The organism is Azospirillum sp. P4_B5 (genome assembly GCF_056402275.1).
The window spans coordinates 56084-283190 of the sequence record NZ_JBFUHT010000008.1 but is presented as its reverse complement, the minus strand read 5'-3'; the positions used below and the strand labels follow the sequence as shown (position 1 = coordinate 283190).

The 227107-nt window shown below is 69.3% G+C and carries 203 protein-coding genes and 3 pseudogenes (2 of these 206 cut by a window edge); 83 read left to right on the top strand and 123 right to left on the bottom strand.

Translation table 11 applies throughout. From position 1 onward, the window contains the following. Positions 1-326, top strand: partial view of an SDR family NAD(P)-dependent oxidoreductase gene (locus AC1DVI_RS09020; protein ID WP_149165657.1) — the 3' end only. 484 nt of this gene lie to the left of the window's left edge; 326 of the gene's 810 nt are visible here — the last part of the coding sequence; its start codon lies beyond the left edge, outside the window; the stop codon is at positions 324-326. Positions 327-384: 58 nt separating this feature from the next. Here AC1DVI_RS09020 and AC1DVI_RS09015 read toward each other — a convergent pair whose 3' ends face one another. The 6 genes from AC1DVI_RS09015 to AC1DVI_RS08990 form a co-directional block, all read right to left on the bottom strand. Continuing rightward, positions 385-1059, bottom strand: a complete 675-nt coding sequence (locus AC1DVI_RS09015) for a GntR family transcriptional regulator (protein WP_149165658.1) — start codon at positions 1057-1059, stop codon at positions 385-387. A gap of 119 nt (positions 1060-1178) precedes the next feature. Next, positions 1179-2462, bottom strand: a complete 1284-nt coding sequence (locus tag AC1DVI_RS09010; protein ID WP_476957667.1) for a TRAP transporter large permease — start codon at positions 2460-2462, stop codon at positions 1179-1181. After that, positions 2459-3019 carry a TRAP transporter small permease gene (locus AC1DVI_RS09005; protein WP_145704399.1) on the bottom strand — a complete coding sequence of 187 codons (561 nt, stop codon included), beginning with the start codon at positions 3017-3019 and terminating at the stop codon, positions 2459-2461. The genes AC1DVI_RS09010 and AC1DVI_RS09005 overlap by 4 nt, the downstream gene beginning before the upstream one ends. A gap of 32 nt (positions 3020-3051) precedes the next feature. Beyond that, a complete protein-coding gene (locus AC1DVI_RS09000; protein ID WP_476957666.1) occupies positions 3052-4233 on the bottom strand; it encodes a mandelate racemase/muconate lactonizing enzyme family protein in 1182 nt (393 codons plus the stop codon). A gap of 88 nt (positions 4234-4321) precedes the next feature. Next, entirely contained in the window at positions 4322-5341 is a 1020-nt protein-coding gene (locus AC1DVI_RS08995) for a TRAP transporter substrate-binding protein (RefSeq protein ID WP_476957665.1), read from the bottom strand. Positions 5342-5609: 268 nt separating this feature from the next. Then, the gene (locus tag AC1DVI_RS08990; RefSeq protein ID WP_476957664.1) at positions 5610-6653 is read right to left on the bottom strand and encodes a patatin-like phospholipase family protein; all 1044 of its coding nucleotides are present in this window, start codon (positions 6651-6653) and stop codon (positions 5610-5612) included. Positions 6654-7060: 407 nt separating this feature from the next. On the opposite strand from AC1DVI_RS08990, the gene AC1DVI_RS08985 reads away from it, so the two are divergent. The 4 genes from AC1DVI_RS08985 to AC1DVI_RS08970 all read left to right on the top strand — a co-directional run bounded on the left by AC1DVI_RS08985 (position 7061) and on the right by AC1DVI_RS08970 (position 11493). After that, on the top strand, positions 7061-9268 hold the full coding sequence (locus AC1DVI_RS08985) for a heavy metal translocating P-type ATPase (RefSeq protein WP_476957663.1): 2208 nt from the start codon (positions 7061-7063) through the stop codon (positions 9266-9268). Beyond that, on the top strand, positions 9265-9768 hold the full coding sequence (gene lspA, locus AC1DVI_RS08980) for a signal peptidase II (protein ID WP_476957662.1): 504 nt from the start codon (positions 9265-9267) through the stop codon (positions 9766-9768). Before AC1DVI_RS08985 ends, lspA begins: the two co-directional genes overlap by 4 nt. 39 nt (positions 9769-9807) lie before the next feature. Beyond that, a complete protein-coding gene (locus tag AC1DVI_RS08975; RefSeq protein ID WP_476957661.1) occupies positions 9808-10458 on the top strand; it encodes a DsbA family protein in 651 nt (216 codons plus the stop codon). A gap of 156 nt (positions 10459-10614) precedes the next feature. Then, positions 10615-11493 (top strand): cation diffusion facilitator family transporter, encoded by an 879-nt coding sequence (locus tag AC1DVI_RS08970; protein WP_476957660.1) that lies wholly within the window; start codon positions 10615-10617, stop codon positions 11491-11493. 5 nt (positions 11494-11498) lie between these two features. Here the strand turns inward: AC1DVI_RS08970 and AC1DVI_RS08965 are convergent, their stop codons facing one another. The 7 genes from AC1DVI_RS08965 to AC1DVI_RS08935 form a co-directional block, all read right to left on the bottom strand. Next, positions 11499-12383 carry an IclR family transcriptional regulator gene (locus AC1DVI_RS08965; RefSeq protein ID WP_476957659.1) on the bottom strand — a complete coding sequence of 295 codons (885 nt, stop codon included), beginning with the start codon at positions 12381-12383 and terminating at the stop codon, positions 11499-11501. Between the two features lie 85 nt (positions 12384-12468). Next, complete coding sequence (locus tag AC1DVI_RS08960) at positions 12469-13389, bottom strand: dihydrodipicolinate synthase family protein (protein ID WP_476957658.1); 921 nt, start codon at positions 13387-13389, stop codon at positions 12469-12471. A gap of 49 nt (positions 13390-13438) precedes the next feature. Beyond that, on the bottom strand, positions 13439-15223 hold the full coding sequence (locus tag AC1DVI_RS08955; protein ID WP_476957657.1) for an ABC transporter permease subunit: 1785 nt from the start codon (positions 15221-15223) through the stop codon (positions 13439-13441). Position 15224: 1 nt separating this feature from the next. Continuing rightward, positions 15225-16358 (bottom strand): ABC transporter ATP-binding protein, encoded by a 1134-nt coding sequence (locus tag AC1DVI_RS08950; RefSeq protein ID WP_476957656.1) that lies wholly within the window; start codon positions 16356-16358, stop codon positions 15225-15227. A gap of 121 nt (positions 16359-16479) precedes the next feature. Then, the gene (locus tag AC1DVI_RS08945; protein WP_476957655.1) at positions 16480-17562 is read right to left on the bottom strand and encodes an ABC transporter substrate-binding protein; all 1083 of its coding nucleotides are present in this window, start codon (positions 17560-17562) and stop codon (positions 16480-16482) included. 59 nt (positions 17563-17621) lie between these two features. Then, the gene (locus AC1DVI_RS08940) at positions 17622-19049 is read right to left on the bottom strand and encodes an FAD-binding oxidoreductase (RefSeq protein ID WP_476957654.1); all 1428 of its coding nucleotides are present in this window, start codon (positions 19047-19049) and stop codon (positions 17622-17624) included. Positions 19050-19262: 213 nt separating this feature from the next. Beyond that, positions 19263-19865 carry a cysteine hydrolase family protein gene (locus tag AC1DVI_RS08935; protein ID WP_476957653.1) on the bottom strand — a complete coding sequence of 201 codons (603 nt, stop codon included), beginning with the start codon at positions 19863-19865 and terminating at the stop codon, positions 19263-19265. 82 nt (positions 19866-19947) lie between these two features. Between AC1DVI_RS08935 and AC1DVI_RS08930 the strand changes: the two genes are divergently transcribed. Together AC1DVI_RS08930 and AC1DVI_RS08925 are read left to right on the top strand one after the other, a co-directional pair. Next, positions 19948-20838: a LysR family transcriptional regulator gene (locus tag AC1DVI_RS08930; RefSeq protein WP_476957652.1), complete on the top strand. Its 891-nt coding sequence runs from the start codon at positions 19948-19950 to the stop codon at positions 20836-20838. Between the two features lie 307 nt (positions 20839-21145). Further along, complete coding sequence (locus AC1DVI_RS08925; protein WP_476957651.1) at positions 21146-21298, top strand: hypothetical protein; 153 nt, start codon at positions 21146-21148, stop codon at positions 21296-21298. A gap of 93 nt (positions 21299-21391) precedes the next feature. Here the strand turns inward: AC1DVI_RS08925 and AC1DVI_RS08920 are convergent, their stop codons facing one another. From AC1DVI_RS08920 to AC1DVI_RS08900, 5 genes are all read right to left on the bottom strand, one after another. Next, positions 21392-21754, bottom strand: a complete 363-nt coding sequence (locus tag AC1DVI_RS08920) for a hypothetical protein (protein WP_476957650.1) — start codon at positions 21752-21754, stop codon at positions 21392-21394. Positions 21755-22147: 393 nt separating this feature from the next. Then, on the bottom strand, positions 22148-23269 hold the full coding sequence (locus AC1DVI_RS08915) for an ABC transporter permease (RefSeq protein ID WP_476957649.1): 1122 nt from the start codon (positions 23267-23269) through the stop codon (positions 22148-22150). Positions 23270-23272: 3 nt separating this feature from the next. After that, the gene (gene rbbA, locus AC1DVI_RS08910; RefSeq protein WP_476957648.1) at positions 23273-26026 is read right to left on the bottom strand and encodes a ribosome-associated ATPase/putative transporter RbbA; all 2754 of its coding nucleotides are present in this window, start codon (positions 26024-26026) and stop codon (positions 23273-23275) included. After that, a complete protein-coding gene (locus tag AC1DVI_RS08905; protein ID WP_476957647.1) occupies positions 26023-27093 on the bottom strand; it encodes an HlyD family secretion protein in 1071 nt (356 codons plus the stop codon). Before AC1DVI_RS08905 ends, rbbA begins: the two co-directional genes overlap by 4 nt. 132 nt (positions 27094-27225) lie before the next feature. After that, positions 27226-28401, bottom strand: coding sequence for an ROK family protein (locus AC1DVI_RS08900; RefSeq protein WP_476957646.1), 1176 nt, complete (start codon positions 28399-28401; stop codon positions 27226-27228). Between the two features lie 189 nt (positions 28402-28590). Between AC1DVI_RS08900 and AC1DVI_RS08895 the strand changes: the two are divergent. The 8 genes and pseudogenes from AC1DVI_RS08895 to xylB form a co-directional block, all read left to right on the top strand. Continuing rightward, positions 28591-28743: pseudogene (locus AC1DVI_RS08895) on the top strand (ATP-binding cassette domain-containing protein); the annotation flags it as partial. 109 nt (positions 28744-28852) lie between these two features. Next, entirely contained in the window at positions 28853-29968 is a 1116-nt protein-coding gene (locus AC1DVI_RS08890; protein ID WP_476957645.1) for a sugar ABC transporter ATP-binding protein, read from the top strand. After that, positions 29946-30950, top strand: coding sequence for an ABC transporter permease (locus AC1DVI_RS08885; RefSeq protein ID WP_183179421.1), 1005 nt, complete (start codon positions 29946-29948; stop codon positions 30948-30950). Before AC1DVI_RS08890 ends, AC1DVI_RS08885 begins: the two co-directional genes overlap by 23 nt. A gap of 28 nt (positions 30951-30978) precedes the next feature. Continuing rightward, on the top strand, positions 30979-31932 hold the full coding sequence (locus AC1DVI_RS08880) for a substrate-binding domain-containing protein (RefSeq protein WP_035681887.1): 954 nt from the start codon (positions 30979-30981) through the stop codon (positions 31930-31932). Positions 31933-32010: 78 nt separating this feature from the next. Continuing rightward, entirely contained in the window at positions 32011-33066 is a 1056-nt protein-coding gene (locus AC1DVI_RS08875; protein WP_476957644.1) for a sugar phosphate isomerase/epimerase family protein, read from the top strand. Between the two features lie 13 nt (positions 33067-33079). Continuing rightward, entirely contained in the window at positions 33080-34255 is a 1176-nt protein-coding gene (locus AC1DVI_RS08870; protein ID WP_476957643.1) for a Gfo/Idh/MocA family protein, read from the top strand. 11 nt (positions 34256-34266) lie between these two features. After that, positions 34267-35574, top strand: a complete 1308-nt coding sequence (gene xylA / locus AC1DVI_RS08865) for a xylose isomerase (protein ID WP_476957642.1) — start codon at positions 34267-34269, stop codon at positions 35572-35574. Between the two features lie 28 nt (positions 35575-35602). After that, positions 35603-37078: a xylulokinase gene (gene xylB, locus AC1DVI_RS08860; RefSeq protein WP_476957641.1), complete on the top strand. Its 1476-nt coding sequence runs from the start codon at positions 35603-35605 to the stop codon at positions 37076-37078. A gap of 58 nt (positions 37079-37136) precedes the next feature. On the opposite strand, the gene AC1DVI_RS08855 is transcribed toward xylB, so the two are convergent. Next, on the bottom strand, positions 37137-38027 hold the full coding sequence (locus tag AC1DVI_RS08855) for a LysR family transcriptional regulator (RefSeq protein WP_149165683.1): 891 nt from the start codon (positions 38025-38027) through the stop codon (positions 37137-37139). Positions 38028-38594: 567 nt separating this feature from the next. Next, positions 38595-39257, bottom strand: a complete 663-nt coding sequence (locus AC1DVI_RS08850; RefSeq protein WP_476957640.1) for an alternative oxidase — start codon at positions 39255-39257, stop codon at positions 38595-38597. A gap of 261 nt (positions 39258-39518) precedes the next feature. Between AC1DVI_RS08850 and AC1DVI_RS08845 the strand changes: the two genes are divergently transcribed. Beyond that, positions 39519-40028 (top strand): Rrf2 family transcriptional regulator, encoded by a 510-nt coding sequence (locus AC1DVI_RS08845; RefSeq protein WP_476957639.1) that lies wholly within the window; start codon positions 39519-39521, stop codon positions 40026-40028. A 14-nt stretch (positions 40029-40042) separates the two neighbouring features. Here AC1DVI_RS08845 and hmpA read toward each other — a convergent pair whose 3' ends face one another. The 5 genes and pseudogenes from hmpA to AC1DVI_RS08820 all read right to left on the bottom strand — a co-directional run bounded on the left by hmpA (position 40043) and on the right by AC1DVI_RS08820 (position 42974). After that, positions 40043-41248, bottom strand: coding sequence for an NO-inducible flavohemoprotein (gene hmpA, locus AC1DVI_RS08840; protein WP_476957638.1), 1206 nt, complete (start codon positions 41246-41248; stop codon positions 40043-40045). Between the two features lie 269 nt (positions 41249-41517). Continuing rightward, a complete protein-coding gene (locus AC1DVI_RS08835; protein WP_476957637.1) occupies positions 41518-41715 on the bottom strand; it encodes a hypothetical protein in 198 nt (65 codons plus the stop codon). Beyond that, positions 41699-42133 carry a LysR substrate-binding domain-containing protein gene (locus tag AC1DVI_RS08830; RefSeq protein WP_476957718.1) on the bottom strand — a complete coding sequence of 145 codons (435 nt, stop codon included), beginning with the start codon at positions 42131-42133 and terminating at the stop codon, positions 41699-41701. The genes AC1DVI_RS08835 and AC1DVI_RS08830 overlap by 17 nt, the downstream gene beginning before the upstream one ends. A gap of 141 nt (positions 42134-42274) precedes the next feature. Further along, positions 42275-42598: pseudogene (locus AC1DVI_RS08825) on the bottom strand (hypothetical protein); the annotation flags it as partial. Further along, a complete protein-coding gene (locus AC1DVI_RS08820) occupies positions 42483-42974 on the bottom strand; it encodes an alpha/beta fold hydrolase (RefSeq protein WP_476957636.1) in 492 nt (163 codons plus the stop codon). The pseudogene AC1DVI_RS08825 and the gene AC1DVI_RS08820, both read right to left, overlap by 116 nt. Positions 42975-42977: 3 nt before the next feature. On the opposite strand from AC1DVI_RS08820, the gene AC1DVI_RS08815 reads away from it, so the two are divergent. Beyond that, positions 42978-43226 carry a DJ-1/PfpI family protein gene (locus AC1DVI_RS08815; protein WP_476957635.1) on the top strand — a complete coding sequence of 83 codons (249 nt, stop codon included), beginning with the start codon at positions 42978-42980 and terminating at the stop codon, positions 43224-43226. Between the two features lie 108 nt (positions 43227-43334). Continuing rightward, on the top strand, positions 43335-43817 hold the full coding sequence (locus AC1DVI_RS08810; protein ID WP_476957634.1) for a GlxA family transcriptional regulator: 483 nt from the start codon (positions 43335-43337) through the stop codon (positions 43815-43817). 43 nt (positions 43818-43860) lie between these two features. Here AC1DVI_RS08810 and AC1DVI_RS08805 read toward each other — a convergent pair whose 3' ends face one another. From AC1DVI_RS08805 to AC1DVI_RS08775, 7 genes are all read right to left on the bottom strand, one after another. Further along, positions 43861-44202: a hypothetical protein gene (locus AC1DVI_RS08805; protein ID WP_476957633.1), complete on the bottom strand. Its 342-nt coding sequence runs from the start codon at positions 44200-44202 to the stop codon at positions 43861-43863. Between the two features lies 1 nt (position 44203). After that, positions 44204-45727, bottom strand: a complete 1524-nt coding sequence (locus AC1DVI_RS08800; protein WP_476957632.1) for an AMP-binding protein — start codon at positions 45725-45727, stop codon at positions 44204-44206. 60 nt (positions 45728-45787) lie between these two features. After that, positions 45788-46768 carry a quinone oxidoreductase family protein gene (locus AC1DVI_RS08795; RefSeq protein WP_476957631.1) on the bottom strand — a complete coding sequence of 327 codons (981 nt, stop codon included), beginning with the start codon at positions 46766-46768 and terminating at the stop codon, positions 45788-45790. 14 nt (positions 46769-46782) lie between these two features. Next, positions 46783-47682 (bottom strand): 3-hydroxyisobutyrate dehydrogenase, encoded by a 900-nt coding sequence (mmsB, locus tag AC1DVI_RS08790; protein WP_476957630.1) that lies wholly within the window; start codon positions 47680-47682, stop codon positions 46783-46785. A gap of 30 nt (positions 47683-47712) precedes the next feature. Next, a complete protein-coding gene (locus AC1DVI_RS08785) occupies positions 47713-48912 on the bottom strand; it encodes an ABC transporter substrate-binding protein (protein WP_476957629.1) in 1200 nt (399 codons plus the stop codon). A 33-nt stretch (positions 48913-48945) separates the two neighbouring features. Then, positions 48946-50445 carry an aldehyde dehydrogenase family protein gene (locus AC1DVI_RS08780; protein ID WP_476957628.1) on the bottom strand — a complete coding sequence of 500 codons (1500 nt, stop codon included), beginning with the start codon at positions 50443-50445 and terminating at the stop codon, positions 48946-48948. Positions 50446-50525: 80 nt separating this feature from the next. Then, the gene (locus AC1DVI_RS08775; protein ID WP_476957627.1) at positions 50526-51410 is read right to left on the bottom strand and encodes an enoyl-CoA hydratase/isomerase family protein; all 885 of its coding nucleotides are present in this window, start codon (positions 51408-51410) and stop codon (positions 50526-50528) included. A gap of 247 nt (positions 51411-51657) precedes the next feature. On the opposite strand from AC1DVI_RS08775, the gene AC1DVI_RS08770 reads away from it, so the two are divergent. Together AC1DVI_RS08770 and AC1DVI_RS08765 are read left to right on the top strand one after the other, a co-directional pair. Further along, positions 51658-52362: a GntR family transcriptional regulator gene (locus AC1DVI_RS08770; RefSeq protein WP_476957626.1), complete on the top strand. Its 705-nt coding sequence runs from the start codon at positions 51658-51660 to the stop codon at positions 52360-52362. An 88-nt stretch (positions 52363-52450) separates the two neighbouring features. After that, a complete protein-coding gene (locus tag AC1DVI_RS08765) occupies positions 52451-52636 on the top strand; it encodes a hypothetical protein (RefSeq protein ID WP_476957625.1) in 186 nt (61 codons plus the stop codon). Positions 52637-52647: 11 nt separating this feature from the next. Here AC1DVI_RS08765 and AC1DVI_RS08760 read toward each other — a convergent pair whose 3' ends face one another. The 9 genes from AC1DVI_RS08760 to AC1DVI_RS08720 all read right to left on the bottom strand — a co-directional run bounded on the left by AC1DVI_RS08760 (position 52648) and on the right by AC1DVI_RS08720 (position 65157). Continuing rightward, positions 52648-52833, bottom strand: coding sequence for a hypothetical protein (locus AC1DVI_RS08760; protein ID WP_149165700.1), 186 nt, complete (start codon positions 52831-52833; stop codon positions 52648-52650). Then, positions 52830-53993: a PepSY-associated TM helix domain-containing protein gene (locus tag AC1DVI_RS08755; protein ID WP_476957624.1), complete on the bottom strand. Its 1164-nt coding sequence runs from the start codon at positions 53991-53993 to the stop codon at positions 52830-52832. The genes AC1DVI_RS08760 and AC1DVI_RS08755 overlap by 4 nt, the downstream gene beginning before the upstream one ends. Positions 53994-54057: 64 nt before the next feature. Continuing rightward, the gene (locus AC1DVI_RS08750) at positions 54058-56475 is read right to left on the bottom strand and encodes a TonB-dependent siderophore receptor (RefSeq protein ID WP_476957623.1); all 2418 of its coding nucleotides are present in this window, start codon (positions 56473-56475) and stop codon (positions 54058-54060) included. Between the two features lie 250 nt (positions 56476-56725). After that, positions 56726-57751 (bottom strand): FecR family protein, encoded by a 1026-nt coding sequence (locus AC1DVI_RS08745; protein WP_476957622.1) that lies wholly within the window; start codon positions 57749-57751, stop codon positions 56726-56728. Positions 57752-57868: 117 nt separating this feature from the next. Beyond that, complete coding sequence (locus tag AC1DVI_RS08740) at positions 57869-58393, bottom strand: RNA polymerase sigma factor (protein ID WP_149165703.1); 525 nt, start codon at positions 58391-58393, stop codon at positions 57869-57871. A gap of 207 nt (positions 58394-58600) precedes the next feature. After that, on the bottom strand, positions 58601-58927 hold the full coding sequence (locus AC1DVI_RS08735) for a DUF2149 domain-containing protein (protein WP_476957621.1): 327 nt from the start codon (positions 58925-58927) through the stop codon (positions 58601-58603). Further along, positions 58927-59415 (bottom strand): MotA/TolQ/ExbB proton channel family protein, encoded by a 489-nt coding sequence (locus tag AC1DVI_RS08730; RefSeq protein WP_149165705.1) that lies wholly within the window; start codon positions 59413-59415, stop codon positions 58927-58929. Before AC1DVI_RS08730 ends, AC1DVI_RS08735 begins: the two co-directional genes overlap by 1 nt. Beyond that, the gene (gene cobN, locus AC1DVI_RS08725; RefSeq protein WP_476957620.1) at positions 59412-63314 is read right to left on the bottom strand and encodes a cobaltochelatase subunit CobN; all 3903 of its coding nucleotides are present in this window, start codon (positions 63312-63314) and stop codon (positions 59412-59414) included. The genes AC1DVI_RS08730 and cobN overlap by 4 nt, the downstream gene beginning before the upstream one ends. 1 nt (position 63315) lies before the next feature. After that, on the bottom strand, positions 63316-65157 hold the full coding sequence (locus tag AC1DVI_RS08720) for a TonB-dependent receptor domain-containing protein (RefSeq protein ID WP_476957619.1): 1842 nt from the start codon (positions 65155-65157) through the stop codon (positions 63316-63318). 703 nt (positions 65158-65860) lie between these two features. Here AC1DVI_RS08720 and AC1DVI_RS08715 point away from each other — a divergent pair. Beyond that, a complete protein-coding gene (locus tag AC1DVI_RS08715) occupies positions 65861-66883 on the top strand; it encodes a TMEM43 family protein (protein ID WP_476957618.1) in 1023 nt (340 codons plus the stop codon). Positions 66884-67028: 145 nt separating this feature from the next. Here AC1DVI_RS08715 and AC1DVI_RS08710 read toward each other — a convergent pair whose 3' ends face one another. The 10 genes from AC1DVI_RS08710 to AC1DVI_RS08665 all read right to left on the bottom strand — a co-directional run bounded on the left by AC1DVI_RS08710 (position 67029) and on the right by AC1DVI_RS08665 (position 78544). Next, positions 67029-67283, bottom strand: coding sequence for a DUF4167 domain-containing protein (locus AC1DVI_RS08710; protein WP_476957617.1), 255 nt, complete (start codon positions 67281-67283; stop codon positions 67029-67031). Between the two features lie 511 nt (positions 67284-67794). After that, entirely contained in the window at positions 67795-69867 is a 2073-nt protein-coding gene (locus tag AC1DVI_RS08705; protein ID WP_476957616.1) for a 2Fe-2S iron-sulfur cluster-binding protein, read from the bottom strand. Positions 69868-69924: 57 nt separating this feature from the next. Beyond that, positions 69925-70539, bottom strand: coding sequence for a glutathione S-transferase family protein (locus tag AC1DVI_RS08700; RefSeq protein WP_476957615.1), 615 nt, complete (start codon positions 70537-70539; stop codon positions 69925-69927). 554 nt (positions 70540-71093) lie between these two features. After that, complete coding sequence (locus AC1DVI_RS08695) at positions 71094-72089, bottom strand: MDR family oxidoreductase (RefSeq protein WP_476957614.1); 996 nt, start codon at positions 72087-72089, stop codon at positions 71094-71096. A 44-nt stretch (positions 72090-72133) separates the two neighbouring features. Next, entirely contained in the window at positions 72134-72901 is a 768-nt protein-coding gene (locus AC1DVI_RS08690) for an enoyl-CoA hydratase/isomerase family protein (protein WP_476957613.1), read from the bottom strand. A 58-nt stretch (positions 72902-72959) separates the two neighbouring features. Further along, complete coding sequence (locus AC1DVI_RS08685; RefSeq protein WP_476957612.1) at positions 72960-74585, bottom strand: class I adenylate-forming enzyme family protein; 1626 nt, start codon at positions 74583-74585, stop codon at positions 72960-72962. A gap of 39 nt (positions 74586-74624) precedes the next feature. Then, the gene (locus AC1DVI_RS08680; RefSeq protein WP_476957611.1) at positions 74625-75425 is read right to left on the bottom strand and encodes an ABC transporter permease; all 801 of its coding nucleotides are present in this window, start codon (positions 75423-75425) and stop codon (positions 74625-74627) included. Then, positions 75422-76300, bottom strand: coding sequence for an ABC transporter permease (locus tag AC1DVI_RS08675; protein ID WP_476957610.1), 879 nt, complete (start codon positions 76298-76300; stop codon positions 75422-75424). The genes AC1DVI_RS08680 and AC1DVI_RS08675 overlap by 4 nt, the downstream gene beginning before the upstream one ends. Before the next feature lie 14 nt (positions 76301-76314). Beyond that, positions 76315-77379 carry an ABC transporter substrate-binding protein gene (locus AC1DVI_RS08670; protein WP_476957609.1) on the bottom strand — a complete coding sequence of 355 codons (1065 nt, stop codon included), beginning with the start codon at positions 77377-77379 and terminating at the stop codon, positions 76315-76317. Positions 77380-77401: 22 nt separating this feature from the next. Continuing rightward, positions 77402-78544, bottom strand: a complete 1143-nt coding sequence (locus tag AC1DVI_RS08665) for an ABC transporter ATP-binding protein (protein WP_476957608.1) — start codon at positions 78542-78544, stop codon at positions 77402-77404. Positions 78545-78699: 155 nt separating this feature from the next. On the opposite strand from AC1DVI_RS08665, the gene AC1DVI_RS08660 reads away from it, so the two are divergent. Next, positions 78700-79425 carry a TetR/AcrR family transcriptional regulator gene (locus AC1DVI_RS08660; RefSeq protein WP_476957607.1) on the top strand — a complete coding sequence of 242 codons (726 nt, stop codon included), beginning with the start codon at positions 78700-78702 and terminating at the stop codon, positions 79423-79425. Between the two features lie 50 nt (positions 79426-79475). Here AC1DVI_RS08660 and AC1DVI_RS08655 read toward each other — a convergent pair whose 3' ends face one another. Next, a complete protein-coding gene (locus AC1DVI_RS08655; RefSeq protein ID WP_476957606.1) occupies positions 79476-79796 on the bottom strand; it encodes a DDE-type integrase/transposase/recombinase in 321 nt (106 codons plus the stop codon). 246 nt (positions 79797-80042) lie between these two features. Between AC1DVI_RS08655 and AC1DVI_RS08650 the strand changes: the two genes are divergently transcribed. The 3 genes from AC1DVI_RS08650 to AC1DVI_RS08640 all read left to right on the top strand — a co-directional run bounded on the left by AC1DVI_RS08650 (position 80043) and on the right by AC1DVI_RS08640 (position 83208). After that, positions 80043-80726 carry a GntR family transcriptional regulator gene (locus AC1DVI_RS08650; RefSeq protein ID WP_476957605.1) on the top strand — a complete coding sequence of 228 codons (684 nt, stop codon included), beginning with the start codon at positions 80043-80045 and terminating at the stop codon, positions 80724-80726. Between the two features lie 94 nt (positions 80727-80820). Then, positions 80821-81885, top strand: a complete 1065-nt coding sequence (locus AC1DVI_RS08645; protein WP_476957604.1) for a phosphotransferase — start codon at positions 80821-80823, stop codon at positions 81883-81885. 6 nt (positions 81886-81891) lie between these two features. Then, on the top strand, positions 81892-83208 hold the full coding sequence (locus AC1DVI_RS08640) for an aspartate aminotransferase family protein (protein ID WP_476957603.1): 1317 nt from the start codon (positions 81892-81894) through the stop codon (positions 83206-83208). A 57-nt stretch (positions 83209-83265) separates the two neighbouring features. Here AC1DVI_RS08640 and AC1DVI_RS08635 read toward each other — a convergent pair whose 3' ends face one another. Beyond that, positions 83266-83886 (bottom strand): pentapeptide repeat-containing protein, encoded by a 621-nt coding sequence (locus AC1DVI_RS08635; RefSeq protein WP_476957602.1) that lies wholly within the window; start codon positions 83884-83886, stop codon positions 83266-83268. Between the two features lie 98 nt (positions 83887-83984). Continuing rightward, positions 83985-85883 (bottom strand): methanol/ethanol family PQQ-dependent dehydrogenase, encoded by a 1899-nt coding sequence (locus tag AC1DVI_RS08630; RefSeq protein ID WP_476957601.1) that lies wholly within the window; start codon positions 85881-85883, stop codon positions 83985-83987. A gap of 313 nt (positions 85884-86196) precedes the next feature. Between AC1DVI_RS08630 and AC1DVI_RS08625 the strand changes: the two genes are divergently transcribed. Together AC1DVI_RS08625 and AC1DVI_RS08620 are read left to right on the top strand one after the other, a co-directional pair. Further along, positions 86197-87576: an ATP-binding protein gene (locus AC1DVI_RS08625; RefSeq protein ID WP_476957600.1), complete on the top strand. Its 1380-nt coding sequence runs from the start codon at positions 86197-86199 to the stop codon at positions 87574-87576. Beyond that, positions 87573-88220: a response regulator gene (locus AC1DVI_RS08620; RefSeq protein WP_476957599.1), complete on the top strand. Its 648-nt coding sequence runs from the start codon at positions 87573-87575 to the stop codon at positions 88218-88220. The genes AC1DVI_RS08625 and AC1DVI_RS08620 overlap by 4 nt, the downstream gene beginning before the upstream one ends. A gap of 21 nt (positions 88221-88241) precedes the next feature. On the opposite strand, the gene AC1DVI_RS08615 is transcribed toward AC1DVI_RS08620, so the two are convergent. After that, positions 88242-89282: a GlxA family transcriptional regulator gene (locus AC1DVI_RS08615; protein WP_476957598.1), complete on the bottom strand. Its 1041-nt coding sequence runs from the start codon at positions 89280-89282 to the stop codon at positions 88242-88244. Positions 89283-89401: 119 nt separating this feature from the next. Between AC1DVI_RS08615 and AC1DVI_RS08610 the strand changes: the two genes are divergently transcribed. The 5 genes from AC1DVI_RS08610 to AC1DVI_RS08590 all read left to right on the top strand — a co-directional run bounded on the left by AC1DVI_RS08610 (position 89402) and on the right by AC1DVI_RS08590 (position 94303). Beyond that, positions 89402-90472 carry an ABC transporter substrate-binding protein gene (locus AC1DVI_RS08610; protein WP_476957597.1) on the top strand — a complete coding sequence of 357 codons (1071 nt, stop codon included), beginning with the start codon at positions 89402-89404 and terminating at the stop codon, positions 90470-90472. A 26-nt stretch (positions 90473-90498) separates the two neighbouring features. Then, on the top strand, positions 90499-91581 hold the full coding sequence (locus AC1DVI_RS08605; RefSeq protein ID WP_476957596.1) for an ABC transporter ATP-binding protein: 1083 nt from the start codon (positions 90499-90501) through the stop codon (positions 91579-91581). Then, a complete protein-coding gene (locus AC1DVI_RS08600; RefSeq protein WP_476957595.1) occupies positions 91578-92435 on the top strand; it encodes an ABC transporter permease in 858 nt (285 codons plus the stop codon). The genes AC1DVI_RS08605 and AC1DVI_RS08600 overlap by 4 nt, the downstream gene beginning before the upstream one ends. After that, positions 92432-93220, top strand: coding sequence for an ABC transporter permease (locus tag AC1DVI_RS08595; RefSeq protein ID WP_035681830.1), 789 nt, complete (start codon positions 92432-92434; stop codon positions 93218-93220). Before AC1DVI_RS08600 ends, AC1DVI_RS08595 begins: the two co-directional genes overlap by 4 nt. Positions 93221-93289: 69 nt before the next feature. Further along, the gene (locus tag AC1DVI_RS08590) at positions 93290-94303 is read left to right on the top strand and encodes a proline racemase family protein (RefSeq protein ID WP_119509951.1); all 1014 of its coding nucleotides are present in this window, start codon (positions 93290-93292) and stop codon (positions 94301-94303) included. A 126-nt stretch (positions 94304-94429) separates the two neighbouring features. Here the strand turns inward: AC1DVI_RS08590 and AC1DVI_RS08585 are convergent, their stop codons facing one another. Then, a complete protein-coding gene (locus AC1DVI_RS08585) occupies positions 94430-95131 on the bottom strand; it encodes a GntR family transcriptional regulator (protein WP_476957594.1) in 702 nt (233 codons plus the stop codon). A gap of 160 nt (positions 95132-95291) precedes the next feature. On the opposite strand from AC1DVI_RS08585, the gene AC1DVI_RS08580 reads away from it, so the two are divergent. From AC1DVI_RS08580 to AC1DVI_RS08545, 8 genes are read left to right on the top strand one after another with little or no spacing between them, the layout of a single operon-like run. Then, complete coding sequence (locus AC1DVI_RS08580) at positions 95292-96164, top strand: isocitrate lyase/PEP mutase family protein (RefSeq protein ID WP_476957593.1); 873 nt, start codon at positions 95292-95294, stop codon at positions 96162-96164. Positions 96165-96196: 32 nt separating this feature from the next. Continuing rightward, entirely contained in the window at positions 96197-97612 is a 1416-nt protein-coding gene (gene leuC / locus AC1DVI_RS08575) for a 3-isopropylmalate dehydratase large subunit (protein WP_476957592.1), read from the top strand. 1 nt (position 97613) lies between these two features. Further along, the gene (leuD, locus tag AC1DVI_RS08570; protein WP_476957591.1) at positions 97614-98240 is read left to right on the top strand and encodes a 3-isopropylmalate dehydratase small subunit; all 627 of its coding nucleotides are present in this window, start codon (positions 97614-97616) and stop codon (positions 98238-98240) included. Between the two features lie 57 nt (positions 98241-98297). Next, complete coding sequence (locus tag AC1DVI_RS08565; protein ID WP_476957590.1) at positions 98298-99257, top strand: ABC transporter substrate-binding protein; 960 nt, start codon at positions 98298-98300, stop codon at positions 99255-99257. 39 nt (positions 99258-99296) lie between these two features. Continuing rightward, on the top strand, positions 99297-100157 hold the full coding sequence (locus tag AC1DVI_RS08560; RefSeq protein WP_476957589.1) for an ABC transporter ATP-binding protein: 861 nt from the start codon (positions 99297-99299) through the stop codon (positions 100155-100157). After that, positions 100154-100903 carry an ABC transporter permease gene (locus AC1DVI_RS08555; RefSeq protein WP_476957588.1) on the top strand — a complete coding sequence of 250 codons (750 nt, stop codon included), beginning with the start codon at positions 100154-100156 and terminating at the stop codon, positions 100901-100903. Before AC1DVI_RS08560 ends, AC1DVI_RS08555 begins: the two co-directional genes overlap by 4 nt. 5 nt (positions 100904-100908) lie before the next feature. Continuing rightward, entirely contained in the window at positions 100909-101646 is a 738-nt protein-coding gene (locus tag AC1DVI_RS08550; RefSeq protein WP_476957587.1) for an ABC transporter permease, read from the top strand. Positions 101647-101669: 23 nt separating this feature from the next. Next, the gene (locus tag AC1DVI_RS08545; protein WP_476957586.1) at positions 101670-102533 is read left to right on the top strand and encodes an isocitrate lyase/PEP mutase family protein; all 864 of its coding nucleotides are present in this window, start codon (positions 101670-101672) and stop codon (positions 102531-102533) included. A 12-nt stretch (positions 102534-102545) separates the two neighbouring features. Here the strand turns inward: AC1DVI_RS08545 and AC1DVI_RS08540 are convergent, their stop codons facing one another. Further along, positions 102546-108305 (bottom strand): trifunctional serine/threonine-protein kinase/ATP-binding protein/sensor histidine kinase, encoded by a 5760-nt coding sequence (locus AC1DVI_RS08540; protein WP_476957585.1) that lies wholly within the window; start codon positions 108303-108305, stop codon positions 102546-102548. 265 nt (positions 108306-108570) lie between these two features. Here AC1DVI_RS08540 and AC1DVI_RS08535 point away from each other — a divergent pair, with 265 nt between their 5' ends. Together AC1DVI_RS08535 and AC1DVI_RS08530 are read left to right on the top strand one after the other, a co-directional pair. Continuing rightward, entirely contained in the window at positions 108571-110865 is a 2295-nt protein-coding gene (locus AC1DVI_RS08535; RefSeq protein WP_476957584.1) for an NAD(P)-binding protein, read from the top strand. Then, entirely contained in the window at positions 110862-111827 is a 966-nt protein-coding gene (locus AC1DVI_RS08530; RefSeq protein ID WP_476957583.1) for an acetoacetate decarboxylase family protein, read from the top strand. Before AC1DVI_RS08535 ends, AC1DVI_RS08530 begins: the two co-directional genes overlap by 4 nt. Positions 111828-111866: 39 nt before the next feature. Here AC1DVI_RS08530 and AC1DVI_RS08525 read toward each other — a convergent pair whose 3' ends face one another. The 4 genes from AC1DVI_RS08525 to AC1DVI_RS08510 form a co-directional block, all read right to left on the bottom strand. Next, entirely contained in the window at positions 111867-113093 is a 1227-nt protein-coding gene (locus AC1DVI_RS08525; protein ID WP_476957717.1) for an OmpP1/FadL family transporter, read from the bottom strand. Between the two features lie 57 nt (positions 113094-113150). Then, positions 113151-115160, bottom strand: coding sequence for an NAD(P)-binding protein (locus tag AC1DVI_RS08520; protein WP_476957582.1), 2010 nt, complete (start codon positions 115158-115160; stop codon positions 113151-113153). 116 nt (positions 115161-115276) lie between these two features. Then, positions 115277-116074 (bottom strand): ethanolamine ammonia-lyase subunit EutC, encoded by a 798-nt coding sequence (eutC, locus tag AC1DVI_RS08515; protein ID WP_476957581.1) that lies wholly within the window; start codon positions 116072-116074, stop codon positions 115277-115279. Continuing rightward, the gene (locus AC1DVI_RS08510; protein WP_476957580.1) at positions 116071-117465 is read right to left on the bottom strand and encodes an ethanolamine ammonia-lyase subunit EutB; all 1395 of its coding nucleotides are present in this window, start codon (positions 117463-117465) and stop codon (positions 116071-116073) included. The genes eutC and AC1DVI_RS08510 overlap by 4 nt, the downstream gene beginning before the upstream one ends. A gap of 338 nt (positions 117466-117803) precedes the next feature. On the opposite strand from AC1DVI_RS08510, the gene AC1DVI_RS08505 reads away from it, so the two are divergent. After that, positions 117804-118646 (top strand): lysozyme, encoded by an 843-nt coding sequence (locus AC1DVI_RS08505; protein WP_476957579.1) that lies wholly within the window; start codon positions 117804-117806, stop codon positions 118644-118646. Between the two features lie 140 nt (positions 118647-118786). On the opposite strand, the gene AC1DVI_RS08500 is transcribed toward AC1DVI_RS08505, so the two are convergent. The 12 genes from AC1DVI_RS08500 to AC1DVI_RS08445 all read right to left on the bottom strand — a co-directional run bounded on the left by AC1DVI_RS08500 (position 118787) and on the right by AC1DVI_RS08445 (position 130646). Then, positions 118787-119557, bottom strand: coding sequence for a short-chain dehydrogenase/reductase (locus tag AC1DVI_RS08500; protein WP_476957578.1), 771 nt, complete (start codon positions 119555-119557; stop codon positions 118787-118789). Between the two features lie 3 nt (positions 119558-119560). Then, positions 119561-120451, bottom strand: coding sequence for a polysaccharide deacetylase family protein (locus AC1DVI_RS08495; protein WP_476957577.1), 891 nt, complete (start codon positions 120449-120451; stop codon positions 119561-119563). After that, a complete protein-coding gene (locus AC1DVI_RS08490) occupies positions 120448-121215 on the bottom strand; it encodes an ABC transporter ATP-binding protein (RefSeq protein WP_149165939.1) in 768 nt (255 codons plus the stop codon). Before AC1DVI_RS08490 ends, AC1DVI_RS08495 begins: the two co-directional genes overlap by 4 nt. 15 nt (positions 121216-121230) lie before the next feature. Next, the gene (locus AC1DVI_RS08485) at positions 121231-122112 is read right to left on the bottom strand and encodes an ABC transporter permease (protein WP_476957576.1); all 882 of its coding nucleotides are present in this window, start codon (positions 122110-122112) and stop codon (positions 121231-121233) included. A 79-nt stretch (positions 122113-122191) separates the two neighbouring features. Continuing rightward, complete coding sequence (locus AC1DVI_RS08480; protein WP_476957575.1) at positions 122192-123133, bottom strand: ABC transporter substrate-binding protein; 942 nt, start codon at positions 123131-123133, stop codon at positions 122192-122194. 67 nt (positions 123134-123200) lie between these two features. Further along, positions 123201-124010: an enoyl-CoA hydratase gene (locus AC1DVI_RS08475; RefSeq protein WP_476957574.1), complete on the bottom strand. Its 810-nt coding sequence runs from the start codon at positions 124008-124010 to the stop codon at positions 123201-123203. Then, positions 124010-125203: a CaiB/BaiF CoA transferase family protein gene (locus AC1DVI_RS08470; protein WP_476957573.1), complete on the bottom strand. Its 1194-nt coding sequence runs from the start codon at positions 125201-125203 to the stop codon at positions 124010-124012. Before AC1DVI_RS08470 ends, AC1DVI_RS08475 begins: the two co-directional genes overlap by 1 nt. Beyond that, positions 125200-126573 (bottom strand): amidase family protein, encoded by a 1374-nt coding sequence (locus AC1DVI_RS08465; protein WP_476957572.1) that lies wholly within the window; start codon positions 126571-126573, stop codon positions 125200-125202. Before AC1DVI_RS08465 ends, AC1DVI_RS08470 begins: the two co-directional genes overlap by 4 nt. A 95-nt stretch (positions 126574-126668) precedes the next feature. Further along, positions 126669-127571, bottom strand: a complete 903-nt coding sequence (locus tag AC1DVI_RS08460) for a LysR family transcriptional regulator (protein WP_035681627.1) — start codon at positions 127569-127571, stop codon at positions 126669-126671. 160 nt (positions 127572-127731) lie between these two features. After that, a complete protein-coding gene (locus tag AC1DVI_RS08455; RefSeq protein ID WP_476957571.1) occupies positions 127732-128694 on the bottom strand; it encodes an arsenic resistance protein in 963 nt (320 codons plus the stop codon). 51 nt (positions 128695-128745) lie between these two features. Continuing rightward, complete coding sequence (locus tag AC1DVI_RS08450) at positions 128746-129177, bottom strand: MerR family transcriptional regulator (protein ID WP_149165946.1); 432 nt, start codon at positions 129175-129177, stop codon at positions 128746-128748. Positions 129178-129263: 86 nt separating this feature from the next. Further along, entirely contained in the window at positions 129264-130646 is a 1383-nt protein-coding gene (locus tag AC1DVI_RS08445) for an aminotransferase-like domain-containing protein (RefSeq protein ID WP_476957570.1), read from the bottom strand. A gap of 150 nt (positions 130647-130796) precedes the next feature. Between AC1DVI_RS08445 and AC1DVI_RS08440 the strand changes: the two genes are divergently transcribed. Together AC1DVI_RS08440 and AC1DVI_RS08435 are read left to right on the top strand one after the other, a co-directional pair. Beyond that, positions 130797-131657 carry a DMT family transporter gene (locus AC1DVI_RS08440; protein ID WP_149165948.1) on the top strand — a complete coding sequence of 287 codons (861 nt, stop codon included), beginning with the start codon at positions 130797-130799 and terminating at the stop codon, positions 131655-131657. A 184-nt stretch (positions 131658-131841) separates the two neighbouring features. Beyond that, positions 131842-136146, top strand: a complete 4305-nt coding sequence (locus tag AC1DVI_RS08435; RefSeq protein WP_476957569.1) for a response regulator — start codon at positions 131842-131844, stop codon at positions 136144-136146. A gap of 22 nt (positions 136147-136168) precedes the next feature. Here AC1DVI_RS08435 and AC1DVI_RS08430 read toward each other — a convergent pair whose 3' ends face one another. Both AC1DVI_RS08430 and AC1DVI_RS08425 read right to left on the bottom strand, forming a co-directional pair. Then, positions 136169-136426, bottom strand: a complete 258-nt coding sequence (locus AC1DVI_RS08430; protein WP_476957568.1) for a substrate-binding domain-containing protein — start codon at positions 136424-136426, stop codon at positions 136169-136171. Between the two features lie 176 nt (positions 136427-136602). Beyond that, positions 136603-138957 (bottom strand): hypothetical protein, encoded by a 2355-nt coding sequence (locus tag AC1DVI_RS08425; protein ID WP_476957567.1) that lies wholly within the window; start codon positions 138955-138957, stop codon positions 136603-136605. Between the two features lie 196 nt (positions 138958-139153). Here AC1DVI_RS08425 and AC1DVI_RS08420 point away from each other — a divergent pair, with 196 nt between their 5' ends. From AC1DVI_RS08420 to AC1DVI_RS08380, 9 genes are all read left to right on the top strand, one after another. Next, complete coding sequence (locus AC1DVI_RS08420; protein WP_476957566.1) at positions 139154-139903, top strand: GntR family transcriptional regulator; 750 nt, start codon at positions 139154-139156, stop codon at positions 139901-139903. Between the two features lie 121 nt (positions 139904-140024). Beyond that, a complete protein-coding gene (locus AC1DVI_RS08415) occupies positions 140025-141161 on the top strand; it encodes a PepSY-associated TM helix domain-containing protein (RefSeq protein WP_476957565.1) in 1137 nt (378 codons plus the stop codon). A gap of 7 nt (positions 141162-141168) precedes the next feature. Further along, entirely contained in the window at positions 141169-141627 is a 459-nt protein-coding gene (locus AC1DVI_RS08410) for a hypothetical protein (RefSeq protein ID WP_476957564.1), read from the top strand. Beyond that, on the top strand, positions 141624-141941 hold the full coding sequence (locus AC1DVI_RS08405) for a hypothetical protein (RefSeq protein WP_476957563.1): 318 nt from the start codon (positions 141624-141626) through the stop codon (positions 141939-141941). Before AC1DVI_RS08410 ends, AC1DVI_RS08405 begins: the two co-directional genes overlap by 4 nt. A gap of 22 nt (positions 141942-141963) precedes the next feature. Beyond that, positions 141964-142515 carry a DUF6162 family protein gene (locus tag AC1DVI_RS08400; protein WP_476957562.1) on the top strand — a complete coding sequence of 184 codons (552 nt, stop codon included), beginning with the start codon at positions 141964-141966 and terminating at the stop codon, positions 142513-142515. After that, on the top strand, positions 142512-143432 hold the full coding sequence (locus tag AC1DVI_RS08395; protein ID WP_476957561.1) for a metal ABC transporter solute-binding protein, Zn/Mn family: 921 nt from the start codon (positions 142512-142514) through the stop codon (positions 143430-143432). The genes AC1DVI_RS08400 and AC1DVI_RS08395 overlap by 4 nt, the downstream gene beginning before the upstream one ends. Next, positions 143429-144157: a metal ABC transporter ATP-binding protein gene (locus AC1DVI_RS08390; RefSeq protein ID WP_476957560.1), complete on the top strand. Its 729-nt coding sequence runs from the start codon at positions 143429-143431 to the stop codon at positions 144155-144157. Before AC1DVI_RS08395 ends, AC1DVI_RS08390 begins: the two co-directional genes overlap by 4 nt. Then, positions 144154-145044, top strand: coding sequence for a metal ABC transporter permease (locus AC1DVI_RS08385; RefSeq protein WP_476957559.1), 891 nt, complete (start codon positions 144154-144156; stop codon positions 145042-145044). The genes AC1DVI_RS08390 and AC1DVI_RS08385 overlap by 4 nt, the downstream gene beginning before the upstream one ends. Next, a complete protein-coding gene (locus AC1DVI_RS08380) occupies positions 145041-145904 on the top strand; it encodes a metal ABC transporter solute-binding protein, Zn/Mn family (protein ID WP_476957558.1) in 864 nt (287 codons plus the stop codon). Before AC1DVI_RS08385 ends, AC1DVI_RS08380 begins: the two co-directional genes overlap by 4 nt. A 156-nt stretch (positions 145905-146060) precedes the next feature. Here AC1DVI_RS08380 and AC1DVI_RS08375 read toward each other — a convergent pair whose 3' ends face one another. The 13 genes from AC1DVI_RS08375 to AC1DVI_RS08315 all read right to left on the bottom strand — a co-directional run bounded on the left by AC1DVI_RS08375 (position 146061) and on the right by AC1DVI_RS08315 (position 162848). Then, positions 146061-148010: a MacB family efflux pump subunit gene (locus AC1DVI_RS08375; RefSeq protein ID WP_476957557.1), complete on the bottom strand. Its 1950-nt coding sequence runs from the start codon at positions 148008-148010 to the stop codon at positions 146061-146063. Continuing rightward, on the bottom strand, positions 148007-149224 hold the full coding sequence (locus tag AC1DVI_RS08370) for an efflux RND transporter periplasmic adaptor subunit (RefSeq protein ID WP_476957556.1): 1218 nt from the start codon (positions 149222-149224) through the stop codon (positions 148007-148009). The genes AC1DVI_RS08375 and AC1DVI_RS08370 overlap by 4 nt, the downstream gene beginning before the upstream one ends. Next, positions 149224-151632 (bottom strand): TonB-dependent siderophore receptor, encoded by a 2409-nt coding sequence (locus AC1DVI_RS08365; RefSeq protein ID WP_476957555.1) that lies wholly within the window; start codon positions 151630-151632, stop codon positions 149224-149226. Before AC1DVI_RS08365 ends, AC1DVI_RS08370 begins: the two co-directional genes overlap by 1 nt. A 214-nt stretch (positions 151633-151846) precedes the next feature. Then, positions 151847-152794, bottom strand: a complete 948-nt coding sequence (locus AC1DVI_RS08360; protein WP_476957554.1) for a FecR family protein — start codon at positions 152792-152794, stop codon at positions 151847-151849. Beyond that, positions 152794-153300, bottom strand: a complete 507-nt coding sequence (locus AC1DVI_RS08355) for a sigma-70 family RNA polymerase sigma factor (RefSeq protein WP_476957553.1) — start codon at positions 153298-153300, stop codon at positions 152794-152796. The genes AC1DVI_RS08360 and AC1DVI_RS08355 overlap by 1 nt, the downstream gene beginning before the upstream one ends. Positions 153301-153500: 200 nt before the next feature. Beyond that, a complete protein-coding gene (locus AC1DVI_RS08350) occupies positions 153501-154448 on the bottom strand; it encodes a glycoside hydrolase family 18 protein (protein ID WP_476957552.1) in 948 nt (315 codons plus the stop codon). 41 nt (positions 154449-154489) lie between these two features. Beyond that, a complete protein-coding gene (locus tag AC1DVI_RS08345; RefSeq protein WP_476957551.1) occupies positions 154490-156037 on the bottom strand; it encodes an exopolysaccharide biosynthesis polyprenyl glycosylphosphotransferase in 1548 nt (515 codons plus the stop codon). A gap of 9 nt (positions 156038-156046) precedes the next feature. Further along, positions 156047-156895, bottom strand: a complete 849-nt coding sequence (locus tag AC1DVI_RS08340; protein ID WP_476957550.1) for a class I SAM-dependent methyltransferase — start codon at positions 156893-156895, stop codon at positions 156047-156049. A 179-nt stretch (positions 156896-157074) separates the two neighbouring features. Further along, positions 157075-157962: an FkbM family methyltransferase gene (locus AC1DVI_RS08335; RefSeq protein WP_476957549.1), complete on the bottom strand. Its 888-nt coding sequence runs from the start codon at positions 157960-157962 to the stop codon at positions 157075-157077. Next, positions 157959-159293 (bottom strand): hypothetical protein, encoded by a 1335-nt coding sequence (locus tag AC1DVI_RS08330; RefSeq protein WP_476957548.1) that lies wholly within the window; start codon positions 159291-159293, stop codon positions 157959-157961. Before AC1DVI_RS08330 ends, AC1DVI_RS08335 begins: the two co-directional genes overlap by 4 nt. Continuing rightward, positions 159290-160102 (bottom strand): WecB/TagA/CpsF family glycosyltransferase, encoded by an 813-nt coding sequence (locus AC1DVI_RS08325; protein WP_476957547.1) that lies wholly within the window; start codon positions 160100-160102, stop codon positions 159290-159292. Before AC1DVI_RS08325 ends, AC1DVI_RS08330 begins: the two co-directional genes overlap by 4 nt. Continuing rightward, entirely contained in the window at positions 160099-160740 is a 642-nt protein-coding gene (locus AC1DVI_RS08320; RefSeq protein ID WP_476957546.1) for a polysaccharide biosynthesis/export family protein, read from the bottom strand. The genes AC1DVI_RS08325 and AC1DVI_RS08320 overlap by 4 nt, the downstream gene beginning before the upstream one ends. 119 nt (positions 160741-160859) lie before the next feature. Further along, a complete protein-coding gene (locus AC1DVI_RS08315) occupies positions 160860-162848 on the bottom strand; it encodes a GumC family protein (RefSeq protein ID WP_476957545.1) in 1989 nt (662 codons plus the stop codon). Between the two features lie 440 nt (positions 162849-163288). Between AC1DVI_RS08315 and AC1DVI_RS08310 the strand changes: the two genes are divergently transcribed. Further along, entirely contained in the window at positions 163289-164119 is an 831-nt protein-coding gene (locus AC1DVI_RS08310) for an FkbM family methyltransferase (RefSeq protein ID WP_476957544.1), read from the top strand. Positions 164120-164138: 19 nt separating this feature from the next. On the opposite strand, the gene AC1DVI_RS08305 is transcribed toward AC1DVI_RS08310, so the two are convergent. Next, positions 164139-164519, bottom strand: coding sequence for a hypothetical protein (locus AC1DVI_RS08305; RefSeq protein ID WP_476957543.1), 381 nt, complete (start codon positions 164517-164519; stop codon positions 164139-164141). Between the two features lie 98 nt (positions 164520-164617). Between AC1DVI_RS08305 and AC1DVI_RS08300 the strand changes: the two genes are divergently transcribed. The 3 genes from AC1DVI_RS08300 to AC1DVI_RS08290 all read left to right on the top strand — a co-directional run bounded on the left by AC1DVI_RS08300 (position 164618) and on the right by AC1DVI_RS08290 (position 166654). Further along, positions 164618-165937 carry an oligosaccharide flippase family protein gene (locus AC1DVI_RS08300; protein ID WP_476957542.1) on the top strand — a complete coding sequence of 440 codons (1320 nt, stop codon included), beginning with the start codon at positions 164618-164620 and terminating at the stop codon, positions 165935-165937. 61 nt (positions 165938-165998) lie between these two features. After that, positions 165999-166268, top strand: a complete 270-nt coding sequence (locus AC1DVI_RS08295; RefSeq protein ID WP_476957541.1) for a type II toxin-antitoxin system Phd/YefM family antitoxin — start codon at positions 165999-166001, stop codon at positions 166266-166268. Beyond that, a complete protein-coding gene (locus AC1DVI_RS08290; RefSeq protein ID WP_476957540.1) occupies positions 166268-166654 on the top strand; it encodes a type II toxin-antitoxin system VapC family toxin in 387 nt (128 codons plus the stop codon). Before AC1DVI_RS08295 ends, AC1DVI_RS08290 begins: the two co-directional genes overlap by 1 nt. A gap of 308 nt (positions 166655-166962) precedes the next feature. On the opposite strand, the gene AC1DVI_RS08285 is transcribed toward AC1DVI_RS08290, so the two are convergent. The 11 genes from AC1DVI_RS08285 to AC1DVI_RS08235 all read right to left on the bottom strand — a co-directional run bounded on the left by AC1DVI_RS08285 (position 166963) and on the right by AC1DVI_RS08235 (position 176968). Next, positions 166963-167871 carry a TauD/TfdA dioxygenase family protein gene (locus AC1DVI_RS08285; RefSeq protein ID WP_476957539.1) on the bottom strand — a complete coding sequence of 303 codons (909 nt, stop codon included), beginning with the start codon at positions 167869-167871 and terminating at the stop codon, positions 166963-166965. A gap of 34 nt (positions 167872-167905) precedes the next feature. Next, positions 167906-168604 carry a ThuA domain-containing protein gene (locus AC1DVI_RS08280; RefSeq protein WP_476957538.1) on the bottom strand — a complete coding sequence of 233 codons (699 nt, stop codon included), beginning with the start codon at positions 168602-168604 and terminating at the stop codon, positions 167906-167908. Continuing rightward, positions 168601-169389 carry an SDR family NAD(P)-dependent oxidoreductase gene (locus tag AC1DVI_RS08275; protein WP_476957537.1) on the bottom strand — a complete coding sequence of 263 codons (789 nt, stop codon included), beginning with the start codon at positions 169387-169389 and terminating at the stop codon, positions 168601-168603. Before AC1DVI_RS08275 ends, AC1DVI_RS08280 begins: the two co-directional genes overlap by 4 nt. 88 nt (positions 169390-169477) lie before the next feature. Then, a complete protein-coding gene (locus tag AC1DVI_RS08270; protein ID WP_476957536.1) occupies positions 169478-170266 on the bottom strand; it encodes an SDR family oxidoreductase in 789 nt (262 codons plus the stop codon). Positions 170267-170304: 38 nt separating this feature from the next. Continuing rightward, entirely contained in the window at positions 170305-170865 is a 561-nt protein-coding gene (locus tag AC1DVI_RS08265; RefSeq protein WP_476957535.1) for a hypothetical protein, read from the bottom strand. A gap of 78 nt (positions 170866-170943) precedes the next feature. Then, positions 170944-171750 carry a sugar phosphate isomerase/epimerase family protein gene (locus tag AC1DVI_RS08260; protein ID WP_476957534.1) on the bottom strand — a complete coding sequence of 269 codons (807 nt, stop codon included), beginning with the start codon at positions 171748-171750 and terminating at the stop codon, positions 170944-170946. Further along, positions 171747-172565, bottom strand: a complete 819-nt coding sequence (locus AC1DVI_RS08255) for an SDR family NAD(P)-dependent oxidoreductase (protein WP_476957533.1) — start codon at positions 172563-172565, stop codon at positions 171747-171749. The genes AC1DVI_RS08260 and AC1DVI_RS08255 overlap by 4 nt, the downstream gene beginning before the upstream one ends. Before the next feature lie 14 nt (positions 172566-172579). Then, a complete protein-coding gene (locus tag AC1DVI_RS08250) occupies positions 172580-173557 on the bottom strand; it encodes an ABC transporter substrate-binding protein (protein WP_464882649.1) in 978 nt (325 codons plus the stop codon). Next, entirely contained in the window at positions 173554-174606 is a 1053-nt protein-coding gene (locus tag AC1DVI_RS08245; protein ID WP_476957532.1) for an amidohydrolase family protein, read from the bottom strand. The genes AC1DVI_RS08250 and AC1DVI_RS08245 overlap by 4 nt, the downstream gene beginning before the upstream one ends. Before the next feature lie 74 nt (positions 174607-174680). Further along, a complete protein-coding gene (locus tag AC1DVI_RS08240; protein WP_476957531.1) occupies positions 174681-176198 on the bottom strand; it encodes an ABC transporter permease in 1518 nt (505 codons plus the stop codon). Continuing rightward, positions 176195-176968 (bottom strand): ABC transporter ATP-binding protein, encoded by a 774-nt coding sequence (locus AC1DVI_RS08235; protein ID WP_476957530.1) that lies wholly within the window; start codon positions 176966-176968, stop codon positions 176195-176197. Before AC1DVI_RS08235 ends, AC1DVI_RS08240 begins: the two co-directional genes overlap by 4 nt. Positions 176969-177350: 382 nt before the next feature. Here AC1DVI_RS08235 and AC1DVI_RS08230 point away from each other — a divergent pair, with 382 nt between their 5' ends. Next, a complete protein-coding gene (locus AC1DVI_RS08230; RefSeq protein ID WP_476957529.1) occupies positions 177351-178274 on the top strand; it encodes a LysR family transcriptional regulator in 924 nt (307 codons plus the stop codon). On the opposite strand, the gene AC1DVI_RS08225 is transcribed toward AC1DVI_RS08230, so the two are convergent. The 4 genes from AC1DVI_RS08225 to AC1DVI_RS08210 form a co-directional block, all read right to left on the bottom strand. Beyond that, the gene (locus AC1DVI_RS08225; RefSeq protein WP_476957528.1) at positions 178258-179775 is read right to left on the bottom strand and encodes an FAD-dependent oxidoreductase; all 1518 of its coding nucleotides are present in this window, start codon (positions 179773-179775) and stop codon (positions 178258-178260) included. The genes AC1DVI_RS08230 and AC1DVI_RS08225 overlap by 17 nt on opposite strands. Before the next feature lie 90 nt (positions 179776-179865). Beyond that, a complete protein-coding gene (locus tag AC1DVI_RS08220) occupies positions 179866-181032 on the bottom strand; it encodes an NADH:flavin oxidoreductase/NADH oxidase (protein WP_476957527.1) in 1167 nt (388 codons plus the stop codon). An 8-nt stretch (positions 181033-181040) separates the two neighbouring features. Beyond that, a complete protein-coding gene (locus AC1DVI_RS08215) occupies positions 181041-182471 on the bottom strand; it encodes an FAD-dependent oxidoreductase (protein ID WP_476957526.1) in 1431 nt (476 codons plus the stop codon). A gap of 75 nt (positions 182472-182546) precedes the next feature. Then, positions 182547-182777: a hypothetical protein gene (locus AC1DVI_RS08210; protein WP_035684237.1), complete on the bottom strand. Its 231-nt coding sequence runs from the start codon at positions 182775-182777 to the stop codon at positions 182547-182549. A gap of 275 nt (positions 182778-183052) precedes the next feature. Between AC1DVI_RS08210 and AC1DVI_RS08205 the strand changes: the two genes are divergently transcribed. After that, positions 183053-184282, top strand: a complete 1230-nt coding sequence (locus tag AC1DVI_RS08205; RefSeq protein WP_476957525.1) for an ABC transporter substrate-binding protein — start codon at positions 183053-183055, stop codon at positions 184280-184282. A 56-nt stretch (positions 184283-184338) separates the two neighbouring features. Then, on the top strand, positions 184339-184698 hold the full coding sequence (locus AC1DVI_RS08200; protein WP_149165983.1) for an NIPSNAP family protein: 360 nt from the start codon (positions 184339-184341) through the stop codon (positions 184696-184698). Positions 184699-184784: 86 nt separating this feature from the next. On the opposite strand, the gene AC1DVI_RS08195 is transcribed toward AC1DVI_RS08200, so the two are convergent. Beyond that, entirely contained in the window at positions 184785-185840 is a 1056-nt protein-coding gene (locus AC1DVI_RS08195) for a Gfo/Idh/MocA family protein (protein ID WP_476957524.1), read from the bottom strand. A 352-nt stretch (positions 185841-186192) separates the two neighbouring features. Here AC1DVI_RS08195 and AC1DVI_RS08190 point away from each other — a divergent pair, with 352 nt between their 5' ends. After that, positions 186193-186747: a MarR family winged helix-turn-helix transcriptional regulator gene (locus AC1DVI_RS08190; RefSeq protein WP_476957523.1), complete on the top strand. Its 555-nt coding sequence runs from the start codon at positions 186193-186195 to the stop codon at positions 186745-186747. 40 nt (positions 186748-186787) lie between these two features. After that, a complete protein-coding gene (locus tag AC1DVI_RS08185) occupies positions 186788-188566 on the top strand; it encodes an FAD-binding protein (RefSeq protein WP_476957522.1) in 1779 nt (592 codons plus the stop codon). Between the two features lie 44 nt (positions 188567-188610). On the opposite strand, the gene AC1DVI_RS08180 is transcribed toward AC1DVI_RS08185, so the two are convergent. Continuing rightward, positions 188611-189594 (bottom strand): 3-hydroxyacyl-CoA dehydrogenase family protein, encoded by a 984-nt coding sequence (locus tag AC1DVI_RS08180; RefSeq protein WP_476957521.1) that lies wholly within the window; start codon positions 189592-189594, stop codon positions 188611-188613. Between the two features lie 379 nt (positions 189595-189973). Here AC1DVI_RS08180 and AC1DVI_RS08175 point away from each other — a divergent pair, with 379 nt between their 5' ends. The 12 genes and pseudogenes from AC1DVI_RS08175 to AC1DVI_RS08120 all read left to right on the top strand — a co-directional run. Beyond that, on the top strand, positions 189974-190723 hold the full coding sequence (locus tag AC1DVI_RS08175) for an SDR family NAD(P)-dependent oxidoreductase (protein ID WP_476957520.1): 750 nt from the start codon (positions 189974-189976) through the stop codon (positions 190721-190723). Between the two features lie 23 nt (positions 190724-190746). Continuing rightward, positions 190747-191607, top strand: coding sequence for a branched-chain amino acid ABC transporter permease (locus tag AC1DVI_RS08170; RefSeq protein ID WP_476957519.1), 861 nt, complete (start codon positions 190747-190749; stop codon positions 191605-191607). Beyond that, the gene (locus AC1DVI_RS08165; RefSeq protein ID WP_476957518.1) at positions 191604-192620 is read left to right on the top strand and encodes a branched-chain amino acid ABC transporter permease; all 1017 of its coding nucleotides are present in this window, start codon (positions 191604-191606) and stop codon (positions 192618-192620) included. The genes AC1DVI_RS08170 and AC1DVI_RS08165 overlap by 4 nt, the downstream gene beginning before the upstream one ends. Continuing rightward, positions 192617-193339, top strand: a complete 723-nt coding sequence (locus AC1DVI_RS08160) for an ABC transporter ATP-binding protein (protein WP_476957517.1) — start codon at positions 192617-192619, stop codon at positions 193337-193339. The genes AC1DVI_RS08165 and AC1DVI_RS08160 overlap by 4 nt, the downstream gene beginning before the upstream one ends. Next, the gene (locus tag AC1DVI_RS08155; RefSeq protein WP_114860719.1) at positions 193336-194034 is read left to right on the top strand and encodes an ABC transporter ATP-binding protein; all 699 of its coding nucleotides are present in this window, start codon (positions 193336-193338) and stop codon (positions 194032-194034) included. Before AC1DVI_RS08160 ends, AC1DVI_RS08155 begins: the two co-directional genes overlap by 4 nt. Positions 194035-194239: 205 nt before the next feature. Beyond that, positions 194240-195460 carry an ABC transporter substrate-binding protein gene (locus AC1DVI_RS08150; protein ID WP_476957516.1) on the top strand — a complete coding sequence of 407 codons (1221 nt, stop codon included), beginning with the start codon at positions 194240-194242 and terminating at the stop codon, positions 195458-195460. A gap of 40 nt (positions 195461-195500) precedes the next feature. Next, the gene (locus AC1DVI_RS08145; protein WP_476957515.1) at positions 195501-196283 is read left to right on the top strand and encodes an SDR family NAD(P)-dependent oxidoreductase; all 783 of its coding nucleotides are present in this window, start codon (positions 195501-195503) and stop codon (positions 196281-196283) included. A gap of 31 nt (positions 196284-196314) precedes the next feature. After that, entirely contained in the window at positions 196315-197505 is a 1191-nt protein-coding gene (locus AC1DVI_RS08140; RefSeq protein ID WP_476957514.1) for a 3-hydroxybenzoate 6-monooxygenase, read from the top strand. Positions 197506-197523: 18 nt separating this feature from the next. Further along, positions 197524-198582, top strand: coding sequence for a gentisate 1,2-dioxygenase (gene gtdA / locus AC1DVI_RS08135; protein WP_476957513.1), 1059 nt, complete (start codon positions 197524-197526; stop codon positions 198580-198582). 11 nt (positions 198583-198593) lie between these two features. Next, positions 198594-199232 carry a maleylacetoacetate isomerase gene (maiA, locus tag AC1DVI_RS08130; protein WP_476957716.1) on the top strand — a complete coding sequence of 213 codons (639 nt, stop codon included), beginning with the start codon at positions 198594-198596 and terminating at the stop codon, positions 199230-199232. A gap of 27 nt (positions 199233-199259) precedes the next feature. Further along, positions 199260-199958 carry a fumarylacetoacetate hydrolase family protein gene (locus AC1DVI_RS08125; RefSeq protein WP_476957512.1) on the top strand — a complete coding sequence of 233 codons (699 nt, stop codon included), beginning with the start codon at positions 199260-199262 and terminating at the stop codon, positions 199956-199958. Between the two features lie 132 nt (positions 199959-200090). Further along, a pseudogene (locus AC1DVI_RS08120) lies at positions 200091-200303 on the top strand (transposase domain-containing protein); the annotation flags it as partial. Between the two features lie 177 nt (positions 200304-200480). Here the strand turns inward: AC1DVI_RS08120 and AC1DVI_RS08115 are convergent. Continuing rightward, positions 200481-201563 carry a LacI family DNA-binding transcriptional regulator gene (locus AC1DVI_RS08115; protein ID WP_476957511.1) on the bottom strand — a complete coding sequence of 361 codons (1083 nt, stop codon included), beginning with the start codon at positions 201561-201563 and terminating at the stop codon, positions 200481-200483. Positions 201564-201772: 209 nt separating this feature from the next. Here AC1DVI_RS08115 and AC1DVI_RS08110 point away from each other — a divergent pair, with 209 nt between their 5' ends. The 6 genes from AC1DVI_RS08110 to AC1DVI_RS08085 all read left to right on the top strand — a co-directional run bounded on the left by AC1DVI_RS08110 (position 201773) and on the right by AC1DVI_RS08085 (position 209953). Next, positions 201773-203617 (top strand): glycoside hydrolase family 2 protein, encoded by a 1845-nt coding sequence (locus AC1DVI_RS08110; RefSeq protein ID WP_476957510.1) that lies wholly within the window; start codon positions 201773-201775, stop codon positions 203615-203617. Between the two features lie 14 nt (positions 203618-203631). After that, positions 203632-204624, top strand: coding sequence for a TRAP transporter substrate-binding protein (locus tag AC1DVI_RS08105; protein ID WP_476957509.1), 993 nt, complete (start codon positions 203632-203634; stop codon positions 204622-204624). A gap of 42 nt (positions 204625-204666) precedes the next feature. Beyond that, on the top strand, positions 204667-205176 hold the full coding sequence (locus AC1DVI_RS08100) for a TRAP transporter small permease (protein ID WP_476957508.1): 510 nt from the start codon (positions 204667-204669) through the stop codon (positions 205174-205176). Between the two features lie 31 nt (positions 205177-205207). Beyond that, positions 205208-206509 carry a TRAP transporter large permease gene (locus AC1DVI_RS08095; protein WP_476957507.1) on the top strand — a complete coding sequence of 434 codons (1302 nt, stop codon included), beginning with the start codon at positions 205208-205210 and terminating at the stop codon, positions 206507-206509. An 82-nt stretch (positions 206510-206591) separates the two neighbouring features. Further along, the gene (locus tag AC1DVI_RS08090) at positions 206592-208970 is read left to right on the top strand and encodes a glycoside hydrolase family 31 protein (protein WP_476957506.1); all 2379 of its coding nucleotides are present in this window, start codon (positions 206592-206594) and stop codon (positions 208968-208970) included. Between the two features lie 311 nt (positions 208971-209281). Continuing rightward, complete coding sequence (locus AC1DVI_RS08085; RefSeq protein ID WP_476957505.1) at positions 209282-209953, top strand: TerC family protein; 672 nt, start codon at positions 209282-209284, stop codon at positions 209951-209953. Positions 209954-210057: 104 nt separating this feature from the next. Here the strand turns inward: AC1DVI_RS08085 and AC1DVI_RS08080 are convergent, their stop codons facing one another. From AC1DVI_RS08080 to AC1DVI_RS08030, 11 genes are all read right to left on the bottom strand, one after another. Further along, positions 210058-210405: a RidA family protein gene (locus AC1DVI_RS08080; RefSeq protein ID WP_035680290.1), complete on the bottom strand. Its 348-nt coding sequence runs from the start codon at positions 210403-210405 to the stop codon at positions 210058-210060. Between the two features lie 42 nt (positions 210406-210447). Further along, on the bottom strand, positions 210448-211227 hold the full coding sequence (locus tag AC1DVI_RS08075) for a transporter substrate-binding domain-containing protein (protein ID WP_476957504.1): 780 nt from the start codon (positions 211225-211227) through the stop codon (positions 210448-210450). 36 nt (positions 211228-211263) lie between these two features. Beyond that, a complete protein-coding gene (locus tag AC1DVI_RS08070; RefSeq protein WP_476957503.1) occupies positions 211264-211626 on the bottom strand; it encodes a RidA family protein in 363 nt (120 codons plus the stop codon). Positions 211627-211664: 38 nt separating this feature from the next. Then, positions 211665-212792, bottom strand: a complete 1128-nt coding sequence (locus tag AC1DVI_RS08065; RefSeq protein WP_476957502.1) for an NAD(P)/FAD-dependent oxidoreductase — start codon at positions 212790-212792, stop codon at positions 211665-211667. Positions 212793-212809: 17 nt separating this feature from the next. Further along, the gene (locus AC1DVI_RS08060; RefSeq protein WP_476957501.1) at positions 212810-214228 is read right to left on the bottom strand and encodes an FAD/NAD(P)-dependent oxidoreductase; all 1419 of its coding nucleotides are present in this window, start codon (positions 214226-214228) and stop codon (positions 212810-212812) included. Continuing rightward, positions 214225-214521, bottom strand: a complete 297-nt coding sequence (locus AC1DVI_RS08055; protein ID WP_035681439.1) for a (2Fe-2S)-binding protein — start codon at positions 214519-214521, stop codon at positions 214225-214227. Before AC1DVI_RS08055 ends, AC1DVI_RS08060 begins: the two co-directional genes overlap by 4 nt. Continuing rightward, positions 214502-215635, bottom strand: coding sequence for an NAD(P)/FAD-dependent oxidoreductase (locus AC1DVI_RS08050; RefSeq protein ID WP_476957500.1), 1134 nt, complete (start codon positions 215633-215635; stop codon positions 214502-214504). The genes AC1DVI_RS08055 and AC1DVI_RS08050 overlap by 20 nt, the downstream gene beginning before the upstream one ends. 8 nt (positions 215636-215643) lie before the next feature. After that, positions 215644-216444: an ABC transporter permease gene (locus AC1DVI_RS08045; RefSeq protein ID WP_476957499.1), complete on the bottom strand. Its 801-nt coding sequence runs from the start codon at positions 216442-216444 to the stop codon at positions 215644-215646. Next, entirely contained in the window at positions 216441-217388 is a 948-nt protein-coding gene (locus AC1DVI_RS08040; RefSeq protein WP_476957498.1) for an ABC transporter permease, read from the bottom strand. The genes AC1DVI_RS08045 and AC1DVI_RS08040 overlap by 4 nt, the downstream gene beginning before the upstream one ends. Continuing rightward, positions 217385-218428 carry an ABC transporter ATP-binding protein gene (locus tag AC1DVI_RS08035; RefSeq protein ID WP_476957497.1) on the bottom strand — a complete coding sequence of 348 codons (1044 nt, stop codon included), beginning with the start codon at positions 218426-218428 and terminating at the stop codon, positions 217385-217387. Before AC1DVI_RS08035 ends, AC1DVI_RS08040 begins: the two co-directional genes overlap by 4 nt. Positions 218429-218495: 67 nt before the next feature. Continuing rightward, a complete protein-coding gene (locus AC1DVI_RS08030; protein WP_014199012.1) occupies positions 218496-219530 on the bottom strand; it encodes an ABC transporter substrate-binding protein in 1035 nt (344 codons plus the stop codon). Positions 219531-219697: 167 nt separating this feature from the next. Between AC1DVI_RS08030 and AC1DVI_RS08025 the strand changes: the two genes are divergently transcribed. Continuing rightward, positions 219698-220603: a LysR substrate-binding domain-containing protein gene (locus AC1DVI_RS08025; protein ID WP_476957496.1), complete on the top strand. Its 906-nt coding sequence runs from the start codon at positions 219698-219700 to the stop codon at positions 220601-220603. 7 nt (positions 220604-220610) lie between these two features. Here AC1DVI_RS08025 and AC1DVI_RS08020 read toward each other — a convergent pair whose 3' ends face one another. The 5 genes from AC1DVI_RS08020 to AC1DVI_RS08000 all read right to left on the bottom strand — a co-directional run bounded on the left by AC1DVI_RS08020 (position 220611) and on the right by AC1DVI_RS08000 (position 225636). After that, positions 220611-221375, bottom strand: coding sequence for an amino acid ABC transporter ATP-binding protein (locus AC1DVI_RS08020; RefSeq protein WP_476957495.1), 765 nt, complete (start codon positions 221373-221375; stop codon positions 220611-220613). A gap of 53 nt (positions 221376-221428) precedes the next feature. Then, positions 221429-222091 (bottom strand): amino acid ABC transporter permease, encoded by a 663-nt coding sequence (locus AC1DVI_RS08015; protein ID WP_200486375.1) that lies wholly within the window; start codon positions 222089-222091, stop codon positions 221429-221431. Positions 222092-222185: 94 nt separating this feature from the next. Beyond that, a complete protein-coding gene (locus AC1DVI_RS08010) occupies positions 222186-223040 on the bottom strand; it encodes a transporter substrate-binding domain-containing protein (protein ID WP_476957494.1) in 855 nt (284 codons plus the stop codon). A gap of 168 nt (positions 223041-223208) precedes the next feature. Continuing rightward, a complete protein-coding gene (gene dapA / locus AC1DVI_RS08005) occupies positions 223209-224108 on the bottom strand; it encodes a 4-hydroxy-tetrahydrodipicolinate synthase (protein ID WP_476957493.1) in 900 nt (299 codons plus the stop codon). Between the two features lie 373 nt (positions 224109-224481). Continuing rightward, the gene (locus tag AC1DVI_RS08000) at positions 224482-225636 is read right to left on the bottom strand and encodes an alpha-hydroxy acid oxidase (protein WP_476957492.1); all 1155 of its coding nucleotides are present in this window, start codon (positions 225634-225636) and stop codon (positions 224482-224484) included. Positions 225637-225849: 213 nt separating this feature from the next. Here AC1DVI_RS08000 and AC1DVI_RS07995 point away from each other — a divergent pair, with 213 nt between their 5' ends. Further along, positions 225850-227107, top strand: the 5' portion of a protein-coding gene (locus tag AC1DVI_RS07995) for an FAD-binding oxidoreductase (RefSeq protein WP_476957491.1). 179 nt of this gene lie beyond the right edge of the window; only the first 1258 of its 1437 coding nucleotides appear in the window; its start codon is at positions 225850-225852; its stop codon lies off the right edge, out of view.

Here is a 227107-nt window from a genome sequence, read left to right as displayed (position 1 = left end):
TCCTGGCGCTGACCCAATCACTGCACCACGAGCTGGCGGACAAGGGCTTGCGGGTCCAGGCGGTTCTGCCCGGCGCCACGGCCACCGATTTCTGGGGCACCGCCGGCACGCCGGTGGAGCATCTGCCGGGCGAAATCGTCATGCCCGCCGACGCCATGGTCGATGCGGCGCTGGCCGGGCTCGACGCGGGCGAACTGGTGACCATCCCGGCCCTGCCGGATGCCGCCCAGTGGCACGCCTATGAGGCCGCCCGTCAGGCGATGCTGCCCAACCTCTCCCGCAGCGAACCCGCCGCGCGCTACCACGTGGCACCGTTCTCCGCCTGAACCTCCGCCGCCGCGACGCGGTGCTGGGGTTCGGCGCGGCGGGCATCGGCGCCACCGCCTATGCGCGGTCCTCCATGGCCTTCAAGGTGCGGTCGCGGGTGGCGATCAGGTGGTCGCGCATCGCCGCCGCCGCCGCCTCGGCGTCCTTGGCGCGCAGCGCCTTGCAGATGGCGATGTGCTCCTCCAGCGAGGGGTCGAAGGCGTTCGGCACCTTCTCGATCACCGCGTTCCGGCACCAGGCCACCGAATCCCGCAGCGTCGCCATGATGCGGGCCAGCCGCTGGTTGGGGCAGTGGGCCAGCACGAAGTCGTGGATGACCTCGTCCACCTCCTGCAGGCGGGCCTGCCGTTCCTCCTCCGGACCGGGACGGCCGGCGGCGATGTAGGCTTCGGTCATCGCCTCCACCTCCGCCTCCGGAGCGTGGGGGGTGGCCAGCTCCGTCACCAGCGGCTCCAGGGCGATGCGGAGCTGGAACACCTCCATCAGGGCGTTGCGGTCGATTTCCGCCACGAAGATGCCGCGCCGCGGGTAGATGTGGACCAGCCCGTCCGCCTCCAGCCGCTTGGCGGCGTCGCGCAGCGGCGTGATGCTGATGTTCCACAGCGCCTTGTACTGGTCCAGCATCAGCCGCGACCCCGGCGCCAGCCGGCCGGAGATGATCTCGCTCCGCAGCCGGTCGGTGACCTGCTCGCCGATGGAGGCCGTGTCGAGGGGACCGTTGCCGTCCAGCATGGATGACCGTTCCTCAGTGAATCGCCGCAGACGGAGGCGCCGCGTCAGGTCCGACATTTTAGCACCGCGCTTCCCCCGCCTTCAAACCCGGCTTCAAATCCTTGGGGCATCGGAGTCCGTCACCGCGCCGTGAACCAGGCCAGCGGCGCCATCACCAACTCCGGGAACAGCACCAGCAGGAACAGCACGGCGGTCTGCGCCAGCAGGAACGGGCCGACGCCCCTCATCAGGTTCGACATCGACATGCGTCCGACGCCGCAGACCACGTTCAGCACCGTGCCGACCGGCGGGGTGATCAGGCCGATCGCGTTGTTCATGATGAAGAGGACGCCGAAGTAGACCGGGTCGATGCCCGCCTGCTTGACGATCGGCATCAGCACGGGGACCATCAGCAGGATGGTCGGCGCGAAGTCCAGCGCGGTGCCGACGATCAGCACGATGACCATCAGCGCGATCAACAGCAGCAGCCGGTTGTCCATCACCGGGGCCAGCAGATCGGCGAGCTGGGCCGGGATGTTGGACGCGGTGATCAGCCAGGCGGAGATGCCCGCCGCCGCCACCAGGAACATCACCACCGCCGTCGTCTTCGCCGCGGACAGCATCAGCCCGTACAGGTCGGCGATCTTCAGTTCGCGATAGATCACCAGCCCGACGAACATGGCGTAGACCGCCGCGACCACCGCCGCCTCGGTCGGCGTGAAGACGCCGGTCTTCAGCCCGCCGATGATGACCACCGGAAGCAGCATCGCCCAGAAGGCGTCGGCGGTCAGCCGCAGCCGCTCGCGCAGCGGCACCTTGGGCGGCGTGGTCAGGATCTCGCGCCGGGCCAGCCACCACCAGGTGATCAGCAGCGCCACGCCCATCATGATTCCCGGCACGATGCCGGCCAGGAACAGTTTGGTGATGGAAACCTGTCCGGCGACGCCGTACAGGATCATGCCGATCGACGGCGGAATAACCGGCGCGATGATGCCGCCCGCCGCGATCAGCCCGCCAGAGCGGTGGATGTCGTAGCCCGCCTGCCGCATCATCGGCAGCAGGATGGAGGCCAATGCCGCGGTGTCCGCCACCGCCGAGCCGGACAGCGAGGCCATGAGGATCGCCGCGAACACCGCGACGAAGCCCAGCCCGCCGCGCAGGTGCCCGACCCAGGCCATCGCCATGGCGATGATGCGCCGCGACATGCCGCCGGCGTTCATGAACTCGCCGGCCAGCATGAAGAAGGGCACGGCCAGCAGCGGAAAGCTGTTGGCGCCGTCCCACATGTTCTGCACGACGATCTGGGAGTCGAGCATCCCCATGAAGGCCATCAAAGCGAGGCCGGAGACGATCAGCGCGAAGGCGACGGGCAGCCCCAGCGCCATCGCGCCCAGCAGACTGCCGACGAAGATGAAGATGGTCACGGCGCCGTTTCCTTCAGCGTGTGCGGGCCTTTCAGCCGGTTCGGGTCCACCTCGCCCATGCCCTCCTCCTCGACCTGGATCAGCTCGTCGTCGCCGACCTTGCCGAGCGCCAGCCGGACCAGGTTCACGATGCACATCAGCCCGATCACCCCGCCGGTCAGGTAGGTGACGCCGAAGACCCAGATCATCGACAGGCCGGTCACCGGGGCGTGGTTCGTCGCGTTCAGATCGTGCTGGAGCAGCGTGCCCTGGACGATGACCGCGCAGCAGACCAGCATGATGACCTGATTGATCGCCCAGCAGACCTTCTTGCCGGCGCGCGGCAGCAGGCGGACCAGGGCGTCGACGCCGAAATGCGCGCCCTCACGGAAGCCGATCACGGCGCCGATGAAGGTCATCCACACGAACAGGAAGCGGGGAAGCTCCTCCGACACGTCGATGCCGCTGTTGAAGACGGCGCGCAGCACGACGTTGCCGAACACCATGACCAGCATCGCGGCGATGCACACCACCAGGATGCCGTCGAGGATTCTGAAGAAGAGGGTGCCGTTCCACATCACGGATCTCCGGCGGGGCGTCTCCAACCCGGTCACGCGCTGCGCGACCGCACGGTGTAGCGGGCGAGCTGGTCGGGATCGACCTCCACGCCCAGGCCCGGCCCACCGGGCACGGCGAGGCACCCGTCCGCCAGCGTGAAGTTGTCGATCAGCAGGTCGTCGCGCAGCGGGTTGTGGGTGCGGTCGAACTCCACCATCGGCTCGTTCTGCAGCGGCACGCCGAGCGCCGTGTAGGGAACCAGCGGCGCCGTCGCCAGCGCCTGGAGCGCCGCGGCCAGGGCGATGCCGGACCCCCAGATGTGCGGAACCGTCATCACGCCGTGGGCGGTGGTCAGGGCCAGGATCTTCTGCCATTCGGTGAAGCCGCCGGCGCAGCACAGGTCCGGCTGGGCGATGTCGATGCAGCCCCCGGCCAGCAATTCCCGGAAGCCGTAGCGGGTGTATTCGCACTCGCCGCCCGCGATGGGCACGTCGATGGAATCGCGCACGCGGCGGTAGCCCTCGCGGTCCTCCGGCGGCACCGGCTCCTCGAACCAGCGGACGTCGAACTGTTCCAACGCCCGCCCGATCCTGACGGCGCCCGCCGCGTTGTAGGCGTGGTTGGCGTCGACCATGATCAGGGTGTCCGGCCCCAGCACGTCGCGGACCAGCGCCACCCGCTCGATGTCCTGGGTGATCGGCAGCAGGCCGATCTTGATCTTGATCGCCGGCAGCCCGGCCTCGCGGTAGCGCTGCGCCTCCTCGGCCAGCGCCGCCATCATGCGCGGCGTGTCGCGGAAGTAATCCGGGTAGTAGCAGCCGGTGCCGTAGGCCGCGACCTTGTCGCGGAAGGCCCCGCCCATCAGCGCGTGCACCGGCCGGTTCAGCGACTTGCCCCACAGGTCCCACAGGGCGATGTCGATGGCGCTCAGCGCCTCGATGTAGGTGCCCTTCTGGCCGAAGTCGCGGCAGAAGGAATAGAGATCCTCGAAGACCCGCACCGGCTGGTCGGCGCGGCGGCCGATCAGCCGGGGGGCCAGCACGTCGATGATGCAGCTTTCCGGCGGTTCCGCCGGTCCGTACTGCCCGCCCTCGCCCCAGCCGACCAGACCGTCGTCGGTGGTGATGCGGACCAGCAGGCTGTTGCGCTCCGGGAAAGCCGCCTGGGAGGAATAGAAGGTCTTCGCGTTCAGCGGAGTCTTCAGGATGAAGGTGTCGATCTTTTTGATGAGCATCGGGGTTCCCATGGGGAGATCGGGCGTCGGACAGGCGCGCGAACCCGCGGGCGGCCTCGCGGCCCGCCCGCAGGTCACGGGGCGTGCGTTACGGGTTGGCCTTGCGGAGCTGGTCGAGTTCGGACTGCAGCAGGGTCATCGTGTCGGTGCCGATGGTCGCGGCATGCTTCTCGTAGACCGGCGCCACCTTCTGGAGCATGCGCTTGCGCTCCTCGGCGGACAACTCGTTCACCTGCATGCCGAGGTCCTTCAGGCGGGCCAGCGACTTTTCCGACTGCTCGCGGTTCACCCGGCGCTCCTCGGTGCGGGCCACCGCGGCGCAGGACTGGAGCACGTCCCGCTCGGCGGACGACAGGCCGTCCCAGATCTTCTTGGAGAACAGGATCACCGCCGGCGTGTAGGCGTGGTTGGTGACCGACAGGTACTTCTGCGCCTCGTAGAACTTGCCGGTTTCGATGTTGGCGTAGGGGTTCTCCTGCCCATCGACCGCGCGGGTCTCCAGCGCCGTGAACAGCTCGCTGAAGGCCATCGGGACGGCGTTGGCGCCCAGCGTGGAGAAGGTGTCCATGAACACCGGATTCTGCATCACGCGGATCTTGGTGCCGCCCAGATCCTCCCATTTCTGAATGGGCCGACGGGAGTTGGTCAGATTGCGGAACCCATTCTCCCAATAAGCCAGATTGACCAGCCCGACACCCAAGAGCTTCTCGGACAGCTGCTGGCCGACGGCGCCGTCGAGGATGCGGTCGGCCTCCTTCTCGTTCTCGAACAGGAAGGGCAGGTCGAAGACGCCCATGGCCGGCACCAGCGAGGCGAGCGGCGAGGTGGAGGCCACCACCATGTCCAGCGAGCCGCCGCGCACATGCTGCACGGCTTGCACATCGCTGCCCAGCGAGGCGTTCCAGAAGCTCTGGATCTTCATCTTCCCGCCGGACTTCTCGGCCGCGCAGGCGGTCAGCGCCGAAACCCCGCTGGCGAAGGGGTGATCCTGCGCGACGGCGGCCGAGAGGCGCATGGCGCGCTCCGCGGTCTGTGCCTTGGCCGGGACACCGGCGAACAGCGCCGCCACGGCGACCGTCAGGACGATGGAGAGTTTATCGACGTTCATAGGGGCGCTCCTCCGATCCGCATTTTCCAGGGCACCGGTTCTGTGCCGGTCCCGAAAGGTTGATGACGCGCACAATGCCTGATGCATCAGGCATTAGCAAGGTCGTTCGCATGCGAAATCGAACCGCTGGATTACCGGCGGTGGGCGTGATCGGTGCGGCGGCACGAACAGGGCAACGTTCGATGAGCGGGAGCGCCGATGTGGTGTGAGGATGATCAAGGCAGGAGGTCGGCGTCCTCCTGCGGCACGGTGCCGTTTCGTTCCGGCGTCAGGGCGCCGCACCATCCTCCGCCGCGGCAAGCGCCGACTCCGAGTCCACCGCGGCGTATCGGAAGCGGTGAGCGTCTTTCCCGGTGCCGTCCAGCAGGGCCAAGCCGCTGTCCATGTCCCGCTCCCCGGCGGCCCAGCGGTCCGCGATGGATGATGGCGAGAAATCGAAGCCCTTGGCCGCAAGCTCGTGGCTCGCCGCCTGATAGGCCATGTGGATCAGCGTGGCGGAGGCTCCCTTCGGTTCGATCCTCTCGCGCAGTTCGAACTCCCGCCGCAGCGCCTGCACGCTCCGGCGGGCGTGGCTGGCGAACAGCAGGTCGTTGGTGCGCTCCAGGACGGCATCCAGCGAGGCGGGGCGGGCGCTGCGCAGGCTGAAAAGCTCGACCGCGAAGCAGACCATGTCCCGGTCGAGCGGTTCGGTGAAGGGCAGATCGAGCGGCAGATTGTTGGTGTAGCCGGGGTCGCAGAACAGGCGGCCACCGATCTCCATCGGTGGAAAGGCCGGGGTGATGGCGGCGCTCGCCATGATGTGCTCGGGCCGGATCTCGTCCCGGCTGTTGTCGAAATAAACCTCGTCTCCGGTCTCGATGTCGACGCAGCCGGCGGAAAAGCGAACCTCGGCGCGGTTGAGCAGATCGAAGTCGATCAGGCGCTCAAGAGTGTCCCGCAACGGCGACTGATCGTAGAGCGCCACGTCGTTGGGCACCCAGGGGAGCACCGACCACAAGCCGGGGAAGCGGTGCCGGAAGATGCTCGGCCGTCCGAAGAGCGTGGCCATGATGGCATGGGCGCCGTTGTAGACCTGCCGGGCTTTGGCAGGGCTGTGGGGCAGCAGCCCGGAGGTGTTGAGGGTCGCCCCCCGCCAGAACTGGTGAAGGCGTTCGAGGCGCCGCTCGGGAGGATTCCCGGCCAGGATCGCTCCGGTGATCGCGCCGATGGAGGCGCCGATGATCCAGTCCGGTTGAACGCCGCGGCTGTGCAAGTGTTCGTAGGCTCCGGCGTGGTAGGCGCCGAGCGCGTTGCCGCCGCCGAGCACGAGCACGATCCGAGGGCGTTCATGGGACGGGCGGGATGACAGAGCGTCGACGGCATTCGGTCCTGAACCGGAAACCGCGGATCGAGACATCGGCATCATCCTTCCGTTGGCCGTTCGCATTCATCGGGATCTCGCACTTGCGAAATGGCCGCTCCGACAACGTCCAGCAAGCCCTGAGACTCTTTCCCTTCGGGATTCCATGGAATGAGCCGCGCCGGGTTTGCCGGCGACTGGCCCGCGTGCCTGAGGATTGGCGCGGTCCCGCCGTCAGAGCGCCGATGGACAAATCCTGCTTCAGCAACCTGAAAAACCTTCTTGACCCTGTAGTGACTCCAGGGTGCAGGATGGCGCACGACAGGCCGCCGCGTGTTCGTCCCCACCGCGGCCCCTCATATCGCCGGTCGGAGTGGATCATGCAGGACGAGACGATGGAGGCCGCCCCGCCAGTCACCGGGCAGGCCTTGCGCTACAAGGTGGCGGGGATGGATTGCCCGAGCTGCGTCGGCAAGATCGAAACCGCGTTGCAGCGTCTGCCGGGGGCGTCCGGAGTCGGGCTCAACCACCATTCGCAGATTTTGCGGCTGACGCTGGACGAGGCGGCGACGCCGCGCGCGACGGTCGAGGCGACGATCCGCGGGCTTGGGTTCGGGGTGGAGCCCGCCGACACGATCCATGTCGCCGAAAGCGGTGCGGCGTTCGACACCGCCATCGGGACGGAACCGCCCTGGTGGCAGACCGGCCGGGGCCGGATCGTCATCCTGATCGGACTGCTGGTCGGGGGCGGCTCCCTGTTGTCCTGGCTGGCGCCGGGCGTGGCGGATTATGCGCCGATGCCCGCCGCCCTGGTCGGGCTGGCCGTCTTCGGGCGCCGCGCCGTCCGGCTCGCCCGCTCCGGCTCACCCTTCAGCATCGAGATGCTGATGTCGGTGGCGACCTTGGGCGCGCTCGCCATCGGGGAGGCGGAGGAGGCCGCGGTGGTCGTCCTTCTCTTCGCCATCGGCGAGCTGCTGGAGGGTGTCGCCGCCGGAACCGCCCGGTCGGGCATCCGGGCGCTGTCGGCGCTGGTCCCGCGGACGGCGCTGCTGATCGAGGGGGAGAGCGCCCGCGCGGTGCCGGTGGAGCGGCTGGAGGTCGGGCAGCTCGTTCTTGTCCGGCCCGGCGACCGCGTGTCCGCCGACGGCGTGGTGGAGGAGGGCGAGTCCGACATCGACGAATCCCCGGTGACCGGCGAGTCCGTGCCGGTCGCCAAATCCGTGGGCTCCCCGGTCTTCGCCGGCGGCATCAACGCCACGGGGGTGCTGCGGGTCCGCGTCACCCGCAAGGCGTCGGACAACACCATCGCCCGCATCGTCCGACTCGTCGAGGAGGCGCAGGCCGCGAAGTCCCCCACTGCCCGCTGGATCGAGCGGTTCAGCGCCCGCTACACGCCCGCCGTCATCGCCACGTCGGTCCTGACCGTCCTGGTGCCGCCGCTGGGCTTCGGCGGGGACTGGCACAGCTGGATCTACCGCGGTCTGGCGCTGCTGCTGATCGGCTGCCCCTGCGCGCTGGTCCTGTCCACCCCGGCGGCCATCGCCTCCGGGATCGCCGCGGGCGCCCGGCGCGGTCTGCTCATCAAGGGCGGCGCCGCGCTGGAGGCGATCGGCAAGGTGCGGACCATCGCCTTCGACAAGACCGGCACGCTGACCCTCGGGCAGCCGCGCGTCACCGACATCGTCCCGCTCGACGGCAGCGAGCGCACGCTGCTCGGCCTCGCCGCCACCGTCGAGAACGGCTCGGCCCACCCGCTGGCCCGCGCCATCCTGGAGCGCGCGGCGGCGGACGGCGTGCCGCTGCGCCCGGCCCGCGACCGCAAGGCCGTTCCGGGGCGGGCGGTGCAGGCCGTGGTCGGCGGGCGCCTGATCGAGGTCGGTTCCCCCCGTTACGCCGTCGAACGGGACAGTGCCGGAGCCTTGCCCGCCGACACCGTCGCCGCCTTCGAGGAGGAGGGCAAGACGGTCGCCGTGGTCCTGGCGGACGGACGGCCCGTCGGCCTTCTGGCGCTCCGCGACGAGCCGCGGCCCGACGCCGCCCGGGGCATCGCCGCCCTGCGCGGGCTTGGCGTGCGCAGCGTCATGCTGACCGGCGACAACCGCCGCACCGGACAGGCGGTCGCCCGGACGCTGGGCCTTGAGGTCGAGGCCGAGCTGCTGCCGGAGGACAAGCTGCGCGCGATCGACGGCCTGAAGGGGCAGGGGACAGTCGCGATGATCGGCGACGGCATCAACGACGGCCCGGCCCTGGCCGCCGCCGACGTCGGAATCGCCATGGGCGGCGGCACCGACGTCGCGCTGGAGACCGCCGACGCCGCCCTGCTGGGCAACCGGGTCGAAGGGGTGGCCGAACTGGTCACCTTGTCGCGGGCGACTTTGGCGAACATCCATCAGAACGTCGCCTTCGCCCTCGGCCTGAAAGCGGTTTTCCTGGTGACGACCCTGTTCGGCATCACCGACCTGTGGCTGGCCATCCTGGCGGACACCGGAGCCACCATCAGCGTCACGCTCAACGCGCTGCGCCTGCTTCGCCGCAAGGGCGGACACCTTCCGGCTTCGCAGCCGGTCTTTGGAAGGAAGGAATCATGAAGACGACATGGACGGCTCCGTCCGCCGGCCTGAGACTGGCGGGCGCCATCGGCGCCATCGTCCTGGTCCTCGACCAGTTCACCAAATGGGCGGCGCTGGAGCATCTCCTGGCGCCGCCGCGGCTGATCGAGGTGGCGCCCTTCCTGAATCTGGTGCTCGGTTTCAACACCGGCGTCAGTTTCGGGCTTCTGGAGAACGACAGCGCCTACGGACCCTGGCTGCTCTCCGGAGCCGCGCTGCTCGTCGTCGGGGTTCTGGTGGTGTGGGCGGCCCGCTCGAACAGCCGCGCCGAGGCGGCGAGCTTTGGCGCGATCACGGGCGGTGCGGTGGGCAACGTCGTGGATCGCCTGCGCCAGGGCGCCGTCACCGACTTCATCGACCTCCATGCCTTCGGGTGGCACTGGCCGACCTTCAACGTCGCCGACATCGGGATCACCGGCGGCGTCGGGCTGCTGCTGATCTCCGGGCTGTGGCCGCGACAGACCGACAAGCAGTTCTGAGCGCAAGACTCCCCTGTGGACAGCGAGGAGAAAACGACCATGACCGCCCATCCATTCAACCGCCGCCAAGCGATGACGCTGCTCGGTGCCTTCGGCCTGTTGGGCGGCGCGTCCATGGCCCTGGCGCAATCCCCGGCCACCGCACCGGCTCCGGAAGTCCCCGCGACGGCGACGACCCCGCGAGTCCTGGGGAACCCCGACGCTCCGGTCGAGGTCGTCGAATACGCGTCCCTCACCTGCCACCACTGCGCCACCTTCCACAACGAGGTGCTGCCCCAGGTGAAGAAGGAGCTGATCGACACCGGCAAGATCCGCATCGTCTACCGGGATTTCCCGCTGGACCGGGCGGCTCTCGATGCCGCCGTCCTGGCCCGCTGCGTGCCGCCCGGACGGTACTTCGCCATCCTGTCGGTGCTGTTCGCCAAACAGGACGACTGGTCCCACGCCAAGGACCCGCGCGAAAGCCTGACCCGCTACGGCCAGCTGGCCGGCTTGCCGAAGGAGACCTACCAGGCGTGCCTGGACGATCAGGCCCTCAGCGATGCCATCCTCCACTCGCGCCTCGACGGTGCGGAGAAGCACCAGATCGATTCGACCCCGTCCTTCGTGATCGACGGCAAGACGCACAAGGGGGTGCTGAGCTACGAGGCGTTCCTGAACGCCGTGCGGCCGCTCCTCCCGCCCTCCTGATGACCCGGCGCAGCGCCCGCTTCAACGGTTCCACGGACTGACACACGGCATCGGACTGAACACATGGCACATCATCACAGTCACGATCATGGGCACGATCATGGGCACGGTCACACGCATGGCCACGGACATGGCGAAGCGGGCCACAGCCACGACATGCCGACGGTGACCGAACGCAGCGAGCGCAAGGTCTTCTGGGTGATGCTGCTGACCGGCGGCTTCATGCTGGCCGAGGTGGTGGGCGGCATCGTTTCGGGCTCGCTGGCGCTGCTCGCCGACGCCGGGCACATGCTGACCGACTTCGCGGCGCTGGCGCTCGCCTGGTTCGCCTTCCGCCTGGGCCGCCGCCCGGCCGACCCGCTGCGCTCCTACGGCTACCACCGCTTCCAGGTGGTGGCCGCCTACACCAACGGGGTCAGCCTGTTCGCCATCGCTCTGTGGATCGTCGTCGAGGCGGTCGGGCGCCTCTTCGATCCGGTCGAGGTGATGGGACCCCAGATGCTGGTCATCGCCACGCTGGGGCTGCTGGTCAACATCCTCGCCTTCTGGATCCTGAGCCGCGGCGGGGACGGGAACCTCAACGTCCGCGGGGCCGCCGTCCATGTCCTCGGCGATCTTCTCGGCTCGGTCGGCGCCATCGCCGCCGCTCTGATCATCCTGTGGACCGGCTGGATGCCGATCGACCCGATCCTGTCGGTGGTGGTCGCCCTGCTCATCCTGCGCAGCGCCTGGAGGATCACCAAGGAGGCCGGGCACATCCTCCTCGAAGGCACCCCGCCGGGCATCGACGCGGCCAGCGTCGGCGCCGCCCTGGGCGAGGTCGCCGGGGTGTCGGACGTCCACCATGTCCATGTCTGGTCGCTCAACACGGAGCGTCTCCTGCTGACCCTGCACGCGGTCGTCGAGGACGGCGCCGACCGGAACCGGGTGCTGCGCGACGTCAACCGGGTTCTGGAGGAACGGTTCGGCATCCGGCACGCCACGGTGCAGCTGGAGCACGGCGGCTGCGCCCACGCCGACCAGGGGCATCGGTAACGCGGCTACCGCGGATAGCCGGCGAACTTGTTGACGGAGATCGAGGTCGCCGCCACCTGCACGTGCCGGGCGAGTTCCTGCTCGGCCGACTCCGGCGTCCAGCGGGTGGTGGGGACGGAGATGTTCAGGCCGGCGACCGCGTGCCCATGCTCGTCGGTGATGGCGGCGGCGACCGAGATGTCGCCCATCACCGTCTCGTTGGTCACCACGGCGTAGCCTTTTTCCGCCGCCTCCTGCACGCGGGCGCGCAGCCGGCCGGGGTCGTTCACGGTGAAGGGGGTGAGCGGGCGGAGATCGGTGCGGGCCAGGATCTCCTCCTGCTCCTCCTCCGACAGGCGCGACAGGATGGCGGTGCCCGAGGCGGTGAAGTAGGCGGGCAGCCGGCTGCCGACCATGATGTCGATGTTCACCAGATGCCGGCCGGGGAAGCGGGCGACGAAGACGATCTCGTGGCCGTCCAGCTCCTGGAGGTTGGCGGTCTCGCCGACGCTGCGGCTGATGTCCAGCAGGTAGGGCGACGCCTTCTCTATCAGTTCGTTCGCCCGCAGGTAATTGTAGGAGAACTGGAGCAGCTTCGGGCTGAGCGCGTAGTTGCGCGTGCCGTGGACGCGCCGCAGATAGCCCAGCGTCTCCAGCGTGTAGACCAGCCGCTGGGCGGCGCTGCGGTCCAGCCCCGCCGCCTTGGCGATCTCGGACAGCGGCATCTGCCGGTGCGGGCCGTCGAAGGCGTGCAGGATCTGGAAGGTCTTTTCGGTCGAGCCGACGAACAGCGACGACGCGCGCGGGTCGGCCTTCGGCTTCACGGCCGGCGCGGTGTCGGTCTGTTGGGCGTCGCCGCCCGCCGTGCCGTCCGCCATGCCGCCCGTTCTGGTGGTCTTTCCGGCCTTCATCGGTGCTCGTCCTCGCGTCGTCGGCATGGTTCGCCTACGCATAGCATCCGGCGCGCCGGATGCCACGCGCAAGCGTTGCCACCGGTCAGGCCACCGCAGCGGCCGGCAGCCCTTCATAGGTGGTCAGAAGGCGCGACAGTTCGCTTTTCAGTGCCTCGCGCAGCTCCGGCCGCGGTTCGCGCAGCGGCGGCAGCATCGCCGGGGCGTTCACGCCGATCAGGCCCATCACCGACTTCATCGGGCCGGGGTTGGTCTCGGCGAAGGCGAGGTTCATCATCGGGATGAGGGTGCGGTGGACCTCCAGCGCCTCGGCGGTCTTGCCGGACGCGGCGAGGTCGAAGACCAGGCGCCAGGCGCGCGGCAGGAGGTTGGCGGTGACCACGATGCCGCCCTTGGCCCCGGCGGCCACATGCAGCGGGAACAGCGTGTCCTCGCCGCTCAGCATGGCGAAGGACGGGTCCAGCCCGGCCATGGTGCGCAGGAAGTGGTACATGTCGGTGTTGCAGGCCTTCATGCCGACGATCCGTTCGTGGCGCGACAACTCGTGCAGGACCTCCGGATCGACGGCGATGCGGGTGCGGTAGGGGATCTCGTAGATCAGGATCGGCACCGGTGACTCGTCGGCGTAGCGCAGGAAGTAGTCGCGGATGCCGGCCTGGGTCGGGTTGGTGTAGTAGGGCGTCAGGACCAGCAGGCCGTCCACGCCGGCCGCCGCGAAATCGCGGCCCGCGGCCAGGGCGTCGTGATAGCCGGTGTCGAGGACGCCGGCGATGACCGGCTTCGTGCCCGCCATCGCCTCGACCGTCAGCGCGGCGAAGCGGTTGCGCTCGGCCCGTGCCAGCGCGCCGTACTCGCCGGTGCCGCCCAGCGGAACCACCCCGTCGATCCCCTGGCGGTTCAGCCAGGAGAACAGCGCCTTCGAGGCCGCGACGTCGATGGTGCCGTCGGCGGTCACCGGCGTCGGGGTGGCGGGCAGAATGCCGCGGAGTTTGGTGGCGTCGAGCATGATGTATCCTTGGAAGTGCGAAGAGGTGGAGCGTCGGTTCCGGTGCGGATCAGGAGGCCAGGCTGCGCCGGCGCAGCCGGTCCGCGGCGTAGATCAGCACCGCGACGAAGACGAGGAGTCCGGTCGACACCGCCGCGATGACGGGGGAGACCTGGAGCGTCACCTCGTCCCAGAACTGCTTGGGCAGGGTGGCGCTGAGACCGCCCGACGAGAACAGCGAGATGGTCAGCTCGTCGAAGGAGGTGGCGAAGGCGAACAGGAAGGACGACAGCATGCCGGCCCCCAGGATCGGAAAGGTGACGTGGCGCAGCGCGGCCAGCGGACGGGCGCCAAGGCTCTGCGCCGCGAGGTCGAGCCGGGTGTCGTAGTTGCGCAACACCGCCGTCATCGTCATCACCACATAGGGGACGGCGACGACCGTGTGGCCGATCACCAGACCCAGGATGGTGCCGACCAGCCCCATCTGGGCGAACAGGTAGAACATGCCGACGGCGATGATCATGCGCGGCACGATCACCGGCGACAGGATGAAGGCCAGCATCGCGCCCTTGCCCCGCATCCGGCTGCGCACCATCAGGAAGGCCGCCGGCACGCCGATCGCCATCGACAGCAGGCCGGTGCCGAAGGCCACCACCAGCGAACGGGTCAGCGCCTGCATCCACAGCGGCGACTGGAAGAGCTGCTCGTACCATTGCAGCGAGAAGCCGGTGGGCGGCCAGGCCAGACCGGCCTTGCCGAAGGACAGCGGGATCATCAGGAAGGCCGGCAGGCTGACCAGCACCAGCATCGTCCACACCAGCGTCCGCAGGCCGGCCGACGGCATCTCGCCGGTGCCGCGCGGGCGGCGGCGCGGGAACAGGCCGAGCAGGGCGTCGCTCGCGGCACCGAGCAGCCCGAGCACCCGGCCGCCCAGCCGCCGCATGGCGGTGTCGCGGTTGTGCGCAGTCCCCGCGGTCTCGCCGGTCAGCGTCGCGAAGCCGAAGACGCGGTCGTAGAGCACGAACACCGCCAGCACCACCGTCAGCAGCAGCACCGAGATGGCCCCGGCGAGGCCCCAGTTCAGCGTCTGCTGGATCTGGTCGATGATGAGCTGGGTGATCATCGTCTCGCGCCGCCCGCCGAGCAGGGCCGGCACGATGAAGAAGCCGATGGCCGACACGAAGACCATGATCGCCGCGGCGGCGACGCCGGGCAGTGACAGTGGGAAATAGACGGTCCAGAAGGCGGTGCCGGGACGCGCGCCGAGCGTGCTGGCGGCGCGGGGCAGGGTGCGGTCGATGTTTTCCATCACCGCCAGCATGGTCATCACCGCCAGCGGCAGCATGGCGTGCACCATGCCGACCAGCACGGAGCCGAAGCCGTAGAGCAGGTCGATCGGCCGGTCGATGATGCCCAGCGACATCAGCGTGCCGTTGATGACGCCGTTGCGGCCGAGGATGATGACCCAGGCGAAGGCGCGCACCAGGAAGCTGGTCCAGAAGGCCAGCAGCACCCAGAAGATCAGACGGCTCTTCGCCGGCCCCTTGGTGACGGAGATCAGGTAGGCGATGGGGTAGGCGCCGGCCACCGAGACCAGCGTCGTCGCCAGCGAGATCTTCAGCGTGATCCACAGCACGGTGACGTAGAGGCTGGACGAGAAGAGCTGCTGGTAGGGCGCCAGCGTGAAGCCCTGCCCGTTGTAGACGCTGAGCGCCAGGAGCTGGCCGACCGGGAAGACCAGGAAGACGGTGAGGAGCAGGACGATGGGCGCGCCCATCAGCACCGGCTTGCGCCAAGCCGGCGGGGCGCCGCGCCGTGGAGCGGCGTGGGTCATGGTCATGATCTGGTCGCTCATGTCAGGCCGCCTTGGCCGTGGTTGCGGGCATGGCGGCCGGGCCGCGGTCCGCGATCACCACGGCGTCGCGGCTGTCCCAGGACAGCCCCAGCACGTCGTCGATGCGGATCGCCTCGGCCTCGTTGCGGGTGGCGAAGGCGGCGACCAGCGGCGGCAGGGCGTCGTCGAGCGGCTGCATGTAGACCTTGGTCAGGCTGCCGGTGACCATCACGTCGGACACCCGGCCCATCACGCCCGAAGCATTGTTGTCCGACGAACGGGTGATGGTCAGGTTCTGCGGACGCACCATCACCCGCACCGGTGAACCCGGCGGCAGGTCCTGGCCGTTGGCCAGCGCGCGGCCGGGAATGCCGGCGCTGCCCAGCCGGATCTCCGCCTCGTCGCCCAGCCGCGGCCCCAGCACCGCCGGCAGCAGGTTTGATTCGCCGAGGAAGTCGGCGACGAACAGCGTGCGCGGGCGGAAATAGAGGTCGGCCGGCGTGCCCAGCTGCTCGATGCGTCCGGAATTCATCAGGCAGATGCGATCGGACATCGTCATCGCCTCTTCCTGGTCGTGGGTGACGTAGACGACCGTCGTTCCCAGCTCGCGGTGCAGATGCTTGATCTCAAGCTGCATATGCTCGCGCAGCTTCTTGTCCAAGGCGCCCAGCGGCTCGTCCATCAGGATGATCGACGGCTTGTAGACCATGCAGCGGGCCAGCGCGACGCGCTGCTGCTGGCCGCCCGACAGCTCGCGCGGGTAGCGCCCGGCGATGTGCGGCAGGTGGACCATCTCCAGCGCCTCGCGCGCGCGCTTCTTCGCCTCGGCCTCCGGGATCTTCCGCATCTTCAGCGGGAAGGCGATGTTCTCGGCGATCGTCATGTGCGGGAACAGGGCGTAGTTCTGGAACACCACGCCGATGTCGCGCTCGTAGGGCGGGGCGTAGGTCACATCCTGCGCGCCGATGCGCACGATTCCTTCGTCGGGCGGAACCAGCCCGGCGAGCAGACTGAGCAGCGTCGTCTTGCCCGAGCCCGAGGGGCCGAGCAGGGTCAGGAATTCACCGTCGGCGACCACGAGATCCGTGGGGGCGAGCGCCACGAAATCGCCGTAGCGCTTGGCGAGGCCCTGGACGGTTAGGCTGGACGACGACATGGCAGGTCTCCTCGCGTCGAAAGGGGAATGGGGAAAAATGCGGGAGCCCCGCGACCGGCCCCGCCAAACAGGAAGGAGGGCCGGTCGCGGGTCCTCAGTCGGGACGGAGCGTCCCGTCGCCTCAGCTCAGCAGCCAGGCGTTGTAGCGCTCGAGCGCCTTCTGCTGGTTGTCCAGCCAGAACTGCGCGTTGATCTTGACGCCCTTCTCGATGTTCGCCGGGAAGGTCGGGCAGTTGGGGGCGATCGCCGGGTCGATGTGCTTGAAGGCGTCGGGCATGGTGACGCCGGCCGGGAAATACTTCACCAGCTCCGCCTGCCGCTTCGGATCGCAGGTGAACTTGATGAACTGGCGGCAGGCGTCGGCGTTCGGCGTGCCGGCCAGGATGGCCCAGTTGTCGAGGCCCCAGATGTTCTGGTCCCAGACGATGCCGACCGGAGCGCCGGCGGCGATCGCCGCCTGCGGGCGCGACACCCAGGTCGGGACGAGATCGACCTCGCCGGAGATCAGCATCTGCTCGACCTGCGCGCCGCTGGTCCAGAAGATCGGAATGTCCTTCTTGATCCGGTCCAGCGCCTTGAAGGCGCGGTCGAAGTCGCAGGGATAGACCTCGCCGGTGGGCACGCCGTCGGCCATCAGCGCCTGCTCGATGGTGTCGAAGGGGTGCTTGCGCAGGGCGCGGCGGCCGGCGACTCCGGCGACGTCGTAGAAGTCCTTCCAGGAGGCCGGCGCCTTGCGGCCCTTGAAGGCGTCGGTGCGGTAGGCCAGCACGGTGGTGTAGACGTTGGTGCCGACGCCGTATTCCGACATGTACTGTTTGGGAATGCCGGCGACCGCCGGATCGTTCTCCAGCCCGTGCTTCTCCAGCATCGGCTTGTCGCCGCTGGTCAGCATCAGGATGGCCGGCTCGCTGATCTTGGCCATGTCCCAGGTGTAGGACTTCGCCTCGACCATCGAGCGGATCTGCGCGGTCGGCTCGGCGTTGGCCTGGACGCCGACGACCTCGATGCCGGTGGCCGCGGTGAAGGGCTTGTAGAAGACCTCGCCATAGGCCTTGGTGTAGATGCCGCCGTCGTCGCGCACGACGATGCGCTTGTTCTGCGCGCGGGCCGGGCTCCAGATCGCCGGCATGGCGAGCGCCGCGGTGCCGGCGGCGCCGGCTTTCAGCAGGGTGCGGCGGGACCAGCCGGTTTGACGTGTGCTCATGTCGGAACTCCTCGAGGATGGGCCGGGGCGGCGGTTGGGGGGCGGAAAGACGGAGATGATCAGCCGGGCGGCAGGAGCCGTCCGGGATTGAGGATGTTCTGCGGGTCGAGCGCCCGCTTGACGGCGCGCATCAGCGCCAGCTCCGCCGGCGGCTTGTAGCGGGCCATCTCGGCGAGCTGGACGCGGCCGACCCCGTGTTCGGCGCTGAAGGTGCCCTTGAGCCGGGCGGCCTCGTCGTTGACGGCGTGGCGCAGCGCGGCGGCGAGCGCATCACGGTCGCCCGATGCGGCGGCCTCCCAGGCGTCGAAGCCGAAGAAGGGGATGAAGTGGACGTTGCCGTCGCCGAGATGGGCGACCACGATCACCGGCAGGTCGGGCACCAGCGCGCGCACCGCCGCGGTCGCCGCCGCGATGAAGGCGGGCACCGCCGACAGCGGCACCGCGCAGTCGGTGGTCAGGCCGACGCCGGCCTTCTTGTTGGCCTCCGACACGCTGTGGCGGATCTCCCACATGGCGTGGCGCTGCGCCTCGCTGGAAGCCAGCGCCGCGTCGCTCAGCAGGCCGTCGGCGAAGGCGTCCTCCAGGATCGCCTGCAGTTCGTCGTCGAGCGCCTCGCCGGAGCCGTTGTCCGACAGCTCGATCAGCACGTGCCAGTCGGCCTCGCTCTCGATCGGGCTACGGCGGCCGGGGACATGGCCGGCCACCAGATCGAGCTGCAGGCGGTTGATCATCTCGAAGGCGGACAGCCGCGCCGCGCTGCGCTCCTGCACGCGGGTCAGCAGGGTCAGCGCGTCCTCCGGCGACGCCATCCCGACCCAGGCCACCGCGTGGCGCGTCGGCAGAGGATGCAGCTTCAAGGTCGCCGCGGTGATGATGCCGAGCGTGCCTTCCGAACCGATGAACAGATGCTTCAGATCATAGCCGGTGTTGTTCTTGCGCAGGCCGTACAGGCCCGACCAGACGGTGCCGTCGGCCAGCACGACCTCCAGCCCCAGCACGTTCTCGCGGGTGTTGCCGTAGCGCAGGACCGAGGTGCCGCCGGCGTTGGTGGCGATGGTGCCGCCGATCTGGCAGGAGCCCTCGGCGCCCAGGCTGACCGGGTAGAGCCGCCCGGCGGCGGCGGCGGCCTCCTGGACGGTGGCGAGGACGCAGCCGGCCTCGACCTCCATGGTGTTGTTCACCGGGTCGATGGCGCGGACCGCGCGCATGCGGGTGAGGCTGAGGATGACCGGGGCGGGTCCAGTCTCCGACGGAACGGCGCCGCCGCACAGGCTGGTGTTGCCGCCCTGCGGCAGGACCGGCACGCCGTGCTTGGCGCAGCAGCGCACCACATCGGCCACCTGCCCGACGTTGGCGGGACGCGCGAGGCAGAGCGCCGATCCTCGATAACGCCCGCGCCAGTCCTCGGTGACGGCATCCAGATCGGAGGGGGCGGTCAGGACGGCGTCGACACCGATCAGGCTCGTCAGTTCAGCGATCACGTCCACGCGCGATCTCCTTGATCTGTCCATTATTCAATCGCTATGCGATTGCTTCAACTGGAATATGATAACTTGAGTTTTGTACTCCAACAAACCTCTTTTTGCGGAGCGTGCGAATTTTCGGCGCGCGGAAGCGTCGGTGCCGGGCACTGTCCGGTGCGGAGTGATGGGTGGATGGTCTTTTCACCGTCTTGAAATGGCGGTGAGCCGATGCGGTCCTTACGCCCAGGCCCGGCTGTCCCTGACCACCACGGCGAAGCGGTCGGCCAGGGCGGCGAGATTGGCGCGGTGCAGAATGTCGGCCGGGATCACGCCGCCGGACCCGTCGGGAAGGTCGCGGGTGGCGCTGGCCGTGTCCACGACCGTGGTCCGCCAGCCGAGGTCGAGGGCGGCGCGCACCGTGCTGCTGACGCACATGTGGGTCTGGAAGCCGGCGACGATTAACTCCTTGCGGCCGGTGGCGCGGATGAGGGCGTCGAGGTCGGTCCCGGCGAAGGCGTTGGGCAGGTGCTTCGCCACCACCGTCTCGCCGTCCAGCGGGATCAGCGGGGCGACGATGCCGGACAGCGGGCTTTCCGGGTTGAACAGGACGCTGCCGGGCTTGCCGTGGTGGACGATGTGAAAGACCGGGACACCGGCCTTGCGCGCCCGCTCCAGCAGACGCGCGGCCTCGGCCACCGCGGCTTCCATTCCGACCAGGGGAAGGGCGCCCTCGGTGTATTCGCGTTGGGCGTCGATCAGCACCAAAGCCGCGGAGTCGAGGGGGCTCGGTGTGGCGGGGGCTCCGGCGAGGGCGAGAAGGGTCTTCGGGGTGGCGCTCATGGCGAATGCGGCTCCGGATGAGAGGGTGCGGCGCCCACTGTGCTCTGTGTATTTTTGGACGGAAATTCGATAGGTTTGCACGATGACTGTTCATAAGCAGACAGCCACCCTGAACTGGGACGATCTGAGGGTTTTCCTGGAACTGGCCCGCACCGGCAGTTTGTCGGCGGCGGCGCGCGCGTTGCGGATCAGCCACGCGACGGTCGGACGCCGGGTTGCCGCGTTGGAGGAGGGGTTGGGATGCTGTCTGGTGGAACGGCGGGCCGATGGCTATAGCCTGACCTTGGACGGGGAGGCGGTCTTCGCGCTGGCCGACGGGATGGACGAGCGGGCGCTGGCCATTCTGCGTCAGGTCTCGAGCCGCGGCGGGCGGGAGGCCGGACTGACCGGCACCGTCCGGCTGACCACCACCCAGGCGCTGGCCGACCGTTTCCTGATGCCGCGGCTGGGGCCTTTCCGCGCCCGCCACCCTGGAATCGACCTGGAGGTGACGGTGGACAACCGCTCGCTCAGCCTCGCGCGGCGGGAAGCCGACATCGCCATCCGGCTCGCCCGCCCGCAGCGCGGCGACCTGATCGCGCGGCGGCTCGCCGCCATCCGTTATGGCCTGTTCGCGGTGGTGGGGGCGCCCGACGCGATGATCGGCTACGACGAGGCGCTGGCCGACCTGCCGGAAGCGGTCTGGCTGGCTCGCCACACGGCCGGCCGCCGCGTCGCCCTCCGTTCCAACAGCTTGCAGACCCAGCTTGCGGCTGCGAAGGCGGGTTTCGGGGTGGCCCTGCTGCCGTTCTGGCTGGTGGCGGGGGAGCCGAACTTGCGGCCGGTACCCTGCGCGGCACCGCCGCTGGAGCGCGAGGCGTGGCTGGTGCTGCACCCGGATTTGCGGGACGTGCCAAGGATCCGGGCGTTGATTGAGCATCTGGTCGCGCTGTTCGCCGCGGAGTTCGCCGCCGACCGCACGGCAACCGACTGAGGGGCCGCGGACATTCAGCGGATCGAGTCCTGAGCGCTGCCCAGGATCAGCCGGCCGGCAGTGCGAGGCAAGGCAGGGGGAGTTTTCGGCAGAAAGCCAGCCAAGGGCGAAGCGCGCTCTCGACGTCAAGCATAAAGCCTGTTCCCTATATGAAATTCTCTTTTTTATACAGATGAAAAGTGTTGTTGGCGGGTAAGCGGGTCGTCCTTCGCCGACATCCACGACCGCACTGGCAGCTGAGGGCATCATCATGAGCCACCCTGCCGTCACCGCTCACCCGGTTTCCCAGCGCTCGGGGCCGAGATCCGTGGAATCGACGTGTCGCAGCCGCTGGACGGTGCCACTGCGCGACGCGCTGGCCGGGCTGCCGGACCGTCATCTGGTGCTGGAGTTGCGTCCTCAGATCGCCGTGCCCGCCGGCGTCCGGCGCGTCATCCGCGGCGGGGCGGACGTTGCGTAAACTTCAATGTTCGGTGGACTCCAACATTCGGGTGACACTCGGCGGGTCTCAGCAGTGGAGCGAGGCTTCACCGTCCGTCGTGGGGAGGGGGCGTCAGACGTTTGACGCCGTCCAGGCGGTGCCGCCGTGCTGGGCGGGGCGCTGGCCCCCCGTTGCCACCGCGCGGCTGACGACCTCACCGTCGAGATTGACGAAGTATTTCGCGGTGCGCACGAGTTGCTCGGGCGTGAGGCCGTTGGCCCTCAGTTCCTCCCACATCCTCGCCATCTCGTGCTCCGGCCGGCCGAGGAAAGTATCGGTGATGCGATCCATCAGCTTCTGCTGGTCGGCCGTCACGTATGGCATATAGCCGCGGTCGTTGACGGGCAAGGCCATCTGAAACGCCGGCGGGTCCATCGTCCGGTTCCGCACGACCGTATCCCGCTGCCGCTTGTAGGCATCCAACTCCGTCTGCATTCGGGCGATCTCCTCGCGCTCGGCCGGATCGGCCGATGCCGGCGCTGCCGTGGGAGCCGTTGCGTCGGAAGCGCCTGTCGGTAGCAGGTCCGAGAAGCTGGGCGAGCCCGCGGATTGCCCGGCTCCCGACATCCGACTCCGATCCAAGACGACCGGATGGCCGGCGGACAGGGTATGACCAAGGACTTGCACGTTCCCCTCCACTGCGGTTTGCGGCTCTCGCCACATGCCGGTGGGAAAAGCAAAGGTTGTGCCATATTTGTGCCGCGCCGATGGAGGCATGCTCGGCGCCCATGACGCCGAAAAGCGCGGCTTTCGCTTGGCAGGCTCTGCCCATAGGCACAAATTGCCCGGGCCGCCGGGGCCATCCGGCGGCGGCTCATGACATCTGGCTCATGACATCTGATTGATGGCCTTGCGGAAGCGCGCCAGCGACAGGCTGAACAGGGCCACGCCGATCCCGATCAGCGCCAGGAATTGCGGCCAGACCACGTCGAGGCCGGCGCCGCGGTAGAGGATGGCCTGGGCCAGCGTGACGAAGTGCGTCGTCGGAGCGGCGAGCATCACGTCCTGAACGAGGGCGGGCATGCTCTCGCGCGGCGTCATGCCCCCCGACAGCATCTGCAGCGGCACCATCACCAGGATCATCAGCATGCCGAACTGCGGCATGCTGCGGGCCACCGTCCCCAGGAAGACGCCCATCGACGTGGTGGCGAACAGGTGCAGGGCGGCGCCGGCGAGGAACAGGGCGACGGAGCCGCCGATGGGAACCGCCAGCAGCCCCTGGACGACGAAGACCAGGGAGACGGCGCAGGCGACGAGCACGACCAGGGCCATCGACCAGATCTTGCCGACCATGATCTCGACGGGCGTGACCGGCATCACCAGCAGATGCTCGATGGTGCCGTGCTCGCGCTCCCGGATCAGGGCGGCGCCGGTCAGGATGATCGACAGCATCGTGACCTGGTTGATGACCTCGATCACCGATCCGAACCAGCCCTTGTTCATCCCGGGATTGAAGCGGACGCGCAGGGCGAGTTCGACCGGGAGGGACGGTTCTCCCCGGTAGCGTTGCACGAACGCGTTGACCTCCCCGCTGACGATCTGCTGGATGTAGCCGCTCCCCGAAAAGGCCTGGGTCATCCGGGTCGCATCGACGTTGAGTTGGATCGCCGGCCGGCGCCCGGCGAGGACGTCCCGCTGGAAGTCCGGAGGAATGTCGAGCGCGAAGGTGTCGAGCCCGGCATCCATGCGGGCGTCCATCTCGGCGGGCGTGATCAGCACCGGCGGCAGGAAATAGGGCGGGTAGAAGGCCCCGACGATGCGGGCCGACAGAGGCGAGCGGTCCTCGTCGACAATGGCGATCGCCGCCTTGTTGAGCGTCTCCGGTATGGCGGTCGCCGCCGTGTAGATCGCCAGCGTGAAGGAATAGACGATGAGGACCAGCAGCATCGGGTCGCGGGCGAGGCTGCGCAGTTCCTTGATGCCGAGGTTCAGGACGTTGGACGCCTGCATCGCTCAGGTCTCCTGCTTCTTCAGCAGCAGCGCGCTCGCGCCGACCAGGACCGGCACGGCGATCAGCAGCGCGACGAAGGCGGCGTGCAGATCGCCGAAGCCCAGGGCCTTCGAGAAGACGCCCCGCGCGATGGTGAGAAAATGGGTGGTCGGGTAGACCTCCCCGATGACGGCGGCGGCTCCCCCCAGGGACGAGACCGGATCGATCATGCCGGAATACTGGGTTGCCGGGATCAGCGTCGCGATGGCGGTGCCGAAGACGGCGGCGATCTGGCTGCGCATGAAGCTGGACATCAGGAGACCCATGGCGGTCGCCGAAAAGCTGTAAAGCAGGGCGCCGGTGGCGAGGGCCAGCACGTTCCCGGTCAGCGGCACGCCGAAGGCGGTGACCGCCAGCGCCGCCATCAGAAGGACGTTGAGCATGGCCAGCCCGACATACGGCAGTTGCTTGCCGAGCAGGAACTCCAGCTTGGTGACCGGCGTGACGTAGAGGTTGATGATCGAACCGAGTTCCTTTTCCCGCACCACGCTGAGCGCCGCCAGCATCGCCGGGATCAGCAGAAGCAGGATCGGGATGACCGCCGGCACGATGGCCTTCAGGCTCTCGACGTCCGGGTTGTAGCGGAAACGGGTCTCGATGGTGGCGAGGCTGGGCGTGCTGGTCCGCGAGGCCAGCCACTGGCTGTGCATGCCCTGCACGTACCCGTTGACCGTCTCGGCCCGCGTCGGCATGGCGCCGTCGATCCACGCCCCGATCTGGACCGGACGCCCGCGGGCGACGTCGCGGCCGAAGCCCGGCGGGATTTCCAGCGCCAGGGAGAGGTCCCCCGCCCGCATGCGCCGGTCGAGATCGTCGTAGTCGATGATCGGCGCCCGTTCGACGAAGTAGCGGGAGCCCGCGAGGTTCAGCGTGTAGTCGCGGCTCGTCGTCGTCTGATCGCGGTCCAGGACCGCGAAGGAAAGGTCCTCGACATCCATGTTGATGCCGTAGCCCATGATGACCATCAGCAGGAGGCTGCCGACGAGGGCGAGCGTCGCGCGGATGGGATCACGCCGCAGCTCCAGCGCTTCCAGGAGCGTGTAGCTGAGCATGCGCCGCAGGTTGAAAAGGCGGCCTTCCGCGCGCTCGCCCCGAGAGTTGGCGTCTGGGGACGGGGCCTGTCGGCGATCGTCGGGAGCCGCCGTGGCATCGCTGTCCCGGCGCTCCGCCACGGCCTCCTCCAGATAGCCGATGAAGGCCTCCTCCAGCGTCGCGGCGCCCCGCTTCGCGACGAGCGCCGCCGGCGTGTCGCTGACCAGCACGCGGCCGGCGTGCATCAGCGAGATGCGGTCGCAGCGTTCGGCCTCGTTCATGAAATGCGTCGAGATGAAGATCGTCACCCGGTCCCGGCGCGCCAGCCCGATCATGATCTCCCAGAACGCGTCGCGCGCGATCGGATCGACGCCCGACGTCGGCTCGTCCAGGATCAGCATCGCGGGCTCGTGGACCATCGCGACGGCGAGGGACAGGCGCTGGCGCTGGCCGAGCGGCAGCCGGTCCGGCAGCGCCTCCATCGCGTCGGCAAGGCCGAAGCGCTCCGCCACCGCCGCGACCCGGCTGGGTAAGACGTCCTCGGGCACCTGGAACAGGCGGGCGTGCAGTTCCAGGTTCTGCCGGATGGTCAGCTCCGAATAGAGCGAAAAGGCCTGGGACATGTAGCCGACGCGCCGCCGTGTCCCGATGTTGCGGGCGTCCACCGGTTGCCCGAACAACCGGGCCTCGCCCTCGCTCGGCTGGAGCAGGCCGGTCAGCATCTTCATGGTCGTCGTCTTGCCGCAGCCGTTGGAGCCGAGGAAGCCGAAAATCTCGCCGCGCGGGATGCGGAAGCTGACATGGTCGACCGCCACGAAGTCGCCGAAGCGCATGGTCAGGCCCTTCGCCTCGATGGCGATGTCGCTCCCGTCCTCCGGCCGCGGCACGATCGCGACGGCCTTGTGCCCGCGGCGCTTTTCCTCGGGCATCAGCGCGACGAAGGCCTCTTCCAGCGTCGCGGTCCCGGTGCGGTCCAGCAGTTCCCGCGGGCTGCCGGTGGCCAGCACGCGTCCCTCGTCCATGGCGACGAGCCAGTCGAAGCGCGCCGCCTCCTCCATGTAGGCGGTGGCCACCACCACGCTCATGCCGGGACGGTCCGCCCGGATGCGGTCGATCAGTTCCCAGAACTGCCGCCGCGAGAGCGGGTCGACGCCGGTGGTCGGCTCGTCGAGGATCAGCAGGTCCGGATCATGGATCAGCGCGCAGCACAGGCCGAGCTTCTGCTTCATGCCGCCGGACAGCTTGCCGGCGGGCCGGTCGAGGAACGGCGCCAGACCGGTGCTCCGCGTCAGTTCGGCGATGCGGCCCCGGCGTTCGGCGCGGCCCTGGCCGAACAGCCGTCCGAAGAAATCGAGATTTTCGGCGATCGACAGCGTCGGATAGAGATTCTTGCCGAGGCCCTGCGGCATGTAGGCGATGCGGGGGCACACGGCGCGGCGGTGGCGCGCCTGGGCCATGCTGCCGCCCAGCACCTCGACCGTCCCTTCCTGCAGGGCGCGCGCTCCCGACATCAGCGACAGCAGGCTGGACTTGCCGACGCCGTCGGGGCCGATCAGGCCGGTGACACAGCCCGCCGGGACGTCGAGGCTGATCCCATCGATGGCCCGAACCATCCCGTACACCAGATTGACGTCCCGCAGACGCGCGACGGGTGATGCGGCGGACCGGTCGGCGGCGGCGCTCATGGCACGAGGTTTTGCAGGTTGGCCGGCCACTCGGTGTCCGGCTCGATCCGCACATAGGCCACCCCCGGCAATCCGGTCTTCACGTCACGAATGTACTTTTTGAGCAACGGAGGAGGGATCTGGACCTTGATCCGGAACATCAGCTTCTGGCGTTCGCTGGCCGTTTCCACCGTCTTCGGCGTGAATTGGGCGACGTCGGCCACGAAGGTGGCCTTGGCGGGAATGACGTATTGCGGGAAGGCGTCGAGGGCGATCCGCACCTCGGTCCCGATCCTCACCCGCCCGGCGGCCTCCGTCGGCAGAAAGAAGGTCATGTAGACGTCGCTGAGATCGACCATGTTCAGCACCCGTCCGCCGGCGCCGAGCACCTCGCCCGGCTGCGCCACCCGGAACTGCACCCGGCCGTCGCGCGGCGAGCGGAGGGTGCTGTCCCGGATGTCGGCCTGGATGCGCTCGATGGTCGCCGCGGCGGCGTTGACCGCCGCCCTGGCGTTGACGACCTGGGCCTCGGCCGTGGCGATGGCGGCGTCGGCTGCGGCGACCTGCGCCTTTGCCGCGCTGACGGCGGCGTTCGCGCTTTCGAAGCGGGCGCGGTCGGTGTCGAGAACCTGCCGCGACGTCGTGCCGCGCGCTTCCAGTTCCTCGGATCGGGCGAGCTGCTTCTGGGCGACGTCCCGCTCGGCCTCGCGCTGGGCGACCAGGGAGAGCGCCGACTGGCGCTCGGCCTGGCGCTGGAGCACCTGATGGCGGGCGGTCTCGACACCGATGACCGCCTGCTGCTTCTGGGCCTCGGCCTGCTTGGCCTGGGCCTGGAGCACGTCGGTGTCCATCCGGGCGAGCACTTGGCCGGCGGTGACGAAATCGCCCTCATCGACCAGGATGTCCTCGACCCGCCCGGCGGTTTTCGTGGCGATGTCGATCTCGACCGCCTCGATCCGGCCGTTGCCGCTGGCCAGACCGGCGGGCAGTCCTTTGGGCTGCACAAACAGCCACACCCCATACAGGACCACGACGACGGTCAGCGCGGCTGCGGCTTTGAGCAGCCACCGGCTTGGCTTCCTCATCATCCACCAATCCATTCGCTTGCAGGCAACGCCGTCAAGGCCATCCAGCCTATCAGACCGTCGGCGCAGCGCCACCGGCTTTTTCAGCTTGAAGTGGAAGGTTCTTTTGCCGCACGGGCGCGATCGCGCATGGTCTTACAGGATGGGTCCCGGCACCGAGAGGAAGCCATCCATGGCCAGCGCGATTCCCCCCATGGGAACGGCGTCCGGGCCGAGCGGCGAGACGAGAAGCCGCAGGTCGCGGCGCAGCGGTTCCAGCGCATGCTCGTCAAGCGCGGCGTTCAAGGCCGGAAGAATGAACTCCGCGACGATCGACAGGTTGCCGCCCAACACCACCAAGCCCGGATTCGTCAGGTTGACCATGTGGGAGAGCGCGACTCCCAAATACGAACCGGCCGACTCCAGCAGTGTCCGCACCACCGGATCGCCGTCGCGCGCGGCGGCGGCGGCGGCCCAAAGGTCGGGCAGGGCGCGTCCCCGCTCGCCGGCCTGGGCGAGAATCGAGGTTTCGGAGACGTAGGTTTCCAGGCAGCCCCGCTTGCCGCACCCGCAGGGGCGGCCACCCGGTACGACGGTCAGGTGGCCGATCTCCCCGGCGAAGCCCTGAGCGCCGCGGTACAGCCGCCCGCCGAGGAACAGCCCGCCGCCGACGCCCGAATGGCCGGTCAGGTAGACGAAATCCTCCACCCCCCGGCAGGCGCCGAACAGCCGCTCGGCCATGGCGGCGGCCTTGGTGTCGTTGTCGACATGGACCGGCGCGCCCAGCGCCTCCTCAAGCAGCGGACGGATCGGCGTGTCGCGCCAGCCCAGATTGGGCGCCAGAACGAGCCGGCCCTCGCGGTCCATCAGCGCCGGAATGCCGACGCCGATGCCGCGTAAGGGCGGAGTCTCGTCACCTCCCGGACGGCTCGCCGCGACGACCGCATCGATCCCCTCGTGCAGCTGGCGCAGCGCCGTGGCGAGGTCGGTGCTGCCGGGGATCTGCGACTGCTCCACCACCGTGCCGGCCAGCGTGGTCGAGACGATGCGGATCGTTCCCGGCTCCAGCCGGGCGCCCACCAGCAGCCCGGCCGACGGGGCGATGCCGAGCGCGGTTTCCGGCCGGCCGATGCGGCGCGCGCGCGGCGCCTCGCTCCGCTCGACCAGCCCCTCCTCGATCATCTGCGCCACGATGGCCGAGGTCGTCGCCTTGTCCAGGCCGGTCAGGCGGCTGAGGTCGCGCTGCGCGCAGTTCGGGTTCTCCCGCAGCGCGTGGAAGACACGAACCATGTTGAGGCGGCGGATCGCGGCCGAGTTGACCCTTGGCAGCATGCGGATTCCTGTCTCGCGCGTCTGGCGGCAATCGTTGGGCGCCGGACGGGGCATACACCGAAAAGGTGGGGGATGTCGCCCCGACATGGCTTGACGCGGGCTGATTCGAATCATACGCTTCCATTTGTTAGACCGTCTATCTAATTCGCGGCCACACGAGAAGCCGCAATCCAGGGAGGGGGCGACCCCATGGCCGAGCCGCTTCTGGCAGCGTTCGGCGTCACGAAGAGCTTTGGGCCCGTCGAGGTCCTCCATGGGGTGGATTTCACCGTCCAGCGCGGTGAGGTGCACGCCCTGGTCGGCGAGAACGGGGCCGGCAAATCGACGCTGATGAAGATCCTGTCCGGCTTTCACCAGCCGACATCGGGCGCCGTGCGCGTGGATGGGCGACCGATGAGCTTTTCCGGCATCGGCGCGGGGGCCCCGCGACCTCGCCGTGTCGGAGCGGCAGATGGTCGAGATCGCCAAGGCGATGTCGCGCGAGGTCCGCGTCCTCATCATGGACGAACCCACGGCGGTGCTGACCGGCACCGAGTCCGCCGTGCTGTTCGGGCTGATCCGCCGGCTGCGCGACCAGGGGGTGGGGATCGTCTACACCTCCCATAAGCTGGACGAGGTGCGGGCCATCACCGACCGGGTGACCGTGCTGCGCGACGGCCATCACATCGCCACCCGCCCGACGGCCGAACTGACCGAGGACGGCATCGCCCAGCTGATGGTCGGGCGCGCCATCAGCGACCTGTTCCCGGCCAAGACGCCGCCGGCGCCGGACGCGCCCGCGGTGCTGGAGGCGCGGGGGATCGACGTTCCCGGCTGGGTGCGGGGTGCCGGGTTCGACCTGCGCCGCGGCGAGATCCTGGGCTTCGCCGGGCTGATCGGCGCCGGGCGGACGGAGCTGGCCGAGGGGCTGCTCGGCCTGCGACGTCGCACCGCCGGCACGCTGTTCCGCAACGGGGAGCCGCTGCGCGTCCGCCGCCTGGAGGACGCGGTGGCGGCCGGGATCGCCTACCTGACCGAGGACCGCAAGGGCAAGGGCCTGCTGCTCGCCAAGGGATTGCAACCGAACCTGACGCTGCTGGCGCTGGACCGCTACGGCCGGGTCTTCGTCGACGAGCGGCGGGAGGCCGCGGCGCTGGAGCGCGCGGTGACGGAGTTCGACATCCGCGTGCGGACGCTGGACGTGCCGGTCGGCAGCCTGAGCGGCGGCAACCAGCAGAAGCTGCTGCTCGCCAAGACCATGCAGGTCGATCCGGACATCCTGATCGTCGACGAGCCGACACGCGGCATCGACATCGGGACCAAGCAGCAGATCTACCGGTTCCTGCACGAGTTCGCCCGCCGGGGCGGGTCGGTGATCCTCATCTCCTCGGAAATGCCCGAGATCATCGGGCTGTCGCACCGGGTGGTGGTCATGCGCTCCGGCGTGGTGACCGGAGTCCTGGAGGGTGACGAGGTCGAGGAGGGCGAGATCGTCCGCTACGCCACCGGCCTGAAGGCCCGCACATCACCCAGTTCATCAAGCCGTCCATCACAAGGAGACGCGCATGACGCCGTCGGTCATGCCTGAGGCTGCGCGGAAGCCCTCCTCCGGCTTCGATCTGAAACTCTACGGGCCGTTCCTGGCGCTGGCCGCGCTGATCGTGTTGGGCACCATCGTCAACCCGGTGTTCCTCAGCCCGGGCAACATCGGCAACGTGCTGACCCGCACCGCCTTCATCGGCATCATCGCGGTCGGGGCCACCTTCGTCATCACCGCCGGCGGGATCGACCTGTCGGTCGGCTCGCTGGCCGCCTTCGCGTCGGGCGTGATGATCGTCGTGATGAACGCGCTGGTCGGCTCCATGGGGGCCGGGCTGCCGGTCATCCTGGTGGGCGTCCTGGTGGCGCTGGGGCTCGGGCTGGCGGCGGGGCTGGTCAACGGGCTGCTGGTGACCAAAGGCCGGATGGAGGCGTTCATCGTCACGCTGGGGACCATGGGCATCTTCCGATCCCTGGTCACCTACATCGCCGACGGCGGCACGCTGTCGCTGAATTCGGAGATCCGCACGATCTACCGGCCGGTCTATTACGGCGGCGTCTTCGGCATCTCCTACCCGATCCTGGCCTTCGCGGTGGTGGCGCTGATCGGCGCGCTGATCATGTACCGCACGCGGTTCGGCCGCTACTGCGCCGCCATCGGTTCCAGCGAGGACGTGGCGCGCTATTCGGCGATCAACGTGGACCGGGTCAAGCTGCTGGCCTTCGTGCTGCAGGGCGTGTGCGTCGCGATCGCGGTGGTGATCTACGTGCCGCGGCTGGGCTCGGCCTCGGCCACCACGGGCCTGCTGTGGGAGCTGGAGGCCATCGCCGCCGTCATCATCGGCGGCACCATGCTGAAGGGCGGCTACGGCCGCATCTGGGGGACGGTGGTGGGCGCCGTCATGCTCACGCTGATCGACAACATCCTCAACCTGACCGGCGCCGTCAGCGTCTACCTGAACGGCACCATCCAGGGGGTGATCATCATCGTCGCGGTGCTCCTGCAACGGGGGACCGTGGCGCGTCGCTGACAGAAAGACAAACAGGGAGGAATCGACCATGACGTTCCGTTTCGGTCTGGCCGCGGCGCTGGCCGCGGGCCTGATGGTGGCGCCGGTCGCCGGCTGGGCGCAGCAGAAGATCAAGATGGGCGTGTCCATCCCCGCCGCGACGCACGGCTGGGCCGGCGGCCTCAACTGGCACGCCCAGCAGGCCGAGAAGCGGCTGGAGAAGCAGTACCCGAACCTCGACGTGGTGATCGTCACCGCCCGTGACGTCGGCCGTCAGGCCAACGACCTGGAGGATCTGGTCTCGGTGCAGCGGATCGACGCGCTGGTCATCCTGCCCTTCGAATCCGCGCCGATGACCGACCCCGTGCGCGCCGTCAAGCAGGCCGGCAAGTTCGTCACGGTGGTGGACCGCGGCCTGACCGACCCGTCCATCCAGGACCTCTACGTCGCCGGCAACAACCCGCAGATGGGTGAGGTCTCCGCCCGGTTCATGAAGGAGAAGATGGGCGGCAAGGGCGACATCGTGGTGCTGCGCGGCATCCCGACCGTGATCGACAACCAGCGCGTCGACGCCTTCATGAAGGAGATCGAGGGCACCCAGATCAAGGTGCTGGGGATGCAGTACGCCAACTGGAACCGCGATGACGGATTCAAGGTGATGCAGGACTTCCTGTCCCGCTTCCCGAAGATCGACGCGGTGTGGGCGCAGGACGACGACATCGCGCTCGGCGTCATTGAGGCCGTCAAGCAGGCCGGCCGCGAGAAGGAGATGTTCATCCTCGGCGGCGCCGGCATGAAGGACATGATCAAGCGCGTCATGGACAAGGACGTGCTGGTCCCCGCCGACGTCCTCTACCCGCCCGCGATGATCGCCGAGGCCATGGAGATCACCGCCAAGCATCTGGTGGAAAAGGCGCCGATCCAGAAGGAGTACATCATCGAGGCGACGCTGGTGACCCCGGAGAACGCCGCGAAATACTACTACCCGGACTCGCCGTTCTAAATGCGCCTGCCCCCTCCCTAACCCTCCCCCGCCTTTGGCGGTGGAGGGGACACCAGCACACTCACGGGGAGACCCATCATGAAAACGATCAAGGGGCCGGCGATCTTCCTCGCGCAATTCGCGGGGGACGCGGCGCCGTTTAACAGCCTTTCGGCCATCGGCGCCTGGGCCGCCGGGCTGGGCTTCAAGGGCGTGCAGATCCCCTCCTGGGACGGCCGCCTGTTCGATCTCGCCCGGGCTGCGGAGAGCAAGGGCTACTGCGACGAGGTGAAAGGCGTGCTGGCCGAGGCCGGCGTGCAGATCACCGAGCTGTCCACCCATCTCCAAGGGCAGCTCGTCGCCGTGCACCCGGCCTATGACGAGGCGTTCGATGGCTTCGCGGCGCCGGAGGTGCGCGGCAACCCGAAGGCCCGGCAGGAATGGGCGGTCAACCAGCTGCTGATGGCGGCCAAGGCCTCGGCCAACCTGGGGCTGACGGCGCACGTCACCTTCTCCGGCGCGCTGGCTTGGCCCTACGTCTACCCCTGGCCGCAGCGCCCGGCGGGGCTGATCGAAACGGCCTTCGACGAGCTGGCCCGGCGCTGGCGGCCGATCCTCGACGCCTTCGACGCGGCGGGGGTGAACCTCTGCTACGAGATCCATCCCGGCGAGGACCTGTTCGACGGGGCGACCTTCGAGATGTTCCTGGAGCGCGTCGGCAACCACCCGCGCTGCAACATCCTCTACGACCCCAGCCACTTCGTGCTGCAGCAGCTCGACTATCTCGGCTACATCGACGTCTATCACGAGCGGATCAAGATGTTCCACGTCAAGGACGCGGAGTTCAACCCGTCCCCGCGCCAGGGCGTCTATTCCGGCTACCAGCCTTGGATCGGCCGGGCCGGGCGCTTCCGCTCGCTCGGCGACGGGCAGGTCGATTTCGGCGGCATCTTCTCCAAGCTGACCCAGTACGGCTTCGACGGCTGGGCGGTGCTGGAGTGGGAATGCGCCATGAAGCACCCCGAGCAGGGGGCCGCCGAAGGCGCGCGCTTCATCGACGCGCACATCATCCGGGTGACCGAGAAGGCCTTCGACGACTTCGCCGGGGCCGGCACCGACGAGGCGGCCAACCGGCGCATGCTCGGCATCGGCTGAGCGGGAGGGAACCATGACCATCGAAGGGAAGACGGCCTCCGGGCCGAACCGCCGGCTGCGCCTGGGCATGGTCGGCGGCGGGCGGGGCGCCTTCATCGGGGCGGTGCACCGCATCGCCGCGCGCCTCGACGACCGTTACGAGCTGCGGGCGGGGGCGCTCTCCTCCGATCCGGAGCGCTGCCAAGCCAGCGGCGCCGACCTGTTCCTGCCGCCGGAGCGCTGCTACGCCAGCTTCGCGGAGATGGCGCGGGCCGAGGCGGCGCGCGACGACGGCATCGACGTGGTCAGCATCGTCACGCCCAACCACCTGCACCACGACGCCGCCAAGGCATTCCTGGAGGCGGGCATCCACGTCATCTGCGACAAGCCGCTGACCACCACGGTGGAGGACGCGGAGGATTTGGCGGCGACGGTGGAGCGCAGCGGCCTCGTCTTCGCGCTGACCCACAACTACACCGGCTACCCGATGGTGCGGCAGGCCCGCGCCGTGGTGGCGGCCGGTGACCTGGGCGCCCTCCGCGTCGTTCAGGTCGAATACCCGCAGGACTGGCTGAGCACCCGGCTGGAGGAGAGCGGGCAGAAGCAGGCGGAATGGCGGACCGACCCGGCGCGCAGCGGCATCGCCGGCTGTGTCGGCGACATCGGCACCCACGCCTTCCAGTTGGCGGAGTTCGTCACCGGGCTGCGCTGCACGCGGATCGCCGCCGATCTGACCGCCTTCGTGGAGGGCCGCCGGCTCGACGACAACGCGCACATGATGCTGCGCTTCGGCAACGGCGCACGCGGCATGCTGTGGGCCAGCCAGGTGGCGCCCGGCCACGAGAACGGGCTGCGCCTGCGCGTCTACGGCGACAAGGGCGGGCTGGAGTGGTTCCAGGAGCAGCCGAACCATCTGCGCTTCACCCCGCTCGGCGAGCCGCCGCGCACCATCACCCGCGGCGGCCCCGGATCGGATGGAGCGGCGGCGCACGCCACGCGCATCCCGTCGGGCCATCCCGAAGGCTATCTGGAAGGCTTCGCCCAGATTTACCGCGACACCGCCGAACTGATCGTCGCCCGCATGGGCGGTGCCGCCGCCGGTGAGCAGGCGGCCCTCGTCCCCACCGTCCGGGACGGCGTGCGCGGCGTGCGCTTCATCCACGCCGCCGTGGAATCGAGCCGCCGGGACGCCGCCTGGGTCGAGCTTTGAAAGGATTTGTCATGACCGAAGCCTATTTCACCGGCGTCGAGCGCATCCGCTACGAAGGGCCGGACAGCGACACCCCGCTCGCCTACCGCTGGTACGACCCCGACCGCATGGTCCTGGGCCGGCGGATGGCCGATCACCTGCGCGTCGCCGTTTGCTATTGGCACAGCTTCTGCTGGCCTGGTTCCGACCCGTTCGGCGGCGGCACGCTGGACCGGCCCTGGATGGGCGCCGGCGATCCGGTGGCGATGGCGGAGGCGAAGATGGACGTGGCGTTCGAGCTGTTCGAGAAGCTTGGCGCGCCCTTCTTCACCTTCCACGACCGCGACGTGGCGCCCGAGATGGGCTCGCTGCGGGAAACGCAGGCCACCTTCGCCCGCCTGACCGAGCGGTTGCAGGGCTGCATCGAACGCAGCGGCGTCAAGCTGCTGTGGGGCACCGCCAACCTGTTCTCGCACCCGCGCTACATGGCCGGCGCGGCCACCAACCCCGACCCGGAGGTCTTCGCCTGCGCGGCGGCGCAGGTGCGCGACGCGCTGGAGGCGACGCACCGGCTGGGCGGCGTCAACTACGTGCTGTGGGGCGGGCGCGAAGGCTACGACACGCTGCTCAACACCGATATGACTCGCGAGTTGGACCAGCTCGGCCGTTTCCTGAGGATGGTGGTCGAGCACAAGCACAAGATCGGCTTCACCGGCACCATCCTGATCGAGCCCAAGCCCATGGAGCCGACCAAGCACCAGTACGACCACGACGTGGCGACGGTCTACGGCTTCCTGAAGCGCTACGGGCTGGAGAGGGAGGTCGCCGTCAACATCGAGGTGAACCACGCCACGCTGGCCGGCCACAGCTTCGAGCACGAGGTGGCGACGGCGCTGGCGCTGGGCGTCTTCGGCTCCATCGACATGAACCGGGGCGACCCGCAGAACGGCTGGGACACCGACCAGTTCCCCAACGACCATGTGGAGCTGGCGCTGCCCATGGCGCGCATCCTGGAGGCCGGCGGCTTCACCAACGGCGGCTTCAACTTCGACGCCAAGATCCGGCGCCAGAGCATCGCGCCGGACGACCTGCTGCACGCCCATGTCGGCGGCATCGACACGCTGGCCCGCGCGCTGCTCGCCGGGGCGCGCCTCGTCGAAGACGGCCGGCTGCGGGACCTGCGCGCGGAGCGTTACGCCGGCTGGAACGGCGATCTCGGGCAAAAGCTCCTCGGCGGGCTGGATCTGGCCGGCGCGGCGGACACCGGCCTCGGGCTCGACCCCCGGCCGCGGTCGGGCCGCCAGGAGATGCTGGAGAATCTGGTGAACCGCCTCGTCTGAGGCCGCTGGCTGATTGGGGGGAGGGGGAATGTATCTCGGCATCGACCTGGGGACGTCCGGCGTCAAGGCGGTGCTGGTCGACGCGGCGCAGCGCCTCGTCGGCCAGTCCACCGCGCCGCTGGAGGTCAGCCGTCCGCACCCGCTGTGGTCGGAGCAGGACCCGGAGGACTGGTGGGCCGCCACCGGGCGCGCCCTCGCCGGCCTGCGCGCCGCCCATCCTGATGCGATGAGGGCGGTGCGGGGGATCGGGTTGTCGGGGCAGATGCACGGGGCGACCCTGCTCGACCGGCAGGACCGCGTGCTGCGCCCGGCCATCCTGTGGAACGACGGGCGCAGCGGCGCCGAATGCGCGGAGTTGGAGCGCCGCGCCCCCAACCTGCGCGCCATCGCCGGCAACCGCGCCATGCCCGGCTTCACCGCGCCCAAGCTGTTGTGGGTCGCGGCGCACGAGCCGGAGCGGTTCAAGGAGGTCGCCAAGGTGCTGCTGCCCAAGGACTGGCTGCGCCTGCGCATGACCGGCGATCACGCCTCGGACCTGTCGGATTCCGCCGGCACGCTGTGGCTGGACGTCGGCCGGCGCGCGTGGTCGGCCGAGTTGCTGGCCGTCACGGGGCTCGGCGAGGCGCACATGCCGCGGCTGTACGAAGGGTGCCAGCCCACCGGCGCGCTGCGGGCGGAGGTTGCCGCCGACTGGGGCGTTCCGCCGGGAACCGTGGTGGCGGCCGGGGCCGGCGACAACGCCGCCGGTGCCGTGGGGGTCGGCGTGGTGGCGCCGGGCAGCGCCTTCCTGTCGTTGGGCACCTCGGGCGTGCTGTTCGTCAGCGGCGACCGCTTCGCGCCCAACCCCGAGCGCGGGGTGCACGCCTTCTGCCACGCCCTGCCCAACCGCTGGCACCAGATGTCGGTGATGCTGAGCGCGGCGAGTTGCCTGTCCTTCGCCGCGCGCCTGACCGGCGCCGGGGACGAGGCGGCGCTGCTGCGCGAGGCCGAGGCATACGGCGGCGATCCCGGCCCGCTGGTCTTCCTGCCCTACCTGTCGGGAGAGCGCACGCCGCACAACGACCCGCAAGCCAAGGGCGTCGTCTTCGGCCTGACCCACGACATCGGCCGCGGGGCGCTCGCCCGCGCGGTGCTGGAGGGGGTAGCCTTCGCCTTCGCCGACGGGCTGGAGGCCCTGGAGGAGGCTGGCGGGCGCGTCGAGCGGTTCCTGGTGATCGGCGGCGGCGCGCGCAGTGCCCTGTGGGGCCGCATCCTGGCGAGCGCGCTTGGCCGGCCGCTCGACTACCCGGCGGGGGGCGAGGTCGGCCCGGCCTTCGGGGCGGCCCGACTGGCGCGCCTCGCGGTGACGGGCGAGGAGCCGGACACCGTGTGCCTGCCCTTGGAGATCCGCCACACCGTGGAGCCGGACCCGGTCCTGGCCGCCGCCCTGGCGCCGCGGCGCCGCCTGTTCCGCCGCCTGTACGGCGATCTAAAGTCGGCCTTCCGCGAGGCCGACGGGGCGTGACCCACGCACATGCGGGTGTCTTCCCGCCGATTTTCGAAGGGCGAGCCTTCTCCGGGGCCTAATTGAGGAAGCGGTTTTCGCGCAGGCGGGCCACGGCGAGGTCCACGAAGGCCCTCACCTTGGCCGGCGCGTGGCGCCCCTCGGGGTGGAGGACGTGGATGGGCAGGGGCGGCTCCTCATGGTCGGCGAGCACGATCCGAAGCTCCCCGGCCAGCAGCGCCGGGCCGATCTGGTAATGAAGAACCCGGGTGAGGCCCCAGCCCGCCTTGGCGGTCGCGATCACCGCCTCGTTGGTGTTGCATTGCAGGATCGGATCGATGGTCACCCGCTGATCCCGGGCGAACCGCCACTCCGGCGATGCCCAGGCGCCGGTCGACACGGCGATGCGGTGATGCTTGAGGTCGGCCGGTGTCGCCGGGACGCCGTGGCGCTCGAAATAGGCCGGGGCGCCGCAGACCACGCGCCGGACCGTGCCGACCCGGATGGCCGTGAACCCGGAATCCGGAAGGTGCCCGATGCGCACCGCGACATCGATGCCTTCCTCCACGATGTTCACCGGACGATCGACGAAGAAGGTTTGCGCCCGCATGCCTGGATAGCGATCCAGATACTCGGTCACGATCGGCAGCACATGCATCGGCCCGAACAGAGCGGAGGCGGTGACGGCGAGCGTCCCCGTCGGGGTGGCGTAGACGCCGCCCGCGGCGGCCTCCGCCTCCGTGATGTCCGACAGGATGCGGCGGCAGTCTTCAAGGTAACGCGCCCCGGCTTCGGTCACCTTGACCGAGCGCGTGGTGCGGACGAACAGGCGGGCCCCGATCAGATCCTCGAGGGCCGCCACGGCACGCGTCACCGCGGGCGCGCTCAGATGCAGGTGGCGGGCGGTTTCGGCGAAGCTTTCCGTTTCCGCGACCTTCACGAAAATCCGCATCGCCTGCAGCCGGTCCATGTGCCCCCCCTGTTTCGTGCCACTGCGGGAGTCCCGTTGAGACCCCGGGGACGACGCGGAAGTCCCGCTTCACGGCGCCCCCTTAAGGGGGTAATTACACGAAAGAGCCGATATTGTCCGGGATATGAGAACGCGGCATTCTCGGCGCCCAGCGCGTCATGAGGGCGATCCTCCCGCACATGCGGCACCGGTCGCAGGGCCTTGTCGTCTGGCTCGTGGGCAGGGCTGCGGCGGGGGTGCCGCGCCCTATCTGGCGGTCCACTGTTCCATCGCGGCGGGGCTCGACGCGATCGCGGCCCGGTCCGCGCGCGAGTTGGCGCGCTGGGGCGTCGAGACCTCCATCGTCATGCCCGGGCTCTTCGGCGAACTGACCAACCCCTTCCGGGACGCCCTCCGGCCGGATGGCACCGCGCGGGTCGTCGAGTGCGAGGCGGGACCGAACCGCGGCCTGGGCGACGTTGTCCGGAGCGCCGGCCGGCAACCCGTTTCGAAAGATGACGTCCCTGGTGCGTGCGATGGGGTGCGTGCGATGGGGTGCGGCGTTCATGGTGAACGGCTCCATCCCTTTCAAGCAACCTTGCGCGGCTCGTCGCGACGGTCCGGGTCGGCGGACGGCTGACCCGCCAGCGTGTCGGCGAAGCCGTGGTTCACGTCGCGATGGTTGGCCTCGTCGTTGCGGACGGCGAGCACGACATCGCGCAAGGTCGCGGTTTCCGGAAGCTTCCAATAATCGATGGCGAGGCGCGGGGCCGGCGGGTTCGCGTGCCGGCCGGCGTCGATCTCGGCGAGATAGCCGGTGTAGCTGACCACCGCTTCCTCTTCGAAATAGCCGACCACGCGATGGGCCGTCTTCGGCGAAACCAGGTACAGCAGGAAGAAGGCGTTGTAGAAGGCACCCTGGGTCAGCAGGATCAGGACGCGTTCCAGCCAGTTCGGTTTCGCCACCTCGATGAAGGTCATGAGGTGCATGCGTTCGTTCTCCGCCTCGTCGAGCAGGGTGTGAATCCAGCCCTGGTCGTGCTGCATGCGGCGCAGGCAGCGCAGATGCTGCAGCGTTGCGCCGACCATGCCCGGAACCGCCGCCACCGTTTCCAGCACGATGGCGCGATGCCCGTAGCGTTTTGCGAAGAAGGTGTCGGCGATGAAACGCAACGCCTTGGTGAATCCCAGAGCGACGTGGTCGCCGATGTCCTGAGGCCGGTGGTGCAGGGTCAGGCTGTGCAAGGTCATGATACATTCTCCTGCGTGACTGTGGGCTCGGGGTCGGCTCCGGAGCAGGACGGCTGAGGCGCCGGTACCGATCGGGATGGGGTGTTGTTTCGTGCTTTAAGATGTAAAATAAAAGCATGTTTTGCCAGAGGCAGAATGCCGCACCCCGCGTGGCTTCGACCGCTGAAGCCCCCCTGACCGAGCTGGGTTCCTTCCTATCCGGACAGACCGGATCGGCCGATTGCAAGCTCCGGGCCGCAAGGCTATATTGATGCAATCCCCATGCAGGTTTGGTTGGCGATGCGCTTGTCGAGCTATACGGATTATGCGCTGCGCGTGCTCATGTACCTGGCCGTGCGACAGGAGGGGCTGCCGACCATCCGCGACATCGCACAGGTGTACGGCATTTCAAAGAACCACCTGATGAAGGTCGTGCATGACCTCGGACGGGGCGGCTACGTCGAAACCGTGAGGGGCCGGAACGGTGGGCTGCGCCTGGGCCGTCCGGCCGAGCAGATCCGGATCGGTGACGTCATCCGCTACACCGAGGAGGACATGGCCATTGTCGACTGCATGGGCGCGCTGCAGGCCTCGCCCATCTGCCGGCTGAGTCCGGCCTGCAACCTGCGCACCGCCTTGCACGAGGCGCTGCAGGCGTTCCTGGCTGTTCTTGACGACTACACTCTGGCCGACATCGTCCGCCATCGCCGCAGCATGGCGTCTCTGCTCGGCCTGCCGCAGCCGCCCCTCCCCCATACCGCGGCACGGGGGGAGGCGGAGCCGGAGTCCTGACCAGGAGAGGCCGCTCAAGCGGCCTCGAGATCCTCCGCGGGGCCGAAGAATTCGTAATGCACCCGGGGGCGTGGCACGCCGGCGCGGTCAAGGCCGCCGACGAAGGCCTTCAGGAAGGGCTTCGGGCCGCACAGATAGAAATCGGCGTCTTGGAACGGCGTGTTCGTCCGCAGCCAATCGATCGTGATGAAGCCGGCTGCGTCATGGGAGACGCCCAACCGATCCCCAGGCAGCGGATCGCTGTAGAAGGTTGACGCCGTGATGCCGGCCCGTGACGCCGACAGCTCGCGGATATGCCGGTCCATCGCATGGGTGGCGCTGTTCATGGTGCCATGGACGTAATGCGCTTCCATCGCGGTCGGAGCGGTGGCGATCGCCTCGAGCATGCTCACCATGGGCGTCAGCCCGACGCCGCCGCTCAGCAGAACGACCGGCCGTTCCGGCTGTTCGGGCAGGAAGAAGTCGCCGGCGGGCGGAGACACCTTCAGCGCGGTCCCTTCCTGGGCATGGTCGTGCAGCCAATTGGAACCGGCGCCGCGGGGCTCCCGCTTTACGGAGATGCGATAGCCGAGGGTGTCAGGACCGGCGGAGATGCTGTAGTTCCGGCGCAGCGGCGCACGTCCCGGCACGGGAAGAAGGAACGTCAGATATTGCCCGGGCCGGTGCCGGATCACAGGACCGCCGTCGCTCGGCGACAGATGGAAGGAGGTGATCGTCTCGCTTTCCCTGACCCGCCGTGTGACGACGAAGTCCCGCCAGCCGCTCCACCCTCCGCTCTCATTGGCAAGGGCGTCGTAGATGCGCCCCTCCCGTCCCATCAGGATGTGGGCCAGATGCCAATACGCTTCTCCCCACGCATCCAGCACCTCCTCCGTCGCGGCGGTGCCCAGCACCTCGCGGATCGCTCCGAGGAGGGCGGCTGCGACATGAGGATAATGCTCCGGAAGGATCTGCAGCCCGACGTGCTTTTGCGCGATGCGCTCGACCATGGGCGTCAAGGCGCCGAGATTGTCGATGTTGCGGGCATAGGCGAGGATGGCATTGGCGAGCGCCTTGGTTTGCGCGCCTTCCTCGCCCTGATGCGACTGGTTGAACAGCGCGGCGACCTCAGGGTCGCGAAACAGGATTTGATACATCGTCCGTGTAACGACAGTGCCATGCTCGGCGAGGGCGGGAACGGTGGCCTTGACGATGGCGACGGTCTGCTGAGTGAGGGGCATTGGCGAATGGGCTCCTGGGTTGGCGGGGACAATGGCCCCGCTCGAATTGTGGCGGCGAGGAGATTCGCCCCAGATTAAACATGCATCATAAATGAATGTATTGACGCCGCTTAAGATGCAACTGAAATATATATTTTAGCGTCGGAATTCCGCCTGCAGGGGGGGCGGCTCCACTGGCCTGGCGCCTCCCCGACGGTGCATCGGTGCGCGCTGCTGATCTCCCGGTCATCTCGGTGAGGGCATCGGGTCCCGATGAACCCGGAGAGAAATCACGCCGGGCCGGTTTGGCGCGTAACGGTGGCGCCGAGCGCGGCAATCAGCGCAAAGACGAAGTCGATGAACAGCCGGACGCGCAAGGGCGCGTGACGCGCGAAGGCGTGCAACGCCTGAACCGGCACGGCGGGCAGTGGCGCCTCCGCCAGCACCACCCGCAGCTTCCCCGTCTCCAGCTCATCCTGCACCACCACGCGCATGACCTGTGCGATGCCGACGCCGGCCAGCGCCGCGGAGGCCCGCACTGCTGTCGGTATCGAGCACACTCTCCGGCAGGAAGAAGCTTCCGTCGGCGAATGTGATCGGAAAGGCGCGGCCCGCGACTGTGTAGCGGACATGAGTGTGCGTGCGGAGCGCCGCGACGGTCCGCGGGACGCCGCGTGCCGCCAGATAGGCTGGAGAGGCAACGAGGACCATCGGTAACGCCCCCAACCGCCGCGAGATCAATTCGGTGTCGGCAAGGACGCCGGCGCGCAATGCGACGTCATAGCCTTCGCGGATCAGGTCGACGTGCCGGTCCGTCAGACTGACATCGAGCTTCAGCCCAGGATTTCGCCCGAGAACCTCGCGTTCCAGCGGTTCCATCAGAGCCGCGCCGAGATCGGCAGGCATCGTCACGCGCAGCAGGCCCTGGGCGGTGCGTCCAGGCTGGAGAATGTCCCCGGCGTCTTCGATGGCACGCAGGAGCGGCGCAACCCGTTCCGCGTAGGCGGCAGCCTCGGCGGTCGGTGCGAGGTTGCGAGTGGAGCGATGGAACAGCCGCGCGCCGAACTGCCGCTCCAGTCTGGCAACACTCCGTCGGCGAGGCCGGCGCCGGTGATGGTGTCGACCCCCGTGCTGGGCGACGCGGCGACCACCGCGTGGCCGCGGTCGCGCAGAAAGGCGGCGAGCTTGGAGCCGATCCGCCCGGTTCCGCCGATGACGACGATCTTCATGGGATGCACCTCGGATCGGGGGGGCGTCAGTCGGCGATGGGCACGATCTGGTCGTCGTCGCCGTGCATAACCAGCGTCGGCACCTCGATGGTCTTGAGGTCTTCCGTGAAGTCGGTCTCCGAGAATGCCTTGACCCCGTCATACTGGGCCTTGGCGCCGCCCATCATGGCCTGCCGCCACCAGTTCCGAATGACGCCCTGCGACACCGCCGCACCGGGCCGGTTGAAGCCGTAGAAGGGGCCGCTCGGAATGTCGAGATAGAACTGCGCCCGGTTCGCAGCGATCTGGCGGCGGAAATCGTCGAACACCGCAATCGGCAGACCGCCGGGATTGGCCGCGGTCTTCACCATGACAGGCGGCACCGCCCCGATGAGGACGAGCTTGGCGACGCGCCCCCGACCATGGCAGGCAACGTAGCGGGTCGCCTCGCCGCCGCCGGTGGAGTGGCCGATGTGGATGGCGTTGCGCAGGTCGAAATGCTCGACGACCGCCGCGACGTCGGCCGCGTAATGGTCCATGTCGTGGCCCTCGCCGACCTGGAGGTCATCACCGAACCGTTGCCGGAGGCCGGCACCGACACCCCGGCGGACACGCTGATCGTGGTCGGCGCGCCGGAACCGCCGGAGGAGCCATGGGTGGACGATCTTGCGGCGGCCATCGCCGCGGCGGCGCCCCACACCCGAAGGCTCGCCAGCGTCTGCACGGGGGCCTTCATCCTCGCCGCGAGCGGCGTCCTCGATGGGCGGCTGGTGACCACCCATTGGTTCTAGGCGCCGCGGCTCCAGGCGCGTTACCCGAACCTGCGGGTGGATGGCGACCGCATCTACACCTGTGACGGCGGGGTCTGGACATCGGCGGGCATATCGGCGGGGATCGACATGACGCTCGCCCTGATCGAAGAGGATTTGGGCCGGGAGGCGGCGCGTTCCCTCGCCCGCATGCTCGTCGTCTATTACCGGCGCCCCGGCGGCCAGTACCAGTATTCCTCCCTGCTCGATTTCGATCCGGGGTCCGACCGCATCCGCCGGACGTTGAGTTTCGCGCGCGAGAACCTGGCGGCCGATCTCTCGGTGGAGCGGCTGGCCGACGTCGCGCATCTCAGCGTGCGGCAGTTCGGCCGGGCCTTCACCTCCTCCACCGGCATGACACCGGCCAAGGCCGTGGAGCGGATGCGGGTGGAAGCGGCGCGGACGATGGTGGAGGACGGCCGGCAAACCTTCGAGGAGATCGCCCGCCTCGTCGGTTTCATCGACCCGGAGCGGATGTGCCAGGGCTTCCTCCGCGTCCTCGGTCAAACCCCGCAGGAACTGCGGCGCCTGTTCCGGCAGCCGGCGCCGGACGGCTCACGCCCGGCACGGTAACGGCTCAGGGAGGTGAGGCCCTGCTCAGGTTCTCCGACAGGTGCTACAGCCGCGCGGCCGGCGCGTCGTCGGTCGCCCAGGAAGGGACGCCCGCCCACCCAGTCTCCCCGGCATGAACCGTGATGACGTCGCAATCCTCGCGGTCGCAATCCTCGCGGCCGCAATCCTTGTGATCGTCGCCGCCGAGGCCGTCGAACTGCGGGTTGGTCGCACACCAGACGCCGGTGGCTGCCCATTGGGCCGCCGTCTTCATGCCGCGGGACGGGTCGATGCGCGGACGACCGTCCTCGTCGAGAGCGTTGAAGCCGGCGATCTCCGCTGGGGTCAGGTGGCGGCCGAGTTCGGTGAGGAGTTCGGTGAGGATCTGCCCTGGATGCACCGGCACCTCAACCGGTTGCGTCTCGTTTTCTGAACACGTCCTTGTGCAGCGAACTGAGTTCGTTCTTCAAAATCTTTCCCATGGCATTCCGGGGCAGGGCATCCTGGACGATCACGGCCTTGGGCAGCTTGTATCCGGCGAGTTCGTGCGCGGCCCGTGCGAGAATGGAGGCCGGATCGAGCGACTCGCAACCCGGTTGGCGTTCGACGGCGGCCACCACGCCCTCGCCGAAATCGGGGTGGGGAACGCCGAAGACCGCCGTCTCGCTCACCCCCTCGATGCGGTTGAGCACGATCTCGACCTCGCGCGGATAAACATTGTAGCCGCCGGAGATGATGATCTCCTTCGCGCGGCTGACCAGCGTAAGCCGGCCATCCGGGTCCGCGCGCGCCAGATCCCCCGTCATGAAGAAGCCGTCCGGCCGGAATTCCGCCGCTGTTTTTTCCGGCATCCGCCAATAGCCCTTGAACACATTCGGACCGCGCAGTTCGAGACCGCCGACCGCGCCCGCAGGCTGCGGCTGTCCGGCGGCGTCCACAACCCGGACCTCCAGCCCCGGCAGGGGGTAGCCGACCGTGCCGGGCAGGCGCTCGCCGTCGAGGGGATTGGAGGCGATGATCGTGGTTTCCGTCATGCCGTAGCGTTCGAGAATCCGATGCCCCGTGCGGGCCTCGAACGCCTCGAAGATCTCCCGTGACAGAGGAGCCGAGCCGCAGGTGAACAGGCGCATGGCGCCGCAGCGCTCCCGGATGAGCCGCGGGTCGGCCAGGAGGCGCGTGTAGAGCGTCGGGACGCCCATGAACACGGTGCTGTGCGGCAGATGCTCGATCGCGGCGTCGGCCGTGAATTTGGGAAGGAAAACAGAGGACGCGCCCGCATACAGCATCGAGTTCAAGGCGATGAACAGGCCGTGCGCGTGGAAAATGGGCAGCGCGTGCAGCAGCACGTCGGCCTCGGAGATGCCCCAAAGCGCGTTCAGCGTGCGGGTGCCGAAGGCCAGATTGCCGTGGGAGATCATGGCGCCCTTGGGGCGCCCCGTCGTTCCGGAGGTGTAGAGGATCGCCGCCACCGCGTCGGGGCCGACCTCGGCGACACGCTCCCAGGGCGGCCGTCCGCGGCACGCCGCCGTCACGGTTCCTTCGCCGTCCGGATCGAGCGTGAAGGTTCGGCACCCGGCCGGCGGCGCCAGATCGCCGACGACGGGAGTCTGCCCGACGAACACCGCGGGTTCCGCGTCGTCGAGAAAGTAGCGCAGTTCGGCCAGCGTGTAGGCCGTGTTGAGCGGCAGGTAGATCGCCCCGAGTTGCAGGACGGCGAGATAGAGGCACACTGCCTCCGGCGACTTCGCCACCTGCACGGCGACCCGGTTTCCCGGACCGACGCCGGCCTCGTGAAGGACGTGCGCCATGCGTCCGGCGGTCCGCCGCAGGTCCGCGTAGGTCCGTGTCCCCCCCGTGTCGGTTCGCAGGGCCACCCGCGCGTCGGACGCCGCTCCGGGTTTCAAAAGCAGGCTGTAGAGATTGTGCGTCATTCCGGTGTTCCTGTCGCCGCGATGCGGGCCATGTGTTTCCGAGGCGAAGGACGGTTCGCGTCAGGGAATGAGCACGATCGGCCCCGTCGTGCGGCGGGCTTCCAGGTCGCGGTGCACCGATGCAGCCTCGGTGAGCGGCGCCCGGTGGGCGATGCCGACCTGGACCCGGCCCGAGGCCAGGGCCTCGAACAGCCCGCCGGCCAGGGTCTCGATGTCGTCGCGGCTGCGGGTGACGGTGGCCAGGGTCGGCTTGGCGAGGAAGATCGAGCCCTTTTGCGCCAACACGCTGATATCCAAGGGCGCCACCGGGCCGCTCGCCTGCCCGAAGCTGACCATCAGGCCGAAGGGCTTCAGACAGTCCAGCGACGCCATGAAGGTGTCCTGCCCGACGGAATCATAGACCACGTCGACACCGCGACCGCCGGTGATGTCGCGGACGCGCGCGGCGAAATCCTCCTCGCGGTAGAGGATGACGTGATCGCAGCCGGCGCTCCGGGCGACGGCCGCCTTTTCCGGCGAGCCGACCGTGCCGATCACCGTCGCCCCCAAAGCGTGCGCCCACTGGCACAGCATCTGGCCGACGCCGCCCGCCGCCGCGTGCACGAGAAGGGTTTCCCCCGCCTTGACCGGATGGACGCGATGCAGCAGATACTGCGCCGTCGTCCCCTTGACCATCGCGGCGGCGGCCACCTCGTCCGACACCGTGTCCGGCAACTTTACCAGACGGTGCGTGGGAACGATGCGCCGTTCGGCGTAGGCGCCGAGCAGCATCCAGTAGGCGACGCGGTCGCCGGGCGCCACATCGGTGACGCCGGGGCCGACCGCCTCGACGACGCCGGCGCCTTCCACGCCCAGCACGGCCGGGCGTGGGATCGCGTATTGCCCGGAGAGAGCCGAGCGGTGATAGGTGTCGATGAGGTTGACGCCGATCGCCGTGTGGCGGACCAGGGCCTCCCCTGGGCCGGGCGGCGGCACGGCCACCTCCTCCCAGACCAGGGCTTCGGGACCACCGGGCTGGTGGACGCGGATCGCATGAACCATGATCGGTTTCCCTTTCACGCCGATGTCAACCGCCCGGTGATCAGGGCGAAGACGGCGCTGAAATCCTTGTTTCCGTGACCGTGCTCCACAAGCATCTGGTAGAGCGCGGCGGCGCTGCCGGCGAGGGGCGTGGCGGCGCCGCTGGTGCCGGCCGCGTCCTGGGACAGGCGCATGTCCTTCAGCATCATCGCCGCCGCGAAGCCCGGCTGGTAGCCGCGGTTGGCCGGCGATGCCGGCACCGGCCCCGGAACCGGGCAATAGCTCTGCAAGGCCCAGCAATTGCCCGAGGACACGGTCATGACGTCGTAGACCGTCTGGTGGTCGAGCCCGAGCTTCTCGGCCAGGGCGAACACCTCGCTGATGGCGACCATGCTCATGCCCGCCATCATGTTGTTGCAGATCTTCAGGGCCACGCCGTTCCCGGATGCGCCGACATGGAAGATCTTGGGACCCATGGCGGCCAGCACCGGGCGGGCGCGCTCGAAACCCTCGGCGGTGCCGCCGACCATGAAGGTCAGGGTCCCGGCCTGGGCCGCCGGGACCGCGCCGGACACCGGCGCGTCCACCATGACGAAACCGGCCTCGGCCGCCGCCTTGCTGACCGCCCGCGCGCTCTCCACGTCGATGGTGGAGCAGTCGATCAGCATCGTGCCCGGACGGGCGTGCGCCAGCACGCCGCCCTCACCCTCAAACGCGGCTCGCACGTGCTTTCCCGTCGGGATCATGCTGATGACGGTGTCGGCATCAGCCAGCGCTTCGGCCAGCGTGGCGGCCGCGCGACCGCCGGCGGTGGCGTAGGCGTCGCGCGCCGCGGCCACGACGTCGTACCCGACGACGTCATGCCCGGCCTTGGTCAGGTTTTCGCACATGGGACGGCCCATGTTGCCGAGTCCGATGAAAGCAATCCGCGCCATGATTTTCCTCCGGAAGAGTCTCTCAGTGGGTCACTTCTTGACCAGGGAGCATTTGCTTTCGCTCAAGGGGATCGCCGCCTGATCGCCGGGGATGGTGCGTTGAACCTTGTAGTAATCCCAGGGTCCCTTGGACTCGGCCGGAGTCTTGACCTCGATCAGGTACATGTCACGGATGACCCGGCCATCCTCGCGGACCTTGCCGCCCTTGGTGATGAGGTCGTCGACCGGAAGTTCCCGCATCTTGGCGGCGACCACGGTGCCGTCATCGGTGCCGGCCGCCTGCATCGCCTTCAGGTAATGCGTCACCGCCGAGTACACGCCGGCCTGGACCATGTTGGGTTTGCGCTTCATGCGCGCCTCGAAGCGCTCGCCCAGCTTGCGGCTGCCCTCGTCGCGGTCCCAGTAGTAGGCTGTGGTCGCGATCAGCCCCTTGGCGTTCTCAAGGCCGAGCGCGTGCACGTCGCTGATCAGGACGGCCAGCCCGACGAGCTTCTGGCCGCTGCTGGTGATGCCGAACTCGGCGGCCTGCTTGACCGCGTTGGTGGTGTCCGTCCCGCCGTTGGCGAGCCCGATGATCGCGGCCTTGGACGCCTGCGCCTGGAGAAGGAAGGACGAGAAATCGGCGTTGCCGAGCGGGTGCCGGACCTGCCCCAGCACCTTGCCGCCGTTCTCCTTGACCGTCTTGTCGATGTCGGCGGACATCTGGTGGCCGAAGGCGTAGTCGGCGGTCAGCATGAACCAGTCCTTGCCGCCGTCCTGGACGACGGCGCGGGCGGTTCCGACCGCCTGGGAATAGGTGTCCCACATCCAGTGGAAGCCGTTGGGCGAGCAGTCCTCGTTGGTGAGGCGCGTCGTCCCCGGACCGGTGGCCAGGGTGATCTTTCCGCGTTCGCGGGCGAGGTTCTGGACCCCGATGGCGATGGCCGAATTGGTCAGGTCGGCGATGGCATGGACGCCCTGGGTGTCGAACCATTCGCGGGCCTTCGCCAGCCCGATGTCGGGCTTGTTCTGATGGTCCGCCGACAGGATCTCGATCTTCTTGCCCAGAACCTGGCCGCCGAAATCCTCGACGGCCAGTCTCGCCGCCTCGACCGAACCGGCGCCGCCGAATTCGCTGTACAGGCCCGACTGGTCGTTCAGGACGCCGATCCGGATGACCTCGGCGGCCTGGGCCGCTCCGGCCGCCAAGGTCGTCGTGGCCAGAAGAGCGGCGATAAAGGACGTGCGCATTCTCGTTTCCTCCCTTTTTTGATGAGTTCTTGATCAGTCCATGTTGATGATGACCGTCTTCTTGTGTGTGAAGTGATCGAGCATCGCTTCGAGGGATGCTTCTTTTCCAAGGCCGGACTGCTTGAAGCCGCCGTAGGACAGACCCGGCTGAACCACGAGGTTCTGGTTGACCTGCACGAAGCCGGCCTGGAGCCGCCGGGTCGCGTCGAGGGCGGTGCGCAGGTCGCGCGTCCAGATGGTCGCGGCGAGACCGAAATCGCTGTCGTTGGCCATCGCCAGCGCGTCCTCGTAGTCGCGGAAGGCGATCACGCAGGTGACCGGACCGAAGATTTCCTCGCGGGCCAGCCGATGATCGTTGGCAAGGCCGGTGAAGAGGACGGGCTGCACGAACAGGCCGCGCGCCAACCGTTCGTCCGTCGGCAGGGCCGAGCAACGATGGGCCACCGCGCCCGCCGTCGTCTCGCCGAGCGCGATGTAGGACCGCACCCGCTCGAACTGCTGCGGCGAGATGATGGTGCCGATGTCCGTCGCCTCGTCCAGCGGGTCGCCCATGGTCATGGCGTCGACCTTCGCCTTCAGTTTGTCGATGAAGGCGTCGTGAAGGCTCTCGTGGACGAAGATGCGCGAGGAGGCGGTGCAGCTCTGGCCTTGCCGCGTGAAGCGCATGCCCGCGACGGCGCCGTCGATGGCCTTGTCGAGATCGGCGTCGCCCATCACGATCATCGGGCTTTTGCCACCCAGCTCGAGGGTGACGGGGATCAGCTTGTCGGCCGCCAGATGCGAAATGATCTTTCCCGTCTCCACCGAGCCGGTGAAGGTCACCTTGCCGACCCCCGGATGGGTGACCAGGGGCGCGCCGCATCCGGGGCCGTCACCCGACAGGATGTTGAGGACCCCCGCCGGCAGAACCTGGTTCATGACCTGGACGACGCGCAGGGCCGCGAGAGGCGCCTCCTCGGCGGATTTGACGATGACCGTGTTTCCGGCGACCAACGCCGGCGCGATCTTGAGCGCCATCAGGTACAGGGGCACGTTCCACGGGATAATGGCGCCGACAACGCCGATCGGCTCGCGCTGGGTGAAGGTCAGCATTTTCGGGTGGAAGGGGACGGTTTCGCCCTTCAGCTCGGACGCGAGCCCGCCGTAGAAGGCCAGGGTGTCCGCCACCAGCGACGCCTCGACCCGGCTTTCGGTCCGAATGGCCTTGCCCGTCTCCAGGGCGAGCAGGCGCCCGATCTCCTCGGCGTGGCCGGTCAGACGGCGCCCGCATTCGACCAGCAGCCGGCCTCGCTCGCGCGCCGACAGGCGGGCCCAGGGGCCTTGCGCCGCGGCCGCCGCGCGGACGGCGTCGTCGACGTCCCGCTCGCCGCCGTCCGCCGCCGTGGCGATCACCTCGCCCGTCGCGGGGTTCACGACGTCGAAGGTCTTCCCCGTGGCCGCCGGCCGGAGTTCACCGCCGATCAGCAGCAAACCCGACAGTTCGCGCGCGAGGGCATGGGGGGTCGTGTTCAGAACCAGGTTCTGGTCGGTCATGGACGGTCTCTTTTCGAGATGGGGGCTGGTCGAGATGGGGGCTGGTGTGCCGATCCGGCGCGCGCCGGGGGCGGAGGCGGTCAGGACGCCCGGCGCTGCGACCAAACCTTCAAGGCGTTGGCGAACTCGTCCGAACGCAGGCTCGCGGCGAAGGCCGCTTCCGCCGCCCGATCGTCCAGTTCGCCGCGGGCGAGTTCGTTGAGCGCGCGCTTCATGCCGGCGATGGCCTGCGGCGCGCAGGCCGTGATGCGTCCGGCCAGTTCGTCCACGGCGGCCTGGAGGTCGTCGGGAGCGACGACCCGGTCCAGGAAGCCGATGCTCAGCAGGTCGTCGCCGGTGATCGTTTCCGCCGTGAGAAACAAGCGCTTGGCCGCATTGAGGCCAAGCCGCGACACGTAGCGGCGAAGGCCGCTGGGGTAGAAGTGTATGCCAAGCTGCCCGGCCGGCATGCGCATACGCATCCCGGTCACGCCGATGCGGAAGTCGCAGGCGAGCGCCAGATCGGTGGAGCCGCCATAGACGCTGCCGTTGAGGGCGCAGATCGTCGGAACACGGACCGCTTCAACGCGATCGCACAACCGCGCGAAGGCATTCTCCCCGTCCTGGCCGTCCGCCCCGCCGCGCTGGGACGACTGGGCCGTGCTCAGGTCGTACCCGGACGAGAAACTCGGCCCCGTCGCGGTCAGCACCAAAACGCGAATGGAGGGGTTCGCTTCGGCGGCCGCGATTCTTTCCTCCAGAATGGCGATGTCCGCCACATCGATCCGGTTGTGCTGAAGCGGGCGGTTGAGCCGGATGGTGCCCACCGCGTCCTTCACGGTCAGTTGGGGGGCTGTCGCCGGCCCGTCCGATTGAACCCGTGGCGTCCCGTTCATTGTTTCCTCCCAGGCGCCGTCATTGGCAGCGGCGCGGCCCTGCGGATACCGCATTCGTTTTTCTAAAGAACCATGAACGAGAATATGCATACCAGAGAGTGGCAATGGAATGCAACATGGAAAGTTTGGCACGCTTATGGTTTGCCGACCCAGCAATGGACTGCATCGGTATCCATTCGTGCCTTTGCGCGCCGGAAGGGGCTGAAAACCTTCGCCGGGCGAGGGCGCGCTGCGGCCTGCCACGGCCTGATCTCTCCGCCGGTTTCAGCTCTTCGGTCGACCAAAATCGAGTTTTGGCATACCATCACATTGACGTCGACCGGGGCACGCGATACTGTTGGCCGATCCCGATTTGCCAACGGATCATGCCATGCAGGCGGAAAAGCCAAGCCGCGTAACGGAAATGCGGCAGGTGCTCGAACAGGAAATTCTGGGCGGGATCATCGCGCCCGGTGAGCGCCTGGACGAACGAGCTTTGGCCGAACGGTTCGGCGTGTCACGGACGCCGGTGCGCGAGGTGCTGTCCCAGCTCGGTTCGAGCGGCCTGGTCACGATAAAGCCGGGAGCCGGCGCCTCCGTATTGCGGATGTCCGCCAAGCAGCTCGTCGGCATGATGGAGGTTCTGGTCGAACTGGAATCCCTGGCCGCCAGCCTTGCCGCCCGCCGCATGGGAATCGCCGGGCGCAAGCGCCTTCTGGAAGTGCACGAAGCGAGCCGCGCCGCCGCCGAGGCCGGCGACATCGAGGCCTACGACAATCTCAATCGCGAACTCCATGAATTGATTTACGCCGGAAGCCGGAACGAGCACCTGGAGCATCAGGCGAAACTCATTCGCAGTCGCTTGCGCATCTACCGCCAGTATCCGTTCCAGCACACCGCGCGCCCTATGAAGTCCTACACGGAACACGACCTTTTCGTGAAGGCGATCCTGGAAGGGGATGGCGAGGCCGCGCGCCGGCACATGCACGACCACATGACCACGGGCGGAAGCATTTGGGTCGATATGGTGGTCTCCATGCCGCCCGTCGGTGACCATGAGTAGCGGCGTTGTCCTTTGACCATATTTGCTGCGCAAATTGGCGAGACGGCGGAGTCTACTGCGGGACGGCGGTGATCGGACGAGCTTGCGGATGCGCAAGCTGCTGAAGAAGCACGGCATTGCCCCGACCCAGGTCACCACCGACCGGCTGCGCTCCTATGGGGCCGCTTTCCGGGAACCGGGTTCAAGCGCCCACCACGAGCAAGGCCGCCGACAGAACGATCGAGTCGAGGTCTCGCACCATCTGATCTCGCGCGCGTCGGCTTGGTTCCCGTGACGAGGCCGCTCTCAGCGGTTGCGGTTGCGCCAGGACCAGACCGCGGCGAGCACGGGGACCGACAGTGCTGCCCAGGACACGGCGTCCACGACGCCGTCATCCAGCAGGGCGGCGATCAGCCCGACGGCGGTGACAAGCGCGATCGCCACGGGAATGCCGAAGACCGCCAGCGGTCGGAAGGGAGTGCGCGGCGTCATTCCGCAGCCTCCCCGGCGGTGGCGCGCAGGCCGGGGCCTGCGGCGGCATGATCCTGGGCACGGCGAGCCTGGACAAGGCGGCGGCGGGCGATCCACAAATACAGGCCGCTGCCGAGAATGACGATGGTCAGCAGGTCCAGCACCGCCCAAAGGACCTTCATCGGCAGCCCGCCATAGTCGCCGAAATGCAGCGGCTGCGACAACCGCAGCGCCAGCATGTACCAGGGCATGGAGCGCATGTCGGTGAAGGCCCCCGTCTCCGCGTCGATCAGGGCGGGGGTCAGGATCCGGTTGGTGGCCGGCGTGGCTCCCCTCAGCCACACCGCGTAATGGTGGTTGCTGGAAAAGCGCACGCCGGGGAAGGCGACGAATTGCGGCTTCATGCCGGGGGCGGCCTCCATGGCGGTGCGGACGGCCGCGTCGACCGAGGCGAAGCGCTCCGGAACCGGCTTGCCCTCGTAGGGGGCGATCATCGCCGCAAGCTCGTTGGCGCGCCAATAGGCGACCAGCGGCACGGACAGGGTGTTGATGACGCCGGTCAATCCGACCACCACCACCCACATCAGCGTGACGATGCCCAGCATGTTGTGCAGGTCGAGCCATTTCAGCCGCCTGCCACGTCCGGCCCGCACCGTGCCGAAGGACAGCTTGCGCATAAAGGGGGCATAGATCACGACCCCTGACAGGGTGGCCAGGAACAGCAAAAAGCCCATGAAGCCGAGGAACAGCTCGCCGGGCAGTCCCGCGAACAGGTCCACGTGCAGGCGCAGCATCACGTGCATGAACCCGTCGTCGTCGTTCAGGTCGGCCAGGATCCGCGTGGTGCGCAGGTCGATGGCGGAGATGTGCATCTGCGACACCGGAGGGCGGGCTCCCGGGCCGGTGGTGACGTTCACCACCGGCCGGTCCACATCGAAGCTGAGGAACAGCGGACGCTCGCCGGGGTAGGTCGCCAGCGCCGAGGCCACCGCCTCGTCCAGCGATTTCAAGGGCGTGTCGGCCGGCATGGGCGGGAGGGTGTCCTCGGCCGTCAGCGCCTCGATCTCGTCATGGAAGATCAGCGGCAGGCCGGTCAGGCACAGCAGCAGCATGAAGATCGTGCAGATCAGGCTGGTCCATTTGTGGATCAGAGTCCAGATCCGGATGGTTCGGTTGGTCATCGGGTCCCCCTCATGCCGCCGTCACGGCTTCGCCGGTCGGAAATCCGCCCTCAGAAATCCGCCCTCAGAAATCCACCGACACCGACAGCTTGGCCGTCAGCGGGCTGCCCTGGCTCAGGTAGCCGCCGGAGGCCGACGCCCAATAGGCCTTGTCGGTCACGTTCTCGACCGCCGCCCGGACGGTGACCGGACGGTTCTGGACGTCGGCGATCATCCGTGCGCCGACGTCGAAGCGGGTCCAGCTGGGAATCTTCAGCGTGTTGGCGGTGTTGAGATACTGCGACCCGGTGTGGATCATCCGCCCGGTCAGCGTCACGGTGGGGAAGGATGCGGGGAGGAAGGGCAGGTCCCATTCGACGTTGGCGTTGAACTGGTGGCGCGGCACGCCGACGGCGTCCTTGCCCTCGGTCGCGGCGCTGCCGGTGTCGCTCAGCTCCGGATCGATGAAGGTGGCGCCGCCCAGCAGCCGGACGCCCTGCACAGGTTCGCCGTACAGCATCAGTTCGATGCCGCGGTTGCGCTGTTCGCCGGACACGCTGTAGACGCGGGTGAACGGGTCGGCGACGCCGCTGGGCTGCGTGGTTTGGAACAGCGACAGCGAACCGCCGAAGCTGCCGAAATCCAGCTTGCCGCCGACCTCGTACTGGACCGACCGGTAGGGCTCGAAGATCTCTCCGGAATTGGCCGCTGTGGACGGGGCGGTCGGCCCCTGCGCCAGCCCCTCGATCCGGTTGGCGTAGAGCGACAGCTGCTCGACCGGCTTCACCACCAGCCCGACCACCGGCGTCAGCGCCGACTGGTCGTAATCGGAGGTGCGGGCGCCGTTGGCCCGGTTGTAGCCGCGCACCTGGATGTTCTGCTGGCGCAGGCCGGCGGTGACCATCACCCGGTCGTTCAGGATCGACACCGTGTCCGACGCGTAGACGCTGCGCAGCACCGACTCGCTGACCTTCGGCAAATCGCCGACCATGCCGCTGGACGATGTCGTCGCCGTGCGCGGGAGGCCGACCATGTTGTAGAGGTTGATGGCAGAGGTCGTGCCGAATTCGAAGCCGTTGTTGTTGGTCGTCCGCAGCGCGGAGGCGCCGGCATTCAGCTGGTGCCTGAGCGGGCCGGTCAGCAGATCGGCCCGGACGCCGGCTTGGCCGGTGACGGTGTCGTCCTCGCGCGGCACGGTCAGGCGTCGGACCGTGCCGGTGCCGTCGGGCCGCGTGATGGTGGGCGAGGCATAGTCGCCGTCCTCGCGCATGCTGCGCAGGCCGAAGGCGCCGTAGGCGGTGAGGTTGGGCAGCAGGTCGTATTCGGCGCGGATCTGTCCGAAGGTGTCGCGCATCCGCGAATAGCTCCAGGGCTGCGCGTAATTCTGCGAGGCCGACGGCACCGCCGGGACGAAGCCGCCGACATAGACCACGGGGCGGCCCTGCTCCACCCGCTGGGTCTGGGTGCCGACGTCGAGCGTCACGCGGGCGCGCTCGCCGCGGTAATCCAGCGCCAGGGAGCCGAGCGTCAGCGTCCGCTCCTCGTCGTCGATGGCGGTGTCACCGCCGCGGACCGCGGCGTTGGCGCGCACGCCGAACTGGTTGGCGTCGCCGAACCGGCGGCCGACATCGGCCGACAGGCCCAACCGGCTGTCCATGGCGTAGCTGGCGGTCAGCCGGGTCAGCGGTTCGTCCTCCGCTCGCTTGGGCACGAGGTTCACGCCGCCGCCGATGCCGGACCCGCTGGGGGCCGCGCCATTGAGGAAGGCGTTGGCGCCCTTCAGCACCTCCACCCGTTCGAACATGTTGGTGGCGACGATCTGGCGCGGAGCGGTGCCGTAGAGGCCGTCCACCGACAGATCCTCCCCCGTCAGCTGGAAGCCGCGGATGACGAAGCTCTCGGAGAAATTGCCGTAGCCGAGACTGCTGCGCACCGCCGGGTCGTTGGCCAGAACGTCGGCGATGGTGTCCGCCTGCTGGTTGCGGATGGTTTCGGCGGTGTAGCTGGTGATGGAGAACGGAACGTCCATCGCGTCCTGGTTGCCCAGCGCGCCGATGCGCCCGCCGCGCGCCACCTGTCCGCCGGCATAGGCCGGGGGCAGGGCGCCGGGGCCGGTGGCGCCCCGGCTTCCTTCGACCTGCAGCGGATCGAGCAGGACGGCGTCGCCGGCGGCCACGCGCTCGACCGTCACGGTTTCGGTGTTGAGGAAGCGGGCGGCCAGTCCGGTGCCGGACAGCAGGCGGTTCAGCCCCTCGCGAGCGGTCATCGATCCGCTGACGCCGGGAGAATTGACGCCCTGGGTCACCGCGCCGGCGGTCAGCACCTGGATGCGCGTGGCGGTGGAGAAGGCGGCAAGCGCCCCGTCCACCGACTGCGGCGCGATGGCGAAGGTCACCGGGCGGGCCGGGACCGCCTCCTGGATCGACTGCGCCATGGCCGCGGCGACGCCGGACAGCGGGAGGCCCGGCACGATCAGCATCGTCGTCGCCAGGAGCCGCCCCATGAACCGGACTTTGAACCGGACTTTGAACCGGCCCGGGAGCCTGCGGCCCAGCCGGCCATCCTGGACGCCGTCCCGGCGCCCGTTCGTCACACCCGTCGCTTCACACGTCACCGATGTCATCGCTCGCCTCTGTCGTCCGGTGAGAGAGAGAGCACCGCTTTTGCGATTGCGTCTCATTCTCTTCCCTCCCGGACATGACGACGGGCGCGCGGAGAACCCTGGGAAGTTTTTTAGGTCCCGCCGATTTTTTTCAGCGGAGCAGGGTCAAGTAGGGGGTGATGCGCGTGGCGCGCACGCCGAGACCGCGCTCCAGCGCGTCGATCACGGCATCCGGCCGGTCGAGCGCAAAGACGCCGGACACGACGCGCTCCGCCGCCTCGTCGTTCAGCAGGACCACCCGGCCCGGCCATTGCCGGTTCAGAGCCGCGATGACGGAGGCGAGCGACTGCTGGCGGAAGACGATCTGACCCTGGCGCCACGCGAAGGCGACGGCGGTGTCCACCGCCCGTGGCCCGGTCAGGCCGTCGGCATCGGCCTCCGCGCTCTCGCCGGGGTGCAGGCGGACGCCGTCCGGCCAGGGGGCGTTGCCGTCGGCGTTCCGATGGGCGACGACCTCCACTAGCCCTTCGCCCACGGTGACCGTCGTGCGCTCGTTCTCGCGCCGGACGCTGAACTGGGTTCCCAGCACACGGGCGGCACCCGCCCCGCCATCGACGACGAAGGGATGGTCGGGATCGCGCATGACGTTGAACCACGCCTCACCGCGCAGAATCCGCACGCGCCTCTCGCCCTCTCGGTAATCGAGCGCCAGCGCGGTGCCGCCATTCATGTCGACCGTGGAGCCGTCCGGCAGCGTCAAGCTCCGGCGCTGCCCGGTCGCGGTCACCTGATCCGCGACGGCGTTCTGATACAGCGTCGGTCCGTGCCAGACGCCGAGGCCGCCGACCACCAGCAGGATCGTCAGCGCCGCGGCAAGGCGCCGGATGCCGGCCGCCGCGGGGCGGTGGGGCGGGGCGCTGCGGGACTCGGCATAGGCGGCGCGGGCGGGTTCCCTCAGGTCGTGAAGGAGGGTCTGCAGGTCGGCCCAGGCACGGGAGTGAGCCGGACTGCGGGCCAGCCAGTCGGCAAAAGCGGCGCGCTCCGCCGGCCGGACATCGTCGGATTGCAGGCGGAAGTGCCACGCGTTGGCTTCCGAGAACAGCCGGTCCTCGTCTGGTCCGCCTTCCATCGGGCCGCCGTCCGCCGGCTCGCTGCGCTGTCCGTCCAGATGATCCATCGCGTCCCGCTGAGCGCTCCCGTGGTCACGTGTTTGGGTTGTCTCGTGTTTGGATTGACGGTCGAAGGCGGCCGATCCCTCAAAGAAAATGACCGGCCGGGACCTTGGCCCGGCGCATCATCGTGGCGGACGCCGCTTCATGCGCGCGCGGCACTGCTCCAGCGCCGTGCGCAGATGGTACTCCACCGTGCGGGGGGAGATGCCAAGCCGCTCGCCGATGGCACGGTAGGACAAGCCCTCGACATGGTAGAGAAGGAAGACGTCCCGAGTCTTGGGCGGCAGGGAGTCGATGGCGCCGCGCAGCCGGGCCATGGTCTGGTTCCGCTCCACCACCGCATCAGCCGCGGGGCCGGAGGAGGGCAGGTCCTCGTCGGGCGGACCGGCCTCACGCAGGCGCTGGCGCTTGGCGGCCCGGCAATGGTCCAGCGCGACGCGATCGGCCACCACATACAGCAGCCCGGCCGGATTCTGGATCGCCTCGCCATCGGGCAGACGGGCCAGCCGCAGGAAGGCGTCCTGCGCGAGATCGCCCGCGGTTTGCGGGTCGCCGGTCCGCCGCGCGATGGCACGCTCCACGCGCAGTCGATGCGCATCGAACAACTCCGCGATCTTGCGCGCCCAGGCGCCCATGGAGCCCGTCATCGGGCGCCCCGGGAACGGGTGTCGTCGGGCAGCGGTGGGTGGAGGGTGTCGGGCACAGACGCGCGGAATGACGGATGCGAGGATACCGGCGCCCGTGGGGCCATCGCCTGGAATGCCGGTCACACCGGTATAGCCGCATTGAGTTCATAATGCGAACTATTCTTATTATCAAAGAATGCCCCTCGGTTGGTGTTGCCAGCACCCCGGTCACGGCGTACCGGAAGCAGTTGTTTCGGGAACATAGATCAGTCGTCCGTCCGGCAGGCGGTAGGTCGTTCCCGCAAGGACCCCCCGGCCTTCCCCGATGTTGCCGGTCGATTCGTAGCGGGTCAGCTCCCGCCCGTCCTTCACCGTGATGCGCATGTCGGATTCGCCGGGATTCTCCACCACGACGGCTTTGGTCGACGAGAAGGGGTTGAGCGGGTTGCGCACGACGACAATCATCAGGATGCCGATGACCACCAGGAACAGGTCGATCAGGTTCACCACCGACAGGATCGGATCGTCGGCGTCGTCATGGTCGAGAAAGCGCATCAGCCGGCCCCCCCGGCGTCGGCCAGGGACCGCTCCACCGCCCGCAGATCCTCCAGCAGCCAGCGGCGGCGGAAGGTCAGGATGAAGAAGGCGATGCTGGCCGCTACCAGCGCCAGGATCACCGCGGAGAAGGCCACCGTCAGGTTCTCGCCGATGCCCTGGGCGTCGTTGCGGGTCAGGGCCAGCAGAGCCGGCCCCATGGGGATCATCGTCGCCACCAGCCCCAGCATCGGCGCGCTGCGGGCCACCACCCGCAACCACTCCAGCCGCTTCATGATCCACAGCTCCAGATCGTCGCTGCCGCATCCCGTGCGGTGCCGGTGGGCGATCAGCGGCGAGCGGTGTACCCCGCGGCGGCGTTGCCACGCCTCCACCGCGAAGGCCCCCAGCGCCGTCAGGCTGTAGGCCAGCGACGCCAGGATCAGCAGCAGGACGGGCAGCAGGAACAGGCGGGCGATGTCGTAGAGCCCACTTTCTAGAATGGTCATGATGAAGTCCTCAAAGAAGTGAGCCGGCGGTTGGCGCCGGCCTGCCGGGCGGCTCCGCCCAGAATGAAGAGGATGAGCAGGCTAAGACCGGCCAAAGCACGCCACGCCGCGGGATCGGCCTCGCGGTCCGCTGGAACCGGGGTCATCACCGTTCCCCGCACGGCTTCGGAAACGGCTTCGGACGGGGTGGTTTCCGCGGATGGGGAGGGGGCGGATGGTTCCACCGCCGGGGCGTAGCCGGCGGCCATGGCCTTCATGAAGGCGGCGGTGGCCGATTCCCCGGCACTCGCACCGTGGTCGCGCGCCAGCACCTGCCAGCGTTCGGCCAGTTCGCGGCGCGTCCGGTCGTCGGCGTCCCAATAGCCTTTCCGGATCGCTTCGGCCATCCGCTCGATCACCTGCGCCTGGGCCGTGGGGTTGTGCCGTTCGAACCAGCCGTCTATCCCGAGGTTCCGACGGTCCCGGACGTAGGTGTCGTGGACCGCCTGCCACTGGTCGGCCCGCACCGTCTCCGGCGCCGTCACCTGCCAGCCCCACAGGTTGTTGACCGTCTTCACGATCTCCGTGGTGCCGGCGTAGCCCTCCGCCTGCATGGCGCCGATCCAATGCGGATTGAGGTAGCGCGACTGCAGCTCGTCGGCCAGGAAGCGGGCTGCCCCGGTGACACGCGCCTGCGCCTCGCGCAGGTCGGCGATGTAGAGCGAGGGGCTGTCGCCGTCGAGACGCCGCACCGCGAGCGCCAGCCCGCCGAGATGCTCGAAGGGGTGGTCGGTGGACAGCACGCCGTGCAGCCGCGACGATCGTGCGAGCACCGCCGCCTGAACGCCGCGCAACGTCTCGGCGAAGAGGTTTCCATCCTCCGCCGGCAGCCGGATACCCCATTCCCGCGCGCCATAGGCGTATTGAAGCCGGTCGAGGAACGCGTCGGCCAGCGCGGCGTCCTGCGTCCAGTGGGTGGAATCGAGCACCGCATGGGTCAGTCCGCTGCCGTAATCCCCCGGCTCGTTGCCGAACAGCCGCAGCGCGGCCAACTCCTGCGCCCGTTCCGGTGCGACGCCCTGCGCGATCAGGCTCCGCGCCGTCTCCGCGCTGTGGCGCGCCACGGCGTTGCCCGGCTCGTCCAGCCGGGCCAAGCGGTCGATGGCTCCGGCCAGCAGGCGCATGAAACCGTCGAACTGGTCCCGGTAGACGCTGGTCACCTGGAGAACCACGTCGATGCGCGGGCGCCCAAGTTCTGCCGCCGGCACGATGTCCAGCGCGGTGACCCGGCCCCCGCCGTCCCACACCGGCCGCAGGCCCAGCGCGTGAAGCACTTGGCTTTCCAGCACACCCAGATGGCGCATCGCCTCCGACGACCACAGCGAGACGGCGATCTTCTCCGGCACCGCCCCGTCATGCTCGGCCCGGTAGGCGTCGATCAGCTTGGCCAGCGCGTCGGCCCCCGCCTCGTGGGCCGCGCGGGTGGGGATTTTGTCCGGCTCGAAGGTCGCGATGTTGCGGCCGCTCGGCACGTCCGGGTTTCGCACCGGATCGCCGCCCGGCCCCGGCTGGACGAAGCCGCCCGACAGCCCGGCGAGCAGAGCCTCCACCTCCTGCGGGTCGGCCAGATGACGGTCGAGGGCGGCGGCCCGCTCCAGCAGAGCGCGCAGCTCCGGATCGGCGACCGTGTCCAGCGCCATCTCCTCGCGCAGATGGCGGTGCAGCAGGCGGTAAGGCTCCGTCTCCTTGAGGGTGTCGAACGTGTCGGCAAAGACCTCCCGAGGGTCGAGGCCGAGACGGCGGTAGAAGGGCTCTCCCAGTTGCTGCATGACCGTGGCGAGGCGATGCTCGGGGGCGGCCGGGTCACCGAAGGCGTGCAGTCCCAGCGGCATGGCGTGGCGGGCCAGTTCGTGCAGATGGTCATGGAGCGCCGCCAGGAAGTTGTCGAAATCCGCGCTCATGCGCTCGGCATCCCACCCGAGATCGCGAGCGATGCCGGCCTCCACCGCCGCCGTCCGGATCCGTTCGGCGGTGCGGTCACGGGTGGCGCCTCCGTCGAGCTGGCCATGCTCATGGACCAGCGCGTGGAGGTCGCGCAGTTCGTCATACAGCCCGGCGGGGGCGAAGGCCGGGGTCTGGTGGCTGACGGTGACGGCGCGGCCCCGCCGCCTGGCCTGGATCGCCTCGCCGATGTTGTCCTGGATGTAGGGATAAAAGACCGGCAGGGAGCCGACCGCCAGGATCGGGAAATCATGGGCCCACAGGCCGCGTTCCTTGCCCGGCGTCCATTCCTGGGTGCCGTGGGTGCCGAAATGGATCAGCGCATGGGCCGCCAGCGCCTGCCGCACATACAGGTAGACGGCGAGGTAATAGTGGTCCGGCGGCATCTTGGAATCGTGATAGGCGTGGCCGGGCGTTCCGCCGCGTGGCGGCTGGGGCAGCAGGGTCAGCTTGCCCAGACGCAGGCGCGGAACCACGAAGCGCGCCTCGCCGTCGATGGTGCGGACCGCCCAATGCTCCTCGGGCCGGCCCCAGCGGTCGGTGACGCTGTCGCGGACCGTCTCCGGCAGGGCGGCGAACCATGCGGCGTAGCGGGCGACCGGGAAAGCCTCGGCCAGCCCGGCGGCCAACAACTGGTCAAGCGTCTCGGGCCGGTACAATCCGCCGAGCATCGCCTGCCCCGCCTCGATCAGCCGGGCCTCTTCGGTCGGCGGCACGTCGTAGCCGGCGGCGGCGAGCGCGCCGGTCAGCCGTTCCAGGCTGCGCGGCACGTTCAGGTTCGAGGCCGACAGGTTCTTCTCGCCCGGTGGATAGTTCCACACCATCACCGCTAGGCTCTTGTCGGCGTTGGCCGTGCGGCGCAGGGCGGCGAGCGCCGCCGCCTTGTCGAGCAGGGCCGCCACCTGTTCGGCGATGGGCACGGGTTCTCCCCTCTCCACGGCTTCGATCACCAGCGGATCGCTCATCCCCCAGCCTTCCGGCACCGCCAGGAACGGCGCCACCAGCTGGGACGGAACGCCGGCTGGCGCGCGGCGCCAGTCCTCCGGCCCGCCGTCGCGATAGCCGAGGGTCTGCAGCACGGGAATGCCCAGGCTCTCGAACTCGGCCCGGCGGGCGGGACCATTCTGCATGTGATGCAGGTTGACCAGCAGCGCGGCACCCGCCGGCTGCAGAAGAGACTGCAGCGCCTGCGGATCGGTGGCGTCGAACCAGACCGCCAGCGGCGCCAGCCCACGGGCCTCGGCCCCCGCCACCAGGGCGTCGATGACCCCGGTTTGCATCGCCGACAGGCTGCCGGCGTGAAAGGCGAAGGCGACGCGCGGCGCGTCGGCGGGCCAGCGGTCCGCGCCCCAGGCGAGATAGTCCCCGACGTGTGAAAAAAGCCGCGGCGCCGCCGGATGATAGACGCCGCTCTTCGGCAAGGGCTCCGCCGGGGCCAGGGCCTCAGTGTTCCCACCCGCCCGCCATTCCCGGATGTAGGCGGCCATGCGGCGCAAATTGATCTCGCCGCCGTTGGCGTAATAGGCGAGCAGGCGCCGCGCGTGCTCCGGGGCCACACCTCCGAAGGCGGGAGGGCCGCCTCCGACCTGGAGCCAGGGCACGCCGGCATCGTCCAGCGCCGTCCCCAGCGCCTGTCGCACCACGGCGAGATCGCCCGGACGCGGTGTGTCGAGGATGACGAGGTCGGCGCCGGCCAGCCACGCCGCCGGCTCGCCCGTTGCGGTCTCGACGCGCAGGCTGTCCAGCGTCACCCCGTCCTCGTCGGCGAAGCGGGCGAGGCGCTCCAGCTTGCCGGGAAGCACGAAGCTGTTGGTGACGACCCGGACCGTCGGGCGCGGTGCAGCCTCCGCCGCCCGTGCCACCGCCATCCCGGCGGCGCACAGGCACAGGACCACGATCAATCGTGAAAGGAGCGTCATGTCAGAAGCTGTGGTTCAGACCGACCCAGTAGAGCCGCCCCTCTTCCGCATAGGGGAAGAGCGGGGACTTTTCGGCCAGCCGCTGGTCGGTGAGGTTCTGAATGCCGCCACGCAACACCACGCTGTCGGTCAGCGCCTGGCTGAGGTCGAGCGACAGCAGCGTGTAGGCCGGCAGGCGCGTCGCCGCGCCCGAGGAGGGGGCGAGCGCCTGTCGGGCTACATACTCGGTGCGCAGCCGCGCGGTGAAGCGCTCGACCGGGCTCCAGGCCAGCGTGGCGTTGGCGCGGTGCCGGGGTCGTTCACTCAACTCCAGACCCGTGCCGCGGTCCTCGCTGTCGAGGAAAGTGTAGTTGGCGTCGAGGCGCAGATTCGCCGGCAGGTCGATTCCGCCCTCCAGCTCCATTCCCCGGATGCGGGCCTCGTTGATGTTCTGATAGGTGCGGATTTCCCGGCCGCGGACGCCGCAAAAGCGGGTGCAGGCGGTTTCGATCAGATTCTCCAGGTCGTTCTGGAACAGGGTGGCGCGAAGCGACCAGGATTCGGCCCGGTACTCCGCTCCCAACTCGTAGGCGGTGCTGGTTTCCGGCTCCAGGGCCGGGTTGCCGACCACGGTGAAGCGACCGGCGGCGGCGGCGGCCTGATATTGCGGCGAGAGCTGCTTCAGCGTCGGCGCCTTGAAGCCCTTGCCGACGCCGCCCTTCACGGTCAGCGCGTTGGTCAGGTGATGGACCAGATAGGCGCGCGGGCTGTGCTGCCACCCGAACGCCTCGTGATGGTCGGCGCGGTCGCCCAGCACCAGCGACCAGTCGGCGCCCAAACTGATCTCGTCCTGGAGGAACAGGGCGTGATGGTTCGCCGCCGCCGAGCCGGCGCGGTTGATCGTGCTGTCAGTCAGGCGCTCGCGATGCCATTCGCCGCCCAGCGTCACGCGGTTCCAGGACAGCACCGGCACGCTGACGTGTCCATCGACGATGTCGTCGGTGAGCGTTTGCGGCTCGGTCGGCACGCCGACCGAGCGTCGGCTTGTGCGGTCGAGCGTGGATCGGTAGGCGCGCAGGCTGGTGTTGCCCCAGGTCCAGTCACCCTGATGCGCCAGTGAGAGATGGCGGCGGTCGATCGTGTCGGTCGTGGTGTAGATCGACGCGGCGGTGGCGCCGGATTGGACGGTGTAATCCCTGGTCTCGTGCCCCTGCCCGTAGGCCAAGTCGATCCGCTGCGCCTCGTCGGGTGTCCAGGTCAGGGTGGCGCTGCCGGTGGCGGCGCGCCGCCTCTCCAGCTCGGTCAGGCGCGGATCGGCCAGGGCGCGGGTCGGCTCGCGGCTCTGGCTCCGGCCGGTGACGCTCAGGCCAAGCACGCCCGGCACCAGCGGTCCGCCGGCATAGGCGCCCATCTGCCCGCTGTCGCCGCCCGTCCCGGCCGTCAGCCCGCCCTGGGCGGACAGGCTGCCATGCCAGGCATCGGTGGCGCGGCGCGTGATGACGTTGACGACACCACCCAGAGCCTCCGACCCGTAGAGCGACGACATCGGCCCGCGCACCACCTCGATGCGCTCGATGGCTTCCGGCGGCACCCAGTTGAGGTCGTAGTCGGCATGCGCGATGGCGTTGCCGGCGGTGTTCACACGCTTGCCATCCATCAGGATCAGCGTGTGTTCGTCCGGCATGCCACGGATGGAGATGCCACGGCGGTTCAGACCGATGCCGCCGACCATGATGCCGGGCGTGTCGCGCAGGGCGTCCGCCAGATCCTGCACCGGGCGCTGCAGAAGTTCCTCGCCGGTGATGACGGTGACGGTCGCCGGGGCGTCGGCCAGCGAGCGTTCGGTGGTCGTCGCGCTGACCACGACCGGTTCCAGTACGACCGGACCATCCGCCGACGCTCCGGCGGCGCACAACAGGGCCGGTGATGCGGCGAGAAGGCAAGAGAGTACCCTTCCCGCCCGAGGGCGGGCGCGGCTGGCACGGCAGTTCATGTTATCCCCCAAAAGTCCCCCTGGCGTGGGAACTCATCACGCCAACTAAGTAATGTTATAACATTACATATCACTTTCGCGTCAACCCCCCTCTGTTCCGTGAACGCAACCGCATGTTCTCAGGCGGCGTCGTTACGGCGGCGGCTCACAGGCGATGACGATATCGCCGCTGGATAAGAGCTGTTGGCCGGACGCGGCATCGAGGCGTCCTAAAAGACGGGCCGGCGTTGGGTGATGAGGCGCGGGCCGGCCATTGCCGGCAGTGTCAATTACCGTGACAGTGCCCAAGAAGCGCCTCGATATTGGCGTTCTCATCGAATTGCTGCTTGGCAGCAAGGGCACGTTCACTTGCCTGAAGTCAAGTCGCGGCCCGGCTCGGCGGGGTAAGGTTCGGCCCGTGCCCGCTGAGGGGGAGGTGCCGAAGACTACGAACTCCTTGCCGATGCGGTCATCCATTCGCCGGAATGGTCGGCACGCGGTCGACGATCGCAGTCATCGCACCCGCTGTTCTCCTCTTTCCCACAACCCGAACATCGTCGGGGCTGGACCTGCCATGATCACAAGAACGGACGCCATGACCGACACCGTCGCATCCGCGAAGCCGAGCGTGCCCTGGAGGCAGCGGACGGTTCTGTTCATGATGGCGTCGGTGACGTTCCTCTTCCTGAGTTTTCTGCTCGTCAGCGCCTACGCCTGGTTCCATACCGACGCTGCGGTGCGGGTGGCCCATGTGGGCGAGCTTCGGTCGCTGCTCGCCAATCCCGAGCCCGCCAAGCCCGGTCCGGATCTGGCCGGGCGCGTCGTCTACGTCCGGGGAACCGCAACGGCTGGAAAGCCGATCACCGACAGCAGCACGGGCCTTACCTTCGAAAACTCGCTGATCATCCAGCGGATCGTCGAGCGGTACCGCGGCGGCCGGAAGGCAGGCTGGAGCCCTGAGGAGACGCAGTTCATGCCGTCGTCCGGCGCGCGTCTTGACGGCTGGGCGTTGACAGACCCGCTTCTGGCCGCAACGCCCTCGGCACTGGAACCCTTGCGCCCGAACGAGGATTACCGGTTGCCCGCGGGCATGGTGCTCTCCGCCAGCGATCCCCATGGGGCTTATCAACCAAGCGGCAGCGCACGGGATTCCGACCCGGTGTCTCATCCGACGGCCAACGACCGGCGACTCATGTACCGGACTTTGCGGGAGGGGGCCTTGAGCGTGATCGCTGCGGCCGACCGGAGCGGTCGCGGATTGGTGCCGCTTCGCATCGACGGGGATGACGTGGCGCTCGTGGCGAATGGAAGCGTCGATGCCGCGACCATGGTCGACGATGTGCTGAAGAACGCCAACGCGGCGCGTGCCGAAACGATGCTCTGGGCTCTTGCCGCCGGTTGGGTGTTGTTCCTGATCCCGGCGTTCTGGGCGCCGGTGCGGCGCTGGACCGCTCTGACCATTGTCCCCTTGGGCGGCATCCTCGTGACACTCACCGCCGCATCGGTCGCGGCCGTGCCGGGTGGCGTGGCCGGCAGCTTTCTCGCTGGGCAAGCCGTTGCGCTCGGGTATGTGCTGCTGATCGGATTGGCTGCCCGGAGGCGTGGCACCTTGGCTTGACCCGGTCGGAGGGGGCTTCGCAGCACACTGTGCCTAGCCGCCGACGAACCCCTCAAGCGGGGCCGTGCTCGACTGCCCAGGGCCATTCGGCCTGAGTCACGCCGCCACGGCCCGAGGACACCGCCAGCGGTGGATCAGCGGAGCCTCAGGGATCATTGCGACCGTGGGCCACACGGAACCAGTGCTCCGCGTGTTGACGACAGGTTTCGGCTTCGACGGAATCGCCGGATCGCTCGGCGTCGTCGGCGCGGGCGAGCCACTGGACGTGCTTTTGCTGAGCGGAACCATTGACCTTCTGGTGCGGTCGCGCCGGGGCTCCCTGCACGGCTTGCCGTTGGGCCGCTTTGCCGAACCGTGGCTGCCGACGGGCGCGATCGCCCGACGGATTGTCGAAAGGCATGAACGTTGATCCTCATGTGGTCGGCGGGCCGCGATCAGGAGCGAAGGATGATTTCCGAACGCTCAACCCCGGCATTTCTTTGTCACGTCGGAAAAAGCTCGGAAAGCTTCGGTCACATCATTCATGACCTGCGGGAAGAACGCAACGCGGCCGGCAAGCGGGCCTTCATTGATTGGCGTGGGGCGGGGGAGCGGGCGCGACAAAGGGGGCGGTTTGCCGGGGTCCCTCTCGTCGGCACGGGGAGGCTCGTAGAAATGTAGGGCGAGCTGACCATCGGGTTCGGCGGCGTAAGGCAGGCCGGGCTCGGTCCGGCGTTCCGCACCGGGAAGGACATACTGATCGCCTTGGGCAGTCCTTTCCGTCACCGGCATCCACGACACCCATTAACCGGTTGAAGCCTCGTTCAACCTATCAGATTTCAGCCAATCCGCTCCAGCGAATACGGCAGATTGCCGGGCCTTCGAAGTGGCAGGTAACTCCGGGAAGCGGCTGAACGAAAGGCCGTGCGCGGTCAGAGCGCAAGTTGGATGCGGTCGTCCTCGTCCGTCTCCGCTTCGGCGGGGACGGCGCAGCACAGCAGCACCTCATCGGCGGCGACCGCCGCGCTCGGCTCCTTGACGTAGGTCACCGCACCCTTGAGCAGCTTGGTGCGGCAGGTTCCGCAGGTGCCTTCGCGGCAACTGAAGGCGGGATCGAGGCCGCGCGCCTCGGCGAGGTCGAGCAGCGTGCCGGAGCCGGGTGTCCAGCGCGCCTCCTTGAGCGTGTTCATGAAGGTGATCGGCACCGGCTTGGTCGAGGGCGGCCGACGCGCCGGTGTCACGGCGGCTTCCGTGGCCTCACCCGTCCGCTTCAGGGAGGACGGCCCGAACGCTTCGGCGTGAATCCGGCCGTCGGCGATGTTGTAGCCGCGCAGGCCGTCGTAGAGCGCCTGTGTGAAGGCGGGCGGCCCGCAGAGGTAGAAGTCGTAATCGTTGAAGCCGAGGATTCGCGTCAGCAGCGCCATGTCGATGCGGCCCACGGCGTCGTAATCGACTCCCGGCGCGGCATCGCCGGGATCACTGAGGACGCGGACGAGCCGGACGGCGCCGTTCGCCGCCGTGACGAGATCGGCGATTTCCCGGTCGAACGGACGCTCCGGTCTGGAGCGCGCGGCGTGGACCAGGATCGTCGGGCGGATTCGCTGCGTGCGCAGCCCCTCATAGACCACATGGCGCAGCATCGCGAGCAGGGGCGTGATGCCGACGCCGCCGGCCAGCAGCACGGCCGGCCGCGTCGCACGGGCGTCGATGATGAAACCGCCTGCCGGCCCGCGCGCCTCGATGACGTCGCCGACCCGGACATGGTCGTGCAGGTGCCGCGACACCAGGCCCTCGCGCTTGACGCTGATCCGGTAGATCCCGTCGGACGGGGCGACGGACAGCGTGTAGGTCCGGACGACCGGCGTGTCGGCGCCCGCCGGCGTGACGCGGATGGGCAGATGCTGTCCGGCCAGATGCGGCAGGAGCCCCGCGCCGTCGTTCGGCCGCAGATGAAAGGAGCGGATGGTGGCGCTTTCCTCGACGATATCCGTCACCGTCATCGGCCGCCAGCGCGTCGCCAACTCCTCCGCGCGCAGCCGGTCGGCAGCCTGCCGCCAATCGCCCGTCATCAGGGAGCTGGGCGACCAGCCATCCGTCCGCAGCGTCCAGCGCAAGGCCAGGGCGCCGCGCCGGCGGACGACCTTGCGCACCTTGAAGGTCCACAGCCGCTCGGCGCCCTGGAAGGCGGCGATCTCCGGCGACTCCAGGACCACCGCGGCGTCGCCGGTCATCTGCAGCAGGTCGCCGCTGGCGAAATCGACGAAGAGCAGCCCCGCCTTCCCGTTGAGCAGGATGTTGCCGAGCGTGGCGAAGAAGAGGTTGCCGTCGAAATCGGGAATGGTGAGGGTGCCGTCCTCGGCCACGCGGACGAACCCGGCCTTGCCGCCACGATGCGACACGTCGACCTGACGATGATTTCCGCGATCGGCGTAGGAGGCGACGAAGAAGGCGTCGGCCGCCGCGATCACCGTCCGCGCCGCCGGATCGAGGGCCGTCAGTTCCTCGACTCCTCCGGCGAAGGGCTGGCCGGGGTCGCGGGCCAGCGTAGCATCGCGCAGCTGGATGTAGCGGGGGCAGTTGCCGAAGCTCTGGTCGACCGCGACGCGGAAGCCCGCGGGCGTCGTCGAGACGACGCCGTTCATGCGGTTGCGCCGCCGCGTGTGCATCTCGATGCCAAGGAGGCCGACCGGCTCGCCATCGGCCATGCCGGCCCCCGCGGGGTCACGGGCAGCCGGGCGCGCGGCGATGTCGAGAAGGGTCGGGGACGGCGAGGACATGAAGCCGGGCCGGCCCTCCAGCACGGTGGCCCAGGCATCGCCGCCCGGGTCGGCGCTGCCGATCACGAGGAACGGGAGCTGGGCGTAGAAGTCGCGGTGCTGGTCGGGCATGAAGTCGCGGACGACCCGCTGTCCGACCATCGCCATCCGGTCGGCGACGCCGACCTTCTCCTGCAGGAACGTCTCGCCCTCATGCCACGTCAGCAGCGACTTCGTGGTCTCACCCATGTCCCGTCTCCTCCGTGAAAGAAGCGGGCGCGCCGGTGTGCGCGCCCTGGCAGCGCGTCATGCGGCGGTGAGCCCCGCCGGCGTCTGGGCGAAGGGGACGAAGCCCGGCAGCGCCTCGACCCGGCGGAGGAAGGCGTTAACGGCCGGATAACCCGACAGATCGACGTTGCCTTCCGGGGCGCGGGCGACGTAGCTGTAGATGGCGACGTCGGCGATGGTCGGCCGGTCGCCGACCAGCCAGTCGCGGCCGGACAGGTGGCTGTCGAGCCTCTTCAGGAGGGTGTGTGCGCGGCCGATGACCTCATCGGGGTTGAAGCCGGCGCCGAACACCGTGACCAGCCGCGCCGCCGCAGGGCCGTAGGCGACCTCGCCCGCCGCGACCGACAGCCAGCGCTGGACAGCCGCGGCGTTCCGGGCGTCCTCGGGCAGCCAGTCGCTGCGCCCGGCCTTCTTCGCCAGATAGACCAGGATGGCGTTCGAGTCCGCGACGACCACGCCATCGTCGTCCAGCACGGGCACCTGACCGAACGGGTTCAGCGCCAGGAATGCGGGGGTCTTGTGCGCGCCCGCCGTCAGGTCGACCTCGACCAGCTCGTGGGGCAGTCCGAGCAGGGAGACGAACAGGCGGGCGCGGTGCGCATGGCCCGACAGCGGGTGATGATAGAGCTTCATAGCCGACTCCTGCGATGCTGGCCGGGACCATCCCGATCCGCACACAGAGAGTGCGCCCCTCAGCCGATCACGGGAATGACCCGGTTTGGCAGTTCATCATTACACTCAATGCAATAATCCCGGTTGGAGAAGGGCGTTCGGGATGAATGCGTTTGAAGGTCAAGTCCGTCCAAGATAGGTGTAAAAATAGGTCACAAGGCGATTGAAAGGCGGTTGGCCACTCTGAAGGGGCACCGTCAACTTTTCGGCCAACCCGTTGCCGGGGCCGGCGGAGGCCAAATACGGAAGGGGCGTAACGAGGCGCTCCAATCCCCGCTACGCCGGCTAGCGCTATCTCGCCGAGACCATCGCAACGGCCGTTTGGCATCCCGGTCACCCGCCACCGCTTGGCTCCCTCCAGCGTCCAGGCCTTCCGCCGCATGCCGGCCAACTTTGCAACAGAGCCGGACCTTGCCCTCTCCTTGATCGCGACGTTGGTGCGCAAATCGGAATGACGAGACGCTGTCGTGGAAGGAGCACCGGCCGCAGGATGGGCCGGAACCTGCCGAAATTTCTCAACGGGTCACGTCGACGACGACGCGGCCGCGGATCTTCCCAGCGAGAATTTTGGTCGCCAGTTCGGGCAGCGCGTCGAAGGGCTGCACCTCGTACATCGTCTTCAGCGCGCTCCGGTCCAAGTCGCGCGCCAGCCGTGTCCAGGCGGCGTCGCGGCGGTCCGGCGGAGCCATGACGGAGTCGACGCCCAACAGCGCGACGCCGCGCAGGATGTGCGGCAGGACCGTTCCCGGCAGATCGGAGGAGCCGGCCAAGCCGCAGGCGGCGACGGCGCCACCCCACGCGGTCTGCGACAGCGCGTTGACCAGCGTCTGCCCGCCCACCGAGTCGACACCACCGGCCCAGCGTTCCTTCTGCAAGGGCGCGCCCTTTTCCAGAAGGGCGGCGCGGTCGATGAAGCCGCTGGCGCCGAGGCCACCCAGATAATCGTGCGTTTCGGGCCGACCGGTGGAGGCCACGACCGGGTAACCGCGCTTGGCGAGCAGCGCCACCGCAATGGAGCCGACACCGCCGGCCGCTCCGGTGACCAACACCTCCTTGCCGCCAGGGCGGATGGCGCCCCACCGCTCCAGAGCGTCTACGCACAGCGCGGCGGTGTAGCCGGCGGTGCCGATGCCCATCGCCTCTTCGAACGAGAAAGCGTCCGGCAGACGGGTCAGCCACTCCGCCTTCAGGCGCTGAAAACGGGTGTAGCCGCCCCACTGCGTTTCCGACAGGCCCCAGCCGTTGGCGACCACCTTGTCGCCGGGCTTCCAGGCGGGAGAGCGGGACTCGACCACGGTGCCGGCCAGATCGATGCCGGCGACCATCGGCAGCTTGCGGGCGATCCGGCCCTTGCCGGAAACGGCGAGTCCGTCCTTGTAATTGAGCGTGGAGCAGGCGACCTCGACCAGCACATCGTTGTCCGGCAGGTCAGCCAGCGTCAGCGTCGTGAAGCCACCCTTCGGCTTGCCGCCAACGTCCTCGATGACAAAGGCTGTGAAGTTCTCGGCCATGGTGGTTCTTTCTCTTCGTTGAAGACGATGTTGGATGGGCACCGTCACTCGCCGCCACGGAACACAGGGGCGCGCTTTTCCAGGAAGGCGCTGACGCCTTCGCGGGCGTCCGCTCCCTTCTCCAACCGGCGGGCGACCGTCGCTTCATAGGCGCCGGCGGCGTCGATCCCCTCGCGCTCCCCCAGGATCACCCCGGCCTTGATCGCGGCCACCACGGAGGGGGCGTTCTTGGCGATGGCACGCGCCAGGGCGAGCGCTTCCTTCAACGCCTCGCCCTGTCCGGCCAGACGGTTGACGAAGCCGGTTCGGTAGGCCTCGTCCGCGGGCAGGGGATTGGCGGTCAGCATCAGTTCCAAGGCGCGGGCGGACGACATCAGCCGCGGCAACCGGCCGATCTGTCCACCCTCCGGGAGCATGCCCAAACGGGCGCCCGGCGAGCCGAACGACGCGTTGACGCTCGCCACGCGCATGTCGCAGGACAAAGCGAGGATGAGCGCCGCGGCGTAGCAGTGCCCGTTGACGGCCGCGATGACCGGCTTCGTCATGTCCCGTGGGCGCAGGAACGGGGCCTCTCCCAGGTTCGTCGCCGCGTGGGCGCCGGAGGCGATTTCATTCAGGTCGTGTCCGCTTGAGAAGGCGATGTCGCCAGCGCCCGTCACCACGACCACCCGCACGGCGCCGTCGCCGTCCGCATCGTTCAGGTGGCTTAGGAAATCCGCGGCCATCGTGCCTTCGAACGCGTTGCGTTTGGCTTCGTTGGAGATGGTCAGGATGCGGATCGCGCCCTCGGTCTGGGCGGTAATCTCGGGCATGTCAGAAGTCCTCTTCGAGGCCGGTTGGTTTTTTTCACGGGGAGACGGGGTGCAGGCGTCAGCGCCAGATCTTGTCCTGCCAGTCGTAGGCGCCGACGCGGAGGTCGGGCTTTTCCGCCAGCAGATGCTTCTTCTGCACACGCTGGGAGTCCGTGAGGGGGAAGGAGTCGCGATACTCGTAGTAGCGGGGCACCTTGAAGGCCGCGAGATGCCGCCCGCAGTGATCGGCGATGCGCTCCGGCGTGCAGGTCGAGGGATCGACCCCCGGCGCCAACTGGATGTAGGCCTTGATTTCCTCGCCGCGATAATCGTCGGGAACCGGAACGATCGCGGCGTCCTGGATTCCGTCGAGCGTGCGCAGCACCACCTCGACCTCGCGGGCCGAAATGTTCTCGCCGCTGCGGCGCACCATGTCCTTGGTCCGCCCCAGGATATAGTGATATCCGGAGGAGTCCACGCGGGCCAGATCGCCGGTGCGGAACCAGCCCTTGCGGAACGCCTGCGCCGTCGCCTCCTCGTTTCCGAAATAGCCCTTCAGCAGGCCGCGGCCACGCACGCAAAGCTCCCCGGTCGCGCCCGTCGGCACGGGGTTGCCGTCCTCGTCCGCGATCATCGCGTCCCGGAAGGGGGCGACCACCCCGCAACTGGCCGAGCCGGTCATCTCGGCGATCCGGTGCGCCGGCATGTAGGTGCCGCCGCCGATCTCGGTCATGCCGTAGAACTCCTGCCCGTACACGTCGAAGCGGCGCTGGAAGTCGGCGTGGCTTTCCGGTCCGAACGCGAAGATGGTGGCCAGCTTGAGCGCGTTGCGCGCATCCGCTGGCCGGGCCGGCTGCTTGTAGACCATCTCGAACAGCGCGCAGTAGTCGCACTCCAGTTGCGCGACATCGAGCATGAAGCGTTTGGCGCCGGGCTTGCGCGGGAAAAAGGCGCAGCCGCCGCTCACCATCGCGTTCAGCAGGATCCTCTGCCCGACCATGTAGAAGAAGCTCGAACCCACATAGAAGCGCCGCAGGTCGGTGGCGAAGAACTCGGTGGAGCTGAAGCCCAGGCAAAGCCAGTAGTCGTTGGTCAGCATGCAGGCTTTCGAGAAGCCGGTGGTGCCCGACGTGTACTGGAGATTGAGAACCGCGTCCGCGGAACGGGGGGTGTGGGGTGCCCGGCGGCCCTGCGCCTCGTCCATCAGCGCCTGCCAGCGGCGATGCTGGCCCGGCGCCGCATCGCCGATGACGATGACGCTGGACGGGGGGAGCGACACCGTCTCAAGCGCATCGAGATGCGGCAGGAACTCCGCCTCCAGGATGAGGAAGGCGGCGAGCGAGGTCTTCAGCACATACTCGACCTCGCGGGAGGTGTAAGTGGCGTTCACCGGCACCATCACCGCCTGCAGGCGGGACAACGCCAGCCACGCGATGGGAAACTCCTCCCGGTTCCAGGCCATGACCGCGACATGCACGCCGGGGCCGATGCCGAGCGCCGCGAAGGCCGCGGCGGCGGTTTCGACCTTGGCCAGCACCTCGCCCCAGCTCCGCTCGACACCGTCGTCGATGAAGCGCCACGCCGGGGCGTCCGGGTGTCGGACGGCGGTTTGCGCCAGGAGGTCGAACACCGAATCCGGAAGCGTTGCCGTTTCCAGACGGCGGGCGAGAGCATCGGGTTCTTCCGTGCGAAAATCTGCGAACATCACTCTTCCTGTCGATAAGAGGTGGCGCGTCGCGACCGGTTATCCCGCGCGCCGTGCGGCGCGGCGCTGGATGCGGTCGCTCAGGAAAACCGCCGCAAAGGTGGCCAAGATGAGCAGCGACGCGACCGCCGCGACAACCGGCGTCAGATCGTGGCGCATGTCGGCCCAGATCCGCATTGGCAGGGTCTCGTTGCGGCCCATGACGAACAGGGCGATGACCAGTTCGTCGAAGGAGATGAAGAAGGCGAAGACGCCCGCGGAGATGACCGCCGGCCGGATGGTCGGCAGCGTGACGTACCAGAAGGCCTCGTGCGGCCGGGCGCCCAGGACCCGGGCGGCCCGGGCGAGCGTGTCGCCGGTCTGGCGGAGCGCTCCCGACACCGTCGTCGTGACGAAGGGCAACGCGAGGACCGCGTGCACCAGCACGATGCCGCCCATGGAGCCGTACAGGCCGAATCGGCTGAAGACGAGGAGCGTGCCGAGGGCGAGAATGATGACCGGCACGACCTGCGGCCCCAGGAAGATCGGTCCCGCGATCCGCACCGCGCGGCCGTCGCGGCTCAGGACGAGCGCCGCCGCCGTGCCGACGACGGTCGCGAGCAGCGCGCTGGCGGTTGCGATGACCAGGCTGCGCCAGGTCGCCTCGATCCAGCCGGGCGTGGCGAAGAAGTCCTCGTACCAGTGCAGCGTGAAGCCGGTCGGCGGGAATTTGAGGTAGCGCGTCTCGCTGACCGACATCGGCACCACCAGCAGCAGCGGCAGCAGCAGATAGAGGAGGACGCCGACGAAATAGACGGGCAGGAGGTAGCGTCCGGACTGTTCCCACAGTGTTCGTTTCATCGCGTCCCTCCATGGCCGCTCAGCCGGGTGACGCGCCGGAAGAGCAGGGCGACGGCGCCCACCATCAGGAAGCCGGCGACCAGCAGCACCATCCCGAGAGCCGAACCCAGCCCCCAGTCGAGGGTCACCGTGATCTGCGTCGCGATGATGTTCGCGATCATGTTTTCCTTCGGCCCGCCGACCAGGGCCGGGGTGATGAAGAAGCCCAGGGCCAGGACGAAGGTGAGCATCCACGCGTTGACCGCGCCGCCGGCGCTCAGCGGCAGGAAGACGTGGAGAAAGCCACGCCACGGGGTGGCGCCGAGGATGCGCGACGCCAGCAGCAGGGAGCGGTTGATGGTCGTCATGCTGGAGAACATGACCAGGATGGCGACCGGCAGGAGCACCTGCACCATCGCGATGTACACGGCCCCACGGCTGTAAAGCATCTGAAGCGGCGTATCGATGAGTCCCGCACCGATCAGCATGGAGTTCACCAATCCCTCGCGGCCCAGGACGACGATCCAGCCGAAGGTCCGCACCAGCACGCTGACCCAAAGCGGCGTCAGAATGAGCAGGAGGAGCAACGTGCGGCGCCGCGGCGGGCAGGACGCCAGACAGTAGGCGGCGGGGTAGCCGGCCAGGATGCACGCGAAGGCCACGCCGGCGGCGAGTTGCAACGTTCCGAACAGGATGGTGCGGTAGGGGCCCTCACCAAGCGCTTCCTGGTAATGCTCCGCCGTCAGTCCGGCGTCGCCCTGCAGGCTCCACAGCGCGACCTCGCCCACCGGGACGAGGAAGGCCAGGAGGAACAGCACGGCCGCCGGAGCGAGCAGCCAGAGGGAGGAGAAGGGCGCGCGCCGTCGGCGCGACGCCCCTATCCCATCACGCGGCATGGAAACGCCATCGCTCATTGCAGACGCCAAGTTTCCCACCGCTTCTGAATGCGCGGCAGGTTTTCGGCCCAGAATTCGGCGTTCAGCGCGAACTGCACCTCCATGTTTTCCGGGCTGGTCGGAAGTTGCCTGGCTTCCTCCGCCGACAGGATCTTGTAGATGTCGGGGTTGAAGCTGGAGTAGGGCATGGCGCGGGCTATCTCGGCCAGACGCTGCGGCTCGTTCCAGCAGTATTTCATGAACTGCATGGCCGCCGCGGCGTTGTTGGCCCCCTTGACGATCGAGTAGTAGCTGACGTCGAGCGAGCCGCCGTTCCAGATCAGCTCGACCGGGAGCTTGTCCTTCTGCAACTGCTGGATACGGCCGTTGAAGGCGGTCGCGTAGAACACTTCGCCGCTGGCCAGCAACTGGACCGGCTGCTGCCCGCTCGTCCACCATACGGTGATCGCCGGCTTGATCTCGTCGAGCTTCTTGAAGGCGCGGTCCACGCCTTCCGGCGAACGGAGCACGTCATAGACCTCGGACGGCTTCACGCCGTCGGCGATCAGCGCAAATTCCAGGTTCTCCGCCGGGGAGTTGCGCAGCGTGCGGGGGCCGGGGAACCGCTTGACGTCCCAGAAGTCCTTCCAGCCGGTGAAGGTCTTGCCTTCCGGCAGCTTGTCCGTGCGCACGCCGATGGTGGTGGAATAAGCCACCGATCCGATCGCGTGGGTCTTGCGGGCGATCGGCGGCAGCTTGTTGTCAGGGTCGACCACCGACCAGTCGATGGGCTCCAGCCAACCGTTCTTCTGCGACACCGGCAGTCCGGACCGCTCGGTGGGCGCGATGTCCCACAGAATGTTCTTGGTGGTCTGCTGGGCGCGGATCTGGGCGAGGGAGTCTTCCGTCGCGGCCTGCGTGACGGTGATCCCCGTCTCCTTGGTGAAGGGCTGGATACAGATGCGATTGAGCGTTTCCGCCCAAGCGCCGCCGTAATTGGCGATCACGACCGTCTTGTCCCGGGACTGAGCCAGCGCCGCACCACCAGCGGCGCCGACGAGCGCCGCTCCGAGAGAGAGGCTCCACAGCAGCTTGTTCATAGAACGCTCCTCTATCAGCTTTTCATCGACTGGTTCTGGAAAGGTCCGGAACGAGGACTACGTCGGATGGGCGGAGAACGAGGTTCGCCGTCTCTCCGCGTTCCGGGATCCGGTCCCTGTCGCGTCTTTGTTCCCGGAAGTGGATGAGCGCACCGTGATCGGTGCGGGCGCTGTATTCGATCACGTCGCCGAGGAACACGGCCTCCTGGACGGTGACCGATACGGCGATGTCCGGCCCTTCGGCCGGGCGGCGCTGCAGCTTCTCGGGGCGAATGCTCGCGTACCAGGAGCCTGGACGGGCCGTGAATGCGTTTTCCCGATAGGTGATGCCGAGTTCGGGTATGGCCACCGATCCGGGCTGCGCCACGTCGGCGGCAAGCAGGTTGGTCTGCCCGATGAAATCGGCGACGAAGCGGCTTTGCGGCGCGTCGTACATTTCGGACGGCGTGCCGACCTGCTCGATCCGTCCGTCGCGCAACACGACGATGCGCGACGACATGGCCAGGGCCTCGCGCTGATCGTGGGTCACATAGACCACGGTGCAGCCGAGCTGGTGCTGGATTTCCTTGATCTCGAACTGCAGCGCCTCGCGCAGTTTGAGGTCGAGGGCGCCCAGCGGCTCGTCCATGAGCAGGACGGGAGGTTCGAACACGATGGCCCGGGCGAAGGCGACGCGCTGCTGTTGTCCGCCGGACAGGTCGCGAGGCATGCGACCGGCCAACGGGCCGAGCCGCACGATCTCCAGCACCCGCTCCACCCGCTCCTTGATCTCCCGGCGCGGCGCGCGGCGCATGCGCAGCGGGAAGGCGATGTTGTCGAACACCGACATGTGGGGGAACAGGGAATAGTTCTGGAACACCATCCCCAGATTTCGCCGCTCCGGCGGCTCGTCGATCACCGAACGCCCGTCGATGCGGATATCGCCCGAGTCGGTCGTGGAGAAGCCCGCAAGTGCATTGAGCGCGGTGGTTTTGCCGGACCCGCTCGATCCAAGGATCGTCAGGAACTCTCCCGGACGAATCGTCAAAGAGAAATCATGAAGCGCCTTTACCGATCCATAGGCCTTCCTGACGGATTGGAACTCGATCGTCGCGCCGGTGGACCTCGTTTGCAGGTTCGCCTCCCTGGTCAAGGTGCCACTTGAAGGTTTATTCACGTCCACCATCGTAGGTACCATCGGCCTGTCCAGTGATGACGCATTGTCTAAAAATGACAGTATGTATAAAAATATACCGCGTCAAGAGGTCACAGTGCGATTGTCCAACATTCATGGTCAGGACCGATTCGGTCGAAGGGTGAGGGCGTAAGATGCGGGAGGGTGTGGACAAACCGGGAAGCGAGCCCGAGTGCGGCGAAGGCTCCGCTCCGCTGTTCTTCGAAGAGGTGCTCGCGATATGGAGCCGGGAACGGACGCGCCCGAAACGGGAGCGGACGCGCTACATGCTGCTCTCGATCGTCGCCCGTCACCTTCGGACGTTTCCGGGAAAACTGATGACCGTCGAGGCGCTGCTTGACGAGGCCGGGCTATCCCGTGGCACTTTCTACAACTATTTCAAAGACATGGACGAGTGCGCCGCTGTCCTCGTCAATCTGTTCTTTGAGCATGTGACGTATCGGCGGTCGGCAACCAAGGGGCCGAGGAGCAGTTACGATGCGATACTCGACGCCAATACGGTCTATTGCCGCGCTTACGAGGCGAACGCCGGCGTCTACAGCCTGTTCTCCGAACTCGCCACACGTGACCCGGAGGTGCTGCGCATGCGCGAACGCATGAATTCAGAGTGGGTCGATCGCATCATAGCGGTCGTCGCCCGCCGTCGCGGTCGTCCATTTACCGAGGGTGAGCGCAGCAAATTTGAAGGTGTTCTGAGATTGATGATCGCTATGACGATCGAGAGCCTTCGAGAAAGATTTGTTCATGGCGACGCGCTGCTGTGTCGGTCGTTTCCCACCGCCGACAGCTTGGCAAAAGCTCTGTCGGATCAGTGGTACAAGGCGATGGAGGAATTCGATTGTCCAACCCAGCAGGCTACAGACGCCACTTGAAAACGTGTTCATGCCAAGCGGCTTCAGGCTTGGTGTGGCAAACTTCCCCATCACGTGAATTTAGAACGTTTGACAATGTGTTGTACGGAGGTGACTGCGTCGGTGTCAGCCCCTTCAGCATGTATTTCGGCCAGGGCCGGCCCATGGGTTGGCGCCTCGTCGGTGTTGATGGCCGCCGGCTTCTCCGACTCCTTCAAGCCGTTCGGCGCCTTGGCCGGGAAGCGCTTGGCGGAGGCGGCGGTGTTTCGTGTGGGAGAGAGGCGGAGGTCGATGATGATCCCAGGCTTGTCGGCGGCCCGGTAGAGGTGGGCCGACGTACCGCCCGGGGCACGATCCCACCCTCCGACGTGGCGACCCCTGACCTCCGACACCGCTTGGCCCCTTCCAGCGTCCAACCCTTCCGCCGCATGCCGGCCAACTTTGCAACAGAGCTGCTTCGCTGCGGAATACGCTCATGGCACCCGAAATCCGGCACTATCGCAAAGCCCTTCGGTAGGGAGAGGACCATGACGGCCAAATGCGACAGCTCTGGATGATCCTGCGGGCTGCCTTGACCTTTGCCCTCTTTTCACGGCATTATGATGCATCATGCATCGGATGACGAGGAAGGGCGGAGGATGAGCGGGTTCGATCTCACCCTTCTCGAACACGACAATCTCGGCGGCACGATTTACCAGAAATTGTGCGAGGCCCTGATGAAGGGCGCCTTCAAGCCGAACGATCGCCTCAAGATCCGTGATCTGGCCGACCGGCTGGGGACGAGCGTCACGCCGGTGCGCGACGCCATCCTGCGGCTGGTGCAGGATCAGGCCCTGGTGCTGCGCTCGCCGCGCGATATCCGCGTTCCGATGCTGACCCGGGCCACGTACCTGGAGATTCGCGACATCCGCGTCAATCTGGAAGGGCTGGCCGCCGCCCGCGCCGCCGAGCAGGCGACGCCCGCGCAGATCGCGGCCTTGGACTCCCTGCTCAAGCGCAACGAGGAGGCGATGGCCGCCGGCAACACCGCGCTGGCCACCGAACTCAACCAGATATTCCATTTCAAGGTGTCCGAGTTCGCGGATATGCCGGTGCTCGGCGACATTCTGCGGCGGCTGTGGCTGCAGATGGGACCCTTGATCGCCGACGTCTACGGCGGTGCCGGGCGCACGATGATCGACCACCATTACCCGTTGATGGACGCCATCCGCCGCCACGACGGCCCCGCCGCAGCCCACGCCATCCAGGCCGACATCCTGCTGGCCAGCGGCCCGATCCTGGAGAGGATCGACGGCGTGCACCCCGAGGCGCTCGCCGTCTGATCCCTCGCCGATCCCATCCGCTTTCTCAGCCGATCCACCCGCCACGATGATGCATCAAACATTGACCGCTTCGAACCACAAGGAGACACCGGCGATGACACCGGCCCCGATCCAGGGTGACGTTCTGACCACCGCCGCGCCGGCAATCTCCACGGAGGAGGCCGGCGCCATCCTGCAACGGTGGTTCGGCGTGGCCGGCACCGTCCGCGAGTTGAGCAGCGAGCGCGACCGCAACTTCCACATTGCCGCGCCCAATGAGCGAGGGGGGGCGGGGCGGGGCTATGTGCTGAAGTTCACCAACCCGGCGGAGCCGCAACCCGTCACCGGCTTCCAGACCGGGGCGATGCAGCATGTGGCCGAGCGTGACGCCACTCTGCCGGTGCCGCGGGTCGTGCCGACGCTGGACGGGGAGGCCCAGGCGATCGTCCAGATCGACGGCAGCGCCATGGTTCTGCGGCTGCTGACCTATCTCGAGGGGACACCGCTCCACGCCGCACCGCCTTCACCGGGGCTGATGCGGGCGCTGGGAACGACGCTGGCCCGGCTGGATCGGGCGCTGGCCGACTATGAGCATCCCGGTTCGGAGCGCGACCTGCTGTGGGACATCACCCGCACCGCCAGCGTCGCCGACCGGCTGCATTACGTGGCGGACGACCGGCGCCGCGGCATGGTCGAGCGCTTCGTCGCCCGCTTCACCGACGAGATCGCCCCCCGGCTGCCCACCCTGCGCCATCAGGTGATCCACAACGACCTGAACCCCCACAACGCGGTGGTCGATCCGATTGGGCACGAGACGGTCACCGGGATCATCGATTTCGGCGACGCGCTGCGGGCGCCGCTGGTCAACGATCTGGCGACGGCGCTCGCCTACCACGTCACCAGCGGCGAGACGCCCTTCGGCTCGGTGGTCGAGATGACCCGCGCCTACAACGCCGTGCTGCCGCTGACGGAGGACGAGGTGGAACTGCTGCCCGATCTGGTGGCGGGCCGCCTCGCCCTGACCATCGGCATCACCAGCTGGCGGGCGGCCGAATACCCCGCCAACGCCGCCTACATCCTGCGCAACGCCGAACGTGCCTTCGCCGGCCTGGACCGGCTGACCGGCGACGAGGCCGCCACCGCGCGCCGCCTGCTCCATCTCGCCTGCCAGAAAGTGTGAACCGCCATGACCATGATCAACGCCTACGCACCCGACTCCGCCGGGCCCCTGCCGGAGCGCGAGCGCGCCCTGATCGCCCGTCGCGAGAAGCTGCTCGGTCCGGCCTACCGGCTGTTCTACGCCGACCCGATCCATGTCGTGCGCGGGGAGGGCTCGTCCCTCTACGACGCCGAGGGCAACCGCTATCTGGACGCCTACAACAACGTCGCCTCGGTCGGGCATTCGCGGCCGGAGGTGGTGGAGGCGATGGCCAAGCAGGCGGCCGTGCTGAACACCCACACGCGCTACCTGACGGACGGCATCCTCGACTTCGCCGAAGCCTTCCTGGCGGAGTTCCCGGCGGAGCTGTCGCACCTGATGCTGACCTGCACCGGCAGCGAGGCCAACGATCTGGCCCTGCGCGTTGCCCGCGTCCACACCGGCGGGACCGGCGTCGTCATCGCGCACAACGCCTACCACGGCGTGACCTCGGCGCTGGCCGAGATGTCGCCCTCGCTGGGTGCCGCGGTGAAGCTGGGCGACCATGTCCGCGTCGTGCCGGCGCCCGACGGCTATCGCATGCCGGAAGCCGAGGTCGGCGCCGCCTTCGCCCGCTCCGTCGAGGCGGCCATCGCCGACCTGCGGGAGAAGGGGATCGCCCCGGCGGCGCTGCTGGTCGACACCATCTTCTCCAGCAGCGGCGTCTTCACCGACCCGGCCGGCTTCCTCGCCCCGGCGGTCGAGGTGATGCGCAAGGCCGGCGGTATCTTCATCGCCGACGAGGTGCAGCCCGGCTTCGGGCGGCTCGGCACGCACATGTGGGGCTTTGCGCGCCACGGGCTGGTGCCCGACATCGTGACGGTCGGCAAGCCGATGGGCAACGGCCATCCGGTGGCCGGCGCGGTGTTCCGGCCGGAGGTGATCGAGGCGTTCGGCAAGAGCCAGCGCTATTTCAACACCTTCGGCGGCAACCCGGTGTCCTGCGCGGTGGCCCTGGCGGTGCTGCGCGTGATCAAGGCGGACCGTCTGCAGGAGAACGCACTGACCGTCGGCACGGAGATGATCGACGGCCTGCGCGCGCTCGCCGCCAAGCATGAGCTGATCGGCGACGTGCGCGGCAGCGGGCTGTTCATCGGCGTCGAGATGGTGCGCGACCGCAAGCTGAAGACTCCGGCGTCGGAGGAGACGGCCCGCGTGGTGAACGGAATGCGCCAGCGCCGGGTGCTGATCAGCGCGACCGGGCAGGAGGGGCACATCCTGAAGATCCGCCCGCCGCTGGTCTTCTCGTCCGAGGACGCCACGCTGTTCCTCGCCACGCTCGATGAGGTGCTGACGGCGTTGTGAGTGACGGGCTTTAAGCCGCACCGTCCTGCTGAGCCTCTTCCGTCGGGCGGCTTTCCGTCACCAGTCGGTGGGGCAGGAGCGGCAGTCGGTCATCAGCGCGTCCTGGAAAATGGCGAAGCGGATCTTCGCGCCCTCCAGGTTGGCCTGCGACAGGTTGGTCAGGGACAGCTTGGCCTCCTGGAGGTTGGCGCCCTCCAGGTTGGCGCCGGTGAGGTCGGCCTTGTCGGCGCGCAGCGCCTCCAGATTGGCGGCGGTCAGGTCGGCCTGCCGCAGGTCGGCGCCGTTGGCGCGGGCAAATTCCAGGTTGGCGCCGCGCAGGCGGGCGCCGGACAGGCGCGTCCCCTGGAGGAAGGCGGTGCGCAAATCGGCGCCGTCGAGGATCGCCCCGCTGAGGTCGGCCCCACGCAGATCGGCGTGGCGCAGGTCGGCGCGCATCAGGTTGGCGCCGCGCAGGTCGGCGCCGGCCAGCGACAGGCTGCGCAGGTTGCGGTGGCGCAGGTCGATGCCGGGGCAGGCCGCCTTGGCCGTGAGGACGCAGCCGGCGACCTCGGTGACGCGCTCCTCCTCGCCGCCGCCGAGGCTGGCGGTTTCGACCTCGGCCGCCAGCGGGGCGGTGAGGGGTCCGGACAGGGACAGCAGGGCGCATAGGGCGAAGGCGGGTCGGAAGAGGCGGTTCATGGGGAGAACTCCCATCGCTGCAATGCGGGATGCCGGGGCGGGAAGGAGGGCCGATCGAGCCCGCTTCCCCGCCCCGGCGGGCGGTCACTTGACGGCGATCACTTGGCGCTGGAGACTTTCACGTCGGCCAGCTTGAACACCCAGAAGGAGCCGCCCTGGGTCACGCGGGTGGTCAGGTCGGCGAGATCGCCGCCCCACAGCGGCACGGCGCCGCCGTAACCGGTGGTGATGCCGACATACTGCACCCCGTCCAGCTCCCAGGTGACCGGGGAGGAGATGATGCCGGAGCCGGTCTGGAACTTCCAAAGCTCCGCCCCGGACTTGGCGTCGAACGCCTTGACGTAGCCGTCGCCGGTCCCGGTGAAGACCAGCCCGCCGGCGGTCGCCAGCGTGCCGGACCACAGCGGCAGCTCCTCCTTGTGCTCCCAGGCGATCTTGCCGGTCGTCGGGTCGATGGCGCGCAGGACGCCGACATGGTCCTCGAACATCTTGTGGATGCGGAAGCCCATGCCGAGATAGGCGGAGCCGGGGTTGTAGCCGACATGCTCCGTCCAGTAGTCCTCCTTCCAGTGGTTGGCGGCGATGTAGAACAGGCCGGTGTCCTCACTGTAGGACATCGGGTTCCAGTTCTTGCCGCCGAGGAAGGGCGGGGAGACCTCGACCGCCTTGCCGCGCTTCTCGCCCTCGGCGGGGGGCGGCGGGCGCTGGCCCTCCACCTCGATGGGGCGGCCGGTCTTCAGGTCGATGCCCTTGGCCCAGGTGATGCCGTCCACGAAGGGGAAGGCGGCCAGCACGCTGTTCGGCTTGTTCGCCTCGCCGCCCGCCGTCGCCAGCTTCGTCCGGTCGGTGACGTAGAAGAAGCCGTTGCGGTCGGCGTGGGCGGTCGCCTTGACCGTCTTGCCCGACGCGTCCTTGTAGTCGAACAGCACCAGCTCGTTGTTGCCGGAGAAGTCCCAGGTGTCGTTGGGGGTGTGCTGGTAGAAGCCCTTCAACTCGCCCGTGGTCGGATCGACATAGGCCTGGCCGGAGGTGTAGAGGCTGTCGCCGGGCCAGCGCGCCCAGCCGTTCCACGGCGCCGGGTTGCCGGTGCCGATGACGATGGTGTTGGTCTCCACGTCGAAGGTGGCGCTCTGCCACGGCGCGCCGCCGCCGTGGTTCCAGGCCTCGACGAGCTGCCCGTCCTTGTCGCGCGGCCAGGACGGCGCCTTGGCGTTGCCGGTCGGGGTGGTGTCCTTGCCGTCGAGCCGGCCCATGTGGCCCTCGACCAGCGGGCGCATCCAGATTTCCTCGCCGGTGTCGGGATCGCGGGCGAACAGGCGGCCGACCACGCCGAACTCGTCGCCCGACGAGCCGTGGATCAGCAGCATGCGCCCGGTCTTCTGGTCCTTCACGACGGTTGGCGCGCCGGTCATGGTGTAGCCGACCTTGTGGTCGGCGAACTTCTTGCGCCAGACGACCTTGCCGGTGTCCTTGTTCAGCGCGACGAGGGAGGCGTCGAGCGTGCCGAAGAACACCTTGTCGCCGTAGATCGCCGCCCCGCGGTTGACCACGTCGCAGCAGGGCCGGATGTCGTCGGGCAGGCGGTGGGCGTAGGTCCACAGCCGCTTGCCGGTGCGTGCGTCGAGCGCGAACATCCGCGAGTAGGAGGCGGTGACGTAGATCACCCCGTCATGGACCAGCGCCTGCGTCTCCTGCCCGCGCTGTTTCTCGTCGCCGAAGGAGAAGGACCAGGCGGGGACCAGCCGCGACACGCTGTTGGTGTCGATCTGCTTCAGCGGGCTGAAGCGCTTGCCCTCCACCCCCATGCCGTACATCAGCACGTCGCCGGCCGACTTGGCGTCGTTGGCGATGTCGTCCCAGGTGATGTCCGCCGCTTGAGCGCTTCCCCAGGCCGCCGGAGCGGTGGATGCCAGGAAGCCGGCCATCACTGCGGTTATGATTCGGCGTCGAATTTGTCCGGCTTTGCTTCCTGACTTGGTGTCCAAGGATGAAGTCATGCGTTTCCCCCGTGAAAGGCCGTTTTTGCCGGGGCGGATCGTCCGCCCGATCCGCCCCGGTTCCGGCACCGCGTCTTGCGCCCCCAATGTTCGTCTTGGCGGTTCTTCGGTTCTATTGGACGATACGGGGACGACGTTCTTGCAACGCGCGTATGACGACGTCCCGGAGGTGGCGGGAAAAATTCCTGCCGCCGCGGCAGGAGACCCGTCCGTCGGCTTGCGTCTCGTTCGAAGGACGCATAGCGCGGAGACCGGTTGCTTGGTTAACATTCCGCCGATGGTCCTATAAGCGTCTCGGAAGGATCAGACGGCGATGTCGTTGCGAATTCGCATGCTGGCCCTGATCGGGCTGTTCCTGGCGCTGCTGGCGGTGGCCGGCGCGGCTGTGATGATCGCCAACGCGCGCGACGCCGTCCGCGCGGAAATGGCCTCCGCCCTTGATCTCGGCATCGCTGTCGGGCGGGCGGAAGCCGGGCGGGGGCCAAGTCCGAACGCCGTCATGGCGCTCGACCGGTTGGGCCTGCGCCACCTGCGCTTCATTGCAGGCGAGGCGCCGCCCGACTCCCTGGGCGAGGGGGATGCCGCCCATGGGGCCGTTCCCGGCTGGTTCGTGGCCCTGATCGGCGTGACGCCGCAGGCCCATGCGCTGACCGGTGCCGATGGGCGCGTCCTGTTGACCGTGGTCGCCGAACCGCAGGACGAGGTGGCCGAGGTCTGGGAGGACATGCGGGACCTCGCCTTGGCGATGCTGGTGGCGGGGCTGCTGCTGCTGGGCGCCGCCTGGATGGCGGTGGGCCGGGCGCTTGCCCCGCTCGCCCGCATCGAGGCGGCGGTGCGGCGCCTGCGCGAAGGCGTTTACGAACCCGGACCGCGGGGCGGCCTTGCTGGAGGCGGCGTGCCGGAGCTGGTCCGGCTGGGCACCGGCATCGCCGCCCTGGCCGAGGAGCTGGCCGCGGCCGGTCGGGAGAACCGCCGGCTCGGCCAGAGGCTGATCGAGGCGCAGGACCGCGAGCGCCGCGACATCGCCCGCGAAATCCATGACGAGCTGGGGGCGGCGCTGTTCGCCATCAAGGTGGACGCCGGGCGCATCCTGCGCCTGAGCGAGGAGCCGAAGCCGGAAGCCACCATCAGCGAGCGGGTGGAGATCGCCGGACGCGCCCGCGCCGTGCTGTCCATGGCCGCGGACGTGCACCGGTTGAGCCGGCGCATCCTGGTCCGACTGCGCCCGGCCCTGCTCGACCAGTTGCCGCTGGGCGAAGCGCTGTCCGGGCTGATCGATGAGTGGGCGCGGCGGGAGCCGCAGGTGCGCTGGTCGCTGGACGTGGACGAGGACGGAACGCCGGACGGCATTGACGGGCTGGACGAGGTGCTGCGCCTGACAGTCTTCCGGCTGGCGCAGGAATCGCTGGTCAACGCCCTCCGCCACGCCCGGCCAACCAACGTCTCGGTGACGGTGCGGCGCCGGACCGACCGGGTGGAGCTCTTGGTGACCGACGATGGGCCGGGGTTCGGGCTGGGATTTAGGGAAGGGCCGGCCGGTGCGGCGGAGCTGGGTGGATTGGGCATTGCCGGGATGGCGGAGCGGGTGAAGGCGCTGGGCGGCACGCTGCGGATCGGATCGGACGGCGGGCAGGGCACCCGCGTGGCCGCTTGCCTGCCCTGTGTCCCGGTCGGGCTGGAGGGCGTGGCATGACCCCGACGATCCTCCTGGTGGACGATCATCCGGTGGTGCGCGCCGGTTGCCAAAGCCTGCTCGCCGAAGCCGGGCTCAGCCGCGTCGTCGAGGCCGCCGACGTAGCGGTGGCGCTGGCGCTGTGGCGCTCGGAACGGCCGGACGTGGTCATCCTCGACCTCAACCTGCCGGGGGGCGCCGTTGGAAGGGATGGCGGCGGGATGGAAGTGCTTCGCGTGATGCGGGCGGAGAACCCGGCGGTGCCGGTGCTGATCTTCAGCATGCACGAGGACCCGGCCATCGCCGCGCGGGCGCTCAAGGCGGGGGCCAGGGGCTACGTCACCAAGAACGACGCTCCGGAGACGCTGGTGACGGCGGTGCGTTGCGTGCTGGCGGGCCGCGTCCATCTCGACCACGCGCTGGCGCGCGAGCTGGCGCTGATGGCGCTGGCCCCGAGCGACGACCCGCTGGCGGTGCTGACCCAGCGCGAGCGGGAGATCCTGGCGCTGGTGGGCCGCGGCCTGACCGCGGCGGCCATCGCCGAGGCGCTGGGCATCAGCCAGAAGACCGTCGCCAACGCCTGCACCCAGATTAAGGACAAGCTGGGCGCCGACAGCACGCGCGCCCTGATCCGCATCGCCATCGACCACGGGCTGGCGGCTTAAGCGTCCCCGTGGGCGAAACCGTCACGGTGCCTGGGTGGCGTCCTCACGCTTGCCCTTGCGCGCCCGGCTGGGCATCTCGCCGAACTGGGTCTTGAAATCGCGGGAGAAATGGGCGGCGTCGGCGAAGCCGCAGTCGAAGGCGATCTCGGTGATCGTCCGGCGCGTGTGTTCCAGCAGCCAGCGGCCGTAATCCAGCCGCAGCCGGCGCTGGAAGGCCGAGGGCGAGATCCCCAGCGCGGCCTGGAAGGACCGTTCGAGTTGCCGGGCGCTGACCCCGACGTAACGGGCGATGGCCTCGACGGAGGGCGGGGAGTCCAACCTCTGCTCGATGAAATGCGTCGCCTGACGGACGCGGGCGTCGGTCACGCCGTCGAGGTTGGCGTAGAAATGCGCCTGCGGCAGCGCGCCGGGGCGGATGTCCTGAAGCATCATGTGGCGGACGGCCTGCCGCGCCTTCTGCCCGCCGCAATGCCGCCCGACGAGGTAGAGGCCGAGGTCGATGGCCGCCGTCGATCCGGCGCAGGTGATCAGGTCACCCTCGTCGATGAACAGATGGTCCACCGAGGCGTTGGCGGTCGGGAAACGCTCGCGGAAGGTGTCCAGCACGTTCCAATGAACGCAGACGCGGCGCGTGCCGACGAGGCCGGCGCGCGCGATGGCGAAGGTGCCCGTGCAGATGCCCAGAAGCCGCACCCGCTGCGCCGCCACCGCGCGCAGATAGGCGGTCACCGGCCCCGGCACCTCGTTCCGGTAATCGTTGCCGCCGCACACCGCGACGTAATCAAAGGGCGCCGGGGTGAGCAGGTCGCTGTTGGGGGTCACCAGCACGCCGCAGCTCGACCGGCGCGGCTGCCCGCCGACGCTCATCACCGTCCAGCTTGCGTCGATTTGACGGCTGCGCCCTCCAGGATCGGCGGCGAGCCGGAGCGCGTCGATCAGCCCGGAAAAGGCGGTCAGCGTGAACTGGTCGAGCAGCACGAAGCCGATGCGCAACCTGGGATCGGTCGCACACGAAGCGTCGCGGTCGGGGGCATCGGTCATGTCGGATCTGGGCGTCGGCATGTCGGAAATATTCAAGGATTCGGCAGCATTCTTCTATCGGAAAATACGCTCGAACAATTAGCTTTCGAACGAACCATGGCTCTGACGCCCGCTGGACCGACACCACGAAGGAACCGGTCATGACCCATCCGCGCGCCGCCACCCGCACCACCGCCCGCCTCGCCGCCCTGTCCGCCGTCCTGGCGGCCGGAGTCTCCCTCCACGCCCTGCCGGCCGCGGCCCAGGGCGAGATCCGCGTCGCCTGGTACGGCGGCAACTGGGGCGAGGCCTTCCGCACCTGCGTCGCGGAGCCCTTCACCAAGGCGACCGGCGTCCGCGTCGTGCCGGAAATCGGCACCTCGACCGTGACCTTCGCCAAGCTGCAGCAGCAGAAGGACGCGCCGACGCTCGACGTCGCCTACATGGACGGCGGCATCAGCGAGATGGCGCAGGGGGCGGGCGTGCTGGACGCCATCGACCCGACGGGCGTGCCGAACCTGGCGAAGGCGTTGCCGGAGGCGCTCTACAAGGCGGACGGGTCGATCTTCGCCGTGGGGTCCGGCTACTACTCGCTCGGCCTGACCTACAACACCAAGGAGATCAAGACCCCGCCGACCTCGTGGAACGACCTGTGGAAGCCGGAATTCGCGGACACGGTGACGATCCCGTCGCCGGCCAACTCCTCCGGCGTGCCCTTCGTCATGTTCCTGAACCGCATGTGGGGCAACCCGCCGGGCGACCTGTCCAAGACCTTCGAAAAGCTGAAGACGCTGAAGACCGCGCTCTACTTCGACAGCTCGGGGGCGGCCAGCAACGCCTACCAGAGCGGCGAGGCGATCATCGGGGCGCATTTCAACGTCGGGGCCTGGGATCTGGCCGACAAGGGCCTGCCCATCGGCTTCGCCGTTCCGAAGGAAGGCGTCTGGGCCACCGACGCCCGCCTGCATCTGGTCAAGAACGCGCCGCACAAGGCCGACGCCCAGCGCTTCATCGACACCGCCCTGACCCCGCAGGCCTCGGCCTGTCTGGCGGAGAAGCTCTATCTCGGCCCGGCGGTGCAGGGCGTGTCGGTGTCGCCGGACGTCGAGCGCAAGCTGCCCTGGGGTGTCGGCGGGTCGGTCAAGAACCTCCAGCTCTTCAACTGGGCGGACATCAACCGGGACCGCGCGGCGATCACCGACGCCTGGAACCGCGAACTCGCCCGCCAGTGAACCGCAGCCAGCCGGGGACCCCCATCATGTCCGACGCCCTGCTCTCCATCCGCTCCATCGACAAGCATTTCGGCGCCTACCACGCGCTGAGGGACGTGTCGCTGGATGTGGCCCACGGCGAGTTCGTCGCCCTGCTGGGGCCGAGCGGCTGCGGCAAGACGACCCTGCTGCGCTGCATCGCCGGCTTCCTCTCCCCCGATTCCGGAACCATCCGGATCGGCGGGGAGGACGTGACGCGGCTGCCGCCGCACCGGCGCCCGCTGAACACGGTGTTCCAGCACTACGCCCTGTTCCCGCATCTGAGCATCCTCGACAACGTGGCCTACGGGCCGCGCCGTCACGGGGTGGCGCGGGGCGAGGCGTTGGAGCGCGCCCGCGAGGCGCTGGAACTGGTCGGGCTGGACTCCGCCGCGGGGCGCTACCCGCGGGAGCTGTCGGGCGGCCAGCAGCAGCGCGTCGCCCTGGCGCGGGCCTTCGTCAACCGCCCGAAGCTCCTCCTGCTCGACGAGCCGCTGAGCGCGCTCGACCTGAAGCTGCGCAAGCGGATGCAGATCGAGCTGAAGCATCTCCAGGAGAAGCTCGGCATCGCCTTCGTGTTCGTGACCCACGACCAGGAGGAGGCGATGAGCATGGCGAACCGCATCGTCGTCATGAACCGCGGCGTGATCGAGCAGGTCGGCGACGGACGGGCCATCTACACCCGCCCGGCCAGCCGCTTCGTCGCCGACTTCATCGGCGAGGCCAACCTGCTGCCGGGAACGGCGGAGGGCGACGCCGGGGTGCGGCTGGCGGTGGGGTCGGCGCTGCTGCCCCATCTCGGCACCGACACCCGGCAGCGCTACACCGCGGTGCTGCGGCCCGAACATGTCGAGCTGCTGAACCAGCCGGAGGCGCCGGGCCTGATCACCGACCAGGGCTTCGTCGAGGACGTCATCGACACCGGCGGGCACACCGTCGTGACGGTGCGGGTCGGCGAGCATCTGCTGGCCAGCCGCCGGCTGGGCATGGCGGGGGAGGGGCTGAAACCGGGGGCGCCGGTCTTCGTCGGCTTCCGTCCGGGGCACGTCCACATCGTCGCCGAACCGGCTTCGCACCGGTCCGGACCATGAGCACGACCATGAGCGCCGCCATGAACCGAGCCTTGCCCCTGCTGGCGGCCCCGGTCGCCTTCTTCGTGGCCTTCTTCGCCGTTCCGATGATCGTGGTCGTGTCGTCCAGCCTGATGGCCGGCGGCGTGCCGTCCCTCGGCAACTACGCGCGGGTGCTGTTCGACCAGTATCACTGGGACGTGCTGGCGGCGACCTTCCGCATCGCCGGGCTGACCACGGTGGCCTGCGCGCTGCTCGGCTACCCGCTGGCCTATTATCTGGTGCGGGTGGTCAAGTCGGCGGCGCTGCGGCGGACCTGCGTCATCCTGCTGGTGCTGCCGCTGTTCACCAGCAACATCGTCCGCTCCTTCGGCTGGATGGTGCTGCTGGGACGCAACGGCCTCGTCAACGACGCGCTGGTCGGGGTCGGCATCCTGGACCGACCGATGCGCTTCCTCGGCACCGAGCTGGGCATCGTGATCGGGCTGGTCTACATCCTGCTGCCCTTCATCGTGCTGGCCGTCGGCAACGCGCTGGCCGCGGTGGACCCGGCGCTGGAGGATGCCTCCTCCGACCTCGGCGCCACGCCCTTCGACACCTTCCGCACGGTCACCTTTCCGCTCTGCCTGCCGGGGCTGATGTCGGGAATCGTCATGGTCTTCACCCTGGCGGTCAGCGCCTACGTCACGCCGGCCCTGCTGAGCGGCGGCAAGATCACGGTCTTCCCCATGCTGATCTTCCAGCAGTACAGCACGGTCTTCGACGTGAACTACGGCGGCGCGCTCAGCATGACGCTGCTGGTCATGACGCTGGTCCTGGTCGGTCTGGCCGGCTGGATCGGCAGCGCCGGCGCAACGGGGAGGAAAGCCCAATGATCGCCCGGCTTCTTCTGCGGGTGGTGTCCTGGTCGGTCATGGCCTACCTGATCCTGCCGCTCCTGGTCATCGTCGGTTCCTCCTTCACCGCCACCAGCTACCTCGCCTTCCCGCCGCAGGGGCTGACGCTCGACTGGTACGGGCGGATGCTCGGCGACACCTCCTATCTGGCGGCCTTCGGCACCAGCACCCTGCTGGCCTTGGTCGCCACGGCGGCGGCCCTGCTGCTCGGCGTTCCGGCGGCGCTGGCCATTGCCCGCTGCGAGTTTCCGGGCAAGAAGTTCCTGCTGTCGCTGCTGATGTCGCCGCTGGTCCTGCCGCACGTCGTGCTGGGCGCCGCCCTGCTGCAATACTGCGCGGCGCTGGGTCTGATGCGCAGCTTCACGGCGCTGCTGGTCGGGCACATCGTGATCATCATGCCCTTCGTCCTGCGCTCCGTCCTGCCGCAGCTGACGCCGGAGCAGCGGGCGCTGGAGGAGGCCTCCGCCGACCTGGGCGCCCGCCCGATGGAGACCTTCTTCCTCGTCACGCTGCCGCAGATCCGCAGCGGCTTGGCGAGCGGCGCGATCTTCGCCTTCATCTCCTCCTGGATCAACGTCGAGCTGAGCATCTTCAACACCACGGCGGAGATGACGACCATCCCGGTCAAGCTCTTCAACTACGTCCAGTACACGATCGACCCGGTCATCGCCGCGGTGTCCTCCATCACCATCGGCGTGGCGGCCCTGGCGATCATCATCCTCGACCTCACCGTCGGGCTGCACCTTCTGTCGGACCGGCGCTGACCGGTCCCGACACCCTCCGCTTCATCCCCCCGATCCAACACTGAATCCGATCCACGAAAGGGTCCTTCCATGCGCATGCAAGACGCATTCGATGTCCTGTACACCCACACCGAGGGCGAGCCGCTCTGCATCATCCACAGCGGCATCCCCTATCCGGCCGGTTCCAGCATCCTGGAGAAGCGCCAGTTCCTGGAGACCCATTACGACTGGCTGCGCGAGGCCCTGATGCGCGAGCCGCGCGGCCACAAGGACATGTTCGGCGTCTTCCTGACCCCGCCGTCCGGCCCGGACTACGACGCCGGTCTGATCTACATCGACGGCACCCAGTATTCGCACATGTGCGGCCACGGCACGATCGCCGTCGCCATGGCGATGGTCGCCAACGGCCTCGTCCGCCGCGGCGAGAACGGGCGCACCACCATCCGCTTCGAGACCACCGCCGGCCTCGTCGTCGCCGAGGTGGCCCATGAGGGCGACCGGGTGCTGTGGACCAAGTTCGAGAACGTTCCGGCCTACGTCGCCGCGCAGGACGTGGCGTTCGAGCTGCCGGAGATCGGCCCGCTGAAGGCCGACATCGTGTGGGGCGGCAACTATTTCGGCATCATCGACCTGACCGGAACCTCGCTGCGCATCGGGGCGGAGAATGGCACCGCCCTGTCTCATTACGGCATCCTGGCGCGTGAGCAGCTCCGCCAGAAGGTGGCGATCCAGCACCCGGCGTCGGCGCACATCAACAACTTCAACTTCGTGACCTTCTGGCACGAGCCGACCATCGAGGGCGCCTTCTACAAGAACGTCCACGTCTTCAGCGCCGGCCAGCTCGACCGCTCGCCGGGCGGCACCGGCACCAGCGCGATGATGGCGATGTTCGAGGCGCGCGGAAAGATGGCGATCGGCGACACCATCCGCTCCGAGGGCCTGCTCGGCACCGGCACCTTCGAGGGCAGCCTGCTCGGCGAGACCCGCCTGAACGGCGTGCGCGCCGTGCGCCCGACCGTGAAGGGCACGGCCAGCATCCTCGGCACCGCCCGCTGGGTCATCGACCGCAACGATCCGGTCGGCGCCGGCTTCCTGGTCGCCTGACCGGTCCTCATCAGTCGCGTCCTCGACTTCGTCCCGGCGTCCTCTCAGGGCGCCGGGACCTTTGTGCTGCGCCGACGGGCGATCCATCTGCCCGTATCGGCGCACCGTCGTTGTATACAATAAAGCTCACTCGGTGTTCGGGACCGTGAAGACGGCCCGCCCGGCGCGGACATGGGCGCGCATCACCGACGAGGCCCATTCCCCATCGCGGGCGGTCAGGGCTTCGACGATCTCGCGGTGGTGGTTCATGCTGCGGGCGAGGTCGCGCCGGCTGTAGCGGGCGAAGGTCCGCAGCACCAGCGGCATCTCCACCACCTGCCGGATCATCTGGCCCAGGCGCCGATCCCCGGCGATGTCGATCAGCAGGCCGTGGAAGCGGTCGTTCAGCGGCGTGATGCGCGAGAAGTCCACCGCGTTGCCGTCCCCCACCACCGCCTCCATCGCGTCGCACAGCGCCGCCAGTTCGGTGAGATGCCGCGGTTCCGCGCGGCTGGCGGCGAGGCCGGCCACTTGGCTTTCCAGCGTCGCGCGCAGTCCGAAAATCTCGTCGAGATCCTGGATCGTCCAAGCGTTCACCTTGGCGCCGAGGTTTGGGACGAGTTGTAGCAGCCCGTCGGCGGACAGCCGGCGCAGCGCCTCGCGCACCGGGGTGCGGCTGACCCCGGTCAGTTCGGCCAGTTCCTGCTCGCGCAGATGGGCGCCCGGCGGCCAGCGGCTGGCCAGGATGCCCTCCCGGATGAAGCGGTAGGCACGGTCGGCGGCGCGGTTGGAGCCACCGCTGAAGCCGTTGTCCCATTGGGGCGCCAGAGCCCCGGCGCTGTCCGACATGCTGACCTCCCTTGCGCTTCTGTCCGGCGCCTGAACTTTTCGGGTTGCGTTGTATACAATGACGCATTATGTTCGTTGACACAACAAATTAACAGCCCGCTTCCGGTGCGCCCTGTTGGACGCTGCCGGCGGACGCGGCGGCAAGGGAGGGATACAACCGGTGACGACACCCGCACAACGCCTGAAAACGTTTCTGGAGGCTCCCGGCCTTCACCTGATGCCCTGCTGCTTCGACGCCCTGTCGGCACGGCTGGTCGAGCAGGCCGGTTTCCGCGTCAGCCTGATGAGCGGCTTCGCCGTCTCGGCCACCCGGCTGGGGATGCCGGACACCGGGCTGATCTCCTTCGCCGAAATGCTGGACCAGCTCCGCAACGTATGTCAGGCGGCCCCCGGCCTGCTGGTGATCGGCGATGGGGACACCGGCTACGGCAACGCCATGAACGTGCAGCGCACCGTGCGCGACTACGCCCGCGCCGGGGCCGCCGCCGTCCTGATCGAGGATCAGGTCAGCCCCAAGCGCTGCGGCCACACCAAGGGCAAGCAGGTCGTCGGGCGGGCCGAGGCGCGCATGAAGATCCGCGCCGCCGTCGATGCCGCCCGGTCAGGGTCCGACGACATCCTGATCCTGGCGCGGACCGACGCGCGCGCCACGCACGGCTTCGACGCGGCGCTGGAGCGCTGCCAGGATTTCGTGGAGGAGGGCGCCGACATCATCTTCATGGAGGCCCCGCACAACGAGACGGAAATGGCCGCCTTCTGCGCCGGCATCGACCGGCCGGCCATGGCGAACATGGTGCGCGGCGGCCAGACGCCGATGCTGCCGCCCCGCGAGCTGGAGGCGCTGGGCTTCAAGCTTGCCGCTTACCCGCTGACCCTGATGTCGGCGGCCATCGACGCCATGCGCGCCGCCCTGACCGCGGTGGCGGACGGGCGGGAGAGCCAGGTGGCCCAGGCCGATTTCGAGGCGCTGAAGAGTCTCGTCGGCTTCCCCGACTACTACGAGCGGGAACAGGCCTACCGGGCCGCCGAGTGACGCGCAGAAAACCTTATGCCGGGGACACCGACATGACCACGCCGCGTTCCATCATCGACAAGATCTGGGACCAGCACGTCGTCGCCGATCTGGGCGACGGACGGGTGCTGCTCCACATCGACCGCCACATGCTGCACGAGGTCACCAGCCCCCAGGCCTACGCCGGGCTGGCCGCCGCCGGGCGCCGGCTGCGCCGTCCCGACCTGACCTTCGCGACGGCGGACCACATCGTCTCGACCGAGAGCGGCCGCACCGACGACACGGTGCCCGGCGGGCCGGAGATGATCCGCGCCCTGCGCTCCAACGCCGAGGCCACCGGCGTCGCCCTGTTCGACCTGGGCGACGTGCGCCAGGGCATCGTCCATGTGATCGCGCCGGAGCTGGGGATCGCCCTGCCAGGCGCCACCCTGGTCTGCGGCGACAGCCACACCAGCACGGTCGGCGCGCTGGGCGCCATGGCCTGGGGCATCGGCACGTCGGAGGTCGAGCATGTCATGGCGACGCAGACGGCCATCCTGCGCCGCCCGCCGACCATGCGCATCACCTTCAACGGCACCCGCCCGGTGGGCGTGTCGGCCAAGGACATGGTGCTGAAGCTGATCGCCACCATCGGCACCGCCGGGGCGACCGGCTACGGCGTCGAATACGCCGGCCCGGCCATCCGCGCGCTCTCCATGGAGGAGCGGATGACCGTCTGCAACATGTCGGTGGAGCTGGGCGCACGCTTCGGCCTGATCGCGCCCGACGAGGTGACCTTCGCCTATCTCCGGGGGCGGCCCTTCGCCCCGACGGGTGACCTGTGGGATCATGCGGTGGCGGCGTGGCGCGCCCTGGCGAGCGATCCCGGCGCCCGCTTCGACGCCGAGGTCGAGCTGGACGTCTCGACGCTCACGCCGCAGGTGTCCTGGGGCACCAGCCCGCAGGACTGCATCGGCGTCGGCGAGACCGTTCCCGATCCGGAGCGCGAGGCCGACCCCAAGCGCCGGCAGGCGATGCGCCGGGCGCTCGACTACATCGGGTTGGAACCGGGGACGCCGATCCGCGACCTGCCGGTGGACATGGTCTTCATCGGCTCCTGCACCAACAGCCGCATCGAGGATTTGCGGGCCGCCGCCGCCGTTCTGAAGGGGCGGCGGGTCGCCGACGGCCTGCGCGCTCTGGTCGTGCCGGGCTCCGGCCAGGTGCGCCGGCAGGCGGAGGCGGAGGGGCTGGACCGCGTGTTCACCGCCGCCGGCTTCGAATGGCGGGAGCCGGGCTGTTCCATGTGCGCCGGGATGAACGCCGACCGGGTGCCGCCGGGCAAGCGCTGCGTCGCCACCTCGAACCGCAACTTCGAAGGCCGCCAGGGGCCGGGGGCGCGCACCCACCTCGCCAGCCCCGCCACCGCGGCGGCGGCGGCCGTGGCGGGACGCATCGTCGATGTCCGCAGCCTGGAAGGGAACGCCTGACATGCCCGAACCCATCAACCGCATCACCGGGATCGCCGCACCACTGCCGCGCGCCAACGTCGACACCGACGCGATCATCCCCAAGGCGCATCTGTTGACCATCCACCGCAGCGGGCTCGGTGCCGGTCTCTTCTCCGAATGGCGGTTCGACGACGACGGCCGGGAACGGCCGGACTTCGTCCTCAACCAAGCGCCCTGGCGGGAGGCCAAGATCCTGCTGGCCGGCGAGAATTTCGGCTGTGGCTCGTCGCGCGAGCACGCGGTGTGGAGCCTGATGGACTTCGGCATCCGCTGCGTGATCGCGCCCAGCTTCGCCAGCATCTTCCACGAGAACTGCCAGAAGAACGGTCTGGCCGCGGTGACTCTGGACGAGGTTGCGCTCGCCCATCTCGTCGCCGTCGCCCAGGCGACGCCGGCCGCTGCCACGACGGTGGACATCGAGACTTGCCGCGTCACCGCCCCGGATGGGCGGGAGTTCCCATTCACCATGGAGACGGCGCGGCGGCAGGCGCTTCTGGAAGGGTTGGACGAGATCGGGGCCAGCCTGCGCCACGACGACGCCATGGCGGCGTTCGAGGCGCGCGACCGGGCGCAACGCCCGTGGATTCACGCCCTACCCACCGCCTGACGGGTCCGGGTCAACGCGCATGGCCGGAAAGGCCAGCGGCTATTGGGAGGAACAGCGATGTCGTTCATGACCACGATGAAGCGCAAGGCGGTCCTGGGGGCGGCGGCCATGGGAGTGGCGCTTGCCACCCTGGTCCCGGCGCAGGCCGAGGAGATCACGGTTACCCACTGGGGCGTCCTGATGTACGGCGCTCCCTACGCCGTGGCCATGGAGAAGGGCTACTACAAGGAGCAGGGGCTGGACATCACCGGCGTCCTGACCTCCAAGGGCGGCGGCACGACCATGCGCAACGTCATGGCGGCGCCGATGCCTTACGGCGAGGTCGCCCTGTCGGCGGCGGTGGCCGCCATCAACCAGGGTCTGGACGTGAAGATCATCCACACCGGCGTCCGCACGGCGGGCGAGATCCTGTGGGTGACCAAGCCGGACTCCCCGGTCAAGACCGCCAAGGACCTGGACGGCAAAAAGGTCGCCTTCACCAGCCCGAAGTCGGTCACCGACATGCTGCTGACCATGGTGAAAGACAAGCACGGCATCACGGTGGACGGCGTATCCGCGGGCGGCGTCGGCGGCGGCCTGACCATGCTGGAGCAGGGTGGGGTGGCCGCCGCCCCGGTGATGGACCCGATCTGGGCGCGCGTGCAGAACAAGTACCGCATGGTCTTCGCGGTCGAGACCGAGCTGCCGACCATGGTGCAGACGGTGGGCGTCACCACGTCGGACTTCGCCGCGAAGAACGGCGACAAGCTGAAGAAGTTGATCGAGGCACGGCGCAAGGGGGTGGACTTCGTCTACGCCAACCCCGAAGAGACCGCCAAGATCATGACCAAGTACTATGACATCGACGAGGCGATCGCGCTGCAGGCCCTGAAGAATCTGGCGACCATCAAATATTGGAGCGCCGGCGACTTCGAGTATGACGGGATGAACAACCTGATCAAGGGGCTGCAGATCATCGGCGAGGTCAAGGGCGAGGTCGACTGGTCGAAGCACGCCGACGCCTCGTTCCTGAAATAATCAGCCTGACGCATCACGATGACCGGGAGGAAGCCCCCGATGAAAGCCAACGTCGCCGCCAAGCGCGACCCGCAAGAGGAGGCGGGGGCTTTCCCCGCCCCGGCCGCCCACGCCGAACTGAAGGGGGTCAGCCGCATCTACGGCGTTCCCGGCCACGGCGGGGTGCACGCGCTGGGCCCCGTCGATCTGACCTTGCGGCAGGGGGAGTTCTTCTCCGTCGTCGGACCGTCGGGCTGTGGCAAGTCTACGCTGCTCGACGTGCTGTCCGGCCTGTCCGTGCCGACCGAGGGATCGGTGACCTTCGAAGGCAAGCCAGTGGCCGGCAAGGTCCCGGACGGCGTCGGGGTGGTGTTCCAGGAGGACGCCACCTTCCCCTGGCTGACCGTGTGGGACAATATCGCCTTCGGCCTGCGCCGGGCGGGCGTCGATCCGGCGGAGATCGAACGGCGGGTCAATTACGCCGTCGGCTTCGTCGGGCTGAAGGACTTCGCCAAGGCCTATCCGGTGCAGCTGTCCGGCGGCATGCGCCAGCGCGTCTGCATCGCCCGCACGCTGGTGATGCGGCCGCGCCTGATCCTGCTGGACGAGCCGTTCGGCGCGCTCGACGCCCAGACCCGCCTGATCATGGGCGACGAGCTGCTGAAGCTGTGGCGCGAGACCGGGGCCACGGTGATGCTGATCACCCACGCGCTGGACGAGGCGGCCATGCTGTCGGACCGCATCGGCGTGATGTCGGCCCGGCCCGGACGGATCATCGAGGAGATCGAGACGGGCTGGTCGCGCGAGCGCGATTCCCGCATCGCCAGCGAGGACGGTTTCGGCCAGATCACCGCCCGGCTGTGGCGCCTGCTGCGCGAGGAGAGCCTGAAGGCGGCGGGCCTCGCCGGGGGTGGGTCGTGAGCTGGGCGGGCTGGCTCCGCCTGGTCGTGGTGAGCGGCGCCGTCCTGCTGCTGGAGGTGCTGTGCCGCGCAGGCGTCATCGCCAAGACGGTCCTGCCGGCGCCCAGCGTCATGGCCGGCGACCTCTACCGCCTTCTCGCCTCGGGGGCGGCCAGCGCCGACATCGGCGAGACGTTGGGCAACGTCGCCATGTCGGTGATCGCCTCGATCCTGCTTGGCTTTGTCGCCGGTGTGGCGATCCACGCCATGCCGCGGGTGCGCCGGGCTCTCGACCCCTTCCTGGCGACCTATTACGCCGTGCCCTTCTTCGTCTTCTACCCGGTGCTGATCGTGATCTTCGGGCTGGGGGCGGCGCCCATCGTGGTGATCGGCACGCTGTTCGGCGTGGTGGCGATGCTGATCAACACGCTGAACGGGCTCGATCGGATTCCCCGCGTCCTGCTGAAGACCGCGCGTGTCCACGGCATGGACCCGGTGCGCACGGCGCTGATGGTCAAGCTGCCCAGCGCGGCGCCCTTCCTGTTCACCGGGGCCAAGCTCGCCATCGCCTACTGCTTCATCGGCGTCATCGCGGCGGAGTTCATCATGTCCTCCTCGGGCATCGGCTACAGCATCGCCTATGCCTTCAACAACTTCGACAACGCGCGGATGTACGCGCTGATGCTGTTCATCATCGTCCTGGTGACGGTGCTCAACGCGGTGCTCTTCACCTGGGAGCGCCGGATCATGCAGCGGCGGAGGCGCTGACGGCCATGCACAAAAAGACCGACACGCTTCTCGTCATCGTCGCGCTGGTGGTGCTGTGGCAGGTCCTGCATTGGATCGTCGGCAGCGTCGCCCTGACCTCTCCCGCCGACACGCTGACCCGCGCCGTGGAACTGCTGGGCTCCGCCACCTTCTGGCCGCACGTCGCGGAAACCGGCGTCGCGCTGCTCTATTCGCTGCTTCTGGCGGTGCTCGGCGGGTTGACCATCGGCATCGCGCTGGGCATCAACCGGCTGGCCGGGGAGGTGGCGGAGCCGATCCTGGTGTCGCTGTATTCGCTGCCCAAGATCACGCTCTACCCGGTGATCCTGCTGGCCTTCGGGCTGGGCCTGTCGGCCAAGGTGGCCTTCGGGACGATCCACGGCATCGTCCCGGTGATCATCTTCACGATGAACGCGGTCCGCACCATCCCGCCGGTGATGCTGCGCAGCGCGCGGGTGATGCGCCTGTCGCCGCCCCAGCTCGTCTCCACCATCATCCTGCCCGCCGCCTTGCCGGAGCTGGTGTCCGGTCTGCGGGTGGGCTTCTCGCTGACCCTGCTGGGCGTGCTGATCGGCGAGATGTTCGCCTCGCAGCGCGGCCTCGGCTACCTCGTCATGAACGCCATCGGCGGGCACGACGTGCGCACCATGATGGCCGTGGTGCTGATCCTCGCCACCACCGCCGTGCTCATCAGCACCGGCCTGCTGCACATCGACCGGCGCATGCACCGGCGGGCCTCTTAAAGACTTCCGGAGATTCCACAGACATGACCATTTCTCTCAAACAGCGCCTGTCGCAGCCGGGCCTGATCTCGGCCCCCGGCGTGTTCGACATGATCTCGGCCAAGGTGGCGGACGGCATGGGGTTCGACGCGCTGTACATGACCGGCTACGGCACCGTCGCCAGCCATCTCGGCCTGCCGGACGCCGGGCTCGCCACCTTCAGCGACATGGTCGGCCGGGTGCGGGCCATCGCGCGCGGCACCTCGACGCCGCTGATCGCCGACGGCGACACCGGCTACGGCGGCCTGCTGAACGTCGATTTCACCATCCGCGGCTACGAGGAAGCGGGGGCCGCGGCCATCCAGCTCGAAGACCAGGAATTCCCGAAGAAGTGCGGCCACACGCCGGGCCGCCGGGTCATCCCGATGACCGACATGGTGCGCAAGATCCGTGTCGCCTGCGAGGCGCGCTCGTCGAGCGACTTCCTGATCATCGCCCGCACCGACGCCCGCACCACGCTGGGCCTCGATGAGGCGCTGCGCCGCGCCGACGCCTACGCCGAGGCCGGCGCCGACATCATCTTCGTGGAAAGCCCGGAGAGCGAGGCGGAGATGGAGCGGATCTGCCGGACCATCGGCAAGCCGCTGATCGCCAACATGGTGGAGGGCGGGCGCACGCCGGTGATGACCGGGGCGCGGCTGGAGGAGCTCGGCTACCGCATCGCCATCTTCCCGGCCACCGGCTTCCTGGCGATGGCCGCGGCGCTGCGCAGCGCCTACGGCGAAATCCTCGCCAAGGGGTCGAGCGCCGAGTATCGGGGAGAGCTTTATCCCTTCCCCGACTTCACCCGGCTGATGGGCTTCGAGCGCGTCTGGGAGTTCGAGAAGCGCCACCCCGAGACGGAGTAACCGTCCACCGTCTCAGCTCTGCGGCGTTTTTCCGGGGGCACGGCAGGGGAACTCGACGGTGAATCGCGTTCCTTCGCCGGGCTGGCTGTCCAGGTGGATGGTGCCGCCGAGCTGACCGGTGATCAGGTTGAAGACGATGTGCAGGCCGAGCCCGGTCGAGCCGGTGCCCCGCCGCGTCGTGAAGAAGGGCTCGAACACCTTGCCGTGGTTCTCCGCGGGGATGCCGCAGCCGTCGTCCTGATAGACCAGCCGCACCCCGTCGTTCTCCAGCGTCTGCGCGGTGATGGCGATCCGGCCCTTTTCGCCCTCCCGGTAGGCGTGGTTGACCGAGTTGGTGATGAGATTCGTCACGATCTGGGCGATCACGCCGGGGTAGCTGTCCAGTTCGATGCCCTTGGGGCACTCCAGCCGCACCTCGTGGCCCGGGCGGTGCCAGGTCGGGCGCAGGCTGACCAGAACCTCCTCCAGATAGCCGCGCAGGTCGAACCGGCGGCGGTCGCTGCGCGTCTGGTCCGAGGCGACCTGCTTGAAGCTCTGCACCAGATCGGCGGCGCGGGTGGCGTTGCTGATCATCAGCGTGGCAGCGTCGTGCGCGGCCTGCATGAAGTCCTGGAAGTCGGCCCGGCGCATCTTGCCGGTGTCGGACAGCGTTTCGAGCGCGCTGATCTTCTCGCCGAGATAGGAGGCGCTGGTCATCACGATGCCGATGGGCGTGTTGATCTCGTGCGCCACCCCGGCGACGAGCTGCCCCAGCGAGGCCATCTTCTCCGCCTGGACAAGCTGCTGCTGCGTGGCCTTGAGCTGGGCGTGGGCGGCGTGGAGCTGCTCGTGGGCGTCGCGCAGCTCGCTTTCGCGGCTGCGGTCCACCGTCACGTCCACATAGACCTGCACCATGCCGCCGTCCGGCATGGGGTTGCTGCGGACCTGGATGACCCGGCCGTCGGCGAACTCGATCTCGCTGGGGCTGCTGACCAGGGGCGAGGGCACCAGCGCCGTCAGAAGCTGCCCGGATGCGTTCACCGCGGCGCTCAGCTCCCGATACGGAACGCCGACCCGGCGCAGCGTGTCCGGCAGGCTGAAGAGGGCCATGGCGCGCTCGTTCCAGACGCGCAGCCGCTCCTCGGCGTCGAAGGCCGCCAAGCCGTCGTACATGCTGGCCAGGGTGGCGCGCAGCAGCTGCGACTGCTCGGCCACCTCGCGGGTCCGCTCGGCCACCTGGGCTTCCAGCGTGCGGTTCAGCCGTTCCAGCCCGTCGTAGAGGCGGGCGTTCTCGATGGAGATGGCGATCTGCACCGACAGGAGGTTGAGCAGCTCCAGCCGCTCCGGGCTGAAGATGTCGGCGGCGAGGTTGTTCTCCAGATAGAGGATGCCGACCATCTGGTTGCGGTTGCGCAAGGGCAGGCACAGCACGGAGCGCGGCTGCGCCATCCGCGTGTAGGAGTCGTACTGGAAATCGCCGTCGTTCGCGGCGTCGGCCAGAACGACCGGCTCCCCGGTCTGGATGACCGCGTCGACAACGCCGCGCACCAGGACCGGCGCCGCGTCGTCGAGGGGGCGGGATTGCAGGACCTCCGCGGCGTCGCCCTCGCTCGCGGCATCGGCCTCGATCCGCCACGCGCCGTCGGTTGGCAGCAGCAGGCAGCCCCGCGTCGCCCCGGCGTTGGTGATGACCAGCTTCATCAGCGTCCACAGCAGGTCGCCCAGCCGGATGTCCTGCGCCAGCGCCTGCGAGGTGCGGATCACCGTCTCCACATCCACCATGTGGGAGCTGGACCCGGAGGAGGAGCGCCGCCGCGACGAGGCGGTGACCGGGCGTTGCGGCGGGAAGCTATCGTCGATGAAGCCCTGGTCCGCCGCCGTCTCGCCGAACAGCTCGGCCAGCCGGGCGTCCAGCGCCCGGACCTTCGCCAGCGCGTCCCAGCGCCGGTAGGCGTGGCGGGCCTGGAACAGCATCGCCTTCGCCGTGAAGCGGTCGCCGCGCGCCAAGGCGGCCTCGCCGGCCCGCTCGCAGGCGAACGCCTCGTCGTGGGTGAATCCCTGCTCGCGGGCGCTCTCGGCGGCGGTCTGGTAGTGGCGATGCGCCTTGTCCAGCCGCCCGGTGGCGCGCAGCCGTTCGGCCACAACGAGCGCCAGCAGGTGGCGGAAATTGGTCGGCGCGTGGCGGACCGCTCCGCGGAGCCGGCGCTCCAGCCCGAGCGCCGCGGCCCGCGCCCGCAGCCGCTCGGCGGGGCGGAGGCGGTCCCAGGCGGCGAAGTCGATCAGAGCGGCGACCACCCGCATGCGCAGGTTCATCACCATGCCCATGGAGGCGTCGGCGAAGGGACGGCGCTTCGCGATGCAGCGCCGCGCCTCGTCGATCCGGCCGAACAGCAGGTTCAGATAGGCCAGATGGCTGTGCATCGTGTCCAGGGCAAGGCGGTTGCCGCTGGCGGCCAGGGCCGGGACGTCGCTCGCCTCCGTGACGTGAGGGCCGGCGAAGACGGTGGGGTCTTCGGACTCGCCCAGCAGGTTGGCGATGAGCTGCTGGTGGGGCCGCAACACGCCCGCCGCGGTCTGCTGGTTCAGGCGCGCGATGGCGGCGGCGTGGCCCGCCGCGGTCTGCTGGAGCTGCCGCAGGGGATGGCCGAGAAAAAGGCCCTGGGCGACCGCGTTGTTCAGGCAATAGGCGGCGTATTCGATGTCGCCGGTTTCCAGGCCGATCCGGTGGGCGTCGAGGAGGCCGGACAGCGCCTTCGCCACCGGCTGGTGCCAGACCTCGATGAACAGCTTGACCACGAACAGCGTCTGGGCGCGGCCCTGGTTGGCGTTCAGCCGGTCCAGCACGCGCAGCGCCACCCGTCCGTACATGGCGCCCGCCGGAACGTCACCGAGCATCGCGCAGTGCAGCAGCCCGTAGGTGGCGTAGGTGATGCCGGAGGCCGGCAGGATCCCCTCGGTCGCCGACAGCCGGACCATGCGCAGCAGCAGCACCGTGTAGAGGTTGGTGTCGTGCAGATAGGCGCTCGCCAGCACGCGCGAGACGATGCGCCCGATCGTCAGCAGACGCGCGTCGGTGAGCGGCGGGCGGCCGACGAGGTCCTCCTCGCCCTTGCCGCGCAGCGCCAGCTTGGTCGTGGCGAGCTCCTTCAGCACATGGCGGGTGTCCGCCCGCTCCGGGATCGGGCTGCCGAGCTGGCTCAGGGCGGTGCGGCAGGCGCCGAGCGCCGCCGGCAGGTTCTGCCGCGACACGTGCATCTGGATCTGCGTCTCGTAGGCCAGGGCACGGTCGAGGACGGTGCGGGCGTTGGTCTCGATGGACTCGGCCAGCGGCGTCACCGCGGCGACGTCGCCGTTCACCGCCGCGATCTCCGCCGCTTCGGCGTGCAGGCTGAGCGCCAGGTCGTACAGGCGCGACCAACCGTCCGCGGGGAGCAGCCCGACCCCGGTGATGAGATAGTCGAAGGCCGGTCCCAGCGCCGCCGAGGCGCGCGCCGCTTGCCCGGCCAGAAGGTTGTAACGGGCCAGCCGCTCCCTCTGCTCCGGCGACAGCAGGGGCAGGGCGCGGTTCAGCTGGTTGGTGATCGCGAACAGCCGATCGGGCGACCGATCGCCCGGCAAGCCCTGGCTGCGTTCCAGAACGAGGCCGACGGCGAGATGGCAGGCCAGCGCGTCGGCGTCCGGCAGCATGCTGTAGGCCGCCTGCTGCACCCGGTCATGGACGAAACGGTAGGTGGCGCGCGGCGACACGCTGTCCATGTCGGCGTAGCGGTAGGCGTCGCCCACCGGGACCACCAGCCCGCTGCGCAGGGCCGGCCACAACGCCGCCGCCGTCGCGGCGGAGGTCCGCCGGCTCGCCTCGGCCAGGGTGGCGAGATCGAAGGCACTGCCGATGCAGGCGGCGGTCTGGAGGACGGTCAGCGTCTCGGCGGGCAGTTCCCGGATGCGGCGGACCACGAAGGTGACGACGTCGTCGACCATCCGTTCCATCCGCTGGGACTCGATGGCTTCAAGGTTCCAGTTCCACACCCCGGCGAGACCGTCATAGGCGATCAGCCCGCTCTGCTCCAGCGACTCCAGGAATTGTCCAAGGAAGAACGGGTTGCCCAGCGTGTTGGCGATCAGCCGTTCGGCCAGAGGGCGCACCTCGTCGGGGGCCGCGTGCAGCGTGTCGGACAGCAGGGCCACCACCGCATCGGCGTCGAGCCCGCCGAGAGCCACGTCGCGGACCGGAACGCCGCGCTCGGCGAAGGTCTGGATCGTGTGGCGCAGCGGGTGGACCGCATCGACCTCGGTGTCGCGGCAGGTGCCGACCAGCAGGAAGTGGCCGAGGTCCGGATCGCCCGCCAGCCCTTCCAGAAGCTTCAGCGTGGCGAGGTCGGCCCATTGCAGGTCGTCCAGGAACAGCACCAGCGGGTGCCCCGCCCCGGCGAAGACGCGGACGAAATTGCGGAAGACGTAGATGAAGCGCTCGTGCGCCTCCACCGGACCCAGCTCCGGCAGCGGCGGCTGGGGACCGATCAGCCGTTCGACGTGAGGGATGACGTCGGTGATGATCCGCCCGTTGGGACCGAGCGCGGCGAGAAGGCGGGCGCGCCACAGCGCCAGCGACTCCGGGCCGGTGGCGAAGGTCTGCCGCACCAGGGTCTTGAAGGCTTCGATCACCGGCGCGTAGGGGATGTCGCGCTTCAGCGGCTCGAACTTGCCGGTGATGAAGAAGCCGTGGCGGGCGATCACCGGCTTGTGCAGTTCCCGGACCAGCGCCGATTTGCCCACACCCGAATAGCCGGAGATCAGCAGGGCCTCGAACCCGCCCGCGGCGGCCCGCCCGAAGGCGTCGAGAAGGACGCGGAACTGCGCGGTGCGGCCGTAGAGCTTCTGCGGGATGCGCAGCACCGGACGGACGTCCCGGCTGGCCAGCGCGAAGGGCTCGATGCGGCCGTGGCCGCGCCATTCGGTCAGGCAGCGTTCGAGGTCGGCGCGCAGGCCGAAGGCGCTCTGGTAGCGCTCCTCCGGGTTCTTCGCCATCAGCCGGGCCACGATGGCGGCCAGCGGCTCGGGCACCAGCGGGTTGAGCTTGTGCACGGGCACGGGCGTCCGCGCGATGTGGCAATGCACCAGTTCCAGCGGATCGCCGGACGGGAAGGGGGGCTGGCCGGTCAGGAAGTCGTGGAAGGTGGCACCCAGCGCGTAGAAGTCGGCGCGGTAATCCACCGACCGGTTCATGCGGCCGGTTTGCTCCGGCGCCATGTAGGCGAGCGTGCCCTCCATGGCGCCGACGTCGGGGTCGCCCGCCTCTTCCCGCGATAATTCCGACGCGATGCCGAAGTCGATCAGGTTGAACTGGCCGGTCGCCGGATTCCAGATCAGGTTGCCGGGGCTGATGTCCTTGTGGACGACCCCGGCGTCGTGCACGGCGGCCAGCGCGTCGACGGCCTGGAGCGCCATCCGCAGGAAGACCGCGACGTCCTCCGTCCGCACGTCCGGAAGGCTGTCCAGTGCGGCGCCGCCGATGTCGCGGAACACCATCATCAGCCCGTTGCCGTGGGGGACGCAGTCCAGCGCCTCGACAATCCCGGCGTGGCGCAACCGGCGGGTGATGGCGAATTCACGCTGGAACGCCGCCTTGTCCTCGCTGCCGATGTCCTCGCCGGACAGGAGCTTGCAGATGACGGGCAGGCCGTCGTCGCGCCGGACGGCGCGCAGCACGGTCGAGCGCGACCCCACATGCAGCGTTTCGACAACGCGGAAGCCCGGTAACGCCGGCACGGTTGCGGTGGGGATGGCCCCGATCACGACGCAGCATCCTTATGTCGCGTGGTTGCGCCGTCAGTTATAGAAGGTCGCGCCACGGTGGAGCAAGCGCAGGGCGTAGCAGCCGGGGCTTTGCACGATTTTTGCTTGGCAATCGCACGGGTCATAGGGCGGTAGCATCGGCGAAACGGCGTAATAGTTCAATCGCGGTACGACAATTTATGCTAACCTCCCCCACAATTTCTGACGAGTACCGCGAAATTCCGCGGCACCGTCGCGGGGATGCCGGATCTGCCGGGGGGAGAGCATGGCGAAGACGAGGGTTGCAATTCTGGGTGGTGGCGTCGGCGCCCTCACCACGGCGCATTTCCTGTCCGACACGGACGAGAAGCGGGCGCGCTACGACGTCACCATCTACCAGATGGGCTGGCGGCTGGGCGGCAAGGGCGCCACCGGGCGCGACCAATGGAACCGCATCCAGGAACATGGCCTGCATGTCTGGTTCGGCTTCTACAACAACGCCTTCAAGATGCTCCAGGACGTCTTCGACGTCTGGAAGCGCTCGCCGGACAACACGTTCCAGTCCTGGCGGGACGTGCTGAAGCCGCAGCGCTTCACCCCCATCGGCATGGTGCTGGACGACGGCAAGCCGGCCTATTGGCCGCTGACCTGGCCGGTGCTGGGCGGCGAGCCGGGCTCGGCCAACGTCATGCCGACCCTGCCGCAGGCCATCGCGTCGTTGGTCGGCGTGGTGCGCGACGTGTTCGAGAACTGGGACGAGCTGAGCGGCCTGATCGTCGACGGCAAGCTGGTCCACATCGACGGCCGCACCGTCGCGCCGATGCCCGTCCTGCCGGCCGACCAGCAGATTCTTCCGGCGCCGCTGGCCACCCGCTTTGCCGAGGCGATCCGCGGCTGGAAGGACCGCGAGGTCCGCCATTTGGCGCAGGCCGAGGCGCTGCTGAAGGGCGCCGCCGTGACCACCGCGAAGGACGCCGCCATCGCCGCCCACCGGCTGATCCGGGCGCTGGCCGACGGGGCGCAAAATGGGCCTGGGTCCAACCCGTTGGCGGCTCCGCCGGTCGAGCATTTCCACGACCTGATGAAACTGCTGCGGCTGATCGAGGCCGCGGCGGCCACCCTGCCCAGCAACCACGTGGCCCGCGACCTGTTGGCCTTCGTGCTTCCCTTCACCGTCGGCATCATCGCCGATTTCGCGATCGAGAAGCGCACCGCCGATTCGCTGGACGATCTGGAATTCACCGACTGGCTGATCCGCCATGGCGGCGACGCCGAGGCGTTGAAGCAGAGCTGCTCGCTGCGCACCTGCTACGACACCTTCATGCAGTACAAGGACGGCGACTACCGCCAGCCCAACTGGGGTGCCGGCGTCGCGGCGCAGTCCTGCGTGCGCATGTTCGCCACCTGCCGCGAATCGGTGATGTGGAACATGGAAGCGGGCATGGGCGAGGTCATCATCGCGCCCATCTACCAGACACTGCTCCAGAACGGCGTGAAGGTGAAGTTCTTCCGCCGCGTCGAGGACATCGGCCTGTCCGACGACCGCGCGCTGGTCGAGACCGTCCGTCTCGCCCGGCAGGTCGATCTGGCCGACGGCGGGGACGACTACCAGCCGCTGATCACCGTGCCGCTGGAGGACAGGAAGTTCCTGCTGGCTTGGCCGCTGGAGCCGCTGTGGGACCAGATCAAGGACGCGGACAAGGTCCAGGCGGCGCTCGCCACCAACAACTCCTCGCTGGAATCGCATTGGTGCGCGTGGGAGCCGGTCGGATCGGAGACGCTGCAGCGCGGCCGTGACTTCGACATCGCCGTCCTCGGCATCTCCATGGGCGGCTTCAAGGCGATGAACGATCAGCCGACCCTGGCGGCGGAGCTGCAGGCGGCCTCGCCGGCCTTCAACGCGATGACCAGCAACATCGGCATCATCCCGACGCTGTCCATGCAGCTGTGGTGCGGCCCCGACCTCCAGGGGCTGGGCTGGGAACCGGGTCAGCCCGCCGCCGTCGCCGGGCCGGAGCCCTGGTCGATCTGGGCGGAGATGGGGCAGACGCTGCCCTACGAGTTCCGCCCCGGCGAGACGGGTGCGCCGAAATCGGTGCATTACATCTGCGGCGTCTGGCAGACCGGCCTGGTCGCCCGCCCGACCACCGACCTCGCGGTGCCGAAGGAGGCGCTGGACAACGTCACGGACAGCGCGGCGGAGTGGCTGGACGCCTACATGGGCAATTTCTGGCCGAAGGCGACGGTGTCCGGCCAGGGCGGCGTCGGCTTCAACTGGAACGTCCTCTACGACCCGTGGAACGGCACCGGGCGGGAGCGGCTGTCGCACCAGATCATCCGCGCCAACGTCGATCCCACCGAAACGCTGCCGGGCAGCGCCGCCGGCTCCACCAAGTTCCGGCTGCGCACCGACGCGAGCGGGTTCTACAACCTGTTCCTGGCCGGCTGCTGGGTCCGCACCGGCTTCAACACCTCCTGCATCGAGGCGACGGTGATGTCCGGCATGCAGGCGGCGCGGGCGATCTCCGGGACGCCGCTGTTCATCTCCGGCGAGAACTTCCTGAACGGGGCGCCGTCGTGACCGCCCCCCGCTACGTCTCCTTCGCCGGGCATGGCGAGGTGTCGATCGCCGCACCCGGCGTCTTCACCGACAGCCTCGCCACCGCCTTTGTCGTGCGCAGCAACCCGGTGAACACCCAGGCGCTGGTCGACAAGCTGCTCAACGCGGCGCCCGCCGGGGCGGTGCGCTACACGGTGGCCGGCCCGGTGGCGCTGTGCACCTTCCTGTCGGTCGGGCGCTGCACCAGTCCGACCGAGCCCTTCGGCTGGATTCCCTACCGGGAGGCCTCGCTGTGGCTGCCGCTGATCGAGCATCGGCCCGGCCACTGGCCGCGGCTGGTGCTGTGGATGCCCTACGTCTTCCCGGACGCGACCATCCCGCTGGTCTGCGGGCGGGAGGGCTGGGGCTTCGCCAAGTCGCTGGGCCGCATCACGCTGCCGGAGGAGGGGGCCGAGGCCCCGCGCTTCGTCTGCGAGACGACGCTGTTCCGCACCCTGTCCTCCGATTGCGAGGGGGTGTTCGCCCCCCTGCTGACCGTGGAGGGCGGGCCGTGGACCCCCGGTTCGGCGTGGCAAAGCCTTGAGGATCTCGCCGCCGACCTCGGCGACGCGCTGAAGGCCCTGCTGCGCCCCGGCGGGTTGGTCGAGGGGGTGGAGGTCGCCGTCAAGGCGGTCGAATCGCTGCTCGCCGGCACGGTGCCGGTCATCAACCTGAAGCAGTTCCGCAGCGCCCCGGACAGCGAGCTGGCCTGCTATCAGGCGCTGATCGACTGCCCGATGCACGTCGACCGCTTCCGTGGCGCGTGGCCGATGCGGGGCGACTGGACGCTGCGGGTGGCCGACTACGCCAGCCATCAGGTCATCTCGGACTTCGGCTTCGCGGCCGGGCCGGATGGCAGCGCCACCGTCCATGTGGATTTCGCCATGCAGATCCACATGGACTTCCGCGCCAACCCCGGCCGGGTGGTCTGGCAGGCGGAGTGAGGAAAAGGGCGCCGGCTCCGGAAAGGGCCGGCGCTTTCTTTAGAACGAGGCGCTGAGGCTCAGCGCCACGATGTCGGTGCCGTTGCAGAACTTCCCCGGATTGACGGCGGAGCCGTTGGGCGGCGTGCCGTTGCTCACGCACTCCTGGAAGCCGTGGGAAAAGGCGCCGTCCAGACGCAGCGTCTCGGAGAAGGCATAGCCGACGCCGAAGCTGGCGTGCTTGGTGATGACCACCGGGATGACCGAGACGATGTCCTGCGCCGGGGCGGTCCTGTCGGCCCAGCGGAAGCCGGCGCGCAGGGTCAGCGCGTCCGTCACCCGATAGGCGCCGCCGATGGCGAAGATGTTGATGTCGCGGTAGCGCTGCGGCAGCGTTTCCCACACCGTGCCGAGGCCCGGCACATCGACGCGGATGTTGTACTGGCGCAGCGCCTGCGCCCAGAAGGCCCGCCGGTAGTCGAAGGCGACGGTCAGGTCGGGCCGCAGCCGGTGGCTGATCCCGATGCCGAACTCGGCGGGGAGCTGGAAATTCCCCAGCGTGTACTTCGCGGGCTGGGCCAGCCGTGAGCCGTCGGACCCCAGCACGATCACCGAGCCGTCGCCGGTCAGGTTGTTGGGCGCCGTGCGGAATTGATAGAAGCTGCCGATGGTGGTGTCGGCCTGCGGCTTCCAGGTCAGGCCGAGCCGGCCGCTCACCCCGTCGCCTTCCACGCCGGCGCGGGCGATCGACGGGTCGAAGATGTCGAAATAGACGCCGCCGCCCATCCCGACCATGGCGGTGGCCGCACCGAGCATCGGCCCCTGTCCGGTCAGCCGCCCGCTGTTGGCCAGCGCGCCGAGCTGGTCGGCCCCCTGGAGGACGCGGAAGCCGAGCCCCGCCCGCACATAGTCGATGGCGCCCGCCACCGTGACCTTCGGCGTCACGTCCCAGGCAGCGGCCAGCGGGACGCGCATGAACATCGCCTCGCTGCCGGTGCGCAGCCCGCTGTCGACGCCGGACGGCAGGCGGGCCATGAAGCTGCCCTCGCCGTACTCGGTGCCGAAACCGCCCTGGGCGTAGGTGCCCAGCCCGAGGGCCAGAGTCTCATGCCGCCAGACGAAGCCGCCCTGGGGGATGTAGTAGCCCTGGAAGGGGAAGGTGTCCTTGCCGTGCGCCACCTCGCCCGTCCGCGTCTGCGTGGCGCGCAGACCGGTCGGGGCGGCGACCACCAGCCCGCCCTCCAGATAGGAGGAGGAGCGCTGGGTCAGGGTCGCCGGGTTGAGGATGCGGGGGGGGCCCCCCCGCCGGCAAACGCTGCGATTACGCGCATTGACTCAGGATTCTCAATCGGACGGGGTGAGGTCGATGGTCTGGCGGGCGATGGCCTCGGCGGCCTGCTTTCCGGAGAGGACGGCGATTTCGGCGCTGCCCGCGCTGAACCAGGTCCGCGTCCAGTCCCCCGCCAGGAAGGCGTTGACGAAGCCGCTGTCGCCCGGCTTCAGCCGGGTCTCCACCGTCGCCGGGAAGCACTGCACGTAGAGTTCCGACGGGTCGAGGTTGTAGCGGTAGTAGGAGGAATAGACTTGGCTCTGGTCGAACACGCCGTCCTTGACCGTGTTGGGCCACAGCACCCCGACGTTGGCGTTCAGCCACTGCGTGGCATCCCGGCGGACGTCCGCGGCCATCCGCTGCGGCAGGCCGCAGGCGTAGGGCGGGGCGCCGGCCGGCCAGCGGGCGGTGCCGCAGAAATACTCCACGGCCTTGACGGTGCCGGGCGGCCAGGATTCGGCGGGGATGAGGTGGCTCATCTCGCCCCAGCTGTCGAGTTCCTCGACGTAGCTGGTCATGGCGGTCGGGCCGGCCTTCCAGCCCATCTCCTCGATGCTCGGCGTCATCCAGAGCTGGACCGCCTGGGTCGGCACCGCCGGGGTGACCTCGACCATCTGCTTGAAGCGCAGGTCGGCCTGCATCAGCTCCGCCGCCGGTTCGGCCAGCGCGGCGGGCGGCATCGCCAGGACGACGAGGTCGAAATCCTTGCCGACCTCCAGCACCGATTCGCCGGCGGTGCAGTGGCAGAACACCGATTCCAGGTTGATGCCGGCGTCGCGGATCTTGTCGCCGTCGACGATCTGGCTCCAGTCCGGCTCGGACGGCCAGCAGTAGAGCCACTTCCCGTCGTCGCCGTAGCCGACCTTGACGAACGGGTCATAGGCGCCGTTGACGAGATCGACCTGCCGGTTCAGACGCACCCGTTCCACCCAGGCGCCGTTCTTCGAGGTTTCCAACTTGGTCAGGCGGTGGAACAGCTTGATGTCCACCCCGCGCTGTTTCAGCACGAACCAGGCGGGCGTGAAGACGGTGTCGCCCATGCCGGCGTTCATCTTCCACAGCGGCGCGCCCTTGTAGGCGAAGCCCATCAGCAGAAGGATCTCCGCCGCGGCACCGGCGGCGAAGCGCGCGTTCTCCGGCCCGTCGGTCGCTTCGCCGTTCTTGTAGGAGAAGCACATGTCGTAGAGCAGGCGCACCGGCGCCGACCACGCGAAGGTGTCGGAAATCCCGTTCTTCTGCAGCCACTCGCGGAAGTCCTCGCCGTTGATGCGGTCGAAGCCGTCCTTCCCGTAGGGCAGCACGTCGGCGAAGCAGCCGATGGCGAAGGCGAGGCCGAAATCGGCGAAGCAGGCGAACTCCCAGCCCTCGTCCGACAGCTTCAGCAGCGGTTCCAGGACCGCCTGGAAGCCCTTCTGGACGATCTTGAGCAGATCGACGATCAGCCCGTGGTCGAGGGCGCCGTCGCCGGCCTCCTCGATGTGGGCCCGCGCCTTGTCGAGGGCGTCCAGGCCGAGCTTGGCGGTGAGATGGCCGGGCAAATGGTCGTGCTTGGCGACCAGATTTTGCAGCGCGCCGATCAGGAGGGCCGCGAAGCCGTTCGGGCCGAGCGACCGCGGGTCGCCGGGCGTGCCGGAGCGCTCGGGGAAGTCGAGGTTCCAGGAATGCCAGCGGGTCTTGCCGAAGCGCGGGATGTCCTGCATCAGCGTCACCTGATACAGCGGGCGGAAGGCGTCCTGCCAAGTCTGGAAGGCGTAGTCGGCGGGCTCGTCCCACTCCGCGTAGGCGCCGCGCACCATCCGGAAGGCGTTGTCGTAGAAGCCCAGGAAGATGTGCAGCCCGTGCTCCTCGATGCGCTGGCCCTGCTTGGCGTTGCGGCCGCTGGCCCCCTTGCCGCCCAGCCGCCAGCCGTGGCTGACCAGCGTCACGTCGAACTTTTCGCGCAACGCCTCGGTCGCCGTGAGAGTCAGCGCGGCGGACACGCCCCCAAGCCCGCCGCCGAGCACCAGCACACGCGTCTTTCCCATCGCAGCCACCCCGAGCCCCCGGTTGTTTTGCCGGGGGATTGTGCTTGGCATCGCCGGTTGTCGCAATGGGATTAAGACGAATGCGAACATTCCGCCGCCGCACCGGTGCGGATCGGTTACGGAACGCCGCCGCCCGGCAGTTCCGGCGGAGCGGCGGGAGCCGCGGCGGCGAGCCGGATGCCCGACCGCCGCTGGGCGAACATTGCGGTGAGCAGGGCGGCCGCCTGGGTGGCGGCGGCGGCGGGGGCGAGGCCGCCGACTCGGACGTTGGAGATGCAGTTGCGCTCGCTGTCCACCCGGCCCGGCCGCGGCTCCCAGGTCAGGTAGAGGCCCAGCGAATCGGCGGCGCTCAGCCCCGGCCGCTCGCCGATCAGGACGACGCTCGCCCGCGCCTGGAGCAGCGCGCCGACCGGGTCGCCCAGCGCCACCCGCGCCTGTTCGGCCACCACCACCGGCCCGACCCGCAGCCCAGCCGCCTGGAGCGTCGGGATCAAGGACTCCAGCACCGGGACGGCGTTGGCCTGCACGGCGGTGCCGCTCAGCCCGTCGCCGACCACCAGAACCACATCGGGGGCGCGGACCGGCTCCGACAGGCGGCGTTGAGACTCCTCCGACAATTGCCGGCCGAGGTCCGGGCGCTTCAGGTAGGCGGCGCGGTCGGGCGCGGCGCTGGTCACCGGGACCGCCGGCCAGCCGCGCTCCGCCAGCGCCGCCAGCAGCGCCGCGGCGTCGAGCGGCGTGTGCACTGCGTCGCGCGCCTGGGCATGGGCGGCCTGGAAGGCGAGGTGGGCGGCGGTCGGCAGGCCGCTCCCGGCGTGGCCCAGCGCGATCCGCGCGTCGGTGTGGCGGCGCAGATGCGCCCAGCGGTCGGGTTGGGCTGGGGAGGGGAGAGGCACCGGCTTGGACTCCGTCATGGCTGCTCCTCCGGCAGGGGCAAGGCGGGCAGAAGGGACGACGCGGCGGGGTCGAAGCGCAGGCGCCCTGTGGAATCGGCGATGCCGGCGGCCTGCTGCCACGCCTCGAACTCCGGCGCCGGGCGGCGGCCGAGCAGCTGGCGGACATAGAGCGCGTCGTGGAAGGAGGTGCTCTGGTAGTTCAGCATGATGTCGTCGGCCCCCGGCACCCCCATGATGAAGGTGCATCCGGCCACGCCGAGCAGGGTCAGCAGGGCGTCCATGTCGTCCTGGTCGGCCTCGGCGTGGTTGGTGTAGCAGACGTCGCAACCCATCGGCAGGCCGAGCAGCTTGGCGCAGAAATGGTCCTCCAGCCCGGCCCGCGTGATCTGCTTGCCGTCGTAGAGGTATTCCGGCCCGATGAAGCCGACCACCGTGTTGACCAGAAGCGGCCGGTAGCGGCGGGCGACGGCGTAGCAGCGCGACTCCACCGTCTGCTGATCCACTCCCTCATGCGCGCCGGACGACAGCTCGCTGCCCTGGCCGGTCTCGAAATACATCAGGTTGTCGCCGACGGTTCCGCGGTTCAGCGCCTTCCCGGCTTCCCACGCCTCGTCCAGCAGGGCCAGCGAGACGCCGAAGGCGCGGTTGGCGGCCTCCGTCCCGGCGATGGACTGGAAGACCAGATCGACCGGCGCCCCGCGCTCCATCGCCTGCAGCGCCGTGGTCACATGGGCCAGCACGCAGGACTGGATCGGCGCGCCGGTGCGCAGGCGAAGCTCCTCCAGCATCTCCAGGAGCGTGGTCATCGCCTCCACGCTGTCGGTGGCCGGGTTGATGCCGATCACCGCGTCGCCACTGCCGTACATCAGCCCGTCGAGGACGCTGGCGGCGATGCCGCGCGGGTCGTCCACCGGGTGGTTGGGCTGCAGGCGGGTGGAGAGGCGTCCCGGCAGACCGATGGTGTTGCGGAAGCGCGTGACGACGCGGGTTTTGGCGGCGACGGCGATCAGGTCCTGCAGCCGCATGATCTTCGACACCGCCGCGACCATTTCCGGGGTCAGGCCGGGGGCGAGCGCCGTCAGGGCCGCCGTGTCGGCCTCCTCCGACAGCAGCCAGTCGCGGAAGCCGCCGACGGTCAGATGGGCGACCGGGGCGAAGGCGGCGCCATCATGGCCGTCGACGATCAGCCGGGTCACCTCGTCCGTCTCGTAGGGCACGACCGCCTCGCTCAAGACATGGCGCAGCGGGAGGTCGGCCAGGGCCATCTGCGCGGCCACTCGCTCCGCCGCGCTGGCGGCGATCAGCCCGGCCAGCGCGTCGCCCGAGCGTGGTGGCGAGGCGCGGGCGAGCAGCGTCTTCAGATCGGGAAACCCGTAGCGCGTCCCGGCCAGCGTGTGGGCGAATGCCATGGCGTCCCCTTATCCCCCTCGGTTCGTCCGCTCAACCCGGCGCCAGCACGATATCCCCGCTGTTGAGTGTGGGGGCGCCGACGCGTCCCGTCCAGCGCCCGTCCGGCATCGGCACCGATCACAGAAAGATCGGGACGCGCCCCGACCCTGCATCCGGGGCAAAGAAAGCGCTGTACAAATCAAGGAAAATAATCCTTACTGACAGGCGTCAGCCCTCGAATTGCGCCCGCCCGGCTCCGCCGCGGCGGGCGTCGTCGTTCTGGCCGTGTTTTCCGCCATCGGTGCGGCCCCCGCCGGCCTCGAATGACACTTGTTCCCGACCTTCCGCAGGAGCGACCATGACCACCACCCTTCGGGCGGCTCCGCCGTCTGCCGCCCTCGATCTGGCCCGCCACTTTGAAGGCTTGTCCCGCACCGCGTACCGCTGCCCGGCCGGCGTGTGGACCATCGGCTACGGCCACACGCAGGCCGTGACCGCGGGCGACACCATAACCACCGACCAGGCCGAGCGCCTGCTCGCCGGTGACTTGGTCGAGGCGGCCACGGTGGTGGACGGTGCGGTGACCGTGCCCCTGACCGACGGGCAGCGGGCCGCGCTGATCGATTTCGTCTTCAACGTCGGGCCGGGCCGGTCCAGGAAGGGCAAGGACCCGGGGAAGGACGGCTTCGTCCGCCTGCGCAGCGGAAAACCCTCCACCCTGCTGCGCAAGCTGAACGCCGGTGATGCCGCCGGTGCCGCCGCCGAGTTCGGCGCGTGGGTCTATGGCGGCGGTCGGGTGCTGCCCGGTCTGGTGCGGCGTCGCCGTGCCGAGGAACTGCTGTTCCGCGGGTCGGACTGGCGCCGTGCGCTCGACGATGGTCCGATGGCGCAGACGGTCGAGCCGGCGGCGCCCTCCGTGCCGGCCGGCGCTGTCCGTGCCGCCGCAGGGACGCTGGCGCTCGGCGGTTCGCTCGGCGTGGTGGCTGAGGTGATGGCACCGGTGCTGCAGGTGACCCGGCAGGTGCAGGACCTTGCCGAGCAAGCGCAAGGCGTGGCGGCCCAGGCGCAGGGCGTGACCGCCCAGATCCACGGCCTCGCCCGATTGCTCGGGTGGGCGCCATCGCCGGCGGTTGCGGTGCTGGCCACCGGCTTGGCGGTGACGCTGGCGCTGCTTTGGCGTGCGCGTCGCGCCCGGGGCTGACCGCAAGGACGGCTCACGGACGATCCATAGACATCGACGCTCCATCGACAAGGCACGGAGCGGGTTTGGACCCGAGCGTCACGGTGGACGCGTCGATGGCCCATCCGGCCTGACCGGGGAGGGCCATTGAGCGATCCGGTTCAGCGGAACCGTCCGCCGCCGTCCATGTCGACCACCGAGCCCGACAGGTAAGTGACGCGCGGCGAGCTGAGGAGCGTGACGAGGGAGGCGATCTCCGACGGCTCGGCGAGGCGCCCGAAGGGAAGATCGCCCAGGGCTTCGGTCCAGCGTTCCTCATCGTCGAAGCGCGTCTTGGCCCGCTTGCGGTAGACCGCAGCAACCCGGTCGGTGCGCGTCGCCGAGGGGTTTACCCCGAAGACGCGGACGTTCCAGTCGGTGCTGCGGGCGCCCACCGCCTGGGTGAAGGCGATCAGGGCGGCGTTGCCCGCCGACCCGCAGGCGTAGTCCCAGCGCGGCGTCATGCCCATCATGCCGATGACATTGACGATGGTGCCGCCGCCGCGCTGCCGCATCGCCTCGACGAAGAGCTTCGTCATGTGGATGTAGCCGAAGACCTTCAACTGCCACGCCGCTTCCCATTCGGCCATGCCGAGGTCGAGGACGCTGCCGCCGGGGATCGCCCCGGCGTTGTTGACCAGCACGTCGATGTCGGGAAGCGCCGCGGCGAGGCGTTCGCGGGCCTCACCGTTCGCAAGGTCGGCGGCCATCGTCTCGACCGCCACGCCGTGACGTTCGCGGATGCCCGTCGCCGCCGTATCCAGCGCCGCCGCGTCGCGGGCGACCAGGACGGGCAGGGCGCCCTCGGCGGCGAAGGCCTCGGCGCAGGCGAGCCCGATCCCCTTGGAGCCCCCGGTGACGAGGATCCGCTTTCCGGACAGGTTCAAATCCATCGCTCAGCCCTCCGCTTGTTCGGTTGCCGGCTCCGCCGCCGCGTACCAGTCGGCGATCTGCGGACCGGTGGCGAAGGCGACGTGCGGCGAGGCCTGCAACAGGTCCAGCATGGCTTCCAACTCGTGCAGGCGATGCGGCACCGCGATCAGATGCGGATGCAGGCCGATGGCCAGAACGCGCGGGTTCTCCGCGCATTCCCGCTCGAACAGCCGCAGGGTGTGGCCGAGCCGGCTCAGCATCTCGCCCGTCGCGTGCTTCTCGATGGCGTAGACGATGGAGTCGTTGATCTCCAGGTTGTAGGGCATGGCGAGCAGCGGGCCGTGCGCGGTGCGCATCCAGCTCGGCAGGTCGTCCACCACCCAGTCGAAGACATGGTCGATGCCCTGGCGGCGCAGCAGGTCGGGCGTCTGCACCGTCTCGCGCAGGCCGGGGCTCAGCCAGCCGCGCGGGCGCGTGCCGGTGAAGCGCTCGATGCGGTCGAGCGCCGCCTCGATCAGCGCCTCCTCGCCGTCGCCGGCGTGGTTGATCGCCTTCTGGTGCATGCCGTGGCCGATGAACTCCCAGCCGGCGGCGAGCATGGCCTCGGCAGCCTGCGGGTAGGCGTCGATGACGCCGGCATTGAGGCTGGTCGAGGCGGGCACGCCGCGGTCGCGGAACAGCGTCAGGATGCGCGGCAGGCCGCTGCGCATGCCGTAGTCGGCCCAACTGAAGTTCGGCACGTCCGGCACCGTCTCCCGCCCGTGGGGCGGGGTGATGATGGTGCGCGGCATCGCCTCGTCGAAGCGCCAGTTCTCCACGTTGACGACCAGATGGGCGATGATCCGCCGCCCCTGGAAGTCCGGCAGCGCCGGCCGCGCGTCGGACAGGCGGTAGCTGATCCGAGGGTTGGTCATGCGTGCTCCTTCTGAGCGGCGCGCATCTCGGCCATGATGGCGGCCTTGTGCCGGATGAAGGCCGGGTCGGTCAGCTGGTCCACCGAGCGGGGCCGCGGCAGATCGACGGTGATCTCGCGGGTGATCCGCCCCGGCCGGGCCGACATGATGCAGATGCGGTCGGCGAGCAGGATCGCCTCGTCGATGTCGTGCGTGACGAACAACACCGTGGTGCCGAGCGACTGCCAGACGTCGAGCAGCAACTGCTGCATGCTCATGCGCGTCTGGGCGTCGAGCGCGCCGAACGGCTCGTCCATCAGCAGCGCCTTCGGGTCCATGACCAGGGCGCGGGCGATGCCGACGCGCTGACGCATGCCGCCGGAGAGCTGCGAGGGCAGGGAGTCGGCGAAGCGTTCCAGCCCGACGATGCGGAGCAGTTCGCGGATCTTCGGTTCGTACTCGGCGCGCGGCCGCTTCTGGACGCTCGGCCCGAAGGCGATGTTCTGCTCCACCGTCAACCAGGGCAGCAGGGCCGCCTCCTGGAAGACGACGGCGCGTTCCGGGCCGGGGCTGTCGACCGTGCCGCCGTTGAAGGTCAGCGCGCCGGAGGTCATGTCCTCGAAGCCGGCGATGAGGTTGAGCAGGGTGGACTTGCCGCAGCCCGAGGGGCCGAGCAGGGCCACGAACTCCCCCTCGCCGATATCGAGATTGACGCGGTCGAGCGCGACGACCGGCTCCTTGCCGGGGTAGGTCTTCACGACCTCGCGGAAACGTATGGTGCCCATGTGGGTCTCCGTGCTTTAGCGCGAGGCGGATTGGAGCCGGCGCCAGCGCAGGGCCCAGTGCTCGACGGTGACGATCAGGCGGTCGCTCAGCAGGCCCATGGCCCCGATCGACAGCATGTCGGCGATGACGACGTCCATGCGCCCGACGTAGTAGGCGTCCCACAGCACGTAGCCGAGCCCCGACTTGACCGCGACCATCTCGGAGACGATCACCGCCGTCCAGGCGATGCCCAGACCGATGCGCAGCCCCGTGAAGATCGCCGGCAGCGCCGCCGGCAGGACCACGCGCCGCAGCACGTCGAACCGGCTGGCCCCCATCATCTCGGCCGCCCTGATCCAGTTGCGGTCGACGTCGCGGGCGCCGTGCGTCGCGTTCACCACGATCGGGTAGAAGCCGCCCAGAGCGATCAGGAAGATCGCGCCCATGTCCTGGATGCCGAACACGGCGATGGAGAAGGGCAGCCACGCGGTGATGGGGATGGGACGGAGAAGTTGGATCGTCGGATCCACCGTGCCGGACACGGCGCGGCTCCAGCCGATCATGACCCCCGCCGGGATGCCGATGGCCATGGCGAGCACGAAGCCCTGGGCGACGCGCATCGACGAGAACAGCACGTTGCTCAGCCACGTGCCGCTGTAGGGGTTGAGCCCCATGCCCTGCGGGCCGAAGGCCCAGACGACCCAGGCCTCCCACACCCGGTCGGGCGTCGGCAGGACTCCGCCGGCCAGCGAGCCGCCCGATCCCGCGAGCTGCCACGCAGCGATCACCAGGACGGGCAGCAGCGCCGCGCGCAGCGCCGCCCCGGTGCGGCCCGCCGGGAACAGGCCCCGGCTCTTCACCTTCGGAGCCGCCGGCACGGGGGCCGCGTCCAGAGCTCTTGCGGGCGCGTCATTCATCACTCCAGTCCTCCGCCATTCTTGTCGGCCGCCACGCTGTCGGAAGGCCGCCCGCCGAAGCGGGCGGCGGCGTTCCAAATCACTGAGCCTTCTCGACGAAGGAGGCGTCCCAGTACTTCTCGATGTCGCCCGACACGTCCTTCGGGATGACGCCCAGCTCGTTGAAGGCCTTGGCCTGACGCTTGATCTGGTCGACGGTGGTGACGGAGCCAAGTTCGATCACCTTGGACGCCTCGGCGGCGAGCTTGGTGTCGAGGCCGGTCAGCGACGCATAGGCCTTGGTGAACTCTTCCGGCGAAGCGGCGAGCGTCTTCTGCGCCTGCAGATAGGCCCAGACGAACCGCTCCATGGCGGGGCGCTTCTCGGCCATCGACTTGCGGTTGGCGGCCAGCATGCCGAGTTCCGCGCCGACCGACTTGGACTGGCTGTATTCGAGATTCTTGGCGAAGAAGCCGTAGCCCTCCATCACCGGGATCGATTCGAAGGGCTCCCAGGTGACGATGGCGTCGACCTCGCCGCGCTGCAGGGCCTGATCGAAGTTGGCACCGCCGCCCTGGATGTTCACGGCCTGGAAGCTGTTGTAGGGGATGTTCTTCTCGGTCAGCGTCGCGGCGAACTGGAACCACACCGCCGAACCGGGGGCGATGGCGACCTTCTTGCCCTTCAGGTCGTCCCAGCTGTCAAGTTTCACGCCCTTGCGGCCGATCACGTATTTCGGGGAGCTGCCGACGCCCATGATGCCGACCATGTCGGTGGCGCCCTGGGCCAGCGAGATCGCGAGGTCGGCCGGTCCGACGGTGGCCATGTCGAGGGAGCCGGCGAGGAGCGCGGTGCGCGCGTCGGCGTAGCGGGCGAACTCGACCGTCTTCAGTTCGACCCCGAGCTTCTTGAGGTCGTCGGTGATCATCACCACCGGGGCGGCCTGGGGCGCGGGTACCGCGGCGCGGGGGGCGGGCGACCATGCCAGACATCCGGCGATGACCGCGCCGATGGTGTTGAGACCCAGATGCTTCCAGTTCATGACTTGTCTCCCTGTTTATGGTTCGCCGCCCCGTAGGGCCGATCCTCCGCCTTACTCTCCCTTGAAATCAGGCACCCTTGAATTGGGGTTCTCTTTTTTGCGCGAAGGCGGCACGCCCCTCCGCGTAATCGGCGCTGGCGAAGCAGCGGGCGACGAGGGCGTCCACCGCTCCGGTGTCGGCCGGACCGTCGGTCCGCAACGCTTCCAGCATGGCCCGTTTCGCCGCGCGCAGCGTCAGCGGCGCGTTCCCGGCGATCAGGCCGAGGTAGTCCTCCACAGCGCCGTCGAAGGCGGACGCGGCCGCCACGCGTTGGACGATGCCGAGGCTCGCCGCCTCGTCCGCCGTCACGACGCGCGCGCTGAACAGCAGGTCGGCGGCGGCGGTGGCGCCCATCCGCTGCACGACGAGACGCACCAGGGGGAAGCCGTAGCCGAGCCCGAGCCGGGCGCCCGGCATGCGGAACCGCGCGCCGTCGTCGCTGAGCCGGAGGTCGCAGCACAGCGCCAGTTCCAGTCCGCCGCCGAAGCAGATGCCGCGGATGGCGGCGACCGTCGGCACCGGGGCTTCGAGAAGCGCCTCGGTCGCGGCCGACACCGCCTCTTCGTAGGCGGCGGCCTGGGCGGCGTCGGCGCGGACCGTGCCGAATTCGGAGATGTCGGCCCCGGCGGAGAAGGCGCGCTCCCCCGCACCGCGGACCAGCAGGACGCGGACCGCGGGGTCGGTCACGGTGCGGCCGATGCGCTCGGGCAGGGACCGCCACATCTCCAGCGTCATCGCGTTCAGCCGCCGGGGCTGGTCGAGCGTCAGGCGGGCGATTCCGCCGGACACGTCGAGCCCGACCACACCTCCAACAGCGCCCGGTTCCTGCTCGGCCATCAGACGATCCCCTGCGCCTTGAGGGCGGCGACGTCCGCCGCGGACAGGCCGATGGCGCCCAGCACCTCCGCCGTGTGCTCGCCCGCGTCGGGGGCGGGCCGCTCGATGCGGGCGGGGGTGCGCGACAGGCCGACCGGCTGGCCGACGAGGCGCATGGCGCCGCGGGCGGGATGCTCGCAGGGCACGGCGATGCCGAGATGCCCGACCTGCGGGTCGGCGAAGACCTCGTCCATGCGGTAGATCGGCCCCGCCGGAACTCCTTCCTCCTCCAGCCGCGCCAGCCAGTCCGCGGTCTTGCGGGTGCGGAACACCTCCTCCAGCAGCGGCTTGAGCGTGGGACGGTTGCGGAAGCGCTGCTCCTGCGTGGCGAACTCGGGGGCGTCGGCGAGATCCTCGCGCCCGATGGCCCGGCAGAAGGACCGCCACTGCCCGTCGCCGCCGACGCCGATGTTCAGGTGGCCGTCGGCCGTCGCCATCACGCCCATGGGGGTCGAGTAGGGGTGGTCGTTGCCCGCCGGCTGCGGGACCTCGCCCTCCACCAGATAGCGCGCTGCCTGGAAATCCATCAGCGCGATCTGGGACTCCAGAAGGGAGGTCTGGACCCACTGCCCCTCGCCGGAGCGTTCGCGCTCCGACAGGGCAACCAGGATGCCGATGGCCGCATACAGGCCGGAGGCGCTGTCGGCGACCGCGATGCCTGCCCGGACCGGCCCCTGGCCGGGAAGGCCGGTCACGCTCATCAGGCCGCCCATGCCCTGGGCGATCTGGTCGAAGCCGGCGCGCTCGCGGTAGGGGCCGGTCTGGCCGTAGCCGGAGATGGAGGCCAGGATGATCCGCGGATTCACCGCCCGCAGCGCGTCGTAGCCGATGCCGAGGCGGTCCTTGACGTCGGGCCGGTAGTTCTCGACCACCACGTCGGCCGTGCGCACCAGCTCCAGGAACAGGTCCCGCCCCTGCGGGGTGCGGAGGTTGAGCGACAGCGACCGCTTGTTGCGATGCAGGTTCAGCATGTCGTAGCCGTGCCGGGGGCCGCTCATCCCCTCGTTGCGGTCGACGCCCGGCGGCGCCTCGACCTTGATGACGTCGGCCCCGAAGTCGGCGAGCACGCGGCAGCAGGTCGGGCCGGCGCGCACGCGCGTGAGATCCAGGACTCGGATGTGCTCAAGAGCTTTTGCGGGTTCGGATCGGGTCATGAGCCACGCTGTGCAAGAGGGCTGGGAAAATCGGTGATCTCGCTGGGGCGACGCCGGTGCCAGCCGGTCCGCGCCTGCAGCGCCGCGGCGAGCGCCAGCAGCGCGCCGTCCGTGCCCGGACGGCCGACGATCTGGAGCGCCACCGGCATCGCGCGGTCGTCGAAACCGACCGGGACGGCGACCGCCGGCAGGCCGAGGGCGTTGACGAACCGCGTGTAGGCGCTGAGCTGGTAGAGCGTCGCCGCGCGGAAATCCGGAGAGGCCGGATCGGCCACGGCGACCGGCGGCGTGCGGATCGGCATGACCGGCAGCAGGAGGGCGCCGGCCTCGCCGAACAGCTTGGCCAGGACGGGCGCCGTGGCGCCCGACAGCGCCGCCTTTGCCGCTACGAGGCGGTCCGGTGCGATGTCCCGGCCCTTGGCGAGCCGCCGGGCGAGGTTTGGGTCCCGCGCGGCGAGGGCGAGCCCGCCATGCTGGGCCGCCGCTTCGGCCTGGAGAATGAGGAAGAGGGGGTCGGACAGCGCCTCGATGGCGGACAGGCCCGGCCATTGCTCCAATGAGACGCCGCAGGCGGCGAGGGCCTCCACGGCCTCGCGGCAAGCCGTCTGGATCGGCGCTTCGGACGCCTCGACCGCGTCGGACAGAATGGCGATGCGGGTCGGCGGTTCGGATAGGAACTCCATGTCCGTCGCCAGTACGGGCGCCAGGAGTTGGATATCGCGCGCGCTGCGGGCGAGAAGCCCGATGGTGTCGAGGCTGGGGGCCAGCGTCATCGCCCCGGCGACCGGGACCGCGCCGTAGGTCGGCTTCCAGGCGGTGACGCCGCAGGCCTGCGCCGGGATGCGCAACGACCCGGCGGTGTCCGATCCCAGCGCGGCGAACACCGCGCCGGCCGCCACCGCGACCGCCGATCCGGACGAGGACCCACCCGGCACGAACTCGCGGTTCCAGGGGTTGAGCGCCTTGCCCACGCCGGAAGGCTCATAGGCGAGAGCCGTCATGGTGGTGAAGCCGATCCGCCGCGCCCCGGCCCCGTCGAGCCGTTCCAGCACCGCCGCCGCCCGTTCCGGTGCCGGGCCGGATGCGTCGTCCGCGGCAGCGGGAAGGCCGCAGCCGGGCAAGCGGCTCACGCTGTCAAACATGTCCTTGGCGGCGTAGGGCAGGCCGGCCAGCGGGCCGGCGGCGTCCACTTCGGCGGTGCCGATCTCGACGAAGCAGCCGAAGCGGGCCTGAACCTCCGCCGCCCAGGCCGCGCAGGCCGCGGCGGCCTCCGCGCGTGCCGCCGACGGGAGCCCGCTCCAATCCGCGAAACCGGGCCCGGCCCCGTTGGGGTCGTCAGGAACATCGGGGTTCTGGATGGTCCAGGACATTCGGCCCACTCCCTCATCGCCGGACCTGATGATGAGGGTCTGCACAGTTGCCTAGAAGAACAATTGCGACACACCTGATTTCGAATTTCTCGAAATCACGGCTTCGGCACGGCCTGCTCCCGCAGGAAATCCAGAAGCCGTTGGCTCGGCGCGTCCAGCGCGTCGGGTGAGCGAACACAAATCTCGAAGCTGCGTTCCGCCCACTCCTCGTCGAGGGCGACCAGTTCGACGCCGAGCGCGTTCGACAAAGGCAGCACGGCGCGCTTCGGCAGAACGCCGACGCCCAGCCCCAGGCTGATCATCTGGCACATCACCTCGAAGCTGCGGACCTGGACGCGCACCTTGATGAAGCGGCCCTCCGCCCGCGCCCGCTCGGCCAGCAGGCCGTGCACGGCGGTCCCGCCCTCCAGCGCCACATGCTCCTCGTCCAGAAGCTCGGCGAAGCGCAGGCTGGGCCGGTCGGCCAGACGGTGCCCGCGCGGCAGTGCCACCCACAGCCGGTCCTTGGCGTAGGGGTAGCGGACCAGCCCCTCGGTCCCCCGGCCGCCGACGATGACCCCGATGTCGGCCTTCTTGCGGTAGAGTGCGTCCAGCGTGTCGGCGCTGGGGCGTTCCTCCAGCTCCAGCTTGATGCCGGGATTCTCGGCGGCGAAGCGCGAGAGGTCGGCGGCGAGGCATTCCACCAGCGCCGAGGAGGAGGCGTAGACCCGCACATGGCCACGCACGCCGGACCGGTACTCGGCGAGCATCGCCTCAAGCTGCGCCCCCAGATAGACCATGTCGTGGGCGTAGCGGAGCACGAGCAGCCCCGCCGGGGTCGGTTCGATGCCGTGCGGGCGCCGCTTCAGCAGCGGCATTCCGGCGTCGTGCTCCAGCAGCCGGATGCGCCGGCTGGCGGCGGAGACCGCGAGATTCAGGGCCTCGCTGGCGCGGCTCAGGCTTTTCAGCTCGCACGCTTTCACGAACAGCCGAAGCGTCGCCAAATCATGGTGCAGCACGGTCCTCACACCCCATCCGCAAATCCGCCGGTCCTCCCAGAGTGCCATCACCGGCGCGGGCGGGCGAGCGCGATGACATGGTGGCTTGCCGCCGCCTGGGAAGCCGCCGCCTGGGAAGCCGCCGTTGTCGCCCGTTCGCAGGCGGGACTCGACACAAGGCTCAGCGCGCGGGCACGAGGCGCGGCACCCAGCGGACGTAGGTGAGCATGGCGACAAGCTCCACGAGGGTCTGGGTGACCACGACCGCCGGCACCAGCGCCCCACCCTCCGGAACGGCGAAGGCCAGCGGCAGGACGACCAGGGAGTTGCGCGTGCCGCCGCTGAAGACGACGGCCCGCGCCGCCTTGGTCTCCAACCGGAACAGGCGCGCCACGGCCCGGCCGGCGTAGGGCATCGCCACCGCGAAGGCGATGTAGAGCGGCACGGCGAGGGCCACGGCCCGCGCCTGGGCGGCCACGTCGGCGGCGACCGCGACGACGACGAGGAACAGCACCACCGCCATGAGCGGCACCGGCAGCCACGCCATGGCGTTCGCGGCGGCTTGTCCGGCACCGCCGCGCGCCGCCCAGGCCTGCGTCGCTCCGGCCATCGCCAACGGCACCGCGATCAGCCAGACGAAGGCGTCGATGAAGGGACCCGGTTGTATGAGCGCGGCCGCGTCCCTCCCGGCGAACAGGCCGAGGTAGATGGGCAGAAGCAGCATCTGGACGAACAGGAGAATTGGCGTCGCCGCCAGCACCAACCGCGCATCGCCGCGTCCGAGATGGGTGAAGACGACGACATAGTCGATGCAGGGCGCCAGCAGCACCAGCAGCACGCCGAGACGCACCGCCGACTGACCCGCGGGCAGAAAAGAAGCCAGCCCGAAGACGATGCAGGGCACCACCGCGAAATTGACCAGCAGCAGGGCCGACAGGAAGCGGGTGTTGGTGACGCTCCGCCGCAGGTCGCCCAGCGGGACCTGAAGAAAGGTGACGTAGATCAGCGCGGCGAGGGACGGGTTGATCCCCGCTCCCCAGGCCTCGCCCGGCACGACGGCGGCGGCGAGCAGCCCGGCGGCGACCGCGGCGAAATAGACGGCGACCTGATGGTTTTCCAGATCCGCGCGGGTGAGGGCTGCCATGTCTCGGTTCCTGATATGGATCTCGTGTCCGGGCGCTCCGGTCCTGCCGGGTTACGGGCAGCAGCGGCCATCCTCGTGGTGGGGAGACAGCGCCTCGATGATGCGGCATTCCGCGATCCGGCCACCGCGCCGGCACTGGTGGGCGAGCCGGTCCAACTCCCCGCGCAGGCGTTCCAGATCGGCGATCTTCCGCTCCACCTCGTGAAGCTGTTCGAGCACCAGCGCGTCGACCTCCCCACAAGGGCGGTCCGGCTGGTCGGCGAGGTCCAGCATCGCCCGGACGGTGTCCAGCGGAAAGCCGAGATCGCGCACCCGCCGCACGAAGGTCAACCGCCGCACATGGTCGTGGCCGTAGCTGCGGTAGTTCCCCGCCGTGCGGGCGGGCGCCGGCAGGACGCCGATCTTCTCGTAGAAGCGGATGGTCTCGACCTTGGTGCCGGTCAGCTTGCCGAGCGCGCCGATGGACAGATCCTGCTGCACCATCACAAAACCCCTCTTGACCCTATAGTGGCTCCAGGGTCCATGGTAGCGCAGGACGGGCGGCCGCGCATCGGTCGTCGAAGGGGAACTCACCCTTGCACCGCCGTCACGCGGCTCAGAACCTCGAAGACGCGCGGGTCGCTCATCTGGGCGACGTTGAACCGCAGACAGCCGGCGGCCGATTGGTTCACGCTGAAGACGTTGCCCGGCGCGAGAACCACCCTCTCGTCCAGCGCCGCCCGCGCCGCGTCCGCCGCGTCCCGGCCGTTCGGCAGGCCGCACCAGAGATAAAAGCCGCCGCGCGGCATCAGCCAGGGGTGCAGGCCGATGGCCGCCAGCCGGTCCGCCGTCTCGCGCCGCGCCCGAGTCAGGCGTCGGCGGAGCCCGTCGAGATGCTTGCGATAGCCGGCGTCGCCGAGGGTCATCAGGACGAGTTCGGCGGCGACCGGGCTTGGACCGCCGAAATTCGTCGCGACCTGCAGATCGACCAGTGCCTCCACCCAGTCCGGCCGTGCCGCGAGGTAGCCGCAGCGGACCGAGGCGGAGAGCGTTTTCGAGAAGCTGCCGATCCGGATGACCTGGGTCAGCCCGTCCAGGACGGCGAGGCGCGGCGAGGGGTCCGGTTCGAAAGCGGCGAAGATGTCGTCCTCGACTATGGTGACGTCATGGGCGGCGGCGGCAGTGAGCAGCCGGTGCGCCGTCTGCGGCGACATCGTGGCGCCGGTCGGGTTGTGGAGCGCCGAGTTGGTGATGTAGAGGCGTGGGCGGTGCTCGGCCAGCGCTTCGGCGAAGAGCGCGGTGTCCGGCCCGTTCGGCGTGTAGGGAACGCCGACGATGCGGACCTGATGGGCGCGCAGCAGGGCCTGGAAGTTGAAATAGCAGGGGTCGTCGATCAGCACCGCGTCGCCGGGGCGCAGCAGGAAGCGGCAGATCAGGTCGATCGCCTGGGTTCCCGATCCGGTCAGGAGGATCTGGTCGGCTCCCGCCGCGATCCCCTCTTCCGCGAACTGCCGCGCTAGGAGCCGGCGCAGGGCGAGCGAGCCGCGCGTGCTTCCGTAGTCCGCCAGAACGGCGTCGTCGGCGTGCGCGAGGCGGCGGATGGCGCGGCGCAGGGCGGCGTTGGGCATCCAGTCCGCCGGCAGCCACCCGCAGCCGGGTTTCAGCATCTCCGCGCCGGCGTCGAGCGACTGCCGCGACACCCAGAAGGGATCGATGGCCCGGTCGCGGCGCGGTTCGGCCTCGGCCAAGGCCAGCGGCGGCAGGGCTCCGGAGACGTAGAAGCCGGAACCGGGCCGCGAACGGACAACACCGTCTGCGGCGAGCCGGTCGTAAGCCTCCACCACGGTCGACGGCGACACGCCCATGATGGTGGCGAAGCGGCGGATGGATGGCAGCCTGTCTCCCGGCGACAGCCGGCGGTCCGCCATCCTTTGGCGGATCGCGTCCATCACCTCGCCCGTCCGTGTGCCCATTCGGCTCGTCATTGCGCCGCCTTCGGCATCTGTAGCCCTCTTGGTACCAGTACAGTTTGGTGAAATTGTATGGGATCGTTGCTGTCCCCGCCAGCGCCCGCCGCGCTAGGTTCGCCCAGCAACGGGCATGGGACCGGAAAGGACAATGGGATGCGGTGGGCGACGGCGGGTTGGGGCAGCGGGTTGCTGGGTGTGCTCATTTTCAGCGGGTCGTTGCCGGCGACGCGCGTCGCGGTGGGGAGTTTCACGCCCCTTTTCCTGACGTCCGCCCGGGCGCTGATCGCCGCCGTGCTGGCGGCCGCCCTGCTGGCCGTGCTGCGACAGGCCCGCCCGCTGCGCCGCGATCTCGCACCGCTCGTGGTCGTGGCGCTCGGCGTGGTCGTCGGCTTCCCGCTGCTCACCGCGCTGGCGCTGCAGCACATCACCTCCGCGCACTCCATGGTTTTCATCGGCTTGTTGCCGCTCTCCACCGCCCTGTTCGGCGTACTGCGCGGCCGGGAGCGGCCGAAGCCGGTCTTCTGGCTGTTCTCGGTCCTGGGCAGCCTCGCCGTCGTGGGTTTCGCCCTGGCTCAGGGCGGCGGGGCGTCGCTCACCGGGGCGGGCCTGATGGTGGCGGCCATCCTGCTCTGCGGGTTGGGCTACGCCGAGGGTGCGGTGCTGTCGCGCCGTCTCGGCGGCTGGCAGGTCATTTCCTGGGCGCTCGTGCTGACGATGCCGGTGATGGCCGGGGTGGCGCTCGCGACGATGCCGGACGCCTGGGCGGGCATCGGGGCTCCGGCCTGGATCGGCCTCGCCTACGTCTCCGTCTTCAGCATGCTGGTCGGCTTCGTCTTCTGGTACCGGGGCCTTGCGCTCGGCGGCATCGCCGGGGTCGGGCAGCTGCAGCTGCTCCAGCCGTTTTTCGGGCTGTCGCTGGCGGGCCTCCTGCTCAACGAGCCCGTGGCCTGGAGCATGATCGCCGTGACCGGGCTGATCGTGCTGTGCGTCGCCGGAGCGAAGCGCTTCGCGTGAGCGGCGATGCCGACGCCCTCGGCCGATCCTTCCCGGTTTGAAACCTTGGCCTATGGCTATTGGTCTAACAAATCGTTTCTCGCCGTACCCCCCTGATCAGCTTAAAGTGGCGTTCCGCTGTGCACCAACGGTTACGCCCCTGTTGTGGGGGGCGATGAGAACAGGAAGGACGGGACGTCTGCGCATGGCCAATCAGACCGACATCTCCGCCGCTCCCGATTTCCTCGCCAGCGGCGGCGAGATGGGCGCCCAGATGCGCGCGTTCGACTGGGCGTCGACGGTGCTCGGCCCGCCCGAGGACTGGCCGCGCAGCCTGAAGACGGCGGTGCGGATCATGCTGACCTCCCGCCAGCCGATCTGGATCGGTTGGGGCAGGGACCTGATCTATCTCTACAACGATGCCTACAAATCGATCATCGGCGGCAAGCATCCCTGGGCGCTCGGGCGGCCGACCTCGGTCGTCTGGCGGGAGATCTGGGACGACATCGGCCCGATGCTGGCGACGGCCATGACGGGCGACGAGGGGACCTACGTCGAGGGGCAGCTCCTTGTCATGGAGCGCAACGGCTATCCGGAGGAAACCTACTACACCTTCTCCTACAGCCCTGTCCCCGACGACGACGGCAGCCCCGGCGGCATCATCTGCGCCAACTCCGACGACACGCAACGGATCATCGGCGAACGGCAGCTCACCCTGCTGCGCGATCTGGCGGCCGGCACCGCCGACGCCCGGACCCTGCCGGAGGTGTGCGAGCGCAGCGTCCAGGCGCTCGCCACCAACCCGCGGGACATGCCCTTCGCGCTGCTCTATGTGGCCGAGCCCGATGGGGCCAGGGCCGCCCTCGCCGGGACCTGCGGCATCGGACGCGGCCATCCGGCGGCTCCGGAAACGCTGGCGGTGGACGGCACGTCGGTGTGGCCCTTCACCCCGACGCTCCATGACCCGGTGCTGATCGGCGATCTGGCGGCAAAGTTCGGCGCCGACCTGCCGCCCGGCGTCTGGCGCCGCCCGCCGGCCCAGGCCGCGGCGATCCCGATCCCAGCCAGCGGCGAGGCGGGGCGGGCCGGCCTTCTCGTCGTCGGCCTGAATCCGTTCCGCCTGTTCGACGACGGTTACCGGCGCTTCCTGGGGCTGGTGGCGGGGCAGATCGCCGCGGCCATCACCAACGTCCAGACCTACGAAGCCGAGCGTCGGCGGGCCGAGATGCTGGCCGAGATCGACCGCGCCAAGACGGTGTTCTTCTCGAACATCAGCCACGAGTTCCGCACGCCGCTGACCCTGATGCTGGGGCCGCTCGAGGAGGTGTTGCAGGCCGAGCCGGAGCGCATGCGGGACCATCGCGAGGACCTGATGGTGGTCCATCGCAACGGGCAGCGCCTGCTCAAGCTCGTCAACGCGCTCCTGGATTTCTCGCGCATCGAGGCCGGTCGGACCCAGGCGCGCTACGAGCCGACCGACCTCGCCGCCTACACGGCGGAACTGGCGAGCGGCTTCCGCTCGGCTTGCGAGCGGGCCGGGCTGCGCCTCGTCGTCGATTGCCTTCCGCTCCCCGGTCCGGTTCATGTCGACCGCGGCATGTGGGAGACGGTCGTCCTCAACCTGCTGTCGAACGCCTTCAAGTTCACCTTCCAGGGCGCGATCGCGGTTTCGCTGAGGCCGGTCGGCGAGGGCGCCGAACTCCGGGTGAGCGATTCCGGCACGGGCATCCTCGAATCCGAGCTGCCGCGCTTGTTCGAGCGCTTCCACCGGGTCGAGGGCGCGCGGGGGCGCAGCCACGAGGGCACCGGCATCGGCCTCGCCCTGGTCCAGGAACTCGTCAAGCTGCACGGCGGCACGATCCGGGTCGAGAGCGAGATGGACCACGGCTCGGTCTTCATCATCACCGTGCCGTTCGGCACCGCCCATCTGCCGCAGGAGCGCGTCCTGTCGGAGCCGACCGGCGCCGCAGCCGGTCTGCGCACCCAGACCTACGTCGAGGAGGCGCTGCGCTGGCTGCCCGGCTCGGCTGCCGCCGAAGGCGAGGGGGCGGACCCGTTCACCGGCCCGTTGGAGGCGGTCGTGGCGCTGGAGACGGGCGCGTGTCCGCGCCTCCTGCTGGCCGATGACAACGCCGACATGCGTGACTATGTGAGCCGCCTGCTGAAAGGCCGCTACACCGTCGAGGCGGTGCCCGATGGCCAGGCCGCCCTGACGGCGATCGGCGCGAACCGTCCGGATCTCGTGCTGACCGACATCATGATGCCCGTGCTGGACGGCTTCGGCCTGTTGCGCGCGATCCGCGAGGATGCCGACCTGCGCGACCTGCCGGTCATTCTGCTGTCGGCCCGCGCAGGCGAAGAGGCGAGCGTCGAGGGGCTGTCGGCCGGCGCTGACGATTATCTGGTCAAGCCGTTCTCGGCGCGCGAGCTGATCGCCCGTGTCGACACCGCCCTGTCCATGGTGCGCCTGCGCCGCGAGGTGGACAACGCTCTGCGCGAGAGCGAGGCGCGCTTCCGCAATCTCGCCGACCACGCCCCGGTGATGGTCTGGGTCACCGAACTCGACGCCTCCTGCACCTATCTCAACAAGTCGTGGTACGAGTTCACCGGCCAGACTCCCGAAACGGGGTTGGGCTTCGGCTGGCTGGACGCGATTCATCCCGACGACCGGCAGGCCGCCGCGGACGTGTTCCTGGACGCCAACGCCGGACATGAGCCGTTCCGGCTGGAGTACCGGCTGCGGCGCACCGACGGGGTCTACCGCTGGGCGATCGACGCCGCCGCCCCGCGCTTCGGTTCGGACGGCGGGTTCCTCGGCTACATCGGTTCGGTGATCGACATCACCGAGCGCAAGGAGGTCGAGGACGCCCAACGGCGGCTGAACGACCTGCTGGAGCAGCGCATCGCCTCGGCGATCACTGAGCGGGAGCAGGTCGAGGCGCAGCTTCGCCAAGCCCAGAAGATGGACGCGGTCGGCAAGCTGACCGGCGGGGTGGCGCATGACTTCAACAACCTTCTCCAGGTGATCTCCGGCAACCTCCAGCTCCTGACGAAGGACATCGCGGGAAACGACCGCGCCGAACAGCGGCTGCAGAACGCGCTGAGCGGCGTCAGCCGGGGGTCGAAGCTGGTCGCCCAACTCCTCGCCTTCGGCCGCCGCCAGCCCCTCGCCCCCCGCGTGGTCAATCTGGGCCGGCTCGTCCGTGGGCTCGACGAGATGCTGCGCCGCGTGCTCGGCGAGGGCGTCGAGATCGAGACCATGATCACCGGAGGCCTGTGGACCACCTTCGCCGACGAAAGCCAGGTCGAGAACGCTCTGCTCAATCTGGCGATCAACGCCCGCGACGCCATGGACGGCCACGGCCGGCTGACCATCGAGGCCGGCAACGCCTTCCTCGACGATCCCTACGCCGCCCGGCACGCCGAGGTGACGCCCGGCCAGTACGTCATGCTGGCGGTGACGGACACCGGCTGCGGCATTCCGCCCGACGTGCTGGACCACGTTTTCGAGCCGTTCTTCACGACCAAGCCGGAGGGGCAGGGCACCGGCCTCGGCCTCAGCATGGTCTACGGCTTCGTCAAGCAGTCGGGCGGGCACGTCAAGATCTACAGCGAACCCGGCCAGGGCACCACGGTCCGCGTGTATCTGCCGCGCGCGCATCAGGCGGAAGACGTCGTGACCGTGATCGACACCGGGCCGGAGGCGGGCGGGTCGGAAACCGTGCTGGTGGTCGAGGACGACGACGACGTGCGCGCGACCGTGGTCGAGATGATGGCCGAACTCGGTTACCGCGTGCTCAAGGCGCGGGATGCGCAGAGCGCGCTGGCGATCGTGGAAAGCGGCGTGCCGATCGACCTGCTGTTCACCGACGTCGTCATGCCGGGGCCGCTGCGCAGCCCGGACCTAGCGCGCCGCGCGAAGGAGCGGCTGCCGGGGATCGCGGTCCTGTTCACCTCGGGCTACACCGAGAACGCGATCGTGCATGGCGGGCGGCTCGATCTCGGCGTCGAGCTGCTGAGCAAGCCCTACACCCGCGAGGCGCTGTCCCGCAAGGTCCGGCATGTCCTGCGCAACCAGCAGCAGAGGTCCGAGGGCCAGCCCGGACGGCTGGAAGCGGCACCGAAGCCGTCCGGCGAACCTGCGCCGACGCCGGTGGACGGCCGTCAGGGCTTGCGCGTGCTTCTGGTGGAGGACGATGCGCTGATCCGCCTCGTCACGGTGGAGATGCTGACCGGCCTCGGGCATTCGGTCGCCGAAGCGGGCAATGCCGAGGAAGCCTTGTCGATTGCCGAGACGCAGCCCGTCGACGTGCTGCTGACGGACATCAGCCTGCCGGGGATGTCGGGAGGGCAGTTGGCCGCCGCGCTGCGAAAACGTCTTCCGGCGCTGCCGGTCGTGTTCGCATCGGGGGCCGACCGGGCGCCCGATGGCGGCGTGCATCTGCCGAAGCCCTACGACGATGCGGCCTTGGCCGAAGCGCTGGGCAAAGCGATGATGCCGTCCCGCTGAGCGGCCTTCCCGTCGCCGGAGACTACAGCCGTGCCGACCCCCGGCGTACCAGCCAGGGGGCCGGACGGTGCAGGACCGGCCCGGCTTCCGGCTCGGCAAGGCGGCGTTCCAGCATGCCCATCAGCGTCGTCACGATGCCGTCCACCGGGTTGTGGACAGTCGTGAGAGCAAAGTTGGGCCAGGCGGCCATCGGCACGTCGTCGAAGCCGATGATCGAAACATCCTCCGGCACCCGCAGGCCGAGCGCGGTGCGCGCCGCGTCCAGCGCGCCGAAGGCCATGACGACGCCGATGAGGTTGGTGCGCTGAGTCGTCAGGCTGCGCGCGATGGCGTTCGGACGGTAGGCCGGACGCTCCGCCGCTTCCAGAGACGGGGCGGAGCGTCGTCCGGGCGACCCTATACCCGGACACCTTCCGTCCCGCCACTACGGACTTGGCAAGGAGCTGAGCGGAGGGCTCACGGCGTCAGGAACAGGGCCGAGGTCCAGACCCGCGACTGGTCGCGCTGGCGCGCGGTCAGGAACAGCGGATGCTCGCGTCCCGGCGCAAGGCCGAGGTCGGCGAGCGGGATGCGCCCGGCGAGGTCGCGGGGCAGCGGCACCTCGGTGACGCGCTCCACCGTCACCTCCAGCTCGGTGCCGGGCAGCACGCGGGTGACCCGCCCGGCGCCCGCGTCGGCCAGCAGCGTATCGCCGTCGATGTCCAGCACCGCCTCCGGGGCGTGCGGGTTGGGCGGCGGGGTCAGCGGATTGCCGACCTTCACGTAGGTGCCGATGGCCAGCCGCACCTGGATGCGCGCGCCGGCCAGCCGCGACAGCGCCAGTTCCACGCCGTCGCTGTCGCCGTGGGTGACGGTGCGGATGGCGACGGTCGTCGCGTCGCGGCGCCAGCAGCCCTGTTCCGGATGGTCGAAGCCGAAGGGCTCGACCCGCTGCACGGCGGCGCCGGTGACGGTGATCCCGCCGTCCCAATAGGCGCCGCGGTAGCGGTCCTTGATGCGGGCGCCGCCCAGCCGCAGGCGAATCTTCGTCTCCGACAGGCCGAGTTCGCAGTGCAGGTCGCGCTCCCAGACCAGCCGGTCGCCGTCGAACAGGCGCAGGTTCTCCCAGCCCCGGTCGCCGAGCAGGCGGTAGTCCAGCGCATCGCCGTCGGCACCCTGCACCACCTCGCCCATCCAGCGGTCGCCCAGCCGCAGGCTGGCGAAGCTGCGCTCCCCGGTCGTCGCGAAGGTCCGCCGCGCCCGCAGCGCCCGGCCCACCGAGGCGCGGTCCAGCCGGTCGGCGAAGACGCCGGTCAGCCCGCCGCGCGCCCCGAACACCGCGGTCGCCGGCGCTCCGCCGCCGCATCGCCCCTGGTGCTCGTCGCTGCTCGCCGAGGCGCCGAGCCGGTAGCCGCGGGCCAGCGCCTCGGCATAAACCCAGTGGAACTGGCCCCAGGCGGACCCGATCTCGATCAGCCGCTCTAGCTCCGGGTGGTGCCAATCGAGGTTGCAGCGCCGACCGCCGACATGGGGGATCAGCAGATGACCCTCCGGATCGTCCCGGTAGGCGGCGTAGAGGTCGTCGAGCGGCCAGGCGCCGGGGCGCAGCGCGCCGCGGGTCGACTCGTTCCACTCGAAGGAGCGCACCGGCTGGCCCCGCCCGTCCGCCGGGAAGCGCGGCGGACCGTCGCGCAGGAAGATCACGTTGTGGTCGCCGCCCGCCGCGGAGTTGCCGCACCACTCCGTGCCGGGGTAGCAGACGAAGCGGTCCGGCTCGTTGTAATGGTCGATCAGGCCCACCGCCTCGGTCCAGGCGCGCTCCGTCACGTTGAAGTCGTTGGCGGTGTAGCCCAGCACGTCCAGCCCGGCCACGTCGCGCCCGTAGGACAGGTTGTAGGCGGTATCGTTGGTGCCCACCGTGTCGTTGGAATGGACGTGCAGGTCGGCGTAGACGGCGCGCAGCGCCCCATCCTCGGCGGTGACGAAGGCTTCGGCGGGGGCGAGGCCCGGCACCGTTGCGGCGATCCGCCATTCTCCGGCGCCGAGGTCGAGCGCCTCGCGCCGGACCAGCCAGCCGTTCGCCTGGGGATCGGGGGCCAGCGCGACCGTCCGTGCGCTTTCGCCCTCCGACCCGGTAACGGTCAAGGTTGCGTCCAGCGTGGTGTCGAGGCAGCAGTTGCCCCAGGCGTCGTCTGCGCGCAGCAGCAGCGACGCCGGACCGGGGGCGATCAGACGCGGCGCGACCAGCCGCAGGGCGGCGGGAACGCCCGGCACGATGTCGATCACGCAGTCGCCCGGCACCTCCGCGTATTTCTGGCTGCCCAGCGGGTCGATGAAGACGCGGAAGCGGAAACCCTGCTCGACGAAGGTCTGCACCCGCGTGCCCGGCCCGCCCTGGCGCCGGTCGCCCAGCCGGATCACGATGCGGTCACCGGGATTCAGGTAGCCGTCGATCACATCGATGACGATGGCCTTCTGGTAGGGCCGCTCGTGCCCCTTCTGGTCGAAGCGCACCTTCAGCGCCTGCACGGTCGCCGGGCTCTGCCCCGGCACCAGCGGCCCGGCCTCATACTCGGCGGAGACGAAGTTGGCCGCCGTGGGGTCGCTGGTCTGGAACAGCGCCCAGTCCGAATAGAACTTCATCGCCAGCTTGATCCCCGCCCCGTCGGCGAGTCCCGACCCGCCAACCTCGTAGGCCAGCGTCACCTCGGTCCATTCGCCGGCCACCAACGTCCGGTGGGAGCAGGCGGTGGCGCCGAGGAAGGGACGGGCCTTGTTCCGCTCGTAAAGGCCGGCGGGGGCGATGTGGCCTGTGGGGACGGGATCGGTCATGGGACGGGACCTCGGGCAAGGGGGCGGCGCGCCGCAACGGCTAATACATTGCATAACAAGTTTGATAATACAATATAAGGCATGTAAGGTGCCCCACCGGATAGCGACGTGTTCAGGGAGGATCGACGTGCTTGAGCCGGCCGGATTCCGGTGGCATCAAGGCGCGGACACGATCGCCACGGGCGGGGAGGGGACGGTGGCCCCGAAGCGGGACAGTTTGGTGCGGGACAGTTTGGTGCGGGAGAACGCGACGGCCCTCTACCGGCAGATCGCCGACCGCCTGCGCGAGGAGATCGCCGCGGGCCGGTTCGAACCGTCGGGCCGTCTGCCGAGCGAGAGCGAGATCGGCATCCGCTTCGCGGTCAGCCGGGTGACGGTCCGCCTCGCCCTCGACCGGCTGGAGACGGAAGGGCTGATCGAGCGGCGGAAGGGCAAGGGCACCTTCACGGCGGGCAAGCGGGTCCGCCATCCGCTGGACCGGCTGCGCAGCTTCCACGAATCCCTGCGCCTCCAGGGGTTGAACGCCAGCATGCGCCACCTGTCGGCCGGGATGACCGCCACGCCGCCGGACCTGACGGGCCAGTTCGGCCCCAACTGCCTGGAGGTGCGCCGCCTGCATCTGGTGGACGGGGAGCCGGTGGCGCTGGGGCGCAGCCTGCTGTCGGCGGAACTGGCCGGCGTCGATTGGGCGGCGGCGGGAGAGAAGCCGATCTACGCCATCCTGAGGGAGGTCACCGGACAGCCGGTGGTCGGCGCCGACGTCGAGGTCAAGGCCGAGGCTGCGGGCGCGGCGGCCGCCGAACCGCTCGGCGGGGCGGCGGGGATGCCGGTGCTGGTGATGATCCGGCGATCCTTCTTCGCGGACGGCGCCTGCGCCGACCACGCCGTCTTCCACGTCCGTCCGGAGCGCTACAGCTTCGTGCTTTCCCACCGCTGGGAAGGGTGAGGCGGCCGCTGCATCACCGGCCTGAAAACGATAATGAGAATTCTTCGCATTTGGGGGTGAGGCGGGAGGCGTGCCCGTTCGTCTGAGCAGAAGGACCGGTGGTTCCTTCGGAGAGGACGAGATGAGCGTTGGCAAGTCGCGCACGCGGCTGTGGTTCCTGTGGCACTCCTGGTTGGCGATGCCCCTCTGGGCATTCCTGTTCTTCGTCAGCCTGACCGGGACCATCGCCGTGGTCAGCACCGAGATCATGTGGCTGGTCAACCCGGCCATGCGGGCGTCGGGTGCCGGGGAGCCGCTGCCGGCCAGCGCGCTGATCGCCGCCGCCGAGGCCGCGGCGCCGGGCGGGCGGGTGAGTTCGCTGAGCTGGGGCGGTTCGCACATGGCGGTCGGCGCCCGCATGGCGATGCCCGACGGAACCTCCACCACCGCCTGGGTGAATCCGGTCAGCGGGGCGGTGCAAGGGCTGTCCACCGGCAACTCGTTCCAGAGCTTCTTCCGCGCGCTGCACGGCTGGCTCATGACCTTCCCCGTGGGCTGGTACCTCGTGACCCTGCTGGCCGTTCCGCTCCTCGGGTCGCTGGTCACCGGGCTGGTGGTCTACAAGCGGTTCTGGAAATCCTTCTACCAGCCGCGCATCCGCTGGCGGCAGGCGCCGCGCGTGATGTGGGGCGACCTGCACCGCGTCGCCGGGACGTGGTCGATCTGGTTCATCGCGGTCATCTCCGTCACCAGCCTGTGGTTCCTCATCTATATGATGCTGTTCCACCTCGGGATGGGGCTGGGCGGCGGGAAGGCGCCGGTGCTGCTGGCCCGTGAGCAGATTCCGGTCGCCGCGACCGCGCCGAAGCCGGACGTCGACGCCATCATGGCCAGCGCCATGGCGGCCCTGCCAGACATGCGGCTGCGCTACCTGTGGCTGCCCGGCACCGCCTACGACCCGGCGACGGTGGCGGGGTCCAGCGGGCAGGTGCCGTTGCTGCCCGACTATGTCCGGGTGAATCCCTTCACCGCCGAGGTGATCATCATCGAGGGCGGGATGGATGCGGCATCCGGCATCGAGCTGACCCGCACCATCATGCGCGCCCTGCACACCGGCGATTTCGGCGGCCTGCCGGTCAAGCTGGTGTGGTTCGCCTTCGGTCTGCTGATGACCACGCTGGTCTTCAGCGGCATGCTGATCTGGATGAAGCGGACCGCCCGCGCCACGGTCGAGGCGGTGCGGGGGCTGCGCTTGGCGGAGGGGTCGTCCAATGCGTAAAGACTCAATGCGTAAGCTTTGGCAACGCGGCAGGTTCCATCTCAGCGCCCTGATGATGCTGGTGCCGCTGCCCTTCCTTCCCGACTATTTCAGCCCGAAGCCGATCTTCGTCCCGCCCGAGATCCGCCGCGACCTCACCGTCGGTACCTTCCCGGTCACGCTGGCGACCTACGACGAGACACCCCGCCGCATGCCGACCGGGGAACGGATGAAGGAATTCCGCATCCACCTCCGCCCCGCCGACATCGACCGGGTGCGCGGCGTCTTCCTGCGCGTCGGCAAGCCGCGCAGCCTGCGCACCGCGGGCGCGCTCGCCTTCGGCAACCCCTATGAGCGGGAGGCCGACGTGACCGTGCCTGACGAACTGGCCGGCCGGGAGGAGTTGTGGGTGACGGTGGAGGACTGGAGCGGCGGGGTGCATCAGGCGTCCCTGCCGCTGAGCGAGATTCTCGGAGGAAAACGATGAAGACCCCCCGCGTGCTCGCCCTGGCGGGGCTGCTCGCCCTGTGCGCCGCCGGTGCGGCGGAGGCCCATTACCCGATCTGCGAATGCCGGATGGTCGAGGGCGACACGGTGCAATGCACCGGCGGCTTCTCCGACGGGTCGAAGGCGCCCGGCGTGGTGCTGGACGTCATCGCCTACGACGAGCAAGTGCTGGTCAAGGGCAAGCTGGGGCCGGACTCCACGCTGTCCTTCCCGCGCCCCGCGCAGGACTTCTACGTCCTGTTCGACGCCGGCCCCGGCCACACGGTCGAGATCGAGCACACGGCGATCAAGTAGCGCCCCCAGCGAAGCCGGAATCATGCATCACCAGATCGTCCGCCGCGCCGGGGCCGAGCGCGAGACCCTGTGGGTCCTGCTGGCCGCCGGCGCCATTCTCGTCTCCGCCGCCCTGGCGGTCGGGCTGCGCGCCGCACCGGACGCGGAAGCCCCGCTGGCCGCCCACCTCATCGACTCCCGCACTGGCCTGACCGCCGCCGAGCAGGGCCTCCACGCCGACCTGAAGGCGGCGGGGGAGGAGATCGCCGCCCTGCGGACGGCGGCGGGCAGGGCGCCGACGCCGCAGGAGCTGGCCGCCGAGGCCCTGCCGCCCTTCGCCGCCGACCCCAGCGCCGCGGCGCGCGGCGGGCACTCCTGGACCCTCGCCGCGAGCGGCCACGGGATTGCCTACGTCGGCGTCTCCGCCGCACCGGAACTGGCCGGGTCCCTGGTCCTGCGGCTGGACGGCCATGGCGCCGAGATCTGGCTGAAGCGCGCCGCCGAAGCCCCGCCCGCCCCGCCGGAGGACGCGGCCCTGACCGCCGCCGGCTGGAAGCGGATCGTCTCCACCTTCACCGCCGGGGTGACCCGATGAGCCTCCTTCCCAACCGCCGCCTGATCCTGGCCGGCGCCCTGGCCGCCGCGGCCATGCCGGTTCGCGCCTTTGCGGCTCCCGCCGGGCGGCGCCGGTTCGGCGTCACCCTGCACCCCTACTACTCCTACGTCGCCAACATCGTCGGCGACGCGGCCGAGGTGGTGCCGATCATCCCCGCCGGCTTCAACCCGCACGCCTACGAGCCGCGCCCGGAGGACATCCAGCGCATCGGCGGGCTGGACGCCATCGTGCTGAACGGCATCGGGCACGACGATTTCGCCGGGCGGATGATCGCCGCCTCGGCGAAACCGGCGCTGCCGGTGGTCGAATCCAACGCCGACGTGCCTCTGCTTCCCGCCGCGGGAATGGCGGCGCGGGCGGCGGGGAAGGTGGTCAACCCGCACAGCTTCCTGTCGATCACCAACTCGGTCCTCCAGGTCTCGACCATCGCGCGCGAGCTGGGGCGGCTCGACCCGGACAACGCCGCCGCCTACGCCGCCAACGCCCGCGCCTATGCCCGCCGCCTGCGCCAGTTGCGGGCCGACGCGCTGGCGAAGCTGGCGACGGCGGGCACCGCCAGCCTGCGCGTCGCCACCATCCACGGCGCCTACGATTACCTGCTGCGCGAGTTCGGGCTGGAGGTCTCCGCCGTCGTCGAGCCCGCCCACGGCATCGAGCCCAGCCCGGCCCAGCTCGCCGAGACCATCGCGACGATGCGCAAGCTCGACGTGCAGGTGATCTTCTCGGAGCTGAACTTCCCCAGCGCCTATGTGGAGACGATCCGGCGCGAGACCGGCATCCGGCTCTACGCCTTCTCCCACATCTCGCACGGCGACTACGCGCCCGACCTGTTCGAGCGCGAGATGGCCCGCAACCTCGACACGCTGGTGCTGGCGATGGCCGAGGCGGCGCCGTGACGGGTCCCGCCATTCTGTTCGACGCGGTGGACCTGACGCTGGGGCGCACGGTAATCCTGGACGGCGTGTCCCTGCGCGTTGCGGCGGGCACCGTTCACGCGCTGGTCGGCCCCAACGGCGGCGGCAAGTCGTCGCTGATCCGCGCCCTGCTCGGTCAGGCGCCGCACCGCGGGACCATTCGGCTCGACTGGCCGGGCGACGGGCCGGGGACCATCGCCTATGTGCCGCAATCGGTCGAGTTCGACCGCGGCCTGCCGCTGACGGTCGAGGATTTCCTGGCCGTGCTGTGCCAGCGCCGTCCCGCCTTCCTCGGGCCGGACCGCCGCATGAACTACGGCGCGGCGCTGGACCGCGTCGGCATGGCCGGCAAAGCCCGCCGCCGCTTCGGCGCCCTGTCCGGCGGCGAGCGGCAGCGCGTCCTGCTCGCCCAGGCGCTGATCCCGGCGCCGGACCTGATCGTTCTGGACGAGCCGATGACCGCGCTCGACGAGGCCGGGATCGCCATCTTCGAAACGCTGCTGGCCGATCTGTCCGTCGCCGGGACCACCGTCCTGTGGGTCGAGCACGATCTTGCCCAGGTGCGCCGGCTGGCGACGCGGGTGACCGGCCTGAACCGGCGCGTGCTGTTCGACGGCGCCCCGCTGGAGATGCTGTCGCCGGAGCGTGTGTTCGACCTGTTCTCCGCCGTTCCCCGCCGTGCCGGAGCCGAGAGGATCGCGTCATGAGCTTCGAGGCGTTGCGCGCCCTGGTCCAGGGCTGGGCCGGGGCCGGGCTGTTGCCCGCCGGCTTGACCCACGGTTTTCTCGTCAACGCCCTGCTGTCCGGGCTGGTCATCGGCCCGGTGCTCGGCGGGCTCGGCACGCTGGTGGTGACCAAGCGGCTGGCCTTCTTCTCAGAAGCGGTCGGCCACGCCGCGCTGACCGGCGTCGCCATCGGCATCCTGGTGGGGGAGCCCTACACCGGCCCCTACGCCAGCCTGTTCGGCTATTGCCTGCTGTTCGCGCTGCTGGTCAACTACACGCGCAACCGCAGCAACCTGACCGCCGACACGCTGATCGGCGTCTTCCTGTCGGTGTCGCTGGCGCTGGGCGCCAGCCTGCTGCTGATCCTGGCGAGCCGGGTCAACATCCACATCCTGGAGAATGTGCTGTTCGGCTCGATCCTGACGGTGGACGACCGCGACCTGACCGTGCTGCTGGCGGTGGCTCTCGGGGTGACCGCGCTGATGCTGCCGCTGTTCAACCGGCTGCTGCTGGCCAGCTTCAACCCGGCGCTGGCGCGGGTGCGCGGCGTGCCGGTGAAGGGGCTGGACTATCTGTTCATCGTGCTGGTGACCGTGGTCACCGTCGCGTCGGTCAAGATCATCGGCGCCATCCTGGTGGGAGCGCTGCTGGTCATCCCCGCCGCCGCGGCGCGGGTCGTCGCCTCGTCGCTGCGCGGCTTCTTCCTGCTGTCGGTCGCCTTCGCCAGTGTGGCGGCGGTGGCCGGCATCCTGCTGCCCGTGCATTTCGCCCTGCCGGTGCCGTCGGGCGGTGCCATCATCCTGGCGGCGGGGCTGCTGTTCCTGGGCGCGCTCCTGGCGCGCCTGTTCATGAAAGGGGAAGAGGGATGAAGCGCGTCACGCTCGCGGCGCTCCTGCTGCTGTCCACGGTGGCGGGCGCCTCCGCCGAGACGGTGCTGGCCGGGCATCCGGTCACCGCCGGGCTGGCCCAGGCGCTGACGAAGGGCACGCCGGTGGCGGTGGAGGCGGTGGTCCCGCCGGCCATTCCCATGGGGCGCCAGCACGCCTTCCTGAGCGGACGCGGCGAGGTCAAGCTGGCGGAGGCCGCCCGCAAGGCCGACGCGGTGCTGACCCTGCGCTCCGCCTGGGCGGAGGACCCGCTCTATCCGCTGGCGCGGCGGGCCAACATCCGCCTTGTCGAGATCGACGCCGCCCGCCCGGTGGACGGCGCCTTGCCGGGGATCGCGGTCAACGGCGGCGCGGCCTTCCCCTGGCTGGGCATCGCCAACGCCGGGCGGATGGCCGACATCCTGGCCGCCGACCTGCGGCGCCTGTACCCCGGGTCGGCGACCGTCATCGACGCGAATCTCGCCGCCCTGAAGCGCAGGTTGCTGACGGTCTCGTCCCGGTCGGCGCAGGCGTTCGCCGCGTTGCCGGACCCGTCGGCGGCGGCGCTGTCCGACCGCTTCGCCACGCTGGCCGCCGATCTCGGGCTCGATCTGCGCCGGGTCTGGACCCGCGACGATCGCGACTGGACGCCGGAGGGTCTGGCCGAACTGACCGCCACCCTGAAGGCCGAGGCGATTCCCGTGGTGCTGCACCACCGCCAGCCGGCGCCGGACATTGTCCAGGCTGTGGCGGACGGTGGCGCCCGGTTGATCATGCTGGACAGTCTGGAGAGTGGTCCGCCGATGGCGATGGACACGGCGCTGGCGCGGATGGCGGAGCAGGTGGAGGCGGGGCTGCGGTGAGGGAGGCATTGCCTCCTTCCTGAAGCTCATTGCCCCCTCCCTAACCCTCCCCCGCTATCGCAGGGGAGGGGACTTTCTTCTCCCTCCCCTGCGAAGCGGGGGAGGGCCGGGGTGGGGGCAACACCCCGACACCTTTACACCCTTAAAAACCCCCGATCACTCGCTCGCCAGCGCCGCCACCGGGTCGAGCCGCGCGGCGCGGCGGGCGGGGATCAGGCCGAAGACCATGCCGGTGAGCACGGCGGAGGCCACCGCCCCGGCGATCGCGGTCGCCGTGAAGACCACCGGCATCGCCAGCAGCCCGATCACCGCGCCGCCGGCCAGCCCCAGCGCCACCCCGACCAACCCGCCCAGCCCCGCCACCAGCGCCGCCTCCATCAGGAACTGCCGCTCGATGTCGGCGGCGCGGGCGCCGACGGCCATGCGGATGCCGATCTCGCGGGTGCGCTCGGTCACGCTGACCAGCATGATGTTCATGACCCCGATGCCGCCGACCAGCAGCGTGATGACCGCGGCGCAGCCGAGCAGCAGCGTCATGGTGTCCTGGGTCTCCGCCGCCGCCTGGATGCGCGCGGTCCCGTCGTGGATCTGGAAATCCTCCTGGCCGTGACGCTCGGAGAGCAGGGCCTTGATGGCGTCGCGGGTCTGCGCGATCCGCCCCACGTCGTGCACCGAGACGAGGATCAACTCCAGGTCCGGCTTGCCGATCAGCCGTTGCACGCCGGTGGACAGCGGCACGAACACCCAGTCGTCGGTGCTCTGGTTGCCGGTCAGGTCGCCCTTCTGCGCCATCACGCCGGTGACCAGGAAGGGGATGTTGTTCACCAGCACATGCTTGCCCAGCGGCGACTCCCCGCGCGGGAACAGACGTTCGGCGACACGGTGGCCGAGAACCGCCACCGCCGCCCCGGCCCGCTCGTCGGCGCGGGTGAAGAAGGCCCCCCGGGCGACCGGCCAGCGGTGGGTCAGCGGCAGCGACGCCGAGGTCGCCAGCCCTTCGGTGCGGTGGTCGATGTTGCCGTGGCGGACCATCACCGGCGCGGCGAGGAAGGGCATCACACTCTCGACGTTGGGCAAGTCCAGGATGGCCTCGCCGTCCGCCTCGGTCAGCGGCGTGGCCGGCAGGCGGGGATCGCCGCTGCCCGCCACGACATAGACCAGATTCACCCCCAGCGCGCCGACCCGCGCCATCACCGCCTGCTTGGCGCCCTCGCCGATGGCGAGCAGGGCGATGACCGAGGCCACGCCGATGACGATGCCGAGCAGGGTCAGCGCCGTGCGGAAGCCGTTGGCGCCCAGCGAGCGCAAGGCCGCCGACAGGGCTTCCCCGGCGTCGGTCCACAGCGAGGCGCCGGCGGCCGCGCGCTCCGCCGGGGCAGGGGAGGGGTCCGCCGGTGACGGGGCCGGGCGGCCGCTGTCGGCGACGATGCGGCCGTCGCGCATTTCGATCACCCGGCCGGCGGCCTCCGCCACCTTGCGGTCGTGGGTGATGAGGATCACCGTGCGCCCGGCGGCGGACAGCTCGCGCAGCAACGCCACCACCTCCGCCCCGCTGGCGCTGTCCAAAGCACCGGTCGGCTCGTCGGCCAGGATCACCGGGGCGTCGTTCATCAGCGCCCGCGCGATCGATACGCGCTGTTGCTGGCCGCCCGAAAGCTGGTTGGGGCGGTGATGGCGCCGCTCCTCCAGCCCCAGGCGGCCGAGCAACTCCACGGCGCGGCCTTCGCGCAGCGGGGCGGGCAGGCCCGCGTAGCGGCCCGGCATCTCGACATTCTCCTGCGCCGTCGTGCCGGGGATCAGATGGTAGTGCTGAAAGACGAAGCCGAAGCCATCCCGCCGCAGCGCCGCCCGCTCGTCGCCCTCCAGCGCCGTCACGTCGCGCCCGTCGACGCGGTAGCGCCCGGAGGTCGGACGGTCGAGCCCGCCGAGGATGTTCATCAACGTCGATTTGCCGGAGCCGGAGCTGCCGACGATGGCGACGAACTCCCCCGCCTCGACGGTCAGGGAGACGCCGCGCAGCACCTCGACCGCCAAGCCGCCGCCGCCGGGGCCGCCGCTGATGTAGGTCTTGCGGATGTCCTCCAGGACGAGAAGCGGGCCGCTCACAGCCGGAACCCGATCTTGGGCGGGCGGCCGTCGTCGGTTTTCCAGCCCACCACGATCCGCTCGCCTTCGGCCAAACCTTCCAGGATCTGGGCGTTGAAGCGGTCGCGCACCCCGACGCGGACCTCGCGCGTCTCGACCGCGCCACCGGCGCCGATCAGCGTCACGCGGTGCCGTTCCGCCAACTCGTCGGCCGGGGTCAGGGCGGCGACCGGAACGGTGACGGCGTCCTTGGCCGCGGCGGCCACGAAGAAGACTTGGGCGGTCATGTCCGGGCGCAGCTCCCCCCGGTCGTTGGCGATTTCAAACAGCGCGGTGTAGAGCACGACGCTGTTGGCCGCCCCGCCGCCGCCGGACGCGGACGAGCCGCCGTTTCCGGTTGTGGGCGGCTTCGGCGGTGCTGGCAGAATTTCATGCAAGCGCGCGGTCCAGCGCCGCCCCGGATGGCCGAGCGTGGTGAAGTAGAGCGGCATGCCGTCCGTCAGCCGTGTCACGTCGGCTTCCGACACCTGGGTCCACACGGTCATCGCCGACAGGTCGGCGATCCGCATCAGGACCGGCGCCTCGTAGGCGGAGTTGATGGTCTGGCCCTGGCGGGCGTCCACCGCGATCAGGGTGCCGCTCATCGGCGCGTAGATGCGGGTGTAGCCGAGCTGCGCCTCGTCGGCCTGAAGGGTCGAGTCCGTCTGACGGATCTGCGCCTGGGTGGCCTCGACCTGGGCGGCGGCGATGCGCGCCTCCATCCGGGCCTGGTCGTAGGCCTCGCCGCGCCCCGACCCGCTGCGCCGCAGCGTCGCCTGACGGGCCAGCTGGGCCTCGGCGAAGTCGGCGCGCGCCCGCTGCTCGGCCAGAAGGGCGGTCAGGCGGGCACGCTCGGCGCGCCCGGCCTCGACCTTGGCCTGTTGCAGGGCGGGGTCGATCTCGGCTAGCAGATCGCCCTCGCGGACCATCTGCCCGACCGTCACGTGCAGCCGGGTCAACTGGCCGGACACCTGGGCGCCGACGTCGACGTAGGCGCGCGGCTGGATCTTGCCGAGCGCCGTCACCGTGTCCTCGACCGTGCCGCGGCCGACCACCGCGACCTCCGCCGAGGCGGCGGGATCGGCCGGGCGCAGCAGGGCGGCGGACGCCAGCCCGCCGAGCACCAGCGCGGCGGCGGCGAGGCCGCGGCGGGCACGACGCCGGGAGCCGGAGGCCGCCGCCCGCCGCGCCGTCATCACCACGTCGCCCGCAAGGACAGCAGGACGTTGCGCGGCTGGCCGTAATAGCCGTTGGTCTGGATGCTGCTCAGGTACTTCTCGTCGAACAGGTTGTTGAGGTTCAGCGTGGCCGCCACCTTCTCGGTGATCTGATAGCGCGTCATCAGATCGACCACCGCGTAGCCGTCCCGGTCATACCGCAGGGCGCCCGTCCCGTTGTGGATGTCGCCTTCCCACTTGATGTTGCCGCCCACCGTCACGTGGTCCAAGGCGCCCGGCAGCCGGTAGGTGGTGAACAGCTTGAACGTGTCCTGCGGCACGTAGGTCATCATCCGCTGGCCGTTGGCGTTCTTGACCGTGGTGTGGCTGTAGCCGCCGCCGACCTGCCAGCCGGCCATCACCTCGCCGGCCACTTCCAGCTCGAAGCCCTTGCTTTCCGCACCCTTGACCGCCCGGTAGGCCTGCCCGCCGTCGGGGGTGAAGCGGCCGGGATCGACCTCGCCCAGATTGTTTTGCTTGATCAGGAACACGGCGGCGCTGGCGTTCAGGGCGCCGCCGAAGAACTCGGCCTTCACGCCGGCCTCGTAGGCGTCGCCGTCCAGGGGGTCGAGGGTCTGGCCGCTGACATCCTTGTAGTCCTGCGGCTTGAAGATGCTGGTGTAGCTGGCGTAGACCGACCAGATGTCGGTCACGTCGTAGACGATGCCGGCGTAGGGCGTGAACACCCCATTCTCCGACCGCTTCTTGACGGTCGCCACGCCTGTGTTCGGATGGCTTTTCTCGTCCTGCGACCAGCGGCTGATGCGGCCGCCCAGGATGAAGGACAGGGCGTCGGTCGGGCGCAGCCGGGTCGCGGCATAGGCGGCCATCTGCCGTTCGTCCGTTTGCGACCAGCCGGTCGGGTTGAGCGTCGGCTGGGCGATGTTGCCGTTCCAGGTGAAATAATTGGGGATCGAGGTGTCGTAGCCGGTGATGTACCAGAGCGGGTAGTCGAGCCCCTTGCGCTTGGCGTAATAGCCGCCGACGCCGGCCATCAGCTCGTGCTGCCGTCCGAACAGTTCGAAGGGTCCGCTGACGTCGGCGTTGACCGAGGTCTGCTCCAGATCCGAGTTCCAGCGGCCCGGCCAGATCCCCATGCCGGACCCGTCCCGGTTCAGGTTGCCGCGCACCGCGTAGCCGAGCAGGCCGTCATATTCGCGGTTGTTGCGCTCCACGTTCAGCGTCGCCGTCCAACCGTTCCCGAAGCGGTGCTTCAGGTCGCTGAAGACGGTGAGGTTGTCGTGCATGAAGTACGCCCAGTTGGCGCCGCTGTTGTAGGACCGCGGAAAGTTGGTCTTCGTCCCGTCCGCGTAGAACAGCGGAAAGCCGGCGCGGGAGGCGTCGTCGGACCGGTGCTTCTGGTACTCGACGCCGACGCTCCAGGTCGTGTCCTCGGTGACGTCGGCCTCCAGGATGCCGTAGAGCACCTTCTTGCGCTCGTGCAGGCGGTCGATGAAACTGTCATTGTCCTGATAGGCGCCGACGACGCGCCCGCGCAGGCGGCCGTTCTCGACCAGCGGACCCGACAGGTCGGCCTCGCCGCGGTAGCGGTTCCAGGAGCCGATCTGCCCCTCGGCGTAGCCCTGGAGGACCGGGGTCGGGCGCTTGCGGACCATATTGACCGCGGCGGAGGGATCGCCGACTCCGTTCAGCAGGCCGGTCGCCCCGCGCACCACCTCGACGCGGTCGAACACCGCCATATCGGAGATGGAATCGTCGAAGCCGTAGACGGTCGAACGCGGAATGCCGTCCACCTGGAAATTCTTGACCGCGAACCCGCGCGAGTAGATTTCGGTGCCGTCGCTGCCCAGCGCGCCGGCCTGCAACCGCGCCACGCCGACCGTCTGGTCGAGGACGTCGCGGATCTCGTTCAGCCCCTGGTCGTCCATGCGCTGGCGGGTCATCACGCTGACCGACTGCGGGGTCTCGCGCGGGGACAGGTTCAGCTTGGTGGCGCTGTCGGTCGTGCCGGTGGTGTAGGAGCCGGTTCCCTCGCTGCGGCCCGGATCGCTGGAGATGCCGCCCTGCACAGTCACCGGGTCGAGCACCGTGGCACTGCCCGCATGGGCCGGCAGTTTCTCCAGCGTCACCGTGTCGGCGTCGACGAAGCGCGCGATCAGGCCCGTGCCGGCCAGCAGGCGGATCAGCGCGTCCTGTGGCGCCAGAGTGCCCGTCACCCCCGGCGAGGAAACGCCCTGCGCGATGTCGGAGGGGTAGAGCACCTGAAGGCCGGTGGCCTGCCCATAGGCGGCGAGCACGCCCGGCAACGGTCCGGCGGCGATGGCGAAGGAGACGGTCCGGCCCTGCTGGGCCACCTGAACGGGTGTTTCCCCGGTCGTTGCGGGCGCCGCCAGGGCGCCGTGAAGCGCAGTCGATGCCAGCAGCATGCCCAACAGAGCCGGAGTCCAGCCACCCCGTACCGCTTTCCCGCGCACTTCTTTCCCCTGCGCCGTCTGCCCCCGCAGCTGACGCCCCCCACCATCGATCATCACCAAGACCCCGTCATTTTGCGAATGAGTTGCATTTTCGTGTATGCAAACCATGACGATGCCCGGTGGGAACCACCTCACCCCGATTTGGAAAAAATTCGATGCGAATCGGCTAGACGGAACGGATGATGACCAGGCCGGGAACGGGGCGCAGCGTGCGCAAGGGGAGCGTGCGGAGAATGGCGTTCAGGGCTGCGTCCGGCCGGCTGATGTCAACGCTGCCGTCGAAGCGCAATCCGGCGAGCGGCCGGTCCCACAGCACGATCCGGGCGGGGTGGTAGCGGTTGAGGTCCGCAATCACCGCGTCGAGCGGCTGCCCCTGGAAGACCAGCCGGCCGTGCCGCCACGCGTTTTCCACCGCCACGCCCTGGCTCAGCAGAGGACTGGGGCCGTCGGGGCCGTAGGACCGGCTTTGCCCGGCGTTGACGGAAAGGGGAGGCTCCATCCCGGTGGTCAGGCTGGCCGATCCGGTCTCCACCGCCACCACGACGGAGTCCAGGCAGCGATGCACCACGAAACTGGCGTTGGCGGTGGCGACGCGCCCGTTGGCGCAGGTCACGACGAAGGGGCGTTGCGGGTCGGGGGCGGTGACGAAATGCGCCCGCCCCTCGGTCAAACGGACGCGCCGTTCTTTGGCGGAGAACTCGACCGAGAGCGCGCTGTCAGCGTCCAGGGTGAGGACCGAGCCATCGTCCAGTGCCACCGTCCGCCGCTCACCGATTCCGGTCTTCAGATCGCCGGGCCAGCCGGTCAGGACGACCGCTCCGCCCAGCGCCGCGGCGCAGACCGCCGCCCCACCAGCGGCGCCGAACGCCAGGAAACGGCGCCGCGTCGGCGCGGCACGGCGATTCCCGCGGGGGTCGGCCACCCGGTCCAGATCACTCCACAGCCCGGCCAGCCGGTCGTATTCACGGCGGTGGGCCGGGTCCCGCGCCAGCCATGCGTGAAAGGCCCGGCGGTCCGCCGCGTCGGCGTCGCCGGATTCCAGACGCACGAACCACGCCAGGGCCGCGTCCCGAGGGTTGTCCGGTAAGTCCGGTCGGTCACGCTCGCGCTCCATCAGAGCGCCAGCCGGTCGCGGCAATGGGCCAGGGCCTTCATGACATGCTTCTCCACCATGCTGCGCGAGATGCCGAGGCGCGCGGCGATGTCGGCATGGCTCAGCCCGTCGAATTTGTGAAGCAGAAACACCTCGCGGCAGCGCGGCGGCAGTTCGTCCAGCGCCCGGCTCAGCCGCTCCAGCCGCTGCTTGTGCTCCAGCGTCGCCTCGGCGTCCGGCTCGTCGAGCGGACGGTCGAGCCCCATTTCCGCCGGGGCGAAGCGCCGCCCCCGGCGGGTCTCCGCACGCATGCGGTCGAGCGCGATGTTGTCGGCCATGCGGTAGAGATAGGAGCGCGGGTTGTCGATCTCCGGCAGGGCGGTCAGGCTGCGCAGGCGCAGATAGGTGTCCTGCACGACGTCCTCGGCGAGGCACAGCGACCCCAGGCGCCGGGCCAGATGGCCGGTCATCTCTTCATAATGGTCGAGCAGCAGACCCAGCAGGGAAGACCGGTCTCTTTCAGCCATGACGTGGACGACACCCGTTCCCAAAACCTCGCAGCCCACTCCTAAGCACGAATGCGAATCATTCGCAATCGATAGATCGGCCTGGGAAAATATCTTTGACGAAGGCAGGTGAGGGGATAGGGCACGGCGATCGTCTGAAAGTCAGGAGGCGTCACGCCTGTGCGAAAGCATGCGGCATCGGTCTTTTCCGCTTGGGACTTTCAACGAAGCGCCTCGGCGCAGCCGTCGAGGCCCAACCCGCGGCACAGCGCCTGGGACAGCAGGCGGCCGTCCGGATTGTCCGGACCGACCGCGCCGGGCGGACGCCCCAGCAGCGGGTAGAGCATCATGCCGCCCTGCGGGTCCTGCGCGACGTCCCGTGCGAGCCGCTCCGCCAGAGGCACCGTGTAGGTCGGCCCGCCGAGCTGGCTCGGCGGCACCTGGACGCCGAGGGCGAGCGGCCCCTTCCAGACCTGCCGATAAGCCTGATAGGCCTGCCAGGGATCGAAGGTGGGGCCGCCCTCATAGGCCATGATGGACACGAGGTCGATCGCCGCCGCCTGCGGGGAGCGCAGCAGGTTGAGCATCGACCCGGTGTGGGGGCCACGCGGCGGAGCGTCCCGGAATGCACCCTCGCCATAGGCCCCGATGCTCCAGCCCGGTACGGTCAGCAGCAGGGGGCGCGGGAAGGCGCTGCGGAAGCGCGCCACCAGATCCTGCCACGCCGCGTCGGACAGGCAGCGCACCCGCCCCGGCGGCCGGACAGAGCAGCCGGGCATCTCCGGCTCGTAATCCAGATCGACCCCGTCGACGCCCAGATCCCCAACCAGCCGCACCAGGGCGCCGAGGTTCAGCGCGTCCCAATTCGCGTAATTGGCCCCGCCGACGGCGAGCAGCACGCGGGTGCCCGGCTGGCGCTGCTTCAGAAGCGCGATGGCGTCCCTCAGCACCGTGCCGGAAAAGCCGTACTGCAGGCCGGTCCCCTTGAGGTCGAAGCGGTCGAGATAGACGGCGTCCGGCCGGGCGAAGGACAGGGCGACCACGTTCATGTAGCCGGGGAGAGCCGCCAGCGTCGTCGCGGCCGGTCCGGTGGCCGGGCGCTCGTACCAGCTGTCGTGGTAGACGAGCAGGGGGCGCGTCGGCAGCCCCTCCGCGCTCGCGCCGGTCATGCCGCCGCCGGCGAGAAGCGCGGCGGCGAGGGCCAGAGCGCCTAGAACACGTCGCGCCCGAACAGGCCGGTGGTCACGGTGCTGATGATGATCTTCGCATCGAGCCATAGCGACCAGTTCTCGATGTAGTGAATGTCCATGTCAACCCCGACGCGCGCCTTCTCGACCGTGTGGATGCCGCCGCGCATGCCGTTGATCTGGGCCCAGCCGGTGATCCCCGGCTTGACGCGGCTGCGCGCCGCGTATTCGCGCGCCACCTCGGCGTAGCGTTGGTTGCCGACCCGCATATTCGGAACATGGGCGCGCGGGCCGACCACCGACATCTCGCCGGTCAGCACGTTGAAGAGCTGGGGCAGCTCGTCGATGCTCGTCCGGCGGAGGAAGCGGCCGACGCGGGTGATCCGCGGGTTGTCGCGGCTGGTGCCGATGGCGCCGTCGTCGCTGTCGTCCACTTTCATCGTGCGGAACTTCAGCATCGTGAAGGGGCGGTTGTTGAAGCCCACACGGGTCTGCCGGAAGATGATCGGCCCCGGCGAGTCCAGGCGGACCGCGATGGCCGCGGCCAGCATGAAGGGCGAGGCGACGAGCAGCCCGAGGCCCGCGACGACGACGTCCTCGATCCGCTTCACGATGATCTGCATGCCGCGCAGCGGCTGCCGCATCACCAGCAAAGCCGGGATGTCGCCGATGTGCCGAAGGTTGGCGAGCCGCAGCCGGATGCTCTCCTCGTCCAGCGGAATCAGGATGTCGAGGGAGATCATCTGAAGCTGCATGCGCAGGCTGTGGATGCGCATCGCCGCCCGCCAGGGCAGCGCGATGACGACCATGTCCACACGGTTGTCCGGCAGGAAGCGCTTGAAGTCCGTCAGGTCGCCGGACACCGGCAAGCCTGCCAGGGACGCCGGCCGGCGATCGCTGTCGCGGTCGTCGAACAAGCCGAGGATGCTGTAGTTCGCCCGGTGCTCCGGCTGGTCCAGATGCGCGATCATCCGCCCCGCCACGTCGGTGGCGCCCAGGATGACGACCCGGCGGCGCAGCACCCCGCGCTCCTCCAGAAGGCGCACACCCCGCGCCGCCAGGATGCGCCCCGCCCCCAGACAGGCGAGCGCCGTTCCGCCCCACAGGGCGAGCATGTCCGACGGGCCGACCTCCGGCAGGAAGGCCCAGACGAGCAGGGACAGGACGGTCCCGGCCGGCAGCAGGCCGCCGACCACGTCGAGCAACGACTTGCCCCAGTGCCGGTAATTCTCGACACGGTAGGCGCCGATGGTGGTCATGGCGCGCAGATAGACGCCGAGCGTGACGGCCGTGAAGATCACCGCCTGGATGAGCAGACGGCCGTCGTCGAAGGACACGCCGTCCGTCCGGGCGGACCAGACGGCCCAGGCGGCAAGTCCGGCGAGGGCCAGCAGGACCCCGTCGGCCCCCTTCACCAGCCGGTTGACGAGCCCATGCGTCCAGTGCAGCCAGCCATCCCGCGCCCCGGCGAAATCGCCGGGAGCCGGAACGGCGCTCTGCGGCAACGCGGCAGGGTCCGGAACGGCGCTTCGCTCCTCGGCCGGAAAACAGACCTGCACGTCGTCGCGCATGGCGGTCTCTTACCCCTGCACGAAGCGGCGGATGATCGGCTTCAACGCCTGCCCCAGCGGATGGGAGCGAAGCCGGCGGGTCAGGCCGGTCTGCCGGATGAACTGCATCGGCGTCCGCGGCGTGCGGAACACGGTGACGGGCTGGCCGAACAGTTCGGTGTCCCGGACGAAATGGCGCGACGGCACCGCGCCGACCAACATGGCGCGGTAGCGTTCGGCCCAGTCCGGGCGGGCCAGAAGCAGCTTGTTGTCGCCGATGGCGAAGGGGCCGAGGGCTCCCGGCCGGTCGGCCATGAAGCGGCACATGCCCTCGGACACGGCGGGGAATTCAGGGTTGAAGTAGTCGTCGAGGACGATCACCCCGCCGTCGCCCAGGCTGTCGTCGGCGATACCCAGATCATGGCGCGTGACGTCGGCGGTGTGGCCGCCATCGATGCTGAACAGGCGGACCGCGGGACCCAGCCGCTCGGCGAGGCCGCTCCAGGACAGAGCCAGGGAGTTGTCCTTGACGACCTCGACCGACGCCGGTTCGATCCCGAAGCGGACGAGGTTGCCGCGGAAGGCCGTCTCGTCGCCTTGCCCCGACTGGTCGACGTTGAATTGCTGGTCGTCGAACAGATCGACGGCGAAGGCCCGCTCATCCGCTTTGCGCACGAGCGCCAGCAGGATGAACAGCCGTCCGTGATGGACGCCGATTTCGCCGACGCTCCCCGTCACGCCCTCGGCGCTCTGCCACACACCGACGGTGGCGATCAGGCTGGCGTCCAGGCGCGACAGCCAGCCGTCCACACGGCGATGGCCGTGCTGGACATAGCGGTGCAGTGGCGACGGAAATGCTATTGAAGGTTGAGGTGACATGGCGACCTCTTACTAACACACTATTTAAAATGGCTTAAGACAGCATTGGCGACGCCGACGCGATAAATTTCGACAAAGAGTCACAACCGGATTTTCCGATTTTGTCGCATTTTGGAGAAACTCGGAAAGCCTGTGTTCAACGACCTCTTTGCGCGAACCATGCGTCGCCCCGGCCATGCTCATGATGGGGAATTCCCGCCATGCATGGCGACCACGTTGCAGAAGTCGGCGGGCACCGTGGTGATCGACACCAGATGGCCCTGTTCGAGCCGCCAGAAGCGATAACCCATCGCCTCCAGCCGGTCCCAACAGCCGTCGGTGCGTTCGCCGCGGCGGTGCAGGATGGCGCTGTTCACTTCGAACAGAATGGTCGGGTGCCAGCGCTCCAGGCTGCGCCGCGCGCCTTCGACCACCATGGGCTCAGCCCCTTCGACGTCCATTTTGATGCAGTCGATGCGCGGCAGGTTCAACTCCTCGACGAGGCTGTCGAGCGTCACCGTCGCCACCTCCTCGCCCTCCTTGGTCGCGCTGTCGCCCAGCAGGGAGAAGGCCTGGAGGTCACCGCCCGCCGAGACGTGATGCAGCACCGCCGTGCCGTTCCGGTCGGACAGCGCCTTGCGGACCAGACGCACCGTGGCGAAGCGGTTCAGGGCGACGTTGGCCGCCAGCCGGTCGGCCGCGACGGTGCCGGGCTCCACCGCGACGACGATGCCGTCCGGCCCGGCGAGCCGGGCCGCCTTCAGCGTGTAGAGCCCGATGTTGGCGCCGGCGTCGATGAAGACGGCGCCGGGGGCCACGAACTGGTCGAGTTCCCGCAGCTCCGGCTCCGACCAATCCCGCAGCACGAAGGAGGTGACGGAGGTGTAGCGCAGATCCGGCGGCACGCGCAGCTGCTCGCCGCCGGAGGTCAGGCGGAAGCGCGGGCTGCGCTTCAGGGCGACGCAGCCGAGCCAGAGGGCGGCACGGGCCAGGACCGGCACCGGCTCGGCGCGGAAACCCGGATGGGCCAGCAGGCGGCGCAGGCGGCGGAAGAAGGCCGGGGATGCGGAGGAGGTGGCGGCGATCATGGCCTTCCCATGCTGATGACGGGGCGTTTCGGGGGGCTGAGTGGGCGCTGGGCGCCGGCCTGCCGGCGGGCGTTGCGCCAGTAGAGGGCGAGCGCCATCACGCTGGCGACCTCGCCGGGCGTGAAGACGACGGAGTAGATGGTGGAGGTCGCCAGGGCGAACAGGACGTAATCACCCAGCGCCAGCGTCATGGGGTCGTCACGGTCGGCGGAGCGGCGGGCGGTGCGCAGAGCGGCGACGTAGAAGGCCGCGATCAGCACCGCGCCGATGACGCCGTATTCGAAAACGACGCCGATCCAGCCGATGTCGGCGAGATAGAACTGATCGCTGCCCAGGATGTCCGCCAGGGTCACGCTGCTGAAGCGGGTGATGGCGCCCACCCCCAGCAGCCAGCGCAAGGGCGTCACCTCCAGGAAGTCGAGCGCCAGAACGATGGAGTTCTGGCGGATCGACAGGGAGGCGCCGAGCATCTGCTCGGCCCGGTTGGCGAGGTCCACGCTGTAGACGGCGGCCAGGACGATGGTCGCCAGCAGGGCCGCGCTGACCGCCAGGATGCGCCACCAGCCGCGCGCCGAGGTGATCATGGCGAAGCCGACCACCAGGACCACGCCGCCCAGAACCGTGCGCTGCTTGTAGATCAGGACCATCAGCAGCAGCCCGGCCAGAAGCAGCGGGATGGTCCACCATTCCCGGTAGGCGCAGAACCGCCGGGACAGGTAGAAGAGGAACAGCACGCCGAAGAACATCGGCATGAAGATGCGGTAGCCGCGCTCGAAGTCGTACATCAGCAGCTTGCTCTTCAGCGGATCGGTGGCGTAGGCCTCCGGCGGAACGACCAGCCACAGGGCAAGCATGACGACGAAGGTGCCGACGCCGAGCGCGATCAGCGCGCCGCGCACCTGCGGCAGCGTCGGGCGCAGCAGGGTCAGCAGTGCGGCGAGCGAGAAACAATAGGCGAAGGGCCAGACCTTGACCGTGGTCGCCATCGCGTCGGTCAGCCCGTTGCCGAGCTGGACCATGGACACCGCCGGGGTGATCGCCACGAGGTAGGCGAGCAGGGCGATGCACAGCGACTTGAACGGCAGCTCGATCTGCGCCATCGCGTAGACGGCGAGCGGGATGGTCAGGACCGGCCAGCTTTTCGACAGGGCGTAGAGCGGTGGAACATCGACCAGATAATGGAAGCTTTGCCCGAACAGGGGCAGCACCGCCAGCAGGATCATCACCGTCAGGGGGCGGGGCAGGGAGCGGGGCAGGGCGCGGCGCGGCGCCGCCGCCCGGACGGGCGACAGGATGCGTCCGCGCTGCCGGGCTCCCAGCTCGACGATCATGGGCGCGCCGCCGGCTTCGGCCGTGTCCGGTCCCGCTGTTCCGACCACCAGGCGGACAGGGCGATGCCGAGCAGCGGCAGGGACTCCACGAAGACCCGCCGGGCGTGACCGCGCGGATTCTGGGCCAGCCGGTACAGCCATTCCAGGGCGAGGCGGCGGAACAGCGGCGGGGCGCGCTCCACCAGTCCCGTGACGAACAGCAGCGAGCTGCCGACGCACAGCCCGACGCCAGTTGCCTGTCCGGTGTTCCGGATGGCCAGCGACAAGCATTCCGACTGCGGCGCGCCGACCGCCAGGAAGACGAAGCGGGCCGGGTGGTCCAGCACGAAGCGGACACAGCGCTCGACCTCCCGCGGGTCGGCGGAGAAGCCCATCGGCGGCTCGTGCCGGGCCAGCCGGGTCAGCCCGAAGCGGCTGCGCAGGCGGCGCTCCAGCTCGTCGTTGCCGCCGATGACCGTGACGGAATCGTCCGGCGTGATGACGTGCGCGAACAGGTGGGCGGTGAGGTCGCTGCCGCTGGCGCTGGGCAAGGGCTTGCGGAACAGCCGGTGGGACAGATGCCGCATGATCTGGCTGTCGCACAGCCGCAGCCACGCGCCGTCGTAGGCGGCGCGGAAACGGGCGTCGCTCCCTCGGTGGAGCCGCACCACGTGCTGCGCGTTCGGCGTCACGACATAGGCGAAGGGGGCTTCCGGCGCCCGCGCGGCGATGGCCTGGGCCGCGCCGGCCACGTCGAGGCGGGTGATGGCGACCCCGAAGACGGTGTCCGTGGTATGCTCCCGCCCCGGTTCGGTCTGGAGCTTCGTCATGGGAAGTTCACGGCGCCGCCGGTCTGGCGCCCGATCGTGTAGCTGAACACACGCTCGAACGGCACGACGCGGTTGATGAACTGCTCGACCCACAGGCCGGTCTCGGCGATGGAGCTGCGCGGCACGAACAGGATGTCGCCGGCGGCCAGCGGCACGTCACCGACCGCCGTCCCGGTCTCCAGGAACCGGCGGGTGTCGATGGTGCGCAGCATCGGCTTGTTCTCGGGGTTGCGGCGGATCAGCACCACCTCCTCGTACCGCGCCTCACGGTCGAAGCCGCCCGCCAGCGTGATCGCCTCCATCACGCCGATCCGGCCGTTCAGCAGGTAGGGGCCGGGGCGGGCGACGGCGCCGCCGATATAGGCGCGGTTCGACGGGGTTTCCTTCAGCCCGATGCTGACCTGCGGCGCGCGCATCCAGCGCCGCGCGCGCGTCTCGACCACGGAGGCCAGCTCGCCCGGCGTCAGCCCGGCGGCGTCGACCTGACCGGCCATGCGCAGCCCGGCGGAGCCGTCGGGGCCGATCATCACCTCCTCGTCCATGTCGGGGACGAGCATGAACTTGACCTGGAAACGGTCCCCCGGACCCAGCCGGTAGGCTGGCGTGGAATCCTCCCACCGGGCGAAGCCCTCGGGCATGGCCTCTCTGGGACTTACAGATTGGCCGGTGCACGCGCCGAGCGCCAGCAACGCCGCCAACAGGAAGCCCCGCATCGCGGCCGCCCCTCTCACAGCCATCGGCATCACAGCCATCGGCATCACAGCCATCGGTAGATCACCTGGGGAATGTGGAAGTGACGGCCGGTCAGCACCAACCCGACGATGTCGCCGCCGGACGCGAGGATGGAGTCGCGCATCCGGGCCGCGACCGGCGCACGGGTGTGCTCGGCACGGGCGACCAGGATGTTCGCGTCCACCATCGGCGACAGCCGCCGGGCAAGATGGCTGTTCCCGATCGGTGGGGACAGAATCAAAATGATGTCAAAGCGTTGGTTCAGCCGCTCCAGAATCTGGCGCGATTGGGCGATGGGGGTGCGCAGGCTGCCCAGCGCCGATCCCGTCGCCTGCCGCGACACCCAGAGCAGCGGCACGGCGGAGGGCAGCGTTTCGAAGTCGCCGCTCCCCTGCGGGTCGATGGTCGGCAGCCGCTCGCCGGTTCCGGCGTCCGCGTCGCCGTCCGTCTTGTCGTCCACCCCGGCGTTGATCGCCGCCAGCTGGCCCGTGCCGTCGCCGCAGAGGTCGATGAGCAGCGTCCGCAGGCCCCGCCCCTTGGCGAATTCCAGCGCGAGCCCGCGCGCCACGACGGCGTCGCCGTCGCCGTCGTTGGCGGTCACGAACTGGATCAGGGCCATCGGCCGGTCGTCGGCGCCATGGTCGCGCAACTGTGCGGCCAGATGGATCAGCTCCTGCTGGGCGCCGGGGGAGACCAGCTCGCCATCGGTGTCGGAGAAGCTGGCGATGGCCGGAACGCCCAGGTCGCGTTCGATCTCGTGCGGCAGGATGTAGACCTGGCGCAGCCATGTCGCCAGCACGCCGGCCGCTCCGCCGAGCAGGATGCCGCCGACCAGCCCGGCGATGATGAAGCTCGGCGCCATGCTCGTTCCGGTCGCCGGCGCCACCGCCGGCTGCACGACGCGGACATTGGAGAACCGCACCTTGGCGGCCTCTTCCTCGGCGCGGGCGGCCTCGGTGCGCTGGGCGTAGTCGCGGTAGATGTCCTCCATCACGCTGCGCGTGCGCTCCAGGTCGCGCAGCTCGCTTTCTGCCTTGCGCAGGCGGCCGACCTTCTCCACCGCCACCGTGTGCTGGCGGTTCAGCTCGTCGAGCTGCCGGGCCACGGCGTCCTGCTCGATCTCCAGCGTCAGCAGATGGTTGCTCAGGAAGGGGATGGTCGGGTTGCGGACCTCGCGCGTGGTGCTGAACACCGGCTTGTCGCCGCCCTTCATCGACTGGCGGACCGTCCTGATCTTCCGCTCCAACTCCTGGAGCGGCGGGTAGTCCGGCAGGAACTGGGAGGCCAGCCGGTCGCGGTCCAGCTCCAGGCGGAGCAGCACGTTGCGGTCGTCGTCGTTCTGGTTCTGGTTGCTCTGTTCCTTGAAATCGAACACCCGTTCCGGCAGGGCGGCGAGCCGCTTCTTGGCGGCGGCGACCTCCGCCTGGAGGGCGGCCTGACGCTCCTGGGTCTGCCGGCGGCGCTGCACGATGCTGTCCACCTGATTGGCGGCCAGCAGGCTTTCCTGCACGAGGTCGACGATGTCGTACTCGGATTTCAGCGCCTGGATCTGTCCCTCGATGCTCTTCAATTGGTCGGAATGGCGCGCCAGTTCGGAGGCGAGGAAGGGCGAGCGCGGAATGTCGAAGATCGCGCGGCGGCGCTTCAGGTAGGCATCGGCCAGGGCGTTGACGGTGTCCGCGGCGAGGTCCGGGTCCTCGTGGCTGAAGCTGAGACGCACGATGTTGGAGGAGGACTGCTGCTCCACCTGAAGGCGGCGCTTGAACTTGTCGATGGCCTTTTCGAGCTGGTCCTGCGGGCTGTCGGCGGGTAGGAGCCCGAAGAGGCGAGGGTGCGCGATTTCCGGGAACAGGGTGACGGGGTCCAGCGCGCTCAGCGTGTCCTCGATCACCCGGCGGCTTTCCAGAATGCGGATCTCGCTGTCCACCGACTTCAGCCCGTCGATCGACAGGACGGAGGGCAGGGTGCCGGCCACGTCGCTGATCCCCGCATGCGAGCGGTCGATCATCATCATGACTAGGCTTTCCGCGGCGTAGCGCGTGCGCGCAGAGGTGGCGGCTGCCAGGCCGGCGATGATCGAAAGAAGAGCGACAATCAGGATGATGCGCTTGTGATAAAAAGCGAGTATCAGAAGATCGCGCGGCGTAAATGCCGACACGCCGCTGGAAAAAAGTACCCCATGCGATTGCTGAGCCGGCGAGCCTTCCAGCTGGTCAGCCGATTGGCTCTGCCTGCGATTTTCCAGATGTTGGGACAGCATCTTTTATGGGTACCGTAGCGTGTGGGTCGAGCACTTTATTTGCATGGCTTACCACGTCCGGTGTAGAGCTGTCATGGGGTGGTTGGGGTTTTGAAGCATTTTGTCTCAATTTTTAGCTATTTGCTTTTTGCCGAAGTCCCCCACTTTTGGTTGGGTGCCAGGATGCCGGCCCCAGCCCCACCGAGCCACGCGCCATGAACCACCGACTGTCTTCATTGAAAGCCGCGATCGAACTCCGTCACCCGCGGATGTTCCGCCGACTGACCTGGCTTCGCGACCGGCTCGCGCCCTACTATGCCGAGCCGGAGCTGCGCCTTCTTCCCGTCCTGTGCGTTCCGGGGGAGGCCGCCTACGATATCGGCGCCAACAGCGGCATCTACACCTTCTGGCTCTGTCGTGCGGCGACCAGCGTGACCGCTTTCGAACCCAACCCGAAACTCGCGGCGTTGCTGGAGAACAAGTTCGCGCCGCTGATCGCGTCAGGCCGGCTGCGGGTGGAGGGGTGTGCGCTGAGCGACGGCGACGGCTCCATCGTGCTCCATGTGCCGCGCTCGTCCGCCTTGGCTTCGGTCGAGAGGGGGGCGGTGGGCGCCCATGGCGAAGAGGTGGAGGCGGTGACCGTCCCGCGCCGGACGCTGGACCGCTACGACGATCAACCGGTCGGATTTTTGAAGATCGACGTGGAGGGGCATGAAACCGCGGTGGTCGGCGGCGGTCTCCGTCTGATCGACCGTGACCGTCCCAATCTGCTGATCGAGGCGGAGGAGCGGCACAATCCCGGAGCCTTGGCGGCGCTGCAGGCTCTGCTGACCCCGCTGGGATATCGCGGCTATTTCGTCCTGGCGGGACGCTTGTCTACGCTGGACAGCTTCGATCCGGCCCGCCACCAGTCCCGCTCCGCCTTGAACGCAGCAGGCACGCACCGCGTCAAGGGGCAGGTCTACATCAACAACTTCATCTTCGTGGCGCGTGACGGCGTGGCCGACCGGCTGCGCGCGGCCCTGGGGCAGTCGAGCAGGACCTGACGGCCTCGCATCGACGGCCTCAGCGGCGGCAGTCGACCTCGGGCCAGGGCCGCTTCTGGTAGAAAGGGCGCAAGGTCAGGATCTTCGCCACCCTCCAGATGCGGCTTTGCCGCTCGGGGCACAAATTGTTCACCGCCGAGGTCGGGTTGCCGTGCCACCAATCGGGAATGTTGACCTCAACCTCGTAGGTGTTCAAGTGCAGCTCGGGTTCGCGAATCCACCAGCCATAGGGAAGACGGTCGAAATGGGCACGGATTTCCTGGCGGATGTCGACGGCGCGCCATTCCTCGGTGTCTTGCGCGGCGGCCGGGCGGTCCTGCCCGAGCAGGGCTGCGGCAAGGCACAGAGCCAGCGCCGCCCGAACGCTCCGGTGGCATCGCCCTTTCGTCACATTGGTCATCAACCGACGGCTCTCCTTGCGCGGCCCTACACGGCCGTTCCCCACGTGTCCGCGAACATCTTCCGCTTCCGCAACAACCCCTTATCCCACAGAGCGTGATGCGTCTCCAGACATGGCGTGCCCTCGGGCGTTATGGCATCGGCCTCGGGTTGCGCGGGGTGGAGGTCGTCGGCAAGCTTGGCCTCTATATCATAGCGGCGGGCGCGCTGGGCGCCCATGACGCCGGCCTGTTCTTCCTGTGCCTGACCTGGATCGGCCTGGCATCAACCATGGCGCGGCTTGGGCTCGAACGGGCGATCACGCGGCACATCGCCGCCGAACTGGCCATCGGCCAGGGGCGGGCGGCCGGGCGCGACCTGCGGACCGGACTGGTTGGCACGGGACTCGCCGCAGCCTTGGCCGCGGTGGCGACCTATGCCCTGGCCGGGCCGGCGTCGCACCTGCTGTTCGGGGCGCCGGATCTCGAAACGCCGCTGCGCCTGTCGGCCCTGGCCCTGGTGCCGCAGACGTTGACCATCACCATCGGATCCGCTCTGGCGGGGCTGAAGCGGGGCGTTGCGGCGCAGTTCGTGCAGAACGCGCTGTGGCCGGTGCTGATGCTTGCCGCTCTTCTGGCGGGGGTTTCCAGCCTCGATTCTCTGATCCTGGCTTTGGCGGGCGCTCTGACACTCAGCGTCGCGGTCGGACTGGTCCTTCTCGCGAGCAACCGCTGCCGGTTCACCGACCATTCCGCGTCTGCCGATGCGGCCTCTGCGGACGGGCGGACGGAGGCTTTGCCGTCGCTGTGGCACACGGCGCTTCCCCTGTTCGTCGTCGAGCTGGTGCAGGTGTCCCTGGCGTCACTGCCGGTGCTCGCGTTGGGCGTGTTCGTCGACGCGGCCTCGGTCGGGGCGTTCAGCGTGGCGAACCGCATCTCCATGCTGATCTGGGTCGTCATCATCAGCATCGGGACCTTTGCCGCCCCCAACTACGCCGAACTGCATCGCCGTGGCGAGACGTCCCGCCTGCTGGCGATGAACCGTGGCATCATGCTGACCGTCGCGGCTCTGGGCCTGCCCATGGTGTCGGTCATGATGGTCGTGCCGGAACCGTTGCTCGATCTGGTCGGGCAGGGGTTCGGCAGCGCGGCGACGGCGCTGCGCATTCTCGCCGTGGGCCAGATGATCAACTGCCTTCTGGCCTGCCAGGACATTCTGCTGGCCATGACGGGACACGGACGCACGCTGCGCCGGCTGAATCTTCTGCAGTTGGCGGTGTGCGTCCTTCTCGGCGCCGTCCTGATCCCGGTCTTCGGCATGACCGGAGCGGCGGTGGTGACGGCCCTGACGGTTGCCCAGGGAGCGATCGGAACGACGCTGGTGCGCATCCTGCTTTTCAGGAATCCCAAGACCTCCACCCCGCTTGCCGGTCGCCTTTAACCAACTTGACCAAACCCACGGCCCAGCCCACATTGGTCAAGCTGGTCAAGGGAAGGATGCCATGGGCCATATCAGCTTGTATGACGCGAAAACACACCTTTCGGGCTTGGTTGACCGGGCGGCGGCCGGGGAGGAGTTCGTCATCGCCAAGAACGGCGTTCCTATGGCCAAGCTGGTTCCGCTGCCCAAGGTGACGGAGCCTCGCAAGCCGGCCCGGGCGCTGGGCGTCACCCGGATCGCACCGGACTTCGACGATCCCGACGCGCAGATCGAGGCGCTGTTTGCCGGTGGCGATCCGGACGAAGGGCCGGATAAGGGGGCAGGCCGCTGATGGACCTGCTGCTCGATACCCATGTATTCCTTTGGTGGGACGCCGGCGCCGATCCGATCAGTCCGGCGGTGCGAGCCGCAATTGCCGCCCCGGAGAATCGCGTCCATGTGAGCGCGGCCTCCGTGTGGGAGATCGCGATCAAGAGCAGCAAGGGGAAGCTGGCTTTCACCGGATCTCCGAGCGCGGCCGTTGCCTTGAACAACTTCCTCCCGCTCGCCATCGACCCGGTTCATGCGGAGCGGGCCGGAGGTTTGGAGTGGTCGCACCCGGACCCGTTCGACCGCATGCTGGTGGCACAGGCCCAAGCCCAGAACCTGACCTTGGTTCACGCCGATAGCGCGATCGCCGCTTACAAAGGCGTTGCGCAGATGTGGGCCCGTCCTTAGCCCAGCAATGGGGCCTGACAGCGCCATCCCAGCCGTCACATTTGCTCAATATTTTCCATAATTCATCTTATGGGATATTTGTGCCATGCAAGGTAGGTTCTATCCTGAAGTACAACTCTTGTATCAGTACAAGAGCTTACCGGCTTCAGGGGTCGGCCCGCTCCTTCCGTTGAAGCGGGAAAAGACGAACCAGTGCCTATGCCGGCCAGCCCGTTCTCGGCACCGTTCCGATTCCCCCCAGCGACGCCGATGCCGAGCTTGCGGCGGGGCTTCGGCGGTCGCTTCAACGACCGCCGAAGCCGCACCCGTCAGACCGGCACGGTGCCCTTCACCACCACACGCATCAGGACGCGGCGGTGCTTGCCCATCTCGTAGTTGGCCGTGGCACGGTGCAACAGGCAGCGGTTGTCCCAGAAGACCAGATCGCCGTGCTGCCACCGGTGGGTGTAGACGAAACGGTCCTGCGTCGCGTGCTCCAGCAGCTCTTCCAGCAAGGCGCGCCCCTCCTCCTCCGGCAGGCCCTCGATGTGGGAGCTGTACATGCCGATATAGAGGCTCTTGCGGCCGGTCTCGGGATGGGTGCGGACCAGCGGATGAGCGATGGGCGGAGCGGCGGCGATGTCGTCTTCGGTCGGCGGGGCGCTGCCGGTGTAGCGGCGCATGAACTCCAGGCTCTGCACCGACTTCAGACCGTCGATCCGCCGGCGCATGGCGTCCGGCAGGGCATCATAGGCGGCGGTCATGTCGGCGAACTGCGTGTCGCCGCCGTTCGGCGGCAGTTCCACCGCCTGGAGCATCGTCAGCAGCGACGGCTCCCGCAGGAAGGACTTGTCGGTATGCCAGAAATAGTTGGAGCTGATGAAGGGCTTGGCCACCGGGTTACCGGCGGCGTCCAGGTTGGTGATGGTGTGCACCGCATCCCACTTCGACCCGTCGGCCAGCCGGATCATGTGCCCCTCGATCGGGCCGAACAGTTCGGCGAACCGGTACATGCGCTCCTTGTCCAGCGACTGGTTGCGGATCACCAGCAGATGATGGTCGCGGAACGCCGTCCGCACCGCGTCGACCGTCGCATCGTCGAGCGGCCGGGACAGGTCGAGCCTGTCGGCCTCCGCCCCGATGATGCCGTCGAGCGGCCTGAACAGCGGGGCTGGGTGGGCTGAAGCGTCGGTGGAAGCGGCGGCCGGAGCGGCGGCTTGCGCATGGAGGCTGGTCATGGGGACGGTTCCTCTTTGCAGGTCGGATGGATTTTCAGAGCGGACGGCGGCAGGCCCAAAGGGCGGCGCGCGTCAGGATTTGGCGGTGCACCGGGTGTTCCAGGGACGCCCGGTCGTGGCCCAGCGTGTCGGCAACCACCCGGCCCCGGCCGGCGTCGCGCGCCCACACGGCGGGCCAGGCGCTTCCCCCCTCCGATGCCACGGTCGCCAGGGGCTCGACATCGCCGGCCAGATCGAAGCCGCCATAGGCCTCGTCGGTCACGGTGAAGGGCGGCAGGCCGGCGGTGAGGGGATGGTTTCCGGTCGTGAAGACCAAGGTGACCGGACCGCGCGGCGGATGGGCGGAGCGGCCCCATACCCAGGCGCCGCCCAGCAGATCCTTCCATCCCGGCCAGTCATCGAAGCAGATCAGGGCGGTGTGCAGGCCCAGCAGTCCGCCCCCGCCGGTGACGAAGCGCGACAACCGCTCCCGCCCGGCCTGCGACAGCGAGAAGGCCCAGCGCCCGCGGTGCGGGGCGTATTTCTCGCTGCCCAGCATCCGCCAGCGCAGGGCGTAGACGGTGAGCAGGTCGAAACCGCCCTCTTCCAGCGCCTCGAGCCCGCCTTCGACGTCGTCGGTGACGGTCGAGACGACTCCCGCTTCGGCCAGAATCGTCTCCAGCGCCGGAGCGGCATCGGCGAAGGGATGGCCAATGCCGCCGGTCAGGATCAGGTTGCGGATCGCCCTGTTCATCGATCGCCCGCCAGGGGCTTGACCGCCGGTGCACGGCGGGGCAAGTGCATCTTCAGACTGAAGGATACGCCGCCGTCGACCATCAGATGCTGGCCATGGATGTAGCGTGCCCGATCCGACACCAGGAACAGCACCGCGTCGGCGATGTCGTCGGCGGTGCCGAGCGACCGGGCGGGCACGGCGCCGCCGCGCACCGCGCGCACCTCCGCATCGGCATAGATCGGCGCCGACATACCGGCGTCGATGAAGCCGGGGGCGACGGCGTTGACCCGCACGCCGCGCGGCGCCAGCGCGAGCGCCAGATGCTCGGTCAGCAGCGCGACCGCCGCCTTGGTGGCCGGATAGGCCCCGGCGTCGGGGCTGGGGGCGACGGCGTTCAGTGAGGTGATGTTGACGATCGCCCCCGACCCGCGTTCCGCCATCCGCCGCGCCACGGCGCGGGTGACGATGAAGGTGCCGGTCAGGTTCACGTCCACCACGCGGCGGAAGTCGGCGACGCTGTGGTCGAGTATGTCGCCGAAGCGGACGATTCCGGCATTGTTGACCAGAATGTCGGGTCCGTCGCCGAAGGCCTCCGTCATCGCGGCCACCACCGCATCGACCTGCGCCTCGTCGGTCACGTCGGCGGTGAAGGCCAACGCGCCGGGAATGCGCGCCGCCTCGGCTTCGAGCCCGGCGGCGTCGAGGTCGAGCAGTGCCACGCGATAGCCCTCGCCGGCCAGACGGCGCGCGATGGCCGCGCCCAGCCCGCCGCCGGCTCCGGTCACCAGAGCGGTTTTGGTCATGTGATCCTCCCGGATAAGCGGGTGTTGGACATGGATGGAGCCGGCGTCACGGCATGCTCTGAACTCTTCACAGCGCGCTCTGCACTCATCACAGCGCGCTCTGCACGATGCCGCCGTCCACCGGGATGGCGGTGCCGGTCAGGTAGCTGGCGCGCTCGGAGGCCAGGAAGACGATCAGGTCGGCGACCTCCTCCGGACGGGCGAAGCGGCCGAGCGGGATGCCGGCGGCGATGCCGTCCGCCGTCTCGTCCGCGCTTCGGCCCTGGGCGGCGGCGCGGGCGCCGACCACCTGGGTCATGCGGTCGGTCGCCGTCCAGCCGGGGCAGACGGTGTTGACCAGGATGTTCTCCGGCGCCAGCTGCGTCGCCATCGTCTTGGCCCAGCCCAGAGCCCCCAGCCGCAGGCTGTTGGACAGCATCAGCTCCCCGATCGGCTGCTTGACGGAATAGGAGCTGATGTTGACGACCCGTCCCCAGCGCTGCCGGCGCATATGGGGAAGCACGGCGCGGGTGGCGTTGACCGCCGACATCAGCGTAAGGCGGAAGGCATCCTCCCAATCGGCGTCGCTCAGCCCGTCGAAGGAGCCGGGCTTCGGACCGGCGGCATTGTTGACCAGGATGTGGATGGTGCCGAAGGCGTCGGCGACCTCCCCGGCCAGCCGCTCCACCGCATCCGCATCGCCGACGTCGGCACGGACCGCCAGCACCGGGCCGCCGGCCGCCTCCAGGAGCGCCCGAGCCTCCTTCAGCCGTCCGGGGTCGCGCCCGCAGATGGCGACGGCGCAGCCTTCGCGCGCGAAACCCAGCGCCGCCGCCCGTCCGATGCCCTGACTGCCGCCAAGCACCAGCGCGACCTTGCCCTTCAGTCCCAAATCCATCGGTGTGTTCTTCCCTTTTTGGACGCGACGGCGGGCACTCAGCCGTGTGGGCGCCTGCTGACGACGGTCCCCGCCTCGGGCTGGAAATAGCAGCGCTCGGGCTTGTAGGTGCCGCTCGCCACGGTGATGCCCCAGCTTCCCGCCTGCAGCGCCATGAAGCCGTGGATGTCGGCGGGCGGGGCGATCACGACGCTGTCGCCCGGCTCCAGCACACGGTCCTCGACCACCGTCAGGTCGGCCTTGCCGGGAACCGAGCCGTCGTCGCGCCGCTCGTACACGGTGTGCTTCACCCGCCCCCGGTAGATGGCCATGCTTTCCCAATTGCCGTGGTCGTGGACGGCGATGGGCTGGCCGTCGGGCAGCTCGAACAGCAGGATCGACAGGTCGCCGTCATAGTAGAGGTACTGGGAGTTCGCGACATGGTTGCCGATGCGCGGCACGCCGGCCGTGCACAGGTCGGGGCGGGCGGCAAGCGCGGCCAGCGGTTCGCGCAGTGCCGCCGTCAGCTGGGCGGTGTCGTGTCCGTGCGTCTCGATCGCCCGGATCACCGCCTGGGCGCAGGCGCGGATGGCGGTGCCGGTCTCGGGGCTGGCGGCCATGGTGTCTCCTCCTGTAAGCCGTCGTGCTGTAAGCCGTCGTACTGAAAGCCGTTGAACGGCGGGAGCAAAGGGCGTGGGTCAGAGCGCCGCCAGCAGGCGGCGGGTGGCGGCGACCGCGCGCGCCACCCGCGCCGGCGCGTCCATCGTCCGCGCGAGTGTGGCGGTCGGAATTTCCAGGGCGAGCGGCAGGCCGGGCGGAAGCGCGCGCAGCAGGCCGATCAGGTCGATGCCGCCTTCTCCCGGAAACAGCCGCTCCTTCACCGCCGTGTGCAGCAGGGAGTCGCGGTCGGCCGCATGCTCGCGCGGGGCGTCGCAGAGATGCATGTAGGCGAACAGATCGGGCGGAATCGCCGCCACCTCGGCCGGCGTGCCGCCGGAACGGTCGTAATGCAGCGCGTCGAGCGCGATGCCGATGTTCGGGCGCCCTACCCTACCGATCAGACGGGCGGCGGCGGCGGCGCTCGGCACGCTCATCCAGGGCACGAACTCGAACTGCACGGTCAGGCCGAAGCCGGCCGCGTCGTCGCACAGCCGCCCCAGCCGCGCGGCCAGTCGCCCCTCGTCCGGGTCGTCGCCGGTCGCCAGCACATGGCGGGCGCCCAGCTCGGCCGCGGCCTCCAGGAAGGGGCGGAAGGCGTCGAGGTCGGTGTGCGGCAGGACGCGGGCGGTGTTGGCGTCGAGCGCCGTGACGCCGCGGTCGGCCATGCGTCGCTTCATCTCGCGCCGCAGGGCGGGGTCGGCCAGCAACGGCATCGGATCGCCGTCGGGCTGGCCGCCCAGCAGACGCAGCCCGACATGGGCGAAGCCCTGGTCCGCTGCCACCGTCACCATGTCGGGCGGCGACAGCTCCGGCACCGTGTAGTAGGAGAGCGACAGCGGATTCATGCAGCACCCCCCGCCGCCTGAGCGGGAGACGGGGCCGCACGGACACCGCCATACTGCGCCCAGGTGCCGGCGACGTGCCATCCGGCATCCACGACCAGATTGACGCCGGTGATCGCCGAGGCCCGGTCGGAGGCCAGGAACTCAATGCTTTCCGCCACTTCGCGCGGCTGGACGATCCGGCCGAGCGCCGTGAACTCGGCCGGGTCGGCGGCGTAGCGGCCCGACCGGATACGCTCCACCACCCGCGGCACCAGGGTGGAACCCGGCGAGACGCAGTTGACCCGCACCCCGGCGCGGCCCCACTCCCCGGCGAGGTTCAGCGTCAGGCTGACCACCCCCGCCTTGCTCGACGCATAGGCATGGACCGGCACCGAACCGATGGCGGCGATCGACGCGATGTTGACGATGCTGCCCCGCCCTTGCCGCGCCATGCGGGTGCCGAAGGCGCGGTTGGCGTAATAGGTGCCGGTCAGGTTGACCTGGACCGTGCGCTCCCACACCTCCAGCGGCAGCTCGGCGGGCGGCAGCACCGGCTGGAAGACCGCGGCGGCGACCACCAGCGCGCCGACCGGACCATGCGCCGCCTCGATGGCGGCGGCGGCTTGGTCGACCGCGGCGGCGTCGGCGATGTCGAGCGCCAACGCGGCACCGCCGAGTTCGCCGGCCACCCGCTCCGCAGCATCCGGGTCGAGGTCGGCGACCGCCAGCCGCCAGCCGCGCGAGGCCATCAGGCGGGCGGTCTCTTCCCCGATGCCGTTGCCGCCGCCGATGACGACGGCCAGCGTGCCGTCCGCGGCCGGGATTTGCTGGGTCATGGCGGAGTACCCCGTCACTTGCGCAGGTCGGCGGCGAGGAAGGAGTCGTCCAGCACCTTCGACCAGTCCACCGGGCCGGACCACTCGCCCATGCGCTCCATGCCCTTGACCCAGATGTTCAGGCCGTCCATGTCGAAGTCGCCCTGACTCCAGTACTTGATCGCCGCCATGCGCTTCATCGAGGTGGTGGCGACCTCCACCGGCAGCGTGTCGCCGTAGCGCTTGGAGACCATCTTCGCGGCCTCCTCCGGATTTTCGTAGATGAAGTTCACCGCCGAGCGCCAGGCGGCGAGCAGCCCGCGCAGCTGGTCCGGGCTCTTGCGCATGAAGTCGCCGGTGGCGACGCCGACGGTCGGCGTCATCGACGGCAGGTTCTCCAGCGAGAAGGCGACGTTGTAGCGGTCCTTGCGGGCGCTGTAGAGCGGCTCCAGGATCAGCGCCGCATCCACCCCGCCCTGCTCCAGCGCCGACAGGCCGGAGCCGACGGACCCGAGCGCCACGATGTCGGCCTTGCCGGGGAAGCCGGCCGCCTCGAAAGCCATGACGACCATCAGTTCGCTCGAGGATTTCGGCGCGGTGATGCCGACCTTCCGGCCGACCAGATCCTTGACCGAGGAGACGCCGCTGTCCGGCCGCGTCACCCACAGCAGATCGTCCACCCGGCGGATCGCGGTGTGGACGATGCGAATGTCCATGCCCTGCCTGATGCCGGCCAGCGCGGTGGAGGTGCTGACGATGCCGTAGCCCAGGCCGCCGCCCACCATGTTGCGGATGCCGGTGCCGCCGCCGACCGAACTCATCACGTCGGTGACGTCGACGCCGTTCTTCTTGTAGTCGCCCCGTTCAAGCGCCACGGCGATCGGAGCGGTGTTCAGCAGGGCGCCGTAATGGGACGCCATGATTTCCAGCGCATTGGCCTGGGGTGCTGCCAGCAGGCCGCCGATCAGCGGCACCGCCGCCAGCGCGCGGGTCAGGAAACGGGTGATGGTCATGGCGTTCCTCCGTTATGGGCCTTGTCGCTTCTATTGGGGCCGTTTCTATCGGGGTCTTTTCTCAGCAGGCGGCGGGCGTTGCCGGCCAGCGCCGGCGATACGGCGCCGTGGTGTCCGTCCTCAGGCTGGTCCCAGCCGGCGAAGTTCGTGCCGAAGACCAGCCGGTCCGGCCCCACAACCTGGGTCAGCAGCGCCAACGCACGGTCGTCGTTCAGGTGCGTGTCGAACCACAGGCGCGACAGCATCTCCTCGAAGGCGCCGTCCTTCTTCATCGACTGGCTGGCCCAGGGGCGCTTCATCCCGGCCTGGGCCAGCCGCCCGGCGGTAAAGGCGGCGGCCCCGCCGCCATGGCTGATCCAGACGTCCAGCCCGGGGTGCCGCTCCAGCACGCCGCCGAAGATCAGGGTGGCGACGGCGATGGTCTCCTGCGCGGCGAAGCCGATGATGACGTCGAGGTCGAAGCGCTTCAGCGCCGGATCGCCGGGCGGTCCGTCGATGCCAGCCGGGGCCGGATGCAGGAACAGAGGCACGTCCAGGCGCACGAACGCCTCGTAGAGCCTGTCGAACTCCGGGCTGTGCAGCGGCTCGCCCGCGAATTCGGTGCCGGTCGCCGCCCCCCACAGGCCCAGCTCGCCGACGGAGCGCTCCAGCTCCTCCGTCGCGGCGCGCGGGTCCTGCATCGGCAGGGCGGCCAGCCCGCCCAGCCGGTCGGGATAGCGCCCGACCAGCTCCGCCAGCGCGTCGTTGTGGCGGCGGCAGAAGGAGACGGCCGAGGGCACGTCGATGTGATGGAAGTAGTTCAGCGGACTGGCCGACAGCACCTGGAAATCGATGCCGGCCCCGTCCATGCGGCGAAGCCGCAGCTCCGGATCGGTGAAGGGGCTGTTCAGGTGGCGGACGCCGCTCAGCCGGTAGTTGCCGACGCGGTACCAGGGCTGGCCGTTCTCGTCGACGCCATGCTCCGGCCCGTGGACGCCGGCGGCGCCGTTGGTCGCCTCCAGGCGGACATGGGCATGGACGTCGATCAGCTTCGCGGTTTCGATGGGCATGAGAGGGTCCTTTCCGCCGGACGGGCCGGCGGCCGGGAAGGAGGTGACGAATTAAGCGGGCGCCAGGCGCCGGGTCAGGACGCCCTGTGCATCCGGTTGTCCAGCGCGAGCAGCGCGCTGTTGACCGCCAGGGCGAACAGACCGATCAGCACGGTGACGCTCATCATCGTCGCCGTGTCGTTGACGCTGATGCCGTTCATGATCATGAAGCCCAGCCCGCGCTTGGACGCGAACATCTCGCCGACCATCACGCCCAGCAGGGTGATGGAGAAGCTGATGCGCAGGCCGGTCACGATCTCGGGGACCGTCGCCGGCACCAGGATCGCGCTCAGCGTCTGCATCCGCGACAGCCGCATGGCGCGGGCCGAGCGCCGCAGCACCGGGTTCATGGCGCGGATGGCGCCCATGGTGACCAGCATCATCGGGATGAAGCCGTGCAGCGTGCCAAAGGCCACCTTCGCCGGCATGCCCAGCCCGAACAGCAGCAGGATCACCGGATAGAGCGTGACCTTGGGAATGGCGTAGAGGGTGACGAACAGCGGCTCCAGCACGTCCGACAGCGCACGGTTCGCGCCGATCAGGACGCCCGCCAGCCCGCCGCCGATGCAGGAGATCAGCAGCGACAGCCCCAGCGCCTTGGCGGTTTCCGCCACATTGTCCCAGAAGGACGGGTTGCCGAACAGGACGACCAGCCGGTTCAGGGTGACGGCCGGCGAGGCCAGCGCCTCGTCCCCCGCAAGCCCATGGAACAGCTGCCAGCCGCCCAGGATCAGCAGGGCGATGACGGCGGCGGCCACCAGCTTTTCCCGCGCTCCGGCGGTGTCGCGGGCGGCGCCGACGCGGCCGGCGCCCGAGCGGTGGCGCACCCGCTGTTCCGCCCAATGCAGCAGGACGGTCAGGCTGGACACGAAGACCACCACAAACAGCAGCAGCGCGTACATCGTCCGGTCCTGGAGATTGTTGTACGCGAAGGCGATGGAATAGCCGAGCCCGCTGCCGGCCAAGATGAACTCCGCCCCGATGACGCCGGTCACCGAATAGCTCAGCGCCAGCTTCACGCCGGTGAAGATGTGCGGCCCGGCCGCCGGAAGCTGGATCAGCAGCGCGTCCTGGAAGCGGTCGAGGCGGTATGTGCGGCCGACCTTGCGCAGCACCGGCGGGATGCGGTCCAGCCCGGACAGCGTCGCCGTCACCATCGCCATCACCGCGTAGAGGAAGCCCATGGCGATGATCGGCAGCGCGTTCATGCCGAGCAGCACGATGAACAGCGGATACAGAACGAAGAACGGCAGGGCGTAATAGCTGGCGATCAGCGGTTCGACGGCCCGGCGGACCCGCGGCAGGGCGTGGAGCGTGACGCCGCCCGCGAAGCCCACCACCATCGCGGCGACGGCGGCGGCGAGGATGTTGCGCAGGGTGAAGCCGATCTGCGTCCAGAACCCGTCGGTCCCCATCAGCCGGATCAGTTCGGCCAGCATCTCCGACGGCGGGATCATGGTGCTGCGTCCGACATAGCCCAGGCGGCAGGACGCCTCCAGCGCCAGGACGGCAGCGGCGGTGATCAGCAGGCGCTGGATGCCGGCCCGCGTCATCCGATGACCCTCCGCTGGCTGGCCATCGCCTTCAGCGATTCCTCGCGCAGCGTGTTCCACAGGCGGGTGGTGACCTCGCCGAAGGCGGGTTCGGCGGCGATGGCGCTGGTCCGGTCGCGCGGCCAGCCGGTTTCGACGATCTCGATGAAGCGGCCCGGGCGGGACGACATCACGCCGATGCGGTCCGACAGCATCGCCGCCTCGTCCAGCGCATGGGTGATCAGCAGGACGGTTGCCCCGCTGGCCCGCCACAGCCGCAGCAATTCGTCGCCCATCAGCAGGCGCGTCTGCTGGTCGAGCGCGCCGAACGGCTCGTCGAGCAGCACCAGGCGCGGACGCATGACCAGCGTGCGGGCAATGCAGACGCGCTGGCGCATGCCGCCGGACAGCTGGTTGGGATAGGCGTCGGCGAAATCGTTCAACCCCATGAAATCGATGGCATGGCGCACGCGGTCATCCGCCTCCGCTCCACGGAATCCGGCACGGCGCAGGCCGAAGCCGATGTTGTCGCGCACGCTCAGCCAGGGGAAGGACGCATCCTCCTGGAACACCACGCCGACCCCGTCGGGAACCGTGCCGCGCACGCGCTTGCCCTCGAAGGTGATGATGCCGTCGGTGGGGCTGCTCAGTCCGGCCAACACGTCGAGCAAGGTGGATTTGCCGCAACCGGACGGCCCGACGATGGAGAAGAACTCTCCCCGCCGAAGCTCCAGATCGACCGGCCCCAGGGCATGGACGGTCGATCCGAAGATGCGGGTGACACCCGTCATCACCGCATGGCTCCCAGCCGCCAAGCCGTTGGAGCCTTGGGCGCGGCCGAAGGGAATGGGTTGCGCCGGATGGGACGCGCCTGCCGGGTCCTTGGGAACCGGTGCTCTTTCTGACGATAGGCCACGCATGGGTTGTGTCTCCCTCCCGGTGACGGGCGTTCGGCGTTCCGCCTGAATTCTGTCCGCCTGAATTCTGTTTGTTTTGTAAGCATACAAATGCAGGCCGCCGGCCCTGTCCAGGACAGCTTTGGACCACCCCCATATAAAAATTGTTTGCCCTCCCCCGCCGCCGGTGCGAGGCTTTGGACCACGCGCATCGCGTCCTGCCCCTTGTCAGACCGCGTGCAAGCGATGCGAACCGCCGGAACGATGGACCCCGCCGATGCGCAGCCGCCAGTTGGAAAGCTTCATCCTGGTCTGCGAACTGGGCAGCATCAGCAAGGCTGCGCTGGCGCTGAACATCGCGCAGCCGGCATTGGGGGTGCAGATCAAGGCGCTGGAGCGGGAATTCGGCGTGCCGCTGCTGGTCCGCACCGTCACCGGCACCCACCCCACCCCGGCCGGCCTCCTCTTCCTGGAAGAGGCGAGGCTGATGGTGCGGCGTTTGGAGGATTTGAAACGGTCGCTGCGCGAGGTTGCCGGGCAGGTTCCGAGGACACTGGCCGTGGGGCTGACCCCCAGCCTGTCGGGGTTGCTGGCCGGCCGGCTGATGGAACGGCTGCACGGCGCCCTGCCGGGGGTGGAACTGAAGCTGTTCGAGGAGTTGAGCCACGCACTGATCGGCCATGTCGCATCGGGCAAGCTGGATCTTGCGCTGGCCTACACGGCGCCGCACAGCCGCATGCTGCACCGCGAACCGCGGCTGAACGAGGCGCTGTGCCTGATCACCCATCCGGGTTCGCGGTTCGACGGGACTGGGCCGGTGACGCTGGCGGGAATCGCCGGCGCCGAACTGGCGATGCCCAACGAGGGCGATCTGGTCCGGCGTTTGGTCACCGACGCGATGACCGCGCGCGGGCTGGTGCCGAACGTCGCCTTCTCGTTGGAATCCATGCAGGCGATCAAGGACATGGTCCGGCGCGGACTGGCCTGTGCGATCCTGCCGCACAGCGCCGTCGCCGAGGACATCCAGGCCGGCGCCCTGGTGATCCGGCCGATCGTCGAGCCGCCGCTGATGCGCACACTGTTCCTCATCCGCCCGACCGTAACCGAACCGAACGCGGCGACGGCCCAGGCGCTGCGCATCATCGACGACCTGCTGGACGAGCTGAGGCGCGAGGACCGAAACTTCACCGTCGCGTCGTGATTCCGGCATCATTGCGAGCCGCATGAACGCCAGCGAGTCTGCCGGATGTGAAGGCCCAGGCCAGATGATGGCCGTGCCCTTCCAGCAGCAGACCGCCCTGCCCGACCGACCCGACGGCGTAGAGGCCCGGAATCGCCTGCCCATCACCCCGCGTCACCTGATGGTTGCGGTTCACCGTCAGGCCGCCGTCCGTCAGGATGATCCAGCTTTTGACCGGTCCCAGCGCATGGAACGGCCCCTTGCCGATGGGAGGCCGCCCGCCGGGACCGGCATTGTGCGCGCTGATCGCCTTACCGAGTGCCGCGGCGGGCACCCCCATGGAGGCCGCCAGCTCCTCGATCGACCGGCCGCGATGGTAGAGGTCCGGCCGCGTCCGCTTGTAGTCCTGGAGGTAGGCGTAGGCGACGCCGGGGGCGGTCGAAATGAAGTGCGGCCATTTGCCGAACCTGCGCGCCACCTCGTCGTCGAAGACGATATAGCCCACCTTGTCGGGCTGTTCGGCCAGGGCGTAGTTCGGGCGGTCCAGTTCGTCGGCGAAGCGCTCGCCGCGTTTGTTGACCAGGATCGCCCCCTCGCGGAACAGCGAGGGCTCCGGACTGAGATAGGTGGTCACGAAGGACAGGATGAAGGGGCGCAGGCTCCAGGTCGGCAGCCTTTCCAGGGCCAGGCGCATGGCGCCGGTCAGCAGCCGGTGCGGCGGCAGCCGCAGGAGGGCGCTGGGCTTGGCCGGCGGCATGAAGCGCAGGTTCGGGCCGTAGACGATCTCCCCGAACTTCACCTCGGCGCCGAGTTCCTCGCCGAACCGGTGTCCGTCGCCGACATTCGTCGTGTTCACGCCGTCCACTTCGGCGACCGCCGGGTTGAATCGCCGCTTCCAGTCCGGGCTGGACGAGTAATCGCCGGTCGCCAGGACGACCGCGCGGCGGGCGCGCAATTCTTGCGGCCGCCCGTCGATCCGGGCCGCCACGCCGACCACGCGGCCATCCTCCACCAGCAGCCGCTCCACCGTCGCGTTGACCCGCGCATCGACGCCGACGCGGCGCGCCTCGCGCGCCACGAAATAGATGTAGGCCCGTGAGTTGGGCAGCACGTTGTGCATGCGCGGCTGCCGGTGCGGCGGCTCCGGCATCGGACCGTAGAAGGTCACCCCCAGCGACATCAGCCATTCCACGCTGGCCGGAACATTCTCCACCAGGATGCGCCGCAGTTCCTCGTTGTCGGCCGCCGCCGCCCGGTCGCCGGCGAACTTGACGGCGAATTTCCCCATATCCTCGAAATGGGCCTGCGGATCGTCGACGATTCCCGCCTGGCGCTGATGAGGGGTGCCGGTGGCGGTGATCGACCCGATCGACAGGCCGGTGCTGCCGCGCAGCTCCGTGTGCTTCTCCAGCAGAATGACCCGTGCGCCTTCCCGGCGGGCGAAGATGGCGGCGGTCAGGCCGGAGCCGCCGCCGCCCACCACCACGATGTCCGTCTCTTCGCGAACAACATCCGCGTTCATTTCGATCCCTTTTCCAATGGGCAGGCCTCCGGCGCCGCGCCACGAGGAGCGCGCCGGTCCGCCGCCTGTCGTTGTCGGATACGGTCGTCTTCAGTTCTGCTTGCGGTCGAGCGTCCGCGCCCGGCGGGCCAGCCACCAGCCGGACTGTTCCGGCCATCCGTCGAAGCGTCCGTCGCACAGCTGCTGCCGGGCGTGCAGCGGCCAGTTGGGATCGGCCAGCGCCTCCCGTCCGATGGCGACGAGGTCGGCCTCCCCATCGCGCAGGATCGCTTCCGCCTGCCGGCCGTCGAGGATCAGGCCAACCGCCATGGTCGCGATCCCGGCCTCCCGCCGAATCCGCCCGGCGAACGGCACCTGGAAGCCGGGATGGCGCGGCACCGCCGCCGCGGTGGCCGAAACCCCGGTCATGCCGCCGGAGGAACAGTCGATCACGTCGATCCCGAGGTCCCGCAGGTCGCGGCTGAAGGCCACGCTGTCCTCGATCGTCCAGCCGCCCTCGATCCAGTCGGTCGCCGAGAGGCGGACGAACATCGGCCGGTCGGCCGGCCAGACCGCCCGCACCGCCATCGCCACCTCCAGCGGGAAGCGGCAGCGCCCTGCCGGATCGCCGCCATAGCCGTCGGTCCGCCGGTTGCTGAGCGGCGAGAGGAACTGATGCAGCAGGTAGCCGTGGGCGCAATGCAGTTCCACCGCCTCGAACCCCGCCTCCAGCGCCCGCGCCGCCGCGGTTCGCCAAGCCTCGACGAGGGCGGCGAGACCGGCGCGGTCCAGCTCCGCCGGCACCGGCCAGCCGTCGGCGACGGGCAGCGGACTTGGACCGATCACCGGCCAGGGCGGCTCCCCGCGTGCCGCGTCGGCGGCGGCGAGCGGGCCATGCCCCTGCCAGGGCCGCTGGGTGGCCGCCTTGCGCCCGGCATGGCCGAGCTGGATGCCGGGAACCGCGCCGAGCGCCTTCAGCGTTCCGGCGATGCCGCGCAGACCGGGGATCTGCCGGTCGTCCCACAGGCCGAGATCGCCGGGCGTGATCCGCCCCTGCTCGGTCACCGCCGTCGCCTCGACCATCACCATGCCGGCGCCGCCCATGGCGAAGCGGCCGAGATGCACCCGGTGCCAGTCGCCAGCCTCGCCGTCCACCGCCGAATACTGGCACATCGGCGAGATGACGATGGGATTGCGCAGCGTCGTCCCGCGCAGGGCGACCGGCCTGCACAGCAGCGGCCGTGCGGCCGGGGTTTCGCCGGTGGACGGACTCTCCATCTCCGGCCTCACCGCCCCACCCCGCTCCCGACAAACCCATCGTGCCCAAGCTCGGCGGCGGCGGCCTCGGCCGCGCGCAGCCCGGTAACCGATGATTTGGTCAGGCCGCCGACATAGCCGATGGCGTCGCCGCCCTCCAGCCCGCCGGTCGTCGCTCCGGCGGCGAACAGGCCACCGATGGGCGTGCCGTCCTCGCGCCTGACCCGGCTGTGGTCGTCGATGGCGATGCCGCCCATGGTGTAGGTCATGCCGGCAACCAGGCGGATCGCCTGGAACGGCGCCTTGCGGATCGGGAAGGGACGCGCGCGGCCGGTGCTGCGCGGTGGCGTCAGGCCGGCGGTGTCGCCGCCATCCACCGCGGCGTTGTGGGCGGCGACCGTCGCCACCAGCCGGTCCGCCGGGATGCCGAGCTTTGCCGCCAGCCCCTCCAGCGTGTCGGCCTCGATGATGGTTCCGCCGACGCGGGGCAGGTGCGGGTTGGCCGGGATGATCGATTCGGTCCCCGGCCCGTCCCAGATCGGGCGGTCGAAAATCACCGTTGCCCCCAGCGGGTCGTCGAGCTTGGCGATCCGGTTGGTGACATAGACGCCGCCGCGGCCTTCGTCGACGAATCGGGCGCCGGTCCTGTCCACCACCAGCCCGGCCATGACGAGTTCGTCGAGCCACGGATAGGGCCACAGCTTATCGTTGTTCAACGCGTCCTGGCACAGGATGTGGCCGTAGACATAGGGCGTGCCGCGCAGGGCGGCCCCGGCGGCCGCGGCCATCCGCAACCCGTCGCCGCCGCCGGTGCCGGCGCCGCGTTGGCGCACCGCCTCGGGAGCCGGCGAGACATGGGCGCGCACGAGGTCCGGGTCGCCCTGGAATCCGCCGTCGGCGATGACCACGGCCCGGGCCTCGACCGTCAGCGTCTCGCCGTTCCGTTCGGCCCGCAGCCCGACGCAGCGGCCTCCCTCCATCATCAGTTCGCGGGCGCGCACCCCGCGGTGGATGCTGCCGCCGCGCTTCTCCAATGCGCCGCCCAACGTGCGAAGCAGGGTGTCGCCGCCCCTCCCCTCCCAGTTCAATCCCGGCTGCGGCAGGGCCGGCGGGGCCAGCACGGTGTCCTGCCAGTCGCGCGGGCCCGCTTTCATGAAGCGTATCCCCTGGCGGCGCAGCCAGTCGACGGCGCGCGGCGCCTCGGTTGCAAGCATCGTCACCAGGGCTTCGTCGACGAAGCCGTCCGTTTCGCTGCGGATGGTGTCCTTCACCTCCTCCACCGGACGGTTCAGGCTGCGCATGCCGATGTGGAAGGCGCCGCCCGTGTAGCGGGAGTTGCAAAGATAGCGGTCGTCGCTGCCCTTTTCCAAGACGACGACGCCCAGTCCGAGTTCGGCGGCGCGGTTCGCGGCTACCAGCCCGGCAATGCCGGCGCCGATGACGACCAGATCGGTTTTCATGGGGTCTCTTCCCTCCCGGAATGTGCTTCGCGGGCGTTTTGCCCGTCGGTTGCGTGTGGCCCTGCCGCCCGGCGCTTATTTCGGCAGCAGCATGTCGGAGATGATGGCGACCAGCTCCGCGAACGCCTTCATCACCAGGAACAGCAGCGGAGCGCTCAGCGCCAGGACCAGCGCGGCGCCACCGCCCCAGCCGGACAGCAGCGCCACCGCCGCCACGAAGAGCGGGGCCAGCCCAGCGACGACGGCCAGCCAAAAACCGTATTGGACGACGAAGCGAACCGCCGGATAGTTCTGTTCTGGCGACATGGTCCCTGATCCCAAGTTTGCGGGGGTGGTGCGGAGGCGCTGCTGTCCGGCTGGGCCGACGGGGCGGCAGGAAACGCCGCATAGCTGATTATTGACAGCACGCAATCGTGATGTACACTGATTATACGCATACTGTCAATATGCGGCGGTTGTTGAGTGGTGTGCGATCAGGCGGCGTGCGTTCCTGATCCGACCCGGTTCGACCGGGCCGGCGGAACCGTCCGGCCCCGCGCCCACCGCCATCCAAAAAACAAGCAACCCGTGGGAGGGACATCATGAACACGCGCGCTCCGGCACTGGCGCTGGGCCTGACCCTGGGCCTGACTCTGGGTCCAGCGGCCAGCGGAACCGCATCGGCCGCCTATACCGGCAACGTCGTCCGCATCGGCGTCCTCAACGACCAGTCCGGCCTCTATGCCGACATCATGGGCCAGGGATCGGTGACGGCCGCCCGCATGGCGGTCGAGGATTTCGGCGGCCGCATCGGCGACACGCCGGTCGAGGTGATCGCCGCCGACAACCAGAACAAGCCCGACATCGGCGCCGCCATCGCGCGGCAATGGTACGACGTCCAGGGCGTCGACATGGTTGCGGAGATCGCCAATTCCTCGGTCGCGCTGGCGGTGGTCGAGATCGCTCGCGACAAGAACAAGGTCGCCATCGTGTCCGGCTCCAACACCAACCGGCTGACCGGCGATTCCTGCTCGCCCAACCATGTGCATTGGGCGTTCGACAATTACGCGCTGGCTAACGCCACGGCGCGGGCGGTCGTCAAGCAGGGCGGAACCTCCTGGTTCTTCATCACCTCCGACTACGCCTTCGGCCACGACATGGAGAAGCAGGCCGGCGACATCGTGAAGCAGTCCGGCGGCACGGTGGTCGGTTCGGTGCGGGCACCGCTGAATTCGGCCGACTTCGCCTCCTACCTGCTGCAGGCGCAGGCATCGGGCGCGAAGGTGATCGGGCTGGCCAACGCCACCGCCGACTTCACCAGCACGGTGAAGCAAGGCAGGGAGTTCGGCATCCTCGACGGCGGCCAGAGATTCGCCGGCCTGACCGTGTACCTGACCGACATCGATGCGCTCGGGCTGGATGCGGCGCAGGGGACCCTGCTCAGCGTTCCGTTCTACTGGGACCTGAACGACAGGACCCGCGCCTTCTCCAAGCGCTTCTTCGAACGCCACGGCAAGATGCCGACCGCCTACCAGGCCTCGGTCTATTCGCAGGTGACGCATTACCTGAAGGCGGTCAAGTCGCTGGGCAGCGACGCCGACGGCCGCGCGGTCGTCGCCCGGATGAAGGAGCTGCCGACCGACGACGATGCCTACGGCCAGGGCTCGGTCCGCATCGACGGGCGCAAGCTGCACCCGATGTATCTGTTCCAGGTCAAGGCTCCGCAGGAATCGAAGGAGCGCTGGGACTATTACAAGCTGGTCTCGACCATTCCGACGGAAGAGGCCTGGAAGGCGCCCGACTTGGCCTGCAGCCTCGTCGCCAAGCAATGACGCCGGGACCGGCCGGCCATCCTCAACATCGGCACAGCATCGACAGGGAGTTTCCAGTGGTCGTCGAAGAACGCACGTATGTCCTGCACACCAGCGTCAGCCTCGCCGAGTATCTGCGCATCTACGAGACGGAGGGGTTGCCGGCGCAGAAGCCGATCCTGGGCGGGTTCCTCGGCTATTTCGTGACCGAGTTCGGCACCCAGAACCAGCTCGTCCATCTCTGGGCGTACGCCGACCTGGAGGACCGGCGGGCAAGGCGGGCGCGGCTGGCCGGAAACGCGCAATGGCAGGGCTGTCTGGCCAAGATCCGGCCGATGATCATGACCATGGAAAATCGGATCCTGTATCCGACCTCCTTCTCGCCCATCCGCGAACTGCCGGTCACGACCGGGCAGGCGGACACCGCGTTGGCCTGATCCGGGAACGGCCGAGGGGAAACGGCCGATTGGAAACGGAAGGGCTGCGCGGCGACGCGCMGCCCCACCCCCGTCAGGCGGCCCCGTCAGGCATTCAGCAGCCGGACCGGCTGGCCGGTGGCCGCGGCCTCCTTCACCGCCAGGGTCGCGCGCAGGGTCTCGGTGGCGTCGGAGCCGCCGGCCAGCGGTGCCTCCTCGCCGCGGATAACCCGGGCGAAATGGGCCAGCTGCAGGGCGTAGGGGTTGCCGGGCTTGAGCGGCAGCGCCGTCCGGGTGAAGGGATCGAGCCAGCCGCGCCCACCCTCGTAGCGCCAGAGTTCGAGGGTCGGCACCGTCAGCGAGCCGTGGGTGCCCGAGAAGAAATGGGTGGGAACATGCTGGCGGGCGAATTGCGGGCTTTCGCCGGTGGTCATGTCCCAGCTCCAGGGGGTCGCGGCGGCGTCCGACAGGCTGACGGTCGCCAGTGCCCCGTTGCGCAGCCGCAGCAGCACCGCGGCGGTGTCCTCCACCGCGAAGCCGCGGGTCCGGTTGGAGCTTGAGGCCTGCAGGCTCTCGATGTCGCCGCACAGGAAGCGCAGGGTGTCGATCTCGTGGATCAGGTTGATCAGGATCGGGCCGCCGCCCTCCTCCCGCCGCCAGGCGGCGTCGAAATAGCCGTCGGGCTTGAGGAAGGTGTAGAGGATCGTCGCCGTCACCAGCGCGCCGAGATCGCCGCGCCCGATCACCTCGCGCGCCATCCGCAGGATCGGGTTGTGGCGACGGTGATGGCCGACCAGCAGCGGCACGCCGGCACGCTCGGCGGCATCCGTCAGCCGCCGTGCCGCCTCCACCGTGTCGGCGATCGGCTTTTCCACCAGCACCGGAATGCCGCGCTCGATGCAGGCGATGCCGATCGGCGTGTGGGCGGCGTTTGGGGTGGCGACGATGACGCCGTCCGGCAATTCACCGCACTCCAGCAGCGCCCCGATGTCGGCATGGTGCGGCACCCCGTGCCGCTCGGCGAGCGCGCGGGCCCCCACGCCCGGATCGACGATGGCGGCCAACCGGCATGGATGCGCGTCCTGCTGGGCGTCGGACATGGCGTCGATGTGAGTCTTGCCGATGACGCCGGCACCGGCGACGGCGATGCGAAGGGGAGACATGCGAGGATCCTCGATTGGGAGCCCGATGGCGGGCGGAATGGCGATGCTCCGGCCCGGCGCCGCACCGGCCCCATCGGTCCAGCCGGGACGCCTGCCGCGGGCATCGCGAATATTGACAGCATACGTAATGTCAGCTTACATACTGATTGCATCCTGTCAATATCGCGGGTGGGACGGACGGTTTTGCACCCGAAGGATGGGGCGCCCGCCGACCACCGGCCCGCCGACCACTGGAGAGTGTGGACGGGATGGCGAAAGAACACGGCACAGGTCATGCGGGTTGTGCTGCCAGCGGCCTCCGTATGGGAGTATCACCGCAACATGAACAGGATCGACAGGTGCGCGCATGGCCATGGATGAACTTTACGCCAAGCCCGGACATCTTCTCCGGCGGGCACAGCAGATTTCGACAGCCCTCTTCACCGAAGAGTGCACGGTCCACGATCTGACCTCGGTGCAATATGCGGCCCTGGTCGCCATCGACGAGAATCCGGGGGTGGACGCCACCCGGCTGTCGGGGCTGATCGCCTTCGACCGCTCGACGCTGGGCGGCGTCATCGAGCGGCTGGAGGCCAAGGATCTCGTCTATCGCCGACCGAGCGAGGGGGACAAGCGGATCAAGCTTCTGTACCTGTCGCCGGCCGGCCGGGACATGCTGGTCACCGTCACCGCGGCGGTCGAACGGGTTCAGGAGCGCATCCTGGAACCCCTGCGGCCGGCCGACCGCAAGACATTCATCCAGCTCCTGACGCAACTGGTCAACCTGCACAACGACACCATGCCATCGTCGCTGCGGCTGGTCGTCGACCGCGAGACGGCCGAGGACACCGGCGCACCGCCCGCCGTCACCGATGGAAACACGAAACGCGGCAAGGCCGCAGCCGGTCGAAAGGTCAAGCGACGATAAGAACCTTCGACCGCGCGGGAGGAAACGGAGAGCACAAGGAATGGCACAAGTTACCGCGTGGGACGCCGAGGTCGATCTTCTGGTGGCCGGCGCCGGTCCGGGCGGCATGGCCGCCGCACTGGTCGGCGCACTGGAAGGGCTGGAGGTGATGGTCTGCGAGAAGTCCGGGCAGATCGGCGGCACCGCCTCCACCTCCGCCGGGACTCTCTGGATACCCGGCAACACGCAGAGCCGGCGGGCCGGCTACGACGACAGCCCGGAGCAGGCGGAGATCTACATGGACCGGCTGGTCGGCGGCACCAAGGGCCGCGACCTGCGCAGCGTCTATCTGGAGACCGGGCCGGCGGCGATCGACTATTACGACACCCGCACCGACGTCCAGTTCCTGCCCTGCGGGCGCCACCCGGACTATCAGCAGAACATGGCGGGGGCGGCGGTGACCGGACGGGCGATCGTGCCGAAGCCGTTCGACGGCCGCCTGCTCGGCGAGGATTTCCGGCTGGTCCGGCCGCCCATCGGCGAGTTCATGATCTTCGGCGGCATGATGGTCGGCAAGGACGACATCCCCCGCCTGATCGGCCGCTTCAAATCGGCGGCCAACTTCACCCATTCGGCCAAGCTGTTCCTGCGCTACCTGTCCGACCGGCTGAAATATCCGCGCGGCACGCGCATCACCATGGGCAACGCGCTGGTGGCCCGCCTGTTCTACAGCCTGCGCAAGCGCAAGGTGCCGATCCGGCTCGACACCGCCATCCGCGAGCTTGTGCGGGAGGATGGCCGCCAGGACGGCCGCCAAGACGGTCGCGTGATCGGCGCCGTGGTGGAAAGCGGCGGCCGGACGCTGCGGGTGCGGACGCGCAAGGGGGTGGTGCTGGCGACCGGCGGCTTCGCCCACAACCGCGAGTTCCGCAAGGCCTTCATGCCGCAGCCGGTTCCGGTCCATTCGCTGGCCTGCGAGACCGACACCGGCGACGGGCTGACCCTGGCCCAGGCGGCCGGCGCGAGGATCGACGGCGACCAGCATCGCGGCGGCGCCTTCTGGACGCCGGTGTCGGTGACGCGCCGGACGGGGGCCTGGAGGGGCTTGTTCCCCCATCTGGCGCTCGACCGCGCCAAGCCCGGCCTGATTGCGGTGAACGCCGCCGGCCGGCGTTTCGTGAACGAGGGCGCGTCCTACCACGACTTCGTCGAGGCGATGTTCGAATCGCACAAGCTGGTGCCGACCATGCCGGCCTGGCTGATCTGCGACTCCGCCTTCGTCGCCAAGTACGGTCTCGGTGTGGTGCATCCCGGCACCCGGAACCTGGCGCCGCACGAGAAGAGCGGTTATCTGACCACCGCCCCGACGCTGGAGGATCTCGCCCGCAAGATCGGCGTCGATCCGGCCGGGCTGGCGGACAGCGTGCGTCGGCACAACGGCTTCGCGCGGACCGGCAGCGACCTCGATTTCGGCAAGGGCGACAGCGAGTTGAACCGCTTCAACGGCGATCCGGAGAACAAGCCGAACCCGTGCCTCAAGCCGATCGAGGCAGCTCCCTTCGTCGCCGTCGCGGTCTGGCCGGCGGAGATCGCCTGCAGCGCCGGACTGGCGACGGACGCCGACGGCCAGGTGCTCGGCGAGTCCGGCGACCCGATCCAGGGGCTCTACGCCTGCGGCAACGACATGGCCTCGATCATGGCCGGCACCTATCCCGGCCCGGGGACGACGCTCGGCCCGGCTCTGGTCTTCGCCTACCGGGTGGCCATGCACGCGGCGGGCAAGAGCGATGCCGCCGGCAAAGCCTTGGCCGGTCGGGAGGAGCGGGCGGCGGCGCGCTGACGCCGCCCGCTCCTGTCCCGTAGCACATTACCGCCGGGCGAGTATCAGTCCGGTGCCCGCTCTCCACCCGGACGCCGGGCCGAGAGCGGGCCCGGCGCGCGCAACACGGCAAGCAGCGCCTCGTTGCGCTGGCGGATCAGCGCGTCGCGCCCGCCGACCGACGCCTCCAGCGCCTCGGCCCCGGCGACCAGCGCCCGCTTGCTGTCGGCATCGAAGACCGGGGTGCCGAGATCGTCCCACCAGGAGCGGATCGGCGCGTCGAACACCTCCAGGAAGCGGGCCAACCCGCCAGCCCCGCCCCCCAGATGGTAGGACAGCCCCTGCCCCAGCACCGCCCAGCGCGGTCCCGGCCCGGCGGCGATGGCGCGGTCGATGTCGTCGAGATCGCAGACTCCCTGCTCCACCAGATAGACCGCCTCGCGCCACAGCGCCGCCACGAGGCGGGTCGCCAGATGGCCGGCGATTTCCCGGCGCAGCACCACCGGCACCTTGCCGACGGCGCGATAGACCGCTTCCGCCGCCGCCACCGCCTCGGGCGCCGTCTGCCGGCCCGGCACCAGCTCGACCAGCGGCAACAGGTGCGGCGGGTTGAAGGGATGGCCGATCAGGATGCGGTCGGCATGGCGGGCCCCGTCCTGCAGGTCGCTCGGCATCAGGCCGGAGGTGCTCGACGCGATCAGGGTCTCGGGCCGCACCACCGCCTCGACGGCGGTATAGATCGCGCGCTTGGCGGTCAGGGATTCCGGCCCGTTCTCCTGGACCAGATCGACGCCGGCCAGCGAACTCCAGTTGCCGCCGGCAGCGGTCAGCCGGTCCCAATGGGAGCGCGGATCGCCGACGCCGAGCGCCACCAGATCGCCGGCCACCGCCTCGATGGCGGGTCGCAGACGGGCCATCGCCTGCGGGTCGGAATCGACCACCGTCACATGCCGTCCGGTCGCGAGGAAAAGCGCGGCCCAACTGGCTCCGATGGTGCCCGCCCCGACGATGCCGATCGACGCGGCGTCATGGCTGAACGCGCGGTGCATGGAGGCCTCCTGCCTGATGTGGGGAATGGCACGATCCTAAACCGCCCGGCGTCGATCCGTCGCATTGACAATCCGCGGCTCCGATCTTCGGAAAAACTGATTGACAGTATACATACTGACAGTTAGCTTTCTGACAGCATACTTATGAATTGGCCCGCGAGACGCGTCGGCCGGTGCATCGCCGAACGGATCGGCGGTCGTCCAGCGGACGGTCTTTCAAAAGCGATCTTCCAGAAGACAAGCGGACAGCCAAGGCACGACCGGGGGCGACGAATCCCCTGTCGGGCAAGGCCCACAGGCGCGGCGACAGGCCGGATGCCGGATGCCTGCCCTGCCCCTTGCGCGAAGCTCCGCGAGAAAACAGAGGGAAAGGGACGCCATGACGATTCCATTCGGGTCGACTCCGTTCGCGTTGAAGGGCAAGCGCGTGCTCATCACCGGGGCGGCCGGCGGCATCGGCTCGGCCACGGCAAGGGCCTGCGCACAGCTGGGCGCCGAACTGGTGCTGACCGACATCCGCGACTGCTCGGCCCTGGCGGAGGAGCTGGCGCCGGTCGGTGCCGGGGCCACCGCCCATGTCTGCGACGTCCGCGACCGTGCCGCCATCGACGCGCTGGCCGAAGCCGTCGGCGGCGTCGACGGGCTGGTGCTGAACGCCGGGGCCATCGCCTTCGACGATTGGGACTCGCTGGAGTGGGAGGACTCCTTCCACGAGATCATCCACGTCAATCTGTTGGCACCGATGCAGTTCGCCCGCGCCTTCCTGCCCGGCATGCGGACGCGCGGCGGCGCGCGGATCGTGCTGGTCGGATCGGTCGCTGGCTGGACCGGCGGCACCATGTCGACCACGGGCGCGCATTACGTCGTCTCCAAGGGCGGCGTCCACGCCTTCACCCGCTGGCTGGCCCGCCGCGCGGCACCCGACGTCGGCGTCAACGCGGTCGCCCCCAGCGCCACGGCGACGGCGATGATCGCCGGCCAGCCCTCCCCGGCGGTGGCGGCGCAGCTGGTGCCGCGCGTGGCCTCGGCGGACGAGATCGCCTGGCCGATCGCCTTCCTCTGTTCGCCCGCCGCCTCCTTCCTCAGCGGGGTCGTGCTCGACATCAACGGCGGCGCCTATCTGCGCTGACCGGCATCGAAGGGTTCCCCAAGATGGCGAACGCATTGCTGATCCAAGTTCTCAACGGCCTCGTCTACGGGGGCCTGCTCTTCATCGTGTCGGTTGGACTGGTGCTGATCTTCGGGCTGCGGCGGGTGGTGAACTTCGCCCATGGCAGCCTGTTCATGATCGGCGCCTATGTCGGCTTCAGCATCGCCACCCTCGCCGGCTTCTGGGCGGGTGTCCTGGGCGCCGCCGTGGTGCTGGCGGTGGCCGGCGCCCTGCTCGACGTGTCGGTGTTCCGGCCGCTGCGCCGCCAGGACCCGATCGCCACGGTGCTGGTCACCTTCGGGCTGCTGCTGATCCTGGAGGATCTCGCCCACACCGTCTGGGGCAAGGAGACCCATTCCCTGCCGCTGCCGGAGATGCTGGCGGGCAGCGTCGACATCCTGGGCCAGCCCTTCCCGACCTACCGGCTTCTGGTGATCGCCGTCGCGGCGGCGGTCGGCGTCGGGCTCGCCCTGTGGCTGCGCTTCAGCCGGATCGGCCTGTTCGTCCGCGCCTCCAGCATCGATCCGGTGACGACGGCGGTGCAGGGAGTGAACACCGACCGGGTCAGCGCGCTGGTCGTCGCCGTCGGCACCGGGCTGGCCGGGCTGTCGGGCACCATCGCCGCCCCGCTGCTGGCGCTGTCGCCGTCGATGGGCGGGTCGATCCTGATCGAATCCTTCATCGTCGTGGTGGTCGGCGGGCTCGGCAGCTTCTCCGGCGCGCTGATCGCGGCGCTCGCCATCGGCCAGATCCACAATCTCGGCATCATCTACGTCCCGTGGGCGGCGACGATGGTGCCCTTCCTCCTGATGGTCGCGGTCCTGGTGTGGCGGCCGACCGGATTCGCAGGGAGCCACGTATGAGCCGCGCAACCATGAACCTCACCAGCGCCCGCGTCGTCGCCCCCCGCCTGTCGCACCTGTCCTGGCTGCTGCTCGCCGTGGCGCTGGCCGTCGGCTTCGGCCTTCCGGGCGTGGTCGCTTCGGTGCTGGTGCTGACGCTGCTGACCCAGGCGGTGATCGGCGGGATGCTGGCGGTCGGCGTCGGCTTCCTGATCCGCCAGAACGGCGTCGTCAGCTTCGGCCACGCCGCCTGGTACGGGGTGTCGGCCTACTGCTTCGGCCTGCTGCTGCGCCACGAGGTGCTGCCGGCGGAGCTGGCGCTGGTGCTGGCGCTCGCCGTGCCGACGCTGACGGCCTTCCTGCTCGGTCTGGTGATCGTGCGGGTTCCCGGCGTCGCCTTCTCGATGCTGACACTTGCGGTGGGGCAGGCCTTCCACGAATTCTCGATGAAGGCGCAAGGGCTGACCAACGGCGACGACGGCTTCGCCATCCCGCTGCCCGACACCCTGTTCGGCCTGCCGATCTCCGTCGTGCAGCAACCCGAGACGATGTTCGTCCTGTGCTGGAGCCTGCTGGCGCTGGTGATCTTCGGGCTCTACGTCACCGTGCGCAGCCCCTTCGGCCGGCTGACCGAGGCGATCCGCGAGAATGAGGAGCGCGCCCGCTTCATCGGCTATCGCACGGTGCTGCCGCGCGCCGCGACCTATGCCATCTCGGCCTTCGTGGCGGCGCTGGCCGGGCTTCTCTTCGCACTCTACAACGGTTTCGTCTCGCCCGAAGTGCTGCACTGGAGCCTGTCCGGCTCGGCGTTGATCATGGCGGTCATCGGCGGCCCGCGGCTCCTGTGGGGGCCGGCGCTGGGCGCGATGATCTTCTTCTTCCTCAAGGATCTGGCCGGGAACCTGACCGAGCATTGGCCGGCGATGATCGGCGTCACCGTGATCGTCGTCACCGTGCTGATGCCGGCCGGCATCGCCGGCACTCTGGCGGAACTGGCCGGGCGCCTGCTGCGCAGGACGGGAGGCAGGGCATGAGCGGGTCGATGAACGGCACCTACGCCATCGAGGGCACGGCGCTGACTCGTCCCTATGGCGGATTCCTCGCGGTGAACAAGGTGGACATCGCGGTTCCCCACGGCGAAATCCGCGGCCTGATCGGCCCGAACGGGGCCGGCAAGTCGACGCTGATCGACGTGCTGTCGGGCCGGGCGGCCGTCTGGTCCGGACAGGTGAGGATGGACGGCCGCGACATCGGTGCGATGGGCGTGCAGGAGCGCCGCCGCCACGGCATGGCCCGCTCCTTCCAGAAGACCAACATCTTTCCCGAGCTGTCGGTGCGCGAGCAGCTCGACATCGCCGCCCGGCAGGCCGAGAAGCCCAACGTCCACGAGGTGATGGACGAGCTGGGGCTGACCGGTCTGGGCGATGCGCGGGCGTGCGACATCGCCTATGGCGAGCAGCGCCGGCTCGATCTGGCGCTGGCGCTGATCGGACGGCCGCGCGTGCTGCTGCTCGACGAGCCGGCGGCCGGGCTGTCGATGCGGGAATCGCTGGGGCTCGCCACCCTGCTGCGCGATCTGGCGCAGCGCTGGAAGGTGACCGTCCTGATCGTCGAGCACGACATGGAGGTGGTCTTCTCCATCTGCGACCGCATCACCGTCCTGCAACTGGGCCGCGTCCTGGCCGAAGGCACGCCGGACGAGATCCGGCGCTCGCCCGAGGTCGTCACCGCCTATCTCGGGAGTGCGGCATGAGCGAGCTTCTGGCCTTCAGCAACGTCGTCGCCGGCTATGGCGGCGCCCGCATCCTGCACGACTTGGATTTGCGCATCGACGCCGGCGAGCGGGTCGCCGTGCTGGGCCGCAACGGGGTCGGCAAGACGACCATCGTCAACGCCTTCCTCGGCATCGCCCGGCGCATGCAGGGGGAAATCCGGCTGGCCGGCAAGGCGGTGGGAGACATCCGCCACTTCACAGCCGCGCGCGCGGGCATCTCGGTCGTGCCGCAGGGGCGCTGCATCATCCCCAACCTGACGGTGCGCGAGAACCTGATCCTGGGCGCCGCCGTCCGCCGCAAGGGCGCCTGGACCGTCGAGCGGGTCTTCGCGATGTTCCCGATCCTCAAGGAGCGGGCCGACACGCCGGGGACGGCGCTGTCGGGCGGGCAGCAGCAGATGCTGGCGATCGGCCGCGCCCTGATGGCCAACCCGCATCTGCTGGTGCTCGACGAACCGAGCGAGGGGCTGGCCCCGGTGATCGTCGACGAGCTGGCCGACAACCTGCGCCACGTCGCCGACGGCGGCACGGGCCTGCTGATCATCGAGCAGAACTACAGCCTCGTCCGCCGGGTGGCCGAACGCTACTACGTGCTGTCCAAGGGCGAGGTGGCGGAACAGGGCGCCATGGCCGGCCTGACCAAGGAAAGCCTGAAGAAGCACATCGCGGTCTGATGCGCCCTTTGCCGTCGTCCCCTCTCCCCCCTGGGGAGAGGGTTAGGGTGAGGGGGACGCACGGCAGCAGTCTTTCGGACATGCCGGAGCTCCCCGCCTTCCCCGAACCCGTCGCTACGCATCCCCCTCACCCCGACCCTCTCCCCAGGGGGGAGAGGGGGAAGAGTGTGGGAGACGGAAGAAAAACAGAACCATGGAGGAAACAGTGACCAGGACGAACAACCTCAAGCTTCGCGCCCTCGGCGCCGCCAGCGTGCTCGCCCTCGCCCTTTCCGGTGCCGCCCTTTCCGGTTCCGCCCATGCCCAGGACATGCTGAAGATCGGCGTGCCGACCGCCATGTCCGGCACCTATGCCGACCTCGGCAACCAGGCCAAGCGTGCCGTCGAGTTCGCCATCGCCGAGGCCAACGCCCGGGGCGGCGTCGCCGGCCACAAGGTCGAGGCCAAGATCCTCGACACCGAGGCCAAGCCCGACCTCGCCCGCAAGCAGTCCGAACGGCTGGCGCTGGAAGGCTACAAGGTGCTGACCGGGGTCATCGCGTCCGGCGAGGCGCTGGCCATCGCGCCGATGCTCGACCGCTGGGACGCGCTCTATGTCGCCACCGTGACCAAGAGCGACAAGATCACCGGCGACTCCTGCGTCCGCCGCGCCTTCCGGGTCAACCACCAGGACGCGCAGGACGCGGCGGTGGTCAATCCCTGGCTTGCCGGCCGCAAGGAACAGAAATGGGCGATCATCGGCATGGACGGCGCCTGGGGCCGCGGCTCCGGCGCCGGCTTCAAGGAGGCCGCCACCGCCAACGGCAAATCGGTCGTCGCCGAGCTCTACCCGCCGCTCGGCGCCACCGATTACGCCGCCTACATCCAGCAGATCAAGGCGTCGGGCGCCGAAGGGCTGTGGGTGGCGCTGGCCGGGCGCGACGCCGTCAGCTTCGCCACCCAGGCCCGCCAGTTCGGCCTGCTCGACAGCGTCTTCACCGCCGGGGTCAGCTTCGTCACCGACAACACGGTCCAGGCGATGGGCGAAACCGCCAAGGGCATCCACGGCATCATCAACTACAGCTCGACCCTCGACACGCCGGAGAACAAGAGCTTCGTCGCCGCCTGGGCCAAGCACTACAACGGCGACCAGCCCTCCAACTTCGAGGGCGAGACTTATCTCGGCATGCAGGTCATCTTCCAGGCGGTCGAGAAGGCCAAGAGCGTCAAGCCGATCGACATCGCCCGGGCGATGAGCGGCGGCAGCTTCGACACCATCCTCGGCAGGGTCGCCTTCCGGCCCGAGGACAACCAGCTGATTCTGCCCAACTATTTCGGCCATGTCGCCGAAACGGACGGCAAGCTGCGCCCGGTGGTGACGATGTCCTTCCCGGCCGAGCAGGCGACCCCGGCCCCGTCGGGCGCCTGCAAGCTGCAGAAGCTCTGATCCTCCCTTCCCTCCCCTCTCCACCGACAGGAGCCGGCGCATGTCCGCTCAGGCCTTTCTGGAAAGCCGCTTCGGGCTCGGCGGCTCCGTCTTCCTCGTCACCGGCGGGGCCGGCGGCATCGGCTTCGCCGCCGCCCGCGCCGCCGCGCAGGCCGGTGCCCGCGTCGCCGTCAACGACCTCGATGCGGACCGCGCGGAGCAGGCCGCCGCGCGCCTGCGCGACGACGGGCTGGAGGCGATGGCCGTGCCCTTCGGCGTCACCGAACCCGCGGCGGTGCGGGCCGGCGTCGCCGCGGTGCTCGACCGCTGGGGCCGCGTCGACAGCCTGTTCAGCAACGCCGGCAACCAGCTTCGCAAGCCGTTCCTGGACTACCGGCCGGAGGAATGGGCGTCGCTGTGGCAGACCCACGTCGACGGCGCCTTCAACCTCTGCCAGGCGGTGCTGCCGTCGATGGTGGAGCGGCGCAGCGGGCGCATCGTGCTGATGTCGTCGGTCGCGGCCTTCGGCGCGCGCGGCACCATCAGTCCCTACGCCACCGCCAAGGGCGGGCTGGCCGCCATGACGCGGGCGCTGGCGGTGGAATACGGGCCGCTTGGCATCTCCTGCAACGCCATCGCCCCCGGCTTCGTCGCCACCGGCTTCACCGTGGCGATGCAGGAGAACGCGGCCTTCCAGAGCTACATCGAGAGCGATGTGCCGGCCCGCCGCTGGGGAACGCCCGACGACATCGCCGGGGTGGCGGTCTTCCTCGCCGGCCCGGCCAGCGGCTTCATCAACGGACAGGTCATCCCCGTGGACGGCGGGCTGCTCGCCACGCTGTGAAAGACCAGAGATCACGCAGAGGAACACACACATGCCTGACCGTCCCATCCTGATCGCCGGAGGCGGCATCGGCGGTTTGGCCGCCGCGCTGGGGCTGGCCCGCAAGGGCTTCCGCTCGATCGTGCTCGAACAGGCTCCCGAATTGGGGGAGATCGGCGCCGGCATCCAGATCGGCCCGAACGCCTTCCACGCCTTCGACTATCTCGGCGTCGGCGACGCCGCACGGGCCAAGGCCGTCTACATCGACCATCTGGTGCTGATGGACGCCGTCCGCGACGAGCGCATCGCCGCCATCCCGCTCGACGAGCCGTTCCGCCGGCGCTTCAAGAATCCCTACGCCGTCGTCCATCGCGCCGACCTGCACATGGTGCTGCTCGACGCCTGCCGGACCAGCGGCCTGATCGAGCTGCGCACCAGTTCGTCGGTGGAGCGCTACGAACAGGACGGCGCGTCGGTCACCGTGACGCTCGGCGACGGCGGGCGGCTGACCGGCTCGGCGCTGGTCGGCGCCGACGGGCTGCGCTCCAAGGTGCGGGCGCAGGTGGTCGGCGACGCCCAGCCGCGCGTGTCCGGCCACACCACCTTCCGCTCGGTCATCCCGACCGAGCAGATGCCGGAGGATCTGCGCTGGAACGCGGCGACGCTTTGGGCCGGCCCGAAATGCCACATCGTCCATTACCCGCTGAAGGGCGGCAAGGTCTTCAACCTCGTCGTCACCTGCCACAACGACGCCGCCGAGGCGGTGGCCGGCGTGCCGGTGACCAGGGAGGTGGTGTACGAGGGCTTCAGCCACATCGCCGACCGGCCCAAGCAGATCATCGAGCGCGGCGAGAATTGGAAGCTCTGGGTGCTGTGCGACCGCGATCCGACGCCCGACTGGGTGGACGGCCGTGTCGTTCTGCTGGGCGACGCCGCCCACCCGATGCTGCAATATCTGGCGCAGGGCGCCTGCATGGCGCTGGAGGACGCGGTCAACCTGTCGCACCACATGGCGGAGACGGACGGCAAGCTGGACGCCGCCTTCTCCGCCTACAACCGCGACCGCTTCGCCCGCACCGGCCGGGTCCAGCTCAATTCCCGCCTGATGGGCGAGTACGTCTACCACCCGGCGGGCGGCCAGGCGGCGCTGCGCAACGCCGTCCTCGGCAATTCGAGCCGCGAGCAGCATTACGACCGCGTCGCATGGCTCTATGGCGTGACCGGCCTCGGCGACGCCATCTGACAGAAAGGAACAGAGGACATGTCCATCTCCGGACCGCCCGCCGACACGCCCGAGCGGCAGGCCTATTATGACAAGATCAGCAAACGCAACCTGAACCCGCTGTGGTCGGTGATGGGCGCCATCATCACCCGCGAGCCGCGCAGCGCCTGCGTGCCCCATCTGTGGAACTTCGCCGAGATGAAGGAGCTGCTGCTGGAAGCGGGCTCCCTCATCACCGCCAAGGAGGCGGAGCGCCGTGTGCTGATGCTGGAGAATCCCGGCATGCCCGGCCAGAACCGCATCACCACCTCGCTCTATGCCGGGCTTCAGCTGGTGCTGCCGGGCGAGGTGGCGCCGGCCCATCGCCACAGCCAGTCGGCGGTGCGCTTCGTGCTGGACGGCGCCGGGGCCCACACCTCGGTGGACGGCGAGCGCACCATCATGCAGGTCGGCGATTTCGTCATCACCCCGCCGCGCGCCTGGCACGACCACGGCAACCACAGCGACGAGCCGATGATCTGGCTCGACGGACTCGACATCCCGACCGTCTCCTTCTACGACGCCTCCTTCGCCGAATCCCACCCGGAGGAGGAACAGCCGGTGACCCGGCCGGCCGGCCATTCGCTGGCTCAATTCGGCGCCAACATGCTGCCGGTCGATTACGAGGCGGCGCAGCCGTCCTCCCCCATCTTCAACTATCCCTACGACCGCACCCGCGAGGCGCTGGAGACGATGCGCCGCCAGCAGGACTGGGACCCCTGCCACGGGCTGAAGATGCGGTTCGTCAATCCGGTGGACGGCGGTTCGCCGATGCCGACCATGTCGGCCTTCATGCAACTCCTGCCCAAGGATTTCGCAACCAGCGCCTATCGCAGCACCGACGCCACCATCTTCGCGGTGGTCGAGGGCCGCGGCACCACGACGATCGACGGGCAGCCCTTCGCCTGGGGGCCGAAGGACGTGTTCGTCGTGCCGAGCTGGAAATGGGTGAGCCATCACGCCGACGAGGATGCGGTGATCTTCAGCTATTCCGACCGCATCGCCCAACAGAAGCTCGGCCTGTGGCGCGAAGACCGCGGCAACCGGGGGAAGGACTGAGGAGCATGCCGATGGAGGTCTACGGCTATTTCCGGTCGTCCGCGGCCTACCGGCTGCGCATCGCGCTCAACCTGAAGGGACTGAAGGCGGAGCAGCACTTCATCCACCTGCGCCGGAAGGAGCAACGCTCGCCCGGCTATCTCGCCGTCAATCCGATGGGGCTGGTGCCGGCGCTGGTCGAGGACGGCCGGGCGCTGACCCAGTCGCTCGCCATCATCGACTATCTGGATGAGACCCATCCCACCCCGGCCCTGCTGCCGCGCGACCCGTTCGGCCGCGCCTGGGTGCGGTCGGTGGCGCTGGCCATCGCCTGCGACATCCACCCGGTCAACAACCTGCGCATCCTGAACCACCTGCGCGACGATCTCGGCCTGGACGAGCAGGCGCGCAACGCCTGGTACGCCCATTGGGTGGCGGAGGGCTTCCGCGGGTTGGAGGCGATGCTGGCGGCCAGCCCGCAGCCCGGCGCCTTCTGCTTCGGCGACGAGCCGACGCTGGCCGACGTCTGCCTCGTCCCGCAGGTCTTCAACGCGGAGCGGACGAACTGCCCGCTCGACGCCTATCCCACCATCCGCCGCATCGCCGCGGCGGCGCGCGCCCTGCCCGCCTTCCAGGCCGCGGAGCCCGGCCGCCAGCCCGATGCCGAGTAACTTAACCCCATCCAAGGACGAACCGACTTGACCCGCTATGTCATCGATCCGGCGCCGCTTCCCGCCGCACCGGTCCGCGGCACCGATGCCCGCTTCCCGATCAACCGCATCTTCTGCGTCGGCCGGAATTACGAGGCCCATGCCCGCGAGATGGGCGTGCCGGTCGACCGCGAGGCGCCCTTCTACTTCACCAAGTCCCCCGGCACCTACGTCCCGAGCGGGGCGGCCATCGCCTACCCGCCGGCCACCGAGAACTACCATTACGAGATGGAACTGGTCGTCGCCATCGGGAAGCCGGCCTTCCGCGTCGCGCGGGAACAGGCGCTGGAGGTGGTCTACGGCTATGCCTGCGGCCTCGACATGACCCGGCGCGACCTGCAGCTCGCCGCCCGCGCCAAGCAGCGGCCCTGGGACATCGGCAAGGATTTCGAAGACTCCGCCGTGCTGTCGGAGATCGTCCCGGTGGCGGCGTGCGGCCACCCGACGAGCGGGACGCTCGAACTGCGGGTCGATGGCGAGACGAAGCAGTCCACCGACCTGACTCTGTTGATCTGGTCGATTCCAGAGCTGATCGCCCATCTGTCCACCCTTTACCACCTGCAGCCGGGCGACCTGATCTACACCGGCACCCCGGAGGGCGTCGGCCCGGTCAGGCCCGGTAACCGGATCGAAGGCTCGATTGCCCAGGTCGGCACCATCGCGCTGACCATCGGCGAACCTGCCTGAGGCTGGAGCAGGGGGGTTCCGTCAGCTGTCGCGCCGAGTTGGGGTCACCACACGAAAGTGATCAGATTGTCCGGGAGAGACCGTCTCAAACCTGGAGGCCCTCAAGCCGCCCGCCGGAAAGTCGGTGGGCGGGCTTTGAGCCGGAAGAACAGCCTGTTCGCCGACTGCGAAGGCGGCGGCCACCGCTGAGTGGTGATCGCCTCGCTGGTGAAAACCTGCAAGCTCAACGGTGTCGAGCCTTCCGCCTACTTGTGCGACATCCTCGAGCGCATAGTGAACGGATATCCCGCCAGCCGCGTCGCACGACCCGCTTGCAACGGACTCGCAGAACAGCCTGACGCTTGACGCGACGCGCTTCGAGGGCGATGCGCTGGCCGCCAGATCGCGCCGTTGCGCCCAGCGACGTTGACACGCTGTCCACGCCCGCCCGCGCCACCTGGCCCACTCGAGTGGGTACTGCCGCAAAGCCCAAGCCATGCATCAGTCCGACTGCTCATCGACTCACGGGGTTCGGAGCCCGGCTCAACTCCCCGAGACAGGTGCAGTCTCGCCCGGCAGACGGCGATTGCGGATGGTCAGCTGGTGGGTCAGGAGCAGCGGGGCCGGCCGCTCCTCTCCGTCCCAGAGCCGGTGCAGCATCCCCACAATGGCCGGGCCGAAATGGTCGGACGGCACGCGGACCGAGTTCAGCCAGTCGGCGATCCAGGGGTTGATCGGGTTGTCGTCGAAGCCGAAGAAGGCCACGTCGCCCGGCACGTCCAGCCCAGCCTCCCGCGCGCGACGGTAGGCGCCGTAGGCCAGCAGGTCGCTCAGGCAGACGATCACCGGCGGGCGGTCCGGCCGCTCCAGCATCGTGCCCATGGCGTGATAGCCGGCCACGATGTGATCCAGCCCCGGCCCGGTGGCGCAGGGAATGGCCGCCGTGTCCACCCCCGCCTCGGCCAGCCGGTCGAACAGCCCGAGCAGGCGCCAGTGACCGGCGGTGCGGTCCAGCGAGGCGTGGAGGACGCCGATACGGCGCACCCCGCGCTCCAGCAGCCGTTCGGCGATCTCCGCCCCGGCACCGGCGTTGTCGAGCCCGACATAGGGCGACGACGGGTCGCCGGGGTCCGGGCGGTTCACGAAGACCAGCGTGTCGCCGGCGGCCCGCGCCTCGTCCAGCGCAGGGCTGTCCACCGCGCCCACCAGGATCATTGCGCGGACGAGCTGGGCGCGCATTTCGCGGATGTACTCGTCCTGCACGTCGGCGCGCTCGTGCGTGTCGCACAGCGACATCACCAGCCCCTCCCCGCGCAGCGACCATTCGATGGACGAGGCGATGGCCGCCATGGAGGGGTTGGCGAGATTAGCGGCCAGCACGCCGACGATGCGGCTCTCCCGGCGGCGCAGCGCCCGCCCGACGCTGCCGGGCCGGTAGCCCAGCTCGCGGATCGCCGCTCTCACCCGCTCCGCCGTCTCCGCCGTCGCCTTGTTCGCGACGCCGTTGATGACGCGCGAGGCGGTGGCGACCGACACCCCGGCACGGGCCGCCACCTGGGCGAGCGACGGGGTGAGCGACGCGCGCTCCGCGCGCGAGGCGCGGTTGCGGTCGGATGGCGGGGACATCGGCACCTCGGTCTGCGCAAGAGGGTTGGCGGTGGGCGGGCGGCATGAAAACCGGTTGCGTAGAGATGCACGCGCGCCTATTGTTTCGGCAAGGGTAATCGATTTCCCTCCGCCGTGATATCGGTAACGATGCCGGCGAACGGACGAATTGCCCAACCTCGCCCCTTCTGCAAAGCGGGCGTGGAAAAAAGACGAGGGAGAGAACGCTCATGACAGCCGAAGGCGCCGACCGCGCCACGGTCGTTGACCCTTACGACCACCTCCATGACGAGAGCTACGCCGACGCCTTCGCCCGTGGGCGGGTGGGCGCCGCGTCCCTGGTGACCGTCGCCGGGCGCGCCGTTGAGTCGCTGGATGGCGATTGGCGATTCGCCATCGACCCCCATGACGAGGGGCTGCGCCAGACATGGTACGCCGACGAGCCGGCGCCGGCCTCGGAATGGACCGTCCCGCGCGATTACGACGACGGCGCGTGGCAGACCGCTCCGGTTCCCGCCTGCTGGAACATGCGGCACCCGGAATGGCGGCATTACGAGGGCGGCGCTTGGTACACGCGGACGCTGGAGCACAGGCCGGGCGAGGCCGATGAACGCACCGTCCTGCATGTCGGCGCCGCCGCCTACGAGGCCCGCGTCTTCCTGAACGGCCAATTCCTGGGGGCGCACCGCGGCGCTTCGACACCCTTCTGCGTCGAGCTGACCGGGCACCTGCGCCCCGGCCCGAACCGCCTCCAGATCCAGGTCGACAACGCGCGCCGGACCGACCGGGTGCCGATGCGCCACACCGACTGGTTCAACTACGGCGGCCTCTACCGCTCCGTCGCGCTGCTGCGGCTGCCCGCGCTGTTCATCCGGGACTTCGGCGTGGCGCTGGTGTCGGGCAGCGGCTTCCGCCGCGTCGCCGTGGACGTCACCCTGTCCGACCCGGTGGACGGCACGGCGACCGTCGCCATCGACGGGCTGCTGCCGCCCTCCCCTGTTCCCATCACCGCCGGACGCGGCCGGGTGGAGTTCGACCTCGCCCCGGAACTGTGGTCGCCGGACTCGCCGCGCCTCTACGGCGTCACCCTGCGCTTCGGCGCCGATTCCGTGGCCGACCGCGTCGGCTTCCGCGAGATCGCCGTGGCAGGGGAGCGCATCCTCCTCAACGGGCGCGACATCACCCTGCGCGGCGTTTCCGTCCATGAGGACGACCTTACGCTCGGCAAGACCAGTGAAGAGGCGGACATCCGCCGCCGGTTTGCCGACGCCAAGGCGCTGGGCTGCAATTTCCTCCGCCTCGCCCATTACCCGCACGACCCGCGCGCGGCGGCCATCGCCGACGAGGTCGGGCTGATGCTGTGGTCGGAGATTCCCGTCTACTGGGCCATCGACTTCGCCAACCCCGACACGTACGAGGACGCCGCGAACCAGCTCGCCGAGCTGATCGCCCGCGACCGCAATCGGGCCAGCACGATCCTGTGGGGCGTCGGCAACGAGAACGCCGACACCGACGCCCGCCTGTCCTTCATGGCGCGGCTGGCCGCGCTGGCCCGCCAGCTGGACCCGACGCGGCTGGTGACCGCGGCCTGCCTGATCGACCGCGAGCGGTTCGCCATCGCCGACCGGCTGGCCGACCATCTCGACGTGATCGGCCTCAACGAATATTTCGGCTGGTACGAGCCCTCCTTCGACGGGCTGCGCCGGCTGCTCGCCAACTCCGCCCCTGGAAAGCCGGTGATCATCTCCGAATTCGGCGCCGACGCGGTGGCGGGCCTGCGCGGCGGCCCGCGCGACCTCTTCACCGAGGACTGCCAGGAGGCGGTCTACCGCGAGCAGCTCGCCATCCTCGCCACCGCCCCCTATGTGCGCGGGATGACGCCCTGGGTCCTCTACGACTTCCGCACCGAGCGGCGGCAGACCGCCTTCCAGCGCGGCTGGAACCGCAAGGGGCTGATCGCCGAGGACAAGACCACACGCAAGCGCGCCTTCGCCGTCCTTGCGGCCCATTACCGGGCGATGGCCGACGCCGAGGCGCCCGCATCGCCGCACACCCAAACAGCCAAATCACGATAACCGGAGGAACCGTCATGTTCGCGTTGAACCGCCGCCACGCCGCCCTTCTCGCCGCCGCCGTCGCCGCCGTCATGGGCCTGACCCTCGCCGGGCCGGCCGCCGCCAAGACCACGCTGCGCCTCGGCCACGGGCTGGCCAAGGGCCACCCGGTGGACGTCTCGCTGGACGAGTTCGCCAAGCTGGTGCGCGAGCGCAGCAAGGGCGAGCTGGACATCAAGGTGTTCCCCGCCGGCCAGCTCGGCCAGCAGCGCGAACTGATCGAGCAGATGCAGAACGGCGCGCTCGACCTCGTGCACGCCAACGCCTCGCCGCTCGCCGCCTTCGAAGCGAGCTTCGGCGTCTACGACATGCCCTTCCTGTTCCGCGACAGCGACCATTTCTTCAAGGTGGTCGACGGCGCGGTGGGCGACGAGATCCTGGCCTCCAGCCGCGCCAAGGCCTTCGTCGGCCTCGCCTACTACGACAACGGCACGCGCAGCTTCTACGCCAACAAGCCGCTGGCCAAGCCGGAGGATTTGAAGGGCCTGAAGGTCCGCGTCCAGCCCGGCCCGATCGCCACCCGCATGATCAACCTGCTGGGCGCCACCGCCACCCCGCTGTCCTGGGGCGAGGTCTACACGGCCCTGCAGTCCGGCGTCGTCGACGGGGCGGAGAACAACGTGACCGCCCTGACGCTGGCCCGCCACGGCGAGGTGATGAAAGTCTACACCCGCGACGAGCACACCCGCGTGCCCGATGTGGTGCTGGTCGCCACCGCCACGCTGGACCGGCTGAAGCCGGAGCAGCAGGAGCTTCTGCGCCAGGCGGCCCGCGACAGCGCCAAGGCCCACAACGCCCGCTGGACGGCCGAACTGGAGAAGGCCGAGGGCGAGGCCGTGAAGATGGGCGTCACGTTCGTGGACGCCGACAAGGCGGCCTACCGTCAGGTGGTGCAGCCCATGTACGACGACCTGAAGGCCACCCCGGCGCTGGCCACGCTCGCCGACCGCATCCAGGCGGTCAAGTAAGACCCCGCCCCGCTCGCCGCGTCGAAACAGAGGAGCGCCCCCATGCTGGCCACCATCCACCGCACGCTCGACCGCCTCGTGCTCGCCATCACGATCCCGCTGACGGTCGCCATGCTGGGCTGCGTGGTGTGGCAGGTCGTCGCCCGCTACGCGCTCAACGTCTCGACGTCGGCGACGGACGAGATCGCCCGCTTTGCCTTCATCTGGGTCAGCCTGCTCGGCTCGGCCTATGTGCTGGGCAAGCGCGGCCACATCGCCATCACCGGGCTGGTGGATCTTCTGCCGGCCCGTCCGCGCGGCGGCGTCGAGATCGCCATCGCGGCGCTGGTCGCGCTGTTCACGGTGACGATCCTGTGCGGCGGCGGCTGGCTGCTGGTGGACAAGGCGCGCACGCTCGGCCAGGTCACGCCGGCGCTCCAGCTGCCGATGTGGGGGGTCTACGCCGTGATCCCGCTCTCCGGTGTGCTGACCCTGATCTACATGGTCATCGCCCTGCTGGAGAGCCTGCGCGAAGGGCCGGGCGTGACCAGCCACGCCGTCTCGCTCGACTGACGCCCACCCCTTCCGTCGCGGGAACGCAGCCATGGACTTCTCCCCCGCCCTCGTCCTCAGCGCCGCCTTCGTCGCCCTTCTGGCCTTCGGCGTGCCCATCTCCTACGCGACCGGGCTCGCCTCGATCACGGCGCTGCTGACCATCATGCCGCCGCTGCCGGCGATCTCGGTGACGGCGCAGCGCATCGCCACCGGCCTGGACAGCTTCGCGCTGCTGGCGATCCCCTTCTTCTTCATGGCCGGGTCGATCATGAACCGCGGCGGCATCGCCCGCCGCCTGATCGACTGCGCCAAGGTCTTCGTCGGCTGGATGCCCGGACCGCTGGCGCAGATCACCATCCTCGCCAACATGATGTTCGGCTGCGTGTCGGGGTCGGCGGTGGCCGCCGCCTCGGCCATCGGCGGCACCATGCAGCCGGCCATGGACAAGGCCGGCTACGACCGCAGCTACACCGCGGCGGTCAACATCTCCTCCTGCATCACCGGTCTTCTGATCCCGCCGTCGGGCGCCTTCATCGTCTATTCGCTGGTGTCGGGCGGCACCTCCATCGCGGCGCTGTTCGTGGCCGGCTATCTGCCGGGCATCCTGCTCGGCCTGTCGGTGATGATCCCGGCCTGGATCATGGCGAAGAGGCGCGGCTACGCCCGCCTGCCGTCCCCCACCCTGTCCCAGTCCTCGCGCGCGCTGCTGTCCGCCCTGCCCAGCCTGGGTCTGATCATCGTGGTGATCGGCGGCATCGTCGGCGGCGTGTTCACCGCGACCGAGGGATCGGCCATCGCCGTCGTCTATGCGCTCGCCCTGGCGCTCGCCTACCGGGAGCTGTCGATGGACGACATCATGCAGATCCTGGTGGACACCATCGTCGCGACGGCGGTGGTCGCGCTGATGGTCGGTACCTCCATGGCGATGGCCTACGTGATGTCGCTGGCCGAGATTCCGCAGATCATCGGCGACTGGGTGCAGTCGGTGTCCGGCAACTGGATCGTCGCGCTGCTGCTGGTCAACGTCGTGTTGCTGCTGATGGGCACCTTCCTGGACATCACGCCGGGCATTCTGATCTTCACGCCCATCTTCCTGCCGGTGCTGGTGGAGCTGGGGGTGGACCCGGTGCATTTCGGGGTGATCCTGGTGTTCAACCTGTCGCTCGGCATCGTCTCGCCGCCGACCGGCAGCGCCCTGTTCATCGGCTGCGCCGTGGCGCGCGTGTCGATCGAGCAGGTGATCCGGCCGCTGATCCCCCTCTTCGCCTGGAGCACGGCGGCGCTGCTGGTGGTCACCTACGTCCCCGGCCTGTCGCTCTGGCTGCCCAGCCTCTTCGGCCTCATCAAGTAAGCGGGACGCAAAGCCGGGTCCCGCCCCCGGGAGCCGGCTCCCCACAAACCTCAGGTCTCATGACGTCAGGAGTTCACGCGCCATGCGCACGCTGACCGGCGCCACCCTTGCCGCATCCGCCCCGTCCCGCGACGGGGCGCAAGCCGGCCCCCAGGGGATCGCCTTCGACCTCGACCGCGGCTACCGCCTGACCCTGTTCCCGCTGGGACCCGCGCTGGCGCGCGTCCTCATCGAACGGCCAGCCGGGCTGCGCACCCCGCGCACCTGGTCGCTGGCACCCGAGTTGTCGGGCCAGACCGACCCCGCGCTGGCCGACCCCATCGACGGGCGCGACCGCCGCGACCTGACCGGCTTTCCCGGCACGCCGGCGGCGGTCGAGGAAGGCGCCGACAGCGTCACCGTCACCACCCCCGGCTGGCGCGTCGTGGTCCAGCGCGCGCCCCTGGCGCTGCGCTGGTACGAGCCGGCGGCGGAGGGCGACGGCTGGCGCCTCGTCCTGGCCGACCGGCCGACCCAGCCCTACCTGTTCGACGACCGCTCCCCCCGCTTCGCCCACCATCTGGTCAGCCACGCCGGCGAGCGCTACCACGGCTTCGGCGACAAGAGCGGCGGCACCGACAAGCGCGGCCGGCGCCTCGCCATGGGGACGACCGACGCGCTCGGTTACGACGCGGAGACCAGCGACCCGCTCTACAAGCACATCCCCTTCTGCCTCAGCGTGCGTCCGGAGCGCGGCGGGGCGGCGGTGGGCGTCTTCTACGACAACCTGTCGCGCGGCCTCTTCGACCTCGGCCAGACCATCGACGCCTACCACGGCGACTTCATCCGCTTCGAGGCGTCGGATGGTGATCTCGACTGCTACGTCCTGTTCGGCCCGAGCGTTCCGCAGGTCGTGGCGAACTTCACCGCCCTGACCGGCCGCACCTCCTTCCGACCGCGCTGGGCGATCAGCTATTCCGGCTCGACCATGCAGTACACCGACGCGCCGGACGCCGGGGTGCGGCTGCTGGGATTCCTCGACGCGCTGAAGCAGCACGGCCTGCCCTGCGGCTCGTTCCAGATGTCGTCCGGCTACACGATGATCGGCGACAAGCGCTACGTCTTCCACTGGAACCGCGACAAGTTCCCCGAGCCGGAGGCGGTGACCGCCAAGTTCGCCGAGGCCGGCGTCCATCTCGTCGCCAACATCAAGCCGGCGCTGCTCAACGACCATCCGAAATTCGCGGAGGTCCAGGGCTTCGGCGGTTTCGTGCGCGACAGCGACGCCCCGGACACCCCGCAGATCACCCAGTTCTGGGGCGGCGACGGCGCCTATCTCGACTTCACCAACCCGGCGACCACGCGCTGGTGGATGGCGAACGTCACGAAGGAGCTGCTGGAGCGCGGCATCGGCTCGACCTGGAACGACAACAACGAGTTCGAGATCTGGGACGACGCGGCGGTCTGCGACGTCAACGGCCATGGCGGCACGATGGCGACGCTGCGCCCGGTGCAGACGCACCTGATGATCCGCGCCTCGCATCTGGCCCAGGTGGCCCACGCGCCGGACAAGCGCCCCTACCTGATCTCGCGCTCCGGCGGGCCGGGCCTCCAGCGCTATGTGCAGACCTGGTCGGGCGACAACCGGACGAGCTGGAAGACGCTGCGCTGGAACCTGCGCATGGGGCACGGATTCAGCCTGTCGGGCCTGTTCGACTACGGCCACGACGTGGGCGGCTTCGCCGGTCCCCGGCCGGAGCCGGAACTGCTGATGCGTTGGATCGAGCAGGCGGTGTGGTGGCCGCGCTTCACCATCCATTCCTGGAACGACGACGGCAGCGTCACCGAGCCCTGGACCTACCCGGAGCTGCTGCCCCAGGTGAAGGCCGCGCTGGACTGGCGCGAGCGGCTGGTGCCGCTGCTCTACACGCTGCTGTGGCGGGCGCACCGCGACCACGACCCGGTGATGCGGCCGCTGTTCTACGATTTCCCCGACCAGCCCGAGGCCTACGGGGAGGAGGACAGCACCATGGTCGGCGACCGGCTGCTGGTCGCCCCGGTCCTCGACCCCGGCCGGACGGAGCTGGAGGTCTGGCTGCCGGCGGTGCCCGGCGGCTGGTACGACCTGCGCGACGGCCGGCGTTACGACGGCGGCGGGCGCGTCACCGTGGCGGCGCCGCTGGGCGTGGCCCCGGCCTTCGTCCGGGCCGGCACGCTGCTGCCGCTCGGCCCTGCCCCCTCCTGGGCGGAAGGCCCGCTGACCGTCCGCTGCTTCCCCGGCCCGGAGGGCTACGCCCCGCTGACCCTGTTCGACGACGACGGGGAGAGCGTGTGCCGCGACGAGTCCATCTGCCTGCTGACCATCAGCGGCACGGACGCGGCCTCTCTGTCGGTGAGCCGCAGCGGCGGCCGGGCGCCGCGCTGGACGTCCTTGTCCATCGAGACGGCGGACGGCACGCCGGTCGGCACGCTGCCTCTTTGACGGGGCCGCTCTGAGCGAAACGGCACGCCCGCACCCAAGGCCGCGACGTCCGGGGCGTGGGCGTGCCGCCCTCACCCCATACACAATCGCATGGCCGCCCCGGCGAAACCGAAGTTGTGGTGCCGGGAGTGTTGGTATAAAGACCGGCTTACCAGGCCGGGCCCCTCTGACAGTTCCCTGAACTGTGATGTCGGACTGGAGACATTCAGAGTGGCCCCCGCCCGCCCGCCCCTGCCGGCAGCGTTTCTGCCCTGTGCCTGGTCCCGCCCGTGGGTGCTGCTCTCTTGCCCTATGCTAGAGGAAGGCACCGCATGACCGATCTGTTCACAGCCGACGCGCTCGCCGCGCTGCTCCAAGTCATCGCCATCGACCTCGTTCTGGCCGGCGACAACGCCATCGTGGTCGGCATGGCCGCCGCGGCGGTGCCGCTGGCCCAGCGCCGCAAGGTCATCTTCTGGGGAATCGCCGCCGCCATGGGGCTGCGCGTGTTCTTCGCCCTGATCACCACCCAGCTCCTCGCCATCATAGGCCTGACCCTGGCGGGCGGCGTCCTGCTGCTGTGGGTGTGCTGGAAGATGTACCGCGAGCTGCGCAGCCACGGCGCGGACGAGATCGCCCCCGACGAGGCGATGGACGCGCCCGACCCCTCGGGCACCGTCACCGCCGGGATGGCGGGCAACGCCGCCGTCGCGGCGGCCGGAGCGACCACCTTCGGCGCGGCGATCTGGCAGATCGTGGTGGCGGACGTGTCGATGTCGCTCGACAACGTGCTGGCGGTGGCCGGCGCCGCCAAGGAACACCCGACCATCCTGGTGATCGGTCTGGTCCTGTCGGTCGTTCTGATGGGCGCCGCCGCCAACATGATCGCGCATGTCCTGCACAAGCACCGTTGGATCGGCTGGGTCGGCCTCGCCATCATCTCCTACGTCGCGCTCGACATGATCTGGCGCGGCAGCAACGAAGTCCTCCGCCACATGGCGTGAGGACATGGCGTGAGGCCGGCCGCCGATCACGGCCGGGCTCGTTGACCGGGGGCGCCCGCCGCACCATGACGGTGCCGGGCGCCCCCGTTCGTTTCAGGGTGTGGTTAGACCGCGGCGGTGACCACGACCTCGATCAGGATCGACGGGTCGCCCAGGTCGGCGACGCCGATGGTGGCGCGGGCCGGCAGGTCGTCGCCGTTCAGCCACTCCAGCCACGCGGCGTTCATGCCGTCCTTGGCTTTCATGTCGGTGATGAAGAGCTGGGCGGACAGCAGCTTCGTCTTGTCCGTCCCAGCCATGGCGAGCACGGCGTCCAGCTTCTTGCAGATCTGGGCGGTCTGCTCCTGCATGCCGACGCTGACGTCGTCGGCAATGATGCCGCCGAGGAAGGCGATGCCGTTGCTGACGACGACGCGGTGCATGATCTTGGTCTTCTCAACGCGCTTGATCACGAGAACTCTCCCGGTTTTGGTTGGTATCGGTGGGGTTGTTGGTCAGGGGGTGACGGTGAAGTCGACGTATTTGGCGGCGATGCGGGCCAGCGTGCCGTCCTGCACGACCGACGCGATGGCCGCGTCGAAGGCGGCCTTGAGGTCCGCGTCCTCCTTGCGCAGGCCGACGCCCACGCCGGGGCCGAACACCTCGGCGTCGACCAGCGGCTTGCCGACGAGCTGGAGCGACTTCGAGGCGTCGGCCTTCACCCAGTCGGACGCGGTGGCTCCGGTGGTGATGGCGGCGTCGATGCGCCCGCTCTTCAGGTCGGCCAGCAGGTTCGACGCGGTGTCGTAGTTCTTCAGTGAGACGGTCTTGCCGAAGTGCTTCTCGACGTAGCGGTAATGGGTGGTCGAGGTCTGGGCGCCGACCGACTTGCCGGCCAGGGTGGCCTCGGTTCCGTCGATGCCGCCGCCGGTGGCCGCCACGAAATAGGCGGGCACGACCATGTAGGGGACGGAGAAGGCGATGGCCTTCGCGCGCTCCGGCGTGATGTTCATGGTCGCCATGATCGCGTCGTAGCGGCGCGACAGCAGGCCGGGGATGATGCCGTCCCAATCCTGGGCGACCAGGGTGCAGCGCCGCTTCATGCGCTCGCACAGCGCGTTGGCCAGTTCCACCTCCAGCCCGCCGAGCGTGCCGTCGGGGGCGGTCATGTTGAAGGGCGGGTAGGCGCCCTCCGTCGCGATGCGCAGGGGTGGACCGTCGGCCCGCGCTTCCGAGGGGACGGCCGCCGCGAGGGCGCACAGGCTCATCGCCAGCCCGAGGGCCAGACGTTTCATGGGTGAACTCCGGATTTGAAAGTCAATGAGAGCTGCTCAGAGGGCCGCGATCACCTGGATCTCGACCAGCAGGTCGGGGTCGGCGAGCTTGGCCTCGACGGTCGCGCGGGCCGGGGCGTTGGGGCGGTCCACCCAGGCGTCCCAGGCCGCGTTCATCGCCGCAAAGCCGGCCATGTCGGCGAGATAGACGGTGGCGGTGAGCAGCCGGCTCTTGTCCGTGCCGGCGCGCTCCAGCAGGACGTCGATCTGGCGCAGCACGTCGCGGGTCTGCGCCGTCACGTCGTGGGTCACGCCGCCCATGGCCTCGAAATCGGCGATCTGGCCGCACAGATGGACGGTGCTGTTATGAACGACCATCTCGCTCATCCGCGGGCCGCAATCGAAACGCTGAATCGTCAAAACACGGGTCTCCTGAAAAGGCCGCTCCGCCGGAGCGGTCACGCGGCGGCCGCCGTGTGGCGGAATCGCTGGATGCGGAAGGCGTCGATGGGCAGGTCGCTCGCCCCGCGGGTGATCAGGTCGGCGGTGATCCGCCCGACGATGGGGCCGAGCTGGAAGCCGTGGGCGGAGAAGCCGAAGGCGTGGAACACCCCCTCCTCCGTTCCGCTGGGGCCGATCACCGGGATGTCGTCGGGCATCCGCGCCTCGATCCCCGCCCAGGCGCGGACGATGGTGGCGCTGCGCATGATCGGGAACAGGTCCCACACCGTGCGGGCGTTGGTGGTGACGTTGGCGAAGTCCAGGTCCGTCCGGTTCTCGTCGCGGTAGGCGCGGCCCAGCAGCCCGCCGCCGATCAGCACCGTCCCGTTGGGGAACTGCTTGAAGGACAGGGTGCGGCCCGTCGCCCCGACCACCGGCTTGAGGAAGGGCGGCACGCGGGCGGTGATCATCAGCATGGGCGCGATCACCTCCAGCGGCACCGGCTCGCCGAGCTGGGCGGCCAGTCGGTCGGCCCAGGCCCCGGCGCAGTTGACCAGGACCGGCGCCTCATGCGCAACGCCGTCCGCCGTCTCCACGCGCCAGTTCCGGCCCGAGCGGGCGACCCGCGCCACCGCCGCCCCCTCGTGGAAGCGGGCGCCAAGGCTCTCCGCCTTGCGCTTGAAGGCGAAGGTCGTGCGGTAGGGGATGGCCGCCCCGTCGCGGCGCGACACCAGCGCGCCGAGGCAATGCTCCGCGATGGACGGGACGAGGCGGCGCAGCTCCGCCTGATCCACCACCTCCTCGTGCGTGAAGCCGAGTGCCGTGAGCTGGGCCGCCCGCTCCCGGCAGGAGTCCAGTTCCGCCTCGGTCTCCGCGACCTTGATCTGGCCGTGGCTTTCGAAGCCGCAGTCGTCGTCCACAAGGTCGCGGATGCCGTGCCACAGCGCCATCGAGGCGACGGACAGCGGCACCTCCGCGGCATGGCGGCCGAGCTGGCGCACCCCGCCGGCGTTCACGCCGGAGGCGTGGCGGCCGATGTGGTCCTTCTCCAGCACCAGCGCCCGGACCCCGCGCATGGCGAGGTGCAGCGCGGTGGAGCAGCCGTGCAGGCCGCCCCCGACGACGATGACGTCCGGCTCCGACATGGCGTCCCCCTGCCCCGTCAGTGGTGCATCACGGCGGCCACCTCGTCCTCGGCCTTGGGCAGCGAGGCGAGTTCGGCCAGCGTGATCGGCTTTACCGGCGGGCGCAGCCGGTAGTAGCCGACCTCCGCCGGGGAGACGCCGCGGGCGTCGGCGATGACCTCGACCACGGTCGGGCCGCACAGCCGGCCCTGGCACGGCCCCATGCCGCAGCGCAGGAAGGACTTGGTCTGGTTCGGCCCGCTGACGCCCAACTTCACGGCGTCGCGCACCTGCCCCGCCGTCACCTCCTCGCAGCGGCAGACGATGGTGTCGTCGGCGGGGACGCGGAACTCCTGGCCCGGCCGGTACAGCGCGTCGAGGAAGTCGCGGCCGCGCAGCGCCCGGTCCAGCGCCTCGCGGTGCGGGGCGGCGTCGCGGTCGCGGGTGGCGCGGTCGATGGCGCCCAGCCGGTGCAGGGCGTCCAGCGCCGTCAGCCGGCCGCGGTGCTCCGCCGCCAGCGCGCCGCCGATGCCGGCCCCGTCGCCGGCGATGGAGACCCCCGCCACCGACGTGGCGCCCCAGCCGTCGACGTCCGGCGCCCAGCAGCGCTGCGCCTCGTCCCAGGACTGGGCGCAGCCGGTGGCGTTGGCGAGGTTGATGTTGGGGATCACGCCGTGATGCAGCAGGAGGGTGTCGGCCGGAAGGCGCTGCTCGGCGCCGTTCCCCTGGCGGTAGACGACCGACTGCACGCGCCCGTCGCCCTCGGCGCGCAGGGCGGAGACGTTGCCGATCACCTTGACCTTGCGCCGGACCTCCAGCAGCAGCTTCAGCCCCTTGCCGACATAGCCGGAGCGGGCGAAGGCCGAGAGGTGCGGCATGGCCTGCCGCCAGTTCTCCCGCGGGGTGGTGTCGAGGATCGCGTCGATGCGCGCGCCGGCCCGCAGATACTGCCAGGCGAGCAGCCAGAGCAGCGGCCCGGTGCCGGCCATGACCACACCGCCCGAGGCGACGAGGCCGGAGGTCTTCAGCAGGATCTGCGCCGCCCCCGCCCCCATCACGCCGGGCAGCGTCCAGCCGGGGACCGGGAAGGGCCGCTCCAGCGCGCCGGTCGCCAGGATGACGTGCCGCGCCGGCAGGATTCGCGCCGCACCATCGCGCGACAGGCCGATGTCGAGCGTGCGCGAGACGCTCCACACCGCGGTGCCGGGCAGATAGTCGGCGCCGCTGTCGCGGAACGGCCCGACCAGATCGGCGCCGTGCCAGTAGTCGGTCCCAAGCACGCTGGGATTCTTCACCGGCGAGCGGGTGATGGCGCGGTAGATCTGGCCGCCGGGGGCCGCCTGCTCGTCGAGCAGGACGGTGGACAGGCCGCGCTTGGCGGCCAGCGTGGCGGCGGCGAGGCCGGCCGGGCCGGCGCCGATCACCGCCAGATCGTAACGAGGCTTCAGGTCGGTCACCGGTCGATCTCCCGCTTGCCGTTCTGGGTCTCCACCCGCATGCCGGGACGGACGCGGATCTGGCAGCCCTGCTGGTTGCCGGTGCCGTCGATGGTCACCAGACAGTCGAAGCACACGCCCATCATGCAGTAGGGGCCGCGCGGGGCGCCGGAGACCGGGGTGGTCCGGCAGGCGCCGACCCCGTTGGCGATCAGGGCGGCGGCGACGCTGTCGCCGGACAGCGCCTCCGCCGGGCGGCCGTCGATGGTGAAGGAGACGCGCTCTCCGCCCGCGTCAGGCAACCGCTGGAACATGGAACCTCCGGGCGCTGAAGGCCGAAAACTCGTCGGGCAGGCGGCCGGCGGCGATGTGCGGCGCCAGCGCCAAAGCGTGGTTGGCGGCGAGCGTCACGCCGCTGTGGCAGGTGGCGACGAAGGCGCCGGGCATGGTGGTGGACTGCTCGTAGATCGGGAAGCCGTCCGGGGTCAGCACGCGCAGCGCCGCCCAGGTCCGCACCACGTTCAGCTTGCCGAGCAGCGGGAAGATGCGAAGCGCGCGGTCGGCGATGGTCGAGGTGACGCCGTTGCGCACCGTGGTGTCGAGCCCGGCATCCTCGAAACTGTCGCCGATCATCACCCCGCCCTCGTCGGTCTGGCGGATGAAGCCGACCGGAAATTTCAGGAAGGGGGCGGTCTTCTCCGTCACGATGATGTGCCCGCGCTCCGGCCGCACCGGGGCGTCCAGCCCGACCATGGGGGCCAGCCGGCGCGCGTCGTGCCCGGCGGCGATGACCACCTTGCCCGACCGCAACTCGTCCCCCGAGGCGGTGACCATGCGGAATCCGCCGTCGCGCGGCTCGATCCGCTCCACCCGGTGGTGCGGCCGGTAGGAGACCCCGGAGAGGCTCATCCCGCTGTGCAGCGCGCGCAGCAGCTTCAGCGAGTTGCAATGGCCGTCGAGCGGGCAGTAGCTGGCCCCGACCACGTCCTTGCCGATGAAGGGCATCTCCTTCGCCACGGCGGCGCGGTCCATCATCTCGTAGTCGTAGCGGACGACGTTCGGCTGGTTGTGCAGGCGGCGGAGCTGGCCGGCGCGCCGCTCCATGTCCTCCTCCGACAGCAGGGGCAGAAAGCCGCCCGGCCGGCGGTAGCACACGTCGATGCCGGTCTGCTCCTGAAGCCGCTCGGCGAAGCCGGTCCAGGTGTCGGAGGACATCTTGGTCCAGCCGGCGTATTCCGGCAGCCCCAGCCCCTTGCCCTGCACCCAGACCAGGGCGAAGTTGCCGCGCGACGGGCGGACGGCGACGTCCCCCTCGTCGAGGACGGCGACCGTCTGCCCCTGCTGGGCGAGGCCCCAGGCGATGGCCGACCCGACCAGCCCGCCGCCGATCACGGCGACGTCGCAGTCGGACCTCGTTCTCTCGGTCATGGTGACGCTCACTCCTGTCCGCGGCCGACCAGCAGCCGCTCAAGCCCGTAGAGCCGGTCGAGCACCAGCATCGCCGCCACCGTCATGAAGATCAGCGAGGCGGAGATCGCGGCGACCAGCGGGTCGATGTTGTCCTGGATGTAGAGGAAGAGCCGCACCGGCAGCGTCGTCGTCTCGGGCGAGGCGATGAAGACGGTCATCGTCACCTCGTCGAAGCTGTTGATGAAAGCCAGCACCCAGCCGCTCGCCACGCCCGGCAGGATCAGCGGCAGGGTCACCCGCCGGAAGGTCGTCCAGGAGGTGGCGCCGAGCGAGGCCGCGGCGTTCTCGATCGAGCGGTCCATGCCGGTGGAGGCCGCCAGGATCAGCCGCAGCGCGAAGGGCAGGATGATGACCACATGGCTCAGCACCAGCCCGGCGAAGGTCCCGCCCAGCCCGATCTGCGTGAAGAAGCGCAGGAAGGCGATGCCCAGCACAATGTGCGGCACCATCAGCGGCGACAGGAACAGCGCCGTGATCGCCTCGCGTCCCCGGAACTGGTGGCGGGCGATGGCCAGCGCCGCCGGGACCGAGAAGGCCACCGCGATGGTGGAGCTGACCGCCCCCAGCAGCAGGCTGTCGCGGAAGGCCCGCGCGAATTCCGGGTTGTCGCCGATGGCCTTGAACCAGCGCAGCGACAGGCCCTCGGTCGGCAGCGACAGATAGCCCTGCGAGGTGAAGGCGACCACGCAGACCACCAGGATCGGCGCCAGCAGGAAGGCCAGGAACAGCGTGTGGAAGACCAGGGCGACGGGGCCGTTGCGGTTCATTCGAACACCTGCTTGTAGCGACGTTCGACCAGCCGGTTGCAGCCGACGATGATCACGATGTTGGCGAGCAGCAGAAGCATCGCGATGGCGGCGCCCAGCGGCCAGTTCAGCGTGTTCAGGAACTCGTCGTAGGCCAGCGTCGCCGCCACCTTCAGCCGCCGCCCGCCGATGATCGCCGGGGTGGCGAAGGCGCTGGCGGCCAGCGCGAAGACGATGATCGAGCCTGACAGGATGCCCGGCACCACCTGCGGCAGCACCACCCGGCGCAGCACCGTAAAGGGCTTGGCCCCCAGCGACAGCGCGGCGTTCTCGACCTGCGGGTCCAGCCGTTGCAGCGACGCCCAGACCGACAGCACCATGAAGGGCACCAGCACGTGGGTCAGCGCGATGATGACGCCGGTCTCCGTGTACATGAACTCGATCGGCGTCGCGATCAGCCCGACCGCCATCAGCGCCGTGTTGATGATGCCGGTGGAGCCGAACAGCAGCGCCCAGCCGAGCGTGCGCGACACCACCGAGATCAGCAGCGGTCCCAGCACGACCAGCAGGCACAGGCCGCGCCAGGGCGACCGCATGCGCCGCAGGATGTAGGCCTCCGGCGCGCCGAGGACGGCGCAGAGCAGGGTCACCACCACGGCGATGCGGAAGGTGCGCAGGAAGATCTCGTGGAAATAGTCGTCGGTGACGATGTCGATGTAGTTGCCGAGCTGCCAGACGTCCTCGATGCCCGTGTAGAATCCGAAGCTGTTCAGCGACAGCAGCCCGGTCATGACCAGCGGCACCAGCAGCAGCACGGCGAACAGCGCCAGCGCCGGCAGGCTGAGCAGGTAGGGCGCCAGCGGGCGCCGTTCCGGCCGGTCCGGCGGGGCATCGGTCGCCGTGTCCGTGCCCGGGGAGTCGATCAAGGATTTGCCCAGGGATTTGTGAGCGTCCACGGCGGTCATGCCTCACCCGCCATCACGCGCATGTCCTCCGCCCGCCAGCCGAGCATGACCGGCTCGTTCTCCGCCGGCAGGGTCTGGCCGTCGTGCTGGCGGATCACCGTCAGGTCGCCGGCCTCCGTGCGGATTTCGAACAGCCATTGGGTGCCCTGGAAGACCCGCGCCCGGACGTGGCCCGGCACGCCGGCGCCGTCCACGAAGCGGACCTTCTCCGGCCGCACGGTCAGCAGGCCGGGGCCGTCCGGCACCTCCGCCGCGACGGGCCACGCCGTTCCCGCTACGTCGATGCGCCGCCCGCCGCCGTCCCGGCGCACCATGCCCTGGAGCAGGTTGGTGCGGCCGAGGAAGTTGGCCACGAAGGCGCTGGCCGGGTTGTCGTAGGCGTCCTGCGGGGCGTCGACCTGCTCGACCCGGCCCTTGTTCATGATGACCACCCGGTCGGACAGGGCCATCGCCTCCGCCTGGTCGTGGGTGACGAGGATCATGGTGGTGCCGACGCTGCGCTGGATGCGCCGCAGCTCGATCTGCATCTCCTCGCGCATCTTGGCGTCGAGGTTCGACAGCGGCTCGTCGAGCAGCAGCAGGCTCGGCTTGATGACCATGGCGCGGGCCAGGGCCACGCGCTGCTGCTGGCCGCCGGACATGCGCCGCGGGTAGCGGTCGCCGAAGGCTCCCAGCCCGACGAGCTGGAGCGCGTCGCGCACCATGCGGTCGCGGTCGGCGCGCGGGATGCCGCGCATCTCCAGCCCGAAGGCGACGTTCTCGGCCGCCGTCATGTGGGGGAACAGGGCGTAGCTCTGGAAGACGATGCCGAGCCCGCGCTCGTTGGGCTTCTTGGCCAGCAGGTCGGCGCCGTCCAGCGTGACGCGCCCGGCGCTGGGGTCGAGGAAGCCGGCGATCATCTGGAGCGTCGTGGTCTTGCCGCAGCCCGACGGGCCGAGCAGCGAGACCAGCTCCCCCTTCTCCACCGTCAGTGACAGGTTGTCGACGGCGACCCAGGGGCCGAACCGCTTGGTCAGCCGATCAAGGACAAGGTAAGGCATGGCGTCGTCTCCCACCAAGGAGCCTGGAAAATCCCGGCCCACCGTTGACGCGGGCCGGGGGTTGCGGTCAGCGCTCGATCTCGCGGGTCCAGCGCTTGTTCCAGGCCTCGCGGTTCGCGTTGATGGTGTCCCAGTCGACCACCAGCAGCTTGCCCATCTGCTCGGGGCCGTAGGGGATGCCCACCTGCTGGTCGGCGGTCAGGGTGACGGTCTTGTTCACCGGGCCGAAGCCGGCGCCGGTCGCCATCACGGTCTGCACCTCCGGCGACAGCATGTGCTGGATGAACTGCTGGGCTTCGGCCGCCTGCTTGCTGCCGGTGATGGCGCAGGCCGCCGAGGCCAGCACGACGCCGCCCTCCTTCGGGTAGACGAAGGCGGCGGGGAAGCCGGTGTCGGCCAGCGCCTTGGCGCGGCCCGAGCCCCAGACGGCGACGGTGGCCTGCCCGCTCTGGAACAGCTCGGTCATCTTGCCCGGCGACGGCTCGTAGGCGAGCACGTTCGGGTTCACCTTGTCCTTGAAGGCCTTGAAGCCGGGATCGATGTTCTTCTCGCCGCCGCCGTCGAGCCGCGCCATCATCACCAGCGCGTGCAGGCCGTAGCTGTTGTTGATCGGCGGGACGACCAGCTTCTTGCGGAACTTGGCGTCCTCGATGTCCTTCCAGGAGGCGGGGGCGGCCCAGCCGTTCTCGTCGAAGACCTTCTTGTTGTAGACGATGCCGGTGCCGACCGCGCCGACGCTGACCGCCTTGCCCGAGGGGATCTTCGCCAGATCGTAGAGGTCGTCATAGACCGGCGCCTTGGCGATGTCGGTGCAGAAGCCCAGCGCCACCGCCTGGTACATCGGCCCGTCGTCCAGGATCACCACGTCGATCTGCTGGTTGCCCTTCTGGGCCTGGAGCTTGGCGAGGTTGTCGGTGGAATTGCCGGCGACATACTCGACCTTCACGCCCGTCTTGCTCTCGAAAGCCGGGATGATGTCCTTGCGCATGGTCTGCTCGAAGGACCCGCCGTAGGCGGCGACATACAGGGTCTTCTGCTGCGCCTGCGCGGCGCCACATCCCAGGGCGGCGGTTGCCATCAGGCCGTACACCAACGCTCGCATCTGTCCCTCTCCTGTTCCGGTTCCGGTTCGTTTCCCAGCGCTTGCGCGTTTTGTCGCACCCCCGGAGCGTCGCGCCCCGCTGGCATAATCGTCAAATCGAATTGTTGGCGGTGTCTATAAACGAATGTTATGCTGCAGCGCATCTGTCACCGTCGGACAACCCTGGAATGCTCAATCCCCGCCAGATCGAGGCGTTCCGCGCCGTCATGCTGACCGGCGGGATCACCGCGGCGGCGGAGCTTCTGAACATCTCTCAGCCGGCGGTCAGCCGCCTGATCGCCGACCTGCAATACGCGCTGAAGCTGACGCTGTTCGAGCGGCGCGGCTCGCGCATCGCGCCGACCAGCGAGGCGATGTCGCTGTACCAGGAGGTGGAGCGCTCTTTCGTCGGGCTGGAGCGGATCGAGCAGGCGGCGCGCGACCTCCAGGAGCGGCGGGCCGGCACGCTGCGGGTCGCGGCCATGCCGGCGATGGCCATCGGCTTCCTGCCGCGCTTCGTCGCCCGCTTCCTGGAGCAGCGGCCGCGGGTGGATGTGTTGCTGTGGGGCAGCAGTTCCCCGCAGGTGCTCGACTGGGTGGCCGCCGGCCAGTGCGAATTGGGCTTCGGCCAGTCGGCGGTGGAGCACGCGACGGTGCTGTGCGAGCGGATGCCGCGGGTGCGGGCGGTCGCCGTGGTGCCGAGCAATCACCCGCTGGCCGCCCGCAAGCGGCTGGTCCCGGAGGATTTCGCGGGCGAGGCCTTCATCGCGCTCGGTGCCGCCACGCTGATGCGCTATTCCATCGACGCCGTGTTCGCGGAGCACGGCGTCGGCCGGTCCACGCGGGTCGAGACGCAGCTCACCATGATCGCCTGCGCCATGGTCGCGGCCGGGGCGGGGATCTCCATCGTCGATCCCTTCACGGCGGAGGAATATGCGGGGCGCGGCGTCGCCATCCGCCCCTTCGAGCCGGCCATCACCTTCGAAATGGCCGTGCTGCATTCGGCGCAGCGGTCGCTGTCCACCCTCGCGCAGGATTTTCTGGGGGAGTTCCGCGACGCCGTCGCCACCTTCCGACTACCCGAGCAGGAATAGAGCCGGCTCAGCTCCGGGTGTGGAAGTGGCTGAGGAAGGCGCGCGTGGCCTCCTGCTGCGGCCGGTCGATGACGTCGCGCGCCGGTCCCTCCTCCACGATCACGCCGTCGCGCATGAAGATCACGCGGTCGGCGACCTCGCGGGCGAAGGCGATCTCGTGGGTCACGATGATCATCGTCATGCCCTCGGCGGCGAGGTCGCGCATCACCCCCAACACCTCCGACACCAGCTCCGGGTCGAGGGCGGAGGTCGCCTCGTCGAACAGCATCACCTCCGGCTCCATGGCGAGCGCGCGGGCGATGGCGACGCGCTGCTTCTGCCCGCCGGACAGCCGGTCCGGGTAGGCCTCGGCCTTGTCGGCCAGCCCGACCTTGGCGAGCAGCCGGCGCCCGATCGCCTCGGCCTGCGCCTTCGGCATGCCTTTGGCGGAGACCGGCCCCTCCATCACGTTGCCGAGCACGGTCATGTGGGGGAACAGGTTGAAGTGCTGGAACACCATGCCGGTGTTGGAGCGGAACTTCGCCTGCGCCTTGGGCCGGGGCAGCGCCTTGCCCGTCTCGAAGTCGAAGGCGTCGTCGCCGATGCGGACCCGGCCGCCATTCGGCACCACCAGCAGATTGAGGCAGCGCAGCAGGGTGGACTTGCCCGACCCCGAGGGGCCGATCAGCGCCACGACGGCGCCGGGATCGACCTTCAGGTTGATGTCGCGCAGGACGACCAGCTCGCCGAACTGCTTCCTCAACCCGGCGACTTCGATCTTGGGGGTGCTCATGGGACGGGGCCTCTCGCGTTGGATCGCCGGGGGAGTGTCAGTGATCGGATCCTTCAATGACCCGTCTGGAGCTGCTTCTCGCCCCGCTTCACGATGGCCGTCAGGGGGACCAGCACGACGAAGTAGATCAGCGCGACGATCGTGTAGACCTCCAGCGGGCGGAAGGTGTCCGTCGCGGCGACCTGTCCCTGGTAGAGCAGGTCGGGCACCGCCACCACCGACACCAGCGAGGTGTTCTTGAACTGGATGATCGATTGGTTCATCAGCGGCGGGATCATCCGCTTGACCGCCTGGGGCAGAACGATGCGCCGCATCACCTTGGCCGGCGTCATGCCGAGCGCCAGCCCGGCCTCCGACTGTCCGGCCTCGATGGAGACCACGCCGCCCCGGATCACCTCCGCGTAGAAGGAGCCGCCGTAAAGCGAGAGGGTGAGGACGGAGGCGGTCACCGCGTCGATCTGGATGCCGGTCAGCATCGGCAGCGCGTAATAGAACCACAGCAGTTGCACCAGCAGGGGCGTGCAGCGGAACAGCTCGATGTAGGCCCAGGAGATCCAGCGCAGCACCGCGAAGCGCGAGAGCTGGGCCAGCCCGCCGACCAGCCCCAGCAGCAGGCCCAGCACGACGACGGCGGCCGTCAGGCCGATGGTGACCAGCGTGCCGTTCAGGAACAGCCAGCGGTATCCCCAGAGCATCTCGAAGTTGAAGGTGTACATGGCGGGCCTGCTTGCAAAACTTCGGAACGGCGGCCGAATCCCCGTGGGGCCGGCCGCCGTGCGTCATCGGAACCCGGGTCCGTCGGCGGGTCCTTTAAAAAGTGATGCCTTCCGGGATGTCGCTCATGGCGATGTCCACCTTGGCGAGGCTGTTCACCACCGCCTCGCGGATCAGGCCCAGGCCCTGGGCGTAGACGATCCAGGTGTTCACGAAGTCGCGCAGGGTCTTGTCCGGCTCGCGCCGCACCGCCGCGTTGGAGGTGGAGCCGAAGACCGGGCGCGGCACGATCACCTTGCCCAGCGACGGGTCGCGCTTCACCGCGCGCACGCCGCCCATCCAGAAGATCGACTGCGCGTCGGCCCGGCCGCTGCGCACGGCCAGCGTCGCCTCGTCCAGCGACTTGAAGCGGATGAGCTGGGCGTTCGGGCAGAGGCGGCTGGCCACCTGATCATGGGCGGAGCCGACGTCCACCGCGATCTTCACCTCGGGCTTGTTCATGTCGGCCCAGCTCTTCGGCTCGAAGCCCGGCTTGGCGATGACGACCAGGGCGCTGTTGTAGACCGGAACCGTGAAGTCGACGGCCAGGGCGCGTTTCGGCGTCGGGTTCATGCCGAACATGACGTCGATCTTGTTGGCCTGAAGGTCAAGGATGGCGTTGCCCCAGGTGGTCTCGACCACCTCGATGCCGACGTCCATGTCGGCGGCCAGCGCCGACCCGATGTCCCAGAACTGGCCCGCCCATTGGCCGGTCGTCTGGTCCTTCATGATCCAGGGGGCACCGGTCGCCACACCGCCAATGCGGAGCTTCTTGGCCTTCAGGACCCGGTCGAAGGAGCTGCCGCCCTCCTGCGCCGCCGCCGGGGCGATGCCCGCCGCCATGGTGGCCCCGAAAGCCCCGACCGCCGCGCCGGCGCCCAGAAACCCAGCCAGTTCCCTGCGATTCACCATGTCCGTCTCCCTTGTGGTCCGTCGGGCTGTCCGAGCGGATGTGTCTCGACGTGTGTGTCTTTACGTGTGGTCAGGCCATTCCGTGTTCGTTGACCGGCCGCCGCCGCGGCTTCGCGTTGTTGGGGCGCTTTCCGGGGGAAGGAGCGCCCGAAGTGTTCCTTTTGGCCGTCAGGCGAGCGCGATGTCGCGCGCGTGCCGGGCGACGGCCTGGAGCTTCTCGGTGGTCTCCGCGGTCGGCGCGGTCAGCGGCAGCCGCACCCCGCCGACCGGCATGCCGGCCATCGCCATGAAGGCCTTCAGCGGGCCGGGGTTGGTTTCCAGGAAGATGGAATTCACCACCGGCTCGATCCGGGTCTGCTCGGCCAGCGCCTCGTTGAGCTTGCCGGCGCGCGCCAGCTCGAAGATGCGCAGCCAGATCCGCGGATAGATGGTGGCCGAGGCCAGCACGCCGCCCCGCGCGCCCAGCGCGACGTGGGTGGCGAACAGCGGTTCCTCGCCGCTCAGCACCGAGATCTTGTCACCGGCGTACTTCACCGTCTTGATGAATTCCGGCATGTCGTAGGAGGAGAACTTCATGCCGATGATGGAGCCGTCCTCCGCCATCGCCTGCACGCCCTCGGCGGTGACCGCCACGTTGGTGCGGCGCGGGATCTGGTACAGCATGACCGGCAGGTCCACCGCGTCGCGGTAGGCGCCGAAGTAGGCGCGCATGCCTTCCTGGGTGCCGGCGGCGTAATAGGGGGTGACGGTCATCACCGCGGCCGCCCCGGCGGCGGCGAAGTCGCGCCCGGCCTCGACCGCGTCCTGGAAACCGGTGGACAGGACGCCGGGGATCACCGGCTTGCCGCCGGCCTCCTCCACGCAGGCGGCGACGACACGCTTGCGCTCGTCCCGCGACAGGGCGGGGTATTCGCCGGTGCCGCCGATCGGCACGACGCCGGACGCCCCGGCGTCGAGCTGGTGGCGCACCAGCCGCTTCAGGCCGGCGATGTCGACGGAGCCGTCGACCGTCAGCGGCGTGACGATGGCGCTGAACAGGCCGCTGATCTCCGATTGGGTGAGTGCCATGGGGTCCTCGGATTTCCTAAGCGTGGCGTTTGAAGCGAGGCTTGGCCGTGTGCCGGGGGCGCAAGGCGGCCTTGCCCCCGCGATGCGGGAAGCCGGTTCGGGACGATCGAAAAAAACCGCGATGAAACGAGTTCGATGAAATTGACAAAGACCGGCGCGCCGCCGGAAATCCGTGTCTGAACCCACATCCTGAACAATGCTTGGGTCGGGGCCGGAGGGAACGGGGGCGATGGGTGTCCCTTGTGAGACCTCGATCCGGCCCCGTCCGCTTCCGACTAAGGAGATGTGACCTTATTTTTCCTTTTGCTGCAATAACAAATCGTTTCATGGATGAAAAGTGATGATCCGATAAAATCAGGCGCGCCAACACACGTCAACGTGGCCGTTCCACCGTCCCCGTGATGTCGGCCACGCTCGGTGCGCCGAGGAAACCCATGGTGGTCAGAAGCTCGCGCCGGACCAGTTCCAGCACCGCCTGCGCACCCGCCGCCCCGTCGGTGGCCAGCCCGTAGAGAACGGCACGGCCAAGCAGCACGCCCTGCGCGCCGAGCCCCAGATAGCCGGCGACATGGCTGCCGCGGCGCACCCCGCTGTCGGCCAGAACGGTCACCCGGTCGCCGACCCGCTCGGCGATGTCCGCCAGACAGCGCACCGGGTGGATGGCGTGATCCAGGTTGCGGGCGCCGTGGTTGGACACGACAATCCCGTCCACCCCCAGTTCGGCCGCCTTCTCCGCGTCGTCGGCGCGCAGCACGCCCTTCACGATCAGCTTGCCCTTCCAGGCGTCCCGCAGGCTCCGCACGTCGTCCCATCCCACGTCCTGGGCGAGGCTGATCTCGTCCCCGACGGCGACCCGCCCCAGCGCGGTGCGGAACTCGTCGGGATAGTGGGCGTAGGTCGGCACGCCACCGTTGCGCAGGTACTTGGCGAAGACCCCGGCGAACCAGCGCGGGTGGGCGAGGCAATCCAGACCGGCGCGCAGCGACGGTTTGATCGGAATGCCGAAACCGTTGCGGATGTTGTATTCGCGGTTGGGCGTCACCGCCGTGTCGACGGTCAGGACCAGCGCCTCCGCCCCGGCCCGTTCGGCGCGCCGCACCAGCTCGCGGGTGCGCTCGCGGCTGCGCCAGACATAGAGCTGGAACCACAGCCGCGCCCCGGACTCCCCGGCGATCCGCTCGATCGAGGTGATGGACTGGGTGGAGACGCAGAAGGGAATGCCGACCGCGGCGGCGGCCTTGGCCAGCTCCACCTCGCCGTCGTACCAAACCAGCCCGGCCACGGCGGTGGGCGCCACCACCAGCGGCAAGGGCTGGCTCACCCCGAACAGACGGGTGGTGGCGTCGCGTTTCGACACGTCCACCAGCACGCGCGGTTTGAAGGTGAGGCTGTCGAGCGCCGTTTTGCTCGTCGCGATGCCGGTTTCATCCTCGGTGCCGCGGTCGATGTACTCGAACAGGCCACGGGGGAGGCGGGACCGTGCCCGCAGCCGGGCCTCGGCAATGTTGAGCGATGCGGTCACCGCCATGTCCCCGGTTTGCGAGGGAGGACGCGTGCATCAGACGATTCGCAGGCTATGCCCATTGGGTGCTGCTCCGACAAAAATTATCTTTTCGGGAACAATTTTTCGTATGCTAGACATGGTGAAACAGTATCGTCAACGTCCGATCGTGCCGGCCGATTGTTCGCGGCACCGATGTCCGCCCCCTTCCCCGGCCCCGAAGCCACAAGGACCTGCCCGATGCGTGACCCACAGGCTCTGCTGACGTCGTTGCGTACGCTCCTGGGGGAGCGCCATGTGGTCACGCAGGCGACGGACCTCGAACCACTGACCCGCGACTGGCGAGGCCGCTACGATGGCACGGCGCTGTGCGCCGTCTATCCGGCGGACACCGAGCAGGTGGCGGCGACCGTGCTGCTGGTGCGCGAGCATGGCGGCAGGATCGTGCCGCAGGGCGGCAACACCGGCATGTGCGGCGGCGCCACGCCCTTCTCGGAGGAGACGGTGGTGCTGCGGCTCGACCGGCTGAACCGGGTCCGGCAGGTCAGCGCGCTGGACAACACCATGACGGTGGAAGCCGGCTGCATCCTGGCCGACCTTCAGGCCCGCGCGCAGGAGGTCGGGCGCCTCTTCCCGCTCAGCCTGGGCGCGGAGGGGAGCTGCCAGATCGGCGGCAACATCGCGACCAACGCCGGCGGCACGGCGGTGCTGCGCTACGGCCCGATGCGCGACATGGTGCTGGGGCTGGAGGTGGTGCTTCCCGACGGCTCGGTGATGAACGACCTGAAGCGGCTGCGCAAGGACAACAGCGGCTACGCGGTGCGCCACCTGTTCATCGGGGCGGAGGGCACGCTGGGCATCGTCACGGCGGCGGTGCTGAAGCTGTTCCCGCAGCCGCAGACGAGCGCCACCGCCATGGCCGGCGCCGGCCACCTCGACCAGGCGCTGGAACTGCTGGCCTCCGTCCGTGCCCGCCTCGGCGACCGGGTGAGCGCTTACGAGGTCATGTCGCACTCCCAGATGCAGCTCGTGCTCGACCACATTCCCGGCTGCACCCTGCCCTTCGCGGAGCCGCACCCCTGGTACGTGCTGATCGAGGCGGAGGACAGCTTCGCCGCCATGGATCTGGCCGCCATCCTGGAGGACTGCCTGGCCGACGCGCTGGAGCGCGGCCTCGTCGCCGACGCCGTGATCCCCCGGAGCGGGGCGCAGCGCGAGGCGCTATGGCGCCTGCGCCATTCGGTGTCGGAGGCGAACAAGGTCGCCGGCATCAGCGTCTCCTACGACACCGTGGTGCCGCTCGACCGGCTGGGCGACTTTGCGGCGGAGACGGAGCGCGGCGTGCGCGCCGCCTTCCCGCAGGCGCGGCTGCTGTTCGTCGGTCATGTCGGCGACGGGAACCTGCACGCGGTGATCCATTTCGACCACGACGCCTTTCCCTCCCGCGCCGATTTCGAGGCGACGGCGGGGCGGATCAACGGGATCGTCGACAGCGCGA

Coding starts and splice junctions, on each gene's coding strand:
- AC1DVI_RS09015 (WP_149165658.1), bottom strand. CDS start 1,059: ATGCTGGACGGCAACGGTCCCCTCGACACGGCCTCCATCGGCGAGCAG.
- AC1DVI_RS09005 (WP_145704399.1), bottom strand. CDS start 3,019: ATGTGGAACGGCACCCTCTTCTTCAGAATCCTCGACGGCATCCTGGTG.
- AC1DVI_RS09000 (WP_476957666.1), bottom strand. CDS start 4,233: ATGCTCATCAAAAAGATCGACACCTTCATCCTGAAGACTCCGCTGAAC.
- AC1DVI_RS08995 (WP_476957665.1), bottom strand. CDS start 5,341: ATGAACGTCGATAAACTCTCCATCGTCCTGACGGTCGCCGTGGCGGCG.
- AC1DVI_RS08985 (WP_476957663.1), top strand. CDS start 7,061: ATGCAGGACGAGACGATGGAGGCCGCCCCGCCAGTCACCGGGCAGGCC.
- lspA (WP_476957662.1), top strand. CDS start 9,265: ATGAAGACGACATGGACGGCTCCGTCCGCCGGCCTGAGACTGGCGGGC.
- AC1DVI_RS08975 (WP_476957661.1), top strand. CDS start 9,808: ATGACCGCCCATCCATTCAACCGCCGCCAAGCGATGACGCTGCTCGGT.
- AC1DVI_RS08970 (WP_476957660.1), top strand. CDS start 10,615: ATGCCGACGGTGACCGAACGCAGCGAGCGCAAGGTCTTCTGGGTGATG.
- AC1DVI_RS08965 (WP_476957659.1), bottom strand. CDS start 12,383: ATGAAGGCCGGAAAGACCACCAGAACGGGCGGCATGGCGGACGGCACG.
- AC1DVI_RS08960 (WP_476957658.1), bottom strand. CDS start 13,389: ATGCTCGACGCCACCAAACTCCGCGGCATTCTGCCCGCCACCCCGACG.
- AC1DVI_RS08955 (WP_476957657.1), bottom strand. CDS start 15,223: ATGAGCGACCAGATCATGACCATGACCCACGCCGCTCCACGGCGCGGC.
- AC1DVI_RS08950 (WP_476957656.1), bottom strand. CDS start 16,358: ATGTCGTCGTCCAGCCTAACCGTCCAGGGCCTCGCCAAGCGCTACGGC.
- AC1DVI_RS08945 (WP_476957655.1), bottom strand. CDS start 17,562: ATGAGCACACGTCAAACCGGCTGGTCCCGCCGCACCCTGCTGAAAGCC.
- AC1DVI_RS08935 (WP_476957653.1), bottom strand. CDS start 19,865: ATGAGCGCCACCCCGAAGACCCTTCTCGCCCTCGCCGGAGCCCCCGCC.
- AC1DVI_RS08930 (WP_476957652.1), top strand. CDS start 19,948: ATGACTGTTCATAAGCAGACAGCCACCCTGAACTGGGACGATCTGAGG.
- AC1DVI_RS08920 (WP_476957650.1), bottom strand. CDS start 21,754: ATGCAGACGGAGTTGGATGCCTACAAGCGGCAGCGGGATACGGTCGTG.
- AC1DVI_RS08915 (WP_476957649.1), bottom strand. CDS start 23,269: ATGCAGGCGTCCAACGTCCTGAACCTCGGCATCAAGGAACTGCGCAGC.
- rbbA (WP_476957648.1), bottom strand. CDS start 26,026: ATGAGCGCCGCCGCCGACCGGTCCGCCGCATCACCCGTCGCGCGTCTG.
- AC1DVI_RS08905 (WP_476957647.1), bottom strand. CDS start 27,093: ATGATGAGGAAGCCAAGCCGGTGGCTGCTCAAAGCCGCAGCCGCGCTG.
- AC1DVI_RS08900 (WP_476957646.1), bottom strand. CDS start 28,401: ATGCTGCCAAGGGTCAACTCGGCCGCGATCCGCCGCCTCAACATGGTT.
- AC1DVI_RS08890 (WP_476957645.1), top strand. CDS start 28,853: ATGGTCGAGATCGCCAAGGCGATGTCGCGCGAGGTCCGCGTCCTCATC.
- AC1DVI_RS08885 (WP_183179421.1), top strand. CDS start 29,946: ATGACGCCGTCGGTCATGCCTGAGGCTGCGCGGAAGCCCTCCTCCGGC.
- AC1DVI_RS08880 (WP_035681887.1), top strand. CDS start 30,979: ATGACGTTCCGTTTCGGTCTGGCCGCGGCGCTGGCCGCGGGCCTGATG.
- AC1DVI_RS08875 (WP_476957644.1), top strand. CDS start 32,011: ATGAAAACGATCAAGGGGCCGGCGATCTTCCTCGCGCAATTCGCGGGG.
- AC1DVI_RS08870 (WP_476957643.1), top strand. CDS start 33,080: ATGACCATCGAAGGGAAGACGGCCTCCGGGCCGAACCGCCGGCTGCGC.
- xylA (WP_476957642.1), top strand. CDS start 34,267: ATGACCGAAGCCTATTTCACCGGCGTCGAGCGCATCCGCTACGAAGGG.
- xylB (WP_476957641.1), top strand. CDS start 35,603: ATGTATCTCGGCATCGACCTGGGGACGTCCGGCGTCAAGGCGGTGCTG.
- AC1DVI_RS08855 (WP_149165683.1), bottom strand. CDS start 38,027: ATGGACCGGCTGCAGGCGATGCGGATTTTCGTGAAGGTCGCGGAAACG.
- AC1DVI_RS08850 (WP_476957640.1), bottom strand. CDS start 39,257: ATGACCTTGCACAGCCTGACCCTGCACCACCGGCCTCAGGACATCGGC.
- AC1DVI_RS08845 (WP_476957639.1), top strand. CDS start 39,519: ATGCAGGTTTGGTTGGCGATGCGCTTGTCGAGCTATACGGATTATGCG.
- hmpA (WP_476957638.1), bottom strand. CDS start 41,248: ATGCCCCTCACTCAGCAGACCGTCGCCATCGTCAAGGCCACCGTTCCC.
- AC1DVI_RS08830 (WP_476957718.1), bottom strand. CDS start 42,133: ATGCCTGCCGATCTCGGCGCGGCTCTGATGGAACCGCTGGAACGCGAG.
- AC1DVI_RS08820 (WP_476957636.1), bottom strand. CDS start 42,974: ATGGACCATTACGCGGCCGACGTCGCGGCGGTCGTCGAGCATTTCGAC.
- AC1DVI_RS08810 (WP_476957634.1), top strand. CDS start 43,335: ATGACGCTCGCCCTGATCGAAGAGGATTTGGGCCGGGAGGCGGCGCGT.
- AC1DVI_RS08800 (WP_476957632.1), bottom strand. CDS start 45,727: ATGACGCACAATCTCTACAGCCTGCTTTTGAAACCCGGAGCGGCGTCC.
- AC1DVI_RS08795 (WP_476957631.1), bottom strand. CDS start 46,768: ATGGTTCATGCGATCCGCGTCCACCAGCCCGGTGGTCCCGAAGCCCTG.
- mmsB (WP_476957630.1), bottom strand. CDS start 47,682: ATGGCGCGGATTGCTTTCATCGGACTCGGCAACATGGGCCGTCCCATG.
- AC1DVI_RS08785 (WP_476957629.1), bottom strand. CDS start 48,912: ATGCGCACGTCCTTTATCGCCGCTCTTCTGGCCACGACGACCTTGGCG.
- AC1DVI_RS08780 (WP_476957628.1), bottom strand. CDS start 50,445: ATGACCGACCAGAACCTGGTTCTGAACACGACCCCCCATGCCCTCGCG.
- AC1DVI_RS08775 (WP_476957627.1), bottom strand. CDS start 51,410: ATGCATATTCTCGTTCATGGTTCTTTAGAAAAACGAATGCGGTATCCG.
- AC1DVI_RS08765 (WP_476957625.1), top strand. CDS start 52,451: ATGCGCAAGCTGCTGAAGAAGCACGGCATTGCCCCGACCCAGGTCACC.
- AC1DVI_RS08760 (WP_149165700.1), bottom strand. CDS start 52,833: ATGACGCCGCGCACTCCCTTCCGACCGCTGGCGGTCTTCGGCATTCCC.
- AC1DVI_RS08755 (WP_476957624.1), bottom strand. CDS start 53,993: ATGACCAACCGAACCATCCGGATCTGGACTCTGATCCACAAATGGACC.
- AC1DVI_RS08750 (WP_476957623.1), bottom strand. CDS start 56,475: ATGGGGCGGCTCCTGGCGACGACGATGCTGATCGTGCCGGGCCTCCCG.
- AC1DVI_RS08745 (WP_476957622.1), bottom strand. CDS start 57,751: ATGGATCATCTGGACGGACAGCGCAGCGAGCCGGCGGACGGCGGCCCG.
- AC1DVI_RS08740 (WP_149165703.1), bottom strand. CDS start 58,393: ATGACGGGCTCCATGGGCGCCTGGGCGCGCAAGATCGCGGAGTTGTTC.
- AC1DVI_RS08735 (WP_476957621.1), bottom strand. CDS start 58,927: ATGCGCTTTCTCGACCATGACGACGCCGACGATCCGATCCTGTCGGTG.
- AC1DVI_RS08730 (WP_149165705.1), bottom strand. CDS start 59,415: ATGACCATTCTAGAAAGTGGGCTCTACGACATCGCCCGCCTGTTCCTG.
- cobN (WP_476957620.1), bottom strand. CDS start 63,314: ATGACGCTCCTTTCACGATTGATCGTGGTCCTGTGCCTGTGCGCCGCC.
- AC1DVI_RS08715 (WP_476957618.1), top strand. CDS start 65,861: ATGACCGACACCGTCGCATCCGCGAAGCCGAGCGTGCCCTGGAGGCAG.
- AC1DVI_RS08710 (WP_476957617.1), bottom strand. CDS start 67,283: ATGCCTTTCGACAATCCGTCGGGCGATCGCGCCCGTCGGCAGCCACGG.
- AC1DVI_RS08705 (WP_476957616.1), bottom strand. CDS start 69,867: ATGGGTGAGACCACGAAGTCGCTGCTGACGTGGCATGAGGGCGAGACG.
- AC1DVI_RS08700 (WP_476957615.1), bottom strand. CDS start 70,539: ATGAAGCTCTATCATCACCCGCTGTCGGGCCATGCGCACCGCGCCCGC.
- AC1DVI_RS08695 (WP_476957614.1), bottom strand. CDS start 72,089: ATGGCCGAGAACTTCACAGCCTTTGTCATCGAGGACGTTGGCGGCAAG.
- AC1DVI_RS08690 (WP_476957613.1), bottom strand. CDS start 72,901: ATGCCCGAGATTACCGCCCAGACCGAGGGCGCGATCCGCATCCTGACC.
- AC1DVI_RS08685 (WP_476957612.1), bottom strand. CDS start 74,585: ATGTTCGCAGATTTTCGCACGGAAGAACCCGATGCTCTCGCCCGCCGT.
- AC1DVI_RS08680 (WP_476957611.1), bottom strand. CDS start 75,425: ATGAAACGAACACTGTGGGAACAGTCCGGACGCTACCTCCTGCCCGTC.
- AC1DVI_RS08675 (WP_476957610.1), bottom strand. CDS start 76,300: ATGCCGCGTGATGGGATAGGGGCGTCGCGCCGACGGCGCGCGCCCTTC.
- AC1DVI_RS08670 (WP_476957609.1), bottom strand. CDS start 77,379: ATGAACAAGCTGCTGTGGAGCCTCTCTCTCGGAGCGGCGCTCGTCGGC.
- AC1DVI_RS08665 (WP_476957608.1), bottom strand. CDS start 78,544: ATGGTGGACGTGAATAAACCTTCAAGTGGCACCTTGACCAGGGAGGCG.
- AC1DVI_RS08650 (WP_476957605.1), top strand. CDS start 80,043: ATGAGCGGGTTCGATCTCACCCTTCTCGAACACGACAATCTCGGCGGC.
- AC1DVI_RS08645 (WP_476957604.1), top strand. CDS start 80,821: ATGACACCGGCCCCGATCCAGGGTGACGTTCTGACCACCGCCGCGCCG.
- AC1DVI_RS08640 (WP_476957603.1), top strand. CDS start 81,892: ATGACCATGATCAACGCCTACGCACCCGACTCCGCCGGGCCCCTGCCG.
- AC1DVI_RS08635 (WP_476957602.1), bottom strand. CDS start 83,886: ATGAACCGCCTCTTCCGACCCGCCTTCGCCCTATGCGCCCTGCTGTCC.
- AC1DVI_RS08630 (WP_476957601.1), bottom strand. CDS start 85,883: ATGACTTCATCCTTGGACACCAAGTCAGGAAGCAAAGCCGGACAAATT.
- AC1DVI_RS08625 (WP_476957600.1), top strand. CDS start 86,197: ATGTCGTTGCGAATTCGCATGCTGGCCCTGATCGGGCTGTTCCTGGCG.
- AC1DVI_RS08620 (WP_476957599.1), top strand. CDS start 87,573: ATGACCCCGACGATCCTCCTGGTGGACGATCATCCGGTGGTGCGCGCC.
- AC1DVI_RS08615 (WP_476957598.1), bottom strand. CDS start 89,282: ATGCCGACGCCCAGATCCGACATGACCGATGCCCCCGACCGCGACGCT.
- AC1DVI_RS08610 (WP_476957597.1), top strand. CDS start 89,402: ATGACCCATCCGCGCGCCGCCACCCGCACCACCGCCCGCCTCGCCGCC.
- AC1DVI_RS08605 (WP_476957596.1), top strand. CDS start 90,499: ATGTCCGACGCCCTGCTCTCCATCCGCTCCATCGACAAGCATTTCGGC.
- AC1DVI_RS08600 (WP_476957595.1), top strand. CDS start 91,578: ATGAGCACGACCATGAGCGCCGCCATGAACCGAGCCTTGCCCCTGCTG.
- AC1DVI_RS08595 (WP_035681830.1), top strand. CDS start 92,432: ATGATCGCCCGGCTTCTTCTGCGGGTGGTGTCCTGGTCGGTCATGGCC.
- AC1DVI_RS08590 (WP_119509951.1), top strand. CDS start 93,290: ATGCGCATGCAAGACGCATTCGATGTCCTGTACACCCACACCGAGGGC.
- AC1DVI_RS08585 (WP_476957594.1), bottom strand. CDS start 95,131: ATGTCGGACAGCGCCGGGGCTCTGGCGCCCCAATGGGACAACGGCTTC.
- leuC (WP_476957592.1), top strand. CDS start 96,197: ATGACCACGCCGCGTTCCATCATCGACAAGATCTGGGACCAGCACGTC.
- leuD (WP_476957591.1), top strand. CDS start 97,614: ATGCCCGAACCCATCAACCGCATCACCGGGATCGCCGCACCACTGCCG.
- AC1DVI_RS08565 (WP_476957590.1), top strand. CDS start 98,298: ATGTCGTTCATGACCACGATGAAGCGCAAGGCGGTCCTGGGGGCGGCG.
- AC1DVI_RS08560 (WP_476957589.1), top strand. CDS start 99,297: ATGAAAGCCAACGTCGCCGCCAAGCGCGACCCGCAAGAGGAGGCGGGG.
- AC1DVI_RS08550 (WP_476957587.1), top strand. CDS start 100,909: ATGCACAAAAAGACCGACACGCTTCTCGTCATCGTCGCGCTGGTGGTG.
- AC1DVI_RS08545 (WP_476957586.1), top strand. CDS start 101,670: ATGACCATTTCTCTCAAACAGCGCCTGTCGCAGCCGGGCCTGATCTCG.
- AC1DVI_RS08535 (WP_476957584.1), top strand. CDS start 108,571: ATGGCGAAGACGAGGGTTGCAATTCTGGGTGGTGGCGTCGGCGCCCTC.
- AC1DVI_RS08520 (WP_476957582.1), bottom strand. CDS start 115,160: ATGGGAAAGACGCGTGTGCTGGTGCTCGGCGGCGGGCTTGGGGGCGTG.
- eutC (WP_476957581.1), bottom strand. CDS start 116,074: ATGACGGAGTCCAAGCCGGTGCCTCTCCCCTCCCCAGCCCAACCCGAC.
- AC1DVI_RS08510 (WP_476957580.1), bottom strand. CDS start 117,465: ATGGCATTCGCCCACACGCTGGCCGGGACGCGCTACGGGTTTCCCGAT.
- AC1DVI_RS08505 (WP_476957579.1), top strand. CDS start 117,804: ATGACCACCACCCTTCGGGCGGCTCCGCCGTCTGCCGCCCTCGATCTG.
- AC1DVI_RS08500 (WP_476957578.1), bottom strand. CDS start 119,557: ATGGATTTGAACCTGTCCGGAAAGCGGATCCTCGTCACCGGGGGCTCC.
- AC1DVI_RS08495 (WP_476957577.1), bottom strand. CDS start 120,451: ATGACCAACCCTCGGATCAGCTACCGCCTGTCCGACGCGCGGCCGGCG.
- AC1DVI_RS08490 (WP_149165939.1), bottom strand. CDS start 121,215: ATGGGCACCATACGTTTCCGCGAGGTCGTGAAGACCTACCCCGGCAAG.
- AC1DVI_RS08485 (WP_476957576.1), bottom strand. CDS start 122,112: ATGAATGACGCGCCCGCAAGAGCTCTGGACGCGGCCCCCGTGCCGGCG.
- AC1DVI_RS08480 (WP_476957575.1), bottom strand. CDS start 123,133: ATGAACTGGAAGCATCTGGGTCTCAACACCATCGGCGCGGTCATCGCC.
- AC1DVI_RS08475 (WP_476957574.1), bottom strand. CDS start 124,010: ATGGCCGAGCAGGAACCGGGCGCTGTTGGAGGTGTGGTCGGGCTCGAC.
- AC1DVI_RS08470 (WP_476957573.1), bottom strand. CDS start 125,203: ATGACCCGATCCGAACCCGCAAAAGCTCTTGAGCACATCCGAGTCCTG.
- AC1DVI_RS08465 (WP_476957572.1), bottom strand. CDS start 126,573: ATGTCCTGGACCATCCAGAACCCCGATGTTCCTGACGACCCCAACGGG.
- AC1DVI_RS08455 (WP_476957571.1), bottom strand. CDS start 128,694: ATGGCAGCCCTCACCCGCGCGGATCTGGAAAACCATCAGGTCGCCGTC.
- AC1DVI_RS08450 (WP_149165946.1), bottom strand. CDS start 129,177: ATGGTGCAGCAGGATCTGTCCATCGGCGCGCTCGGCAAGCTGACCGGC.
- AC1DVI_RS08445 (WP_476957570.1), bottom strand. CDS start 130,646: ATGGGCACACGGACGGGCGAGGTGATGGACGCGATCCGCCAAAGGATG.
- AC1DVI_RS08440 (WP_149165948.1), top strand. CDS start 130,797: ATGCGGTGGGCGACGGCGGGTTGGGGCAGCGGGTTGCTGGGTGTGCTC.
- AC1DVI_RS08435 (WP_476957569.1), top strand. CDS start 131,842: ATGGCCAATCAGACCGACATCTCCGCCGCTCCCGATTTCCTCGCCAGC.
- AC1DVI_RS08430 (WP_476957568.1), bottom strand. CDS start 136,426: ATGGCCTTCGGCGCGCTGGACGCGGCGCGCACCGCGCTCGGCCTGCGG.
- AC1DVI_RS08425 (WP_476957567.1), bottom strand. CDS start 138,957: ATGACCGATCCCGTCCCCACAGGCCACATCGCCCCCGCCGGCCTTTAC.
- AC1DVI_RS08415 (WP_476957565.1), top strand. CDS start 140,025: ATGAGCGTTGGCAAGTCGCGCACGCGGCTGTGGTTCCTGTGGCACTCC.
- AC1DVI_RS08410 (WP_476957564.1), top strand. CDS start 141,169: ATGCGTAAGCTTTGGCAACGCGGCAGGTTCCATCTCAGCGCCCTGATG.
- AC1DVI_RS08405 (WP_476957563.1), top strand. CDS start 141,624: ATGAAGACCCCCCGCGTGCTCGCCCTGGCGGGGCTGCTCGCCCTGTGC.
- AC1DVI_RS08400 (WP_476957562.1), top strand. CDS start 141,964: ATGCATCACCAGATCGTCCGCCGCGCCGGGGCCGAGCGCGAGACCCTG.
- AC1DVI_RS08395 (WP_476957561.1), top strand. CDS start 142,512: ATGAGCCTCCTTCCCAACCGCCGCCTGATCCTGGCCGGCGCCCTGGCC.
- AC1DVI_RS08385 (WP_476957559.1), top strand. CDS start 144,154: ATGAGCTTCGAGGCGTTGCGCGCCCTGGTCCAGGGCTGGGCCGGGGCC.
- AC1DVI_RS08380 (WP_476957558.1), top strand. CDS start 145,041: ATGAAGCGCGTCACGCTCGCGGCGCTCCTGCTGCTGTCCACGGTGGCG.
- AC1DVI_RS08370 (WP_476957556.1), bottom strand. CDS start 149,224: ATGACGGCGCGGCGGGCGGCGGCCTCCGGCTCCCGGCGTCGTGCCCGC.
- AC1DVI_RS08365 (WP_476957555.1), bottom strand. CDS start 151,632: ATGCTGCTGGCATCGACTGCGCTTCACGGCGCCCTGGCGGCGCCCGCA.
- AC1DVI_RS08360 (WP_476957554.1), bottom strand. CDS start 152,794: ATGGAGCGCGAGCGTGACCGACCGGACTTACCGGACAACCCTCGGGAC.
- AC1DVI_RS08355 (WP_476957553.1), bottom strand. CDS start 153,300: ATGGCTGAAAGAGACCGGTCTTCCCTGCTGGGTCTGCTGCTCGACCAT.
- AC1DVI_RS08350 (WP_476957552.1), bottom strand. CDS start 154,448: ATGACCGGCGCGAGCGCGGAGGGGCTGCCGACGCGCCCCCTGCTCGTC.
- AC1DVI_RS08345 (WP_476957551.1), bottom strand. CDS start 156,037: ATGCGCGACGACGTGCAGGTCTGTTTTCCGGCCGAGGAGCGAAGCGCC.
- AC1DVI_RS08340 (WP_476957550.1), bottom strand. CDS start 156,895: ATGTCACCTCAACCTTCAATAGCATTTCCGTCGCCACTGCACCGCTAT.
- AC1DVI_RS08335 (WP_476957549.1), bottom strand. CDS start 157,962: ATGATCGCCGCCACCTCCTCCGCATCCCCGGCCTTCTTCCGCCGCCTG.
- AC1DVI_RS08330 (WP_476957548.1), bottom strand. CDS start 159,293: ATGATCGTCGAGCTGGGAGCCCGGCAGCGCGGACGCATCCTGTCGCCC.
- AC1DVI_RS08325 (WP_476957547.1), bottom strand. CDS start 160,102: ATGACGAAGCTCCAGACCGAACCGGGGCGGGAGCATACCACGGACACC.
- AC1DVI_RS08320 (WP_476957546.1), bottom strand. CDS start 160,740: ATGCCCGAGGGCTTCGCCCGGTGGGAGGATTCCACGCCAGCCTACCGG.
- AC1DVI_RS08315 (WP_476957545.1), bottom strand. CDS start 162,848: ATGATGATGATCGACCGCTCGCATGCGGGGATCAGCGACGTGGCCGGC.
- AC1DVI_RS08310 (WP_476957544.1), top strand. CDS start 163,289: ATGAACCACCGACTGTCTTCATTGAAAGCCGCGATCGAACTCCGTCAC.
- AC1DVI_RS08305 (WP_476957543.1), bottom strand. CDS start 164,519: ATGACCAATGTGACGAAAGGGCGATGCCACCGGAGCGTTCGGGCGGCG.
- AC1DVI_RS08300 (WP_476957542.1), top strand. CDS start 164,618: ATGCGTCTCCAGACATGGCGTGCCCTCGGGCGTTATGGCATCGGCCTC.
- AC1DVI_RS08295 (WP_476957541.1), top strand. CDS start 165,999: ATGGGCCATATCAGCTTGTATGACGCGAAAACACACCTTTCGGGCTTG.
- AC1DVI_RS08290 (WP_476957540.1), top strand. CDS start 166,268: ATGGACCTGCTGCTCGATACCCATGTATTCCTTTGGTGGGACGCCGGC.
- AC1DVI_RS08285 (WP_476957539.1), bottom strand. CDS start 167,871: ATGACCAGCCTCCATGCGCAAGCCGCCGCTCCGGCCGCCGCTTCCACC.
- AC1DVI_RS08280 (WP_476957538.1), bottom strand. CDS start 168,604: ATGAACAGGGCGATCCGCAACCTGATCCTGACCGGCGGCATTGGCCAT.
- AC1DVI_RS08275 (WP_476957537.1), bottom strand. CDS start 169,389: ATGACCAAAACCGCTCTGGTGACCGGAGCCGGCGGCGGGCTGGGCGCG.
- AC1DVI_RS08270 (WP_476957536.1), bottom strand. CDS start 170,266: ATGGATTTGGGACTGAAGGGCAAGGTCGCGCTGGTGCTTGGCGGCAGT.
- AC1DVI_RS08265 (WP_476957535.1), bottom strand. CDS start 170,865: ATGGCCGCCAGCCCCGAGACCGGCACCGCCATCCGCGCCTGCGCCCAG.
- AC1DVI_RS08260 (WP_476957534.1), bottom strand. CDS start 171,750: ATGAATCCGCTGTCGCTCTCCTACTACACGGTGCCGGAGCTGTCGCCG.
- AC1DVI_RS08255 (WP_476957533.1), bottom strand. CDS start 172,565: ATGACCCAGCAAATCCCGGCCGCGGACGGCACGCTGGCCGTCGTCATC.
- AC1DVI_RS08250 (WP_464882649.1), bottom strand. CDS start 173,557: ATGACCATCACCCGTTTCCTGACCCGCGCGCTGGCGGCGGTGCCGCTG.
- AC1DVI_RS08245 (WP_476957532.1), bottom strand. CDS start 174,606: ATGCCCATCGAAACCGCGAAGCTGATCGACGTCCATGCCCATGTCCGC.
- AC1DVI_RS08240 (WP_476957531.1), bottom strand. CDS start 176,198: ATGACGCGGGCCGGCATCCAGCGCCTGCTGATCACCGCCGCTGCCGTC.
- AC1DVI_RS08235 (WP_476957530.1), bottom strand. CDS start 176,968: ATGACGGGTGTCACCCGCATCTTCGGATCGACCGTCCATGCCCTGGGG.
- AC1DVI_RS08230 (WP_476957529.1), top strand. CDS start 177,351: ATGCGCAGCCGCCAGTTGGAAAGCTTCATCCTGGTCTGCGAACTGGGC.
- AC1DVI_RS08225 (WP_476957528.1), bottom strand. CDS start 179,775: ATGAACGCGGATGTTGTTCGCGAAGAGACGGACATCGTGGTGGTGGGC.
- AC1DVI_RS08220 (WP_476957527.1), bottom strand. CDS start 181,032: ATGGAGAGTCCGTCCACCGGCGAAACCCCGGCCGCACGGCCGCTGCTG.
- AC1DVI_RS08215 (WP_476957526.1), bottom strand. CDS start 182,471: ATGAAAACCGATCTGGTCGTCATCGGCGCCGGCATTGCCGGGCTGGTA.
- AC1DVI_RS08210 (WP_035684237.1), bottom strand. CDS start 182,777: ATGTCGCCAGAACAGAACTATCCGGCGGTTCGCTTCGTCGTCCAATAC.
- AC1DVI_RS08205 (WP_476957525.1), top strand. CDS start 183,053: ATGAACACGCGCGCTCCGGCACTGGCGCTGGGCCTGACCCTGGGCCTG.
- AC1DVI_RS08195 (WP_476957524.1), bottom strand. CDS start 185,840: ATGTCTCCCCTTCGCATCGCCGTCGCCGGTGCCGGCGTCATCGGCAAG.
- AC1DVI_RS08190 (WP_476957523.1), top strand. CDS start 186,193: ATGGATGAACTTTACGCCAAGCCCGGACATCTTCTCCGGCGGGCACAG.
- AC1DVI_RS08185 (WP_476957522.1), top strand. CDS start 186,788: ATGGCACAAGTTACCGCGTGGGACGCCGAGGTCGATCTTCTGGTGGCC.
- AC1DVI_RS08180 (WP_476957521.1), bottom strand. CDS start 189,594: ATGCACCGCGCGTTCAGCCATGACGCCGCGTCGATCGGCATCGTCGGG.
- AC1DVI_RS08175 (WP_476957520.1), top strand. CDS start 189,974: ATGACGATTCCATTCGGGTCGACTCCGTTCGCGTTGAAGGGCAAGCGC.
- AC1DVI_RS08170 (WP_476957519.1), top strand. CDS start 190,747: ATGGCGAACGCATTGCTGATCCAAGTTCTCAACGGCCTCGTCTACGGG.
- AC1DVI_RS08165 (WP_476957518.1), top strand. CDS start 191,604: ATGAGCCGCGCAACCATGAACCTCACCAGCGCCCGCGTCGTCGCCCCC.
- AC1DVI_RS08160 (WP_476957517.1), top strand. CDS start 192,617: ATGAGCGGGTCGATGAACGGCACCTACGCCATCGAGGGCACGGCGCTG.
- AC1DVI_RS08155 (WP_114860719.1), top strand. CDS start 193,336: ATGAGCGAGCTTCTGGCCTTCAGCAACGTCGTCGCCGGCTATGGCGGC.
- AC1DVI_RS08145 (WP_476957515.1), top strand. CDS start 195,501: ATGTCCGCTCAGGCCTTTCTGGAAAGCCGCTTCGGGCTCGGCGGCTCC.
- AC1DVI_RS08140 (WP_476957514.1), top strand. CDS start 196,315: ATGCCTGACCGTCCCATCCTGATCGCCGGAGGCGGCATCGGCGGTTTG.
- gtdA (WP_476957513.1), top strand. CDS start 197,524: ATGTCCATCTCCGGACCGCCCGCCGACACGCCCGAGCGGCAGGCCTAT.
- maiA (WP_476957716.1), top strand. CDS start 198,594: ATGGAGGTCTACGGCTATTTCCGGTCGTCCGCGGCCTACCGGCTGCGC.
- AC1DVI_RS08115 (WP_476957511.1), bottom strand. CDS start 201,563: ATGTCCCCGCCATCCGACCGCAACCGCGCCTCGCGCGCGGAGCGCGCG.
- AC1DVI_RS08110 (WP_476957510.1), top strand. CDS start 201,773: ATGACAGCCGAAGGCGCCGACCGCGCCACGGTCGTTGACCCTTACGAC.
- AC1DVI_RS08105 (WP_476957509.1), top strand. CDS start 203,632: ATGTTCGCGTTGAACCGCCGCCACGCCGCCCTTCTCGCCGCCGCCGTC.
- AC1DVI_RS08100 (WP_476957508.1), top strand. CDS start 204,667: ATGCTGGCCACCATCCACCGCACGCTCGACCGCCTCGTGCTCGCCATC.
- AC1DVI_RS08095 (WP_476957507.1), top strand. CDS start 205,208: ATGGACTTCTCCCCCGCCCTCGTCCTCAGCGCCGCCTTCGTCGCCCTT.
- AC1DVI_RS08090 (WP_476957506.1), top strand. CDS start 206,592: ATGCGCACGCTGACCGGCGCCACCCTTGCCGCATCCGCCCCGTCCCGC.
- AC1DVI_RS08085 (WP_476957505.1), top strand. CDS start 209,282: ATGACCGATCTGTTCACAGCCGACGCGCTCGCCGCGCTGCTCCAAGTC.
- AC1DVI_RS08075 (WP_476957504.1), bottom strand. CDS start 211,227: ATGAAACGTCTGGCCCTCGGGCTGGCGATGAGCCTGTGCGCCCTCGCG.
- AC1DVI_RS08065 (WP_476957502.1), bottom strand. CDS start 212,792: ATGTCGGAGCCGGACGTCATCGTCGTCGGGGGCGGCCTGCACGGCTGC.
- AC1DVI_RS08055 (WP_035681439.1), bottom strand. CDS start 214,521: ATGTTCCAGCGGTTGCCTGACGCGGGCGGAGAGCGCGTCTCCTTCACC.
- AC1DVI_RS08050 (WP_476957500.1), bottom strand. CDS start 215,635: ATGACCGAGAGAACGAGGTCCGACTGCGACGTCGCCGTGATCGGCGGC.
- AC1DVI_RS08045 (WP_476957499.1), bottom strand. CDS start 216,444: ATGAACCGCAACGGCCCCGTCGCCCTGGTCTTCCACACGCTGTTCCTG.
- AC1DVI_RS08040 (WP_476957498.1), bottom strand. CDS start 217,388: ATGACCGCCGTGGACGCTCACAAATCCCTGGGCAAATCCTTGATCGAC.
- AC1DVI_RS08035 (WP_476957497.1), bottom strand. CDS start 218,428: ATGCCTTACCTTGTCCTTGATCGGCTGACCAAGCGGTTCGGCCCCTGG.
- AC1DVI_RS08030 (WP_014199012.1), bottom strand. CDS start 219,530: ATGCGAGCGTTGGTGTACGGCCTGATGGCAACCGCCGCCCTGGGATGT.
- AC1DVI_RS08025 (WP_476957496.1), top strand. CDS start 219,698: ATGCTCAATCCCCGCCAGATCGAGGCGTTCCGCGCCGTCATGCTGACC.
- AC1DVI_RS08020 (WP_476957495.1), bottom strand. CDS start 221,375: ATGAGCACCCCCAAGATCGAAGTCGCCGGGTTGAGGAAGCAGTTCGGC.
- AC1DVI_RS08015 (WP_200486375.1), bottom strand. CDS start 222,091: ATGTACACCTTCAACTTCGAGATGCTCTGGGGATACCGCTGGCTGTTC.
- AC1DVI_RS08010 (WP_476957494.1), bottom strand. CDS start 223,040: ATGGTGAATCGCAGGGAACTGGCTGGGTTTCTGGGCGCCGGCGCGGCG.
- dapA (WP_476957493.1), bottom strand. CDS start 224,108: ATGGCACTCACCCAATCGGAGATCAGCGGCCTGTTCAGCGCCATCGTC.
- AC1DVI_RS08000 (WP_476957492.1), bottom strand. CDS start 225,636: ATGGCGGTGACCGCATCGCTCAACATTGCCGAGGCCCGGCTGCGGGCA.